The organism is Spiroplasma ixodetis (assembly GCF_059729505.1).
Genome location: NZ_AP038353.1, coordinates 1,153,432 through 1,384,117, shown reverse-complemented (window position 1 = coordinate 1,384,117; position 230,686 = coordinate 1,153,432). Strand labels below are relative to the sequence as shown.

The 230,686-nt window shown below is 24.4% G+C and carries 301 protein-coding genes, 13 tRNA genes, 1 rRNA gene, 1 other RNA gene, 12 pseudogenes and 1 riboswitch (1 of these 329 cut by a window edge); of the genes and pseudogenes, 224 read left to right on the top strand and 104 right to left on the bottom strand.

Annotated elements, in window-relative coordinates:
- The 4 genes and pseudogenes from AC6I4F_RS09120 to secA all read left to right on the top strand — a co-directional run.
- Positions 1–305 carry the end of a PTS transporter subunit EIIC gene (locus tag AC6I4F_RS09120; RefSeq protein ID WP_497873696.1) on the top strand. Its footprint begins 1,756 nt before the window's first position, so the window shows 305 of its 2,061 coding nt (coding positions 1,757–2,061); its start codon lies beyond the left edge, outside the window; its stop codon occupies positions 303–305.
- A 103-nt stretch (positions 306–408) separates the two neighbouring features.
- Positions 409–768: a hypothetical protein gene (locus tag AC6I4F_RS09115; protein ID WP_497873695.1), complete on the top strand. Its 360-nt coding sequence runs from the start codon at positions 409–411 to the stop codon at positions 766–768.
- 81 nt (positions 769–849) lie between these two features.
- Positions 850–1,932: pseudogene (locus AC6I4F_RS09110) on the top strand (IS3 family transposase).
- 260 nt (positions 1,933–2,192) lie between these two features.
- Positions 2,193–4,577 carry a preprotein translocase subunit SecA gene (gene secA, locus AC6I4F_RS09105; RefSeq protein ID WP_497873694.1) on the top strand — a complete coding sequence of 795 codons (2,385 nt, stop codon included), beginning with the start codon at positions 2,193–2,195 and terminating at the stop codon, positions 4,575–4,577.
- Positions 4,578–4,776: 199 nt separating this feature from the next.
- Here the strand turns inward: secA and AC6I4F_RS09100 are convergent, their stop codons facing one another.
- From AC6I4F_RS09100 to AC6I4F_RS09085, 4 genes are all read right to left on the bottom strand, one after another.
- Entirely contained in the window at positions 4,777–5,637 is an 861-nt protein-coding gene (locus AC6I4F_RS09100) for an IS1595 family transposase (RefSeq protein ID WP_497873693.1), read from the bottom strand.
- On the bottom strand, positions 5,612–6,049 hold the full coding sequence (locus AC6I4F_RS09095) for a hypothetical protein (protein ID WP_497873692.1): 438 nt from the start codon (positions 6,047–6,049) through the stop codon (positions 5,612–5,614). The genes AC6I4F_RS09100 and AC6I4F_RS09095 overlap by 26 nt, the downstream gene beginning before the upstream one ends.
- Before the next feature lie 1,042 nt (positions 6,050–7,091).
- On the bottom strand, positions 7,092–7,373 hold the full coding sequence (locus AC6I4F_RS09090) for a UPF0236 family transposase-like protein (protein WP_497873691.1): 282 nt from the start codon (positions 7,371–7,373) through the stop codon (positions 7,092–7,094).
- Positions 7,351–7,584, bottom strand: a complete 234-nt coding sequence (locus AC6I4F_RS09085) for a hypothetical protein (RefSeq protein WP_497873690.1) — start codon at positions 7,582–7,584, stop codon at positions 7,351–7,353. Before AC6I4F_RS09085 ends, AC6I4F_RS09090 begins: the two co-directional genes overlap by 23 nt.
- A 17-nt stretch (positions 7,585–7,601) precedes the next feature.
- Between AC6I4F_RS09085 and AC6I4F_RS09080 the strand changes: the two genes are divergently transcribed.
- From AC6I4F_RS09080 to AC6I4F_RS09070, 3 genes are all read left to right on the top strand, one after another.
- Positions 7,602–7,808 (top strand): hypothetical protein, encoded by a 207-nt coding sequence (locus AC6I4F_RS09080; protein WP_497873689.1) that lies wholly within the window; start codon positions 7,602–7,604, stop codon positions 7,806–7,808.
- Between the two features lie 92 nt (positions 7,809–7,900).
- A complete protein-coding gene (locus tag AC6I4F_RS09075) occupies positions 7,901–8,446 on the top strand; it encodes a hypothetical protein (protein ID WP_497873688.1) in 546 nt (181 codons plus the stop codon).
- Between the two features lie 12 nt (positions 8,447–8,458).
- Complete coding sequence (locus tag AC6I4F_RS09070) at positions 8,459–8,998, top strand: hypothetical protein (protein WP_497873687.1); 540 nt, start codon at positions 8,459–8,461, stop codon at positions 8,996–8,998.
- On the opposite strand, the gene AC6I4F_RS09065 is transcribed toward AC6I4F_RS09070, so the two are convergent.
- Positions 8,976–9,797 (bottom strand): IS1595 family transposase, encoded by an 822-nt coding sequence (locus AC6I4F_RS09065; protein ID WP_497873686.1) that lies wholly within the window; start codon positions 9,795–9,797, stop codon positions 8,976–8,978. The two genes, AC6I4F_RS09070 and AC6I4F_RS09065, sit on opposite strands and share 23 nt — an antisense overlap.
- Positions 9,798–9,819: 22 nt before the next feature.
- On the opposite strand from AC6I4F_RS09065, the gene AC6I4F_RS09060 reads away from it, so the two are divergent.
- The 10 genes from AC6I4F_RS09060 (at position 9,820) to AC6I4F_RS09015 (ending at position 16,445) form a co-directional block, all read left to right on the top strand.
- The gene (locus tag AC6I4F_RS09060) at positions 9,820–10,731 is read left to right on the top strand and encodes a hypothetical protein (protein ID WP_497873685.1); all 912 of its coding nucleotides are present in this window, start codon (positions 9,820–9,822) and stop codon (positions 10,729–10,731) included.
- 2 nt (positions 10,732–10,733) lie between these two features.
- Entirely contained in the window at positions 10,734–11,027 is a 294-nt protein-coding gene (locus AC6I4F_RS09055; RefSeq protein WP_497873684.1) for a hypothetical protein, read from the top strand.
- Entirely contained in the window at positions 10,990–11,823 is an 834-nt protein-coding gene (locus AC6I4F_RS09050) for a hypothetical protein (protein ID WP_497873683.1), read from the top strand. The genes AC6I4F_RS09055 and AC6I4F_RS09050 overlap by 38 nt, the downstream gene beginning before the upstream one ends.
- A gap of 281 nt (positions 11,824–12,104) precedes the next feature.
- Positions 12,105–12,686, top strand: coding sequence for a hypothetical protein (locus AC6I4F_RS09045; protein WP_497873682.1), 582 nt, complete (start codon positions 12,105–12,107; stop codon positions 12,684–12,686).
- Positions 12,687–12,743: 57 nt separating this feature from the next.
- The gene (locus AC6I4F_RS09040; RefSeq protein WP_497873681.1) at positions 12,744–13,256 is read left to right on the top strand and encodes a hypothetical protein; all 513 of its coding nucleotides are present in this window, start codon (positions 12,744–12,746) and stop codon (positions 13,254–13,256) included.
- Positions 13,257–13,259: 3 nt separating this feature from the next.
- Positions 13,260–13,415: a hypothetical protein gene (locus AC6I4F_RS09035; RefSeq protein WP_497873680.1), complete on the top strand. Its 156-nt coding sequence runs from the start codon at positions 13,260–13,262 to the stop codon at positions 13,413–13,415.
- Between the two features lie 229 nt (positions 13,416–13,644).
- Entirely contained in the window at positions 13,645–13,899 is a 255-nt protein-coding gene (locus AC6I4F_RS09030) for a hypothetical protein (RefSeq protein WP_497873679.1), read from the top strand.
- The gene (locus tag AC6I4F_RS09025; RefSeq protein WP_497873678.1) at positions 13,877–14,416 is read left to right on the top strand and encodes a hypothetical protein; all 540 of its coding nucleotides are present in this window, start codon (positions 13,877–13,879) and stop codon (positions 14,414–14,416) included. The genes AC6I4F_RS09030 and AC6I4F_RS09025 overlap by 23 nt, the downstream gene beginning before the upstream one ends.
- Positions 14,417–14,857: 441 nt before the next feature.
- Positions 14,858–14,983: a hypothetical protein gene (locus AC6I4F_RS09020; RefSeq protein ID WP_497873677.1), complete on the top strand. Its 126-nt coding sequence runs from the start codon at positions 14,858–14,860 to the stop codon at positions 14,981–14,983.
- Between the two features lie 322 nt (positions 14,984–15,305).
- Positions 15,306–16,445 (top strand): hypothetical protein, encoded by a 1,140-nt coding sequence (locus AC6I4F_RS09015; protein ID WP_497873676.1) that lies wholly within the window; start codon positions 15,306–15,308, stop codon positions 16,443–16,445.
- Between the two features lie 42 nt (positions 16,446–16,487).
- On the opposite strand, the gene AC6I4F_RS09010 is transcribed toward AC6I4F_RS09015, so the two are convergent.
- Positions 16,488–16,931: a transposase gene (locus AC6I4F_RS09010; RefSeq protein ID WP_497874697.1), complete on the bottom strand. Its 444-nt coding sequence runs from the start codon at positions 16,929–16,931 to the stop codon at positions 16,488–16,490.
- 254 nt (positions 16,932–17,185) lie between these two features.
- On the bottom strand, positions 17,186–17,308 hold the full coding sequence (locus AC6I4F_RS09005) for a hypothetical protein (RefSeq protein WP_497873675.1): 123 nt from the start codon (positions 17,306–17,308) through the stop codon (positions 17,186–17,188).
- 82 nt (positions 17,309–17,390) lie between these two features.
- Between AC6I4F_RS09005 and AC6I4F_RS09000 the strand changes: the two genes are divergently transcribed.
- Genes AC6I4F_RS09000 through AC6I4F_RS08990 form a run of 3 tightly spaced genes read left to right on the top strand, consistent with a single transcriptional unit; the run spans position 17,391 to position 21,586 of the window.
- Positions 17,391–18,686, top strand: a complete 1,296-nt coding sequence (locus AC6I4F_RS09000) for a hypothetical protein (RefSeq protein WP_497873674.1) — start codon at positions 17,391–17,393, stop codon at positions 18,684–18,686.
- A complete protein-coding gene (locus AC6I4F_RS08995; protein WP_497873673.1) occupies positions 18,673–21,396 on the top strand; it encodes a hypothetical protein in 2,724 nt (907 codons plus the stop codon). The genes AC6I4F_RS09000 and AC6I4F_RS08995 overlap by 14 nt, the downstream gene beginning before the upstream one ends.
- Before the next feature lie 28 nt (positions 21,397–21,424).
- Positions 21,425–21,586, top strand: a complete 162-nt coding sequence (locus tag AC6I4F_RS08990) for a hypothetical protein (protein WP_497873672.1) — start codon at positions 21,425–21,427, stop codon at positions 21,584–21,586.
- A 332-nt stretch (positions 21,587–21,918) separates the two neighbouring features.
- On the opposite strand, the gene AC6I4F_RS08985 is transcribed toward AC6I4F_RS08990, so the two are convergent.
- The 13 genes from AC6I4F_RS08985 to AC6I4F_RS08925 form a co-directional block, all read right to left on the bottom strand.
- Complete coding sequence (locus AC6I4F_RS08985) at positions 21,919–24,327, bottom strand: hypothetical protein (protein WP_497873671.1); 2,409 nt, start codon at positions 24,325–24,327, stop codon at positions 21,919–21,921.
- Positions 24,328–24,452: 125 nt separating this feature from the next.
- Entirely contained in the window at positions 24,453–24,644 is a 192-nt protein-coding gene (locus AC6I4F_RS08980) for a hypothetical protein (RefSeq protein WP_497873670.1), read from the bottom strand.
- Positions 24,644–24,772, bottom strand: coding sequence for a hypothetical protein (locus AC6I4F_RS08975; RefSeq protein WP_497873564.1), 129 nt, complete (start codon positions 24,770–24,772; stop codon positions 24,644–24,646). Before AC6I4F_RS08975 ends, AC6I4F_RS08980 begins: the two co-directional genes overlap by 1 nt.
- A complete protein-coding gene (locus tag AC6I4F_RS08970; RefSeq protein WP_497873669.1) occupies positions 24,772–25,254 on the bottom strand; it encodes a hypothetical protein in 483 nt (160 codons plus the stop codon). Before AC6I4F_RS08970 ends, AC6I4F_RS08975 begins: the two co-directional genes overlap by 1 nt.
- Positions 25,247–25,657, bottom strand: a complete 411-nt coding sequence (locus tag AC6I4F_RS08965) for an ERF family protein (protein WP_497874696.1) — start codon at positions 25,655–25,657, stop codon at positions 25,247–25,249. Before AC6I4F_RS08965 ends, AC6I4F_RS08970 begins: the two co-directional genes overlap by 8 nt.
- A 42-nt stretch (positions 25,658–25,699) precedes the next feature.
- Positions 25,700–25,969, bottom strand: a complete 270-nt coding sequence (locus AC6I4F_RS08960) for an ERF family protein (RefSeq protein WP_497873668.1) — start codon at positions 25,967–25,969, stop codon at positions 25,700–25,702.
- Between the two features lie 18 nt (positions 25,970–25,987).
- Complete coding sequence (locus AC6I4F_RS08955; RefSeq protein WP_497873667.1) at positions 25,988–26,149, bottom strand: hypothetical protein; 162 nt, start codon at positions 26,147–26,149, stop codon at positions 25,988–25,990.
- 2 nt (positions 26,150–26,151) lie between these two features.
- Positions 26,152–26,274, bottom strand: a complete 123-nt coding sequence (locus tag AC6I4F_RS08950) for a hypothetical protein (protein ID WP_497873666.1) — start codon at positions 26,272–26,274, stop codon at positions 26,152–26,154.
- Between the two features lie 4 nt (positions 26,275–26,278).
- Complete coding sequence (locus tag AC6I4F_RS08945; protein WP_497873559.1) at positions 26,279–26,440, bottom strand: hypothetical protein; 162 nt, start codon at positions 26,438–26,440, stop codon at positions 26,279–26,281.
- 8 nt (positions 26,441–26,448) lie between these two features.
- Positions 26,449–26,571, bottom strand: a complete 123-nt coding sequence (locus tag AC6I4F_RS08940; RefSeq protein WP_497873665.1) for a hypothetical protein — start codon at positions 26,569–26,571, stop codon at positions 26,449–26,451.
- 442 nt (positions 26,572–27,013) lie between these two features.
- Positions 27,014–27,193 carry a hypothetical protein gene (locus AC6I4F_RS08935; RefSeq protein WP_497873455.1) on the bottom strand — a complete coding sequence of 60 codons (180 nt, stop codon included), beginning with the start codon at positions 27,191–27,193 and terminating at the stop codon, positions 27,014–27,016.
- Between the two features lie 345 nt (positions 27,194–27,538).
- On the bottom strand, positions 27,539–27,883 hold the full coding sequence (locus tag AC6I4F_RS08930) for a hypothetical protein (protein WP_497873664.1): 345 nt from the start codon (positions 27,881–27,883) through the stop codon (positions 27,539–27,541).
- A 94-nt stretch (positions 27,884–27,977) separates the two neighbouring features.
- The gene (locus tag AC6I4F_RS08925) at positions 27,978–28,271 is read right to left on the bottom strand and encodes a hypothetical protein (RefSeq protein WP_497873663.1); all 294 of its coding nucleotides are present in this window, start codon (positions 28,269–28,271) and stop codon (positions 27,978–27,980) included.
- Between the two features lie 121 nt (positions 28,272–28,392).
- On the opposite strand from AC6I4F_RS08925, the gene AC6I4F_RS08920 reads away from it, so the two are divergent.
- From AC6I4F_RS08920 to AC6I4F_RS08835, 18 genes and pseudogenes are all read left to right on the top strand, one after another.
- Positions 28,393–28,755, top strand: coding sequence for a hypothetical protein (locus AC6I4F_RS08920; RefSeq protein WP_497873662.1), 363 nt, complete (start codon positions 28,393–28,395; stop codon positions 28,753–28,755).
- 146 nt (positions 28,756–28,901) lie between these two features.
- Complete coding sequence (locus tag AC6I4F_RS08915; RefSeq protein ID WP_497873661.1) at positions 28,902–29,432, top strand: hypothetical protein; 531 nt, start codon at positions 28,902–28,904, stop codon at positions 29,430–29,432.
- Positions 29,433–29,444: 12 nt separating this feature from the next.
- Positions 29,445–30,764: a hypothetical protein gene (locus tag AC6I4F_RS08910; protein WP_497873660.1), complete on the top strand. Its 1,320-nt coding sequence runs from the start codon at positions 29,445–29,447 to the stop codon at positions 30,762–30,764.
- Positions 30,765–30,768: 4 nt separating this feature from the next.
- Entirely contained in the window at positions 30,769–31,002 is a 234-nt protein-coding gene (locus AC6I4F_RS08905; RefSeq protein WP_497873659.1) for a hypothetical protein, read from the top strand.
- 23 nt (positions 31,003–31,025) lie between these two features.
- A complete protein-coding gene (locus AC6I4F_RS08900; RefSeq protein ID WP_497873658.1) occupies positions 31,026–31,835 on the top strand; it encodes a hypothetical protein in 810 nt (269 codons plus the stop codon).
- Positions 31,835–32,635, top strand: coding sequence for a hypothetical protein (locus AC6I4F_RS08895; protein WP_497873657.1), 801 nt, complete (start codon positions 31,835–31,837; stop codon positions 32,633–32,635). The genes AC6I4F_RS08900 and AC6I4F_RS08895 overlap by 1 nt, the downstream gene beginning before the upstream one ends.
- 107 nt (positions 32,636–32,742) lie before the next feature.
- Positions 32,743–33,186: a hypothetical protein gene (locus tag AC6I4F_RS08890; RefSeq protein WP_497873656.1), complete on the top strand. Its 444-nt coding sequence runs from the start codon at positions 32,743–32,745 to the stop codon at positions 33,184–33,186.
- Positions 33,187–33,258: 72 nt separating this feature from the next.
- Complete coding sequence (locus AC6I4F_RS08885; RefSeq protein ID WP_497873655.1) at positions 33,259–33,555, top strand: hypothetical protein; 297 nt, start codon at positions 33,259–33,261, stop codon at positions 33,553–33,555.
- Between the two features lie 88 nt (positions 33,556–33,643).
- Positions 33,644–33,898, top strand: a complete 255-nt coding sequence (locus AC6I4F_RS08880) for a hypothetical protein (protein WP_497873654.1) — start codon at positions 33,644–33,646, stop codon at positions 33,896–33,898.
- Positions 33,876–35,039, top strand: coding sequence for a hypothetical protein (locus AC6I4F_RS08875; RefSeq protein ID WP_497873653.1), 1,164 nt, complete (start codon positions 33,876–33,878; stop codon positions 35,037–35,039). Before AC6I4F_RS08880 ends, AC6I4F_RS08875 begins: the two co-directional genes overlap by 23 nt.
- Before the next feature lie 126 nt (positions 35,040–35,165).
- Positions 35,166–35,771 (top strand): hypothetical protein, encoded by a 606-nt coding sequence (locus AC6I4F_RS08870; protein WP_497873652.1) that lies wholly within the window; start codon positions 35,166–35,168, stop codon positions 35,769–35,771.
- Complete coding sequence (locus AC6I4F_RS08865) at positions 35,771–35,956, top strand: hypothetical protein (RefSeq protein WP_497874224.1); 186 nt, start codon at positions 35,771–35,773, stop codon at positions 35,954–35,956. The genes AC6I4F_RS08870 and AC6I4F_RS08865 overlap by 1 nt, the downstream gene beginning before the upstream one ends.
- On the top strand, positions 35,950–37,305 hold the full coding sequence (locus AC6I4F_RS08860) for a hypothetical protein (RefSeq protein ID WP_497873650.1): 1,356 nt from the start codon (positions 35,950–35,952) through the stop codon (positions 37,303–37,305). The genes AC6I4F_RS08865 and AC6I4F_RS08860 overlap by 7 nt, the downstream gene beginning before the upstream one ends.
- Positions 37,286–37,585 (top strand): hypothetical protein, encoded by a 300-nt coding sequence (locus AC6I4F_RS08855; protein ID WP_497873649.1) that lies wholly within the window; start codon positions 37,286–37,288, stop codon positions 37,583–37,585. Before AC6I4F_RS08860 ends, AC6I4F_RS08855 begins: the two co-directional genes overlap by 20 nt.
- 89 nt (positions 37,586–37,674) lie before the next feature.
- On the top strand, positions 37,675–38,685 hold the full coding sequence (locus AC6I4F_RS08850; protein ID WP_497873648.1) for a hypothetical protein: 1,011 nt from the start codon (positions 37,675–37,677) through the stop codon (positions 38,683–38,685).
- A gap of 30 nt (positions 38,686–38,715) precedes the next feature.
- Positions 38,716–38,892, top strand: a complete 177-nt coding sequence (locus tag AC6I4F_RS08845; RefSeq protein ID WP_497873647.1) for a hypothetical protein — start codon at positions 38,716–38,718, stop codon at positions 38,890–38,892.
- A gap of 49 nt (positions 38,893–38,941) precedes the next feature.
- On the top strand, positions 38,942–39,160 hold the full coding sequence (locus AC6I4F_RS08840) for a hypothetical protein (RefSeq protein WP_497873646.1): 219 nt from the start codon (positions 38,942–38,944) through the stop codon (positions 39,158–39,160).
- A gap of 596 nt (positions 39,161–39,756) precedes the next feature.
- Positions 39,757–40,917 (top strand): annotated as a pseudogene (locus AC6I4F_RS08835) (IS256 family transposase).
- A gap of 646 nt (positions 40,918–41,563) precedes the next feature.
- On the opposite strand, the gene AC6I4F_RS08830 reads toward AC6I4F_RS08835, so the two are convergent.
- Both AC6I4F_RS08830 and AC6I4F_RS08825 read right to left on the bottom strand, forming a co-directional pair.
- Complete coding sequence (locus AC6I4F_RS08830; RefSeq protein ID WP_497873645.1) at positions 41,564–41,824, bottom strand: hypothetical protein; 261 nt, start codon at positions 41,822–41,824, stop codon at positions 41,564–41,566.
- Positions 41,825–41,875: 51 nt separating this feature from the next.
- On the bottom strand, positions 41,876–42,304 hold the full coding sequence (locus AC6I4F_RS08825) for a hypothetical protein (RefSeq protein ID WP_497873644.1): 429 nt from the start codon (positions 42,302–42,304) through the stop codon (positions 41,876–41,878).
- Between the two features lie 706 nt (positions 42,305–43,010).
- On the opposite strand from AC6I4F_RS08825, the gene AC6I4F_RS08820 reads away from it, so the two are divergent.
- The 5 genes from AC6I4F_RS08820 (at position 43,011) to AC6I4F_RS08800 (ending at position 45,161) form a co-directional block, all read left to right on the top strand.
- The gene (locus AC6I4F_RS08820; protein WP_497873115.1) at positions 43,011–43,217 is read left to right on the top strand and encodes a hypothetical protein; all 207 of its coding nucleotides are present in this window, start codon (positions 43,011–43,013) and stop codon (positions 43,215–43,217) included.
- A 119-nt stretch (positions 43,218–43,336) separates the two neighbouring features.
- Positions 43,337–43,504, top strand: coding sequence for an IS3 family transposase (locus tag AC6I4F_RS08815; protein WP_497873643.1), 168 nt, complete (start codon positions 43,337–43,339; stop codon positions 43,502–43,504).
- Positions 43,505–43,537: 33 nt separating this feature from the next.
- Positions 43,538–44,065, top strand: a complete 528-nt coding sequence (locus tag AC6I4F_RS08810) for an IS3 family transposase (protein WP_497874695.1) — start codon at positions 43,538–43,540, stop codon at positions 44,063–44,065.
- Positions 44,066–44,130: 65 nt separating this feature from the next.
- Positions 44,131–44,751 (top strand): ribonuclease H1 domain-containing protein, encoded by a 621-nt coding sequence (locus AC6I4F_RS08805; protein ID WP_497873642.1) that lies wholly within the window; start codon positions 44,131–44,133, stop codon positions 44,749–44,751.
- A 155-nt stretch (positions 44,752–44,906) separates the two neighbouring features.
- The gene (locus AC6I4F_RS08800; protein ID WP_497873641.1) at positions 44,907–45,161 is read left to right on the top strand and encodes a hypothetical protein; all 255 of its coding nucleotides are present in this window, start codon (positions 44,907–44,909) and stop codon (positions 45,159–45,161) included.
- A gap of 12 nt (positions 45,162–45,173) precedes the next feature.
- On the opposite strand, the gene AC6I4F_RS08795 is transcribed toward AC6I4F_RS08800, so the two are convergent.
- Together AC6I4F_RS08795 and AC6I4F_RS08790 are read right to left on the bottom strand one after the other, a co-directional pair.
- On the bottom strand, positions 45,174–46,751 hold the full coding sequence (locus AC6I4F_RS08795; RefSeq protein ID WP_497873640.1) for an SNF2-related protein: 1,578 nt from the start codon (positions 46,749–46,751) through the stop codon (positions 45,174–45,176).
- A 159-nt stretch (positions 46,752–46,910) separates the two neighbouring features.
- Positions 46,911–47,768: an IS1595 family transposase gene (locus tag AC6I4F_RS08790; RefSeq protein ID WP_497873639.1), complete on the bottom strand. Its 858-nt coding sequence runs from the start codon at positions 47,766–47,768 to the stop codon at positions 46,911–46,913.
- 615 nt (positions 47,769–48,383) lie between these two features.
- On the opposite strand from AC6I4F_RS08790, the gene AC6I4F_RS08785 reads away from it, so the two are divergent.
- From AC6I4F_RS08785 to AC6I4F_RS08775, 3 genes and pseudogenes are all read left to right on the top strand, one after another.
- Positions 48,384–48,893, top strand: coding sequence for a hypothetical protein (locus AC6I4F_RS08785; protein ID WP_497873638.1), 510 nt, complete (start codon positions 48,384–48,386; stop codon positions 48,891–48,893).
- A gap of 427 nt (positions 48,894–49,320) precedes the next feature.
- Positions 49,321–49,500, top strand: coding sequence for a hypothetical protein (locus tag AC6I4F_RS08780; RefSeq protein WP_497873637.1), 180 nt, complete (start codon positions 49,321–49,323; stop codon positions 49,498–49,500).
- Positions 49,501–49,609: 109 nt separating this feature from the next.
- Positions 49,610–50,849, top strand: a pseudogene (locus AC6I4F_RS08775) (IS256 family transposase).
- 209 nt (positions 50,850–51,058) lie between these two features.
- Here AC6I4F_RS08775 and AC6I4F_RS08770 read toward each other — a convergent pair.
- From AC6I4F_RS08770 to pepF, 11 genes are all read right to left on the bottom strand, one after another.
- On the bottom strand, positions 51,059–51,265 hold the full coding sequence (locus AC6I4F_RS08770; RefSeq protein ID WP_497873636.1) for a hypothetical protein: 207 nt from the start codon (positions 51,263–51,265) through the stop codon (positions 51,059–51,061).
- Between the two features lie 38 nt (positions 51,266–51,303).
- The gene (locus AC6I4F_RS08765; RefSeq protein ID WP_497873635.1) at positions 51,304–51,558 is read right to left on the bottom strand and encodes a hypothetical protein; all 255 of its coding nucleotides are present in this window, start codon (positions 51,556–51,558) and stop codon (positions 51,304–51,306) included.
- A gap of 378 nt (positions 51,559–51,936) precedes the next feature.
- On the bottom strand, positions 51,937–52,413 hold the full coding sequence (locus AC6I4F_RS08760; protein ID WP_497874694.1) for a transposase: 477 nt from the start codon (positions 52,411–52,413) through the stop codon (positions 51,937–51,939).
- Positions 52,414–52,497: 84 nt separating this feature from the next.
- The gene (locus AC6I4F_RS08755; protein ID WP_497873634.1) at positions 52,498–52,743 is read right to left on the bottom strand and encodes an IS3 family transposase; all 246 of its coding nucleotides are present in this window, start codon (positions 52,741–52,743) and stop codon (positions 52,498–52,500) included.
- Positions 52,744–52,850: 107 nt separating this feature from the next.
- On the bottom strand, positions 52,851–52,991 hold the full coding sequence (locus tag AC6I4F_RS08750; protein ID WP_497873633.1) for a hypothetical protein: 141 nt from the start codon (positions 52,989–52,991) through the stop codon (positions 52,851–52,853).
- Positions 52,992–53,405: 414 nt separating this feature from the next.
- The gene (locus tag AC6I4F_RS08745; RefSeq protein WP_497873632.1) at positions 53,406–53,795 is read right to left on the bottom strand and encodes a transposase; all 390 of its coding nucleotides are present in this window, start codon (positions 53,793–53,795) and stop codon (positions 53,406–53,408) included.
- Complete coding sequence (locus AC6I4F_RS08740; RefSeq protein WP_497873631.1) at positions 53,788–54,027, bottom strand: hypothetical protein; 240 nt, start codon at positions 54,025–54,027, stop codon at positions 53,788–53,790. The genes AC6I4F_RS08745 and AC6I4F_RS08740 overlap by 8 nt, the downstream gene beginning before the upstream one ends.
- On the bottom strand, positions 53,999–54,229 hold the full coding sequence (locus tag AC6I4F_RS08735; RefSeq protein WP_497873630.1) for a hypothetical protein: 231 nt from the start codon (positions 54,227–54,229) through the stop codon (positions 53,999–54,001). The genes AC6I4F_RS08740 and AC6I4F_RS08735 overlap by 29 nt, the downstream gene beginning before the upstream one ends.
- Positions 54,230–54,673: 444 nt before the next feature.
- Positions 54,674–56,044, bottom strand: a complete 1,371-nt coding sequence (locus AC6I4F_RS08730; protein ID WP_497873629.1) for a hypothetical protein — start codon at positions 56,042–56,044, stop codon at positions 54,674–54,676.
- A gap of 476 nt (positions 56,045–56,520) precedes the next feature.
- Positions 56,521–57,510: a GMP reductase gene (locus AC6I4F_RS08725; protein ID WP_497873628.1), complete on the bottom strand. Its 990-nt coding sequence runs from the start codon at positions 57,508–57,510 to the stop codon at positions 56,521–56,523.
- A gap of 128 nt (positions 57,511–57,638) precedes the next feature.
- The gene (gene pepF, locus AC6I4F_RS08720; RefSeq protein WP_497873627.1) at positions 57,639–59,477 is read right to left on the bottom strand and encodes an oligoendopeptidase F; all 1,839 of its coding nucleotides are present in this window, start codon (positions 59,475–59,477) and stop codon (positions 57,639–57,641) included.
- A gap of 156 nt (positions 59,478–59,633) precedes the next feature.
- On the opposite strand from pepF, the gene AC6I4F_RS08715 reads away from it, so the two are divergent.
- Positions 59,634–61,022: a M17 family metallopeptidase gene (locus AC6I4F_RS08715; RefSeq protein ID WP_497873626.1), complete on the top strand. Its 1,389-nt coding sequence runs from the start codon at positions 59,634–59,636 to the stop codon at positions 61,020–61,022.
- 961 nt (positions 61,023–61,983) lie between these two features.
- Here AC6I4F_RS08715 and AC6I4F_RS08710 read toward each other — a convergent pair.
- Entirely contained in the window at positions 61,984–62,202 is a 219-nt protein-coding gene (locus tag AC6I4F_RS08710) for a hypothetical protein (RefSeq protein ID WP_497873625.1), read from the bottom strand.
- Between the two features lie 691 nt (positions 62,203–62,893).
- On the opposite strand from AC6I4F_RS08710, the gene AC6I4F_RS08705 reads away from it, so the two are divergent.
- Positions 62,894–63,694: an ETX/MTX2 family pore-forming toxin gene (locus AC6I4F_RS08705; RefSeq protein WP_497873624.1), complete on the top strand. Its 801-nt coding sequence runs from the start codon at positions 62,894–62,896 to the stop codon at positions 63,692–63,694.
- A 50-nt stretch (positions 63,695–63,744) separates the two neighbouring features.
- Here the strand turns inward: AC6I4F_RS08705 and trmB are convergent, their stop codons facing one another.
- Complete coding sequence (gene trmB, locus AC6I4F_RS08700; RefSeq protein WP_497873623.1) at positions 63,745–64,095, bottom strand: tRNA (guanine(46)-N(7))-methyltransferase TrmB; 351 nt, start codon at positions 64,093–64,095, stop codon at positions 63,745–63,747.
- 70 nt (positions 64,096–64,165) lie between these two features.
- Between trmB and AC6I4F_RS08695 the strand changes: the two genes are divergently transcribed.
- Together AC6I4F_RS08695 and AC6I4F_RS08690 are read left to right on the top strand one after the other, a co-directional pair.
- Positions 64,166–64,600 (top strand): hypothetical protein, encoded by a 435-nt coding sequence (locus tag AC6I4F_RS08695; RefSeq protein ID WP_497873622.1) that lies wholly within the window; start codon positions 64,166–64,168, stop codon positions 64,598–64,600.
- A complete protein-coding gene (locus AC6I4F_RS08690) occupies positions 64,549–64,938 on the top strand; it encodes a transposase (RefSeq protein WP_497873621.1) in 390 nt (129 codons plus the stop codon). The genes AC6I4F_RS08695 and AC6I4F_RS08690 overlap by 52 nt, the downstream gene beginning before the upstream one ends.
- Before the next feature lie 85 nt (positions 64,939–65,023).
- Here AC6I4F_RS08690 and AC6I4F_RS08685 read toward each other — a convergent pair whose 3' ends face one another.
- On the bottom strand, positions 65,024–65,242 hold the full coding sequence (locus AC6I4F_RS08685; protein WP_497874693.1) for a hypothetical protein: 219 nt from the start codon (positions 65,240–65,242) through the stop codon (positions 65,024–65,026).
- 371 nt (positions 65,243–65,613) lie between these two features.
- On the opposite strand from AC6I4F_RS08685, the gene AC6I4F_RS08680 reads away from it, so the two are divergent.
- Entirely contained in the window at positions 65,614–66,435 is an 822-nt protein-coding gene (locus tag AC6I4F_RS08680) for an IS1595 family transposase (protein WP_497873620.1), read from the top strand.
- Between the two features lie 85 nt (positions 66,436–66,520).
- Here the strand turns inward: AC6I4F_RS08680 and AC6I4F_RS08675 are convergent, their stop codons facing one another.
- Positions 66,521–66,739: a hypothetical protein gene (locus tag AC6I4F_RS08675; protein WP_497874693.1), complete on the bottom strand. Its 219-nt coding sequence runs from the start codon at positions 66,737–66,739 to the stop codon at positions 66,521–66,523.
- Between the two features lie 371 nt (positions 66,740–67,110).
- Between AC6I4F_RS08675 and AC6I4F_RS08670 the strand changes: the two genes are divergently transcribed.
- The 32 genes and pseudogenes from AC6I4F_RS08670 (at position 67,111) to AC6I4F_RS08515 (ending at position 84,985) form a co-directional block, all read left to right on the top strand.
- A complete protein-coding gene (locus AC6I4F_RS08670; protein WP_497873619.1) occupies positions 67,111–67,992 on the top strand; it encodes an IS1595 family transposase in 882 nt (293 codons plus the stop codon).
- Between the two features lie 301 nt (positions 67,993–68,293).
- Positions 68,294–68,596: pseudogene (gene rpsJ, locus AC6I4F_RS08665) on the top strand (30S ribosomal protein S10); the annotation flags it as partial.
- Positions 68,597–68,711: 115 nt separating this feature from the next.
- Positions 68,712–69,404, top strand: coding sequence for a 50S ribosomal protein L3 (gene rplC / locus AC6I4F_RS08660; RefSeq protein ID WP_497873618.1), 693 nt, complete (start codon positions 68,712–68,714; stop codon positions 69,402–69,404).
- Positions 69,405–69,427: 23 nt separating this feature from the next.
- Positions 69,428–70,057: a 50S ribosomal protein L4 gene (gene rplD, locus AC6I4F_RS08655; protein ID WP_497873617.1), complete on the top strand. Its 630-nt coding sequence runs from the start codon at positions 69,428–69,430 to the stop codon at positions 70,055–70,057.
- A 1-nt stretch (position 70,058) separates the two neighbouring features.
- The gene (gene rplW / locus AC6I4F_RS08650; protein ID WP_252319250.1) at positions 70,059–70,352 is read left to right on the top strand and encodes a 50S ribosomal protein L23; all 294 of its coding nucleotides are present in this window, start codon (positions 70,059–70,061) and stop codon (positions 70,350–70,352) included.
- A gap of 24 nt (positions 70,353–70,376) precedes the next feature.
- The gene (gene rplB / locus AC6I4F_RS08645; RefSeq protein ID WP_497873616.1) at positions 70,377–71,240 is read left to right on the top strand and encodes a 50S ribosomal protein L2; all 864 of its coding nucleotides are present in this window, start codon (positions 70,377–70,379) and stop codon (positions 71,238–71,240) included.
- Between the two features lie 17 nt (positions 71,241–71,257).
- Complete coding sequence (gene rpsS / locus AC6I4F_RS08640; protein ID WP_174480930.1) at positions 71,258–71,530, top strand: 30S ribosomal protein S19; 273 nt, start codon at positions 71,258–71,260, stop codon at positions 71,528–71,530.
- Positions 71,531–71,542: 12 nt separating this feature from the next.
- A complete protein-coding gene (gene rplV, locus AC6I4F_RS08635) occupies positions 71,543–71,875 on the top strand; it encodes a 50S ribosomal protein L22 (protein WP_497873615.1) in 333 nt (110 codons plus the stop codon).
- Between the two features lie 16 nt (positions 71,876–71,891).
- On the top strand, positions 71,892–72,635 hold the full coding sequence (gene rpsC / locus AC6I4F_RS08630) for a 30S ribosomal protein S3 (RefSeq protein WP_497873614.1): 744 nt from the start codon (positions 71,892–71,894) through the stop codon (positions 72,633–72,635).
- A gap of 1 nt (position 72,636) precedes the next feature.
- A complete protein-coding gene (gene rplP / locus AC6I4F_RS08625) occupies positions 72,637–73,122 on the top strand; it encodes a 50S ribosomal protein L16 (protein WP_497873613.1) in 486 nt (161 codons plus the stop codon).
- Positions 73,103–73,597 carry a 50S ribosomal protein L29 gene (rpmC, locus tag AC6I4F_RS08620; RefSeq protein WP_497873612.1) on the top strand — a complete coding sequence of 165 codons (495 nt, stop codon included), beginning with the start codon at positions 73,103–73,105 and terminating at the stop codon, positions 73,595–73,597. The genes rplP and rpmC overlap by 20 nt, the downstream gene beginning before the upstream one ends.
- A complete protein-coding gene (rpsQ, locus tag AC6I4F_RS08615) occupies positions 73,597–73,875 on the top strand; it encodes a 30S ribosomal protein S17 (protein ID WP_497873611.1) in 279 nt (92 codons plus the stop codon). The genes rpmC and rpsQ overlap by 1 nt, the downstream gene beginning before the upstream one ends.
- Positions 73,876–73,896: 21 nt before the next feature.
- Positions 73,897–74,265: a 50S ribosomal protein L14 gene (gene rplN, locus AC6I4F_RS08610; protein ID WP_497873610.1), complete on the top strand. Its 369-nt coding sequence runs from the start codon at positions 73,897–73,899 to the stop codon at positions 74,263–74,265.
- Between the two features lie 13 nt (positions 74,266–74,278).
- Entirely contained in the window at positions 74,279–74,626 is a 348-nt protein-coding gene (gene rplX / locus AC6I4F_RS08605; RefSeq protein ID WP_338974153.1) for a 50S ribosomal protein L24, read from the top strand.
- Positions 74,627–74,647: 21 nt separating this feature from the next.
- Complete coding sequence (gene rplE, locus AC6I4F_RS08600; protein ID WP_497873609.1) at positions 74,648–75,205, top strand: 50S ribosomal protein L5; 558 nt, start codon at positions 74,648–74,650, stop codon at positions 75,203–75,205.
- Between the two features lies 1 nt (position 75,206).
- On the top strand, positions 75,207–75,392 hold the full coding sequence (locus tag AC6I4F_RS08595; protein ID WP_497873608.1) for a type Z 30S ribosomal protein S14: 186 nt from the start codon (positions 75,207–75,209) through the stop codon (positions 75,390–75,392).
- 13 nt (positions 75,393–75,405) lie between these two features.
- A complete protein-coding gene (gene rpsH / locus AC6I4F_RS08590; protein WP_497873607.1) occupies positions 75,406–75,810 on the top strand; it encodes a 30S ribosomal protein S8 in 405 nt (134 codons plus the stop codon).
- A gap of 12 nt (positions 75,811–75,822) precedes the next feature.
- Entirely contained in the window at positions 75,823–76,377 is a 555-nt protein-coding gene (gene rplF, locus AC6I4F_RS08585) for a 50S ribosomal protein L6 (protein WP_497873606.1), read from the top strand.
- A 30-nt stretch (positions 76,378–76,407) separates the two neighbouring features.
- The gene (gene rplR / locus AC6I4F_RS08580; RefSeq protein ID WP_497873605.1) at positions 76,408–76,758 is read left to right on the top strand and encodes a 50S ribosomal protein L18; all 351 of its coding nucleotides are present in this window, start codon (positions 76,408–76,410) and stop codon (positions 76,756–76,758) included.
- An 18-nt stretch (positions 76,759–76,776) separates the two neighbouring features.
- A complete protein-coding gene (gene rpsE / locus AC6I4F_RS08575; RefSeq protein WP_497873604.1) occupies positions 76,777–77,481 on the top strand; it encodes a 30S ribosomal protein S5 in 705 nt (234 codons plus the stop codon).
- Between the two features lie 9 nt (positions 77,482–77,490).
- Positions 77,491–77,934, top strand: coding sequence for a 50S ribosomal protein L15 (rplO, locus tag AC6I4F_RS08570; RefSeq protein WP_497873603.1), 444 nt, complete (start codon positions 77,491–77,493; stop codon positions 77,932–77,934).
- On the top strand, positions 77,935–79,293 hold the full coding sequence (gene secY / locus AC6I4F_RS08565; RefSeq protein WP_497873602.1) for a preprotein translocase subunit SecY: 1,359 nt from the start codon (positions 77,935–77,937) through the stop codon (positions 79,291–79,293).
- Between the two features lie 9 nt (positions 79,294–79,302).
- Positions 79,303–79,968, top strand: a complete 666-nt coding sequence (locus tag AC6I4F_RS08560; RefSeq protein WP_497873601.1) for an adenylate kinase — start codon at positions 79,303–79,305, stop codon at positions 79,966–79,968.
- Positions 79,961–80,743 (top strand): type I methionyl aminopeptidase, encoded by a 783-nt coding sequence (gene map / locus AC6I4F_RS08555; protein ID WP_497873600.1) that lies wholly within the window; start codon positions 79,961–79,963, stop codon positions 80,741–80,743. The genes AC6I4F_RS08560 and map overlap by 8 nt, the downstream gene beginning before the upstream one ends.
- Entirely contained in the window at positions 80,743–81,063 is a 321-nt protein-coding gene (gene infA, locus AC6I4F_RS08550; RefSeq protein ID WP_497873599.1) for a translation initiation factor IF-1, read from the top strand. The genes map and infA overlap by 1 nt, the downstream gene beginning before the upstream one ends.
- Before the next feature lie 21 nt (positions 81,064–81,084).
- A complete protein-coding gene (rpmJ, locus tag AC6I4F_RS08545) occupies positions 81,085–81,198 on the top strand; it encodes a 50S ribosomal protein L36 (protein ID WP_286642012.1) in 114 nt (37 codons plus the stop codon).
- Positions 81,199–81,222: 24 nt separating this feature from the next.
- On the top strand, positions 81,223–81,621 hold the full coding sequence (gene rpsM, locus AC6I4F_RS08540) for a 30S ribosomal protein S13 (protein ID WP_497873598.1): 399 nt from the start codon (positions 81,223–81,225) through the stop codon (positions 81,619–81,621).
- Between the two features lie 17 nt (positions 81,622–81,638).
- The gene (gene rpsK, locus AC6I4F_RS08535) at positions 81,639–82,031 is read left to right on the top strand and encodes a 30S ribosomal protein S11 (RefSeq protein WP_353306900.1); all 393 of its coding nucleotides are present in this window, start codon (positions 81,639–81,641) and stop codon (positions 82,029–82,031) included.
- An 18-nt stretch (positions 82,032–82,049) separates the two neighbouring features.
- Positions 82,050–83,018: a DNA-directed RNA polymerase subunit alpha gene (locus AC6I4F_RS08530; RefSeq protein WP_497873597.1), complete on the top strand. Its 969-nt coding sequence runs from the start codon at positions 82,050–82,052 to the stop codon at positions 83,016–83,018.
- 18 nt (positions 83,019–83,036) lie between these two features.
- Positions 83,037–83,402: a 50S ribosomal protein L17 gene (rplQ, locus tag AC6I4F_RS08525; protein WP_497873596.1), complete on the top strand. Its 366-nt coding sequence runs from the start codon at positions 83,037–83,039 to the stop codon at positions 83,400–83,402.
- Between the two features lie 465 nt (positions 83,403–83,867).
- A pseudogene (locus AC6I4F_RS08520) lies at positions 83,868–84,415 on the top strand (AAA family ATPase).
- A gap of 309 nt (positions 84,416–84,724) precedes the next feature.
- The gene (locus AC6I4F_RS08515) at positions 84,725–84,985 is read left to right on the top strand and encodes a hypothetical protein (RefSeq protein ID WP_497873595.1); all 261 of its coding nucleotides are present in this window, start codon (positions 84,725–84,727) and stop codon (positions 84,983–84,985) included.
- 192 nt (positions 84,986–85,177) lie between these two features.
- Here AC6I4F_RS08515 and AC6I4F_RS08510 read toward each other — a convergent pair whose 3' ends face one another.
- Positions 85,178–85,990, bottom strand: a complete 813-nt coding sequence (locus AC6I4F_RS08510; RefSeq protein ID WP_497874692.1) for an IS3 family transposase — start codon at positions 85,988–85,990, stop codon at positions 85,178–85,180.
- A gap of 32 nt (positions 85,991–86,022) precedes the next feature.
- Positions 86,023–86,301, bottom strand: a complete 279-nt coding sequence (locus AC6I4F_RS08505; RefSeq protein WP_497873594.1) for a transposase — start codon at positions 86,299–86,301, stop codon at positions 86,023–86,025.
- Between the two features lie 164 nt (positions 86,302–86,465).
- Between AC6I4F_RS08505 and AC6I4F_RS08500 the strand changes: the two genes are divergently transcribed.
- The 6 genes from AC6I4F_RS08500 (at position 86,466) to AC6I4F_RS08475 (ending at position 92,037) form a co-directional block, all read left to right on the top strand.
- Positions 86,466–87,008, top strand: a complete 543-nt coding sequence (locus AC6I4F_RS08500) for an ankyrin repeat domain-containing protein (protein ID WP_497873593.1) — start codon at positions 86,466–86,468, stop codon at positions 87,006–87,008.
- A 259-nt stretch (positions 87,009–87,267) separates the two neighbouring features.
- Positions 87,268–87,420 carry a hypothetical protein gene (locus AC6I4F_RS08495; protein ID WP_497873592.1) on the top strand — a complete coding sequence of 51 codons (153 nt, stop codon included), beginning with the start codon at positions 87,268–87,270 and terminating at the stop codon, positions 87,418–87,420.
- Positions 87,421–87,944: 524 nt separating this feature from the next.
- The gene (locus AC6I4F_RS08490; RefSeq protein WP_497873591.1) at positions 87,945–88,787 is read left to right on the top strand and encodes an energy-coupling factor transporter ATPase; all 843 of its coding nucleotides are present in this window, start codon (positions 87,945–87,947) and stop codon (positions 88,785–88,787) included.
- A complete protein-coding gene (locus AC6I4F_RS08485; RefSeq protein WP_497873590.1) occupies positions 88,763–89,641 on the top strand; it encodes an energy-coupling factor transporter ATPase in 879 nt (292 codons plus the stop codon). The genes AC6I4F_RS08490 and AC6I4F_RS08485 overlap by 25 nt, the downstream gene beginning before the upstream one ends.
- Positions 89,642–89,654: 13 nt before the next feature.
- Positions 89,655–90,503, top strand: coding sequence for an energy-coupling factor transporter transmembrane component T family protein (locus AC6I4F_RS08480; protein ID WP_281748540.1), 849 nt, complete (start codon positions 89,655–89,657; stop codon positions 90,501–90,503).
- 313 nt (positions 90,504–90,816) lie between these two features.
- Positions 90,817–92,037 (top strand): IS256 family transposase, encoded by a 1,221-nt coding sequence (locus tag AC6I4F_RS08475; RefSeq protein ID WP_497874691.1) that lies wholly within the window; start codon positions 90,817–90,819, stop codon positions 92,035–92,037.
- A gap of 641 nt (positions 92,038–92,678) precedes the next feature.
- Here the strand turns inward: AC6I4F_RS08475 and AC6I4F_RS08470 are convergent.
- Positions 92,679–92,807, bottom strand: coding sequence for a hypothetical protein (locus tag AC6I4F_RS08470; protein WP_497873589.1), 129 nt, complete (start codon positions 92,805–92,807; stop codon positions 92,679–92,681).
- Between the two features lie 290 nt (positions 92,808–93,097).
- Here AC6I4F_RS08470 and AC6I4F_RS08465 point away from each other — a divergent pair, with 290 nt between their 5' ends.
- Both AC6I4F_RS08465 and AC6I4F_RS08460 read left to right on the top strand, forming a co-directional pair.
- Positions 93,098–93,871, top strand: a complete 774-nt coding sequence (locus AC6I4F_RS08465) for a hypothetical protein (protein WP_497873588.1) — start codon at positions 93,098–93,100, stop codon at positions 93,869–93,871.
- Between the two features lie 189 nt (positions 93,872–94,060).
- Entirely contained in the window at positions 94,061–94,513 is a 453-nt protein-coding gene (locus AC6I4F_RS08460; RefSeq protein WP_497873587.1) for a hypothetical protein, read from the top strand.
- A 1-nt stretch (position 94,514) separates the two neighbouring features.
- Here AC6I4F_RS08460 and AC6I4F_RS08455 read toward each other — a convergent pair whose 3' ends face one another.
- Together AC6I4F_RS08455 and AC6I4F_RS08450 are read right to left on the bottom strand one after the other, a co-directional pair.
- Positions 94,515–95,249, bottom strand: a complete 735-nt coding sequence (locus AC6I4F_RS08455; RefSeq protein ID WP_497874798.1) for an Mbov_0401 family ICE element transposase-like protein — start codon at positions 95,247–95,249, stop codon at positions 94,515–94,517.
- Positions 95,230–95,535: a UPF0236 family transposase-like protein gene (locus AC6I4F_RS08450; protein WP_497874690.1), complete on the bottom strand. Its 306-nt coding sequence runs from the start codon at positions 95,533–95,535 to the stop codon at positions 95,230–95,232. The genes AC6I4F_RS08455 and AC6I4F_RS08450 overlap by 20 nt, the downstream gene beginning before the upstream one ends.
- A gap of 307 nt (positions 95,536–95,842) precedes the next feature.
- Between AC6I4F_RS08450 and AC6I4F_RS08445 the strand changes: the two genes are divergently transcribed.
- The 6 genes from AC6I4F_RS08445 to AC6I4F_RS08420 all read left to right on the top strand — a co-directional run bounded on the left by AC6I4F_RS08445 (position 95,843) and on the right by AC6I4F_RS08420 (position 100,300).
- Positions 95,843–96,028, top strand: a complete 186-nt coding sequence (locus AC6I4F_RS08445) for a hypothetical protein (protein WP_497873585.1) — start codon at positions 95,843–95,845, stop codon at positions 96,026–96,028.
- A gap of 264 nt (positions 96,029–96,292) precedes the next feature.
- The gene (locus tag AC6I4F_RS08440; RefSeq protein ID WP_497873584.1) at positions 96,293–97,531 is read left to right on the top strand and encodes an IS256 family transposase; all 1,239 of its coding nucleotides are present in this window, start codon (positions 96,293–96,295) and stop codon (positions 97,529–97,531) included.
- Between the two features lie 60 nt (positions 97,532–97,591).
- Positions 97,592–97,759, top strand: a complete 168-nt coding sequence (locus AC6I4F_RS08435; protein WP_497873583.1) for a hypothetical protein — start codon at positions 97,592–97,594, stop codon at positions 97,757–97,759.
- Positions 97,759–98,622, top strand: a complete 864-nt coding sequence (locus AC6I4F_RS08430) for a hypothetical protein (RefSeq protein ID WP_497873582.1) — start codon at positions 97,759–97,761, stop codon at positions 98,620–98,622. Before AC6I4F_RS08435 ends, AC6I4F_RS08430 begins: the two co-directional genes overlap by 1 nt.
- Positions 98,623–98,679: 57 nt before the next feature.
- Positions 98,680–99,192, top strand: a complete 513-nt coding sequence (locus tag AC6I4F_RS08425) for a hypothetical protein (RefSeq protein WP_497873581.1) — start codon at positions 98,680–98,682, stop codon at positions 99,190–99,192.
- A gap of 388 nt (positions 99,193–99,580) precedes the next feature.
- Positions 99,581–100,300, top strand: a complete 720-nt coding sequence (locus AC6I4F_RS08420; protein ID WP_497873580.1) for a hypothetical protein — start codon at positions 99,581–99,583, stop codon at positions 100,298–100,300.
- Here AC6I4F_RS08420 and AC6I4F_RS08415 read toward each other — a convergent pair.
- From AC6I4F_RS08415 to AC6I4F_RS08405, 3 genes are all read right to left on the bottom strand, one after another.
- Complete coding sequence (locus tag AC6I4F_RS08415) at positions 100,278–100,565, bottom strand: transposase (RefSeq protein WP_497873579.1); 288 nt, start codon at positions 100,563–100,565, stop codon at positions 100,278–100,280. The two genes, AC6I4F_RS08420 and AC6I4F_RS08415, sit on opposite strands and share 23 nt — an antisense overlap.
- A gap of 297 nt (positions 100,566–100,862) precedes the next feature.
- Positions 100,863–101,057 carry a hypothetical protein gene (locus AC6I4F_RS08410; RefSeq protein ID WP_497873578.1) on the bottom strand — a complete coding sequence of 65 codons (195 nt, stop codon included), beginning with the start codon at positions 101,055–101,057 and terminating at the stop codon, positions 100,863–100,865.
- Positions 101,035–101,523, bottom strand: coding sequence for a hypothetical protein (locus AC6I4F_RS08405; protein WP_497873577.1), 489 nt, complete (start codon positions 101,521–101,523; stop codon positions 101,035–101,037). The genes AC6I4F_RS08410 and AC6I4F_RS08405 overlap by 23 nt, the downstream gene beginning before the upstream one ends.
- Positions 101,524–101,653: 130 nt before the next feature.
- Between AC6I4F_RS08405 and AC6I4F_RS08400 the strand changes: the two genes are divergently transcribed.
- The 7 genes from AC6I4F_RS08400 to AC6I4F_RS08370 all read left to right on the top strand — a co-directional run bounded on the left by AC6I4F_RS08400 (position 101,654) and on the right by AC6I4F_RS08370 (position 107,783).
- Positions 101,654–101,779 (top strand): hypothetical protein, encoded by a 126-nt coding sequence (locus AC6I4F_RS08400; protein ID WP_497873576.1) that lies wholly within the window; start codon positions 101,654–101,656, stop codon positions 101,777–101,779.
- A 4-nt stretch (positions 101,780–101,783) separates the two neighbouring features.
- Positions 101,784–102,746: a phage terminase large subunit gene (locus AC6I4F_RS08395; protein WP_497873575.1), complete on the top strand. Its 963-nt coding sequence runs from the start codon at positions 101,784–101,786 to the stop codon at positions 102,744–102,746.
- 21 nt (positions 102,747–102,767) lie between these two features.
- A complete protein-coding gene (locus AC6I4F_RS08390; protein ID WP_497873574.1) occupies positions 102,768–103,265 on the top strand; it encodes a hypothetical protein in 498 nt (165 codons plus the stop codon).
- A complete protein-coding gene (locus AC6I4F_RS08385; protein WP_497873573.1) occupies positions 103,259–104,614 on the top strand; it encodes a hypothetical protein in 1,356 nt (451 codons plus the stop codon). The genes AC6I4F_RS08390 and AC6I4F_RS08385 overlap by 7 nt, the downstream gene beginning before the upstream one ends.
- A complete protein-coding gene (locus tag AC6I4F_RS08380) occupies positions 104,595–105,275 on the top strand; it encodes a hypothetical protein (RefSeq protein ID WP_497873572.1) in 681 nt (226 codons plus the stop codon). The genes AC6I4F_RS08385 and AC6I4F_RS08380 overlap by 20 nt, the downstream gene beginning before the upstream one ends.
- 21 nt (positions 105,276–105,296) lie before the next feature.
- The gene (locus tag AC6I4F_RS08375) at positions 105,297–107,468 is read left to right on the top strand and encodes a hypothetical protein (RefSeq protein WP_497873571.1); all 2,172 of its coding nucleotides are present in this window, start codon (positions 105,297–105,299) and stop codon (positions 107,466–107,468) included.
- Positions 107,469–107,555: 87 nt separating this feature from the next.
- Entirely contained in the window at positions 107,556–107,783 is a 228-nt protein-coding gene (locus AC6I4F_RS08370; RefSeq protein ID WP_497873570.1) for a hypothetical protein, read from the top strand.
- A 315-nt stretch (positions 107,784–108,098) separates the two neighbouring features.
- On the opposite strand, the gene AC6I4F_RS08365 is transcribed toward AC6I4F_RS08370, so the two are convergent.
- The 13 genes from AC6I4F_RS08365 to AC6I4F_RS08305 form a co-directional block, all read right to left on the bottom strand.
- A complete protein-coding gene (locus AC6I4F_RS08365) occupies positions 108,099–109,337 on the bottom strand; it encodes an IS256 family transposase (protein ID WP_497873569.1) in 1,239 nt (412 codons plus the stop codon).
- A gap of 184 nt (positions 109,338–109,521) precedes the next feature.
- Positions 109,522–110,778, bottom strand: coding sequence for a hypothetical protein (locus AC6I4F_RS08360; RefSeq protein WP_497873568.1), 1,257 nt, complete (start codon positions 110,776–110,778; stop codon positions 109,522–109,524).
- A gap of 93 nt (positions 110,779–110,871) precedes the next feature.
- Positions 110,872–111,453 carry a hypothetical protein gene (locus AC6I4F_RS08355; RefSeq protein ID WP_497873567.1) on the bottom strand — a complete coding sequence of 194 codons (582 nt, stop codon included), beginning with the start codon at positions 111,451–111,453 and terminating at the stop codon, positions 110,872–110,874.
- A 297-nt stretch (positions 111,454–111,750) separates the two neighbouring features.
- Positions 111,751–111,897, bottom strand: coding sequence for a hypothetical protein (locus AC6I4F_RS08350; protein WP_497873566.1), 147 nt, complete (start codon positions 111,895–111,897; stop codon positions 111,751–111,753).
- Between the two features lie 125 nt (positions 111,898–112,022).
- Positions 112,023–112,214, bottom strand: coding sequence for a hypothetical protein (locus tag AC6I4F_RS08345; protein ID WP_497873565.1), 192 nt, complete (start codon positions 112,212–112,214; stop codon positions 112,023–112,025).
- Positions 112,214–112,342, bottom strand: a complete 129-nt coding sequence (locus AC6I4F_RS08340) for a hypothetical protein (RefSeq protein ID WP_497873564.1) — start codon at positions 112,340–112,342, stop codon at positions 112,214–112,216. Before AC6I4F_RS08340 ends, AC6I4F_RS08345 begins: the two co-directional genes overlap by 1 nt.
- Positions 112,342–112,830 carry a RuvC family protein gene (locus tag AC6I4F_RS08335; RefSeq protein WP_497873563.1) on the bottom strand — a complete coding sequence of 163 codons (489 nt, stop codon included), beginning with the start codon at positions 112,828–112,830 and terminating at the stop codon, positions 112,342–112,344. Before AC6I4F_RS08335 ends, AC6I4F_RS08340 begins: the two co-directional genes overlap by 1 nt.
- A gap of 14 nt (positions 112,831–112,844) precedes the next feature.
- Positions 112,845–113,255, bottom strand: coding sequence for an ERF family protein (locus AC6I4F_RS08330; protein ID WP_497874689.1), 411 nt, complete (start codon positions 113,253–113,255; stop codon positions 112,845–112,847).
- Positions 113,256–113,297: 42 nt separating this feature from the next.
- Positions 113,298–113,567, bottom strand: coding sequence for an ERF family protein (locus AC6I4F_RS08325; RefSeq protein WP_497873562.1), 270 nt, complete (start codon positions 113,565–113,567; stop codon positions 113,298–113,300).
- A gap of 23 nt (positions 113,568–113,590) precedes the next feature.
- The gene (locus AC6I4F_RS08320; protein WP_497873561.1) at positions 113,591–113,761 is read right to left on the bottom strand and encodes a hypothetical protein; all 171 of its coding nucleotides are present in this window, start codon (positions 113,759–113,761) and stop codon (positions 113,591–113,593) included.
- 20 nt (positions 113,762–113,781) lie between these two features.
- Entirely contained in the window at positions 113,782–113,988 is a 207-nt protein-coding gene (locus AC6I4F_RS08315; RefSeq protein WP_497873560.1) for a hypothetical protein, read from the bottom strand.
- 2 nt (positions 113,989–113,990) lie between these two features.
- On the bottom strand, positions 113,991–114,152 hold the full coding sequence (locus AC6I4F_RS08310) for a hypothetical protein (protein ID WP_497873559.1): 162 nt from the start codon (positions 114,150–114,152) through the stop codon (positions 113,991–113,993).
- Between the two features lie 264 nt (positions 114,153–114,416).
- Positions 114,417–114,905, bottom strand: coding sequence for a hypothetical protein (locus tag AC6I4F_RS08305; RefSeq protein WP_497873558.1), 489 nt, complete (start codon positions 114,903–114,905; stop codon positions 114,417–114,419).
- A 482-nt stretch (positions 114,906–115,387) separates the two neighbouring features.
- Between AC6I4F_RS08305 and AC6I4F_RS08300 the strand changes: the two are divergent.
- Positions 115,388–115,543: pseudogene (locus AC6I4F_RS08300) on the top strand (IS3 family transposase); the annotation flags it as partial.
- On the opposite strand, the gene AC6I4F_RS08295 reads toward AC6I4F_RS08300, so the two are convergent.
- From AC6I4F_RS08295 to AC6I4F_RS08285, 3 genes are all read right to left on the bottom strand, one after another.
- Entirely contained in the window at positions 115,524–116,681 is a 1,158-nt protein-coding gene (locus AC6I4F_RS08295; RefSeq protein ID WP_497873557.1) for an IS1595 family transposase, read from the bottom strand. The pseudogene AC6I4F_RS08300 and the gene AC6I4F_RS08295 overlap by 20 nt on opposite strands.
- 201 nt (positions 116,682–116,882) lie before the next feature.
- Positions 116,883–117,278, bottom strand: a complete 396-nt coding sequence (locus AC6I4F_RS08290; RefSeq protein WP_497873556.1) for a hypothetical protein — start codon at positions 117,276–117,278, stop codon at positions 116,883–116,885.
- Entirely contained in the window at positions 117,248–117,397 is a 150-nt protein-coding gene (locus tag AC6I4F_RS08285; protein ID WP_497873555.1) for a hypothetical protein, read from the bottom strand. Before AC6I4F_RS08285 ends, AC6I4F_RS08290 begins: the two co-directional genes overlap by 31 nt.
- 427 nt (positions 117,398–117,824) lie before the next feature.
- Between AC6I4F_RS08285 and AC6I4F_RS08280 the strand changes: the two genes are divergently transcribed.
- A complete protein-coding gene (locus tag AC6I4F_RS08280; protein ID WP_497874688.1) occupies positions 117,825–118,391 on the top strand; it encodes an ankyrin repeat domain-containing protein in 567 nt (188 codons plus the stop codon).
- Between the two features lie 6 nt (positions 118,392–118,397).
- Here the strand turns inward: AC6I4F_RS08280 and AC6I4F_RS08275 are convergent, their stop codons facing one another.
- The 6 genes from AC6I4F_RS08275 to AC6I4F_RS08250 all read right to left on the bottom strand — a co-directional run bounded on the left by AC6I4F_RS08275 (position 118,398) and on the right by AC6I4F_RS08250 (position 124,784).
- A complete protein-coding gene (locus AC6I4F_RS08275; protein ID WP_497873554.1) occupies positions 118,398–119,033 on the bottom strand; it encodes a hypothetical protein in 636 nt (211 codons plus the stop codon).
- Positions 119,034–119,122: 89 nt separating this feature from the next.
- Entirely contained in the window at positions 119,123–120,610 is a 1,488-nt protein-coding gene (locus AC6I4F_RS08270) for a vWA domain-containing protein (RefSeq protein WP_497873553.1), read from the bottom strand.
- 14 nt (positions 120,611–120,624) lie between these two features.
- On the bottom strand, positions 120,625–122,028 hold the full coding sequence (locus tag AC6I4F_RS08265) for an AAA family ATPase (RefSeq protein ID WP_497874687.1): 1,404 nt from the start codon (positions 122,026–122,028) through the stop codon (positions 120,625–120,627).
- Between the two features lie 195 nt (positions 122,029–122,223).
- Positions 122,224–122,553 carry a hypothetical protein gene (locus tag AC6I4F_RS08260; RefSeq protein ID WP_497873552.1) on the bottom strand — a complete coding sequence of 110 codons (330 nt, stop codon included), beginning with the start codon at positions 122,551–122,553 and terminating at the stop codon, positions 122,224–122,226.
- 24 nt (positions 122,554–122,577) lie between these two features.
- Positions 122,578–122,808 (bottom strand): hypothetical protein, encoded by a 231-nt coding sequence (locus AC6I4F_RS08255; RefSeq protein WP_497873551.1) that lies wholly within the window; start codon positions 122,806–122,808, stop codon positions 122,578–122,580.
- Between the two features lie 863 nt (positions 122,809–123,671).
- Positions 123,672–124,784, bottom strand: a complete 1,113-nt coding sequence (locus tag AC6I4F_RS08250) for a hypothetical protein (RefSeq protein ID WP_497874797.1) — start codon at positions 124,782–124,784, stop codon at positions 123,672–123,674.
- Positions 124,785–124,914: 130 nt separating this feature from the next.
- Between AC6I4F_RS08250 and AC6I4F_RS08245 the strand changes: the two genes are divergently transcribed.
- The 13 genes and pseudogenes from AC6I4F_RS08245 to AC6I4F_RS08185 all read left to right on the top strand — a co-directional run bounded on the left by AC6I4F_RS08245 (position 124,915) and on the right by AC6I4F_RS08185 (position 132,865).
- Complete coding sequence (locus tag AC6I4F_RS08245) at positions 124,915–125,040, top strand: hypothetical protein (RefSeq protein WP_497874796.1); 126 nt, start codon at positions 124,915–124,917, stop codon at positions 125,038–125,040.
- 4 nt (positions 125,041–125,044) lie between these two features.
- On the top strand, positions 125,045–125,374 hold the full coding sequence (locus AC6I4F_RS08240; protein WP_497873548.1) for a hypothetical protein: 330 nt from the start codon (positions 125,045–125,047) through the stop codon (positions 125,372–125,374).
- 12 nt (positions 125,375–125,386) lie between these two features.
- Positions 125,387–125,509 carry a hypothetical protein gene (locus AC6I4F_RS08235; RefSeq protein ID WP_497873547.1) on the top strand — a complete coding sequence of 41 codons (123 nt, stop codon included), beginning with the start codon at positions 125,387–125,389 and terminating at the stop codon, positions 125,507–125,509.
- A 96-nt stretch (positions 125,510–125,605) separates the two neighbouring features.
- On the top strand, positions 125,606–126,205 hold the full coding sequence (locus AC6I4F_RS08230; protein ID WP_497873546.1) for a hypothetical protein: 600 nt from the start codon (positions 125,606–125,608) through the stop codon (positions 126,203–126,205).
- Between the two features lie 69 nt (positions 126,206–126,274).
- Entirely contained in the window at positions 126,275–126,526 is a 252-nt protein-coding gene (locus tag AC6I4F_RS08225; protein WP_497873545.1) for a hypothetical protein, read from the top strand.
- Positions 126,520–126,783 carry a hypothetical protein gene (locus AC6I4F_RS08220; RefSeq protein WP_497873544.1) on the top strand — a complete coding sequence of 88 codons (264 nt, stop codon included), beginning with the start codon at positions 126,520–126,522 and terminating at the stop codon, positions 126,781–126,783. The genes AC6I4F_RS08225 and AC6I4F_RS08220 overlap by 7 nt, the downstream gene beginning before the upstream one ends.
- 453 nt (positions 126,784–127,236) lie before the next feature.
- A complete protein-coding gene (locus AC6I4F_RS08215) occupies positions 127,237–127,875 on the top strand; it encodes a hypothetical protein (protein WP_497873543.1) in 639 nt (212 codons plus the stop codon).
- Entirely contained in the window at positions 127,856–128,107 is a 252-nt protein-coding gene (locus tag AC6I4F_RS08210) for a hypothetical protein (RefSeq protein ID WP_497873542.1), read from the top strand. Before AC6I4F_RS08215 ends, AC6I4F_RS08210 begins: the two co-directional genes overlap by 20 nt.
- Before the next feature lie 138 nt (positions 128,108–128,245).
- Positions 128,246–129,538 (top strand): hypothetical protein, encoded by a 1,293-nt coding sequence (locus AC6I4F_RS08205; protein WP_497873541.1) that lies wholly within the window; start codon positions 128,246–128,248, stop codon positions 129,536–129,538.
- A 330-nt stretch (positions 129,539–129,868) separates the two neighbouring features.
- Complete coding sequence (locus tag AC6I4F_RS08200; protein WP_497873540.1) at positions 129,869–130,777, top strand: hypothetical protein; 909 nt, start codon at positions 129,869–129,871, stop codon at positions 130,775–130,777.
- Positions 130,778–130,822: 45 nt separating this feature from the next.
- Positions 130,823–130,999: a lipoprotein gene (locus AC6I4F_RS08195; RefSeq protein WP_497873539.1), complete on the top strand. Its 177-nt coding sequence runs from the start codon at positions 130,823–130,825 to the stop codon at positions 130,997–130,999.
- The gene (locus AC6I4F_RS08190; RefSeq protein WP_497873538.1) at positions 130,971–131,270 is read left to right on the top strand and encodes a hypothetical protein; all 300 of its coding nucleotides are present in this window, start codon (positions 130,971–130,973) and stop codon (positions 131,268–131,270) included. The genes AC6I4F_RS08195 and AC6I4F_RS08190 overlap by 29 nt, the downstream gene beginning before the upstream one ends.
- 349 nt (positions 131,271–131,619) lie before the next feature.
- Positions 131,620–132,865 (top strand): annotated as a pseudogene (locus AC6I4F_RS08185) (IS256 family transposase).
- Positions 132,866–133,041: 176 nt separating this feature from the next.
- Here the strand turns inward: AC6I4F_RS08185 and AC6I4F_RS08180 are convergent.
- From AC6I4F_RS08180 to AC6I4F_RS08155, 6 genes and pseudogenes are all read right to left on the bottom strand, one after another.
- On the bottom strand, positions 133,042–133,167 hold the full coding sequence (locus tag AC6I4F_RS08180) for a hypothetical protein (RefSeq protein ID WP_497873537.1): 126 nt from the start codon (positions 133,165–133,167) through the stop codon (positions 133,042–133,044).
- Between the two features lie 93 nt (positions 133,168–133,260).
- Positions 133,261–133,350, bottom strand: a pseudogene (locus AC6I4F_RS08175) (FAD-binding domain-containing protein); the annotation flags it as partial.
- Between the two features lie 241 nt (positions 133,351–133,591).
- Entirely contained in the window at positions 133,592–133,885 is a 294-nt protein-coding gene (locus AC6I4F_RS08170) for a hypothetical protein (RefSeq protein ID WP_497873536.1), read from the bottom strand.
- Between the two features lie 28 nt (positions 133,886–133,913).
- The gene (locus AC6I4F_RS08165; RefSeq protein ID WP_497873535.1) at positions 133,914–134,297 is read right to left on the bottom strand and encodes a hypothetical protein; all 384 of its coding nucleotides are present in this window, start codon (positions 134,295–134,297) and stop codon (positions 133,914–133,916) included.
- A 2-nt stretch (positions 134,298–134,299) separates the two neighbouring features.
- Positions 134,300–134,572: a hypothetical protein gene (locus AC6I4F_RS08160; protein ID WP_497873534.1), complete on the bottom strand. Its 273-nt coding sequence runs from the start codon at positions 134,570–134,572 to the stop codon at positions 134,300–134,302.
- Positions 134,573–134,736: 164 nt separating this feature from the next.
- Positions 134,737–134,931, bottom strand: a complete 195-nt coding sequence (locus AC6I4F_RS08155; protein ID WP_497873533.1) for a hypothetical protein — start codon at positions 134,929–134,931, stop codon at positions 134,737–134,739.
- Between the two features lie 1,124 nt (positions 134,932–136,055).
- Between AC6I4F_RS08155 and AC6I4F_RS08150 the strand changes: the two genes are divergently transcribed.
- Positions 136,056–136,132 (top strand) — tRNA-His (locus tag AC6I4F_RS08150).
- A 158-nt stretch (positions 136,133–136,290) separates the two neighbouring features.
- Positions 136,291–136,827: a DUF402 domain-containing protein gene (locus AC6I4F_RS08145; protein WP_497873532.1), complete on the top strand. Its 537-nt coding sequence runs from the start codon at positions 136,291–136,293 to the stop codon at positions 136,825–136,827.
- Between the two features lie 61 nt (positions 136,828–136,888).
- On the opposite strand, the gene AC6I4F_RS08140 is transcribed toward AC6I4F_RS08145, so the two are convergent.
- Both AC6I4F_RS08140 and AC6I4F_RS08135 read right to left on the bottom strand, forming a co-directional pair.
- Positions 136,889–137,110 (bottom strand): hypothetical protein, encoded by a 222-nt coding sequence (locus AC6I4F_RS08140; RefSeq protein WP_497873531.1) that lies wholly within the window; start codon positions 137,108–137,110, stop codon positions 136,889–136,891.
- A 436-nt stretch (positions 137,111–137,546) separates the two neighbouring features.
- The gene (locus AC6I4F_RS08135) at positions 137,547–137,774 is read right to left on the bottom strand and encodes a hypothetical protein (RefSeq protein ID WP_497873530.1); all 228 of its coding nucleotides are present in this window, start codon (positions 137,772–137,774) and stop codon (positions 137,547–137,549) included.
- Between the two features lie 133 nt (positions 137,775–137,907).
- On the opposite strand from AC6I4F_RS08135, the gene AC6I4F_RS08130 reads away from it, so the two are divergent.
- The 5 genes and pseudogenes from AC6I4F_RS08130 (at position 137,908) to AC6I4F_RS08110 (ending at position 139,991) form a co-directional block, all read left to right on the top strand.
- On the top strand, positions 137,908–138,075 hold the full coding sequence (locus AC6I4F_RS08130) for a hypothetical protein (RefSeq protein ID WP_497873529.1): 168 nt from the start codon (positions 137,908–137,910) through the stop codon (positions 138,073–138,075).
- Positions 138,076–138,147: 72 nt separating this feature from the next.
- On the top strand, positions 138,148–138,402 hold the full coding sequence (locus AC6I4F_RS08125) for a hypothetical protein (RefSeq protein WP_497873528.1): 255 nt from the start codon (positions 138,148–138,150) through the stop codon (positions 138,400–138,402).
- Positions 138,371–138,511, top strand: a complete 141-nt coding sequence (locus AC6I4F_RS08120) for a hypothetical protein (protein ID WP_497873527.1) — start codon at positions 138,371–138,373, stop codon at positions 138,509–138,511. Before AC6I4F_RS08125 ends, AC6I4F_RS08120 begins: the two co-directional genes overlap by 32 nt.
- Before the next feature lie 125 nt (positions 138,512–138,636).
- Positions 138,637–139,755: pseudogene (locus tag AC6I4F_RS08115) on the top strand (IS256 family transposase); the annotation flags it as partial.
- Between the two features lie 59 nt (positions 139,756–139,814).
- A complete protein-coding gene (locus AC6I4F_RS08110) occupies positions 139,815–139,991 on the top strand; it encodes a hypothetical protein (RefSeq protein WP_497873526.1) in 177 nt (58 codons plus the stop codon).
- An 80-nt stretch (positions 139,992–140,071) separates the two neighbouring features.
- On the opposite strand, the gene AC6I4F_RS08105 is transcribed toward AC6I4F_RS08110, so the two are convergent.
- The 4 genes from AC6I4F_RS08105 to AC6I4F_RS08090 all read right to left on the bottom strand — a co-directional run bounded on the left by AC6I4F_RS08105 (position 140,072) and on the right by AC6I4F_RS08090 (position 142,086).
- Positions 140,072–140,485: an HAD family acid phosphatase gene (locus AC6I4F_RS08105; RefSeq protein ID WP_497873525.1), complete on the bottom strand. Its 414-nt coding sequence runs from the start codon at positions 140,483–140,485 to the stop codon at positions 140,072–140,074.
- 132 nt (positions 140,486–140,617) lie between these two features.
- Entirely contained in the window at positions 140,618–140,773 is a 156-nt protein-coding gene (locus AC6I4F_RS08100) for a hypothetical protein (protein ID WP_497873524.1), read from the bottom strand.
- 398 nt (positions 140,774–141,171) lie between these two features.
- A complete protein-coding gene (locus tag AC6I4F_RS08095; RefSeq protein ID WP_497873523.1) occupies positions 141,172–141,348 on the bottom strand; it encodes a hypothetical protein in 177 nt (58 codons plus the stop codon).
- 66 nt (positions 141,349–141,414) lie between these two features.
- Positions 141,415–142,086 carry a hypothetical protein gene (locus tag AC6I4F_RS08090; RefSeq protein WP_497873522.1) on the bottom strand — a complete coding sequence of 224 codons (672 nt, stop codon included), beginning with the start codon at positions 142,084–142,086 and terminating at the stop codon, positions 141,415–141,417.
- A 50-nt stretch (positions 142,087–142,136) separates the two neighbouring features.
- Between AC6I4F_RS08090 and AC6I4F_RS08085 the strand changes: the two genes are divergently transcribed.
- Positions 142,137–142,403 (top strand): hypothetical protein, encoded by a 267-nt coding sequence (locus tag AC6I4F_RS08085; protein ID WP_497873521.1) that lies wholly within the window; start codon positions 142,137–142,139, stop codon positions 142,401–142,403.
- A 26-nt stretch (positions 142,404–142,429) separates the two neighbouring features.
- Here the strand turns inward: AC6I4F_RS08085 and AC6I4F_RS08080 are convergent, their stop codons facing one another.
- Entirely contained in the window at positions 142,430–142,624 is a 195-nt protein-coding gene (locus tag AC6I4F_RS08080) for a hypothetical protein (protein ID WP_497873520.1), read from the bottom strand.
- Positions 142,625–142,662: 38 nt separating this feature from the next.
- Positions 142,663–143,178 carry a hypothetical protein gene (locus AC6I4F_RS08075; RefSeq protein ID WP_497873519.1) on the bottom strand — a complete coding sequence of 172 codons (516 nt, stop codon included), beginning with the start codon at positions 143,176–143,178 and terminating at the stop codon, positions 142,663–142,665.
- Between the two features lie 179 nt (positions 143,179–143,357).
- On the opposite strand from AC6I4F_RS08075, the gene AC6I4F_RS08070 reads away from it, so the two are divergent.
- Positions 143,358–143,609 (top strand): hypothetical protein, encoded by a 252-nt coding sequence (locus tag AC6I4F_RS08070; RefSeq protein ID WP_497873518.1) that lies wholly within the window; start codon positions 143,358–143,360, stop codon positions 143,607–143,609.
- 94 nt (positions 143,610–143,703) lie between these two features.
- Here the strand turns inward: AC6I4F_RS08070 and AC6I4F_RS08065 are convergent, their stop codons facing one another.
- Positions 143,704–144,477 carry an IS1595 family transposase gene (locus AC6I4F_RS08065; RefSeq protein ID WP_497873517.1) on the bottom strand — a complete coding sequence of 258 codons (774 nt, stop codon included), beginning with the start codon at positions 144,475–144,477 and terminating at the stop codon, positions 143,704–143,706.
- Between the two features lie 198 nt (positions 144,478–144,675).
- Here AC6I4F_RS08065 and AC6I4F_RS08060 point away from each other — a divergent pair, with 198 nt between their 5' ends.
- The 10 genes and pseudogenes from AC6I4F_RS08060 (at position 144,676) to AC6I4F_RS08015 (ending at position 155,743) form a co-directional block, all read left to right on the top strand.
- The gene (locus AC6I4F_RS08060; RefSeq protein ID WP_497873516.1) at positions 144,676–146,031 is read left to right on the top strand and encodes a BMP family ABC transporter substrate-binding protein; all 1,356 of its coding nucleotides are present in this window, start codon (positions 144,676–144,678) and stop codon (positions 146,029–146,031) included.
- Positions 146,032–146,361: 330 nt separating this feature from the next.
- Positions 146,362–147,669 (top strand): BMP family ABC transporter substrate-binding protein, encoded by a 1,308-nt coding sequence (locus AC6I4F_RS08055; protein WP_497873515.1) that lies wholly within the window; start codon positions 146,362–146,364, stop codon positions 147,667–147,669.
- Positions 147,670–147,686: 17 nt separating this feature from the next.
- Positions 147,687–149,267 carry an ABC transporter ATP-binding protein gene (locus tag AC6I4F_RS08050; RefSeq protein WP_497873514.1) on the top strand — a complete coding sequence of 527 codons (1,581 nt, stop codon included), beginning with the start codon at positions 147,687–147,689 and terminating at the stop codon, positions 149,265–149,267.
- A complete protein-coding gene (locus tag AC6I4F_RS08045; RefSeq protein ID WP_497873513.1) occupies positions 149,260–151,338 on the top strand; it encodes an ABC transporter permease in 2,079 nt (692 codons plus the stop codon). Before AC6I4F_RS08050 ends, AC6I4F_RS08045 begins: the two co-directional genes overlap by 8 nt.
- Positions 151,304–152,224 (top strand): ABC transporter permease, encoded by a 921-nt coding sequence (locus AC6I4F_RS08040; protein WP_497873512.1) that lies wholly within the window; start codon positions 151,304–151,306, stop codon positions 152,222–152,224. The genes AC6I4F_RS08045 and AC6I4F_RS08040 overlap by 35 nt, the downstream gene beginning before the upstream one ends.
- A gap of 276 nt (positions 152,225–152,500) precedes the next feature.
- Positions 152,501–152,929 carry a hypothetical protein gene (locus AC6I4F_RS08035; RefSeq protein ID WP_497873511.1) on the top strand — a complete coding sequence of 143 codons (429 nt, stop codon included), beginning with the start codon at positions 152,501–152,503 and terminating at the stop codon, positions 152,927–152,929.
- A 119-nt stretch (positions 152,930–153,048) separates the two neighbouring features.
- Entirely contained in the window at positions 153,049–153,255 is a 207-nt protein-coding gene (locus AC6I4F_RS08030) for a hypothetical protein (protein ID WP_497873437.1), read from the top strand.
- Positions 153,256–153,296: 41 nt separating this feature from the next.
- A complete protein-coding gene (locus AC6I4F_RS08025) occupies positions 153,297–154,700 on the top strand; it encodes an IS1595 family transposase (protein WP_497873510.1) in 1,404 nt (467 codons plus the stop codon).
- Between the two features lie 86 nt (positions 154,701–154,786).
- A pseudogene (locus AC6I4F_RS08020) lies at positions 154,787–154,894 on the top strand (IS3 family transposase); the annotation flags it as partial.
- A 6-nt stretch (positions 154,895–154,900) separates the two neighbouring features.
- Positions 154,901–155,743 carry a hypothetical protein gene (locus AC6I4F_RS08015; protein WP_497873509.1) on the top strand — a complete coding sequence of 281 codons (843 nt, stop codon included), beginning with the start codon at positions 154,901–154,903 and terminating at the stop codon, positions 155,741–155,743.
- A gap of 178 nt (positions 155,744–155,921) precedes the next feature.
- Here the strand turns inward: AC6I4F_RS08015 and AC6I4F_RS08010 are convergent, their stop codons facing one another.
- Both AC6I4F_RS08010 and AC6I4F_RS08005 read right to left on the bottom strand, forming a co-directional pair.
- Positions 155,922–156,119 carry a hypothetical protein gene (locus AC6I4F_RS08010; RefSeq protein ID WP_497873508.1) on the bottom strand — a complete coding sequence of 66 codons (198 nt, stop codon included), beginning with the start codon at positions 156,117–156,119 and terminating at the stop codon, positions 155,922–155,924.
- Positions 156,106–156,411: a hypothetical protein gene (locus AC6I4F_RS08005; protein WP_497873507.1), complete on the bottom strand. Its 306-nt coding sequence runs from the start codon at positions 156,409–156,411 to the stop codon at positions 156,106–156,108. Before AC6I4F_RS08005 ends, AC6I4F_RS08010 begins: the two co-directional genes overlap by 14 nt.
- A gap of 364 nt (positions 156,412–156,775) precedes the next feature.
- Between AC6I4F_RS08005 and AC6I4F_RS08000 the strand changes: the two genes are divergently transcribed.
- The 3 genes from AC6I4F_RS08000 to AC6I4F_RS07990 all read left to right on the top strand — a co-directional run bounded on the left by AC6I4F_RS08000 (position 156,776) and on the right by AC6I4F_RS07990 (position 157,787).
- Positions 156,776–156,997 carry a hypothetical protein gene (locus AC6I4F_RS08000; protein ID WP_497873506.1) on the top strand — a complete coding sequence of 74 codons (222 nt, stop codon included), beginning with the start codon at positions 156,776–156,778 and terminating at the stop codon, positions 156,995–156,997.
- A gap of 312 nt (positions 156,998–157,309) precedes the next feature.
- Entirely contained in the window at positions 157,310–157,432 is a 123-nt protein-coding gene (locus AC6I4F_RS07995; RefSeq protein ID WP_497873505.1) for a hypothetical protein, read from the top strand.
- The gene (locus AC6I4F_RS07990; protein ID WP_497873504.1) at positions 157,401–157,787 is read left to right on the top strand and encodes a UPF0236 family transposase-like protein; all 387 of its coding nucleotides are present in this window, start codon (positions 157,401–157,403) and stop codon (positions 157,785–157,787) included. Before AC6I4F_RS07995 ends, AC6I4F_RS07990 begins: the two co-directional genes overlap by 32 nt.
- 112 nt (positions 157,788–157,899) lie before the next feature.
- Here the strand turns inward: AC6I4F_RS07990 and AC6I4F_RS07985 are convergent, their stop codons facing one another.
- Entirely contained in the window at positions 157,900–158,322 is a 423-nt protein-coding gene (locus AC6I4F_RS07985; protein ID WP_497873503.1) for a hypothetical protein, read from the bottom strand.
- Positions 158,323–158,758: 436 nt separating this feature from the next.
- Between AC6I4F_RS07985 and AC6I4F_RS07980 the strand changes: the two genes are divergently transcribed.
- From AC6I4F_RS07980 to AC6I4F_RS07890, 19 genes are all read left to right on the top strand, one after another.
- A complete protein-coding gene (locus tag AC6I4F_RS07980) occupies positions 158,759–159,586 on the top strand; it encodes a purine-nucleoside phosphorylase (RefSeq protein ID WP_497873502.1) in 828 nt (275 codons plus the stop codon).
- The gene (tsaD, locus tag AC6I4F_RS07975) at positions 159,561–160,499 is read left to right on the top strand and encodes a tRNA (adenosine(37)-N6)-threonylcarbamoyltransferase complex transferase subunit TsaD (protein WP_497873501.1); all 939 of its coding nucleotides are present in this window, start codon (positions 159,561–159,563) and stop codon (positions 160,497–160,499) included. The genes AC6I4F_RS07980 and tsaD overlap by 26 nt, the downstream gene beginning before the upstream one ends.
- Positions 160,500–160,509: 10 nt before the next feature.
- A complete protein-coding gene (gene coaE, locus AC6I4F_RS07970; protein WP_497873500.1) occupies positions 160,510–161,100 on the top strand; it encodes a dephospho-CoA kinase in 591 nt (196 codons plus the stop codon).
- A 140-nt stretch (positions 161,101–161,240) separates the two neighbouring features.
- Positions 161,241–161,519: a hypothetical protein gene (locus AC6I4F_RS07965; protein ID WP_497873499.1), complete on the top strand. Its 279-nt coding sequence runs from the start codon at positions 161,241–161,243 to the stop codon at positions 161,517–161,519.
- Positions 161,520–161,987, top strand: coding sequence for a hypothetical protein (locus AC6I4F_RS07960; protein WP_497873498.1), 468 nt, complete (start codon positions 161,520–161,522; stop codon positions 161,985–161,987).
- Between the two features lie 269 nt (positions 161,988–162,256).
- A riboswitch (cobalamin riboswitch) is annotated at positions 162,257–162,422 on the top strand.
- A gap of 157 nt (positions 162,423–162,579) precedes the next feature.
- A complete protein-coding gene (gene nrdF / locus AC6I4F_RS07955) occupies positions 162,580–163,599 on the top strand; it encodes a class 1b ribonucleoside-diphosphate reductase subunit beta (protein WP_497873497.1) in 1,020 nt (339 codons plus the stop codon).
- Positions 163,600–163,616: 17 nt separating this feature from the next.
- On the top strand, positions 163,617–166,223 hold the full coding sequence (gene nrdE / locus AC6I4F_RS07950; RefSeq protein WP_497873496.1) for a class 1b ribonucleoside-diphosphate reductase subunit alpha: 2,607 nt from the start codon (positions 163,617–163,619) through the stop codon (positions 166,221–166,223).
- A gap of 200 nt (positions 166,224–166,423) precedes the next feature.
- Positions 166,424–166,514 (top strand) — tRNA-Ser (locus tag AC6I4F_RS07945).
- Positions 166,515–166,614: 100 nt separating this feature from the next.
- Positions 166,615–168,138 carry a cardiolipin synthase gene (cls, locus tag AC6I4F_RS07940; protein ID WP_497873495.1) on the top strand — a complete coding sequence of 508 codons (1,524 nt, stop codon included), beginning with the start codon at positions 166,615–166,617 and terminating at the stop codon, positions 168,136–168,138.
- Between the two features lie 52 nt (positions 168,139–168,190).
- Positions 168,191–168,892, top strand: coding sequence for an acetyltransferase (locus AC6I4F_RS07935; protein ID WP_497873494.1), 702 nt, complete (start codon positions 168,191–168,193; stop codon positions 168,890–168,892).
- A 14-nt stretch (positions 168,893–168,906) separates the two neighbouring features.
- Complete coding sequence (locus AC6I4F_RS07930; RefSeq protein ID WP_497873493.1) at positions 168,907–170,688, top strand: hypothetical protein; 1,782 nt, start codon at positions 168,907–168,909, stop codon at positions 170,686–170,688.
- Positions 170,689–170,694: 6 nt separating this feature from the next.
- Positions 170,695–172,146, top strand: a complete 1,452-nt coding sequence (proS, locus tag AC6I4F_RS07925) for a proline--tRNA ligase (RefSeq protein WP_497873492.1) — start codon at positions 170,695–170,697, stop codon at positions 172,144–172,146.
- 73 nt (positions 172,147–172,219) lie between these two features.
- The gene (locus tag AC6I4F_RS07920) at positions 172,220–172,450 is read left to right on the top strand and encodes a hypothetical protein (protein ID WP_497873491.1); all 231 of its coding nucleotides are present in this window, start codon (positions 172,220–172,222) and stop codon (positions 172,448–172,450) included.
- Positions 172,451–172,586: 136 nt separating this feature from the next.
- Complete coding sequence (locus tag AC6I4F_RS07915; RefSeq protein WP_497873490.1) at positions 172,587–172,937, top strand: hypothetical protein; 351 nt, start codon at positions 172,587–172,589, stop codon at positions 172,935–172,937.
- A 71-nt stretch (positions 172,938–173,008) separates the two neighbouring features.
- Positions 173,009–173,782 carry an IS1595 family transposase gene (locus tag AC6I4F_RS07910; RefSeq protein WP_497873489.1) on the top strand — a complete coding sequence of 258 codons (774 nt, stop codon included), beginning with the start codon at positions 173,009–173,011 and terminating at the stop codon, positions 173,780–173,782.
- Between the two features lie 705 nt (positions 173,783–174,487).
- Complete coding sequence (locus AC6I4F_RS07905; RefSeq protein WP_497873488.1) at positions 174,488–174,898, top strand: hypothetical protein; 411 nt, start codon at positions 174,488–174,490, stop codon at positions 174,896–174,898.
- 60 nt (positions 174,899–174,958) lie between these two features.
- Complete coding sequence (locus tag AC6I4F_RS07900) at positions 174,959–175,213, top strand: acyl carrier protein (protein ID WP_281748951.1); 255 nt, start codon at positions 174,959–174,961, stop codon at positions 175,211–175,213.
- A 25-nt stretch (positions 175,214–175,238) separates the two neighbouring features.
- Entirely contained in the window at positions 175,239–175,700 is a 462-nt protein-coding gene (locus tag AC6I4F_RS07895) for a Fur family transcriptional regulator (protein ID WP_252319930.1), read from the top strand.
- A 59-nt stretch (positions 175,701–175,759) separates the two neighbouring features.
- A tRNA-Trp gene (locus AC6I4F_RS07890) sits at positions 175,760–175,834 on the top strand.
- Between the two features lie 50 nt (positions 175,835–175,884).
- On the opposite strand, the gene AC6I4F_RS07885 is transcribed toward AC6I4F_RS07890, so the two are convergent.
- A complete protein-coding gene (locus AC6I4F_RS07885) occupies positions 175,885–176,766 on the bottom strand; it encodes a DegV family protein (protein ID WP_338974073.1) in 882 nt (293 codons plus the stop codon).
- A 627-nt stretch (positions 176,767–177,393) separates the two neighbouring features.
- On the opposite strand from AC6I4F_RS07885, the gene AC6I4F_RS07880 reads away from it, so the two are divergent.
- Positions 177,394–177,588, top strand: coding sequence for a hypothetical protein (locus AC6I4F_RS07880; protein WP_497873487.1), 195 nt, complete (start codon positions 177,394–177,396; stop codon positions 177,586–177,588).
- A gap of 42 nt (positions 177,589–177,630) precedes the next feature.
- On the opposite strand, the gene AC6I4F_RS07875 is transcribed toward AC6I4F_RS07880, so the two are convergent.
- Positions 177,631–178,473: an IS1595 family transposase gene (locus tag AC6I4F_RS07875; protein WP_497873486.1), complete on the bottom strand. Its 843-nt coding sequence runs from the start codon at positions 178,471–178,473 to the stop codon at positions 177,631–177,633.
- A 187-nt stretch (positions 178,474–178,660) separates the two neighbouring features.
- On the opposite strand from AC6I4F_RS07875, the gene AC6I4F_RS07870 reads away from it, so the two are divergent.
- The 5 genes from AC6I4F_RS07870 (at position 178,661) to AC6I4F_RS07850 (ending at position 183,625) form a co-directional block, all read left to right on the top strand.
- A complete protein-coding gene (locus AC6I4F_RS07870) occupies positions 178,661–179,935 on the top strand; it encodes a hypothetical protein (protein WP_497873485.1) in 1,275 nt (424 codons plus the stop codon).
- A 132-nt stretch (positions 179,936–180,067) separates the two neighbouring features.
- Entirely contained in the window at positions 180,068–180,334 is a 267-nt protein-coding gene (locus AC6I4F_RS07865; RefSeq protein ID WP_497873484.1) for a hypothetical protein, read from the top strand.
- 171 nt (positions 180,335–180,505) lie between these two features.
- Positions 180,506–180,769, top strand: coding sequence for a preprotein translocase subunit SecG (secG, locus tag AC6I4F_RS07860; protein ID WP_497873483.1), 264 nt, complete (start codon positions 180,506–180,508; stop codon positions 180,767–180,769).
- A gap of 106 nt (positions 180,770–180,875) precedes the next feature.
- Entirely contained in the window at positions 180,876–183,125 is a 2,250-nt protein-coding gene (gene rnr / locus AC6I4F_RS07855) for a ribonuclease R (RefSeq protein WP_497873482.1), read from the top strand.
- A 5-nt stretch (positions 183,126–183,130) separates the two neighbouring features.
- The gene (locus AC6I4F_RS07850; RefSeq protein WP_497873481.1) at positions 183,131–183,625 is read left to right on the top strand and encodes a hypothetical protein; all 495 of its coding nucleotides are present in this window, start codon (positions 183,131–183,133) and stop codon (positions 183,623–183,625) included.
- Positions 183,626–183,744: 119 nt separating this feature from the next.
- On the opposite strand, the gene AC6I4F_RS07845 is transcribed toward AC6I4F_RS07850, so the two are convergent.
- Entirely contained in the window at positions 183,745–184,137 is a 393-nt protein-coding gene (locus AC6I4F_RS07845; RefSeq protein WP_497873480.1) for a hypothetical protein, read from the bottom strand.
- A 277-nt stretch (positions 184,138–184,414) separates the two neighbouring features.
- On the opposite strand from AC6I4F_RS07845, the gene smpB reads away from it, so the two are divergent.
- Positions 184,415–184,846, top strand: coding sequence for an SsrA-binding protein (gene smpB, locus AC6I4F_RS07840; protein ID WP_497873479.1), 432 nt, complete (start codon positions 184,415–184,417; stop codon positions 184,844–184,846).
- 862 nt (positions 184,847–185,708) lie between these two features.
- Here the strand turns inward: smpB and AC6I4F_RS07835 are convergent.
- Complete coding sequence (locus AC6I4F_RS07835; protein ID WP_497873478.1) at positions 185,709–186,530, bottom strand: IS1595 family transposase; 822 nt, start codon at positions 186,528–186,530, stop codon at positions 185,709–185,711.
- 736 nt (positions 186,531–187,266) lie between these two features.
- Between AC6I4F_RS07835 and AC6I4F_RS07830 the strand changes: the two genes are divergently transcribed.
- Positions 187,267–187,545 (top strand): hypothetical protein, encoded by a 279-nt coding sequence (locus AC6I4F_RS07830; RefSeq protein ID WP_497873477.1) that lies wholly within the window; start codon positions 187,267–187,269, stop codon positions 187,543–187,545.
- A gap of 143 nt (positions 187,546–187,688) precedes the next feature.
- Complete coding sequence (locus tag AC6I4F_RS07825) at positions 187,689–188,345, top strand: NHL repeat-containing protein (RefSeq protein ID WP_497873476.1); 657 nt, start codon at positions 187,689–187,691, stop codon at positions 188,343–188,345.
- Positions 188,346–188,449: 104 nt separating this feature from the next.
- On the opposite strand, the gene AC6I4F_RS07820 is transcribed toward AC6I4F_RS07825, so the two are convergent.
- Positions 188,450–188,989 carry an IS1595 family transposase gene (locus AC6I4F_RS07820; protein WP_497873475.1) on the bottom strand — a complete coding sequence of 180 codons (540 nt, stop codon included), beginning with the start codon at positions 188,987–188,989 and terminating at the stop codon, positions 188,450–188,452.
- The gene (locus AC6I4F_RS07815) at positions 188,940–189,272 is read right to left on the bottom strand and encodes a hypothetical protein (protein WP_497873474.1); all 333 of its coding nucleotides are present in this window, start codon (positions 189,270–189,272) and stop codon (positions 188,940–188,942) included. The genes AC6I4F_RS07820 and AC6I4F_RS07815 overlap by 50 nt, the downstream gene beginning before the upstream one ends.
- Between AC6I4F_RS07815 and AC6I4F_RS07810 the strand changes: the two genes are divergently transcribed.
- The 24 genes from AC6I4F_RS07810 (at position 189,240) to AC6I4F_RS07695 (ending at position 197,315) form a co-directional block, all read left to right on the top strand.
- Positions 189,240–189,461: a hypothetical protein gene (locus tag AC6I4F_RS07810; RefSeq protein WP_497873473.1), complete on the top strand. Its 222-nt coding sequence runs from the start codon at positions 189,240–189,242 to the stop codon at positions 189,459–189,461. The two genes, AC6I4F_RS07815 and AC6I4F_RS07810, sit on opposite strands and share 33 nt — an antisense overlap.
- 189 nt (positions 189,462–189,650) lie before the next feature.
- Complete coding sequence (locus AC6I4F_RS07805) at positions 189,651–189,794, top strand: hypothetical protein (RefSeq protein WP_497873472.1); 144 nt, start codon at positions 189,651–189,653, stop codon at positions 189,792–189,794.
- A gap of 224 nt (positions 189,795–190,018) precedes the next feature.
- Positions 190,019–190,516, top strand: a complete 498-nt coding sequence (locus tag AC6I4F_RS07800) for a BspA family leucine-rich repeat surface protein (protein ID WP_497873471.1) — start codon at positions 190,019–190,021, stop codon at positions 190,514–190,516.
- A 96-nt stretch (positions 190,517–190,612) separates the two neighbouring features.
- Positions 190,613–191,029, top strand: a transfer-messenger RNA (tmRNA) gene (gene ssrA, locus AC6I4F_RS07795).
- 195 nt (positions 191,030–191,224) lie between these two features.
- Positions 191,225–191,300 (top strand) — tRNA-Cys (locus AC6I4F_RS07790).
- A 115-nt stretch (positions 191,301–191,415) separates the two neighbouring features.
- Positions 191,416–191,492 (top strand) — tRNA-Arg (locus AC6I4F_RS07785).
- A 1-nt stretch (position 191,493) separates the two neighbouring features.
- Positions 191,494–191,570: transfer RNA gene (locus tag AC6I4F_RS07780), tRNA-Pro, on the top strand.
- Positions 191,571–191,583: 13 nt separating this feature from the next.
- Positions 191,584–191,659, top strand: a tRNA-Ala gene (locus AC6I4F_RS07775).
- Between the two features lie 34 nt (positions 191,660–191,693).
- Positions 191,694–191,770, top strand: a tRNA-Met gene (locus AC6I4F_RS07770).
- A 7-nt stretch (positions 191,771–191,777) separates the two neighbouring features.
- A tRNA-Ile gene (locus tag AC6I4F_RS07765) sits at positions 191,778–191,854 on the top strand.
- 13 nt (positions 191,855–191,867) lie between these two features.
- Positions 191,868–191,957: transfer RNA gene (locus tag AC6I4F_RS07760), tRNA-Ser, on the top strand.
- Between the two features lie 21 nt (positions 191,958–191,978).
- A tRNA-Met gene (locus tag AC6I4F_RS07755) sits at positions 191,979–192,053 on the top strand.
- Between the two features lies 1 nt (position 192,054).
- Positions 192,055–192,130: transfer RNA gene (locus AC6I4F_RS07750), tRNA-Asp, on the top strand.
- Between the two features lie 144 nt (positions 192,131–192,274).
- Complete coding sequence (locus tag AC6I4F_RS07745; RefSeq protein ID WP_497873470.1) at positions 192,275–192,778, top strand: hypothetical protein; 504 nt, start codon at positions 192,275–192,277, stop codon at positions 192,776–192,778.
- Between the two features lie 66 nt (positions 192,779–192,844).
- Positions 192,845–193,021, top strand: a complete 177-nt coding sequence (locus tag AC6I4F_RS07740; RefSeq protein WP_497873469.1) for a hypothetical protein — start codon at positions 192,845–192,847, stop codon at positions 193,019–193,021.
- 149 nt (positions 193,022–193,170) lie between these two features.
- Positions 193,171–193,455 (top strand): IS3 family transposase, encoded by a 285-nt coding sequence (locus tag AC6I4F_RS07735; protein ID WP_497873468.1) that lies wholly within the window; start codon positions 193,171–193,173, stop codon positions 193,453–193,455.
- 14 nt (positions 193,456–193,469) lie between these two features.
- Positions 193,470–193,799 carry an IS3 family transposase gene (locus tag AC6I4F_RS07730; protein ID WP_497873467.1) on the top strand — a complete coding sequence of 110 codons (330 nt, stop codon included), beginning with the start codon at positions 193,470–193,472 and terminating at the stop codon, positions 193,797–193,799.
- 323 nt (positions 193,800–194,122) lie between these two features.
- Positions 194,123–194,326, top strand: coding sequence for a hypothetical protein (locus AC6I4F_RS07725; RefSeq protein WP_497873466.1), 204 nt, complete (start codon positions 194,123–194,125; stop codon positions 194,324–194,326).
- Positions 194,313–194,735: a hypothetical protein gene (locus AC6I4F_RS07720; protein ID WP_497873465.1), complete on the top strand. Its 423-nt coding sequence runs from the start codon at positions 194,313–194,315 to the stop codon at positions 194,733–194,735. The genes AC6I4F_RS07725 and AC6I4F_RS07720 overlap by 14 nt, the downstream gene beginning before the upstream one ends.
- A 22-nt stretch (positions 194,736–194,757) precedes the next feature.
- On the top strand, positions 194,758–195,054 hold the full coding sequence (locus tag AC6I4F_RS07715) for a hypothetical protein (RefSeq protein ID WP_497873464.1): 297 nt from the start codon (positions 194,758–194,760) through the stop codon (positions 195,052–195,054).
- Positions 195,055–195,303: 249 nt separating this feature from the next.
- Positions 195,304–195,657: a hypothetical protein gene (locus AC6I4F_RS07710; RefSeq protein WP_497873463.1), complete on the top strand. Its 354-nt coding sequence runs from the start codon at positions 195,304–195,306 to the stop codon at positions 195,655–195,657.
- A 168-nt stretch (positions 195,658–195,825) separates the two neighbouring features.
- Entirely contained in the window at positions 195,826–196,371 is a 546-nt protein-coding gene (locus tag AC6I4F_RS07705) for a hypothetical protein (protein ID WP_497873462.1), read from the top strand.
- 343 nt (positions 196,372–196,714) lie between these two features.
- Positions 196,715–197,053, top strand: a complete 339-nt coding sequence (locus tag AC6I4F_RS07700; RefSeq protein ID WP_497873461.1) for a hypothetical protein — start codon at positions 196,715–196,717, stop codon at positions 197,051–197,053.
- A complete protein-coding gene (locus AC6I4F_RS07695; protein WP_497873460.1) occupies positions 197,043–197,315 on the top strand; it encodes a hypothetical protein in 273 nt (90 codons plus the stop codon). The genes AC6I4F_RS07700 and AC6I4F_RS07695 overlap by 11 nt, the downstream gene beginning before the upstream one ends.
- On the opposite strand, the gene AC6I4F_RS07690 is transcribed toward AC6I4F_RS07695, so the two are convergent.
- Entirely contained in the window at positions 197,312–198,523 is a 1,212-nt protein-coding gene (locus AC6I4F_RS07690) for an IS256 family transposase (RefSeq protein WP_497874686.1), read from the bottom strand. The genes AC6I4F_RS07695 and AC6I4F_RS07690 overlap by 4 nt on opposite strands.
- 452 nt (positions 198,524–198,975) lie before the next feature.
- Between AC6I4F_RS07690 and AC6I4F_RS07685 the strand changes: the two genes are divergently transcribed.
- From AC6I4F_RS07685 to AC6I4F_RS07615, 15 genes are all read left to right on the top strand, one after another.
- Positions 198,976–199,164 (top strand): hypothetical protein, encoded by a 189-nt coding sequence (locus AC6I4F_RS07685; protein WP_497873459.1) that lies wholly within the window; start codon positions 198,976–198,978, stop codon positions 199,162–199,164.
- A gap of 60 nt (positions 199,165–199,224) precedes the next feature.
- The gene (locus tag AC6I4F_RS07680) at positions 199,225–199,428 is read left to right on the top strand and encodes a hypothetical protein (protein ID WP_339049248.1); all 204 of its coding nucleotides are present in this window, start codon (positions 199,225–199,227) and stop codon (positions 199,426–199,428) included.
- Between the two features lie 150 nt (positions 199,429–199,578).
- Positions 199,579–200,442 carry a hypothetical protein gene (locus AC6I4F_RS07675; protein WP_497873458.1) on the top strand — a complete coding sequence of 288 codons (864 nt, stop codon included), beginning with the start codon at positions 199,579–199,581 and terminating at the stop codon, positions 200,440–200,442.
- 2 nt (positions 200,443–200,444) lie between these two features.
- Positions 200,445–200,693, top strand: coding sequence for a hypothetical protein (locus AC6I4F_RS07670; RefSeq protein WP_497873457.1), 249 nt, complete (start codon positions 200,445–200,447; stop codon positions 200,691–200,693).
- A gap of 234 nt (positions 200,694–200,927) precedes the next feature.
- Complete coding sequence (locus AC6I4F_RS07665) at positions 200,928–201,134, top strand: hypothetical protein (RefSeq protein ID WP_497873456.1); 207 nt, start codon at positions 200,928–200,930, stop codon at positions 201,132–201,134.
- Between the two features lie 527 nt (positions 201,135–201,661).
- Positions 201,662–201,841 carry a hypothetical protein gene (locus tag AC6I4F_RS07660; protein WP_497873455.1) on the top strand — a complete coding sequence of 60 codons (180 nt, stop codon included), beginning with the start codon at positions 201,662–201,664 and terminating at the stop codon, positions 201,839–201,841.
- Between the two features lie 442 nt (positions 201,842–202,283).
- A complete protein-coding gene (locus AC6I4F_RS07655) occupies positions 202,284–202,406 on the top strand; it encodes a hypothetical protein (protein ID WP_497873454.1) in 123 nt (40 codons plus the stop codon).
- Positions 202,396–202,578, top strand: coding sequence for a hypothetical protein (locus tag AC6I4F_RS07650; RefSeq protein ID WP_497873453.1), 183 nt, complete (start codon positions 202,396–202,398; stop codon positions 202,576–202,578). Before AC6I4F_RS07655 ends, AC6I4F_RS07650 begins: the two co-directional genes overlap by 11 nt.
- 4 nt (positions 202,579–202,582) lie before the next feature.
- On the top strand, positions 202,583–202,705 hold the full coding sequence (locus tag AC6I4F_RS07645; protein WP_497873452.1) for a hypothetical protein: 123 nt from the start codon (positions 202,583–202,585) through the stop codon (positions 202,703–202,705).
- 2 nt (positions 202,706–202,707) lie between these two features.
- A complete protein-coding gene (locus tag AC6I4F_RS07640; protein ID WP_497873451.1) occupies positions 202,708–202,890 on the top strand; it encodes a hypothetical protein in 183 nt (60 codons plus the stop codon).
- On the top strand, positions 202,890–203,378 hold the full coding sequence (locus AC6I4F_RS07635) for an ERF family protein (RefSeq protein ID WP_497873450.1): 489 nt from the start codon (positions 202,890–202,892) through the stop codon (positions 203,376–203,378). Before AC6I4F_RS07640 ends, AC6I4F_RS07635 begins: the two co-directional genes overlap by 1 nt.
- Positions 203,379–203,414: 36 nt before the next feature.
- Positions 203,415–203,612, top strand: coding sequence for a hypothetical protein (locus tag AC6I4F_RS07630; protein WP_497873449.1), 198 nt, complete (start codon positions 203,415–203,417; stop codon positions 203,610–203,612).
- Between the two features lie 148 nt (positions 203,613–203,760).
- Entirely contained in the window at positions 203,761–204,093 is a 333-nt protein-coding gene (locus tag AC6I4F_RS07625; RefSeq protein ID WP_497873448.1) for a hypothetical protein, read from the top strand.
- Positions 204,094–204,220: 127 nt separating this feature from the next.
- On the top strand, positions 204,221–204,358 hold the full coding sequence (locus AC6I4F_RS07620) for a hypothetical protein (RefSeq protein ID WP_497873447.1): 138 nt from the start codon (positions 204,221–204,223) through the stop codon (positions 204,356–204,358).
- Between the two features lie 181 nt (positions 204,359–204,539).
- Positions 204,540–205,010, top strand: a complete 471-nt coding sequence (locus tag AC6I4F_RS07615) for a hypothetical protein (RefSeq protein WP_497873446.1) — start codon at positions 204,540–204,542, stop codon at positions 205,008–205,010.
- Positions 205,011–205,040: 30 nt separating this feature from the next.
- Here the strand turns inward: AC6I4F_RS07615 and AC6I4F_RS07610 are convergent.
- The 7 genes and pseudogenes from AC6I4F_RS07610 to AC6I4F_RS07580 all read right to left on the bottom strand — a co-directional run bounded on the left by AC6I4F_RS07610 (position 205,041) and on the right by AC6I4F_RS07580 (position 209,558).
- Positions 205,041–206,280 (bottom strand): annotated as a pseudogene (locus AC6I4F_RS07610) (IS256 family transposase).
- 89 nt (positions 206,281–206,369) lie between these two features.
- The gene (locus tag AC6I4F_RS07605) at positions 206,370–206,942 is read right to left on the bottom strand and encodes a hypothetical protein (protein WP_497873445.1); all 573 of its coding nucleotides are present in this window, start codon (positions 206,940–206,942) and stop codon (positions 206,370–206,372) included.
- On the bottom strand, positions 206,905–207,198 hold the full coding sequence (locus AC6I4F_RS07600) for a hypothetical protein (protein WP_497873444.1): 294 nt from the start codon (positions 207,196–207,198) through the stop codon (positions 206,905–206,907). The genes AC6I4F_RS07605 and AC6I4F_RS07600 overlap by 38 nt, the downstream gene beginning before the upstream one ends.
- Before the next feature lie 25 nt (positions 207,199–207,223).
- Positions 207,224–208,519: a hypothetical protein gene (locus AC6I4F_RS07595; RefSeq protein ID WP_497873443.1), complete on the bottom strand. Its 1,296-nt coding sequence runs from the start codon at positions 208,517–208,519 to the stop codon at positions 207,224–207,226.
- Positions 208,520–208,531: 12 nt separating this feature from the next.
- Positions 208,532–208,771 (bottom strand): hypothetical protein, encoded by a 240-nt coding sequence (locus AC6I4F_RS07590; RefSeq protein ID WP_497873442.1) that lies wholly within the window; start codon positions 208,769–208,771, stop codon positions 208,532–208,534.
- Positions 208,740–209,078: a hypothetical protein gene (locus AC6I4F_RS07585; protein ID WP_497873441.1), complete on the bottom strand. Its 339-nt coding sequence runs from the start codon at positions 209,076–209,078 to the stop codon at positions 208,740–208,742. Before AC6I4F_RS07585 ends, AC6I4F_RS07590 begins: the two co-directional genes overlap by 32 nt.
- A 183-nt stretch (positions 209,079–209,261) precedes the next feature.
- The gene (locus AC6I4F_RS07580) at positions 209,262–209,558 is read right to left on the bottom strand and encodes a hypothetical protein (RefSeq protein ID WP_497873440.1); all 297 of its coding nucleotides are present in this window, start codon (positions 209,556–209,558) and stop codon (positions 209,262–209,264) included.
- A 137-nt stretch (positions 209,559–209,695) separates the two neighbouring features.
- Between AC6I4F_RS07580 and AC6I4F_RS07575 the strand changes: the two genes are divergently transcribed.
- Entirely contained in the window at positions 209,696–209,887 is a 192-nt protein-coding gene (locus tag AC6I4F_RS07575; RefSeq protein WP_497873439.1) for a hypothetical protein, read from the top strand.
- 10 nt (positions 209,888–209,897) lie between these two features.
- Positions 209,898–210,836 (top strand): annotated as a pseudogene (locus AC6I4F_RS07570) (Mbov_0401 family ICE element transposase-like protein); the annotation flags it as partial.
- Positions 210,837–211,130: 294 nt separating this feature from the next.
- Here AC6I4F_RS07570 and AC6I4F_RS07565 read toward each other — a convergent pair.
- The 3 genes from AC6I4F_RS07565 to AC6I4F_RS07555 form a co-directional block, all read right to left on the bottom strand.
- The gene (locus AC6I4F_RS07565) at positions 211,131–211,376 is read right to left on the bottom strand and encodes an IS3 family transposase (RefSeq protein ID WP_497873438.1); all 246 of its coding nucleotides are present in this window, start codon (positions 211,374–211,376) and stop codon (positions 211,131–211,133) included.
- A 41-nt stretch (positions 211,377–211,417) separates the two neighbouring features.
- Complete coding sequence (locus AC6I4F_RS07560; RefSeq protein WP_497873437.1) at positions 211,418–211,624, bottom strand: hypothetical protein; 207 nt, start codon at positions 211,622–211,624, stop codon at positions 211,418–211,420.
- 570 nt (positions 211,625–212,194) lie between these two features.
- On the bottom strand, positions 212,195–212,638 hold the full coding sequence (locus AC6I4F_RS07555) for an IS1595 family transposase (protein ID WP_497873436.1): 444 nt from the start codon (positions 212,636–212,638) through the stop codon (positions 212,195–212,197).
- Here AC6I4F_RS07555 and AC6I4F_RS07550 point away from each other — a divergent pair.
- The 14 genes from AC6I4F_RS07550 (at position 212,617) to AC6I4F_RS07485 (ending at position 230,558) form a co-directional block, all read left to right on the top strand.
- Positions 212,617–213,234, top strand: coding sequence for a hypothetical protein (locus AC6I4F_RS07550; RefSeq protein WP_497873435.1), 618 nt, complete (start codon positions 212,617–212,619; stop codon positions 213,232–213,234). The two genes, AC6I4F_RS07555 and AC6I4F_RS07550, sit on opposite strands and share 22 nt — an antisense overlap.
- 96 nt (positions 213,235–213,330) lie before the next feature.
- Positions 213,331–213,406 (top strand) — tRNA-Phe (locus AC6I4F_RS07545).
- 131 nt (positions 213,407–213,537) lie between these two features.
- A complete protein-coding gene (nagA, locus tag AC6I4F_RS07540) occupies positions 213,538–214,734 on the top strand; it encodes an N-acetylglucosamine-6-phosphate deacetylase (RefSeq protein ID WP_497873434.1) in 1,197 nt (398 codons plus the stop codon).
- A gap of 24 nt (positions 214,735–214,758) precedes the next feature.
- Positions 214,759–215,508, top strand: coding sequence for a glucosamine-6-phosphate deaminase (gene nagB, locus AC6I4F_RS07535; protein ID WP_497873433.1), 750 nt, complete (start codon positions 214,759–214,761; stop codon positions 215,506–215,508).
- An 18-nt stretch (positions 215,509–215,526) separates the two neighbouring features.
- Entirely contained in the window at positions 215,527–216,276 is a 750-nt protein-coding gene (tpiA, locus tag AC6I4F_RS07530; RefSeq protein ID WP_497873432.1) for a triose-phosphate isomerase, read from the top strand.
- A gap of 41 nt (positions 216,277–216,317) precedes the next feature.
- Entirely contained in the window at positions 216,318–217,694 is a 1,377-nt protein-coding gene (locus tag AC6I4F_RS07525; RefSeq protein ID WP_497873431.1) for a hypothetical protein, read from the top strand.
- Between the two features lie 17 nt (positions 217,695–217,711).
- On the top strand, positions 217,712–219,247 hold the full coding sequence (gene gpmI / locus AC6I4F_RS07520; RefSeq protein WP_497873430.1) for a 2,3-bisphosphoglycerate-independent phosphoglycerate mutase: 1,536 nt from the start codon (positions 217,712–217,714) through the stop codon (positions 219,245–219,247).
- Between the two features lie 189 nt (positions 219,248–219,436).
- Positions 219,437–220,357: a hypothetical protein gene (locus tag AC6I4F_RS07515; protein WP_497873429.1), complete on the top strand. Its 921-nt coding sequence runs from the start codon at positions 219,437–219,439 to the stop codon at positions 220,355–220,357.
- A gap of 28 nt (positions 220,358–220,385) precedes the next feature.
- Positions 220,386–222,728 carry a hypothetical protein gene (locus AC6I4F_RS07510; RefSeq protein ID WP_497873428.1) on the top strand — a complete coding sequence of 781 codons (2,343 nt, stop codon included), beginning with the start codon at positions 220,386–220,388 and terminating at the stop codon, positions 222,726–222,728.
- Positions 222,729–222,847: 119 nt separating this feature from the next.
- Positions 222,848–224,152 (top strand): phosphopyruvate hydratase, encoded by a 1,305-nt coding sequence (eno, locus tag AC6I4F_RS07505; RefSeq protein WP_497873427.1) that lies wholly within the window; start codon positions 222,848–222,850, stop codon positions 224,150–224,152.
- Between the two features lie 106 nt (positions 224,153–224,258).
- Positions 224,259–225,311 carry an ATP-dependent 6-phosphofructokinase gene (locus AC6I4F_RS07500; protein ID WP_497873426.1) on the top strand — a complete coding sequence of 351 codons (1,053 nt, stop codon included), beginning with the start codon at positions 224,259–224,261 and terminating at the stop codon, positions 225,309–225,311.
- A gap of 18 nt (positions 225,312–225,329) precedes the next feature.
- The gene (gene pyk, locus AC6I4F_RS07495) at positions 225,330–226,736 is read left to right on the top strand and encodes a pyruvate kinase (protein WP_497873425.1); all 1,407 of its coding nucleotides are present in this window, start codon (positions 225,330–225,332) and stop codon (positions 226,734–226,736) included.
- A 43-nt stretch (positions 226,737–226,779) separates the two neighbouring features.
- On the top strand, positions 226,780–228,723 hold the full coding sequence (thrS, locus tag AC6I4F_RS07490) for a threonine--tRNA ligase (protein WP_497873424.1): 1,944 nt from the start codon (positions 226,780–226,782) through the stop codon (positions 228,721–228,723).
- 313 nt (positions 228,724–229,036) lie between these two features.
- A 16S ribosomal RNA gene (locus tag AC6I4F_RS07485) occupies positions 229,037–230,558 on the top strand.
- The last annotated feature ends 128 nt before the right edge of the window (positions 230,559–230,686 follow it).

Here is a 230,686-nt window from a genome sequence, read left to right as displayed (position 1 = left end):
AAACTTTACAAGCAGAAATGACAAAGAAACAAACATTAACACCTGATACTAATAAAGATAAAAATAATGATATGTTAGAAAATATTTTTAAAGGTCTTGGTGGACGAAGTAATGTTAAATTATTAGACAATTGTGCTACAAGATTGCGTGTTACAGTTTTTGATGAAACTAAAGTTGATGATAATATTTTAAAATCAACTGGTGCGGTTGGTATCTTTAAAAAAGGTACAGCTATTCAGGTAATTTATGGGCCACAAGTAGGTAATATTAAAAATGATTTATTAAAAACTTGAACTCCAAAATAAACTATTACTAAAATATAAAAATGAGCAACTTTTTGAGTTGCTAATTTTTTTAGTTTTAGTTACGGATAATGTTAAAATTATAATATAGGATAAAGGGAAAAATATGTTTTTTGATGATAATGAAGAAAAGTTAGAAGAAGCTAGGTATGAAGAAATACAAACAAATATACAAAATTTAACATTAACAATTGATGTTAATATTGTTGTTAAATATTTATTTAAATATATTAAATTAAAATGTACACAAAAAATTAGAATTATGGATATATTAGCATTGTTTTTATCAATATTTTCAATAATTCTTTCAATATTATTAACTGTTATTGATAAAACTGATCAAAAAATTAGTTTTGAACTTCAAAAATTATTGTATGTGGTAAATATATTTAAAGATTTAACAGTGGTAATGTTATTAGTAATTGCATTTGGATGGGTTACACTTTATTGGACACTAATTACGTAAACAAGTGAACAAATTAGTTAAAAGAAAGGAATTATAATTATGGCCAATATTAACTCATATTCAGATGAATTTAAAAAATAAATAGTAGCTTTATATCAAAGTGGTAAGTCAGTGTCTTGTCTTGCTAAAGAGTACAATGTTACAAGAGCAGCTACTTATAATTGAATTAAGCAATTTACTAATTCAGGCAGTTTTAAAACCAAAGATAACCGTTCTGTTGAAGAAAATGAATTAATTAAATTAAGAAAAGAATTAAAACAATTAAGAATGGAAAATGATATTTTAAAGCAAGCAGCACTAATAATAGGCAGAAAATAGAAATTATTACTAAAAATAAAGTTAAATATAAAATTCGTACAATGTCTCGTTTTTTAAAAATCTCTAAATTAAAATATTATTTTAATTTCAATAAAAAAAAGATAAAATTCAAAATAATATGTATGATGAAACTGTTATTAGTGCTTTTAAAGAAAATAAAGAAGCTTATGGAACAAGAAGATTAAAAGTTGTTCTAAAAGAAAAGAAAATTAATTTATCAAGACGAAAAATTAAAAAAATTATGAATAAACATAATTTAATATCAAAATACACTAAATTATCATACAAAAATTATCATAATAAAGTCAATGATAGTCAAATTACTAATCTTGTTAATAGAGACTTTAATAACAGGCTTAAAAATGAAGTTATTGTTAGTGATTAACTTATGTTCAAGTTAATGGTAAATGAAACTATATTTGCTTATTAATCGACCTGTACAATCGCGAAATTATTGAACATAGTGTAGGTACTAAAAAAGATGCATCATTAGTATATCAAGCATTTATGTGCTCAAATCGTTGTTTAAAAAATATTCAAATATTTCATAGCGATTGCGGTAATGAATTTAATAACAAAACTATTGATAAAATTTTATTAGCCTTCAATATTACCCGCTCTTTAAGCAAAAAAAGTTGTCCTTATGATAACTCTGTTGCTGAAGCAACTTTCAAAACTTTCAAAACAGAGTTTAATAATGATAAAAATTTTACATCATTAATCCAATTAAAATTAGAATTATTTGATTATATCAATTGATACAACAACATAAAAATCCACAGCACTCTAAACTACTTAACCCCCATAAAATACCAAGCACAAATGTCTACCAAAAAACAGTCCTAAAAAAAGTTGCCATTCCAAGGAATCTTTTAATAAAAGTAATATTAAATCATATAATAATCAAGTTTTTTATAGTAATTAAAATAATTATAGTAAATTATTTTTTCTTTCTCTTTGAAGTTAGAAAAAATATAATATAAATACAATTTTTTTTGGGTACTAAGTTTTCTAAGTTTTTTTATGTTAAAATAATAAAGATTTTATTACTTTACAAGTAATAATAAGTATAAGTAATAATAAAGAAAAAAATGGTGATTTACTTTATGTGAGATCGTAAAATTTTACGAAAAATTAATAAACAAGTTAAGGAAATAATTAGCCTTGATGAAACAATGAGAAAAATTAAAGATGAAGAATTAGCAATTAAAACAGTTGAATTCAGAACCAGATTGGCAAAAGGTGAGACTTTAGATGATATTTTAGTTGAAGCTTTTGCGACAATTAGAGAAGCAGCACGAAGAATTAGTGGATTACATCCATATCCTGTTCAATTAATTGGTGGTATTGTTCTTCATAATGGTGATGTTGCTGAAATGCGAACTGGTGAAGGAAAAACTTTAACTGCTGTGATGCCAATTTATTTAAATGCTTTAAGTAGTAAAGGTGTTCATGTTATTACTGTTAATGAATATTTAGCAGCAAGAGATGCTGAATTAAATCGACCAATTTTAGAATTTTTGGGAATTACTATTGGCGTTAGTCTTCGTAATCATTCTACTAATCAAAAACGTGAAGAGTATTTAAAAGATGTTACCTATACAACTAATTCAGAATTAGGCTTTGATTATTTGCGTGATAATATGGTTAAGGTTTATCCAGAAAAAGTTCAACGTCAGCTTAATTATGCTATCATTGATGAGGCGGACTCTGTTTTGATTGATGAATCAAGAACACCTTTAATTATTTCTGGTGGTTCAAAAAATCGTACTCCTTTATATCAAGCATCAGATGTTTTTGCAAAAACTTTAATACCTGAAGATTATAAAATTGATTGAGAATCACGTCAAATTGCATTAACAGTAACGGGTGTTAATAAAGCTCAAAAACAGTTTAATTTAAAAAATTTATTTGATATTGATAACTCGGAATTATTTCATCATATTCAAAATGCACTTCGTGCTAATCATGTTTTCAAATTAGATGTAGAGTATGTTGTTAAAGATGGTGAAATTGTGCTAGTTGATCAGTTTACTGGTAGATTAATGCCTGGTAGAGTATATAGTGATGGACTTCATCAAGCTTTACAGGCTAAAGAAAATGTTACAATTCAACAAGAAACAACAACAGTAGCTACTATTACTTATCAAAACTTTTTCCGTTTATATAATAAACTAAGTGGTATGACAGGAACTGCTAAAACCGAAGAAGAAGAGTTTGTAAAAATTTATAATATGAGAGTAATTAAGATTCCTACTAATAAACCAATTATTCGAGAAGATAAACCCGATCATGTTTTTGCTTCATTAAATGCTAAATTTAAATCTTTAATTGCAGAAGTTAAAGAACGACATACTAAAGGACAACCAATTTTGATTGGTACTGCTAATGTTGATGTATCAGAAAGAATTGCTAATATGTTAACTTTGGAAGGAATTAAGCATGATATTTTAAATGCTAAAAATCATGCTCGTGAAGCTGATATTATTGCTAGAGCTGGTGAAAAAGGTTCAATTACTTTAGCAACCAATATGGCAGGACGTGGAACAGATATTAAACTTGGTAAGGGTGTTATTGAACTTGGTGGCCTTGCTGTATTAGGTACTGAAAGAAACGAAGCACGAAGAATTGATAATCAATTACGTGGAAGAGCCGGAAGACAAGGTGATCCTGGATTTTCACGATTTTATGTTTCAATTGAAGATGATTTGATGTTACGTTTTGGTGGTGAAAAATTAAAAAAAGCTTTTGCAAGTTTAGGTGAAGACTATATTAGATCAAAAATGTTAACTAGATCAATTACTAGAGCACAACAAAAAATTGAAGGTATGAATTTTGATGCACGAAAAAACTTATTAGATTATGATAATGTTATTGCTCAGCATCGTGAAGTTACATATCATCAACGTGATAATATTTTACTTGCTGATGATTTATTAGATTTAATCAAAAATATGCACAGAACAGTAGCGCGTGATTTACTAAATATTTTTAATAAAGTTGTTGATAGAGAACAGTTTATTGATTATGATGAATTAGTTAAAGGTATTGAAAATAAATTAATTAAACCTAATGATTTAATAGCAGAAAAGTTAAATCGATTAAGTACTGAAGAAAATATTGATTTAATTGTTGAAAAATCTTATAATTTTTATCTTGAAAAAAGAGAAAAATTAAATGATGTTATTATAAAACAAATTGAAAATAGTGTTATTTTACAAACTTTTGATCAATATTGAATTAATCACATTGATGCTTTAAGCAAACTGCGTGCAGGAATCCATTTGCGTGGTTATGCGCAGTTAAATCCCTTACAAGCTTATATTGAGGAAGCTTCAAAATTATTTAATCGTATGAAAATCAATGTTGCTCATCAAGTTATTATTATGTTACATAGCATTGATCCAGAACAACATCAGGTTCGTGGTGGTCAAGATGTATTGGATACAGTATTAGCAAGTAATGTTGAAACTAAAACTAAAATTGGATAATTAATCTTTATTTAAAAAACTAAGTATTAAAATACTTAGTTTTTTAAATATATTTTTTTTATTCTATTTGATTTTTTTCTTTATGTTTTCATGACTTCTTTTTAAATATGTTTGGCTTTTCTCCCTTTATGTACTATTTTTAAATTTTATCACATAAATGGAGATAAAACCCTATCTAGGAAATTATCCCCACATGTATCTAAATCAAACACAAAATTATAGTTTCAAAACTAGGTATCTTATTGAATTTATATGCAGCTTCATTTGCATATAAATGAATATTGTGTTTTGAAACTTTTATGTGTGTTCGAAAAGTTCGTGGGATGTGTTTTCATGCAGATTCAATCTGGTTTGTGTTTACACCTGTTGATGACACATACCCAACTTCATGATTTACGATTTCATGTTTGTGATAGAAGTTTTTGAAACTTCCATATCCCCTCCAAGAATCCGTAAATAGACAACACCCAGTAGAAATGTGTTTCAATGCAAATCATAAAAAGTTTTTCTCATCTGCTTTTTTCAATACTTTCACAATTAGTTTGTTGCTGGTTTTCTCATAAACTCCAACAATCAAGGTTTTAAAAAACAAGGATCTTCCTTGTTTTTTAAAACCTACATGTGAAAGATACATTTCATCTATCTGTGCTGTGCCATCATCAATGAACCCTGCATCTTGATTCCAAATTCTAGTTCTGATTTCATGACCCGTTCTTCAAGTTGTTTTATATGTTACACCCAATTCCCTTGCAACATCTGTTGATGGTATACCATGCTTTGTGTTTATTCATCTAAAGATGAGATAAAACCAAGATGTCAAAGTTGTTTGTGACTTGTGAAAAATGGTGTCATGAAGAATACTAAATGTTTGATGACATTTCAAACATCTTATTCTTCTCAAATCAGAAACATTCAAAATAGAAGAAGCACACCCGATACATTTCATTACTTTCAACTTCGCTATATATTTCAAACAATCGTTTTCATTTTGAAATATGCTATTGAATTCATTTCAATTCATTTTTTCCTCCACACTAGTACATGTGGGGATAATTTCCATATGTTTTCATTTTTTTACTGTCATAAGTGACTGAAGTTGTTCAATGGAGGAAATTATTACCTTTAGTAACAGCATTATTATTATTCATGGGTACTAAATTTTTAATATAATTAGTTCCATCTGCTGTGGTGGGGCGTTCATAAATAATAGTTCAATTTAAACTTTCAATTGAATCATTAAGCTTCGGTTGTGCAATAAAATTATGTCAAAACATTAAGGCACCCGCATAATCTCGACGGTATAATTGTGGATTAAAATTATTGATAATTTTTCCTTTATTTCATACTTCTTCAATTTGTTGTGGTGTTCATATTTCTTGTTCATTATTATTATTATTATTATTATTTGTTGAATAAGTTATGTTTTGATTAATTTCACTTTGTGAATATAGTGCTTTTGCTTCTAGTGACATATATTTCTTTTTTCTACTTTTTTTAATAAAGCATATACAAGAAATTATTAAAACTATAAAATAAAAAAATTCTAATCCTCATGGAATAATGAAAAATAGTTTTTTACGAATAGTTATCACAGAAGCAAATTTATAAAAAGAAGCATATCCACCAAAGGAAAAAAATAAAATTGATCCAATAATAAAAAATAATGATATTCATAACATAATTCTAGTTAATATTAGAGAAATAAAATCATTATTTTTAAAAAGATAAAAGGAAAGGCAACAATACCTAAAATTATGAAGCCAAACCCAAATACTGCAATTGTCAGAGTTGGAAAAGTTAAATTGAATTTAAAAAATTTCTTAGTGATTAAATTATCAATAAGGATTAATAAATCAGTAGTTTCTCTTTTAAAGAAAATAATTCATAAAAATCAACTAATTATTAAAGTTATACTTGTTAATCATGAAAAAATTATAATAAGTCAATTATTATAATAGTTAATACTTTTCTTTGTTGAATAATTATCATCAACAGTTTCTTTAAATATCTTTTTTTTATTTTTAAAAACCTTATAATATTTTATTGTTAATCAGTTCTATTAATTTTTCTTTTTTCATAATATCTCTCCCTTATTGGGTGAGTAAAGTTAATAGTTATAATTTAATTTTCTTTAAATAAAAGACAACATTAAATTATTAAATTATTAAATTATTAATTTTTAGTTATATTATATACCTTTTTACATTTATAATCAAGTGTTTTAAGTTATTATTTTACAATTATCTAAACTAAAAATTCCTAACTATTTAGGTTTAAATTTATTAAGTTTTAAAATATTAAAGTAAAAGATTTAATTTATTAATTATTGCTGAATTAATTATAAGCATATTATCAAGTACTTTATCATTATAAATTTTAGCACCATATCCTTTTAAAGATTTAACTAAATGTGATACATCGCTTTCAGAACAAACTCCTTGATTTCAATTTTCTTTTTGATTTATAACTCCTTCTTTATTATTTTTAAAATATTTATATATTTGCTCATCAACTTTATTTTCTTTTAAAAAAATCTAATAATTGATAATATTCACCATTAACAAATAATTCATATGCATTTGTTAATTTTTTATTATTTACTTTTCTATTAATAATAAATCCTTTTTTAAGTGCTTTAAATGCATGATGTCTATCAATTACATAATGAATATTTTCATTTTTAGCAGTAGTTTTAATTCAAGGCGCACCATCACCAATAAATACTAAACTACTTTTAGAATAAATATATTGTAAATCAAGAAATTCATAAATTTTATCAATTAATTCTTTGACCATTTTTAGTTTTCATATAAGTAATTTTTTTATCTTTTAAAACATTTCTACTTTTAGTATATTTTTCTAAATCTTTACCTTTATTTGCACTAATTTTACGAATACGATTTTTTTGTTTTTTATTATCAAATAAAGAACTTATAAAACAATCATCCATATTTACAAATAATTTTTCATTTGGTAAAACTACTTTTTTTCTTTCGCTACCAGACAAAATGACAACAAAATTTCTTGAAAGATTATGATAAAGCATGTCAAAAAATTGCTAATTATTTATTACGAAATGCTATGAAAGACCCAAAATATCAATGAGAATATTTAAGAAAATTTCATCCAGAAGAATTTGATGATTTACAAAATAATTTAGAAGAAAATAACTCAAAAAGTAATATAATTATTAATCTTTGTGAACCAAGAAAAATAGAAAATAATGATTAAAAACCTATAATAAATATAGGTTTTTTCCTTTATTTTAAAAGATAAAAATGATATAATATAATAAAGCGATTATTAAACAAGGGATCATTTTTATGTCTAATTTTGAAGTTAAAGAAAATAAAGAAACTTATACTTTTGAAGAATTACAAGAAACTTCAAAACAACAAAGAAATGTTGTATATTCTCAAGCAAAAGATGAATTTCTTAAAAAAGAATTAGAACCTAAATTAAGTGAATATGAAACAAAAATAAAAGAATATGCAAATAAAATTAATAGTTTTGAAGAGCAACAATTATTTTCTAATATTAAAGATACTAAAAAAGTAAATTTAATTAAAAATTTAATGAGTATTGATAATTATAAATCTTTATCTAAACAAGAAGCATTTAATAAAATAAATGAAGATTATAAAGATTTTTTAATTGATAAAATAGAACCTATTAAACAAGAAAATAAACTTAATTCAAATGATTTTAATCCTAAAACTCTTTTAGATTTACATACAAATAGTATTAATCCAGAAGAATTAGAAAGGAAATTAAATGAAAAAGCAAAAACTACAGGTATTACTGATGTTAATGAATTAGAAAAACTTGTAAATTTAGCAAGAGGAAATGCATTTCAATCTATTAAATAGAAAGAGGATAAAATGGCAATTCCACAAATACCTAAAGCATTTATTATTGGTAGTAATTCTCCTACTGAAAATGCTTTTTTAAGTGTACTTGAAGCACAAGTTCGTGGTGAATTAACTGCTGAATTAAGTACTTTATTTATGATAAATACTGTTACTGCTGACCAAATAGCAAATATTAGTGGTGTAGCAATGGCAATTTATAGAGCAACTGTTCGTGTATTATGAGGTTCAACATGAGATGAATTTACTGGTACTAAAAGACAAAAAGGAATAGTTAAAACAACAACATTAATTATTGATAAAGAATTAACAATTGATTTTAATATTCCAGAATTTGATATTGAAAGATTTATGACTTCACCAGCAAATGTAGCAACACAAATTGTTTCAAATTGAACAAGTTCATTTATGAGAAATTTAAGAGAAAATTTTGAATTAATATTGGCTTTTCTCCCTTTATGTACTATTTTTAAATTTTATCACATAAATGGAGATAAAACCCTATCTAGGAAATTATCCCCACATGTATCTAAATCAAACACAAAATTATAGTTTCAAAACTAGGTATCTTATTGAATTTATATGCAGCTTCTTTTGCATATAAATGAATATTGTGTTTTGAAACTTTTATGTGTGTTCGAAAAGTTCGTGGGATGTGTTTTCATGCAGATTCAATCTGGTTTGTGTTTACACCTGTTGATGACACATACCCAACTTCATGATTTACGATTTCATGTTTGTGATAGAAGTTTTTGAAACTTCCATATCCCCTCCAAGAATCCGTAAATAGACAACACCCAGTAGAAATGTGTTTCAATGCAAATCATAAAAAGTTTTTCTCATCTGCTTTTTTCAATACTTTCACAATTAGTTTGTTGCTGGTTTTCTCATAAACTCCAACAATCAAGGTTTTATTCAGCAAGGATCTTCCTTGTTTTTTAAAACCTACATATGAAAGATACATTTCATCTATCTGTGCTGTGCCATCATCAATGAACCCTGCATCTTGATTCCAAATTCTAGTTCTGATTTCATGACTCATTCTTCAAACTGTTTTATATGTCACACCCAATTCCCTTGCAACATCTGTTGATGGTATACCATGCTTTGTGTTTATTCATCTAAAGATGAAATAAAACCAAGATGTCAAAGGTGTTTGTGACTTGTGAAAAATGGTGTCATGAAGAATACTAAATGTTTGATGACATTTCAAACATCTTATTCTTCTCAAATCAGAAACATTCAAACTAGAAGAAGCACACCTGATACATTTCATTACTTTCAACTTCGCTATATATTTCAAACAATCGTTTTCATTTTGAAATATGCTATTGAATTCATTTCAATTCATTTTTTCCTCCACACTAGTACATGTGGTGATAATTTCCTTAATATTTTTACAAGGTACAAAAGATTATGCAATTGCTAAATCATTAGTATTACCTTTAAATTTAAATAATATGACTAAAGAACAAGCATTAAATGCTTATTATACAATTGGAGAAAGAAATAATAAATTAATTAAAAAAGTAGATGATATTACAGTTGGTATTAATAAAGTAGATTTAACTGGTGCTGGTGGTATTGATAGTAGTTTTAATCTTGCAAAAGCATTTATATTATTAAATTATGGACAAATTGCAGCAAATACTTTAGCAACTGGTAAAAGATATACAAATCAAATTATGGTAATGGAATTTTATGAAAGTTTTTATTTAGAACAAGATTTTATTCATGATACTGTTTCTGTTATGAATTTAGAAAAAGATTATAAATTATTAGATTTATTTGGTTTATTTTATAACAGATATATGTGAGGTATGCCTATTTCATTTACTAAAGTAAGAAATAAATTAGATAATGCTACAGATAATATTCGTATTATTGGTAAAGCATTATATTCATTACCAGCAGCAATAATACCTAATTTAATGTATATTATTCAAGAAAAAATGCCAACAATAGATGAAATTAAAGAAGCAAGAGCAAAAAATTATAAAGTTGATACAACTAATATTAACGCAACATATCAAAGTACTGATTATGATAATATGAATATTTTAGATTTACAAGATGTAATTTATTATAAAAATTTAGGAAAAATTACTATGGCAGGAACTACTCCTACTAATGATGAATTAGAAACTATAATAATAAATATTGGTAATAATGGTTATGAAAAAGGTAAAACAACATTTAGTAATATTACATCAACAAGTGCTATTATTTCTGGTAATAATAAAGATTATTATGGAACAGTAAAACTAGAATTTACTAAAAAATAATTATGGAATTTATATATAAATATTTTAATGAAAAAGCACATATTACTATTTATTCTCCTAAACCAGAAGATTTAACTACAAGTAATGATATAAGAGCAATTTTATTAGATGAATTTCCTAAATTAAGAAATGATTATTTTATATTAAGTGATGTACATGATAATTTTGCTATATGTGTTGGAAATAATATAAATTGTCAAGGAACAGTTAGAATTCAAATTAAAAAAACTAATCAATTATTAAAAGGAGAAAATAAATATGCCACAACAAAATTCTGAGAATACACAATTGAGTAACTATACTTTATTAAAAATAATACGTTCTTCAATAAGTCCATTATCTGGTATGATAGGTATTTCTGCATATTATGGTCAACTTATAGGTAATCCAATATTAGGTTCAATTAATAGTTTATTATTTGGTAAAAAATTAGGTTTAGATATATGAAATTTAAATCAAAGACCAACTGCTAAAACTAAATTAATTAATAGTAGTAAAAAAATATTATTAGGATTAGGAACAATTGGTTTAGAAAATTATAGTAAATTTACTAATTCTTCAATTAATCCAAATCCAACAGAAAATCCAATAACAACTACTACTGTTGACCCTTTTCCACCAGATTTATTATTAAGTACTACTAATACTACTGATAATCATTTAATGGATTGAGATACATATATTTCATTAAATGCTTATGGTATTTCAAATCTTATTAGTGGAATTCTAGAATTAATTCCAAATAGATTTGAAACTATACGTAAAATAGCAAATATGGCAACTGGTGGTTGTTTAATATCTTCTGGAGTTGCTATGGGTATTAATAATGATTTTAATAATGCTTATGCCATTCCAACTATTGTTGCTGGTGCAAGTGAAATTATTCATAATTTATTACCTATGGAAAGAAAATTTGATGTAGAAATGCAAGAAACAAGTTTTACAAATGAAACAGCACAGTTAATCAATGATAATAGATTTTCAATTAATAGTGAAACAAATACTCAATATGGTAGTGATAATATGAGCGAAGTACCATTAAATGATGATAATGGTTCATTAACTTGAGATTATAATCATATGAGTTTATAACGTTTCCTTTAATTATTGAATGAATATATTATGCATTAGCAAGTAATGATATTAAATTAGCATTAATAAATGCTTTAAAAAATTATTATAAAAATCAATCATTAAAAGCAGTATTTTATAGTGAAAATGTTAATGAAAATGAAATACATCAACCTTATTCATTTTTAAATCCAAATATACTTAAAAAATTAATAAGTATATTAAAACCAAGTGAATTAAGTATACTTCAACATGAAATTAATAAATTTAAAAATCCAATAAATAGTTTTAAAAAATCTATTATGCCAACAGAAATTAGAACAGTTAAAAATTATGTAAATAAATTTAATAATTTATTTAAAGAAAATGAAGAAGAAATACCAGATAATGCATGAGAAGTATTATCAAGTTCATGATTTAAAAAAGAAAGATTTATTGTTGATAATAAAAATTTAAAAATTGGAACTTTAACAACATTATTTCAAAGTGATAATGATAAAAAACAAATATGATATGGTCCATATACTTATCCGACATTTCCACAAGAAATATGAATATTAATGACACAAGCAAAAGGTAAAAATGGTACTGGTGCTGGAACTATATTTTGAAAATTTTGAAATAGAAAATGATTACCAAGTAAATTAAGAAAATATGTTAAAAGTGAATTAGCAAAAAAAGGTAAATATTATGGTTCACAAGATACTAGTGTAATTTATCCAAATAATATTAATGTACAAAAAACTATGAATTTTATTAATAGATTAGAAAAGGGATTTTTTAAATTAAAAGAATATAAAACTTTATCTAAAAATGAAATAGGAAGTAATCAATGAAGATATGAAAGAAAACAATTATTAAAAAAAATCTTTACATACAAATAAATATATAAAAATTAAAAGAAATTCTAATTTTTATAAAACATGAAAGTAGGTGATTATATGGATATAGATTTAACAAAACCAATTAAACCAATTGGTATATGAAATACTATTAATCCAATATCAAAAGATAATAAAGAATATAAAAGATTAAATAAGATTTGATTTAATAAAAATAGTACTCATATAGATAAAATTAAAATTTTAATATCAAATATTTTAAAAATAACAAGTCATATTATTGGTATGTTAATAACATTATTTTTTACAATAACACCTTGATTAATACCTAAAATACCAATAGAAATGGGAATAAGTAATTATACTAATCAATATAATTTTACTTGACCAGACCATTTAATATTAACTTTATTTCCTATGTTTGGTCATATTGGATTAAATTTAGTAACTAAATTAGGTAATTATGGAAAATTAATTAAATATTTATTAATAACTATACCAATTATTATTACAAGTCCTTATTTAATATATCAATATAAAGAAATTAAAAAACATAAAAAAGAATGTCATTTATGTAAACAACATTCAAATAAAATACAATCGGAGGAATAAAAAATGAATTTTTCAATAGAATTAATATCAGCAGTAATAGGAGGAGCAGTTGCTAGTGGAATATGTATTACTTTAGCATTTCTATTATTTGGCAAATCAATTAAAAAATCAAAACAATCAAATTTAGCAAAAGAATTAAAACGTAATAAAGAATTATAATTTATTACAGCAAATATTAAACAATTAAATACTCATTTACAATTAGAAACTACATCAACTGCAAAATTACTTGATAATTTTAATGTAGATAAAGAACAAGTAGATAATTTTTTTTTATTACAAAAATCTAAAAAGAAAGAATTAACTGAAAAAGATAAACAAAAAGCAACTAAATTTAAAATTTAAAGGGTTTAAATAACCTTTATTTTACATTAAGGAGTAAATTATTATGGCTATTAAAGACCCAATTTTATTTATAACAGTTCAAGAATTTAAATCATCTAAATATTTTAATGATTTATTATTTGATAAAGTTACTACTCCAGATAATGAAATTTGATTTGCAACATCTGTAGCAATTAGTAATATTGATTATTTAAGTGGTTTTACTATTTCAAAAAAATGACCAGAAATAACACCAACTGATTTTACTGATAATATTCAAACAGCAACTACTCATTATGTTAGATTTTTTATTAACTAAAGATGTAGATTATTTACGTGGTCAAGGTTCAATTAGTCAAGGTGGATTAACTTATAGTGAAACTAATCCAGATGATCATTATTTTATACCACCAGAAGTATTTAATTGTTTAAGAAAAATTAAAGAATATCCAAATATTAAAGGTTTTAAATTAAAAGATATAGAACCACAAAAAAATAATTGATTTAATAAATTTATTTCAAATTGTGGTGAAGATAGTCCATTAAATGCATATATACCATATAATAATATAAAATCATTAGATTTTAGAACTAAAATTACTATTAGTCATCCACAAAATTTATTAAGACCAATAGTTAATATTGATACTACTGGTATTAAAACAGATATTGATAATTCATTATGAGAAGTTGATAAAGATAATCCTAATTTTATTAAACCAAAAGATGATAAAGGTATTGATGTTAATGGTAAAAGAATAATTGATGTTGGAACTCCTACATTTTTAAGTGATGCTAGTACTAAAGAATATGTTGATATAAAAATAGATGAATAATGTGGATATTTAGATACTATTAAACAAAATAAATTAACAGCAGGTAAAAATATTACTATTGATGATGATATTATTAGTGCTAATGGTGGTATTGGTGAATCATTATGAATAATAGACCCTAATTCTCCTAATATTATTCAACATAAAGAAAAAAGAATTATTACTTCAAATAATACTATAATTGTTGATATAGGAGACCCTACACAACCACAAGATGCTGTAAATAAAAGATATGTTGATAATAAAATACAACCAATTCCAAGTATTCCACAATGAAAAGAAGTTGGAACAAAAGTTAATATAAATCACATTAAATATATTTTTAAAACAAATACTAAATATAAAATTTATTACAATTTTTAAAGTCAAACAAGTATTAAAAAATTTGCTTTTATTTGTAAAGAATTTTTATATGGTGAGTTAAATACTGAGGTTCAAACTTTGGATTGAGATAATATTAATGGTAGAATAATGCTTTCTTTACAAATGCAGAAGGATACAATTGCTATTGTTAGTGACCCTATAAGATATGGTCAACTTTTAAAATTAGAAGAATTACAGGAATAATATTATTAATAAAGAATTTACTTATTTACATGAAATTAGTTATTGATTATTAAATAAAAGTGATTTTACTCATAGTGAATATAATTTAAGTGGAAGTAGATATTCAAGTAAAACATATAGTATTGCTAATTCAATTAAAAATAATAAATCAATTGCTATATATTGTTTTAGAAAATTAAATAAAGATATTAATGATTTAGTTAAAGAAATATATAATGCTTTAATAACAATTGGATTAAATGATTATAAAGATTATAATTTAAAATATCCAAATAAACAAGAAGATTTTCGTTTTAAAGGTTCAAAATCATTTATTAGAGTTATGGGTGTATATAGTAATAGTAATGATAGAATACCTTTAAAAGGGCTTTCTAGAAGTGAAATAAAAGGTTTTGATTTAGCAATTGAATGATGTGAAGAAGCAAATGAATTTAGTCAAGCTGAATTTCAAGCAATTACATTTGCATTAGGTAATGCTAAAAAAATAATTAAAATTAGAAGTTGTAATCCAGATAATATTTATCAATATTTTATTGAATATATTAATAAAATAGTACCTTTTAATTTAGAAATTATGAAAACTAATAATGAACAAATTAATTCAGTATTTGATAATAATATATTTAAATTATTTCATTATTCAAATTGAAAAGTAAATGCTCATAATTTAACATTAGATATGATTAATGATTTAGAAGAATTAAAAGTATTAGACCCTATTAAAGCACAAAGTTGATATTATGGTGTACCTAGTGTTTTACAAGGTGCTATATTTGCAAGATATTTAGATAAAGTAAATACTAAATTAGATTTTCAAGTAGAAAGATTAACTGGTGGATTAGATATTGGTATGGCAACAAGTTCAAGTGGTCATCCTACTGCTGGAAGTTTATGATTTATTGGTGAAAATGAAAATAGTAGAAGAGCGCATAAAGAAAGTGAATTTTATCATAGTAATGTTACTATGCAATATAAAGATACTGATACTTTAGCAAATGATATTATTAATTATTATTTAAATGAAAGTAAACGTTATATAGCAATGTTATTTGGTTTTATTTGTTATGTTGATTATGGTAATGGTGGATTAGTATTTATTGATGTTTTAAAAAGTTGAGTTAAAAAACGTAATATAACATGATTAAAATTTATAGCAGTAGATAAATCAATTTTATATTTAAATGATAGAATTGATTTTACAACAATTTGTATGCTTAAAAATATTATTAGTTTTAATTGAGAAAAATGTCCAGAAACTAAAAGACAATATAGTTTAATGCAATGATTAGATAAAAAGAAATTAGATAGTAATAATAATACTCCTAAAATGTTAGATTTACATTATGATACTTGAGATAGTGATATTTATGCTTTAATGCATGAAATGAAATGATTAATTAATGGTATTAATAATAAATGGCTTTTATCCCTTTATGTACTATTTTTAAATTTTATCACATAAATGGAGATAAAAGCCTATCTAGGAAATTATCCCCGCATGTATCTAAATCAAACACAAAATTATAGTTTCAAAACTAGGTATCTTATTGAATTTATATGCAGCTTCTTTTGCATATAAATGAATATTGTGTTTTGAAACTTTTATGTGTGTTCGGAAAGTTCGTCGGATGTGTTTTCATGCAGATTCAATTTGGTTTGTGTTTACACCTGTTGATGACACATACCCAACTTCATGATTTACGATTTCATGTTTGTGATAGAAGTTTTTGAAACTTCCATATCCCTTCCAAGAATCCGTAAACAAACAACACCCAATAGAAATGTGTTTCAATGCAAATCATAAAAGGTTTTTCTCATCTGCTTTTTTCAATACTTTCACAATTAGTTTGTTGCTGGTTTTCTCATAAACTCCAACAATCAAGGTTTTATTCAACAAGGATTTTCCTTTTTGAATAAAACCTACATGTGAAAGATACATTTCATCCATCTGTGCTGTGCCATCATCAATGAACCCTGCATCTTGATTCCAAATTCTAGTTCTGATTTCATGACCCATTCTTCAAGCTTTTTTATATTTCACACCCAATTCCCTTGCAACCTCTGTTGATGGAATTCCATGTTTGGTGTTTATTCATCTAAAGATGAGATAAAACCAAGATGTCAAAGGTGTTTGTGACTTGTGAAAAATTGTGTCATGAAGAATACTAAATGTTTGATGACATTTCAAACATCTTATTCTTCTTAAATCAGAAACATTCAAACTAGAAGAAGCACACCTGATCATTTCATTACTTTCAACTTCGCTATATATTTCAAACAATCGTTTTCATTTTGAAATATGCTATTGAATTCATTTCAATTCATTTTTTCCTCCACACTAGTACATGTAGGGATAATTTCCTAATAAATTATTAATTAATAAAAATAAATTTAATGGTGATGAATTATGATAAATACAATGGAATATTTAAGTTGTGATAAAAGTAATTGATATATTGATATACCTATGATTATTGCTCAAAAATCAACTAAATTATGATTAGGTAAAGGTTTTTTATTTAATTCAAGTAAAAAAGAAATATTAGATTATTTAAATGAAATGAATTTAAAAGATAAATGATTAGAAAAATTTTATAAATTTGGTTTACAAAATAGTTTAATGGGTAAAGTATTTGTTATGATTATAGTTAATGAAGATAATAGTAAATCACTTAAAATATTACCTAATAGTTTTTGTGGTAGAGTTGCTAAATATAATGAACAAGAACAATCAGCAGAATTTTATTTTATTAATGAACAAGCAGATAGTGCAACTTTAACATGAGTAACAATACAAAATGGAAAAGTTAAATATGAAACATATAAAGATAATAATAAAGATATTATTTTAGTTTCTACAAGAACAAAATTAAAACCAAATATTATTCCATTAAAAATTTATGAAATTAAAAATCCATTTAATTATATACCTATTTTTGAAATAACAAATTTACCAATAATAAATTTATATGGTAATGCAACTACTTTAAATGCTTATCCAGATTGTACACCAGTATGAGATTTTATTTGAGATTTAAATCGTGTAATTAGACAAAAAAGATTAGAAAGAGAATTAAACGTTACTACTTTATTTGCTGCATTAGATAATGAAACAGTTAAAGAAATGCAAGAAAATGGTAATATTGCAGAAAATCCTAAAAAAGATATGTTTGTTAATGTTGGTAGTGCTGGATATGATAAAAATGGTAATGGCGGTATGCAAATTATTCAAGGTGACCCAAAATTTAATGAATATTGATTAGATTATAATGGTACTGCTAAAGCAATATTTAATGGTGCTGGTTATGATTATGATGAACATGGTAATGATGTTTATACTAATAAAACACAAAGTATGTTTAATAATAAATATGATATGGAAACTACAGAAATAAAAATAGCATTTTATAGTGCTTATTTTTATCGTATATTTGATTTATTACTTATTAGTGAAAATTTATGAAATGGTATTGGAGAAAGACCTTATAGTTTTAAATTTATTCCAATTGCTATGACTGACCAAATAGTACAAGACCAAATTATTAATTCAAGATTAAATAATGGCACAATGACAATAATTGAAGCAATTGGTGAATATGATAATATTGACCAATTAATGGCTGAAAATAAATTAGAAAATATTATTAATGAAAATCAAAAATTAAATAAAGATTTAGGAGATAATGAAAATGAGCAGACATAAACAAATACAATTAATGAAACACGCTCACATGAGATTAAATATGCAACAAATAATGATTAAAAAACAATCACATTGAAAAATATTTCCATTTATTATAAATAATGGTGCAATACCTTTAACTGAAACTGGTTATAAACCAATTAATAGTAAAATAAGTTATTTTGGTCAATATGAATTAATATTAACTGGTAATACTCCAGTTGTATGTATTTGAAAAAATAGTACAAAAATATATCAAAAAAATAAAGGTAAAATTGACCCAGTAACTCATAAAGTTACAGGTCAAGATGAATTTTATACAAAACAATATAAAATTGGTGATTATTGAAATGCTTATTTAATTGATGATACAAGTGGTGTTGATTTTAGTAATTTACCAAATAATCAAATATTTAAAACAGTACAAACTAAAAGACAATATACTTTAGTAATGTTTGAAGAACATATTACAATTGATGATTATTTACAATTTTTTTGTGTATTTAATGATGAAAATGAAAATATTGGTGGTAATAGTGGTAAAAATCAAGATAGACAATTATTATATATTTCAAATGTAACAAATTATTATAGTCCTTATAATGGTGCATTTATTATGCAATTTTTAACTTTTAGTAGTTTAAATGATATAGTAGTTTCTAGTGGTCAAAATACACTTGATTTTGTACAATATGCAAGCCCGGGTAGTGGTTATGCTTTTACTACTATTCAAAAAGGAAAAGTAACATTAAATCGTACTTTAATGAAAGATATAGGAGTAAGATATAGTCATAGACAAAGTTATGGATTAGAATTATTATCAAGTTGTTATTATTATGTAAGACCAATAATACAAGGTCAAGAACCAATACAACAAAATAATGAAGAAATATTTGAAAGTAAAGTATTTGCTTCAAGAAGATTATTTATTGCTGGTAATAATGAAAAATCTACAACTAATATTAAAAATAATGGTGGTTTACTTGCTGGTATAAATGATAAAATAACAACAAGTAGTCATCCAGAAACAACATTTTATAATATTATGGATGCTAAACCTACTGGATTTACTAATTTTAAAAATTTTACAGAATGATTAAAAACTTCATTAAATTTTCAAGATAATTTATTTGTAACAAAAGATTTTAAAGGTATGCTTTCTTTTGATAAAGATAAAGCAACAAAAAGTAATGGAACAGCAATTGGTAATGCTAAATTCTTTTGAGATTCAGAGTGAAATATAAATAATATCTCTGGTAATTATAATGTAGATATGAGTAGTAATTTTAAATATAAAGACCCAGATACACATTTAATTATAGGAAGTTCAACTGTTGATTATAGTAAAATATCACAAAAATATATGTCAGCAATATTAAATTTTAATATTGTTGTATTTTCTCCATTAATACAAATGCCTTATGATAGTAATCAATGATTACCTTTTGCATTAAGTGATATTCCTTTAATTGTTAAATTATTAAATTCTTTAACATTAGGTATATGAAGTAGTTGAGTTATTACTCAAAATATTCGACAATATAAAAAAATGTTATATTTTAATGGTTTTATGAGTGCATTTTTTACAAGTAATTTAGAAAGTATTATTGGTAATGGTGGTTTAATTCCATTAAATGTATTTACAAATAATAATGATTTTACTATTGGTAAATTATTAGGTGCTAATGTTTCAACAACTGCTATGACAATGAAATTAAGTGATAGAATAAGTGTTTATCCATGAAACCCTACTACTGGTAAGAAATTAGAAATTAAAGAACAAATATCAACTGTTGATTTATCACAAAAGAAAAATAATAAAGTTTATATTTTAGCAGAAGATACTGAGTTTTTAGATATAGCAAGTCCTTTTACAAATGAAGATACTAATTGTCAATGAAATCCAACAGCAAATGATGTTATTGATGGTTCAAATTATGCTTATATTATTGATACAATTGTAACTCAATCATTACATCAAGGTGAAGAAAGACATACATTTTATAGTGATAATCCTTTTACTTATCAAGGTGATTATAATGAAATATCAGTTGCTCAATTTCGTTATAATAATATGGGTTATTTGACTAGTAATGCTTTTAATTGAACTACTTTATATAAGTTAAATCATGATGAATATGAAGAAAGTGAAGAAACTACTTTTAGTTATCCAGCAAAAATATTACCACCAAGTCCACAAAATATAGAAAAAACAATAATTATTAATCCAGATTTAAAAATAGAAATGACAGCAAATAATTTACCTTTAACAGATACAAGTTCAATACCGGTGAAAGATAATCTTGATAATTGATGAAATGTAAATTCAAATAAATTAGTTAATTGTGAAGTTGATTTAAAATCTTTATTAGACCCTACATTATTAATTAAATCTTTTAATGATTTAAAAAGATATTATAAATCAATTACTTTTTATTATAATTATGATATTAAAACTATTGAGAATATACATAATGCACAATTTGAAGCTAATTTTTCTACAACTGAAACTTTTAAACCTGCGAAAAATGAAGATACAAGTATAACTATTGATTTAAAAGATTTAATTTTAAGAAATTATGCAACACAAAATACTATAGATGAAATTTTTTGAGGTCATGCAAATAATCAAGATAGAACAGGTATAAGTTATATTTATGGTAAAACAACTACTGATTATAATTTTAATAGTTATGATTTTACTTTAAAGGAAAAAAACTCTTTCAGTTAGTAAGATTGTAAATAAAAATTCGATTGGTATGACTATAAAAGATAATAATTTAAAATGAACATTTTATTTGCAAGGAACATTAGCAAAAATAGAAGGAAGATATAATTTAAATCAAGGAATATTTTATGGAGAAAGATTTATATCTAATATTAAATCAAATGTTTATAAGATTATTTTAAATACAAGATAAAAAAAGTTACCTATATGGTAACTTTTTAATTAGGTGCCAACCTAATCATATACAGTTAGAATTATTATACTTACTTATTTAGGTAAGTTTAGTTATTATACATTAATATTAAAATTATCAAAAAATATTATTTTCTTTTATTATATAATAAACAACAACCTAAAATTAAACCAAAAATATTTAATGAAATAAATAATAATAAAATTCCAAGTGCATTATTTTTATTACATAATTTTATACCAAAAATTGTTAATAGTAATCAGATTATAACACCAATTATTATAATAATTGTAATAATACTACTGTCCATCTTTATCTCTTTTTTTATTTTATTATAAACTTGTTATATTACTTTTAACAAGATTAGTATTATTAATTACTAGTAAATTTTGTTCATTATTAATTGATTTTGAGAAATCATTATTTCATTCAATTTCATTTTTTATTTCTCTTTTTTGTTTTGAACTTGTATCTAAGTCATCATTATATAATCTAATTCCATTACCTAATTTTATATCACATCATTTTCATCTAGGGCAATATTGTAATGTAAATACTTTTAAATAATAATTATCGTTTTCTCAATATCAAGTTAAACCAAATCTTTGATTTACTATTTCATAATTGGATATAGTTGTATCTTTAAATTTTTGTAATATTTGTTCTTTATTTGGTGATACTTGGTTTTTTGTATTTTCAATGATATCATGAAATTCATTATTTCTATCTTTTAAAAATTTTTTAATACTTTTATTTTCACCATTTAATTCTCATTTTTGAACATCACCAGTACCTGATGCACAATTATTAGTATAAACTCAAATTTTGTTTCCCCTTCAAAATGAAGTCATTGTTCCTCAACAATTATTATCAACATCGCCCAAAAAATCTATTTTTTTATAATTTAAAGGATTTATTTTATTTAAATTTAAAAGTTTAAATTGTGTATTATAATCATCTGAATCTGATTTAAAATTAATTTGAACATTACTTTTATAATCATTATAATACAATTTTATCTCTTTATTTAAATCACAACTTTCAGCATTATTTAATATTTCTCCAAATAAAAGACCATCATTTGAAAGTCTATCTGTTCTCAAAAAATAAATTTCATTTCTTTTTGTTATTATATAAAATTTATCTTTATCAAATACTTTTATACTTGTTACTTCTTCATCAATATTATTAAACTTTTGAACATCACCGTTACTATGAATTAAATAAAAACCATTAGTTGTACCAACATAAACCTCTCCTGATGTTAATTTACCTTTATTATTTTCATCTAAAATTTTTATTGTAGTTATTTTTCCTTGAATTTTATCAATTTGTGGTTTTAAATCACAAAATTTTTCATGTCAATAATTATTATTTGTTATTTGTCTTGCTTGTCTTCTATTACAATTATTTAAATTTGGTTTAATAAAATAAGATAATATAATTCTAATATTGCTATGTGCCAGAATATTTGTAAGTTGATTTATTGGCAAAATTAATATTCTTGATAAGAAATTTACAAAATTTTCATCGTCTCTTCTTCTTAAATAGCCAAATTCAGTCAATATATTTCTTGATTCTTGATTTGAATTTGGATTAGGTCTTCTATCATTTGGAGTTGAAAGTAAATCTATTATAAGAGATTGAGTACGAGATTCTTCACTTCAATTAACTAATGTATTGTAAATAGGATTGCGATTATTACGTCCTAAAGTAATATATTGATTATTATTAACTAATTGTTGAATAATATGAGTATGAAGTGATCAAAATCTTAATGATTCTGCAGTAACTAAAATTACATCACCCAAAGATCTAGCTAAATTCCCTAAAGCACCTTCTATCAAAATTCCTTGCTCATTAAAATTATAATCCATACGATTTATCAATTGAAAAAAAGAACCAAAAATATTACTTCAATAAATATTTTCATCGTTTTCACGTATCATATCCCTGTAATCTGGACTAATTCCATTTAACACTATATTATTTTGTATTCCTTCAATTCGTTCTAAAAGAGGAATTGAACCATCTCTAACAGCTTGTGGTTGCATATTCATATTGATATTTCTAAAATCAAAATGATAATAATTATTATTAACTATAAATCCTTGAAGATATAAATTATCTGTTCTTAAAACTAATTCTAAATTATTTTCAATACTTTGTGTATTTTGTTGTCATCGAATTGCAACTGGTAATCTAAAATAACCATAATTTGATTCAGGATTTAAAGCAAAAATAGTATTATCTTCAAAAATAAAATTAGCATTAACTAATACATTTAGATCTCTAATTCTTGTTAATACTCCTCTATCAACTAATTCATTAATAATAGTTTGAAAACTAGTTTGATATTCTATTCGATTATTTTCATTAATAATTAATTTTTCATTTAATTTAAAAATTTCTTTAGATGGTCTTGGATTTGGTGTAACTTGTTTTTTAATTCTTTTACTTTTTTTATGTCGATGTTTATGTTTACTTGTTTCTAAATCTGTTTGATAAATTGGATTAATATTTTGATTTGTTTCATTTAAATTATATACTTGATAATTACTTATATTTGTAAAACTGTTTAATTCATTTATTGATTCTAAACTAGTGGTATTGTTGTTAGCTCAATCTTTAATCTTTTTATTATCAATTGACTTAGCATTAATACCTTGTGTTTTATCATTAAATAATGGTGCAGTTAATACTCATAATTTAAATCAATAACTTGGATTAAAATATTTCATTTTTTTATACCTCTTTCCTCTTTATTTTAAAAAAAATCCCATATAGTTTAAAATAAAGTAATGAGTTAAAAACTTATATTAAGTTTTATAATTTTATTATACACCATTATTTTTTTTATACTTGTTTAAACTTTTTTATAATATTCTTTTATTTCTTTAACTTTATTTTTAAATTGTTTTTTATGAAAAAAACACATATTAAAAAATTGTTCTATACTACTTTCTATATCTAAATTTTTTAAAGTAACTAATACTTTACTATTACAATCTTTAACAATACATTTAAGTAATACTTTTTCTTGTTTTTGTTTTTGCATTAATTATTATCCTTTTTACAATTACATAAATTAATTGATATGTTTAATTGTTTTAATTTTTTTAAATTTTCTGATGATTCAATAATTGCATTTTTTGTAAAAATATCCATATCAAATTTTAATTCCATTATTTATTCTCCTTATTTAAATAATATCAACCAATTAATAACCTATCTGCTTCATCATGATTATTAACTGTTATATTTCATTTATTTTCTTTAATAATTTCTTCAGCAACATATATACTTAATTCTTTATCTCAAGGTCTTAATCAAAAAATTGGTGGGTCATAATGTTCATATCATTTCTTTCATTCACTTGGACTTATTAACATATCTTTTGTTAATAATTTATTAAATGTTCCTGCAATAAATCCACGTAAATGTTCTTGAGTTCCAATACCATTTTTTGAATGAAAAGTACCACGTTCCATTAATAAATCATATTTATTCATATCAATTAAATAACTTATTTGTTTTTGTATTTTTTCTCAATCATAATTATAATTTTTAAAAATATAACTATTTATTCATATTGGTTTTTTATTTTCTCATAATGTAAATCCAGTATTTTTTATTGATGGGTCAATTGAAAGTAAATAATTATTCATAATTTCTATACTCATTTTTATTATTATTTTTTAAATTTTTAAATCTTTCACGAATTTCTTTAAATTTATCAAATAATACTTTTAAATAATTTTCACCCATTAATATTAAAAAATCTTTATTATTACTTGAATTTAATTTTTCCATATCTTCTCTTATACATTCATCAAATAAAACTGTATTTGTAATCATATATTTTTCAAAATAATCTAATTGTTTTTGACTTGGTTCTCATTTTTCATTAGATGTTTTTATATTATTAACGTAATTATTTTGTGGTTTATTATTTTGAATTAAATTAACACTATCATTATCTGGGTCAAGTTCATCTTCACTTAATAAAAGTAAATTCATTAAGAAATATCTATAAGCATAAGTTTCTGCACTACCTTTTGCTTTTGCTATATCTGTATTTTTAGCACAAGCAAGTATATCAAAATATTTTAATTATTTATCATTATCTAAATCAATAATTATATATCTTTTAAAATAAGTTATTTCTACTTCTTTAGTATCTAAATAATTTATTTTTCTATCAGTTGTTAATATATATTCATGTGTAATAACAATATTTAATTCTTTACATAATAATTTAAATTTATTAAAAATACCACTTAATAATCAATATTTATAATTTCCAAATTTATTAAAAGCATTTTTAGGTGTACTACCAATTTCTAACTGTAATTTAAGTATTTTTTTATATAAATTATTCATTATAATCACTCTTTCTATTTATTGCTTTTTAATTAAACTTCTTATAAAACCATTAATTTTCATATTTTTTTCTTCACAAATTTCTTTTAATTTTTCATAATCTTTTTCAGTAAATTTTAAATGAATAATAATTTGTTTAATCATTAAATCTTCTGGTTTCTTTTTAGGTGCTGCTGTCATATTTATTCACTACTTTCTTCTTTCATAAATAATTCTTTAATTCTTTGACCATATTTACCATTTTCTATATCTTTAAAAAATATTTGTAAATCATTTTTGATATCTTGAAAATCTTTATTTTGCATATTATTAAACTCCTTTAAAATTTTCTAATTGTAATTCATTAATATAATATTCATATAAAGAATCTCAATTATTTGATGTTAAATACATATCTTCTTCAATCATGTCATTAATACATTTATTACAATAATATGTATTTTCTAATTCACTAAATCATATATTTTTCATTATGAATATTACATTTCATTATTTTTACCAATTAATTTATAAAAACATTTATTACAAGTTCTATTTCCATATGATGAATTTTTATGACAAATATCACATGAACCTTTAATTCTATATTCTCTACATTCCATAATTATTAATCCCTTTCTATAATTTTTAATATTTCATCTATTTCAATATATTTTTGATTTTTAAGTAATTTTTCATTACATAAATTTTTAATTAATTCTATTTTTTCAACATTTAATAACATATTAATTTCTTTTAATACTTTAAATAAAATATTTTTTCATTATGAGTATTTATATCTTTCATTGGTGTAACAATATAATTAATTGCTAAATAATTATCGTTATATGGATTATTTATTTTAAAACTTTTCATGCCTTGTTATCATGTAATGTTATATTTAAAAAATTCTTGATTTTTATCATTTTTAAAAATATAATAACCATTATATTGTTCATAAAATTCACAAGATATTAATTCATTTTCATTTCTAGTAATATTTGGAATATTTTTAATATATTTTAAAATATCACTACCTTTAACACTTTTAATATATTTTGTAATTTATTTTTTACCTAATTTATAATAAAAATCTTCAATTATTTTTAATGCTATTTTTTTATTTTTTTCATCAATAATAGTATCTTTAATAGGAAATCATGTTTCATATTCACCAATTTCTAATAACATACCTTTAGTTGTTTCTTTAATTTTATTTTTAATATCTAAATTAACATTAATCATTACGTATCCTTTCTATGTATAAGCCTTATCACCTACAGTGATAAAAAAGGCTTATATACTACTAACTACTTATCTACTATACGTAAGGCTTTGCTACTGTAAGTAGCAAAGCCTTGGAGGGTAGGGGTTCTAGGGGAAGGGAACCAAAAAAATATCAAATTGTAAAAGAGCAACACAAAAATTACTATTGGAATATTCCAGCACAATAGTCTAAATAATTTTTTTTATTTAGTTATGTAATAATTAATTACTTTAATAAAGTGCTGGTTTAATAAAATAATTAATTATAATTGTTTAACAATTAAAAAATGAGAGTGTTATCTCTCATTTAAGTTCTTATTAAATTTAACCATTAACTTGATGTGCCCCTTTTTTATAAATATATTGTAAATCAAGAAATTCATAAATTTTATTAATAAATTCTTGTTTTTTAATTCTTTGACCATTTTTAGTTTTCATATAAGTAATTTTTTTATCTTTTAAAACATTTCTACTTTTAGTAGATTTTTCTAAATCTTTACCTTTATTTGCACTAATTGTACGAATACGATTTTTTTGTTTTTTATTTTCAAATAATGAAGATATAAAACAATCATCCATATTTACAAATAATTTTTCAGTTGGTAATACTATCTTTTTTTCTGTTACTTTTTCAACATTTATTACTGGATTTTTAATTACATTAGTCATATATGTTTTAGAAAAATTAGTATTTTTTATTATATCTTGTACATCAGATTGTCTTTTACCATTACCTTAATTTTTTATTATTGTATGTTCTAAACTAGTAAGTGTTCTTTTTCTTTTTTTTAATTTTTATATAATCATCTAAAGGATAATAATATTTATTAGTTTCTAATATTAAATAACCTCTACGATAAAAATTATTTATTTTACCATATTGAGTATTTGGGCTTCTTTTTGCAGTTTTAACATATTTATGCTTAGTTTTATCATATATATTTTGATGTCAAAAATCATCATATGCTTTTAATAGATTTGTAAAATAATTTAAACCATTATTTTTAATTTGATTATCAAGTTCATCATAATTAAGTTCATTGTTAAGAAAATTCATAATATTATTTCCTTTCTTAATTTATGATTTTGATTATAGTAATTTTAGAAATAAAGTTTAAAAATATGATAATTGTAAAACGATATAATTAAATATATATGTTTTAAAATAAGGTGATAATATGTCAGCAAAAAAAGAATTAGGAAATTATGATGTTACAATTAGTAATTATTTAAGAAATAAAAATAAAACATTAACACCACAAGGATTAAATAATGCACTTGGAATTGATAGAAAATTTGTTTATGATTGCCGACGTAGAAGCAATCCATGACGTAAAAATTTTATTAAAGATTATGATAATGCAAGAGCAATAATTTCAACTCATATTTTAGAAAAATCATTAGTAAAACCAGAATTAATTTATACACATTGATTAAAATCTCATCCAAATGAATTTGATATTAATGAAGATGATAATAGTATAAAAAGTAATATAATTATTAATATTTATGAACCTAGAAAAATAGAAAATAATGATTAGAAACCTATAATAAATATAGGTTTTTTTCTTTATTTTAAAGGATAAAAATGATATAATTATATAAAATGAATATGTTAAATAACATATATAAAAGTGACCTATTAAACAAGTGAATTATTAAAAATTAATAAAGGGAGATTAAAAGTATGAGTGATTTTACTTTTGATGAAAAAGAGAATTATAGTTTAGATGATGTTAAAAATTTACTAAAACAACATAGAAATGTAGTATATGCTGAAAGTAAAAAAAATATTGAACCTAAATTAAGTGAATATGAAACTAAAATAAAAGAATATGAAAATAAAATTAATAGTTTTGAAGAGCAACAATTATTTTCAAATATTAAAGATACTAAAAAAGTAAATTTAATTAAAAATTTAATGAGTACTGATAATTATAAATCTTTATCTAAACAAGAAGCATTTAATAAAATAAATGAAGATTATAAAGAGTTTTTAATTGATAAAACATTAGAACCTATTAAACAAGAAAATAAATTTAATTCAAATAATTTTAATCCTAAAACTCTTTTAGATTTACATACAAATAGTATTAATCCAGAAGAATTAGAAAGAAAATTAAATGAAAAAGCAAAAACTACAGGTATTACTGATGTTAATGAATTAGAAAAACTTGTAAATTTAGCAAGAGGAAATGCACTTCAATCTATTAAATAGAAAGAGGATAAAATGGCAATTCCACAAATACCTAAAGCATTTATTATTGGTGGTAATTCTCCTACTGAAAATGCTGTTTTAAGTGTACTTGAAGCACAAGTTCGTGGTGAATTAACTGCTGAATTAAGTACTTTATTTATGAGAAATACTGTTACTGCTGACCAAATAGCAAATATTAGTGGTGTAGCAATGGCAATTTATAGAGCAACTGTTCGTGTATTATGAGGTTCAACATGAGATGAATTTACTGGTACTAAAAGACAAAAAGGAATAGTTAAAACAACAACATTAATTATTGATAAAGAATTAACAATTGATTTTAATATTCCAGAATTTGATATTGAAAGATTTATGACTTCATCAGCAAATATAGCAACACAAATTGTTTCAAATTGAACAAGTTCATTTATGAGAAATTTAAGAGAAAATTTTGAATTAATATTTTTACAAGGTACAAAATATTATGCAATTGCTAAATCATTAGTATTACCTTTAAATTTAAATAATATGACTAAAGAACAAGCATTAAATGCTTATTATATAATTGGAGAAAAAAATAATAAATTAATTAAAAAAGTAGATGATATTACAGTTGGTATTAATAAAGTAGATTTAACTGGTGCTTGTGCTATTGATAGTAGTTTTAATCTTGCAAAAGCATTTACATTATTAAATTATGGTCAAATTGCAGCTAATACTTTAGCAACTGGTAAAAGATATAAAAATCAAATTATGGGAATGGAATTTTATGAAAGTTTTTATTTAGAACAAGATTTTATTCATGATACTGTTTCTGATATGCATTTAGAAAAAGATTATAAATTATTAGATTTATTTGGTGTAGTTTATAACAGATATATGTGAGGTATGCCTATTTCATTTACAAAAGTAAGAAATAAATTAGATAATGCTACAGATAATATTCGTATTATTGTTAAAGCATTATATTCATTACCATTAGCAATAAGACCTAATTTAATGTATATTATTCAAGAAAAAATGCCAACAGTAGATGAAATTAAAGAAGCAAGAGCAAAAAATTATAAAATTGATGCAACTAATATTAATGCTACTTATCAAAGTACTGATTATGATAATATGAATATTTTAGATTTACAAGATGTAATTTATTATAAAAATTTAGGAAAAATAACTATGGCTGGTGATAAACCTACTAATGCTGAATTAGATATTGCAATAGTAAAAGTTGGTAATAATGGTTTTGAATCAACTAAAGCAAAATATAGTAATATAACTGATACATATGCTATTATGACTGGTAATAAAACTTATTATTATGGAACAGTAAAATTAAGTTTTACAAAGGCATAATATTATGACTTATATTTATGATGTTTTTAATAATAAATCACATATTATTATAAATTCACCAAAACCAGAAGATTTAAATAGTTCAAAAGATATATTAGCAATATTACTTTATGAATTTCCAACTTTAAATCCAAATTATGTTATTGTATCAAATCCACATGAAAGTTTTGCTGTTTGTGTTGGAGATAATGTTAATTATAAAGGTAAAATACTTATTCAAATTAAAAAAAAATACTAAATTATTAAAAGGAGAAAATAAACATGCCACAACAACATGTTGATACTACACAATTGAATAATTATACTTTAATTAAATTAATAAGAATTGGAATAGCACCATTAAGTGCAATGATTGGTACAAGTGCTTATTATGGTCAATTAATAGGTAATCCAGTATTAGGAAGTATAAATGCTTTATTATTTTCAAAAAAATTAGGAATTGATATATGAAATTTAAATCAAATTCCTAGTATTAAAACTAAATTACTTAATAGTTCTAAAAAAATATTATTAGGATTAGGAACAATTGGTTTAGCAAATTATAGTAAATTTACTAACTCTTCTATTAATTCCAATCCAACAGAAAATCCAATTACTACAACAACAGTAGACCCTTTTCCAGATTTATTATTAAGTAATACTAGTATTACTAATAATCATTTAATGGATTGAGATACATTTATTAGTCTTAACTCATATGGTATTGCTAATCTACTTGCTGGTATTACTGAATTAATACCTAGCAAGTTTGAAACTATACGTAAAATAGCAAATATGGGTACTGGTGGATGTTTGATTAGTAGTGGTGTTGCTATGGTTATAAATAATGATTTTAATAATGCTTATGCAATGCCAACAATAGTTGCTGGTGCATCTGAAATTATTCATAATTTATTACCAATGGAAACTAATAATCATATTGAAGAAATGCAAGAAACACCATTTACTAATGAAACTGCAAGATTAATTAATGATAATGCAAGTCAATATGGTAGTGATAATATGAGTGAAGTACCATTAAATTTTGATAATGCTTCATTAAATTGAGATTATAACCATATGAGTTTATAATGTTACCTTTAATTATTAGAATTATCTATTCTGCATTAGAAACTAATGATATTAGAACTGCAATTATTAGTTTATTAAAGTTATATAGTAAAAATCAAAGTTTAAAATCAGTTTTAGATAGTGAAAATATTAATGAAGATGAACTTGACCAACGATATTCAACATTTAATCCAAATATTATTAAAAAACTTATTTCAATTTTAAAACCTAATGAATTAACTCAATTAAAAACTCAATTAGATAAATTAGTATTTAAACCTATAAATAAAATTAATAAGTTATTTAAAGAAAATGATAATAAAGAATCACAATCTAATGAAAAAAATAATAAAGATGATAAAGGTTGAGTAATATTATCAAGTTCATGATTTAAAAAAGGTTTATTTTATAAATCTAATCAGTCATTAAAAGTTGGAATATTACAAGCTTTATTTCAAAGTGATACATCTAAAAATAAACGTTTATATGGTGTATATACTTATCCAAATGTACCAGAAGAAACTTGAAATTTAATGAAAGTTCAAAAAGGTAAAAATGTTAATGGCGCTGGAACAATATTTTGAAGATATTTTTTAAGAGGGTTTTTACCAAGTCAAATACGTCAATATGTAAAGAAACAATTAAAAAAACAGAAAGGTATTAGTAAAGGTAAACAACGCTATAACATTATTAAATCAACTAATATTAATGTTTTAAAAACAACTGCATTTATTAATAGATTAGAACGCGGATTTTTTAAACTTAAAGAATTTAAAACTTTACCAAAAACTGAATTAGGCAGTAGAGCATGAAGAGTATAAAGAAAAGAATATTTAACTTTTCATAAAACTAATAATTTAAATAAAAATATTGGTATTTCAATTTATAAAAATAAAAGTAAATATAAAACATGAAAGTAGGTGATTATATGGATATAGAGTTAACAAAACCAATTAAACCAATTGGTATATGAAATACTATTAATCCAATATCAAAAGATAATAAAGAATATAAAAGATTAAATAAGATTTGATTTAATAAAAATAGTACTCATATAGATAAAATTAAAATTTTAATATCAAATATTTTAAAAATAACTAGTCATATTATTGGTATGTTAATAACATTATTTTTTACAATAACACCTTGATTAATACCTAAAATACCAATATCACTGGGAATAGGTAATTATACTAATCAATATAATTTTACTTGACCAGACCATTTAATATTAACTTTATTTCCTATGTTTGGTCATATTGGATTAAATTTAGTAACTAAATTAGGTAATTATGGAAAATTAATTAAATATTTATTAATAATTATACCAATTATTATTACAAGTCCTTATTTAATATATCAATATAAATAAATTAAAAAACATAAAAAAGAATGTCATTTATGTAAACAACATTCAAATAAAATACAATTGGAGGAATAAAAAATGAATTTTTCAATAGAATTAATATCAGCAGTAATAGGAGGAGCAGTTGCTAGTGGAATATGTATTACTTTAGCATTTCTATTATTTGGCAAATCAATTAAAAAATCAAAACAATCAAATTTAGCAAAAGAATTAAAACGTAATAAAGAATTAGAATTTATTACAGCAAATATTAAAAAATTAAATACTAATTTACAATTAGAAACTACATCAACTGCTAAATTACTTGATAGTTTTAATCTAGATAAAGAACAAGTAGATAATTTTGTTTTATTACAAAAATCTAAAAAGAAATAATTATCAGAAAAAGATAAACAAAAAGCAACTAAATTTAAAATTTAAAGGGTTTAAATACCCTTTATTTTACATTAAGGAGTAAATTTTAATGGCAATTAAAGACCCAATTTTATTTATAACAGTTGAAGAATTTAAAAATTCTAAATATTTTAATGAATTATTATTTGATAAAGTTACTACTCCAGATAATGAAATTTGATTTGCAATATCTGTAGCAAGTATTAATATTGATTATTTAAGTGGTTTTACTATTTCAAAAAAATGACCAGAAATAACACCAACTGATTTTACTGATAATATTCAAACAGCAACTACTCATTATGTTAGATTTTTTATTAACTAAAGATGTAGATTATTTACGTGGTAAAGGTTCAATTAGTCAAGGTGGATTAACTTATAGTGAAACTAATCCAGATGACCCTTATTTTATACCACCAGAAGTATTTAATTGTTTAAGAAAAATTAAAGAATATCCAAATATTAAAGGTTTTAAATTAAAAGATATAGAACCACAAAAAAATAATTGATTTAATAAATTTATTTCAAATTGTGGTGAAGATAGTCTATTAAATGCATATATACCATATAATAATATAAAATCATTAGATTTTAGAACTAAAATTACTATTAGTCATCCACAAAATTTATTAAGACCAATAGTTAATATTGATACTACTGGTATTAAAACAGATATTGATAATTCATTATGAGAAGTTGATAAAGATAATCCTAATTTTATTAAACCAAAAGATTATAAAGGTATTGATGCTAATAGTAAAAGTATAATTGATGTTGGAACTCCTACATTTTTAAGTGATGCTACAACTAAAGAATATGTTGATAATAAAATACCTAATTTAACTGATTATTATAAAAAAGAAGAAACTGATAATAAATTGTTATTAAAACAAGATGAATTAACTGCTGGTGAAAATATTAAAATTGATGAAAATAATAAAATTAGTGCTACTGGTGGTTCTACTGATTTATCTGATTATTATAAAAAAGAAGAAGTAGATAAAAAATTAGAAGATAAAATGAATAAAGACCATTTTAAATATGCTTTTTCTATTAATACTATTAGTACTGAAATTCCTATTTTAGAAACCACTAATAAAACTATTGCTGCTGCTATTAATGAAATTAACAAAAAAGAACCAGCACCTAGCCCAACTCCAACTATTCCACAATGAAAAAAAGTAGGAACGAAAGTTAATATAAATAACATTAAATATATTTTTAAAACAAATACTAAATATAAAATTTATTATAATTTTGAAAGTGAAACAAGTATTAAAAAATTTGCTTTTATTTGTAAAGAATTTTTATATGGTGAGTTAAATACTGATGTTCAAACTTTGGATTGAGATAAAGTTAATGATAGAATGACACTTTCTTTACAAATGCAAAATGATACAATTGCTATTGTTAGTGACCCTACAAGATATGGTCAACTTTTAAAATTAGAAGAATTACAAGGATAATTTTATGAATAAAGAATTTACTTATGCTTTTATCCCTTTATGTACTATTTTTAAATTTTATCACATAAATGAAGATAAAAGCCTAAATTATTTCATTATTCAAATTGAAAAGTAAATTCTCATAATTTGACATTAGATATGATTAATGATTTAGAAGAATTAAAAGTATTAGACCCTATTAAAGCACAAAGTTGATATTATGGAGTTCCTAGTATTCTTACTGATGCTATATTTGCAAGATATCTTGATAAAGTACGAACTAAATTAGATTTTCAAGTAGAAAGATTAACTGGTGGATTAGATATTGGTATGGCAACAAGTTCAAGTGGTCATCCTACTGCTGGAAGTTTATGATTTATTGGTGAAAATGAAAATAGTAGAAGAGCGCATAAAGAAAGTGAATTTTATCATAGTAATGTTACTATGCAATATAAAGATACTGATACTTTAGCAAATGATATTATTAATTATTATTTAAATGAAAGTAAACGTTATATAGCAATGTTATTTGGTTTTATTTGTTATGTTGATTATGGTAATGGTGGATTAGTATTTATTGATGTTTTAAAAAGTTGAGTTAAAAAACGTAATATAACATGATTAAAATTTATAGCAGTAGATAAATCAATTTTATATTTAAATGATAGAATTGATTTTACAACAATTTGTATGCTTAAAAATATTATTAGTTTTAATTGAGAAAAATGTCTACTAAAAGACAATATAGTTTAATGCAATGATTAGATAAAAAGAAATTAGATAGTAATAATAATACTCCTAAAATGTTAGATTTACATGATGATACTTGAGATAGTGATATGTATGCTTTAATGCATGAAATGAAATGATTAATTAATGGTATTAATAATAAATTATTAATTAATAAAAATAAATTTAATGGTGATGAATTATGATAAATACAATGGAATATTTAAGTTGTGATAAAAGTAATTGATATATTGATATACCTATGATTATTGCTCAAAAATCAACTAAATTATGATTAGGTAAAGGTTTTTTATTTAATTCAAGTAGAAAAGAAATATTAGATTATTTAAATGAAATGAATTTAAAAGATAAATGATTAGAAAAATTTTATAAATTTGGTTTACAAAATAGTTTAATGGGTAAAGTATTTATTATGATTATAGTTAATGAAGATAATAGTAAATCACTTAAAATATTACCTAATAGTTTTTGTGGTAGAGTTGCTAAATATAATGAACAAGAACAATCAGCAGAATTTTATTTTATTAATGAACAAGCAGATAGTGCAACTTTAACATGAGTAACAATTCAAAAAGGAAAAGTTAAATATGAAACATATAAAGATAATAATAAAGATATTATTTTAGGTTCTACACGTACTAAATTAAAACCAAATATTACTCCATTAAAAACTTATGAAATTAAAAATCCATTTAATTATATACCAATTTTTGAAATAACTAATTTACCAATTATTAATTTATATGGTAATACTACAACTTTAAATGCTTATCCAGATTGTACACCAGTATGAGATTTAATTTGAGATTTAAATCTTTTAATTAGACAAAAAAGATTAGAAAGAGAATTAAATGTTACTACTTTATTTGCATCATTAGATAATGAAACAGTTAAAGAAATGCAAGAAAATGGTAATATTATTGAAAATCCTAAAAAAGATATGTTTGTTAATGTTGGTAGTGCTGGTTATGATAAAAATGGTAATGGCGGAATGCAAATTATACAAGGTAATACAAAATTTAATGAATATTGATTAGATTATAATGGTACTGCTAAAGTAATATTTAATGGTGCTGGTTATGATTATGATGAACATGGTAGTGATATTTATACTAATAAAACACAAAGTATGTTTAATAATAAATATGATATGGAAACAACAGAAATAAAAATAGCATTTTATAGTGCTTATTTTTATCGTATATTTGATTTATTACTTATTAGTGAAAATTTATGAAATAGTAATGTTGAAAGACCTTATAGTTTTAAATTTATACCGATTGCTATGACTGACCAAATAGTACAAGACCAAATTATTAATTCAAGATTAAATAATAATACAATGACAATAACTGAAGCAATTGGTGAATATGATAATATTGACCAACTTATGGCTGAAAATAAATTAGAAAATTTTATTAATGAAAATCAAAAATTAAATAAAGATTTAGGAGATAATGAAAATGATCAGACATCAACAAATACAATTAATGAAACACGCTCACATGAGATTAAAGATGCAACAAATATTAATTAAAAGACAATCACATTGAAAAATATTTTCATTTATTATAAATAATGGTACTATACCTTTAACTGAAACTGGTTATAAACCAATTAATAGTAAAATAAGTGATTTTGGTCAATATGAATTAATATTAACTGGTAATACTCCAGTTGTATGTATTTGAAAAAATAGTACAAAAATATATCAAAAAATAAAGGTAAAATTAATGAAGAAACTCATAAAGTTACAGGTCAAGATGAATTTTATACAAAAAAATATAAAATTAGTGATTATTGAAATGCTTATTTAATTGATGATACAAGTGGTGTTGATTTTAGTAATTTACCAAATAATCAAATATTTAAAACAGTACAAACTAAAAGACAATATACTTTAGTAATGTTTGAAGAACATATTACAATTGATGATTATTTACAATTTTTTGTTGTATTTAATGATGAAAATGAAAATATTGGTGGTAATAGTGGTAAAAATCAAGATAGACAATTATTATATATTTCAAATGTAACAAATTATTATAGTCCTTATAATGGTACATTTAGTATGCAAGTATTAACTTTTAGTAGTTTAAATGATAGAGTAGTTTCTAGTAATCAAAATACACTTGATTTTGTACAATATGCTTCACCAGGTAGTGGTTATGCTTTTCCTACTATTCAAGAAGGAAAAGCAACTTTAATGCGTGATATTGGTGTACGTTATAGTCATAGACAAAGTTATGGATTAGAATTATTATCAAGTTGTTATTATTATGGAAGACCAATAATTCAAGGTCAAGAACCAATACAACAAGGAACAGAAGAAATATTTGAAAGTAAAGTATTTGCTTTAAGAAGATTATTTATTGCTGGTAATAATGAAAAATCTACAACTGATATTAAAAATAATGGTGGTTTACTTGCTGGTATAAATGATAAAATAACTACAAGTAGTCATCCAGAAACTACATTTTATAATATTGTGGATGCTAAACCTACTGGATTTACTAATTTTAAAAATTTTACAGAATGATTAAAAACTTCATTAAATTTTCAAGATAATTTATTTGTAACAAAAGATTTTAAAGGTATGCTTTCTTTTGATAAAGATAAAGCAAGATTAAGTAATGCTGAAGATATTGGTAAAGTTAAATTCTTTTGAGATAGTGAATGAAATATAAATAATTTAACGGGTAATTATAATGTTGATATGTCAAGTAATTTTAAATATAAAGACCCAGATACTCATTTAATTATAAGAAGTCCAACTGTAGATTATAGTAAAATAACACAAAAATATATGTCAGCAATATTAAATTTTAATAGTGTAGTATTTAGTCCTTTAATACAAATCCCTTATGATTCAAATCAATGATTACCTTTTGCATTAAGTGATTCCTTTAATTGGTAATTTCCTATTGAATTTAATAACAAACAATCAATGGTTTTATCAATAGTTAATAATAAATTAAAATGAAATTTTTATTTACAAGCAACATTAGGAAAAATTGAAAACAGAATTATTATTGATACTGTACCGGCTCAATATGGTTATGGTTATATTACAATCAAATCATTAAAAGTAAGTATTTATAAAATAATATTGAATAATAGATAATATTGATATAATTTAAGTAAAATTATTTAAAAAAAACAAAGGAGTTATTATGTTAAGAGGTATTATTTCTTTAATAGCAATATTCATTATAATTGGAATATTAGTTTTTGTATATTTAATTAATAAAGGTACAAAATTATGTAATGAAAATAATACTTATGGAATTTTATTACTTTTTATTGCATTAAATGTTTTTGGATTAATTTTTGGTTGTTGTATTATTTCAAATTTAAGATATAAAGAAAAAAAATATTATATGATAAATTAGATAAATTTTTGGATGGACAACAATCAGAAAAAAATAATAAAATTGAAAAATCTTAAATATCTCATGCTATAATCTAATGATACTTACATAAGTAAGTATATGATGATGATAATATTAATTTTTTCAAACTTATGTTTTATTTATAAATAATTAAGTTGGCACCTAATTAAAAAGTTACCAATTAAAGTAACTTTTTTGTTTATATTTTTAAATTTTATTATAAACTTGTTATATTAGTTGTAGAAAAATTAGGTTTATTATCAATTGGCAAATGTTCTTCATGATTAATAAATTTTTTAAATTAGACACCCGCAATAGCACAAGCACTAGAAGTCATAGTTGCAACAGCACTACCAACAGTTCCAAATACAGGCACTAAGGAAATAAAACCACCTGCAAATGCTACTGTATTAGCACACAATTTGGTAATGTTTAGTAATCTGCGTAACTTACAAAAATAACTATGTTTAATTAATTCTAGTAAATAAAATTAAATAACTAGAAAGAGTGAGTTACGTATTTCTAAAAAACAAAATATTAATAATAATGATCCAATATCAAAAGCAGTAGATTTATTATTATAAAATACTGAGGATTTAACAACCGTATTTAAAGAGGGAGGTTTATATAAAGAATTAACAAAAAGATTAGTTGAAAAAATGTTGAATTCTGAAATGAAAAATTATTTAGGATATGAAAAAAATCAACATAATAATAGTGATAATGCTCGCAATGGTATAAATTCAAAAAAATTAATAACCCAACAAGGTAAAATTGAGATTAATGTACCACGAGATCGTAATAGTAATTTTGAGCCAGTAATAGTTGCAAAAAGACAAAGAAGATTTGATGGTTTTGATCAACAAGTTCTTTCATTATATGCCAAAGGCATGACTTTATCAGATATTAGAATGCAGTTACAAGAGTTATATCATGGTGCTGATATTAGTGAAAGTGTTATTAGTCAAATTACTGATGATGTTATTGATGATGTTAAAGCATGACAAAATCGGCCATTAGAAAGTGTTTATCCGATTGTTTATTTTGATTGTATAGTAGTTAAAGTACGACAAGATAAACGCATTATTAACAAATCAGTTTATATAGCATTAGGAGTTGATTTAGAAGGTAAAAAAGATTTTTTAGGTTTATGAATTAGTGAAAATGAAGATTCTAAGTTTTGATTATCTAATTTCACAGAAATGAAAAATCGAGGCTTAAATGATATTCTTATTGCTTGTAGTGACAATTTAACAGGAATGTCAGAAGCAATACAATCAGTTTATCCTAAAACCGAACATCAATTATGCATAGTTCATCAAATTAGAAATAGTTTAAAATATGTTTCATACAAACATATAAAATAACTAGTTACAGATTTAAAACCAATTTATAGTGCATGTAGTGAAGAACAAGCAATGCAAGATTTAGAAACTTTTGAAAGTAAATGAAATAAACAATATCCTCAAATTGCTAAATCCTGATATAAAAATTGAGATAATTTAATGGTTTTTATTATTTATCCTGTAGAAATCAAAAGAGTGATTTATACAACCAATGCTATTGAATCTGTTAATAGTCAATTACGAAAAGTTATTAGAAATAAAAAAGTTTTTTCAAATGATATGGCAGTTTTCAAAATATTTTACTTAGCAATTGAAAATATAACAAAAAAATGAACAACGCCCATTCAAAATTGAAATACAGCAATTGCTCATTTTATGATAAAATTTGAAGATAGAATTAATCTAAACTAGTAAATTTGTAAAACAAAGATACACAGATTATTAAAAAGCCTCCACAATTTCAACTTGAAACATTTTCTAGATTTTGAACTCTATTATCTAAATCATTAATTTGATTTTTTATATTATCAAAAGTTGATTTTATTTCTTGAACATTTTTATTTAATTCATCTAATTTTAATTCATGTTCAATTAAAGTCGAAACATAACTTCAATCTCTTATATAACTTTTAATGATTTCTTTTTCTGTATTTTTTGTGATTCATTTTTAACTATCAATATAAGTTTTTAAATGTTCTATTTTAGTTCGTAAATTTTTATTGTAATTATTGATATGTTCTAGTCATTGTTTAACTTTTGGATCATTTTCTATATAATTTGATAATTCATTAATTTTATTTTGTGTTATATAAGAAAAAGTTTCTTTTGATTTACCATTAGAATATTTATTACCAATTATTTTTATTTTACAAGAAAAAAATGGTTTAAAGTGTGAATAATCAGTTTTATCTACAATTTCAAAACTATCTATATCTAATTTAGGATATTTTATTTTTATTGCATGTATAATTTCATAATCTTTATTTATATTTATTATTCCTAAATTGATTGTTTTATTTGAACCTCAATCAGAAAAATCTGCTTTTAATTTATCAAATTATTTATTTTCATAATTAATTGTGTCTTCATATATTATAAAAGTTTCAATATCAGAAAAAAATAAATCACCAACAAAAGTTCTATCTAAATATATGCATAATTTTATTCTTTTATACTTAGAACTTTGTTGTCATATATTATCTATTTTTTCTCAATTTTCTCAAATTTTTTCACCAAAGAATTTGAGAGTTCTAACATTATCATCACTATTTGATGGATGTAATACAAATTGGTTTTTAACCCATGAAAGTTTTAACATGAAACTATTTTTAAATTCTGGTTTATTATTTGAAAATTTTAAGTCTACAATTTATTCTCAAAATTCAGGAGTAAAAATTCCTCCTCAATTACCCGATGAAGTTAATCCTACATTATATCGATAAATATCAGTTAAAGCATTAATATGTGCTTTTTTTCATTTTTTTACTAGATTGTTATTTTGTCTTTTAAATCTATTTCTACTTTTTTCATGTCGATGTTTATGATTACTTGTTTCTAATTCTGATTGATAGATTGGATTAATATTTTGATTTTTTTCATTTAAAATATATGATTGATAATTATTACTTGAATTTGTATAATTAATTGCTTGATTTATTGAATTTATTGATTCTAAACTTGTATTGTTGCTAGCTCAATATTTAATCTTTTGATTATTATCAATTGACTTAGCATATATACCTTGATTTTCAGAATTAAATAATTGTGCACTTAATACTCATAAGGCTTTTATCTCCATTTATGTGATAAAATTTAAAAATAGTATATAAAGGGATAAAAGCCATAATTAATTATAATTGTTTAACAATTAAAAAATGAGAGTATTATCTCTCATTTAACTTCTTTTTAAATCTAACCATTAACTTGATACGCCCCTTATTATTTTTGTGTATATTTTGTTACTGTATTATTGAATGCTTGTTGATAACATTTACCACTGCAATATATAAATTTATCAAGATATAAAGAGTCAAATGTATATTCTTTCTCACATGATGAAATATAGCATTTAGTTGTAATAATTGGCATAATCTAATTAACCCCTTTTAAATTTATATTATACATTTTACATGATTTTTGTTTTATCATTTTATTAATTATTTTTTTATATTTTAAGTGTTTTATATATTAAAATTTATATTATTTTAAATAGTGCAATAGATTTAGTTAATAAGTTATTAGTATACAATTTTATGAAAAAACTGTTAAAAAATAATAAAAATTATGTAAAATATATTTATCTTCTTAAACTTAAGAAGTTATTGGTAAAAATTGAGGGGAATTAATTTATGAAAATTGGATGGGTTACAATTTATTGGACACTAATTACGTAAACAAGTGAACAAATTAGTTAAAAAAAAGGAATTATAATTATGGCCAATATTAATTCATATTCAGATGAATTTAAAAAATAAATAGTAGATTTATATCAGAGTGGTAAGTCAGTGTCTTGTCTTGCTAAAGAGTACAATGTTACAAGAGCAGCTACTTATAATTGAATTAAGCAATTTACTAATTCAGGCAGTTTTAAAACTAAAGATAACCGTTCTATTGAAGAAAATGAATTAATTAAATTAAGAAAAGAATTAAAACAATTAAGAATGGAAAATGATATTTTAAAGCAAGCAGCACTAATAATAGGCAGAAAATAGAAATTATTACTAAAAATAAAGTTAAATATAAAATTAGCACAATTTCTCGTTTTTTAAAAATCTCTAAATTAAAATATTATTTTAATTTCAAGAAAAAAGAAGATAAAATTCAAAATAATATGTATGATGAAGCTGTTATTAGTGCTTTTAAAGAAAATAAAGAAGCTTATGGAACAAGAAGATTAAAAGTTGTTCTAAAAGAAAAGAAAATTAATTTATCAAGACGAAAAATTAAAAAAATTATGAATAAACATAATTTAATATCAAATTACACTAAATTATCATAAAAAAATTATCATAATAAAGTCAATGATAGTCAAATTACTAATCTTGTTAATAGAGACTTTAATAATAGGCTTAAAAATGAAGTTATTGTTAGTGATTTAACTTATGTTCAAGTTAATGGTAAATGAAACTATATTTGCTTATTAATCGACCTGTACAATCGCGAAATTATTGGACATAGTGTAGGTACTAAAAAAGATGCATCATTATTATATCAAGCATTTATTTGCTCAAATCGTTGTTTAAAAAATATTGAAATATTTCATAGCGATCGCGGTAATGAATTTAATAATAAAAGTTTATCAATAGTTTTATTAGCATTCAATATTACCCACTCTTTAAGCAAAAAAGGTTGTCCTTATGATAACGCTGTTGCTGAAGCAACTTTCAAAACTTTCAAAACAGAGTTTAATAATGATAAAAATTTTACATCATTAATCCAATTAAAATTAGAATTATTTGATTGTATCAATTGATACAACAACATAAGAATCCACAGCACTCTAAACTACTTAACCCCCATAAAACACCAAGCACAAATGTCTACCAAAAAACAGTCCTAAAAAAGGTTGTCATTCGAATTTAATATTATTGTAAAATTAAAATAAACAATAGAGGAGTCATAATTATGGCAAGTAAATTTTATGCAGTAAAAAAAGGTAGAGTCATCGGAATATTTGAAAACTGGAATGAATGTGAAACACAAATGAAAGATTTTGCTGGTGCTCAGTATAAAAAATTTGCAACCAAAAAAGAAGCTCAATATTATTTAGATGATAAAATTCAAATAAAATCTGAAAATCACTATAAATATGAAGTAATAGCATATACTGATGGTAGTTTTAAAGAAGAAATTAATCAATTTTCTTATGGACTTGTTTTCTTAAATAATGGCAAAAAAGATATATTTTATGAAAAATTTAATGATGAAAATTGAGCAAAATTAAGAAATGTTGCTGGAGAAATAATGGGTGCACAAAAAGCAATGCAGTTAGCTTTGGAAAATAATATAAAATCAATTTTAATTTGTCATGATTATGTTGGAATTAGTAAATGATGTACTGGTGAATGAAAAACTACTAAAGTAGAAACAAAGGCATATAAAGCATTTTATGATAAAATAGCAAAAGATGTTAATATTTATTTTAAATGAGTTAAAGGTCATAGTGGTAATATATATAATGATGAAGCAGATGCTCTTGCTTGAAAAGCATTTAATTTAAAAAAAATATCTAAACCAATAATTTAAATATTAAAAAGGTGGTAAATAACATGATTAATAAAAAAATAATATTAGCAAGTTGTTTAGGAAATATTATTGGAGGTAGTTTGTTTGCTCTTTCTGATTTATATCAAAAAAGATAACAAAATATTTTTGAATTTGATATTATTTCAGTTGTAACAGTGTTTTCAGGGTGTTTTGCTGGTGATCTTTTTGGTTTTATTTCAGGTCTTTTTTGTTTTTTAAATGATGGAGAAGATAATGGTTATTATAGAGAATTTTTTGAAAGTCAACAAATCATTTATAATAACCATTCTTTTCAATCTTCAAACGAATTTGTGCCTTTATTGCAAGAATATATTCTTGAAATTAATGATGAACAATTCATTCCTAATAATAATGCAGATCTTGTTTTTAATCCTCGTTTAGTTTATTAAATATAATAAAAATTATTCAAATAATTTAATACCTTGATCATTAATAACTTTATTAATATCAATTTTATTATTAAGGATGTCTCTAATTTTTAAATCAATATTATTAGCACAATATAAATTAATAATTTCTCTAGTTTTATTATCGTTTAATTGAGTTGGAAAAAAGCGACTTTCAGCTTGCTCATTTTCTTTTTGGTTTAATTCACGATCTAGAAAAATCATAACATCACCTTCATCTAATGTGATACCAACATTAGTAGATTTAATATTACATAAAATAATTTTAAATTTTTTACTTTGAAAATCACTAATAGCTTTAAGTCTTTGTTCATGATTTACTTTACCAGTAATTAATTGATGATTTAATTTATGTTTATCTAAAATGTTAATTCCTTTATCACTAAAACTACTATAAATAATAATTGAATCATTTTCATTATCATGTAAGTAGTATAGTAGTCAATTAAATTTTGCTCCTAATTCTTTCATTCCCTCATTAATAGGTGTTGAACAAATAGTTCTTAATTTGGTAAATATTTGTAAAAAAGTTATTTTAGATTTTTTATTATAAAATAATTCTTGTTTCATAGTTTCAAGAGTATCATAATAAATTGCAGTTTGTGCTTTGGGCATAGTTAAAATTAAATCATTTTTATTAATTTTTGGCATTTCATTACGTACATCAATTTGTTTACACATAGTTGATATTTTTTTAACTAAATAATCAAATTCTGCTGCTAGTTGTGGTTTAACATTTGGTTTTGGTATATTAATAGTTACAAAATTGGTAATACGTTTTCTAATTATTACAAAGTAACGAGCAACAAAATCTCAATAATCAATATTTTTATATAGTTTATTATCAATAATTTTTAATATACCAAAAATATCACTAGGATGATTATTAGCAGGAGTACCAGTTAAAAAATAAACTGATGATACTTTATTTGCAACTTCCAAAATTGTTGAACTTTGTGCAGTTTTGTAGTTTCTTAAAAAATGTGCTTCATCAATAACTAATGTAAAATTAAATTTAGTTAATAATTTATTTTTTATATCATTTTTAAAAGTGTTTTTAGAAACTACTAAAATACAATTATTACTATTTTTAAATTGATTATATTTTTCTGTTCGCACTTTAGTAATATCATCTTTAATAGTAATACAATTATAGGTAGTTCATTTTTTAATTTCAGGAACCCATGTTAATAAAATAGTTGACTTAGGAACAACAAATAATATTTTATTAGTTTTCATTTCTGATAATGCTGTTAAAATAGTGGGTGTTTTACCGGTACGCATTTCATTAAATAAACCAAATCTTTTATTTACTTTTAAAATTGCAACATCAACACGTTGATAATGTCTTAGTTTAGGATTACCTGGATAATCATTTAAGTTTTTTTCTTGTTGAATTTTTTTTCATGATATTAGTGAGTGCTCATATATTTGTTTTAATTTATCATTATTATTTGTATATTTAAGTAGTATTTCAAGAGCAAACGGAGTATTAAATATTTTAAATTCATTAGTATTATTGATATCAATAATACCTAGTGCATTTAAAATTTCTTTTTTATTTTTTTTCACTTTAATTGTAATATGTTTATTATTAAGACTTATGATTTCTAACATTATTAACCTACTTTAGTGTTTGTATATGATATTAAATATTATAATAAAATTAGGCTTTTATCCCTTTATGTACTATTTTTAAATTTTATCACATAAATGTAGATAAAAGCCTATCTAGGAAATTATCCCCACATGTATATAAATCAAACACAAAATTATAGTTTCAAAACTAGGTATCTTATTGAATTTATATGCAGCTTCTTTTGCATATAAATGAATATTGTGTTTTGAAACTTTTATGTGTGTTCGGAAAGTTCGTCGGATGTTTTTTCATGCAGATTCAATCTGGTTTGTGTTTACACCTGTTGATGACACATACCCAACTTCATGATTTACGATTTCATGTTTGTGATAGAAGTTTTTGAAACTTCCATATCCCTTCCAAGAATCCGTAAATAGACAACACCCAGTAGAAATGTGTTTCAATGCAAATCATAAAAGGTTTTTCTCATCTGCTTTTTTCAATACTTTTACAATTAGTTTGTTGCTGGTTTTCTCATAAACTCCAACAATCAAGGTTTTATTCAACAAGGATCTTCCTTGTTTTTTAAAACCTACATGTGAAAGATACATTTCATCCATCTGTGCTGTGCCATCATCAATGAACCCTGCATCTTGATTCCAAATTCTAGTTCTGATTTCATGACCCATTCTTCAAGTTGTTTTATATGTCACACCCAATTCCCTTGCAACATCTGTTGATAGTATACCATGCTTTGTGTTTATTCATCTAAATATGAGATAAAACCAAGATGTCAAAGGTGTTTGTGACTTGTGAAAAATGGTGTCATGAAGAATACTAAATGTTTGATGACATTTCAAACATCTTATTCTTTTTAAATCAGAAACATTCAAACTAGAAGAAAAACACCTGATACATTTCATTACTTTCAACTTCGCTATATATTTCAAACAATAGTTTTCATTTTGAAATATGCTATTGAATTCATTTCAATTAATTTTTTCCTCCACACTAGTACATGTGGGGATAATTTCCTAAAATTAATATAAATTAAAAAATAATTTATTTTTGTTAGTAAATATTAGATTATTAATAAAGAAATTATCTCCATTTATGTGATAAAATTTAAAAATAGTACATAAAGGGATAAAAGCCATTAATAATTTATTTTAAAATAATTATAAGTTATTGAATTGTATATAGAAAATAGTATTAATGTATATATCATGTAAATTTATTATATTTATATACAATGTAAAAGTAAAACTAAATATAGTTTTCAATCTATTATTTTTTTAAGAAAGTAATGATTTTTTTTATATTAAATAAAAAAGAAAGGAAGAAGTTAGTGATAGAAACAATTAGAAAGGAATCAAAAATTTTTAAAGAATAAATCAAAAAAATAGATACTGTAATAAAAACAAAACAAAACAAAATAATATTTTTAAGGATTGAAAAAAAATTAGAAAAAGAAAGAAAAAAAACATTTTGAACAAATTAAAAAAATAGACAAGATTATAAATATTAATGAACTTTATGAAATCCAAAAACAAATAGAAAAAAATAGAGAAGAAATATTAAAATTAAAAAATCAATTACCAAATAAACAATTACAAACAACATATATGATAAAAAAATGAAAAGAAAACATAGTAGCATTAGATGAAGAAATATCCAAAGAAATGATACGAGAAGAGAAATTAGATAGTGAAATAAGAGTATTGGAAGTTGAAGAAACAAATATAGAACAGCAAATTGAAAATTTTAATGCTCATGATTTAACTAAAAAATTAATTTTATTAAAGTTAAAATTAAAAACAGCAAGATTAGCTGTTAAGTTAGAAAGAAGAACATACAAAACAAAAAGAATATTTTGTAAAATTGCTAGAAATGAACTTGAAATAGCAAATAAATTTTTTTCAATAAAACAAGAAAATTGATGATTATGTCCAAATCTAAAATTAGAAAAAGAGGTTTTAGATGCAAGATTAAAAATAAGATTAAAATTGAAGATGGAAAATATTTGCGATTTAAATCGTTGGATGGGTAGAAGAAATTTAGATATTGCAAAAATAGATAAAAAAATTGCAAAATTAAATGTTAGTAAAAATAAAATTGATGTAAATATGAAGTAACGTTAAATCAATATCAAGCTCAATTAGAAAAATTAGAAAAAGAAATCCAAAAATTAGAAACAGATAAAGGAGGGCGAAATTTTTCTAATAAATTTTGAGTTATTATTAGTTGTGGTCGTTTTAATAATAGTAGAATTAATGAAATTAAACAAAAGATTTCTGGATTAAGAAATCAAGCAACTATGCAATCTCAACCTTCAACATCTAGACATGCTGTATCTTGAAATGAAATGGATCCCAATCGCTGTTTCAATGAAATTGGATATAACGATAATAGGAGGTTTACTTCTTCGTTTTAATATATTAAACTAAAATGTGTTATTTTTTATACTTCATCTAAAGATGAGTAATATGTAATAGAAGTACTTCCTTCAAGTTTCTTAATTAAATATTAAAATTAGATTTAAATGCTTTAATTTCTTCCAAATTGGGTTCAAGTTGTTCTCTTTCAATTTGAACAAATATATTCGAAGGTGGTTCGGGACATTGTAATAGTTTTAATCTTGTTTCTAATTCATTAATTTGAAAATCAACAGAAGTATTAAAAACAGAAGTAGATGTTGTAATAACAGAAGGAGCATGTAAATTAATACTGTCACTTTTATAATAACTAGTTGAAGGTGGTAATGTTTAGTAATCTGTGTAACTTACAAAAATAACTATGTTTAATTAATTCTAGTAAATAAAATTAAATAACTAGAAAGAGTGAGTTACGTATGTCTAAAAAACAAAATATTAATAATAATGATCCAATATCAAAAGCAGTAGATTTATTATTAGAAAATACTGAGGATTTAACAACCGTATTTAAAGAGGGAGGTTTATATAAAGAATTAACAAAAAGATTAGTTGAAAAAATGTTGAATTCTGAAATGCAAAATTATTTAGGATATGAAAAAAATCAACATAATAATAGTGATAATGCTCACAATGGTATAAATTCAAAAAAATTAATAACCCAACAAGGTAAAATTGAGATTAATGTACCACGAGATCGTAATAGTAATTTTGAGCCAGTAATAGTTTCAAAAAGACAAAGAAGATTTGATGGTTTTGATCAACAAGTTCTTTCATTATATGTCAAAGGCATGACTTTATCAGATATTAGAATGCAGTTACAAGAGTTATATCATGGTGCTGATATTAGTGAAAGTGTTATTAGTCAAATTACTGATGATGTTATTGATGATGTTAAAGCATGACAAAATCGGCCATTAGAAAGTGTTTATCCGATTGTTTATTTTGATTGTATAGTAGTTAAAGTACGACAAGATAAACGCATTATTAACAAATCAGTTTATATAGCATTAGGTGTTTATTTAGAAGGTAAAAAAGATGTTTTAGGTTTATGAATTAGTGAAAATGAAGGTTCTAAGTTTTGATTATCTAATTTCACAAAAATGAAAAATCGAGGCTTAAATGATATTCTTATTGCTTGTAGTGACAATTTAACAGGAATGTCAGAAGCAATACAATCAGTTTATCCTAAAACCGAACATCAATTATGCATAGTTCATCAAATTAGAAATAGTTTAAAATATGTTTCATACAAACATAGAAAATCACTAGTTACAGATTTAAAACCAATTTATAGTGCATGTAGTGAATAACAAGCAATGCAAGATTTAGAAACTTTTGAAAGTAAATGAAATAAACAATATCCTCAAATTGCTAAATCGTGATATAAAAATTGAGATAATTTAATGGTTTTTATTAGTTATCCTGCAGAAATCAAAAGAGTGATTTATACAACAAATGCTATTGAATCTGTTAATAGTCAATTACGAAAAGTTATTAGAAATAAAAAAGTTTTTCCAAATGATATGGCAGTTTTCAAAATATTTTAATTAGCAATTGAAAATATAACAAAAAAAATGAACAATGCCCATTCAAAATTGAAATACAGCAATTGCTCATTTTATGATAAAATTTGAAGATAGAATTAATCTAAACTAGTAAATTTGTAAAACAAAGATACACAGATTATTAAAAAACCTCTTGAAGGTTGTTGTGTTAAATTACTTTCTGGTTCTAACTTATTTACTTCTTTTTCTCATGATTGGTGTTTAGTTTTCAAATGTGTTTTCTTTTATTACTTATATCATCATCTGAATCGTTCATAACGAATAATGAATTAGTAGTATTTGTATTTTTTTAAGTTCAGCTTATTTATGACATCTTATTTTATATTTTTCATAATATTTTTCTTGCTCGGCTATTACTTTCATGGTTAATCCTTTATTTATTTCATTTTGAATTTGTTTTATTTGTTTATTAATTAACTCTAAATTGTGCTTATTTGTTAAATCAAAACCCGTTTTTTCAAAAAATCTTTCTAGTATTCGTTTTTTGGCATTTTCACTTAAAAACATATGTCCAAAACCACGTTCTTTTTCAACTAGTTCACAAATTATTTTGAATCAGAAATAATAGAATAATTTTTATATGTGTATTTATTATTTTTAGCTATTTTACTTTCCATAATTGTTGCAGAAGAAAAAGAACTAGATTTTATTTTAGGATGTGATATTTTTATTATTTCTTTTTCTAAAGTTTCTGTTTTTTTCTTTCTTTTCTTTTTTTTCTTCCTCCTTTTTAAAAACCTTTTTTTGAATTTAGTTCATATTGTTTCATAATTACTTTCACTTTCAGAATTTTGAGTCAATGTGTAAGATTCAGTAATTTTATCATCATTTGCATATTTGATGTTACTTCTTGCTTCTGGTTGTTTTTCTTCTATAGAGAATGATTTTTGAAAACATTTTTTTCTTCATTTTTAATTGAACAATTATTTCTCAGCGTAATGAAAGCTTGAAGTTGTTCATTAGTTAAAGCCGAGACTTGTTTTTTTGTTAATCAATCAGTTTGCTTTTTTAGTAAGCAGTCAATTTGTAATAGTGTTATTGCTTGTATTTGTTGTGTTGTGAATGCTGGTATTTGTCATTCTGTAAATGCTGGTATTTGTTCTTTAGTAAAAACTTGTATTTGTTCTGTTGTGAAATAGGGTATTTGTTTTTGAGTAAATTTGGAATAGCAACCTTTTTTAGGACTGTTTTTTGGTAGACATTTGTGCTTGGTGTTTTATGGGGGTTAAGTAGTTTAGAGTGCTGTGGATTCTTATGTTGTTGTATCAATTGATATAATCAAATAATTCTAATTTTAATTGGATTAATGATGTAAAATTTTTATCATTAATAAACTCTGTTTTGAAAGTTTTGAAATTTGCTTCAGCAACAGCGTTATCATAAGGACAACCTTTTTTGTTTAAAGAGTGGGTAATATTGAAGGCTAATAAAACTATTGATAAACTTTTATTATTAAATTCATTACCGCGATCGCTATGAAATATTTCAATATTTTTTAAACAAGGATTTGAGCACATAAATTCTTGATATACTAATGATGCATCTTTTTTAGTACCTACACTATGTCCAATAATTTCGCGATTGTACAGGTCGATTAATAAGCAAATATAGTTTCATTTATCATTAACTTGAACATAAGTTAAATCACTAACAATAACTTCATTTTTAAGCCTATTATTAAAGTCTCTATTAACAAGATTAGTAATTTGACTATCATTGACTTTATTATGATAATTTTTTTATGATAATTTAGTGTATTTTGATATTAAATTATGTTTATTCATAATTTTTTTAATTTTTCGTCTTGATAAATTAATTTTCTTTTCTTTTAGAACAACTTTTAATCTTCTTGTTTCATAAGCTTCTTTATTTTCTTTAAAAGCACTAATAACAGCTTCATCATACATATTATTTTGAATTTTATCTTCTTTTTTCTTGAAATTAAAATAATATGTTGATTTAGATATTTTTAAAAAACGACACATTGTACGAATTTTATATTTAACTTTATTTTTGATAATAATTTCTATTTTCTGCCTATTATTAGTGCTGCTTGCTTTAAAATATCATTTTTTATTCTTAATTGTTTTAATTATTTTCTTAATTTAATTAATTCATTTTCTTCAACAGAACGGTTATCTTTAGTTTTAAAAATGCCTGAATTAGTAAATTGCTTAATTCAATTATAAGTAGCTGCTCTTGTAACATTGTACTCTTTAGCAAGACAAGACACTGACTTATCACTTTGATATAAAGTTACTATTTGTTTTTTAAATTAATCTGAACATGAATTAATATTGGCCATAATTATAACTCCTTTCTTTTAACTAATTTGTTCACTTGTTTACTTAATTAGTGTCCAATAAAGTGTAACCCATCCATTTGTTCTTTTTTCAAAAATCTTATAAAACATTGAATTTGCATATCTGTAAAAAACGGAATTTGTTTTTTGGTAAATTCTTTTATTTGTGATTGTCGTAATATTGTTATTTGTTCGTTTGTAAGTGCTTGTATTTGTTGTATTGTGAGTGCTTGTATTTGCACAAGTTTTAATTCTTTAAGGCTTTTATCCCTTTATGTACTATTTTTAAATTTTATCACATAAATGGAGATAAAAGCCTATCTAGGAAATTATCCCCACATGTATCTAAATCAAACACAAAATTATAGTTTCAAAACTAGGTATCTTATTGAATTTATATGCAGCTTCATTTGCATATAAATGAATATTGTGTTTTGAAACTTTTATGTGTGTTCGGAAAGTTCGTCGGATGTGTTTTCATGCAGATTCAATCTGGTTTGTGTTTACACCTGTTGATGACACATACCCAACTTCATGATTTACGATTTCATGTTTGTGATATAAGTTTTTGAAACTTCCATATCTCTTCCAAGAATCCGTAAATAGACAACACCCAGTAGAAATGTGTTTCAATGCAAATCATAAAAGGTTTTTCTCATCTGCTTTTTTCAATACTTTCACAATTAGTTTGTTGCTGGTTTTCTCATAAACTCCAACAATCAAGGTTTTATTCAACAAGAAAGATCCTTTTTTTTTTAAAACCTACATGTGAAAGATACATTTCATTCATCTGTGCTGTGCCATCATCAATGAACCCTGCATCTTGATTCCAAATTCTAGTTCTGATTTCATGACCCATTCTTCAAGTTGTTTTATATGTCACACCCAATTCCCTTGCAACATCTGTTGATGGTATACCATGTTTGGTGTTTATTCATCTAAAGATGAGATAAAACCAAGATGTCAAAGGTGTTTGTGACTTGTGAAAAATGGTGTCATGAAGAATAATAAGATGTTTGATGACATTTCAAACATCTTATTCTTCTCAAATCAGAAACATTCAAACTAGAAGAAGCACACCTGATACATTTCATTACTTTCAACTTCGCTATATATTTCAAACAATCGTTTTCATTTTGAAATATGCTATTGAATTCATTTCAATTCATTTTTTCCTCCACACTAGTACATGTAGGGATAATTTCCTTTTTTAATTTTTGTTTTTGTTAATTTATTCATAATTACCCCCTAATAAGTATCAATAAAATATATCTTATTTATTATACTTTTCTTTTCAAAATATAAAAATTTTAAAAAGAATCTATTAAAATATATAAATTTGTCAGGTAATTATGAAACTAAAAATTAATCAATAATGGTAATCATACTATATGAAATTAAACAAAAGATTTCTGGATTAAGAAGTCGCAACTATGCAATCTCAACCTTCAACATCTAGACATGCTGTATCTTGAAATGAAATGGATCCCAATCGCTGTTTCAATGAAATTGGATATAACGATAATAGGGGGTTTACTTCTTCGTTTTAATATATTAAACTAAAATGTGTTATTTTTTATATTTCATCAAAAAATGAATTAATGACTTTACTTTTACATAACTTGGATAGATGGTTGATTTGAATCTGGATGATCTATCGGTTCGCTTTCATTTATTAAGTTTGCATTAAATGCTTGAAAATTAAATTGTTTTATTAATTTTTTAAAACTATAATTTTGTGCTTGTTGATTACCAAATCTTTCTATTCCTTTTGCAATTGAAATTTTTGTTCAAAATCAATCAAAATAAGAAAAAGAACAAGAAGTAAGAGTACTTTCAAAAATTACTGTTAATAGTGTTAATGGAAGTGCTTTTTTAATTTTTTCTAAATTTATTTCTTTTTTTTCGCCATAAAGACCAGTTAATATATTTTTAAAACTTGATACAAAAAGAAGCATACTAACAGTACTACCATATTTAATAATTTTTGAAAAGTTTTCATTTTTTAAATTTTGTCATAATTTTTCAATGCAAGGTTGAGCGATTTTATCAAAAATTAATTCTTCAATTAAAATACTAGTAAAAAAAATACTTATTCTTTCTATAAAAGAGATGAAGTTTAAATTTTCTTCACTAACATATAAATATAAAAATTGATCTCAAATACTAATACCACCAATTACTAAAGAAAAAGATAAGTATTTTCATTTATTTTTTAAAGAAATAAGTTTGTAATTTAAATACGATAAATTCATTACTGTAATACCACTAATACCACTCATTAATACATCTCAAAAATTATGATAAAGATTTTCAGGTAACTTTTCTTTATGAAAATAATTTTTAGCTTCAAATAATAATACTGATCCGAAAGCAAAATTTAAAAAAAATGTATTAGGTAAAAACATATATTTTGAACTGAAAAATTTTTTTAAAAAATTAGGTTTTTCTTTATTTATTGGTAAAAAAATAGTTAAATCCAAGTCATTTAAATTATTATTGTATTCTCTTTCTTCTTCATTATTGTATATTTTATATTTTGTTTCAATTTTTTTATTTTCATTTAAATTTGATAATTCTAAAATAACTCTGCCATCATTTAATATAATTTCTTTCATTAAATATAATTGATTATCAATATTTGCTATTTTTTCATTTAAAATATCATCTGTTATAAATTTCGTATTATATTCTCAATTACCATTAATATCTAATCTTTTCTGTGTTTTTCCACCATAACGATCATCAGTATCCGTTCAATCATTGCTAAAATTAACAATAGTATTTACTGAATCACCATCAAATAATAAACTGTTTAAATTATTATTTTCTCTTCCATTTGTTATTTGATCATCATCTAAAGTTATAATACTTTCAGTACTAGATGAATCATTATGATTTATTGACATATTTGAATTATTAATTCCATTATAATTAATATGTGCACTTGTTTCTAATAAAGGTAATTTTGCTTTATTAATCATCTTTTCATCCCCTTCAAAATAAAAAACCATTTACTTTGAAATGAAAGTAAATGGATTAAAAAACTTATATTAATTTTTATATTTATTATAAAGAAATAAAACGTATTTCACAATATATTTTTGTCTGGTATTTTAAATAAAGTTTATTTAATTCATTATATTTTATTAAAATATAATTGAATATAAACTAAAAAGCAAAAAAATATGGAAAAAAGTAAAAAAAGTAAAACTATTAAAGAAGATATCATAAAGAAATGTAATCAAAATAAATATAAAATAATGATAAAAAATCAGAAAAAAATTTCAGACAAAGTAGTTCAAATATTAAAAATAATTTAATCATTAGATTCTTTAATATCATTAAACAATTATGCCGGTGAATTCAATTATCATCATAGGCTGTTTGATTTGCTTATATTTTAATAAAAAACAATTCTGGGTACCCAGAATTGTTTTTAAAGAAAAATTAAAAGTTATTAACGATCGTCACCATTATTAATAGTACCTTTAACAATAACATAATCACATTTTGTTAATGCAGATAAATCTTTACCGCCAGCATAAGAAATAGCAGATTGTAAATCTTCTTCCATTTCTTTATAAGTATCAGCAATTGAACCTTTATATGGAACAAGTATTTTTTTACCTTCAATATTTTTCGCTTCCGCTTTGTTAAAAATACTTGCTGATCCAAAATATTCTTTGTAAGATTGACCATTTATTGTAACAATTTTGCCAGGTGATTCATCATAACCCGCTAAAATACTTCCTGCCATAATCATAGTGGCACCAAAAGCTATTGCTTTAGCAATATCACCATTACATCTAATACCGCCATCTGCAATTAATGGTTTAGTGGTGTTATTGGCAACATCTTGTAAAGCATTTAATTGTCAACCACCTGTACCAAATCCAGTTTTTAGTTTAGTAATACAAGCTTTTCCTGGGCCAACACCAAATTTAATTGCATCAGCTCCTCATTTTTCTAAATCTTTAACAGCGGTTTTTGTCATAACGTTACCAGTAATAATAAAAGGTTTAGTATTTGTTTTAGCAAAAGTAGTTTTTATAAATTTAATCATTTCTTTCATAGCATTACTATGACCATGAGCAATATCAATAGTAATAAATTCAGGAATTAGATTCAGTTTGATTAATTGTTCAAGTAACTCTTTATCCTCTTTTTTAACACCAATGCTAATTGAAGCATATAATTTTTGTTCATGCATACTTTTAATAAATTTAATTTGATCGATATTAAAACGGTGCATTACATAAAAGTAATTATTTTTAGCCAATCAAATACATAATTCTTGGTTAATGACAGCACTCATATTTGCCGGAATAATTGGAATTTTAAAAGTAAAATCATTTATTTTAACGCTGGTATCACATTCTTTTCGTGATTTAACTATTCCTTTATTTGCAATTAGATTTATATCTTCAAAATCAAATTTCACATTCATTTTTTATTTATTCTCCTTAGTCTTTACTAATTGTAATAGTCAAAATATGTACATATTATTTTATAACGTTTTAAATAAAATGCTAAAAAACTAAAACACCATTAGTATTATATATTATTTTTTGCAATTTAATTATCTTTATTATTAATTAAGTCTGATAATTGGTTAATCATTTTCTTTAAATTAGTAATTAATGGATTATAAACATCAATTTGTGTTAAATCAACACCCGCATCTTTTAAAATATCTAATGGATATTTGCTGCCACCAGTTTTTAAAAAGTTAAGTAAATTTTCTTTTTTACCATTTTTAACATCTTCATAAAGTTTATAAGAAACGGTAATTGAAGTAGCATATTTATAAACATAATAAGGTGAGTGGAAAAAATGAAGAATTCGTGGTCATGAGTATTCTTTTGCTTTTTCTTCGTATTTATCTAATGCTTTTTGTCCATATTTATTAGCTGTATTTTCAAATAAATCAGCCAAAATATCGGCGTTTAATGGCACTTCTTTTTCTACTAATTTATGTGCTTCTCATTCAAATTCAGCAAATTGAATTTGACGAAAAAAAGTACCAATTACAGTTTCAATATGAGTTTGTAGTAAGTAAATGCGTTCTTGATTATTTGACGCTTTATTATATAAATAATCAAATGCTAGATGTTCATTAACTGTTGAAGCAACTTCAGCTAAAATAATTGGATAGTCAGCATTTGGATATTTTTGATATTTTTCTGAAAATAGGGTGTGAACAGAATGACCTAATTCATGAGCTAGTGTATTAAGTGAATTAATAGTATCATCTCAATTCATTAAAATAATGGGTTCTACGCCATTACCACCTGTTGAATAAGCACCAGTTCGTTTATTTGTGTCTTCATAATAGTCAATTCTACCTGGTAATAATGCTAAGTTTAATTGTTCTAAATATTCATCACCTAAGATACTTAAAATTTCTTTGATTGAATTAATACCTTCTTCAACACTGAATTTTTTGGTTGGTATTGTTGTCATTTTTAAACTAGTATCGGTACTATAAAATTTTTTAAATTTAAAAAATTTACGTTTTAAATTATAAAATTCTTCTACTAAAATAGCGTGTTTCTGTCCCGTTTTTATTAAATTTTCATATAGTATTAATGGTACATCATCACTTAATAAACTATATTCTAAAGTAGTTAAATGTTTTTTATTATCTTTTTCTTTATCGTTGTTACGAATTTTTATTTCTTCAACAGCTACTTCTAAAATACTTTCATAAACTTTTGCTAATGAATGTTTTTTATTTTTAATATCTTCATAAAATTTTTTTGAAATATCAATTCTTAATTGTTGATCTTTTACTGGATTACTATTTTCTAAAATGTCTAAATATAAAGTTTGTGTTAATTCTTGTTCTTTATTTTGATAATTAAACATTGTTTTTTGTTTATCAGCATAAACCAAACTATCATATAAACCACCACCAGCACTTCTTGATTTACTAACTTTGCTTAGTAAAGTTTCATCGTGCTCACTTAAAATAAATTTTTCAAATTTAAAGAAAACTTCCATATCATGTTTATATATCATTAATGAGGGATCATTATTAATCCAGTTTTTAATAGTTTGTAAACCAATAGTTTTAATTTCTGATTCAATCCATGCTAACTTTTCCGATAACTTACTTTGTTGAGTCGCAAATAAACTAGATAATTGTTGCAATTCTAAGTTAGTTTGATCTAAATCTCCATAATGTAAATATTGTACAACTTTAGAGCCTAACATTGATATTTCTTTGCTAATTACTAAATATTTTTTAAAGTTATCAATATTATTTAATTTTCCTTTAAAAGTTAAAAGTTGATTGGCAAATTTATCAAACTCAGGTAAAGCTTTTTTTCAAGATTCATTATTAATAAATAAATGCTTAAAATTTCAGCAGTACTTTTTTTTATTTTTTTCATTTAATTCAGAACGCTTCATAGTTTTTGCTCCATTCTATGTTAATATTACAATACAATAATAATATAATAATAATACAATAATATTGTTTAACTTATCTATTTTTGTTGTAATTTTTGAAAATATTAATTCAGATATATTGTAATTATTTTAATATTACCATTTAGGAGTGAAAATATGGATAAAAATATTCTACTTAATGTTAGTAGTAAACTTGAATTAAAATTAACAGCGGTATTTGCTGATAAAGTTCCTCATGAGTTGATTGCTAAAGAAAAAAATAAATTAACATTAATTTCTGAAGATAAAACTTATTACCTATATTTAGGTGATAGTAAGGGCTTAACTCGTAATGATGTTTATAATTTTTTTGTAAATTTTAGTAGTAATAATAGTCAAGATTTGGATATTGATGTCAAATCTTTTGTTACGAGTAATTTAGATGAAAGTATACTTTTACAAACTATATATGAAGCATTATGATTCGGTACTTTTAAAGAATATACTTTAAAAAGTAAAAAAATTGAAGAAAAAAAAGTTAAATATAATGTTGTTTCAACAGCAAAATTCCCTAACTATACTTCACAACAACAGATCGAAATTCAAGGAGAAAGTATTAATTTAGCACGTAATTTGCAAGATTTGCCACCTAATTTATTATATCCCGAAGTTTTTGCAAAAAAAATTCAAGATGCAGCAAAAGGTATTAAAAATTTATCAGTAAAGGTTTTAGGGCAAAAAGAAATAACAGAACTAAATATGAATTTATTATTAGCAGTTAATGCCGGAAGTAATTTTGATGCTCGTGTTGTTGTTTTAGAATATAAAGGTCATCCACAGCATGCCGATGATATTTTAGGATTAGTTGGTAAAGGAATTACTTTTGATAGTGGTGGTTATTCACTAAAACCTTCTTCAGCAATGAAAGGTATGAAATTTGATATGTCGGGTGCAGCTAGTGTATGTAATGCTGCCATTGCTGCTGCTAAATTACAATTAAAAATAAACTTTGTCGCTGTTGCTTGTTTAACAGAAAATAAGATTGGTGGTCATGCTACTTTAGTAGAAACAGTCTTTACTTCAATGAATGGTAAAACTGTAGAAATTAATAATACCGATGCAGAAGGAAGGTTGGTATTAGCAGATGGTATGACATATGCTTTACGTAAAGGAAAAGCAAATCGTATTATTGAATTATCAACTTTAACTGGCGCAATGCTAGTGGCATTAGGTAGCTATATGACTGGTGCTTTTGCTACTGATGATAAATTATTTAATGATTTTGATTTATCATCACAACAAACTAATGAAGAAATTTGAAGAATGCCAATTCATCAACAAAATATTTTAAATATGCGTTCATCTAAAATAGCTGATTTAAGTAATCTTTCTAAAGATCCATATGGTGGTTCATCAAATGCTGCTGCATTTTTAAAAGAATTTAGTGAAGATAAACCATTTTTACATTTAGATATTGCGGGAACTGCTTATAAAAATGATCGTGGTATGGGTGTATTAATTAAAACATTAGTTCAATATATGAAAAATTATAGTACAAGTAAATAAAGTTATAAAAAGGAATAATCATAACAATTATTCCTTTTTTATTTTATAAAAAAGTTATTTGACAATATTTTTAGTTAATTGGTATTGAAAAAATATTTGATTCTATTTTTTGTAGTGTTTTTAATAATAGTGGTAGTTGATAATTATTAATTTTATTAATATTTAATCGATTACTTGTATCAATAGTATCATTTAATTTAATATTTATTTTTTCTAAGATTTTAATATTTTTATTAAATTTTTCATAATAATTTTTGACTAATTTTTCTAAATTTTCTTCAGTAATATTTGAATTTAATTGGAAAATTGAATTGTTTGAGTAAACAGAGTGATAATATTTTAGGAAAATTACATATATAACTTAATGCTTGACAAGTATATGTATTTTTAAATTTTTCTCAACAAAAATCAGTAATATTAAGTTTAAATGAAAAACCAATTTGGGCTATTATTGCAACTATTATATTTTCTTTAGTTATTAGTAGTTTTAAATCTTTTATAAAATCTATTTTTTTGTTAGCACTTATTTGAGCAGTAATAATATCAAAATAACTATCAAGTGTCATTGAAGAAACTATTTATATTAATCAAGTAAATAAATATTTAATATTTTTACAAATATTGCTATTGTAGTTATTATTGGGATTTAAAGTTTGTATTTCTAAAATTTTTTGTATTTCATTTAAATTAAATTCTAGTTTAATAAAACTTAAATCATATCATCTTTTTAAAACAGTTATTTTTTCATATTCTAATTCAATATTTGCTTCACTAACAGTAGGTTTATTAATAATTTTTTTAATGCATTTTCATAATAATGAGTGTTTAATATTTTTTAATCCATTTTCAAATAGATTAAATTTTAATTTAAAAATTATTAATGCTAAAAAGGATACAATAATAGTTTCAAGAGCAGTAAAAGTTTTAACAAAGGATGTTGGATTTAAAGGTAAATCATTGGCTATATCGTTTTTATAGAACTAGCAAAAGCTACTCCGCTAGTAAAAACTGCGAAAGTAGCAATAATTTTTATTAATTCATTAGTAATTATTGAATATGCTTTAAGATTGTTATTAATGTTTTCTTCAATGGTTAATATAATATCATTTTCAGTATTATTATTTAAAAGAGTTTTAAACTTTGTAACTAATTGTTGACATAAGTTTGAAAACTCTTTCATTTGTGTTTCTAATGTATTTTTATTTGTTTCAAGAACATTAATTTTAGTTTTTATTTCCTCAAAATTAAGGTTAGTTGTTTCAGTAGTATTAGTAAATACTTTATCTTTTATTTTATTTCATACTTTATAAAATAAAGTTTTTTTTCTAATTGACTATTACCGAAATTTGTTAAACATTTCTTTAGAAATGAAACAAAGAGTAAAATAGTAGTATTGCCAAGTACTTCTCATTTAATTAAAGTAGTAAATGCCTTTTTAAAATCTATATACTCATTACTATTTACTTGAGTACTAATAATGTTTAAACTAGCAATTGTAATAATAACTGATGATATTCATAACGACCCCGAAACTAAATGTTTAATTTCTTGGTAAAATTCATTAGTTCAATTTTAATAGTTTGTTTTCATGTGCCAGTATTATTTGATAGTGGTAATAAAGGTGTGGTTTCAGTTATTAATGATAATGGCATTAGTATTCTCCTTAATTACTTAAAATATTTGTTTTTTTAATTCTTTATAATAAATTCAAATAAAATATTTTATACAATATTTACTTTTAATGTTATTTATAATATTACTATTATCAATATTATAAGTTTTCGTATAAATTAAATAATTAATTATTACTTATTTATATAAGAATAAAAGATAAAATTTGTTAAAAATAATGTTAATTTTAAATAATTTCCATGGAAAATATTATTAAAGATATCAATAATACAATTATTCCAAAAAATGGATGAGTAGCAGATGGTAATTATGAAATACCAATTTCCATGAAGGATTTGATTCAAAAAGAATATGATAAATATTTTACTGGCAAAGAAGGTACTTTAAAACCAATAAAGACTGTTGCTAAAGATGAAAATATAGTAGATTCTTTTCAAGACATTTATACTAATAGTTTTAATACCAAACAAATTTATCAAACTCAATCACAATCTAAAACTATTACTAATACTAATACTTTTTCTTGAAAAATATTAGAAAAAATTGGAGTTAAAGTTAAAGCTGAATTTAAAATTCTTTTAGTTGGTAAAAGTGATGTTGAAACTAGTGCTGAATTTGGTTCAGAGCAACAAGGAACTAAAACTACTAGTGATAGTGAAACATTAACTAATCTAAGTCAATCATTTAAATTAAAATCACATTCAATAGGAACAGTTTTATATACTATTAAGCAAGGAACGTATCATAATGAAGGGAAAATTAGTTATCCAGTAAATTTAACTGATACTATTAGTTATTCATATTATTGATCACAAACGGGTCAATGAAGTAAAAGTGACTATACTATTAAAGATTTGATTAAACTTTTAGTTGATAACGGTTATAAAGAACAACTTAAAATTGGTTCTAACACTTATTCAATTATTTCAACAGATAATCCCGATAACCCAAAAACTGTTTTTTTTAAATTTACCTATTTCTTGAGATTCACAGGGTGGAAAATTAAATGTAACATTTGATGAAAAATCTTTATAGTTTAATATGAATATAATCTTAGTTAATCATTAACTTTTTTTAATAAAATTGAAGTTTAAACTTCAATTTTATTTTTTTGTATTAATAAATAATTAATGTTTTTATTTTGTTTAATGAATTTTTCTTCATATTCAGTTTTAATAAATGCTTCATCATTTTTTATTATATTATTATCTTGATGTAGATTAATTTTATATTCTAATAAATTTCATTTATTTTTTTGAAATTCTAAAAGTGAATAATTAAATAAATTGTTATTATCTGTTTTAAAGTGAAGTTGACCATTTTTTATTAAAATTTTTTTGTATATTTCTAAAAATTTTTGGTATGTTAATCTTCTTTTAAAATGTCTTTTTTTAGGTCATGGATCATAAAAATTTAAATAAATTTTGGAAATTATCCCCACATGTACTAGTGTGGAGGAAAAAATGAATTAAAATGAATTCAATAGCATATTTCAAAATGAAAACGATTGTTTGAAATATATAGCGAAGTTGAAAGTAATGAAATGTATCAGGTGTTTTTCTTCTAGTTTGAATGTTTCTGATTTAAAAAGAATAAGATGTTTGAAATGTCATCAAACATTTAGTATTCTTCATGACACCATTTTTCACAAGTCACAAACACCTTTGACATCTTGGTTTTATCTCATCTTTAGATGAATAAACACAAAGCATGGTATACCATCAACAGATGTTGCAAGGGAATCGGGTGTGACATATAAAACAGCTTGAAGAATGAGTCATGAAATCAGAACTAGAATTTGGAATCAAGATGCAGGGTTCATTGATGATGGCACAGCACAGATGGATGAAATGTATTTTTCACATGTAGTTTTTAAAAAAAAAGAAGATCCTTGTTGAATAAAACCTTGATTGTTGGAGTTTATGAGAAAACCAGCAACAAACTAATTGTGAAAGTATTGAAAAAAGCAGATGAGAAAAACTTTTTATGATTTGCATTGAAACACATTTCTACTGGGTGTTGTCTATTTACGGATTCTTGGAGGGGATATGGAAGTTTCAAAAACTTCTATCACAAACATGAAATCGTAAATCATGAAGTTGGGTATGTGTCATCAAAAGGTGTAAACACAAACCAGATTGAATCTGCATGAAAACACATCCGACGAACTTTTCGAACACACATAAAATTTTCAAAACACAATATTCATTTATATGCAAAAGAAGCTGCATATAAATCCAATAATATACCTAGTTTTGAAACTATAATTTTGTGTTTGATTTAGATACATGCGGGGATAATTTCCTAGATAGGCTTTTATCTCCGTTTATGTGATAAAATTTAAAAATAGTACATAAAGGGATAAAAGCCTAAATTTTATTAATTTCATTATTGGCAAAAAAATCTTTTAAATTTATGGCATCTTCTATAATTATTTTTAAATTACATAATTTATTTTCAATTAATTTTTTTAATAATATAGTTACAATAGAAATATTTTTTTCAATAGCAATATAATTTTGATTTGAATTTTGTTTAGCAAGATTTATAATGAAATTTCCTTTGCCACTTCCAATTTCAATATTGATTGGATTTTTATTTTATAATATTCTTTTATTTCATTTCCCTTTGTAATTATAGGGAACATTAATACATAAATTATTATTTGTTAAAATAAATTCTTTTGCTCATGGCTTATTTCTTACTCTCATTATAATTCCTTTTCTAATTTAATCAACATAGTTGTTATAAAAGTGTAACTTACTAATTTTAGAATTATATCAAAATTGAAGTTTAAATATCTTTTGCTAAAAGAATTTCATTATTATATTTATATCATGTAATATTTTTATTTAAATAAATTTTGTGAAATATTATAATTATATATTACCTTTTACTTGTTTAAAGTAAGAAAATAATAAAGGAAATTATCCCCACATGTACTAGTGTTGAGGAAAAAATGAATTGAAATGAATTCAATAGCATATTTCAAAATGAAAACGATTGTTTGAAATATATAGCGAAGTTGAAAGTAATGAAATGTATCAGGTGTGCTTCTTCTAGTTTGAATGTTTCTGATTTGAGAAGAATAAGATGTTTGAAATGTCATCAAACATTTAGTATTTTTCATGACACCATTTTTCACAAGTCACAAACACCTTTGACATCTTGGTTTTATCTCATCTTTAGATGAATAAACACCAAACATGGAATTCCATCAACAGATGTTGCAAAAGAATTGGGAGTGACTTTGAAAACTGCCTGAAGAATGGGTCATGAAATAAGAACTAGAATTTGGAATCAAGATGCAGGGTTCATTGATGATGGCACAGCACAGATGGATGAAATGTATCTTTCACATGTAGGTTTTAAAAAACAAGGAAGATCCTTGCTGAATAAAACCTTGATTGTTGGAGTTTATGAGAAAACCAGCAACAAACTAATTGTGAAAGTATTGAAAAAAGCAGATGAGAAAAACTTTTTATGATTTGCATTGAAACACATTTCTACTGGGTGTTGTCTATTTACGGATTCTTGGAGGGGATATGGAAGTTTCAAAAACTTCTATCACAAACATGAAATCGTAAATCATGAAGTTGGGTATGTGTCATCAAAAGGTGTAAACACAAACCAGATTGAATCTGCATGAAAACACATCCGACGAACTTTTCGAACACACATAAAATTTTCAAAACACAATATTCATTTATATGCAAAAGAAGCTGCATATAAATCCAATAATATACCTAGTTTTGAAACTATAATTTTGTGTTTGATTTAGATACATGCGGGGATAATTTCCTAGATAGGCTTTTATCTCCGTTTATGTGATAAAATTTAAAAATAGTACATAAAGGGATAAAAGCCTAAATTTTATTAATTTCATTATTGGCAAAAAAATCTTTTAAATTTATGGCATCTTCTATAATTATTTTTAAATTACATAATTTATTTTCAATTAATTTTTTTAATAATATAGTTACAATAGAAATATTTTTTTCAATAGCAATATAATTTTGATTTGAATTTTGTTTAGCAAGATTTATAATGAAATTTCCTTTGCCACTTCCAATTTCAATATTGATTGGATTTTTATTTTATAATATTCTTTTATTTCATTTCCCTTTGTAATTATAGGGAACATTAATACATAAATTATTATTTGTTAAAATAAATTCTTTTGCTCATGGCTTATTTCTTACTCTCATTATAATTCCTTTTCTAATTTAATCAACATAGTTGTTATAAAAGTGTAACTTACTAATTTTAGAATTATATCAAAATTGAAGTTTAAATATCTTTTGCTAAAAGAATTTCATTATTATATTTATATCATGTAATATTTTTATTTAAATAAATTTTGTGAAATATTATAATTATATATTACCTTTTACTTGTTTAAAGTAAGAAAATAATAAAGGAAATTATCCCCACATGTACTAGTGTTGAGGAAAAAATGAATTGAAATGAATTCAATAGCATATTTCAAAATGAAAACGATTGTTTGAAATATATAGCGAAGTTGAAAGTAATGAAATGTATCAGGTGTGCTTCTTCTAGTTTGAATGTTTCTGATTTGAGAAGAATAAGATGTTTGAAATGTCATCAAACATTTAGTATTTTTCATGACACCATTTTTCACAAGTCACAAACACCTTTGACATCTTGGTTTTATCTCATCTTTAGATGAATAAACACCAAACATGGAATTCCATCAACAGATGTTGCAAAAGAATTGGGAGTGACTTTGAAAACTGCCTGAAGAATGGGTCATGAAATAAGAACTAGAATTTGGAATCAAGATGCAGGGTTCATTGATGATGGCACAGCACAGATGGATGAAATGTATCTTTCACATGTAGGTTTTAAAAAACAAGGAAGATCCTTGCTGAATAAAACCTTGATTGTTGGAGTTTATGAGAAAACCAGCAACAAACTAATTGTGAAAGTATTGAAAAAAGCAGATGAGAAAAACCTTTTATGATTTGCATTGAAACACATTTCTACTGGGTGTTGTCTATTTACGGATTCTTGGAAAGAATATGGAAGTTTCAAAAACTTCTATCACAAACATGAAATCGTAAATAATGAAGTTGGGTATGTGTCATCAACAGGTGTAAACACAAACCAGATTGAATCTGCATGAAAACACATCCGATGAACTTTTCGAACACACATAAAAGTTTCAAAACACAATATTCATTTATATGCAAATGAAGCTGCATATAAATTCAATAAGATACCTAGTTTTGAAACTATAATTTTGTGTTTGATTTATATACATGTGGGGATAATTTCCTATATAGGCTTTTATCTCCATTTATGTGATAAAATTTAAAAATAGTACATAAAGGGATAAAAGCCATAATAAAAAAATAATGGTATTTTATTATTTTTTTAATAAAAATCTTTATTTTTTACAACTAAATTAATAGTTAAAAGATTATGAGCAAAAAACCCATTATTTTTTTTGTATTTTTTGTATTTTGCTATTCCCTTTTACAATTACACTATGTTATACTTACAAGGCGTGATTGTTATGTATAAATGCTGATACACTGATATCAGTTGTCATTATATCACATGTTTTGTTCTTTATTTTATTAAAAATCGTTCTAAGGAGGATATAGCCAATGGCAATCATAGGAGACAAAGTAAAAATTCGTTTAGAAAGTTATGATCACTCAGCTATTGACCAAATAGCACAGAAAATTAAAGATGTGTTAAAAAAAGAAGGTGCTGAAGTGGTAGGTCCAATTCCATTACCAACTCATAAAGAAATTTTCACTATTCTTCGTTCACCGCATAAACATAAAGATTCACGTGAACAATTTGAAAAGAGAACTCACAAAAGAATTATTGGTGCTCAATTATCACCAAAATCTTTAAATGCTCTAAGTGGACTTACTATCCCTAATAGTGTTAGTATCTCTTTGATAATCGAATCTAAAGATGAAAAAAAATCAACTTTAAATCAAGTATCAAAAAAGATTAATAAAAAAAAATATTAAAATCGATAAATATTAATTATTTACAACATATTCCAAGGAGGAAATTATGAAAGGAATCTTAGGTAAGAAACTAGGAATGTCACAAGTTTTCTTAAACAACGGACAACTAGTTCCAGTAACAATTATCGAAGTACAACCAAATGTAGTAAGTCAAGTTAAAACAAATGTAAAAGACAAATATAGTAGTTTACAACTTGCAACGTTCGATCTTCGTGTTACTTTATCAAACAAACCAACAATCGGACACTTTAAAAAAGCCGACAGTAAACCTAAGCGCTTCGTGAAAGAAATTCGTAACATGAACGGATTTAATCATAAAAATCTTATTAATGTTGCTGACGTATTCACAGCAGGTGAATTCGTTGATGTTCAAGGAACTTCTAAAGGTAAAGGATTTACAGGACGCATTAAACGTCATAATCAATCACGTGGTCCAATGGGTCATGGATCAGGTTTACATCGTCAAATGGGTTCAACAGGTTCTATTAATGCTAACCGTGTGTTTAAATCACAACCAATGCCAGGGCAAATGGGAAATGTTAAACGTAGTGTTGCTAACTTAGAAGTTATTAAAGTAGATAAAGAAAATAATTATCTTTTAATAAAAGGTTCAGTTCCAGGACCAAAACAAGGCTTTCTTGTTATTAAACAAGCAGTTAAAAAACCAATTCTCAAAACCCCAGTATCATTAGTTGTTAGAAATCAAAATACTACAACCGAAGTTACTGATGGTCAATAAAGTTAATTATGGAGGATAGCAAAATGAAAATTAATGTTGTTAACAACGTTGGAACAAAAGTTAGCGAATTAACTTTAAACGAGAAAATTTGAGGAATTGAACCCCACAAGCAAGTGCAGTTTGATAGTTTATTAAGTTATAATGCTACAAAACGTCAAGGAACACACGCTGTTAAAAGTCGTGCTGAAGTTGCTGGCGGTGGTAGAAAACCATGAAAACAAAAAGGAACAGGGAATGCGCGTCAAGGCTCAATTCGTTCACCACAATGAAAAGGTGGGGGGATTGTTTTTGGACCAAATACTGATCGTAATTATTTAATTGGATTACCAAAAAAAGTAAGAAGATTGGCAATAAAATCAGCATTGGCTGCCAAATTTCAAAATAAAAACATAGTTGTAATTGATGAATTAAACTTTGAAAAACCTTCAACTAAAATTATGTTAGAAACTTTAAAAGTTTTAGAATTAGCAAACAATAAAACACTAATTGTTTCAGGAATAAGCAATAAAGAAACAGTTATTAAATCAGGTCGCAATTTACCTAGAACAACAACAATCACTGCTAATAGTATTAATATTTACGATTTATTAAATGCTAAAAAAGTATTGTTTACTACTGAGGCAATTAAAATCGTTGAGGAGGCTTTAATTTAATATGCATTTAAGTGAAGTTATAGTAAAACCAGTATTAACTGAGAAAACTTATAAACAAATGGCTGAAGGTATCTATACATTTACTGTTAACCGTAAAGCTAATAAAAGTCACGTTAAAAAAGCCTTTGAACAGATTTTTGAAGTTAAAGTAGCAGACGTTAATATTATTAATAGTAAACCAAAAACTAAAACTGTTGGTAGATTTGTTGGAAAAACATCGGCAGTAAAAAAAGCTCTTATTAAATTAGCTCCTGGTGAACAATTAAGTTTGTTTAGTTCTGAAGAACAAAGCTAATGAGATTGGAAGGAGAAAAAAACAATGGCAATTAGAAAAATTAATCCCACTACTGCAGGAAGACGTAATATGACCGTTCTGGATTATAAACAGAACTTAACTATTGGTAATAGCCCTGAAAAATCTTTATTAGTAAATTTAGTTAAACAAGCTGGTAGAAATAATCAAGGTAAAATTACAGTAAGACATCAAGGTAATGGTCATAAGGTTAAATACCGTATTATTGATTTTAAACGTAACAAAGACAATGTAGTTGGAACAGTTAAAACAATTGAATATGATCCAAATCGTAATGCTAACATTTGTCTTATTTCTTATCTTGATGGTGAAAAGCGTTATATCTTAGCACCAAAAGGAATCAAAGTAGGAGATAAGTTATTAAGTGGTGAAAACAGTGATACTGTTAAAATTGATATTACTGTTGGTAACTGTTTACCATTATCACAGATTCCACAAGGAACAGTTGTTCATAATGTTGAATTAAAACCAGGTAAAGGTGGACAAATGGCACGAAGTGCTGGTGGTAGTGTTCAAATTCTTGGTCGTGATGAAACAGCTAAGTATACATTATTAAAATTAACATCAGGTGAAGTTAGAAAAGTATTAAGGAATTGTCGAGCTACAATTGGTACAGTTGGAAATGATGATCATAACTTAGTAAACATTGGTAAAGCAGGAAGAAATCGTTGAAAAGGAATTAGACCTACTGTTCGTGGTAGTGTTATGAACCCAAATGATCACCCACATGGTGGAGGAGAAGGTAAAGCCCCAATCGGAAGAAAAGCTCCAGTAACACCATGAGGTAAAAAAGCATTAGGTTTAAAAACTCGTGATAGTAAAAAAGCATCAAATAAATTAATTGTACGAAGAAGAAATGCAACAAAGTAGGAGGAAAAAAGTAATATATGTCAAGATCTTTAAAAAAAGGACCCTTTGCTGATAGTCATTTATTAAACAAAGTGGAAACTCAAAATAAAAATAAATCAAAAAAAATTATTCAAACTTGATCTCGTCGTTCAACAATTTTCCCACAATTTGTTGGACATACATTCGGTGTACATAATGGCAAAACACATTTACCTGTATATGTAACAGAAGATATGGTTGGTCATAAATTAGGAGAATTCGCACCCACACGTAAGTTTGGTGGTCACGGTTCTGACAAGAAAAAGCGTTAGGAGATAGAAATTATGGAAGCAAAAGCTCATTTAGATAAATTACGCATTAGTCCAAGAAAAGTGCGTTTAGTAGCCGATTTAGTTCGTGATAATGCTGTTGCCAAAGCTCTAGTAATTCTAGCTCATGAAAAAAAACGCGCAGCACAGCCAATTATAAAATTAATTAATTCAGCAGTTGCTAATGCTGCTAATAACTATGGAATGGAAGCCAACAAATTACGTATTAAGGAAATATTTGTAAATGAAGGTCCAACTATCAAAAGATTTATGCCCCGTGCTCATGGTAGAGCATATCAAATCTTAAAAAGAACAAGCAAAATCACTATCGTGGTTAGCGATAATTAGGAGGTAAATAAGTAATATGGGTCACAAAGTTAGTCCAAATGGATTAAGATATGGTATCAATAAAGATTGACAATCACGTTGATATGCAACTAGTAATGAAGATTTAGCAAAATGAATTTTAGAAGACCACAAAATTAGAAAAGCACTATTTGCGCATTTAAAAACTTCTGGTATTTCTAAAATTGAAATCGAAAGAACTAAATCACAAATTACCTTATTTATCCACTGTGTTCGTGTTGGTTCAGTTTTAGGGCAAGGCGGTTCAAACATTGAAGTATTAACAACACTAGTTCGTAAAACAATTAAAAATCGTAAAATAGGTATTAGAATTAATGTTGTTGAAATTAAAAATCCTGATATTGATGCGCAAACAATTGCTAATACATTAGCACAACAAATAAGCAATCGTATGTCACATCGTACAACACAAAAATTAGCAATTCGTAAAGCACTTCGTGCTGGAGCAAAGGGAATTAAAACTCGTGTTTCAGGAAGACTTGGTGAAGCGGATATGGCACGTGTTGAAGGTTATTCAGAAAGTAGTGTTCCTCTAGCAACATTACGTAGTAATATTGATTATGCTACTGCTGAGGCAAAAACAACTTTTGGTCAAATTGGTATTAAAGTTTGAGTATATAAAGGTGAAATTTTATCAGGAACTGACTCAACTCAACCTGAAATTATTTCAAAATATAATCAAAGAAATAATAACAATCGCCGAAATAATTACCCACAACAACCACGTAAGGAGGTAAAGTAAGATGGCTATACCTAAGAGATATAAACACTCTTGCGTTCACCGTTTAAGTTATGAAGGAACTGTAAAAGGTTGTAAAACAGTTGCTTTTGGAACTTACGGACTTCGTGCTGAAGAAGGTTCTTACATTACTGAAAGACAAATTGAAGCAGCCAGAGTAGCAATGACACGTTACATGAAACGTGGTGGAAAAGTTTGAATTAGAATCTTTCCACATTTACCAATTACTAGAAAACCAGCGGAAGTACGTATGGGTTCAGGAAAAGGTTCAATTGATCATTGAGTCTCAGTAGTAAAAGCAAAAACAGTTATGTTTGAAGTATCATATCCTAATGAAGCAACAGCACGTGAAGCATTGCGTCTTGCAATGCACAAGTTGCCAATCAAATGTAAAATTGTTACTAGAGAAATAAAACCAACAGAAGAAGTAAAGGGTGCTAAAAATTTAACAACAGAATTGGGTGAAGCAAATGGAAATGCAAGTAATTAAAAATAAATCAACTTTAGAATTACAACAAGACGAAGAAACTCTTCGTGCACAATTGTTTGCTTTACGAATTCAAAGTTCGTTAGGTAAACTAGAAACTCCGCATATGATAAATAATCTTCGTAAGGATATTGCTCGTATTAAAACTGAATTAACTATCAGAATTAATAATGGTGAAAAAATCAAACCATTAAATATTAATAAAATGGTATTACCAGAAGAAAATAAAGAAAGCAAAAAAACTAAAAAAGTTGCTAAAGTTGATGATAAAAAAGATATTAAAGTTAAAACAATAACTAAATCAGAAGTTATTAAAGAATCAGATAAAATTGCTAAAAAAGAAGTTACTAAAAAAACAAATAAAGAAAAATCATCAAACAAAGAAGTTAAAAAAGTTACTGCTACTAAAGTAGAAAAACCATCTAAAAAACCTACAGTTAAGAAAACTGTAACACCAGTTAAGGAGGACAAAGAATAATGACAAATATTATTCCAAACAAACAACGTAAAACTTTTGTTGGAATTGTAAGTTCTGACAAAAATGATAAAACAATTACTGTTGTTGTTGAAACTTCAAAACGACATCCAATGTACCATAAAAGTTTTAAGTCAACTAAAAAGTATCATGCCCATGATGAAACTAACCAAGCTAAAATTGGTGACAAGGTTGAAATCATTTCAACTCGTCCACTTTCAGCTCTAAAACACTTCCGTTTGTTAAAGATTATTGAATCTAAAACAAATAAAAAAGTTTAATTAACCAGGAGGATAAGAAAGATGTTACAAAATCTATCATGAGCCAATGTGGCTGACAACACTGGTATTAAAGAAGTTATGGTTATTAGAGTTTTGGGTGGTAGTACTAAAAAATTTGCTAAAATTGGTGATACTGTTGTTTGTTCAGCAAAATCAGTAATACCTAATAGTGCAATGAAAAAAGGACAAGTTGTTAAAGCAGTTGTCGTACGTAGTAAATTTGGTGTAAAACGTAATGATGGTTCTTGTGTAAAATTTGATGATAATGCAGTAGTAATTATTAAAGAAGATAAAACGCCACGTGGTACTAGAGTATTTGGTGTCTTGGCTCGTGAAGTTAAAGAGCGTGGTTATAATAAAATTGCTTCTTTAGCAGAAGAAATTGTTTAGGAGGATGAAATAAATGGCAAGCAAAAAGAAACCAGTTATTAGTCTTGATACTAAATTAAAAAGAGGCGACCAAATTAAAATCATTGCAGGAAAGCATAAAGGTCATACCGGACCAATTATCCAAGTACTTCGTGAAAAAAATCGTGTTATTATTGAAGGTATTACTGCTAAGAAAAATAAAAAACCTACTCAAAATGATCAAGAAGGTGGAATTGTGGAAGTAAAAACTAGTGTTCACATTTCTAATGTAATGATCCTTGATGGTAAAAAAGATAAAAAAGTAACAAAAATTGGGTACAAAATTGATAAAGATGGCAAAAAAGTTCGTATTGCACGAAGATCTGAAACAGAATTACGATAATAAAGGAGTAACAGCATAAAAATGAATCGTTTACAAGAAAAATATAATAAAAATATTATTCCCCAATTGCAAAAAGAATTAAATTTTACATCAATAATGCAAGTACCCAAAATTGAAAAAGTTGTTATTAATATTGGTGTTGGAGATGCAAGTAGTAATCCAAAAGCCATTGATAATTCAGTATCTGAATTATCAAAAATTACTGGTCAAAAACCAATTATCACTAAAGCGAAAAAATCAATTGCCGGCTTTAAATTAAGAGCAGGAATGCCAATTGGTTGTAAAGTTACATTACGTGGCGAAAAAATGTATGATTTTCTTGATAAATTTATCTCAATTTCTTTACCAAGAATTCGTGATTTTCAAGGTTTATCAGTTAAAACATTTGATCAAAATGGTAATTACACTGTTGGTATTAAAGAACAAATTATTTTTCCTGAAATTAATTATGAAGAAGTAGATAAAGTTCGTGGTATGGAAATCTCAATTATTACCACAACATCAAATAATGCAACAGCATTATTGTTATTAAAAAAAATAGGATTACCGTTTAAAAAACAAGGAAAGCAGGTGGCATAAGATGGCAAAAACTTCATTAAAAGTAAGACAAGCCCGTAAATCAAAGTTTAGTACGCAAGCATATACACGCTGTCAAAAGTGTGGCCGTCCTCATGCGGTTATTCGTAAATTTATGTTATGCCGTATTTGTTTTCGCAGTTTAGTATACCAAGGACAAATTCCTGGTATTAGAAAAGCATCATGATAGGAGGTATATAATTATGATGACAGATCAAATAAGTAATATTTTAACAGTTATTCGTAATGCTATTAGCGCTGCGGATAGCAGTAAACATCGAGTAGTTAGTGTACCTTCTTCAAAACAACTAGTTAAGATAGCCGATATCTTGCAAAAAAATGGTTATATTGAAAAATATCGTGTTACTAAAGAAAATCCTAGCAAACCTAAATTAGAACTTTTATTAGTTCATACTGGTAAAAGTCCAATTCTTGGTTTAAAAAGAATATCTAAACCAGGATTAAGAATGTATGCAAAATGTGAAGACTTACCAAGTGTGTTAAATGGTTATGGAATTGCAATCATTTCTACATCAAAAGGTATTATGACAAATAAACAAGCAAAAAAACTTGGTCTTGGTGGCGAAGTTCTTGCTTATGTATGATAAGGAGGAAACTATATGTCACGTATTGGTAACCGTATCCTTACCATTCCAGTAAATACTTCAATAACACTAGATGCAAGTAACTTGTTAACTGTTACAGGAGCAAAAGGTTCTTTAAAAAAACTATTACCAAATGTTATTAAAATTAACGTTGATGAAGAGAAAAAAACAATTACTACAACAAGACCTGATGATAACAAAAAAAATAAACAACTTCACGGAACAACTAATTCATTAATTAATGGAATGTTAGTTGGTGTATCAACAGGTTTCATGAAAGAATTAGAAATAAATGGTGTTGGATATCGTGCTGCTGTCCAATCTAATATCTTAAATTTAACATTAGGATATTCTCATCCTATTAAGTTTGAAATTCCGCAAGGAATTACCATTGTTGCTCCTAAACCAACAGTATTACAAATTAGTGGTATTGATAAACAATTAATTGGAGAAGTTGCAGCCAAAATTCGTAAATTCCGTAAACCAGAACCATATAAAGGTAAAGGAATTAAATATAAAAATGAACACATTCGTCGTAAGGAAGGAAAAACTGCTGGTAAAGGTAAATAATCTTATACTGGCACTTAAGGAGAATAGAAAATGATTAATAAACAACAAGCTCGTAAAGTTCGTCATTATCGTATTCGTAGTAAAATTATGGGTACTAGTGAAAGACCACGCTTAAATATCTTTAAATCTAATAATAGTTTTTATGCTCAAATTATTGACGATACTGCTTCAAATACAATTATTGGTTTATCAACATTAACATTTAAAGATTTAGCATCAAAAAGTAATATAGATGCTGCTACTAAACTTGGAGAAAAAATTGCTAATTTAGCTATTAAGAAAAAAATTAAAAAAGTGGTTTTTGATCGTGGTGGATATTTATATCATGGTAAAGTGAAAGCATTCGCAGAAGCAGCGCGTAGTGCTGGATTAGAATTCTAAAAAAGGAGAATTAAAAGTATGAGTTTAGAAAATAAAAAAACAATTATTGATGATAAAGAAAATACTGAAGTTCAAAAATTAGTAGCAAAACCTTCTGTTAAAGCAGAAGTAAAAAATCCTAATGGTAATGAAAATAAAATTAGACATACTAATTCATCACAACCAAGAAATAGCCACGATAAAAAAGAAAATAAAGTTCGTGAACCACGTAAAAATTTTGAACGTAAACCAAAAACTCCAAGTGAATTTATTGAAAAAGTGATTTGAATCAGAAAAATTAACAAAGTAACAACTGGGGGAAGAAGATTGCGTTTCTCTGCTGCTGTTGCTATTGGTAATGGTAAAGGAGTAGTTGGTTTTGGTATATCTAAAGCCAATGAAGTTCCTGATGCAATTAAAAAGGCAATTGAAGCTGCTCACAAAAATTTAACAACAATTACGATAACTAAAAACAATAATTCTATTGTTCATGAAGTTAAAGGTAAATATTGTGGAAGTGAAATTTTATTAAAACCAGCTAAAGAAGGAATCGGAATTAAAGCTGGTGGATCTGCTCGTGATATTTTAGAATTAGCTGGTATTCATAATATTTATTCAAAAGCATTTAGATCTAGAAATAAAATTAATTTAGCTAGAGCAACAATTGCAGGTCTTGGCAATGTTAAACCAGCAGAATATTTTATAAAAAATAAAAATCTTACTACTAAGCGTAGTAATGGTTAGAGGTGGATTATGGAAACAACATTACATAACTTAAAACCAACATTAGGTTCTCGTAAAGACATTAAACGTTTAGGTAGAGGAACTTCATCTGGAAAAGGTAAAACGGCTGGTAAAGGGACAAAAGGACAAAATGCCCGTACCGGTGGTGGAACAAGACCCGGATTTGAAGGAGGACAAACACCACTGTATCGTCGTATTTCAAAACGAGGGTTTACTAACTTTACTACAACCAATTATAGTATTATTAACTTAGAACAAATTGATTTAATTAAAGAGCATGAAATAACACCTGAACTTTTATTTCAATTAAAATTGATTAGAAGTAAAAAAGATGGTATTAAAGTTCTTGGTAAAGGTAAATTAACAACACCAAAAACAATTAAAGCTCATAAATTTTCAAAATCAGCAATTACTGCTATTGAACAAGCCGGAGGAAAAGTGCAGGTGATCTAAGTGTTCACAACAACCCGTGAATTAATAAAAAAGTATAAAGAAGTTATAATTAGAATTTTATTTACCATTTTTATTTTATTTATCTTTCGTGTTGGAGCATTTATTACAGTTCCAGGAGTAACTTTGAATGAAGATTTAAGTAGCAGTAATAGTAGTGGTATTGAATTCTTTAATTTAATTTCAATGTTAGGTGGTGGTGCTATTAGCAGATTTTCTGTTTTTGCACTTGGAGTGTCACCTTACATTACTGCATCAATTATTGTGCAGTTATTATCAACTGATGTTGTTCCTACTTTAACAAGATGAGCTAAATCAGGAGAAAAAGGTAAGAAAAAATTAGAGTTAATAAATCGAGTATTAACTGTCCCGTTTGCTATTATGCAAGGTTTTGCCACAATCTTTGGTTTACAATCTCAACATATTATTAGTGTTGATTGAAGTTCGGGATCGGGAGCAGTTGGACCAGAAGTTTTCTATTATGTATTGATTCCAGCTATTTTACTAGCAGGGACAATGTTATCATTATGAATGGCTGATCAGATTACTAATCGTGGTATTGGTAATGGAATTTCACTAATTATTTTTGGTGGAATTGCTGCTAATTTACCATTTAACTTAGCTTCAACTTTTAAGTATTGAGTAGGACCAGATACTAATAATGGTGTTATTTTTCAAGGATCTTTAAAATTTGCTCTTTATTTTGCAGCCTTCCTACTGATTATTCTTGTTGTTGTATTCTTTAGTGAATCAGAGCGACACTTACCAATTCAACAAACTGGTAGTGGTTTAACTTTAAAGGGTGATAAAAGTTCTTATTTACCTTTAAAAGTTAACTCAGCTGGAGTAATTCCTGTTATTTTTTCTTCGGCACTAATTACTGCTCCAATGACAGTGGCGCAAATTGTTGATCAAAATAGTGGTTTTGCTAATTTTGCTAGAAATTATTTATCTTTACAGTCGTGGCCGGGAATTAGTATTTTTGCTATAATGACGATTATGTTTACTTTTTTATATGCACAAGTGCAAATTAATCCCGAACAAATGGCTAAGAATTTTCAAAAATCAGGAACTTATATTCCTGGCGTTCAGCCAGGGAAGGAAACAGAAATTTATATTAAAAGAATGTTAAATCGTTTAAGTACGATTGGTTCCTTTTTCTTAACTGCTGTTGCAGTAACCCCATTTTTAATTTCTAAATTTACTAATCTACCTTCTTCATTAGCAGTTGGTGGAACTGGATTAATAATTATGGTTGGAGTAGCACTAGATACAACAAAACAAATTAAGGGACGAATTACTCAACATTCATTCTTAAATTATAAGGAAAACAAAGATGTTAAAGAACACTTATGGTCTTAGGGGGTAACGATGAATTTAATTATTTTAGGTCCACCAGGATCAGGGAAAGGGACACAGTCACAGTTTCTGAAAGAACAATATAATTTAATGCATTTATCAACTGGTGATTTGTTTCGTGATGAAATCACAAAACAATCACCAGTAGGTAAAAAAGTTCAAACTTATGTTAATAAGGGTCAATATGTTCCTGATGAGATTACAAACGAGATTATTAGTAATACTTTAAAAGATATTAAACATAATTTTATTCTTGATGGTTATCCAAGAACAATTTCACAAGTAGCATCATTAGATAAAGTATTAACAAGTTTGAATGAAACGCTTTCAATGGTATTGTATCTAGATATTAATGAAGAAACAGTTATTAAACGTTTGTCTTCAAGAGTTACTTGTCCTCAATGTAAAGCAATTTATAATCTTAATTTCCTACCACCAAAGATTACTGGAATTTGTGATAATGATGGGGTAAAATTAATTAAGCGAATTGATGATAGTGATGAAAAGACAATTATCAATCGTTTAAAAACTTACAAAGTAGCAACGGCACCATTGGTAGATTCTTATCAAGAACGTGGACTGTTAAGAACAGTGGATGCCAACCAAGATAATAGTGATATTAAAAAACAAATTAAATCATATTTATCATCATTAAAAAGAAATAAAAATAATGGTTAGCATTAAAAGTCAAAGTGAAATTCAAAATATCAAAGCCGCTAGTCAAGTTGTAGCACTTATTCATAAAGAGTTAGCAAAGATAATAAAAGTTGAAATAACTGGTAAAATGCTCGATAAAGTGGCAGCACAAATTATTAAAGAAAATAATGCTATACCTTCTTTTTTAAACTATCATGGTTTTCCTGCCACGATTTGTGTTTCAGTTAATGAACAATTAATTCACGGTATTCCTAATGATAAACCTTTTAAAATGAATGATATTGTGAAAATTGATGCTGGTGCTGCTGTTAATGGTTATCATGCAGATGCTGCCTTTACAATGTGTGTTGGTGGTAAACCAACACCAGAACAAGCAAAACTTATTAATGTGACTAAAGAGTCATTAAATAAAGCAATAGCAATTATTGCACCAGGAGTTAGAATTGGTGATATTAGTAACACCATTCAAACTTATGTAGAAAGCGAAGGCTTTTATTTACCAACATCATATACTGGGCATGGTATTGGTAAAAAACTCCACGAAGACCCAGCTATTCCTAATGTTGGTAAGCCCAACACCGGAATAAAATTGCAGTCAGGAATGACAATTTGTATTGAACCAATGGTTCAAACAACAACTGATAAAATTCTGGTTTTAAGTGATAAGTGAACAGTAGTTGCTGCTGATAAACAACAAACTGCTCACTTTGAACACACTATCCTAGTAACTAATGATGGATGTGAAGTACTAACAATACTTAATGAAAATCAAAAAAATAATGAGGAATGTAATTAATGGCTAAACCAAAACAAGTAGTTAAACCCAAAGTTCAAAAAGTAAAAAAAACTAATGATAGTACTATTGAATGTGAAGGTATAGTAATAGAAGTCTTACCTAATGCTACATTTAAAGTAAAGTTGAATGAATATGACTTTACTCCTATTGTAAGACCATCGGGTCGTATGCAAACACATAAAATTAAAATTATCAAAGGTGATCATGTAAAAGTTGAATTATCAACTTATAATTTAACTGAAGGACGAATTACTTTTCGTAACAGAATGGCTACTACACATTTACCGATAAATAAAGATGATGAAAACAAAGAAAACTAATAGTTTAACAGGAGGAAAATGATGAAAGTACAAGCATCAGTTAAAAAAAATTGTGACAAATGTCAACCAATCAAACGTAAAAAACGTAATGTAATCATTTGTGAAAATCCTAAACATAAGCAACGTCAAGGATAGAAACATTAAGGAGGAAAAATAAATATGACATCAAATACTAACAATGCAAGTCGAAGAATTGCGCAAGTAAATATTCCTGGAAATCAACATATAGTAATTGGTTTAACAAGAATTTATGGAATTGGTCGCAGCAAATCTTCAGAAATATTAAAAGAACTAAAAATTGAAGAAACTAAAAAAATTAATGAATTAATAGAAAAAGAATTAAGTTCAATTAGTCAATTAATTGAAAAGAAATATAAAACTGAAGGTGAACTAAGACGTGAAGTGTCTTTAAACATTAAGAGATTAATGGAAATTGGATGTTATCGTGGTATTCGTCATCGTAAAGGATTACCAGCCAGAGGACAATCAACAAAAACTAATGCAAGAACTTGCAAGGGACCACGTAAAACGGTTGCTAACAAGAAAAAAGCAAGTTAATTAGGAGGAAAAAAATAATGAATATAAAAACAACAATAAAGAAAAAAATTAAAGTTAATCCTAATTTTATTAAAGCAAAAGCATTTATTAAAGCAAGTTTTAATAATACTATTGTTACTATTACTGAACTTAATGGTAATGTTATTGCTTGATCAAGTGCTGGAGCAGTAGGTTTCAAAGGAACTCGTAAATCAACTCCTCACTCAGCACAGTTAGCAGCTGAAGCTGCAGGTAAAACTGCTATGGAACACGGAGTTAAAATTTTAAGTGTTTTTGTTAATGGAACAGGACCAGGAAGAGAACCATCAATTCGTAGTTTACAAGCAGTAGGTTTTGAAATCAAAGATTTAAATGATGTGACACCAATCCCTCATAATGGTTGTCGTCCACCAAAAAAACCAAGAAAATAAAGTAGGTGAAAATAAAACATGGAACAACAATTTTTAAAACCAAAATTTAGTTTAAACAGTGAAAATAGCGCTATTAATTACAGTGAATTTATTGTGAGTCAATTAGAACGTGGTTATGGAACAACTTTAGCTAATGCCTTAAGAAGAACATTATTATCTTCAGTACCAGGTATTTCTGTATATGCAATTAGAATAAGTGGTGTATCTCATGAATTTACTGCAGTTAAAGGTGTAATTGAAAATGTTTCTGAAATAATTTTAAATGTTAAGGACTTAGTTTTAGCCTTTGATGGTGATATTCAAAAGGACGAAAAAATTGCTAATTTAAAAATTAGTATTACTGGTGAACAAGATATTATTGCTGGAGATATTATTTGTCCAACTGATGTTAGAGTAGTTAATCCAGAATTAATTATTGCTCGAACAACTTCAAGAAATGTTCTTTTTGAAATGGAATTAATGGTAAAGAAATCTCGTGGTTATTCTTCATTTGAGGAAAATAAAAAAGAAATTGCTAATAGTTCAGGCATTATTGCTATTGATTCAAACTTTTCACCCGTTGAAAAAGTTGATTATAAAATTGAACCTGTAACTAAAACATTAAAAGGTATTGAATATGAAAAATTAATTCTTGGTGTACAAACTAATGGTTCAGTTAAAGCAGCATCAGCTATTGCAATGGCAGCTAAAATTTTAATGAGTCATATTGAATTTTTTGTTAATTTAGATGATAATGTTAAAAACTTTGAAGTTATTTCAATTACTAATGAGCAAGAAAATAATAATTTAAACAAAGCCTTAGAAGAATTGAATTTAACTGTTCGTTCATACAATTGTTTAAAACGTGATGGTTATAAAACTTTGGGTGATATTGTAAGTAAAAGTTTAGATGAAATTAAACAAATTAAACATTTAGGTTCAAAATCAATTAAAGAAATTGAAGATTGTGTATCAAAACATAATTTAGAGTTTTCTATTAAAAACTAAGAAGGAGGATAAGAAAAAATGTCATATATTAACGATATTGGAAGAAATAGTGCTAAAGTAGATGCTGAAATCCGTAATTTAGCAAGTGAATTAATTGTTCATGGAAAATTAGTTTTGTTAGAAAAAAGAGCAAAAAGATTACAAATATTTATTGAACCTTTAGTAACATTAGCTAAACGTGGTGATTTGCATTCAAGAAGAATGGCATTTGCTAAATTACGTAAAATTACAACTAAAGAGCATCCAAAGAATGGTGTTATTCCAACATTATTTGGCAATATTGCTGAAAGATATAAAGACCGTAAAGGTGGATATACAAAGTTAATTAAAGTAGATAATAGAACTGGTGATAATGCGCCAATGGTATTAATTACTTTTGTTTAATTAAAAATATTAAAGCAAGAAAATTTTTGGAAAGAGTAAAGCATTTTTATGTTTTCTCTTTTTTATTTTGTCCCACTTTTAGTTATTTTTAATAATTAATTTATAGTTAATATTTAAAAATTTTTTATTTTGTCCCAAAATATTTAATTTTGTTCCAAAAATAAAAAAAATATTCTAATTTAATAGAAAATAAGAAAGGGGCATTTTAATAAAATGAAAAAAGTAATTGTTGATATAATTGAAGCAGTAGTTAATTTAAACAGAGCAGCAGTTATATAATTAGTAAAAAAATTTGCAATTGAATTAAAAAATGAAGAGAAAACTAAAGATACTGATTATATTACTTCTATTATTGGTAATACATCAACCATATCGATTAATTCAATTAATGATGAATATTTAGTTGTTAAAAGAGAAGAGTTATCAAATAAAATTATTTGAGAAAATTATGAATCATTACAAAAAATGATTTATTTTTTAGGAGATCATAATAAAACTTCTAAAATTGGAGCAGTTAAAATCTTAATTACTGGTCGTCCTGGAACAGGAAAAACATCATTTGTAAGTGATATTGCAAAATCACTTAATAAAAAATTATTTTCAATTAGTGCTCCAAATTTAACTTCTCATAAATTAGGTGAAACTCAAAAAAAATCCAAAAATTATTAATAGATATTAGAAAAAATTATATAAATTCTATTTTTATAATTGATGAGTTTGACTCTTTTATTGGTTTTAGAAATAGAGAAATAAATGATGAATATCAAAGAATGATTGGAACATTTAATATAATTTTAGACTCATTACCAAAAGGGACAATTTTATTTTCAATTTCTAATCAAGTCAATTCCATAGACTCAGCAACTTTAAGAAGATTTAATGTCAATATTAAGATGAATAATATTAGTTTAGAAATTTTTGAAAAAGAATTATTTTCTTTAACTATTTTAAATAACATTAAGTTTGAAAAGGAAATTTGTCGCAAAATATTAACATATAAAAAAAAGAAATAGATTATTCTTTAGTTGAAAGAATTATAACTGAGTCAATTATATATGATTATTCGGTAGAAAAATCAATTGTTAAAATTTTAAATATTGAATTAATTGAATTATTAAAAAAAATGGGATTATCTTTAAGAGAAATAGAAAAAATAGTGTTAATTAGTAAATCAACAATTCAAAGAGGTTTAAAAAACGGCAATAATTAAATTTAAATCACCAGAAAAGATAATACCAAATAATTCTGGCGGCGGAATAGATTATTCTAAACGAACATTCAATATTAATACTTTAATTAATTTAAAAAATAAATGTGAAAAAATGATTAACATGTATGAATATTTTTCAAAATTTATTTATTTACCAATAAATTTATCATTTTCAAAAGTAATGCTTAAAACAAAAAGAATTAAAGAAATTTTTAAAAAAGATTCAAAGAAACCAATTCAAATTGGTTCAAATTATGTATTTAGTGATAATAATGAACTAAAAAAAATTAATTTGGTATATTCATGTAGTAAAAAGGATTTACTTGAAACCATTAATTTAATTTCTGAAACAATTGGTGCTATAACTAACTAAGATGATATTGAAATAAATAAAATTTATAATGATAATGTAAGTTCTAATAAAATAAGAAAAGAAAAAATAAGAAAGTATTTAAATGATAAAAAATTATGAAAATATAAATTAATTTTGAATGATTTGATTTATATTTAAGATATTACAATTAAATTTGGAAATTATCCCCACATGTTGGAATGGCAACTTTTTTTAGGACTGTTTTTTGGTAGACATTTGTGATTGGTGTTTTATGGGGGTTAAGTAGTTTAGAGTACTGTTGATTCTTATGTTGTTGTATCAATTGATATAATCAAATAATTCTAATTTTAATCGGATTAATGATTTAAAATTTTTATCATTAATAAATTCTGTTTTGAAAGTTTTGAAAGTTTCTTCAGCAAAAGCGTTATCATAAGGACAACCTTTTTTTCTTAAATAGTGGGTAATATTGAAGGCTAATAAAACTATTGATAAACTTTTATTATTAAATTCATTACCGCGATCACTATGAAATATTTCAATATTTTTTAAACAACGATTTGAGCACATAAATGCTTGATATACTAATGATGCATCTTTTTTAGTACCTACACTATGTCCAATAATTTCGCGATTGTACAGGTCGATTAATAAGCAAATATAGTTTCATTTACCATTAACTTGAACATAAGTTAAATCACTAACAATAACTTCAATTTTAAGCCTATTATTAAAGTCTCTATTAACAAGATTAGTAATTTGACTATCATTTACTTTATTATGATAATTTTTGTATGATAATTTAGTGTATTTTGATATTAAATTATGTTTATTCATAATTTTTTTAATTTTTCGTCTTGATAAATTAATTTTCTTTTCTTTTAGAACAACTTTTAATCTTCTTGTTCCATAAGCTTCTTTATTTTCTTTAAAAGCACTAACAGCTTCATCATACATATTATTTTGAATTTTATCTTCTTTTTTCTTGAAATTAAAATAATATGTTGATTTAGAGATTTTTAAAAAACGAGACATTGTGCGAATTTTATATTTAACTTTATTTTTAGTAATAATTTCTATTTTCTGTCTATTATTAGTTCTGCTTGCTTTAAAATATCATTTTCCATTCTTAATTGTTTTAATTCTTTTCTTAATTTAATTAATTCATTTTCTTCAATAGAACGGTTATCTTTGGTTTTAAAACTGCCTGAATTAGTAAATTGCTTAATTCAATTATAAGTAGCTGCTCTTGTAACATTGTACTCTTTAGCAAGACAAGACACTGACTTACCACTTTGATATAAAGTTACTATTTGTTTTTTAAATTCATCTGAATATGAGTTAATATTGGCCATAATTATAATTCCTTTCTTTTAACTAATTTGTTCACTTGTTTACGTAATTAGTGTCCAATAAAGTGTAACCCATCCAAAATTATGCAGCAGAAAAAATTGGTACTCCTTTACAATGTGCAATTGTAGGTGCTAGTGTTGATACAACGGGCCTACCTAAAGAGGGAATGCCTTGAGTTAATCCATTAGGTTACTTTAGATTTATATCAAATAATGATATAGGTATAAAGGACAGTAGAACTAAAATTTTAGTTGAAAATTATAAAGAAATTGTAAAAAGATTGCTTTCTATTTTGTCTTATGATCAAATTAATTCTAACGACACTGAAGGAGATAGTCCAATTCATGATTGTGTACTAAGATCTAATGTTGAATTATTAAAATTAGTATTAAACGCAGGTGGTGAAATAAATATACAAAATAATTTAGGATATACTCCCTTGCATCAAGCAGTTCTTTATTCTAGATTTGAAGTAATAGAAGAACTGTTACAAATACCTAATATTGATTTAACAATAAAAGATAAAACTGGATTAACTGCATATGATTTAATTGTGAAAAAAAGTAATAGAAAAGATAAAATTAAAATAATAAATTTAATAGAAGATTATCTCTTAAGTAAAAATATTAAATTTGAACGTTTTTTTGAAGTTATTATTGATAATAATATATCTGATACTAATAGTTATTATGATGAGGTTCCTTATTAAGTAATGATTATACAAGTGATGTAGACAGTATAATTTGAGAATCTAATAATAATTTTCCAGATAGTTTAATTACTGATACTTTTTCTTATACAACAAGATTTTAGTGTTTAAAAATAAACTTTTTTAATGATTCTTAAATATTTTATAAAAATTTAAAAGTGTTATCTAGCAAGTATAATATATATTCAATAAAGTTTATATATAATATAGATGAAAAACTAAATATAGTTTTCAATCCATTATTTTTTTAAAAAAATAATTGATTTTTTTATTTTGAAAGGAAGATTTTGATGCAGTTACTGAACAAGAAAAACGTAAAAGAGAAAGTTCAGAAATAAAAAAAGGAATTAAAACCTTTGAAAAAGAAATCGAAGAAAATGATAAACAAATTAAAAATGAAAAAAAGAAATAAAAAAATGAGAAAAACTAAAATTAGATATTAATGATGAAAAAAAAGAATTAAGTAAAGAAGTTAAAAATCTTGAGATAGCTTTAAATAAAATTAAAAATAAATTAAAGGAAAAAAAACGAGAATTAAAAGATATTAAAAAATAACTAGAAAAATTATCAAAAAATAATGTTTCAAATAATGACCGGCAACCTTCAACTTCATCAGCAGTACCCAGCTCATCTAAAAGTTGAAGTGAAAAATTATTGAAATCAACAGAAGAAGTAACAAAAAATGATTCTTTATTAAAATAAAATTCTAAAAATCCGGATATTTCTTTACATTAATTTTATAGAATAGAAATTTATATAACTTTAATTTATAAACTGAATTTTATTAGAAAATAAACAATAATTTTACTTCAATTTTGAACAGATATTGTTCATTTTTTTTATTTTTTTATAATTTTTATAAATTATAAATTGATATATATAAAATTACTGTTATAATTTTACTAGCATAATATTTAAAATGGAGTTAGAAGTAATATGAGTAAATCTAAAATTTCATTAAGTTTAAAAAATGTTGAATTTCGTTATAAACCAGAATACAATAACGCTGTTGATAATGTTAGTTTTGATATTAATCATGGTGAATATATTACTATAATTGGTCATAATGGTAGTGGTAAGTCAACACTTTCAAAAATTATTATTGGTGTTTTACACAAACAAAAAGGTACAATTCAATTATTTGGTGAAACAATTACTAATAAAAACATTAAACAATTACGTCGTCACTTAGGTATTGTTTTTCAAAATCCTGATAATCAATTTATAGGTTCAACTGTTCGTGATGATATTGCTTTTGGCTTGGAAAATCATTTAGTTGAACCCAGTGATATGCCAGCAATTATTGACAGAGTTTCTAGGGCAGTGGGTATGGAAAAATATTTAGATCATGAACCGCTATGATTATCTGGTGGTCAAAAACAACGTGTAGCTATTGCTTCAGTTTTAGCTTTAGAACCTGATATTATTATTTTTGATGAGGCAACTAGTATGCTTGATCCAAAAGGTAAACGAGAAGTTAAAGAAATTATGTTAAAATTACAAGAACAACGCAATAAAACTATTATTTCTATTACTCATGATATGGATGAAATTATTAATGCCGATAAAATTATTGTTATGAATAAAGGTAAGTTAGTTCGTTATGGAACTCCATCTGAAATATTAAAAGAATGAGAGTTTTTACAAAGTATTCATTTAGATATTCCTTTTGTTTTAAAAGTATCGTTAGGTTTAAAAAATAAGGGGATTAATATTAATGAAACATTAAGTGAAGAGGAGCTGATTTCTAACTTATGTCAATTAAATTCAAAGAAGTAAGTTATACTTATTCTCCAAAAACCCCTTATCAATATCAAGCATTAAAAGATATTACTATTGAAATTGTTGAACAAAAAATAGTTGCTATTATTGGTGAAACTGGTAGTGGTAAATCAACTATTATTCAACATATTAATGGTTTATTAGTTCCAATGGCAGGTTCAGTTGCCATTAATGATTTTATTATTAAGGCTAATCAAAAAAAAATTCGTGATATTAAAAAAATACGTAAACAAATTGGCTTAGTCTTTCAATTTCCCGAATATCAGTTATTTGAAGAAACTATTGAACGAGATATTATGTTTGGACCAGTTAATTTTGGTGAGAAAAAAGATAAAGCACGAGAGTTAGCAAAAAAATATATTAATTTGGTTGGATTAGACGAAACATATTTATCAAGAAGTCCATTTGATTTGTCTGGTGGTCAAAAACGAAGAGTTGCTATTGCTGGTATTTTGGCATTACAAGGTCATACTTTAATTTTAGATGAACCAACAGCAGGACTTGATCCCGATGGTGAAAAAGAATTAATTAATTTATTTTATGATTTAAATCATAAAGAAAATAAAACTATTATTTTAGTAACTCATAATATGAATCATGTACTAATGGTTGCTGATGAAGTTATTGTATTACATAATACACATATTTATAAAAAAGCAGATCCAATTACTATTTTTAGAGATAAAAAATTAATTACCAAAACCGGAATTGAACCACCAAAAATTTATAGTTTTTTATATAAATTAGAAGCAGCAGGATTTGATACATCAAAAATTACTGCTAGAAGTGATTCAGAATTAATTGACCAGCTATCAAAAATATTATCCAAAAAAAATAGCAATAAAAAGTAAGGAGTAATAAATAATGAAAGTTAGTTTTGGTCGTTATTTACCTTTAAATTCAATTATTCATCGTGTAGATCCAAGAATTAAATTACTAGTTTTAATTTGTTTAATTGCTTCACTTTTTTTTCATACTGGTTTTGAAGGTTACGCTCTTATTGGTTTTACTGTTATAACAATTTTCTTTTGTGCAAAATTACCTTTTATGATGTTATTAAAATTAATGCGCCCCATTTTATTTATGGCATTTATTTTATTTATAATTAACTGTTTTTTAACTGATGGCCCTAATGTTGGAATGATTTGACGTTGGCACGGTATTAAGGTATCATATAAAGCTATATTTGTTAGTATTTATATTGCTCTTAGAATTTATTTAATGATTTTAATTACAACAATTTTAACAACCACAACACAACCATTAGATTTAACATTAGCATTAGAAGATTTAATGTTACCATTAAAATTAATTAAATTTCCAGTACATATTATTTCAATGATTATTTCTATTGCTCTTCGTTCAATTCCTACATTATTAGATGAAGCCGGTAGAATTTTAAAAGCGCAAGCATCACGTGGTGTAGATTTAAAAAATGGTCATTTTAAAGAAAAAGTTAAATCGTTAGTATCATTAATTATTCCCTTATTAGTTTCTTCATTTCAAAAAGCAGAAGATTTAGCGTACGCTATGGATTCAAGGGGTTATGATCCACAAGGTAAAAGAACACGTTTTCGTCAATACCATATTGATTTTAAAGATATATTTTTCTTTATTATTGGTGTAGGATTGTTAGCATTTCTTATATCTTATACTTATCATCCAGAAATTTTTTGAAGAATTCCATTTATTGATGATTATTATTCACAATAATAAACGTATATGAATTAGCTTTACTAATTTTAAATGTTATTAATATTAAATTTAATTAAAAATTTTGCAACAAGTGTCATAATATTTATCATTTTTTTCTTATACTCACTATTATTTTTTTAATTAAAAATTCTTAATTTAAATTTAAAATATATTAATAATTAAAATTAATTAAGGAGTAAGTCCGGTTGATAAATTATAGGTAATGTTTAGTAATCTGTGTAACTTACAAAAATAACTATGTTTAATTAATTCTAGTAAATAAAATTAAATAACTAGAAAGAGTGAGTTACGTATTTCTAAAAAACAAAATATTAATAATAATGATCCAATATCAAAAGCAGTAGATTTATTATTAGAAAATACTGAGGATTTAACAACCGTATTTAAAGAGGGAGGTTTATATAAAGAATTAACAAAAAGATTAGTTGAAAAAATGTTGAATTATGAAATGCAAAATTATTTAGGATATGAAAAAAATCAACATAATAATAGTGATAATGCTCGCAATGGTATAAATTCAAAAAAATTAATAACCCAACAAGGTAAAATTGAGATTAATGTACCACGAGATCGTAATAGTAATTTTGAGCCAGTAATAGTTGCAAAAAGACAAAGAAGATTTGATGGTTTTGATCAACAAGTTCTTTCATTATATGTCAAAGGCATGACTTTATCAGATATTAGAATGCAGTTACAAGAGTTATATCATGGTGCTGATATTAGTGAAAGTGTTATTAGTCAAATTACTGATGATGTTATTGATGATGTTAAAGCATGACAAAATCGGCCATTAGAAAGTGTTTATCCGATTGTTTATTTTGATTGTATAGTAGTTAAAGTACGACAAGATAAACGCATTATTAACAAATCAGTTTATATAGCATTAGGTGTTGATTTAGAAGGTAAAAAAGATGTTTTAGGTTTATGAATTAGTGAAAATGAAGGTTCTAAGTTTTGATTATCTAATTTCACAGAAATGAAAAATCGAGGCTTAAATAATATTCTTATTGCTTGTAGTTACAATTTAACAGGAATGTCAGAAGCAATACAATCAGTTTATCCTAAAACCGAACATCAATTATGCATAGTTCATCAAATTAGAAATAGTTTAAAATATGTTTCATACAAACATAGAAAATCACTAGTTACAGATTTAAAACCAATTTATAGTGCATGTAGTGAAGAACAATCAATGCAAGATTTAGAAACTTTTGAAAGTAAATGAAATAAACAATATCCTCAAATTGCTAAATCGTGATATAAAAATTGAGATAATTTAATGGTTTTTATTAGTTATCCTGCAGAAATCAAAAGAGTGATTTATACAACAAATGCTATTGAATCTGTTAATAGTCAATTACGAAAAGTTATTATAAATAAAAAAGTTTTTCCAAATGATATGGCAGTTTTCAAAATATTTTACTTAGCAATTGAAAATATAACAAAAAAATGAACAATGCCCATTCAAAATTGAAATACAGCAATTGCTCATTTTATGATAAAATTTGAATATAGAATTAATCTAAACTAGTAAATTTGTAAAACAAAGATACACAGATTATTAAAAAGCCTCAAATTATAATCATAAATATCACTATCAAAGTTACTTGTAACTACAATACTTTTATTTCATTCAACATTTTGTTTTGCTATTTTTTCACTAACTAACAATTGTTCAATAGTTTTATCTAATAAATTTAATTGATCTAATTCTAAATTATTTAATACATTTTTTATAACCTGTTCATCATATACATCATCACAATTAAAATTACTTAAATCAAAAATTTGTTTTGAACTAGAAACATGATTATATTGAAATTCTCTTTGTTTTTTTTGCTTTTAGTTCGGGTCTTTGTTCATATTTTTGTTGTTGCTTTTTAATAAGTTGATATCTTTTTTGGTCATATTTTTTTCTTTTTTGCTTTTACTTCAGGTTTTTGATTATATTCTTTTATTCTTGCTTTTACTTCGGGTTTTTGCTTATATTCTTTCATTTTTTCTTTATTTTTTTGCTGTCACTTTTGATTATATTCTTTTATTCTTGCTTTTACTTCGGGTTTTTGCTTATATTATTTCATTTTTTCTTTATTTTTTTGCTGTCACTTTTGATTATATTCTTGTTTTTTTTCTTTTAGTTCGGGTCTTTGTGCATATTTTTGTTGTTGCTTTTTAATAAGTTGATATCTTTTTTGGTCATATTTTTTTCTTTTTTTTATTTTTTTGATATCATGTTTGTTGAGATATTCGTTTTTTACTTTTTTTAGTTTGTTTATTAACTATACTTAAACTATTATTCATGTCTTTTATTCCCTAAATAAAATTAACTTTAATTTTATTTAAACTTTTATTATATATATTTTGCTATTTATTAAAAATAATATTTTTTTGATACATAAAAATTATATGGTAGATTGTCAAAAATCCGGAATAAATTATTTTATATATAGTCTTATTATTATGTTAGACAAGAAATAATTTGGATTTTTATGAAATTGTACTTAAATAATATAATTTTTTTTAAAATATTGCAACTAAAATACTTATAATTAAAGGAAATTATCCCCACATTTACTAGCGTGGAGGAAAAAATGAATTGAAATGAATTCAATAGCATATTTCAAAATGAAAACGATTGTTTGAAATATATAGCGAAGTTGAAAGTAATGAAATGTATCAGGTGTGCTTCTTCTAGTTTGAATGTTTCTGATTTAAAAAGAATAAGATGTTTGAAATGTCATCAAACATTTAGCATTCTCACAGTCACCATTTTTCACAAGTCACAAACACCTTTGACATCTTGGTTTTATCTCATCTTTAGATGAATAAACACAAAGTATGGTATACCATCAACAGATGTTGCAAGGGAATTGGGTGTGACATATAAAACAGCTTGAAGAATGAATCATGAAATCAGAACTAGAATTTGGAATCAAGATGCAGGGTTCATTGATGATGGCACAGCACAGATGAATGAAATGTATCTTTCACATGTAGGTTTTAAAAAACAAGGAAGATCCTTGTTGAATAAAACCTTGATTGTTGGAGTTTATGATAAAACCAGCAACAAACTAATTGTGAAAGTATTGAAAAAAGCAGATGAGAAAAATCTTTTATGATTTGCATTGAAACACATTTCTACTGGGTGTTGTCTGTTTACGGATTCTTGGAAGGAATATGGAAGTTTCAAAAAACTTCTATCACAAACATGAAATCGTAAATCATGAAGTTGGGTATGTGTCATCAACAGGTGTAAACACAAACCAGATTGAATCTGCATGAAAACACATCCGACGAACTTTCTGAACGCACATAAAAGTTTCAAAACACAATATTCATTTATATGCAAAAGAAGCTGCATATAAATTCAATAAGATACCTAGTTTTGAAACTATAATTTTGTGTTTGATTTAGATACATGCGGGGATAATTTCCTAGATAGGCTTTTCTCAGCATTTATGTGATAAAATTTAAAAATAGTACATAAAGGGATAAAATCCTAATTAAATTTAGTAAGTGCTAAAATTTTAAAGTCAATTAAGGAGAATTTAAAAATGAAACTTAAAAAATTACAGTTATTAACTGTATTAATATTTGTTTTAACTATTTTAATTATGATTACTGGATTATTATTACTAAGTTTATTTCATGGAAAAGAAGTAGTAACTATTAAAAATAATTATTTATTTAAAAAGACAAAACCTTTAATATATGAATATAATGGATTTAATTTATGAAGTAAATATAGTTGATATTACATATTAACTAATAACAATATTTGCCTTAATAATTTTGGAAGTTATTATATTATTCATAATTATTATAATTATTCTTTATTATGGTTAAAAATTGTAATTATTTTTTTTACAATTGTAATTCCAATTTTTATTTCTACAATTTTGTCATTAACATTTTTAATTATTGGTTTAAAAAGAAAAATAAAAAATAATAATTTTTGAGATGCTATTGCAAATTGTGAAATAATAAGTAATTATTACATTCATTAAATTATGTTTCTAAATTTATCTTATTACATTTAAAAATAACCATTTTAATATAAATTAAAATATTATATGTTCTATTACCAAGCATTTCTTTTAAAACATGTCAAATATTTGTTTCAGTAAAACAACCTATATTTCATTTTGCACCTTGATTTTCAATACCTTGTTTATTATTTTTAAAATACTGTTTCTTTAATTTTTTATGATTATCTAATTGGTTATATAAATAATCAATTAATTGTTCATATTGACCATTATTAATTAAATTTTTACAGTGATTATATTCTTTTAAATATTTTCCTTTATTTCCAGCCATGATTCCAAGATATAATGTTCTAATTAAATGAAATTTATCTAAAACAAACTTTGCACCTAAATAATCTGCTACATCTTTAATTCAGCCTGCACTAACACCACAAATAATAATTTTGTCTTGCTCAATATTTTCATAAAATTTTTGACAATGCTCTTTAACAAATTCAGCAGTCTTTTGAACTCCAATTTTTGTTTTTGTTAGTCTAATAATTGCTTTTACTCTTTTATTTTGTACTTTATGATTAATATTATCTGTATATGTTACTATTAATCTCATAGAATGTTTTATACCTTTACGTTTAAAATTTCAAAATTTTCGATGACCATCATCAATCGCTACAAAAATACGTTGATTTTTTTCTAATTTTACTTTAACTGGGTTTGCTTCAAGTATTTCGAAATTTTTAAAAAACTCTATGAACACTACTAACACTAATACCTGCTTTTTTACAAATAGCACAAATATCACGATATCTTTTGCCATCTGCAAAATTTTCAATAATAGTATCTTCAATATCTTCACCAATTCTTTTATATTTTGGTAATTGTAATATTTCATCAACTAAACAAACACGAATTCATTTTTGTAATTTTTCATCAAAATATTCATAAATTCTTCTTTTATATGTTACCATTCCATATAATGTTTTTCTTGTTTGATATTGGTAATCAACAATTTGATATTTCTTTTTATCTCTTGTATTTTTTATTCTTTAATCTCATTTTTCTCATTTCTTTGTTATATGTTCTAGAATTAAATTATCAATTTTAGGATATTGTTCTTTATAAGTTCATTTATAATTAAAATCCATATTATTCTCCTAACTATTTTTTAAAAATCTAAATTTATTGTAAATATTTTTAAAATATAATAAACAATTTCAATACAAATAATAGTATAAGTGTCATAAAATAACGCCTTTAATTTAGGCGTTATTTTGTATTTAAAAGCATACTTGTAAAAATAATCAAAAATAGTACAATTTATAAGTAAAATCAAAGAAAAAAAGAGAATTTATGAGTAAAAAAAGAAGCAAAGTTTGAAAAAAAGTAAAAAATAAGCAAAAACAATTTAAAATGATGAATGATAATTTTGATGAGGATGTAATTTGTCAAAGAAAAAGATGCAATATTGTATCAGATAATATTATTCAATTAAGAGTTGACGAAAAAAAAGTAACCAATGTTTTTTTATGTAAATAACATGCAGATGAACTTGAATATGAGTTAGCACCTGAATGGTTAGAAGAAATTAAAAAAGAATTAAAAAATGATAATGAAATTGATAATGTAGAATTGTTAGTAAATTATTTATAATAAAGGAGTAAAAAAAATATGAAAACATGAATAAAAACAAATTTAAGTAAAATAACGGTAATGTTTAGTAATCTGTGTAACTTACAAAAATAACTATGTTTAATTAATTCTAGTAAATAAAATTAAATAACTAGAAAGAGTGAGTTACGTATGTCTAAAAAACAAAATATTAATAATAATGATCCAATATCAAAAGCAGTAGATTTATTATCAGAAAATACTGAGGATTTAACAACCGTATTTAAAGAGGGAGGTTTATATAAAGAATTAACAAAAAGATTAGTTGAAAAAATGTTGAATTCTGAAATGCAAAATTATTTAGGATATGAAAAAAATCAACATAATAATAGTGATAATGCTCGCAATGGTATAAATTCAAAAAAATTAATAACCCAACAAGGTAAAATTGAGATTAATGTACCACGAGATCGTAATAGTAATTTTGAGCCAGTAATAGTTGCAAAAAGACAAAAAAGATTTGATGGTTTTGATCAACAAGTTCTTTCATTATATGTCAAAGTCATGACTTTATCAGATATTAGAATGCAGTTACAAGAGTTATATCATGGTGCTGATATTAGTGAAAGTGTTATTAGTCAAATTACTGATGATGTTATTGATGATGTTAAAGCATGACAAAATAGGCCATTAAAAAGTGTTTATCCGATTGTTTATTTTGATTGTATAGTAGTTAAAGTACGACAAGATAAACGCATTATTAACAAATCAGTTTATATAGCATTAGGAGTTGATTTAGAAGGTAAAAAAGATTTTTTAGGTTTATGAATTAGTGAAAATGAAGGTTCTAAGTTTTGATTATCTAATTTCACAAAAATGAAAAATCGAGGCTTAAATGATATTCTTATTGCTTGTAGTGACAATTTAACAGGAATGTCAGAAGCAATACAATCAGTTTATCCTAAAACCGAACATCAATTATGCATAGTTCATCAAATTAGAAATAGTTTAAAATATGTTTCATACAAACATAGAAAATCACTAGTTACAGATTTAAAACCAATTTATAGTGCATGTAGTGAAGAACAAGCAATGCAAGATTTAGAAACTTTTGAAAGTAAATGAAATAAACAATATCCTCAAATTGCTAAATCGTGATATAAAAATTGAGATAATTTAATGGTTTTTATTAGTTATCCTGCAGAAATCAAAAGAGTTATTTATACAACAAATGCTATTGAATCTGTTAATAGTCAATTACGAAAAGTTATTAGAAATAAAAAAGTTTTTCCAAATGATATGGCAGTTTTTAAAATATTTTACTTAGCAATTGAAAATATAACAAAAAAATGAACAATGCCCATTCAAAATTGAAATACAGCAATTGCTCATTTTATGATAAAATTTGAAGATAGAATTAATCTAAACTAGTAACTTTGTAAAACAAAGATACACAGATTATTAAAAAGCCTCAGAAAATTTGATGTAGAAATGCAAGAAACAAGTTTTACAAATGAAACAGCACAGTTAATCAACTATAATAGATTTTCAATTAATAGTGAAACAAATACTCAATATGGTAGTGATAATATGAGGGAAGTACCATTAAATGATGATAATGGTTCATTAACTTGAGATTATAATCATATGAGTTTATAATGTTTCCTTTAATTATTGAATGAATATATTATGCATTAGCAAGTAATTATATTAAATTAGCATTAATAAATGCTTTAAAAAATTATTATAAAAATCAATCATTAAAAGAAGTATTTGATAGTGAAAATGTTAATGAAAATGAAATACATCAACCTTATTCATTTTTAAATCAAAATATACTTAAAAAATTAATAACTATATTAAAAACAAGTGAATTAAGTATACTTCAACATGAAATTAATAAATTTAAAAATCCAATAAATAGTTTTAAAAAATCTATTATTCCAACAGAAATTAGAACAGTTAAAAATTATGTAAATAAATTTAATAATTTATTTAAAGAAAATGAAGAAGAAATACCAGATAATGCATGAGAAGTATTATCAAGTTCATGATTTAAAAAAGGAAGATTTATTGTTGATAATAAAAATTTAAAAATTGGAACTTTAACAACATTATTTCAAAGTGATAATGATAAAAAACAAATATGATATGGTCCTTATACTTATCCGACATTTCCACAAGAAATATGAATATTAATGACACAAGCAAAAGGTAAAAATGGTACTGGTGCTGGAACTATATTTTGAAAATTTTGAAATAGAAAATGATTACCAAGTAAATTAAGAAAATATGTTAAAAGTGAATTAGCAAAAAAAGGTAAATATTATGGTTCACAAGATACTAGTGTAATTTATCCAAATAATATTAATGTACAAAAAACTATGAATTTTATTAATAGATTAGAAAAGGGATTTTTTAAATTAAAAGAATATAAAACTTTATCTAAAAATGAAATAGGAAGTAATCAATGAAGATATGAAAGAAAACAATTATTAAAAAAAATCTTTACATACAAATAAATATATAAAAATTAAAAGAAATTCTAATTTTTATAAAACATGAAAGTAGGTGATTATATGGATATAGATTTAACAAAACCAATTAAACCAATTGGTATATGAAATACTATTAATCCAATATCAAAAGATAATAAAGAATATAAAAGATTAAATAAGATTTGATTTAATAAAAATAGTACTCATATAGATAAAATAAAAATTTTAATATCAAATATTTTAAAAATAACTAGTCATATTATTGGTATGTTAATAACATTATTTTTTACAATAACACCTTGATTAATACCTAAAATACCAATATCACTGGGAATAGGTAATTATACTAATCAATATAATTTTACTTGACAAGACCATTTAATATTAACTTTATTTCCTATGTTTGGTCATATTGGATTAAATTTAGTAACTAAATTAGGTAATTATTGAAAATTAATTAAATATTTATTAATAACTATACCAATTATTATTACAAGTCCTTATTTAATATATCAATATAAAGCAATGAAAAAACATAAAAAAGAATGTCATTTATGTAAACAACATTCAAATAAAATACAATTGGAGGAATAAAAAATTAATTTTTCAATATAATTAATATCAGCAGTAATATGAGGAGCAGTTGCTAGTGGAATATGTATTACTTTAGCATTTCTATTATTTGGCAAATTAATTAAAAAATCAAAACAATCAAATTTAGCAAAAGAATTAAAACGTAATAAAGAATTAGAATTTATTACAGAAAATATTAAACAATTAAATACTCATTTACAATTAGAAACTACATCAACTGCAAAATTACTTGATAGTTTTAATGTAGATAAAGAACAAGTAGATAATTTTGTTTTATTACAAAAATCTAAAAAGAAAGAATTAACTGAAAAAGATAAACAAAAAGCAACTAAATTTAAAATTTAAAGGGTTTAAATACCCTTTATTTTACATTAAGGAGTAAATTATTATGGCTATTAAAAACCCAATTTTATTTATAACAGTTCAAGAATTTAAATCATCTAAATATTTTAATGATTTATTATTTGATAAAGTTACTACTCCAGATAATGAAATTTGATTTGCAATATCTGTAGCAAGTAGTAATATTGATTATTTAAGTGGTTTTACTATTTCAAAAAAATGACAAGAAATAACACCAACTAATTTTACTGATAATATTCAAACAGCAACTACTCATTATGTTAGATTTTTATTAACTAAAGATGTTGATTATTTACGTGGTCAAGGTTCAATTAGTCAAGCTGGATTAACTTATAGTGAAACTAATCCAGATGACTCATATTTTATACCTCCAGAAGTATTTAATTGTTTAAGAAAAATTAAAGAATATCCAAATATTAAAGGTTTTAAATTAAAAGATATAGAACCACAAAAAAATAATTGATTTAATAAATTTATTTCAAATTGTGGTGAAGATAGTCCATTAAATGCATATATACCATATAATAATATAAAATCATTAGATTTTAGAACTAAAATTACTATTAGTCATCCACAAAATTTATTAAGACCAATAGTTAATATTGATACTACTGGTATTAAAACAGATATTGATAAGGCTTTTATCCCTTTATATACTATTTTTAAATTTTATCACATAAATGCTGAGAAAAAACTATCTAGGAAATTATCCCCACATGTATCTAAATCAAACACAAAATTATAGTTTCAAAACTAGGTATCTTATTGAATTTATATGCAGCTTCTTTTGCATATAAATGAATATTGTGTTTTGAAACTTTTATGTGTGTTCGAAAAGTTCGTCGGATGTGTTTTCATGCAGATTCAATCTGGTTTGTGTTTACACCTGTTGATGACACATACCCAACTTCATGATTTACGATTTCATGTTTGTGATAGAATTTTTTGAAACTTCCATATCCCTTCCAATAATACGTAAATAGACAACACCCAGTAGAAATGTGTTTCAATGCAAATCATAAAAAGTTTTTCTCATCTGCTTTTTTTCAATACTTTCACAATTAGTTTGTTGCTGGTTTTCTCATAAACTCCAAAAATCAAGGTTTTATTCAACAAGGATATTCCTTGTTGAATAAAACCTACATGTGAAATATACATTTCATCTATCTGTGCTGTGCCATCATCAATGAACCCTGCATCTTGATTCCAAATTCTAGTTCTGATTTCATGACCCATTCTTCAAGCTGTTTTATATGTCACACCCAATTCCCTTGCAACATCTGTTGATGGTATACAATGCTTTGTGTTTATTCATCTAAAGATGAGATAAAACCAAGATGTCAAAGGTGTTTGTGACATATAAAACATCTTATTCTTCTCAAATCAGAAACATTCAAACTAGAAGAAGCACACCTGATACATTTCATTACTTTCAACTTCGCTATATATTTCAAACAATCGTTTTCATTTTGAAATATGCTATTGAATTCATTTCAATTCATTATGAGAAGTTGATAAAGATAATCCTAATTTTATTAAACCAAAAGATGATAAAGGTATTGATGTTAATGGTAAAAGAATAATTGATGTTGGAACTTCTACATTTTTAAGTGATGCTAGTACTAAAGAATATGTTGATAGAAAAATAGATGAAGAATGTTGATATTTAGATACTATTAAACAAAATAAATTAACAGCAGGTAAAAATATTACTATTGATGATGATATTATTAGTGCTAATGGTGGTAGTGGTGAATCATTATGAATAATGGACCCTAATTCTCCTAATATTATTCAACCTAAATAAAAAAGAATTATTACTTCAAATAATACTAGAATTGTTGATATAGGAGACCCTACACAACCACAAGATGCTGTAAATAAAAGATATGTTGATAATAAAATACAACCAATTCCAACTATTCCACAATGAAAAGAAGTTTGAACAAAAGTTAATATAAATCACATTAAATATATTTTTAAAACAAATACTAAATATAAAATTTATTATAATTTTGAAAGTCAAACAAGTATTAAAAAATTTGCTTTTATTTGTAAAGAATTTTTATATGGTGAGTTAAATACTGAGGTTCAAACTTTGGATTGAGATAATATTAATGGTAGAATAATGCTTTCTTTACAAATGAAGAAGGATACAATCGCTATTGTTAGTGACCCTATAAGATATGGTCAACTTTTAAAATTAGAAGAATTACAGGAATAATATTATGAATAAAGAATTTACTTATTTACATGAAATTAGTTATTGATTATTAAATAAAAGTGATTTTACTCATAGTGAATATAATTTAAGTGGAAGTAGATATTCAAGTAAAACATATATTATTGCTGAAGAATTAGCAATATTAATTGCTATTTCAATTAAAAATAATAAATCAATTGCTATATATTGTTTTAGAAAATTAAATAAAGATATTAATGATTTAGTTAAAGAAATATATAATGCTTTAATAACAATTGGATTAAATGATTATAAAGATTTTAGTATAAAATATCCAAATAAACAAGCAGATTTTCGTTTTAAAGGTAGTAAATCATTTATTAGAGTTATGGTTGTATATAGTAATTCAAATGATAGAATACCTTTAAAAGGACTTTCTCGTAGTGAAATTAAAGGTTTTGATTTAGCAATTGAATGATGTGAAGAAGCAAATGAATTTAGTCAACAAGAATTTCAAGCAATTACATTTGCATTAGGTAATGCTAAAAAAATAATTAAAATAAAAAGTTTTAATCCAGATAATATTTATCAATATTTTATTGAATATATGAATAAAATAGTACCTTTTAATTTAGAAATTATGAAAACTAATAATGAACAAATTAATTCAGTATTTGATAATAATATATTTAAATTATTTCATTATTCAAATTGAAAAGTAAATGCTCATAATTTAACATTAGATATGATTAATGATTTAAAAGAATTAAAAGTATTAGACCCTATTAAAGCACAAAGTTGATATTATGGAGTTCCTAGTATTCTTACTGGTGCTATATTTGCAAGATATTTAGATAAAGTAGGAACTAAATTAGATTTTCAAGTAGAAAGATTAACTAGTGGATTAGATATTGGTATGGCAACAAGTTCAAGTGGTCATCCTACTGCTGGAAGTTTATGATTTATTGGTGAAAATGAAAATAGTAGAAGAGCGCATAAAGAAAGTTAATTTTATCATAGTAATGTTACTATGCAATATAAAGATACTGATACTTTAGCAAATGATATTATTAATTATTATTTAAATGAAAGTAAACGTTATATAGCAATGTTATTTGGTTTTATTTGTTATGTTGATTATGGTAATGGTGGATTAGTATTTATTGATGTTTTAAAAAGTTGAGTTAAAAAACGTAATATAACATGATTAAAATTTATAGCAGTAGATAAATCAATTTTATATTTAAATGATAGAATTGATTTTACAACAATTTGTATGCTTAAAAATATTATTAGTTTTAATTGAGAAAAATGTCCAGAAACTAAAAGACAATATAGTTTAATGCAATGATTAGATAAAAAGAAATTAGATAGTAATAATAATACTCCTAAAATGTTAGATTTACATGATGATACTTGAGATAGTGATATGTATGCTTTAATGCATGAAATGAAATGATTAATTAATGGTATTAATAATAAATTATTAATTAATAAAAATAAATTTAATGGTGATGAATTATGATAAATACAATGGAATATTTAAGTTGTGATAAAAGTAATTGATATATTGATATACCTATGATTATTGCTCAAAAATCAACTAAATTATGATTAGGTAAAGGTTTTTTATTTAATTCAAGTAAAAAAGAAATATTAGATTATTTAAATGAAATGAATTTAAAAGATAAATGATTAGAAAAATTTTATAAATTTGGTTTACAAAATAGTTTAATGAGTAAAGTATTTATTATGATTATAGTTAATGAAGATAATAGTAAATCACTTAAAATATTACCTAATAGTTTTTGTGGTAGAGTTGCTAAATATAATGAACAAGAACAATCAGCAGAATTTTATTTTATTAATGAACAAGCAGATAGTGCAACTTTAACATGAGTAACAATACAAAATGGAAAAGTTAAATATGAAACATATACAGATAATAATAAAGATATTATTTTAGGTTCTACAAGAACAAAATTAAAACCAAATATTATTCCATTAAAAATTTATGAAATTAAAAATCCATTTAATTATATACCTATTTTTGAAATAACAAATTTACCAATAATAAATTTATATGGTAATGCAACTACTTTAAATGCTTATCCAGATTGTACACCAGTATGAGATTTAATTTGAGATTTAAATCGTGTAATTAGACAAAAAAGATTAGAAAGAGAATTAAATGTTACTACTTTATTTGCTACATTAGATAATGAAACAGTTAAAGAAATGCAAGAAAATGGTAATATTGCAGAAAATCCTAAAAAAGATATGTTTGTTAATGTTGGTAGTGCTGGATATGATAAAAATAGTAATGGTGGTATGCAAATTATTCAAGGTGACCCAAAATTTAATGAATATTGATTAGATTATAATGGTACTGCTAAAGCAATATTTAATGGTGCTGGTTATGATTATGATGAACATGGTAATGATGTTTATACTAATAAAACACAAAGTATGTTTAATAATAAATATGATATGGAAACTACAGAAATAAAAATAGCATTTTATAGTGCTTATTTTTATCGTATATTTGATTTATTACTTATTAGTGAAAATTTATGAAATGGTATTGGAGAAAGACCTTATAGTTTTAAATTTATTCCAATTGCTATGACTGACCAAATAGTACAAGACCAAATTATTAATTCAAGATTAAATAATGGCACAATGACAATAATTGAAGCAATTGGTGAATATGATAATATTGACCAATTAATGGCTGAAAATAAATTAGAAAATATTATTAATGAAAATCAAAAATTAAATAAAGATTTAGGAGATAATGAAAATGAGCAGACATCAACAAATACAATTAATGAAACACGCTCACATGAGATTAAAGATGCAACAAATAATGATTAAAAAACAATCACATTGAAAAATATTTCCATTTATTATAAATAATGGTGCAATACCTTTAACTGAAACTGGTTATAAACCAATTAATAGTAAAATAAGTGATTTTGATCAATATGAATTAATATTAACTGGTAATACTCCAGTTGTATTTATTTGAAAAAACAGTACAAAAATATATCAAAAAAATAAAGGTAAAATTGACCCAGTAACTCATAAAGTTACAGGTCAAGATGAATTTTATACAAAACAATATAAAATTGGTGATTATTGAAATGCTTATTTAATTGATGATACAAGTGGTGTTGATTTTAGTAATTTACCAAATAATCAAATATTTAAAACAGTACAAACTAAAAGACAATATACTTTAGTAATGTTTGAAGAACATATTACAATTGATGATTATTTACATTTTTTTTGTGTATTTAATGATGAAAATGAAAATATTGGTGGTAATAGTGGTAAAAATCAAGATAGACAATTATTATATATTTCAAATGTAACAAATTATTATAGTCCTTATAATGGTGCATTTAGTATGCAAGTTTTAACTTTTAGCAGTTTAAATGATAGAGTAGTTTCTAGTGGTCAAAATACACTTGATTTTGTACAATATGCAAGCCCGGGTAGTGGTTATGCTTTTCCTACTATTCAAAAAGGATAAGTAACATTAAATCGTACTTTAATGAAAGATATAGGAGTAAGATATAGTCATAGACAAAGTTATGGATTAGAATTATTATCAAGTTGTTATTATTATTGAAGACCAATAATACAAGGTCAAGAACCAATACAACAAAATAATGAAGAAATATTTGAAAGTAAAGTATTTGCTTCAAGAAGATTATTTATTGCTGGTAATAATGAAAAATCTACAACTAATATTAAAAATAATTGTGGTTTACTTGCTGGTATAAATGATAAAATAACAACAAGTAGTCATCCAGAAACAACATTTTATAATATTATGGATGCTAAACCTACTGGATTTACTAATTTTAAAAATTTTACAGAATGATTAAAAACTTCATTAAATTTTCAAGATAATTTATTTGTAACAAAAGATTTTAAAGGTATGCTTTCTTTTGATAAAGATAAGGCAAGATTAAGTAATGGTACATCAGTAGGAGAAGCTAAATTCTTTTGAGATAGTGAATGAAATATAAATAATTTAACCGGTAATTATAATGTTGATATGAGTAGTAATTTTAAATATAAAGACCCAGATACACATTTAATTATAGGAAGTCCAACTGTTGATTATAGTAAAATATCACAAAAATATATGTCAGCAATATTAAATTTTAATAGTGTTGTATTTTCTCCATTAATACAAATGCCTTATGATAGTAATCAATGATTACCTTTTGCATTAAGTGATATTCCTTTAATTGGTAAATTATTAAATTCTTTAACATTAGGTATATGAAGTAGTTGAGTTATTACTCAAAATATTCAACAATATAAAAAAATGTTATATTTTAATGGTTTTATGAGTGCATTTTTTACAAGTAATTTAGAAAGTATTTTTGGTAATGGTGGTTTAATTCCATTAAATGTATTTACAAATGATAATGATTTTACTATTGGTAAATTATTAGGTGCTAATTTTTCAACAACTGCTATGACAATGAAATTAAGTGATAGAATAAGTGTTTATCCATGAAACCCTAATACTGGTAAGAAATTAGAAATTAAAGAACAAATATCAACTGTTGATTTATCACAAAAGAAAAATAATAAAGTTTATATTTTAGCAGAAGATACTGAGTTTTTAGATATTGCTTCACCATTTACAAATGAAGATACTAAATGTCAATTAAATCCTACAAGTAATGGTGTAATTGATGGTTCAAATTATGCTTATATTATTGATACAATTGTAACTCAATCATTACATCAAGGTGAAGAAAGACATACATTTTATAGTGATAATCCTTTTACTTATCAAGGTTATTATAATGAAATAGCAGTTGCACAATTTCGTTATAATAATATGTGTTATTTGACTGGTAATGCTTTTAATTGAACAACTTTGTATAAATTAAATCATGATGAATATTCAGAAAGTGAAGAAACTACTTTTAGTTATCCAGCAAAAATATTACCACCAAGTCCTCAAAATATAGCAAAACAAATTGTAATAATTCCAAAAAATCCAAGTATAGAAGTTAATATACCACAAACAGTTATATTTACTCATACACAAGATAAATTAATATGAGATTATAATTCATGAGTAGAAAATATAGTTCCTAAAATCAAACCATTAGAAATAAATATTAATTTTAAAGATTATTTAGACCCTACATTATTAATTAATACTTTTAATGATTTAAAGAGATATTATAAAAGCATAGATGTATATTTAAGTTATGAATATGAAACAGAAGAATGATTTAATCTTGAATTAAGTAGTTGTTCTACAACAGAAAACTTTAACCCATCTAAATCTCAAACTTTTGTTTTTTCAAGACAATTAAAAGAATTAGCAATATACAATCAACCATTAAAGTTAAAACATTATGAAGATAATAAAATAACATATCAATGATATCATCAAGGATTATATGCTGGATACTGAGGTAACGGTAAAATAGGATTAGAAATTAATAGAAATGAATATAATTTATATAGTATTGAAAATACTTATATGCAATCTAAAATTGATGATTATATTGTTGCACAAATCATTGAAAATAAAAAAGATACAATGTTAGGATTTTTTGATTTTTATGATAAAGAATTTAATTTAATTGTCCAATTATTTCCAAATATCATGCAATTAGAACTTGCGCTTTTTAGTGAAAAAAATATTTTAAGACCAATAACACAATATATAAGATATTATAAATAATATAAATTAACTATTTCAAAAATAGTATTTAATTCTAGATAATGTGCTATAATAAAAACCATTAATGATAAGTAGGTGAATAATTTCATGAAAAAATTAATTAGAATTTTAACAACAATAATTTTATCAAGTACATCTAGTGCTAGTATAATTGCTTGTAATAATAATCCAGATGTTTTACCACAAAAATATGATATATTTTTTAGTGAAATTAAAGAAATTAATGTTGAAACATTTTACAAAAAAAACCTTTTATTTTCTTTAAAATTGATAAAAAAAATATTATTGGTAAAAATTCTATACCGGATGATATAAATTCTCTTTATGAAAAAGCAAAATATGTTTATTTTGTTGTAAATAATAATAGTAATTTAAAACAAATTTTAAATGTATATAAACTTAATGAAAACTCTACAGAAAAAGAAATAAAAGATAAATTATCTAATACTGTTATTAAAAATGCTAATATTAATGTTTCTAAAAACGGTTCTCCTTATTTTAATATTATTGTAAATTTTTTTTCAGGAAAAATATAAAATAATATTTTTCCACAATCTTAAATAATGTATAATATAAAAGTACTTACTTGAGGCTTTTTAATAATCTGTGTATCTTTGTTTTACAAATTTACTAGTTTAGATTAATTCTATCTTCAAATTTTATCATAAAATGAGCAATTGCTGTATTTAAATTTTGAATGGGCATTGCTCATTTTTTTGTTATATTTTCAATTGCTAAGTAAAATATTTTGAAAACTTCCATATCATTTGGAAAAACTTTTTTATTTCTAATAACTTTTCGTAATTGACTATTAACAGATTCAATAGCATTTGTTGTATAAATCACTCTTTTGATTTCTGCAGGATAACTAATAAAAACCATTAAATTATCTCAATTTTTATATCACGATTTAGCAATTTGAGGATATTGTTTATTTCATTTACTTTCAAAAGTTTCTAAAACTTGCATTGCTTGTTCTTCACTACATGCACTATAAATTGGTTTTAAATCTGTAAATAGTGATTTTCTATGTTTGTATGAAACATATTTTAAACTATTTCTAATTTGATGAACTATGCATAATTGATGTTCGGTTTTAGGACAAACTGATTGTATTGCTTCTGACATTCCTGTTAAATTGTCACTACAAGCAATAAGAATATCATTTAAGCCTCGATTTTTCATTTCTGTGAAATTAGATAATCAAAACTTAGAACCTTCATTTTCACTAATTCATAAACCTAAAAAATCTTTTTTACCTTCTAAATAAACTCCTAATGCTATATAAACTGATTTGTTAATAATGCGTTTATCTTGTCGTACTTTAACTACTATACAATCAAAATAAACAATCGGATAAACACTTTCTAATGGCCGATTTTGTCATGCTTTAACATCATCAATAACATCATCAGTAATTTGACTAATAACACTTTCACTAATATCAGCACCATGATATAACTCTTGTAACTGCATTCTAATATCTGATAAAGTCATGCCTTTGGCATATAATGAAAGAACTTGTTGATCAAAACCATCAAATCTTCTTTGTCTTTTTGCAACTATTACTGGCTCAAAATTACTATTACGATCTCGTGGTACATTAATCTCAATTTTACCTTGTTGGTTTATTAATTTTTTTGAATTTATACCATTGCGAGCATTATCACTATTATTATGTTGATTTTTTTCATATCTTAAATAATTTTGCATTTCAGAATTCAACATTTTTTCAACTAATCTTTTTGTTAATTCTTTATATAAACCTCCCTCTTTAAATACGGTTGTTAAATCTTCAGTATTTTCTAATAATAAATCTACTGCTTTTGATATTGGATCATTATTATTAATATTTTGTTTTTTAGACATACGTAACTCACTCTTTCTAGTTATTTAATTTTATTTACTAGAATTAATTAAACATAGTTATTTTTGTAAGTTACACAGATTACTAAACATTACCACTTACTTAAGTAAGTATACATTCTGTATATGATTAGGTTCGCACCTAATTAAAAAGTTACCATATAGGTAACTTTTTTTATTTATATTTTTATAAACTTGTTACATTATTTGTAACAAAATTTGTTTTATTATCAATTGGTAAATGTTGTTCATGATTAATAAAATCGGTAATATTTTTATTTCATTTTAATGTGTTTTGTAATTCATTGTTTTCTTCTAAATCATCTATAACAGATATTTCTCTTTTCTTTCTATTCTTTTCTACTTTATCATTACTTCATCCTATGAAATGTAAATGATATTTTTCACCTATATTATTTGTTACAAAAGCACTACCATGACCATCAAGTTCAATATTAACTATTGGAAAATTTAGATTATCAAATCTACTAATATCTGGGTTATCTTTAAATACTTGATCACCATTTACAAAATAAACACCATTTTCAGTACCAATATATATTGCTTTGTTAACTACATGATCTTTATCATCAGTATGAGTTACTGCTTTTACAATATTTACTTTAAAATTATCTTTATCAATTTTTGTGTGACCTCATCCAAACAAATTTAAACGAAATAGTTTTCTTGCATTGTTAATAACGTAAGCACTACCTTTGTGGTCTAAAATTATATCTTTTATTGAAAAATTTAAATTATCAAATCTTTCAGTATATGGATTATCATTATACACTTTATCACTATTTATAAAATAAACACCGTTTTCAGTACCAATATACAATGCTCCTTTAACAATATGACTACCTTCATCAGGTTCTTCATTCATACATTTGATAATATTTACTTTATTTCCAGTATTGATAGTTCCCGTTTTTCTAATACCTCATCTATTATCAAAACCATAATATTTAGTAAAAGTGTAAATTATTCCCATATTATTTGTTACATAAGCGTTTCCATTATTATCTAATATAATATTTTCTACCGGAAAGTTTAATTCTTCAATTTTATCAATTATTTCTCCATGAATTAAATATACTCCATTATCTGTACCAATATAAATATCTCCTGCTTTTAAATTTAAACCTTTACCACCAACTTTTTCATCTAAAATTTTTATTGTAGTTATTTTTCCTTGAATTTTATCAATTTGTGATTTAAAACCACAAAATTTTTCATGTCAATAATTATTGTTTGTTATTTGTCTTGCTTGTCTTCTATTACAATTATTTAAATTTGGTTTAATAAAATAAGATAATATAATTCTAATATTGCTATGTGCCAGAATATTTGTAAGTTGATTTATTGGCAAAATTAATATTCTTGATAAGAAATTTACAAAATGTTCATCGTCTCTTCTTCTTAAATAGCCAAATTTAGTCAATATATTTCTTGATTATTGATTTGAATTTGGATTAGGTCTTCTATCATTTGGAGTTGAAAGTAAATCTATTATAAGAGATTGAGTACGAGATTCTTAACTTCAATTAACTAATGTATTGTAAATAGGATTGCGATTATTACGTCCTAAAGTAATATATTGATTATTATTAACTAATTGTTGAATAATATGAGTATGAAGTGATCAAAATCTTAATGATTCTGCAGTAACTAAAATTACATCACCCAAAGATCTAGCTAAATTCCCTAAAGCACCTTCTATCAAAATTCCTTGCTCATTAAAATTATCATCCATACGATTTATCAATTGAAAAAAAGAACCAAAAATATTACTTCAATAAATATTTTCATCGTTTTCACGTATCATATCCCTGTAATCTGGACTAATTCCATTTAACACTATATTATTTTGTATTCCTTCAATTCGTTCTAAAAGAGGAATTGAACCATCTCTAACAGCTTGTGGTTGCATATTCATATTGATATTTCTAAAATCAAAATGATAATAATTATTATTAACTATAAATCCTTGAAGATATAAATTATCTGTTCTTAAAACTAATTCTAAATTATTTTCAATCCTTTGTGTATTTTGTTGTCATCGAATTGCAACTGGTAATCTAAAATAACCATAATTTGATTCAGGATTTAAATCCAAAATAGTATTATCTTTAAAAATAAAATCAGCATTAACTAATACATTTAGATCTCTAATTCTTGTTAATACTCCTCTATCAACTAATTCATTAATAATAGTTTGAAAACTAGTTTGATATTCTATTCGATTATTTTCTCTTACATATGTATAAATTCTTTTACTTTTTTTATGTCGATGTTTATGTTTACTTGTTTCTAAATCTGTTTGATAAATTGGATTAATATTTTGATTTGTTTCGTTTAAATTATATACTTGATAATTACTTATATTTGTAAAACTGTTTGATTCATTTATTGATTATAAACTAGTGGTATTGTTGTTAGCTCAATCTTTAATCTTTTTATTATCAATTGACTTAGCATTAATACCTTGTGTTTTATCATTAAATAATGGTGCAGTTAATACTCATAATTTAAATCAATAACTTGGATTAAAATATTTCATAATTTTATACCTCTTTCCTTTTTATTTTAAAAAAAATCTCATATAGTTTAAAATAAAGTAATGAGTTAAAAAATTATATTAAGTTTTATAATTTTATTCTACACCATTATTTTTTTTATACTTGTTTAAACTTTTTTATAATATTCTTTTATTTCTTTAACTTTATTTTTAAATTGTTTTTTATGAAAAAAACACATATTAAAAAATTGTTCTATACTACTTTCTATATCTAAAGTTTTTAAAGTAACTAATACTTTACTATTACAATCTTTAACAATACATTTAAGTAATACTTTTTCTTGTTTTTGTTTTTGCATTAATTATTATCCTTTTTACAATTACATAAATTAATTGATATGTTTAATTGTTTTAATTTTTTTAAATTTTCTGATGATTCAATAATTGCATTTTTTGTAAAAATATCCATATCAAATTTTAATTCCATTATTTATTCTCCTTATTTAAATAATATCAACCAATTAATAAACTATCTGCTTCATCATGATTATTAACTGTTATATTTCATTTATTTTCTTTAATAATTTCTTCAGCAACATATATACTTAATTCTTTATCTCAAGGTCTTAATCAAAAAATTGATGGGTCATAATGTTCATATCATTTCTTTCATTCACTTGGACTTATTAACATATCTTTTGTTAATAATTTATTAAATGTTCCTGCAATAAATCCACGTAAATGTTCTTGAGTTTCATAACCAATACCATTTTTTGAATGAAAAGTACCACGTTCCATTAATAAATCATATTTATTCATATCAATTAAATAACTTATTTGTTTTTGTATTTTTTCTCAATCATAATTATAATTTTTAAAACTATAACTATTTATTCATATTGGTTTTTTATTTTCTCATAATGTAAATCCAGTATTTTTTATTGATGGGTCAATTGAAAGTAAATAATTATTCATATGAAAGTAAATAATTATTCATAATTTCTATATTCACTTTTATTATTATTTTTTAAATTCTTAAATCTTTCACGAATTTCTTTAAATTTATCAAATAATACTTTTAAATAATTTTCACCCATTAATATTAAAAAATCTTTATTATTACTTGGATTTAATCTTTCCATATCTTCTCTTATACATTCATCAAATAAAACTGTATTTGTAATCATATATTTTTCAAAATAATCTAATTGTTTTTCACTTGGTTCTCATTTTTCATTAGACACTTTTATATTATTACTATAACTTTGTTGTTTATTATTATTTGTAATTAAATTAACATTATCATTATCTGGGTCAAGTTCATCTTCACTTAATAAAAGTAAATTCATTAAAAAATATCTATAAGCATAAGTTTCTGCACTACCTTTTGCTTTTGCTATATCTGTATTTTTAGCACAAGCAAGTATATCAAAATATTTTAATTATTTATCATTATCTAAATCTATAATTGTATATCTTTTAAAATAAGTTATTTCTACTTCTTTAGTATCTAAATAATTTATTTTTCTATCAGTTTTTAATATATCTTCATGTGTAATAACAATATTTAATTCTTTACATAATAATTTAAATTTATTAAAAATATCACTTAATAATCAATATTTATAATTTCCAAATTTATTAAAACCATTTTTAGGTGTACTACCAATTTCTAATTGTAATTTAAGTATTTTTTTATATAAATTATTCATTATTTATCACTCTTTCTATTTATTTATTTATTTATTGCTTTTTTAATTAAACTTCTTATAAATCCATTAATTTTCATATTTTTTTCTTCATAAATTTCTTTTAATTTTTTATAATCTTTTTCAGTAAATCTTAAATGAATAATAATTTGCTTAATAATTAAATATTCTGGTTTCTTTTTAGGTGCTGCTACCATATTTATTCACTACTTTCTCTTTAACCTTTAATAATTATTTTATAATCAATAATTACTTGTTCTAATTGATTTACATTTTTATAATTAAAATAATCACAACTAATTTTTAAATCACCATCAGCATTAATGTTAATTTCTAAATCTTCATATTTACTATTAAATTCTTCTTGTAATTCTTCAAATTTTTCTATTAATTTCATTGCATTTTGTAATTCTAATTGATTCATTTTTACACTCCTTTAAAATTTTCTAATTGTAATTCATTAATATAATATTCATATAAAGAATCTCAATTATTTGATGTTAAATACATATCTTCTTCAATCATGTCATTAATACATTTATTACAATAATATGTATTTTCTAATTCACTAAATCATATATTTTTCATTATGAATATTACATTTCATTATTTTTACCAATTAATTTATAAAAACATTTATTACAAGTTATATTTCCATATGATTAATTTTTATGACAAATATCACATGAACCTTTAATTCTATATTCTCTACATTCCATAATTATTAATCCCTTTCTATAATTTTTAATATTTCTTGTATTTCAATATATTTTTTATTTTTAAGTAATTTTTCATTACATAAATTTTTAATTAATTCTATTTTTTCAACATTTAATAACATATTAATTTCCTTTAATACTTTAAATAAAATATTTTTTCATTATGAGTATTTATATCTTTCATTGGTGTAACAATATAATTAATTGCTAAATCATTATCGTTATATGGATTATTTATTTTAAAACTTTTCATGCCTTGTTCTCATGTAATGTTATATTTAAAACATTCTTGATTTTTATCATTTTTAAAAATATAATAACCATTATATTGTTCATAAAATTCACAAGATATTAATTCATTTTCATTTCTAGTAATATTTGGAATATTTTTAATATATTTTAAAATATCACTACCTTTAACACTTTCAATATCTTTTGTAATTGATTTTTTACCTAATTTATAATAAAAATCTTCAATTATTTTTAATGCTATTTTTTTATTTTTTTCATCAATAATAGTATCTTTAATAGGAAATCATGTTTCATATTCACCAATTTCTAATAACATACCTTTAGTTGTTTCTTTAATTTTATTTTTAATATCTAAATTAACATTAATCATTACGTATCCTTTCTATGTATAAGCCTTTTTTATCACCTACAGTGATAAAAAAGGCTTATATACTACTAACTAATTATCTACTATACGTAAGGCTTTGCTACTGTAAGTAGCAAAGCCTTGGAGGTTAGGGGTTCTAGGGGAAGGGAACCAAAAAAATATCAAATTGTAAAAGAGCAACACAAAAATTACTATTGGAATATTCCAGCACAATAGTCTAAATATTTTTTTATTTAGTTATGTAATAATTAATTACTTTAATAAAGTGCTGGTTTAATAAAATAATTAATTATAATTGTTTAACAATTAAAAAATGAGAGTGTTATATCTCATTTAAGTTCTTATTAAATCTAACCATTAACTTGATACGCCCAACTATTGATAAACTTTTATTAGCCTTCAATATTACCCGCTCTTTAAACAAAAAAGGTTGTCCTTATGATAACGCTGTTGCTGAAGCAACTTTCTAAACTTTCAAAACAGAATTTATTAATGATAAAAATTTTACATCATTAATCCAATTAAAATTAGAATTATTTGATTATATCAATTGATACAAAAAAATAAGAATCCACAGCACTCTAAACTACTTAACCTCCATAAAACACCAAGCACAAATGTCTACCAAAAAACAGTCCTAAAAAAAGTTGCCATTCCAACTTTTATGTGTGTTCGGAAAGTTCGTCGGATGTGTTTTCATGCAGATTCAATCTGGTTTGTGTTTACACCTGTTGATGACACATACCCAACTTCATGATTTACGATTTCATGTTTGTGATAGAAGTTTTTAAAACTTCCATATCTCTTCCAAGAATCCGTAAATAGACAACACCCAGTAGAAATGTGTTTCAATGCAAATCATAAAAGGTTTTTCTCATCTGCTTTTTTCAATACTTTCACAATTAGTTTGTTGCTGGTTTTCTCATAAACTCCAACAATCAAGGTTTTAAAAAACAAGGATCTTCCTTGTTTTTTAAAACCTACATGTGAAAGATACATTTCATCTATCTGTGCTGTGCCATCATCAATGAACCCTGCATCTTGATTCCAAATTCTAGTTCTGATTTCATGATTCATTCTTCAAACTGTTTTATATGTCACACCCAATTCCCTTGCAACATCTGTTGACGGTATACCATGCTTTGTGTTTATTCATCTAAAGATGAGATAAAACCAAGATGTCAAAGGTGTTTGTGACTTGTGAAAAATGGTGTCATGAAGAATACTAAATGTTTGATGACATTTCAAACATCTCATTCTTCTCAAATCAGAAACATTCAAAATAGAAGAAGCACACCTGATACATTTCATTACTTTCAACTTCGCTATATATTTCAAACAATCGTTTTCATTTTGAAATATGCTATTGAATTCATTTCAATTCATTTTTTCCTCCACACTAGTACATGTGGGGATAATTTCCAAAATTAAAATAAGATTTCATATACCACGAATTGCAAAAATAAATTTAGAATGTTTATATTCTTCAATTAATTTAAGTGTATTAATTATTTCTTCTATTGCTACTAATTCAACTTCCATTTTTGATAAAGAAAAAGTATTATTTTTATTTTCTTTCTTTTTAATTTTATTTTTATATTGTTCATTTCTTTCAAGTAATTCTTTTGATATCTTTGTGACTGTATCAATATTCTCTCTTATTTCATTTCTTTTAAGAAGAAACAATTTATAATCAACCAGTATATCGTATTTTTTAATAATTGACATTTCTCTAATATATTTTAGTATTTTTTTGGTAAAAATAGGTAATTGTTCCATATATGTTTTAAATATTTTAGTATTTATAATTTCAAGTGCATCATTAAAAAGATTAAAAGATATTACATCTTCTATTTTTAATTTAGACTTTTATTTTTCAATATTTAAATTATATTTTCTTTGAAAAGTTTCATCAAAAAATACATCTAAAAATAAAGTTTGTACTGCATCAGTTATTATTTTAATATTTTCTAAATTTATTTATTCAAGTTCATTCATTCTTATATTAGCAAATTCAATAAATATCTTTGCTCATTGTTCATATTCAGAAAAATCTAACGTTTTGCCTTCTATAGTAGTATCATTAAAATATAATAATAATAATATTTTTAAATAAATAATATGTTCCATTTCCCGTTTTGGTGCATTATCATGTAGTTCTAATAAAATATTATGTATTTCTTCCAACATATTTGCTTTCTTTTCTAAGTTTTTTATTAAAAACATTTTTTTATTATTTTCCTTTTTTAAAAAAATAGAATTTAATTTTTTTATTTTTTTATTATCAGGAACTGTTTCTGTTCTTAATTGTTCTCTAATTTTTTCTTTATTTTTTAAAAATTCATCTAAATCATAAAAAAATTCATATATTGACATTCACCATTTAATATGATTTCTTTATAATCATTAAAAAAAATCTTTATTTCATCACTATTTTTTAGTAAAATAAGAAATTTGTTTATTCTTTCTTTTTCTAAATGTTCTAATCTTGGCATTAAAATTTCTCCTCATTATAATGTTAATTTAAAATATAAATTATAATATTAAAAAACCTTATTAATAAATAAATCTATTAAAAGGCTAATTTTGCAAATATTATAATTACTATTGATAATACACTACTATAAAATAATAATTAAAATCAAACTATACAAAATACTTATTTTATAATCATTTATTTATATTCTTTAAATTATTTTTAATTAAATATTCAAAACCTTAAAAATACAAAAAAGCATATTAATTGATAGATTAAAAAAATAAATTATAATTTTATTAATTTAATAATTGTTTATTCCTATTATAGATATTTCTATAATAGAATTTTTATTAAATTACTAAAAAAGAAGCATTAAAAGATATGACTAAAAATGAGAAATTAATGATTGCTATTGAAGAAAGTAATTTAAAAAAAACTATGAAATTAGTAAAAATGGCGCCACTGTCAATTATAGAAACTTTAAATATTCCATTTGTAAAAAACTTACCGGTAAAGTGACTTCTTATCCAGATAAAAATACTAGTGGTAATACTCCATTAATGAAAACCGCCAAAAAAGGATATTTAAATATAGTTAAATTTTTGGTAGAAAATGGCGCCAATGTTAATCAAATAATTAATTATAATAAAGAAAGTGCTTTAACACGAGCTGCTCAAAATAATCACTTAGATGTTATTAAATTTTTAGTAAAAAATAACGCTGATATTAATCATACAAATCAAAATGGTAAAACTGCCCTAATCCTAATTGCTGATAATAATAATATAGAGGGAGTTAAGTTTCTAATAGAAAATGGTGCTAAAATTGAATGTATAGATAATTTTTGAGAATCAATAAATAAAGTGAATCTAGAAGTGAAAGAATATTTGCAATCATGAATTTTAAACTCAAGTAAAAATGAAATAAATTCACCTAACTCTAGTAATCAACAAACAACAAATATCAAAAAAACAAAGTTTGCTAATGATCTAATTAAAAGTCTAAAATAACTTTTATTATTTCTTAGTTTTAATATTTCTAACTTCTTTTAATTGTTTTTTTAACATTTTTAATTGTAATTGTAAATCTTCATATGATGGTAAATCATCACTTTTAATTTCTTCTTTTTCGTTTTTACTATAATCATTAGTTTTTTTTGATAATTGTGGATGATTAACTCATAAATTTTTTAAGCCATATCAAAAAATAGTAAGTAAACTTAAACCAATACCTGCTCAAGGAATTGTTCATAAATCTTTAAAAGGAATAGCTTGAAAATTTATAATATTAAAGTAATTAAAAAGTACTAATACAAAAAGTATCAATACTAAGGTTATTAATAACATGTGTATAGCAAAAAATGATCTTGAAAAAGGTTTTTTAATAAAAATTAATGGTATTAAATAAGTTAAATTAAAAATCAATAATGTTCCAAAAGTATATAAAGAAACTATACTATCACTAGTCATTAATTGTTTATAAAAACTACTAGTGATTGGTTCTTTATTAAAGATTAAAGTAATAATAATAGCAATATTGTTTTTTAATGGAACACCCCAATTAAATAATGGAAAAATTGATAAACTAATTGTTACTGTTAAAACACTAATAATAACTAATGTTTTACTTAAAATTAAATTATTTTTTTTCATATTATCCATCTCTCATTATCAGTTTATTTTTTCCCTCTAATAATATTTTATCATTATTAAAGCAAAAAAATAACTATCAAAAATTAAGATTAAGATTTATTTTTAGTTTTAGCTAAATTTAATGCAATTTTTCGCGCAGCAAATGGATCACGAGGATCATAATGTCAATAATTAGTAAAATATTTTTTAAAATTATTAGGTAATGTTGAAGAAGCAATATTAATAGCATGAAAGCGATTAGCTTTTGCTTTTAGTTGTAACATTAAATTAATATTATTTTTAGTAATATTAGCAGATAAAAAATCAGAAACTACCAATAAGTCTGTATTATGATATGTCTTAGATTGCATAATTGTTAAAGCATGACTAATAGTTGGATTAATATTAGTATGTCCTTTAAAACTATGACCTAAAAAACGAATTAGATTGGGAATTGATGAAACTAAATTAGATAAGTCATAAGTTTCAAATTTACCAGAAAAATTAATCATATAGCACGGTCTTTTTTCTTGTAAAGCAATTTTACTAATAGCCAGCGCAATTGATTTTGCAATAATTTCCGGACTATGACTCATTGATTTAGATGTATCAATGCATAAGATAAAAGGGCCTTCACTTTCGGGAATTGGTACTTCTACAACTTCTTCAACAAGATGTTCAGTGGCAACTAAATCCATTGATTCAAACTCTGTAATTGATAACTTTTCTTCAACAAATTTTTTATAAAAAATGGCATTTAACTCTGGAATAGCAAAATTAACTAATTCTAATGGTAATAAATGTTCTAAATCTTTACCCTCGGTAATTCCTACTATTTCTTCAGGCCATTTTCCTAATGGCTTTAATTCATATTCAATTTGTACTTTTTGATGAACCTGCTTTTCTGTTAAACCTGAAATTCCTTTTCAACGACCAAGTAGTCTAGCAATTTCAATAATAGTTGGATTCTTATTTAAAATTTCACCATATTGTATAATAGTATTTAAATTATTTTTTTTAAAATCATTTAAATCTCCTTCTCAAAATCGTCCAAAAAAATTTCAAGCAAAACCAACAATATGCCTTACTTCATTAATAATTTTAATATTATTACTTCACATTGTTAAATATTTTTGACGCATTTGCATAGTTTCAAATAACTTATAATTTACAATTCTTTGAACAATTAAACTTTCTCAATGTCTTGTAAAATTATCAAAAGTTAATTTACTATTAAGTTTACGATCCTTAAATTTTTCTTGAAAATAATGAAAATAATTAATCATTAGTGAATCAAGAGTTTTTGCCCTAGTGTAAATTTCTTGTCAATTATTTTTTAATCTATCAATACCATTAATCATAACTCAGAAATATAATCGTAATTCTCTTTTAATGATGGGACTAATAACAATATTTTTACTTTTTTCTAAAACTTCATTTAAATAAAAATGACTAATTTGTTGATCAAATTCCGGAGCTAATCAAGCAAAATTTTTTTTAAATCAAGCAAAAATACTTAAATTTGTTTCTGATAAAGACATTTTTTTTAATTTAGTTTCTAAAATTTGTGAAACATGGGATTCAATTAATTGTTCCATACTAATCACCTATTTTAATTAACATCAGAATTATTATTAGCGTCATTAACATTTGGGATAGTTATTGGTGAATCTTCAGTTAGTGATTCTGATGAAAGAGTCTTTTCGGTTTCTGCTTCAGGTATTTGTGAAATTTTATCAAAAAATGCCATTTCTAATAGTGATTTAAATTGTTCATCAAAAAATATAGAATCGGTTTTACTTAAACGATGATATTCTTGTTCAAAATGTACTTTTAATTCATTAATTTGTTGCTTTAAATCTTTAATTTGACTATTAATATTTCCAAATTGTGATTTACTATCGGTATTAGTTAATTCAACTTGAATTATAGAATTATTTGTAATATTTATTAATTCACTAGAATTCTTTAATTGTAGTTCAAACTTCTGATTACCTTCCATTTTACTTAAACTTTTACCATAAAATAATTGAATATTATGACTTTTTTTATTACGTCGTAATAATAACTGAAAATCCTTTCTACTAATAAAACAAATTGGAAATTCATCGCTATGTCATAATAAACGATAATATATACCTTTAATTTCTTCAGAAAATGGATTGGAGTAAATAGATGGTTGATTTTGACTATCTTTAATGTTTTCGGCATTATTACTTAATGTTTCCAACTCACTTTCCAGTTCAATCTGATTTTGTTTTAATGTGTAAGTTAAATCTTCACAATATGTTTCATTGAAAAGTTTTGTATATTCTTTTTCTTGATCTTCATTATCTCAAATACAGTAAGGAATAATCAATAAATCAGGCTTATCAGTAGTTGTTCTACCGTTATAATAAGCTGAATCTTTTATTAATTTTGCAATTTTTTTTCATCTTCGATCAGAAATGTAAACTTTACCATTAGTTGCTTCTGTTAAAATTTTACGAAAACGAGAAATAAAACTTAATGTTTCTTTGCTTAAAGTAACAGTAGTTTCCAATTCTTTTAATCACTTTTCATATTCAGATGTTTTAATTTGTAATTCAAGCGGAACTTTTACTTCTAAACTAGTAATACTTTCTAGCATATCATTAAAATTTTCTTCATTAGTTAAACCATAAACTATCATTCTAATAATAAAACGATCAAATAAAGCTTCTAAACCTTTACCGCTTTCTGGTAACTCATTGGAAGCTGAAATTAATAGTTTTAATGGTACTTTGATATCAAAACCACCATTATGAAAGATTTTTTCATTAATAATAGTTAGTAAAGTATTTTGAATTGAAGGACCTGCTTTTCAAATTTCATCCAAAAAAGCAATATCAACAGCAGGTAAATATTGATCAATAATTCTTACATAGTTACCTTTTAATAAATCTTTGATTGAGATTGGTCCAAAAATTTCTTCTGGAGTAGAAAAACGATTCATTAAATATTCAAAATTTTGCCCATCATGAAGCGCATATTTAATTCGTCGTGAAATTAATGATTTAGCAATTCCTGGTAATCCTAATAAAAATATTGATTATCATGATAATAACGCCAAAATAGCAAGTTTAAAAACAGTTTTTTTTCATAAACATCAGCGCTAATTACTTTAATTAATTGTTCAATTCGCTTAGAAAGTAAACTATCTGTATTCATTATATTCTCTTTTACTTATTATTTATTCGACACTTAATTCTCTTCTTACATCATCACTTTTAACAATTAATAAACAAGCAGCAATTAATCATAAAACAGTTATTAATAAAACAATAATCATAAATATTGGAACTTCTGCAGAAACAGTTTCATTTACTAATGCATTAACCACTAACAAAATTGTACAAAATACTTCTAAAACTATAAAATAAGCAATTGCTAAAATAATATAAACAATTGATCATCCAAACATAGCACTAGCAGTGCGACCAATCGCTACTGGTAAATAAAATATAAAATTAAATCCCAGAGTTATAATTAAAAATATATAAATTATATAAGTTGGGTTCATGTTACTACCTTTATTACTCAAAATTTAATTAACCAAATTGTTAGCTAAAAAATAAGATAAAATTAAATGAAAACATGAAAATGTAAGTAACAAAATACGAGCAATATTTTCCATTTTTGAACTTCAATACATTCTTTTAAATTTAATACTATCACTTAATAACGGATTATAAGTAGTAAAACGTTGTTCTTCAATATCTTTAAATGATGGATTATCATTATTTGATTTGATAATAATATTATCAACATTTGACAATGGAGTATTTTTTAAGTCATCTTTTTTTTCTTCTATATATCTAACGCTCCTTATTTTTTATTTATATTATAACTTATTTTAGGTATTAAAACTTAATAATAGTATCTGATATAAATCAAAATTATAAGCGTTTAATTTTACAAAATTATTAAATAAACATATTATCAAATTTAAATTTATTTTTTTAAGATATAATATGACAAAATTAAAAAACAAAAAAATAATTTTTAAATAAATAATAAATTATAAATCAATATATAAAATAAAATATTTTGTTGATTCACTAAAGATAATACTTAATATATTTTAAAAACAAAATACCTAATGAACATAATAACTGTTAATTATTTAACATTTTTGGATTGCATCTCAAAAATTATTATTGGCTTTTATCTCCATTTATGTGATAAAATTTAAAAATAGTACATAAATGGATAAAAGCCAAATATAATTTACACTCATATAATTTAATAAACTAAATCCATTTGTTATTTCTAGTGTTATTTCTATAATAAGTCTTTTTTCTTTATATAATTTAAGATTTTCAAAAAAACTTTTATCAAAATTTGAAAAACCAATTAACATTAAACCAATTACCATAATTAAAATAGTTAAAATAAATAAAAATAAGGTTGCTAATTTTAATTTTTTATATTTTTGCAATATCATTTATAATTTTCCTTTCAAAATAAAAAACCCATTTGCTTTTATCTCAACAAACAATGGGTTAAAAACTACTAAATTATTTATATTTTTTATCAAGTATATAGGGGCAAAGCCCCTAGTTGCTTCGCAACTCACCCCAGTGGCGTAAACGCCACGGCCAACCAAGGTTCTGGTTGGCTTCGACCAATAATATAGGTTTACTCTATTTTAACATCTTTCTTATTTTTCTTAGAATATTTATTTCTATAATAACAAGTACGGCATACAGTATTTTCAATTTCTTTCTTTTCAGTTTGTAATATATTATCCAACTTATCTAATCCTACTGCTCTAATATCATCAGCATTTATATCTAATGCTTGTGATTGTTCATAATCTTTAACAGTACTTAATTCACTCTTTAACGAATGAATATAATTTAAAGCACAACTATTATATCTTTGTAAATAAGACCTAGAAAATCATAAACTAAAAGTCATAGTTTCACCACTATAACTAGGTGGTAATCCACCACGTTTAATTATTCGCTTTGGTTGTCTTTTAGATAATATAAATTTATTATAATCATCATCATTAGTATAAATATTTAGTTTAAACTTAACTAAAAATAACAAAATACGCATTATTTTAACTTGCACAATATATTCCACTTTTTCACGTGCTTGTTTTGGTATTCTATCGGGGTGTTGTTCAATCATATACATAATTCCATTAAAATTATGACCTATTAATTTACAAAACATTCCCAAACTTTCTTGTGTTTCTTTAAATTCGAGTGACAAATCATTACTATTAATTTTTAAACCTAATTCATCAAAAACAAGCATATCATTCTCTTTAAAAGCATAATTACTATTTAATTGATTAAATTTAAAAACATCATTATAAGAACAACGATAACTATATTCATTAAGTACTTTAATAGGAATAAAACTTACTACCCTACCTTTATGTTTTTGTGCTAAACAACAAGCAAGAGCAGATTTACCAGTACGTGGTGGCGCTGAAATAATATAACTACCTACACGTTGTAATATCTTTATATTTTTTCTAGTTATTGATGATGATATTATTAGTGCTAATGGTGGTAGTGGTGAATCATTATGAATAATGGACCCTAATTCTCCTAATATTATTCAACCTAAAGAAAAAAGAATTATTACTTCAAATAATACTAGAATTGTTGATATAGGAGACCCTACACAACCACAAGATGCTGTAAATAAAAGATATGTTGATAATAAAATACAACCAATTCCAACTATTCCACAATGAAAAGAAGTTGGAACAAAAGTTAATATAAATCACATTAAATATATTTTTAAAACAAATACTAAATATAAAATTTATTATAATTTTGAAAGTCAAACAAGTATTAAAAAATTTGCTTTTATTTGTAAAGAATTTTTATATGGTGAGTTAAATACTGAGGTTCAAACTTTGGATTGATATAATATTAATGGTAGAATAATGCTTTCTTTACAAATGCAGAAGGATACAATCGCTATTGTTAGTGACCCTATAAGATATGGTCAACTTTTAAAATTAGAAGAATTACAGGAATAATATTATGAATAAAGAATTTACTTATTTACATGAAATTAGTTATTGATTATTAAATAAAAGTGATTTTACTCATAGTGAATATAATTTAAGTGGAAGTAGATATTCAAGTAAAACATATAGTATTGCTGAAGAATTAGCAATATTAATTGCTAATTCAATTAAAAATAATAAATCAATTGCTATATATTGTTTTAGAAAATTAAATAAAGATATTAATGATTTAGTTAAAGAAATATATAATGCTTTAATAACAATTGGATTAAATGATTATAAAGATTTTAGTCTAAAATATCAAAATAAACAAACAGATTTTCGTTTTAAAGGTAGTAAATAATTTATTAGAGTTATGGGTGTATATAGTAATTCAAATGATAGAATACCTTTAAAAGGACTTTCTCGTAGTGAAATTAAAGGTTTTGATTTAGCAATTGAATGATGTGAAGAAGCAAATGAATTTAGTCAACAATAATTTCAAACAATTACATTTGCATTAGGTAATGATAAAAAAAGAATTAAAATAAAAAGTTGTAATCCAGATAATATTTATCAATATTTTATTGAATATATGAATAAAATAGTACCTTTTAATTTAGAAATTATGAAAACTAATAATGAACAAATTAATTCAGTATTTGATAATAATATATTTAAATTATTTCATTATTCAAATTGAAAAGTAAATGCTCATAATTTAACATTAGATATGATTAATGATTTAGAAGAATTAAAAGTATTAGACCCTATTAAAGCACAAAGTTGATATTATGGAGTTCCTAGTATTCTTACTGATGCTATATTTGCAAGATATCTTGATAAAGTACGAACTAAATTAGATTTTCAAGTAGAAAGATTAACTGGTGGATTAGATATTGGTATGGCAACAAGTTCAAGTGGTCATCCTACTGCTGGAAGTTTATGATTTATTGGTGAAAATGAAAATAGTAGAAGAGCGCATAAAGAAAGTGAATTTTATCATAGTAATGTTACTATGCAATATAAAGATACTGATACTTTAGCAAATGATATTATTAATTATTATTTAAATGAAAGTAAACGTTATATAGCAATGTTATTTGGTTTTATTTGTTATGTTGATTATGGTAATGGTGGATTAGTATTTATTGATGTTTTAAAAAGTTGAGTTAAAAAACGTAATATAACATAATTAAAATTTATAGCAGTAGATAAATCAATTTTATATTTAAATGATAGAATTGATTTTACAACAATTTGTATGCTTAAAAATATTATTAGTTTTAATTGAGAAAAATGTCCAGAAACTAAAAGACAATATAGTTTAATGCAATGATTATATAAAAAGAAATTAGATAGTAATAATAATACTCCTAAAATGTTAGATTTACATGATGATACTTGAGATAGTGATATGTATGCTTTAATGCATGAAATGAAATGATTAATTAATGGTATTAATAATAAATTATTAATTAATAAAAATAAATTTAATGGTGATGAATTATGATAAATACAATGGAATATTTAAGTTGTGATAAAAGTAATTGATATATTGATATACCTATGATTATTGCTCAAAAATCAACTAAATTATGATTAAGTAAAGGTTTTTTATTTAATTCAATTAAAAAAGAAATATTAGATTATTTAAATGAAATGAATTTAAAAAATAAATGATTAGAAAAATTTTATAAATTTGGTTTACAAAATAGTTTAATGGGTAAAGTATTTATTATGATTATAGTTAATGAAGATAATAGTAAATAACTTAAAATATTACCTAATAGTTTTTTTGGTAGAGTTGCTAAATATAATGAACAAGAACAATCATCAGAATTTTATTTTATTAATGAACAAGCAGATAGTGCAACTTTAACATGAGTAACAATACAAAACGGAAAAGTTAAATATGAAACATATACAGATAATAATAAAGATATTATTTTAGGTTCTACAAGAACAAAATTAAAACCAAATATTATTCCATTAAAAATTTATGAAATTAAAAATCCATTTAATTATATACCTATTTTTGAAATAACAAATTTACCAATAATAAATTTATATGGTAATGCAACTACTTTAAATGCTTATCCAGATTGTACACCAGTATGAGATTTAATTTGAGATTTAAATCTTGTAATTAGACAAAAAAGATTAGAAAGAGAATTAAATGTTACTACTTTATTTGCTACATTAGATAATGAAACAGTTAAAGAAATGCAAGAAAATGGTAATATTGCAGAAAATCCTAAAAAAGATATGTTTGTTAATGTTGGTAGTGCTGGATATGATAAAAATGGTAATGGTGGTATGCAAATTATTCAAGGTGACCCAAAATTTAATGAATATTGATTAGATTATAATGGTACTGCTAAAGCAATATTTAATGGTGCTGGTTATGATTATGATGAACATGGTAATGATGTTTATACTAATAAAACACAAAGTATGTTTAATAATAAATATGATATGGAAAATACAGAAATAAAAATAGCATTTTATAGTGCTTATTTTTATCGTATATTTGATTTATTACTTATTAGTGAAAATTTATGAAATGGTATTGGAGAAAGACCTTATAGTTTTAAATTTATTCCAATTGCTATGACTGACCAAATAGTACAAGACCAAATTATTAATTCAAGATTAAATAATGGCACAATGACAATAATTGAAGCAATTAGTGAATATGATAATATTGACCAATTAATGGCTGAAAATAAATTAGAAAATATTATTAATGAAAATCAAAAATTAAATAAAGATTTAGGAGATAATGAAAATGAGCAGACATCAACAAATACAATTAATGAAACACGCTCACATGAGATTAAAGATGAAACAAATATTAATTAAAAGACAATTACATTGAAAAATATTTCCATTTATTATAAATAATGGTGCAATTCCTTTAACTGAAACTGGTTATAAACCAATTAATAGTAAAATAAGTGATTTTGGTCAATATGAATTAATATTAACAGGTAATACTCCAGTTTTATGTATTTGAAAAAATAGTACAAAAATATATCAAAAAAATAAAGGTAAAATTGACCCAGTAACTCATAAAGTTACAGGTCAAGATTAATTTTATACAAAACAATATAAAATTGGTGATTATTGAAATTCTTATTTAATTGATGATACAAGTGGTGTTGATTTTAGTAATTTACCAAATAATCAAATATTTAAAACAGTACAAACTAAAAGACAATATACTTTAGTAATGTCTGAAGAACATATTACAATTGATGATTATTTACAATTTTTTTGTGTATTTAATGATGAAAATGAAAATATTGTTGGTAATAGTGGTAAAAATCAAGATAGACAATTATTATATATTTCAAATGTAACAAATTATTATAGTCCTTATAATGGTGCATTTAGTATGCAAGTTTTAACTTTTAGTAGTTTAAATGATAGAGTAGTTTCTAGTGGTCAAAATACACTTGATTTTGTACAATATGCAAGCCCGGGTAGTGGTTATGATTTTCCTACTATTCAAAAAGGAAAAGTAACATTAAATCGTACTTTAATGAAAGATATAGGAGTAAGATATAGTCATAGACAAAGTTATGGATTAGAATTATTATCAAGTTGTTATTATTATGGAAGACCAATAATACAAGGTCAAGAACGAATACAACAAAATAATGAAGAAATATTTGAAAGTAAGGTATTTGCTTCAAGAAGATTATTTATTGCTGGTAATAATGAAAAATCTACAACTAATATTAAAAATAATGGTGGTTTACTTGCTGGTATAAATGATAAAATAACAACAATTAGTCATCCAGAAACAACATTTTATAATATTATGGATGCTAAACCTACTGGATTTACTAATTTTAAAAATTTTACAGAATGATTAAAAACTTCATTAAATTTTCAAGATAATTTATTTGTAACAAAAGATTTTAAAGGTATGCTTTCTTTTGATAAAGATAAAGCAAGATTAAGTAATGGTACATCAGTAGGAGAATCTAAATTCTTTTGAGATAGTGAATGAAATATAAATAATTTAACGGGTAATTATAATGTTGATATGAGTAGTAATTTTAAATATAAAGACCCAGATACACATTTAATTATAGGAAGTCCAACTGTTGATTATAGTAAAATATCACAAAAATATATGTCAGCAATATTAAATTTTAATAGTGTTGTATTTTCTCCATTAATACAAATGCCTTATGATAGTAATCAATGATTACCTTTTGCATTAAGTGATATTCCTTTAATTGGTAAATTATTAAATTCTTTAACATTAGGTATATGAAGTAGTTGAGTTATTACTCAAAATATTCAACAATATAAAAAAATGTTATATTTTAATGGTTTTATGAGTGCATTTTTTACAAGTAATTTAGAAAGTATTATTGGTAATGGTGGTTTAATTCCATTAAATGTATTTACAAATAATAATGATTTTACTATCGGTAAATTATTAGGTGCTAATGTTTCAACAACTGCTATGACATTGAAATTAAGTGATAGAATAAGTGTTTATCCATAAAACCCTACTACTGGTAAGAAATTATAAATTAAAGAACAAATATCAACTGTTGATTTATCACAAAAGAAAAATAATAAAGTTTATATTTTAGCAGAAGATAATGAATTTTTAGATATTGCTTCACCATTTACAAATGAAGATACTGAATGTCAATGAAATCCTACAAGTAATGGTGTAATTGATGGTTTAAATTATGCTTATATTATTGATACAATTGTAACTCAATCATTACATCAAGGTGAAGAAAGACATACATTTTATAGTGATAATCCTTTTACTTATCAAGGTGATTATAATGAAATAGCAGTTGCACAATTTCGTTATAATAATATGGGTTATTTAACTGGTAATGCTTTTAATTGAACAACTTTGTATAAATTAAATCATGATGAATATTCAGAAAGTGAAGAAACTACTTTTAGTTATCCAGCAAAAATATTACCACCAAGTCCTCAAAATATAGCAAAACAAATTGTAATAATTCCAAAAAATCCAAGTATAGAAGTTAATATACCACAAACAGTTATTTTTTCTAATAATTTTTGATTTTCTAAATTAATATGAGATTATAATTCATGAGTAGAAAATATAGTTCCTAAAATCAAACCATTAGAAATAAATATTAATTTTAAAGATTATTTAGACCCTAAATTATTAATTAATAATTTTAATTATTTAAAGAGATATTATAAAAGCATAGATGTATATTTAAGTTATGAATACGAAACAGAAGAATGATTTAATCTTGAATTAAGTAGTTCTTTTACAACAGAAAACTTTAACCCATCTAAATCTCAAACTTTTGTTTTTTCAAGAGAATTAAAAGAATTAGCAATATACAATCAACCATTAAAGTTAAAACATTATGAAGATAATAAAATAACATATCAAGGATATCATCAAGGATTATATGCTGGATACTGAGGTAACGGTAAAATAGGATTAGAAATTAATAGAAATGAATATAATTTATATAGTATTGAAAATACTTATATGCAATCTAAAATTGATGATTATATTGTTGCACAAAGCATTGAAAATAAAAAAGATACAATGTTAGGATTTTTTGATTTTTATGATAAAGAATTTAATTTAATTGTCCAATTATTTCCAAATATCATGCAATTAGATCTTGCGCTTTTTAGTGAAAAAGATATTTTAAGACCAATAACACAATATATAAGATATTATAAATACTATAAATTAACTATTTCAAAAATAGTATTTAATCCTAGATAATGTGCTATAATAAAAACCATTAATGATAAGTAGGTGAATAATTTCATGAAAAAATTAATTATAATTTTAACAACAATAATTTTATCAAGTACATCTAGTGCTAGTATAATTGCTTGTAATAATAATCCAGATGTTTTACCACAAAAATATGATATATTTTTTAGTGAAATTAAAGAAATTAATGTTGAAACATTTGACAAAAAAATCTTTTATTTTCTTTAAAATTGATAAAAAAAATATTATTGGTAAAACTTCTATACCGGATGATATAAATTATCTTTATGAAAAAGCAAAATATGTTTATTTTGTTGTAAATAATAATAGTAATTTAAAACAAATTTTAAATGTATATAAACTTAATGAAAACTCTACAAAAAAAGAAATAAAAGATAAATTATCTAATACTGTTATTAAAAATGCTAATATTAATGTTTCTAAAAATGGTTCTCCTTATTTTAATATTATTGTAAATTCTTTTTCAGGAAAAATATAAAATAATATTTTTCCACAATCTTAAATAATGTATAATATAAAAGTACTTACTTAGGTAAGTATAATTCATTCTGTATATGATTAGTTTGGCACCTAATTAAAAAGTTACCAATAGGTAACTTTTTTTGTTTATATTTTTATAAACTTGTTATATTACTTGTAGAGAAATTAGGTTTATTATCAATTGATAAATGTTGTTCATGATTTATAGATTTTGTAAAATCATCATTTCATAGATTTTCTTTTTCAAATTCATGGTAATGTTTAGTAATCTGTGTAACTTACAAAAATAACTATGTTTAATTAATTCTAGTAAATAAAATTAAATAACTAGAAAGAGTGAGTTACGTATGTCTAAAAAACAAAATATTAATAATAATGATCAAATATCAAAAGCAGTAGATTTATTATTAGAAAATACTGATGATTTAACAACCGTATTTAAAGAGGGAGGTTTATATAAAGAATTAACAAAAAGATTAGTTGAAAAAATGTTCAATTCTGAAATGAAAAATTATTTAGGATATGAAAAAAATCAACATAATAATATTGATAATGCTCGCAATGGTATAAATTCAAAAAAATTAATAACCCAACAAGGTAAAATTGAGATTAATGTACCACGAGATCGTAATAGTAATTTTGAGCCAGTAATAGTTGCAAAAAGACAAAGAAGATTTGATGGTTTTGATCAACAAGTTCTTTCATTATATGCCAAAGGCATGACTTTATCAGATATTAGAATGCAGTTACAAGAGTTATATCATGGTGCTGATATTAGTGAAAGTGTTATTAGTCAAATTACTGATGATGTTATTGATGATGTTAAAGCATGACAAAATCGGCCATTAGAAAGTGTTTATCAGATTGTTTATTTTGATTGTATAGTAGTTAAAGTACGACAAGATAAACGCATTATTAACAAATCAGTTTATATAGCATTAGGAGTTGATTTAGAAGGTAAAAAAGATGTTTTAGGTTTATGAATTAGTGAAAATGAAGGTTCTAAGTTTTGATTATCTAATTTCACAGAAATGAAAAATCGAGGCTTAAATGATATTCTTATTGCTTGTAGTGACAATTTAACAGGAATGTCAGAAGTCAGAAGCAATACAATCAGTTTATCCTAAAACCGAACATCAATTATGCATAGTTCATCAAATTAGAAATAGTTTAAAATATGTTTCATACAAACATAAAAAATCACTAGTTACAGATTTAAAACCAATTTATAGTGCATGTCGTTAAGAACAAGCAATGCAAGCTTTAGAAACTTTTGAAAGTAAATGAAATAAACAATATCCTCAAATTGCTAAATCGTGATATAAAAATTGAGATAATTTAATGGTTTTTATTAGTTATCCTGCAGAAATCAAAAGAGTGATTTATACAACAAATGCTATTGAATCTGTTAATAGTCAATTACGAAAAGTTATTAGAAATAAAAAAGTTTTTCCAAATGATATGGCATTTTTCAAAATATTTTACTTAGCAATTGAAAATATAACAAAAAAATGAACAATGCCCATTCAAAATTGAAATACAGCAATTTCTCATTTTATGATAAAATTTGAAGATAGAATTAATCTAAACTAGTAAATTTGTAAAACAAAGATACACAGATTATTAAAAAGCCTCAATATTATCATTAGTCAAAGTCTCTGTTTTTTATTTTTTCAATTAATAAATTTAAAAAACTATAATGGATTTTTTTAGTTAATTTAAGTCTCTCAAAAATTATTATATTTTTAATATATTCAAGTAATTTTTCTTTATTCATGATTTAACCTTTCTTTCCTAACTCTTTTATTTTGTTTTTTTTTACATAAGTTATTACATTTATGAGCAAAAACTCTACCATAACCACATTTATTATTTTTTTTAATTTTTATTATCATTATCAAATTCACCATTTTTTATAGATTGTATAATAGTTAAAATAATTGCTTTTGCTCCTCAATTATCATCAGTAATTTTTAAAAATTCATCTAATTTTTTACTAAATAAGAACCACAAATCATACGTACACGGTTATGCATAGTACCATAATTATTTAATTCATTCATTCCAGCATCAATTTCTTTTATATTTGGGTTTTTAAAACAATTTTTACAATTTGGTCAATTATAATTTTCTTTACAAAATTTACACGTTTTCATTATTATTCTCCTTATTTTTATTATGATTAGCAATTTCACTTAATATTTTCAATACTTTATATTCATTTTTTAATTCTTTAATAATAAATATTAAAATTATTATTAGTGTTATAGATGTTATTAATATTGGTACTATTAATAAATTTTTTCATAATATCAGTTTTTACTCTTTTCATTTTTTAAATCATTTAATATTTATTGAACAAAATGCACGATTTTTAGGAATGTTTAAAGTATTAAAGATTTGACCAGTTACTATAATTTCATCATTTTTGTTTAATAAAATACATCGTTTATAAAATTTTGGGTTATTAAAAATTAAAGTAACATAGTTTAATCCATTTCATTGACCTCTAACACTATAATATAATTCTTTATTACCTTTTTCGTAATATTTTGATTCAATAGCATTACTTATTTTTACTGTTAATTTCACATAATTGGATTTATCTTTCATTTTTATAATTCCTTATAATTGGGTTTGCTTATACGCATCTTGTTCATTTTATATTTCCTTGATAATTTGGTATTTTATCTTTATTTTTTGGATGGTTTTCTTGATAATCTCAATTCATAATATCTTGTACTAATACCATTAATGCACCAATAATTTTAGGTGTTGCTAAGGGATTGGTTAATAATTGTTTTGGGTTTAAATAAAAATTTTCTACACTTACTAATACTTTTTTATTATTTAAAAATTTCTTAAAATATTTTAATTTTTCTTTATAAATATTTTTACATTCTAAAATAGTTTTTACTTGGAATGTTTCATGAAAAATAATATTATTAGTTTCATTTGAATATATAACAATTCCATTATTGCCAATACCAGCTGGGTCAATACCAATCTTTATTTCATATTGCATTATTAATCAAATTCTCCATTTTTAATTTCATCTCTTAATTTAATAATAAATCCGAATGGAGTTAAACCTTGTGTATCACCAATATAAAAGGTTTCATAATCAAGTATTCTATTAATTATTTTTTCTTTATATTCATTAATTACTTCTTTTTTAAAAACTTCTCTTAATTTTTCTATATTATTTAAATGTTCTTTTATTATTTCTTGATTACGTTTTTTATTATATTCATTAATAATTTCTTGGTCTTTATAAGAAATTGGTTTTTGTTTATTCATATTTATACCTCCTACTTAACCTAACATTTAAAATACAGTCATAAAAAATTGCTTTATTATTTTTATCTCTTAAAAAGTTTCATCTTGTTTTTATATCATTAGTATTAAAGAATAAATAATCTAATTTATGTTGTTTACATGTTCAACAAAAATACTTTTTCATTTTATTTACCTACATTTTCTTGTTTTTTATCAATAATATAATCAATGGTTATATTTCTATAATTATTAAAATGAGTTTTACATAATCATAATTTTGTATCTTTTTTAATTGAACAAACATATATTTCTTTATTACTATTATTATTTTTACAACCATAACTATCACAATATCATAGTCATTCATAATCATTGCTCATTATTAAATTACCTTACTTACTTTCCTAATATGTTATGTTGCTTCTAGCATAAAGAACATATATTTTGATTTTTAGATTATTAATAATACTACTATTATTTTTATTAATTCCAGCAATTCTGGGCTCAAAAAAAATAAAAAATAAAACCAACACTTGCTCACTTGGTAGTGGCAAGGTTGGTTAAATAAAGAATAATGGTTGGTCCCTACAACAGGTCTATATATACTAGTTTCCAATCCGCTCCCACCCCAAGGATTACCATTAAATGGTTAGTATATTTTATTAGGTATCACTCCACTTTTTATTTATCCATGCAAGTCCACATGCTAGCCACTATTTTGAACAACTGTGTTGTGGTTCACTTTTTTAATTCCTTAACACGTGTTGATAATAGTATTAAAGAAAGTTATTAAAAATTTTAAAATTTTACAATTACAAAAAAAGACAAGATTATTTCTTGTCTTTTCCTTAATAACTTTGATAATAATTTTTTTTAAATATATATTTTTTAAAATACGTCGAATATAAATTTAAATTTAAGGGTTAAAGAGAGTAATTTTGTCTAATTTTCATTATTTTTCAAATAATTCATTTTTGGAAATAAGTTACTAATATAATAATTAATTATTTCGTAAATTTGACAACCGTTCAAATGTATATTATAACTTTTTCAAAGTTTTAATAATAAGATTAATAAGATATATAAATTAAAATTATATAAATTATACCAATTTTAAATTTTTTTTAAATCTGTAAATCAGGGTAGTTGTTTTGTTTTTGGTGTTCTTAATTAAAATTAATTGAGAAAGGAATGAGTATATTGCTAAATTTTTAATCATAAGTATTAGTATCTAAATTACTTGTAAGTTAGTATTATCAATAAAGTTTGATTAATAAATTGATTTAATAAGATATTATCTATTACATTTTATGCGTTTTATTAAGGGCATAAAACTTTATTTTAAATTGTGTTCTAATTGTTAATAGTAGCATTGTTTTTTATTATTGTTACTGTTATATATGAAAATTAGATGATTATTTTTGTAGTTTTATGAAAAAAAATATTAAAAACTGATAAATTTATTGTATAATATTTAACAGTTTTACTTATAGAAACTAATATGGCGACTGTGGCGTAGCGGTCTAGCGCATCAGTTTGTGGAACTGACATTCGCGGGTTCGAATCCCGTCAGTCGCCCCATTTAATAAAATTATGTTTTTTTTACTACTCCTTTTTGGAGTTTTTTCTTTTTTAAATAAATATTATTATAAATTTATTTTTCGCTTTTTATTTACTAAATAAATAATGGTATAATTATTATGTTTTATGATTTGCAGAAAGTTGAGGTTTAAATGTATATGTACCTTAAAGAAGGGCAAATACTTTCAATTCATGCATATAAGCATAATGGCGATTTATATCGTAGTTGAAATAATTCAATTGTTTTAGAAGATACTGAAAAATATTTAGTTTTAGTAAATGAGAATGTAACAATTACTGAAATTAATGGTCGTAAATGAACAACCGTTGATCCAGCAATTTGGTTATTTTTTAAAAATGATTGATACAATATTATTTGTATGATTCGTAATGATGGTGTTCATTATTATTGTAATATTGCCAGTCCCTTTATTTTAGATTCGCAAACAGTTAAATACATTGATTATGATTTAGATGTTAAAGTATTTCCTAATCGTTCTTATAAACTGTTAGATTTGAAAGAATTTAAAACTAATCGTCGAATATGAAAGTATCCAATACCTTTACAAAAAATATTATGACAAAATATAAATAAATTAAAAAAAGGAATTAAAAAAAATGAAATTAATTTATTTAATGATGATGTAATTTTAAATTATTGAAAAAATTACCAAAACCAAAGTTTACAAAAATAGTAAGAACATATGTTCTTACTATTTTTTATATTAAAACTTTTTATAATTAAATTAAATTTTTTTATAAAATAGGTAATTTTTTTGCATAATTATGTTCTCTCATAATACTGTTTATATTACTTTTTTTACTTTTATTTTCAATACCATTATTTATATTTTGAATATCTATATCATTAAATTGTATGTTTTTTTTGTAATTATGATAATTAATAGCATATGTTCTTAATTTTTTTATTTCTTTAAACATTAATTTTTTTATTTCTTGTTCAATTTCTTTATTCATTTTTTACTCCTTTTAAAAATAAAAATTTATTTACTTTAAGAAACAAAGTAAATAGGTTAAAAACAATATTTAGTTTATAGTTATTTTTAACATCTTTTTGAAAATTTACAATTAATATATATATATATATATATCAAATATATTAATTTTATTTAGAGATTGAATATTAATTTTTGTAAATTATTTTCATATATTTTCATATTTTTTTGAAATAATGTTTTAGTAAATTTAATCAATTATCTAAATTAGAACCATATTTTTTTTCTAAATCTCATAAAAAATTACCATATACATCATTACCACCAACCAGTAAATAAGTTTCTTTTCAATTAATTTTTCCTTCTTCTAGTTTAATTTCTTTTACAAAACCAAGGTTTTTTAGATCACTATCAATTAAACTATTTTTTTCATTTTCTTTTCAATAATGTTCTATTATTTATCCATTTTCATTTTTTGTAAATCAAAATTCATCTCCCACTTTACCAATTAAGTTATTAAAATTTTTATTATTTATTAATTCATTTTTTAATGATATTTTATCAATTAATTTTGAATTAGTTAAATTAGAATGAAAATCATTAATGTTATCACCCAATCTCATTACAATATGTGATGGTACATTTTTTATTGGTACTAAATCTTTTTCTCAATTTTTTATTTGCATACTATTTTTATCTTTTGATGATAATTTAAATTTTTTATTATTAATATAATTAGGAAATTATCCCCGCATGTACTAGTGTGGAGGAAAAAATGAATTGAAATGAATTCAATAGCATATTTCAAAATGAAAACGATTGTTTGAAATATATAGCGAAGTTGAAAGTAATGAAATGATCAGGTGTGCTTCTTCTAGTTTGAATGTTTCTGATTTAAGAAGAATAAGATGTTTGAAATGTCATCAAACATTTAGTATTCTTCATGACACCATTTTTCACAAGTCACAAACATCTTTTCCATCTTAGTTTTATTTCATCTTTAGATGAATAAACACCAAACATGGAATTCCATCAACAGATGTTGCAAGGGAATTGGGTGTGACATATAAAACAGTTTGAAGAATGGGTCATGAAATCAGAACTAGAATTTGGAATCAAGATGCATGGTTCATTGATGATGGCACAGCACAGATTGATGAAATGTATCTTTCACATGTAGGTTTTATTCAACAAGGATTTTCCTTGTTGAATAAAACCTTGATTGTTGGAGTTTATGAGAAAACCAGCAACAAACTAATTGTGAAAGTATTGAAAAAAGCAGATGAGAAAAAAACTTTTATGATTTGCATTTAAACACATTTCTACTGGGTGTTGTCTATTTACGGATTCTTGGAAGGGATATGGAAGTTTCAAAAACTTCTATCACAAACATGAAATCGTAAATCATGAAGGTAATGTTTAGTAATCTGTGTAACTTACAAAAATAACTATGTTTAATTAATTCTAGTAAATAAAATTAAATAACTAGAAAGAGTGAGTTACGTATGTCTAAAAAACAAATACTAATAATAATTCATCGAATACTGAACAAAAAGATTAGTTGAAAAAATGTTGAATTCTGAAATGAAAAATTATTTAGGATATGAAAAAAATCAACATAATAATAGTGATAATGCTCGCAATGGTATAAATTCAAAAAAATTAATAACCCAACAAGGTAAAATTGAGATTAATGTACCACGAGATCGTAATAGTAATTTTGAGCCAGTAATAGTTGCAAAAAGACAAAGAAGATTTGATGGTTTTGATCAACAAGTTCTTTCATTATATGCCAAAGGCATGACTTTATCAGATATTAGAATGCAGTTACAAGAGTTATATCATGGTGCTGATATTAGTGAAAGTGTTATTAGTCAAATTACTGATGATGTTATTGATGATGTTAAAGCATGACAAAATCGGCCATTAGAAAGTGTTTATCCGATTGTTTATTTTGATTGTATAGTAGTTAAAGTACGACAAGATAAACGCATTATTAACAAATCAGTTTATATAGCATTAGGAGTTGATTTAGAAGGTAAAAAAGATGTTTTAGGTTTATGAATTAGTGAAAATGAAGGTTCTAAGTTTTGATTATCTAATTTCACAAAAATGAAAAATCGAGGCTTAAATGATATTCTTATTGCTTGTAGTGACAATTTAACAGGAATGTCAGAAGCAATACAATCAGTTTATCCTAAAACCGAACATCAATTATGCATAGTTCATCAAATTAGAAATAGTTTAAAATATGTTTCATACAAACATAGAAAATAACTATTTACAGATTTAAAACCAATTTATAGTGCATGTAGTGAAGAACAAGCAATGCAAGCTTTAGAAACTTTTGAAAGTAAATGAAATAAACAATATCCTCAAATTGCTAAATCGTGATATAAAAATTGAGATAATTTAATGGTTTTTATTATTTATCCTGCAGAAATCAAAAGAGTGATTTATACAACAAATGCTATTGAATCTGTTAATAGTCAATTACGAAAAGTTATTAGAAATAAAAAAGTTTTTCCAAATGATATGGAATTTTTCAAAATATTTTACTTAGCAATTGAAAATATAACAAAAAAATGAGCAATGCCCATTCAAAATTGAAATACAGCAATTGCTCATTTTATGATAAAATTTGAAGATAGAATTAATCTAAACTAGTAAATTTGTAAAACAAAGATACACAGATTATTAAAAATCCTCATCATGAAGTTGGGTATGTGTCATCAACAGGTGTAAACACAAACCAGATTGAATCTGCATGAAAACACATCCGACGAACTTTCCGAACACACATAAAAGTTTCAAAACACAATATTCATTTATATGCAAATGAAGCTGCATATAAATTCAATAAGATACCTAGTTTTGAAACTATAATTTTGTGTTTGATTTAGATACATGTGGGGATAATTTCCTAGATAGGCTTTTATCTTCATTTATGTGATAAAAGCCTATAATTAAAACGATTTTCTTTTTATATTAAATCTTTATAATTATTTGAATCATATTTAGTTACTCCTTTCATTCATCAAACATAACTATCAAGAAATGCCTTTGGATAATAATTATTTTCTAGTAGTTTTTTAGTTGGTATTGCTTCATCTCCATACTTGATATTTTCCCCTTGAAAACGATTTGAATCAAATAAAAAAATACCACCGCTTTTCCATACATGTTTAACAAATTCTAAAACTTCATTATAAAGTTTTTCTTCAAAATTTTCTTGATGATCAACTCATTTTTTAAATTCATAATCCATATCTTTCATTTTTGGATTAAAAAATTTATAAATTGAAAAACCAATATTATTTATGAATGTTTCATCGAAATCAGTAATAACAATAGGTACATATTTATTAGCTTCAATTTTTAATTCATTATAATGCACAGTATAATTTTTATCTTCTTCATCATTTTTGGCATTAGGTTTATTTGCGGTTGCGTAAATAACATCTAATGATAAATGTTTTATTTGCTTCTATAACATCATCATACTGTTTTATTGCTGCACGAAAAGTATTTAATAAGGATATTTTTTTTCTGCTGATTCTTGTCAAATTATTGATTGTCCCACTTTTAAATCATAAATATTGTTATTTTTATAACATCCAATAGCGCTTAAACTTGTACTTGTAATAATTATTAAACCACTTATTATTTTTAATATTTTTTTCATGTTTTTTCTCCTTTTAAAAATAAAAACCTATTTACTTTGTTTCTCAAAGTAAATAGGTTAAAAACTATATTTAGTTTGTAGTTTTTTTAATATTTTTTTTGAAATTTTACAATCAATAAAGATAATATATTTATTTTTAAAATTTAAAAGACAAGATATAATTATTTTTAACTATTTAAATTACGTATTATTGTTGATTTATATTGGCTAAATGTTAAGATAAATGTAAAATTAGATACTTAATTATTAATTACATTTAGTTTTTAATAATTTTAATAATTTTAAAAATGATTGATAAATAAAATTGTTGTTGGCTTTTATCCCTTTATGTACTATTTTTAAATTTTATCACATAAATGGAGATAAAAGCCTATCTAGGAAATTATCCCCACATGTATCTAAATCAAACACAAAATTATAGTTTCAAAACTATGTATCTTATTGAATTTATATGCAGCTTCTTTTGCATATAAATGAATATTGTGTTTTGAAACTTTTATGTGTGTTCAAAAAGTTCGTCGGATGTGTTTTCATGCAGATTCAATCTGGTTTGTGTTTACACCTGTTGATGACACATACCCAACTTCATGATTTACGATTTCATGTTTGTGATAGAAGTTTTTGAAACTTCCATATCCATTTTAATAATCCGTAAATAGACAACACCCAGTAGAAATGTGTTTCAATGCAAATCATAAAAGGTTTTTCTCATCTGCTTTTTTCAATACTTTCACAATTAGTTTGTTGCTGGTTTTCTCATAAACTCCAACAATCAAGGTTTTATTCAACAAGGATCTTCCTTGTTTTTTAAAAACTACATGTGAAAGATACATTTCATCTATCTGTGCTGTGCCATCATTAATGAACCATGCATCTTGATTCCAAATTCTAGTTCTGATTTCATGACCCATTCTTCAAACTGTTTTATATGTCACACCCAATTCCCTTGCAACATCTGTTGATGGTATACCATGCTTTGTGTTTATTCATCTAAAGATTAGATAAAACCAAGATGTCAAAGGTGTTTGTGACTTGTGAAAAATGGTGTCATGAAGAATACTAAATGTTTGATGACATTTCAAACATCTTATTCTTCTCAAATCAGAAACATTCAAACTAGAAGAAGCACACCTGATACATTTCATTACTTTCAACTTCGCTATATATTTCAAACAATCATTTTCATTTTGAAATATGCTATTGAATTCATTTCAATTCATTTTTTCATCTGCACTAGTACATGTGGGGATAATTTCCTTATTGTTTATAGATTTTAAATTTTTTTTGCATAAGATGTTAAAAATAAAGTACAAATATTTTACTAGAAATATTGCGAAATAATAATTATAAAGAGGTAAAAAGGATGTTAAAATTTTCAAAAACATTATCTAACATTGGTATTTATCTACTTTTGACAACATTAATGCCGGTAATAGTTATTTCTATAATTATGATTTCTTTAAAAGAATTAATGGAAAGTTCTTATGAATTATTATGGAAGTTTGGAAAATGATTACAAGAAGTTTTTGATTCTGGATTAAGTACTATTCAATGATTAGGATGAATTATATTGATAGTTTGTCTAACAACTTATGGTATTCTTATATTTATTTTAGTTATGATAAATTAAAGAAAAGCATTTGAACAAAGAATTGGTTATATTCTTGGTTTAGTAATTGGAGTTGCTTCAATTGTTGTTACATTATTACCATTAATTATTGTTAGTATTGCTAGTCTTAGCAATGGAGTAATAACTTTAGTATTAGGATTATCATTTGTTTTTATTGGATTGAATGGTGGTTTAGTTGCTTGTGGATCATTATTTGGTTTAATTAGTGCAAAAAAAAACATTATAAATTTATGAGATGCAAAGAAAAAGTAGATTATATCTACTTTTTATTATTTATATATTTACTTCATGGTAATTGTAAATTTGTTAATGTATAATGCATTAATTGTCGATGTATGCTAATAATTAAAACGTTAAATATTGTTACAATAAGTAAAATTCATCAATGATCGTTTAAAGTATTAAAATAATCAAGTTTGCTTTTAAAAACGGCAGTTTCAACTAACATAAATAATGCATTTAAAATGAAAAAAATTAATCAACCAAAACTAAATAGAATAATTAGATAACGACAAAATTTAGTTTGAAAAGTACTACCTTTGACTTTAATTTGATAAACCGTTTCATAAGTATAATGATTAATAGAAAAAGCAAACAAAATTAATAGAATTAAACTATTTATGCCAACTATTAATAAAATATTAATTATTTTTTTGCTAGTAGTATTTATTAAAATTGAACCTATTATTATAAATATAATTTGAACAATTAATCACAAAATGCTAACATAAAAAAAACTTTTTTTTGTTCAGTATTTAATTAATTCATTTTCCATTTTGTATCACCATATTAATTTTAGTATATTTTATGCAAATATAGAATAAAATTTATCTTTTTATAATTTTTCATAACATAATAAGTTTGGGAATAACTAAAATTAGAGAGGTCAATGAAATGGCAATTGAAGTAGAAATTAGGCGTATACGTCTAAGACTTGGTTGAACGCAAGCATATTTGGGGAAATTAGTAGGTGTTCGTCAAGCAACAATTAGTAGAATTGAGAGTAATGCTAAAAATTCTTCATGAGGAATAATTCATAAAATTCTTTTAGCATTATTAGTAGATATGAATGATATAAAAGGTTTTACGCATGATTTTGTATTAAAAGAAAATGATTTTGAACTATTTATTAAACTGTTAATGGCTAATTCACAATTAAAAACTAATATTTTATATAATCCTGTTCATTGCGCACGAATCATATAATAGAGGAAGGCTTTTATCCCTTTATGTACTATTTTTAAATTTTATCACATAAATGGAGATAAAAGCCTATCTAGGAAATTATCCCCACATGTATCTAAATCAAACACAAAATTATAGTTTCAAAACTAGGTATCTTATTTAATTTATATTCAGCTTCATTTGCATATAAATGAATATTGTGTTTTGAAACTTTTATGTGTTTTCGGAAAGTTCGTCGGATGTGTTTTCATTCAGATTCAATCTGGTTTGTGTTTACACCTGTTGATGACACATACCCAACTTCATGATTTACGATTTCATGTTTGTGATAGAAGTTTTTGAAACTTCCATATCCCTTCCAAGAATCCGTAAATAGACAACACCCAGTAGAAATGTGTTTCAATGCAAATCATAAAAGGTTTTTCTCATCTGCTTTTTTCAATACTTTCACAATTAGTTTGTTGCTGGTTTTCTCATAAACTCCAACAATCAAGGTTTTATTCAACAAGGATTTTCCTTGTTGAATAAAACCTACATGTGAAAGATACATTTCATCTATCTGTGCTGTGCCATCATAAATGAACCCTGCATCTTTATTCCAAATTCTAGTTCTGATTTCATGACCCATTCTTCAAGCTGTTTTATATGTCACACCCAATTCCCTTGCAACATCTGTTGATGGTATACTATGCTTTGTGTTTATTCATCTAAAGATGATATAAAACCAAGATGTCAAAGGTGTTTGTGACTTGTGAAAAATGGTGTCATGAAGAATACTAAATGTTTGATGACATTTCAAACATCTTATTCTTCTCAAATCAGAAACATTCAAACTAGAAGAAGCACACCTGATACATTTCATTACTTTCAACTTCGCTATATATTTCAAACAATCGTTTTCATTTTGAAATATGCTATTGAATTCATTTTAATTAATTTTTTCCTCCACACTAGTACATGAGGGGATAATTTCCTAGAGGAATTATTAATTTTGATGAAAAATATGGTAAAAATAAAGTATAAAAAAATTGTAAATAAATATTAATATTTTTACTGTATTACATTTTTTTATTTATAGGAGAAATTTATGAAATATTTTTTAAAATTATTAATTATTACTTTGTTAATAAATAGTTCATCAGTAGGATTAATTGGATGTAGTATTCCTAGTGTTGGTGATATTTGAATAATTACTGATGGTGGTGATTTATTTGATAAAGCTTTTAATCAGCAAGTATTAGAAGGTTCAAAAGAGTTTACTAAAACATTTAATGATAATCGTATTATGATTAGTAATTTACCCGGTAATGAAGTTTGAAAAACTTTCAAAATGAAAACACGTTGAATTATTTCACGAGATAGTACTGTTTCAACTTTACAAAATAATTATAATTTAGCAACATTTGCTGGTGCTAAAACAATTATTGTTGTTGGGTTTAATCATCTTGGTGCATTAACACCAGCTATTCAAAATCAATATAAAAAGTTAGGTGTTCGTTTTATTTTAGTTGATGCTAAATTAGAAAAACCAGTTGATGTAGCGTGTTTAAGTTATTCAGAAGAACAATCAGGGTTTTTATCAGGATTAGCAGGAGCAATATGATTAGTTGCTAATCATGAAACATATGATAATGGTTTAAAAATGTCAACTTTTGGTGGTTTACCAGCTGATACTATTGTTAGTTATATGATGGGTTATTATTGAGGTGTATATTATTTTAATAAATATCGTAATAGCAATGATAATTTATTGGAAATGACTAATGCCATTAGAATTAAAGAGGGTAAGGAAAAAATTGAAAAATGAACTAATAAATTTGATATTCATTTTGATAAAATTGCTAAACAATTTACAGGTAGTTTTGAATCTGGTACAAAATCATCAAAAGCAATAACTTCACAATTAATTGATGGATATAAAGATGATATTGTAATGCCTGTTGCAGGAGCACAAACAATTGATTTAGTATCAGCTGTTAAAAACTCTACTACTAATAGCAAAGCAAAAATTATTGGTGTCGATGTTGATCAAAGTGTTCAATATAGTTATGCTAAAGATATTTTTATTACATCAGCTTTAAAAGGAATTCATAAGTCAGTTAATACTTGATTATGACATTCTTTTAATTTAGATTATAATAAGGATGATCAACATTCAGTTATTAAACCTATTAATGGTGAACAATACTTTGATGGCAGCATACCACAACCAGCATTAGGTGGTCAGCAATATCTTGGAATTGCTAATAATGATTCTATTAGTGCTATTTATAATAACTTAATTATTGATAGTAATGATTATTGACGTTTAGCACAAAAGGTAACTGATGCTTATAATAAATTAGTTGCTGATTTAGCTAATGATTCTACTCGTGATAAGTGAGAAAATGCTTGAAAAAATTATGTTGATGAAAGTGTTGAAAAGTATAAACCACAGTTTTAATAAAACTTTACTATATATTTTAAAAAATTTATAATTATTCTTGAATTTTTAAAGAATAAGTTTTATTATCTTATATAATGGTAGTTATGCCATTAAAGGAGAAACTAGTGTTTAGAGTTAATTGTGAAAATAAAAAAATAATTAATATTAAATACATATATACTGTATTTTTTAATAGTAAGTTATTCCCACCTATTTATTTTCAAAATTTATTTATACACAGTTTTATTTTATTTTGAATAATTGAATTAAGAAAGCAATGTTTTTGCTTTCTTTTTTTATATTTTTTATATAAATATTTATATATAATTGCAGGAGGAATATAATAGTATGCGTAAAATTTTTACTTTATTTAGTGCAATATCATTATCAGTAATAATGATATTACCAATCATTGCTTGCAATAGTCAGTTTAATGATCCAAATATTTATCGAATAACTGTTGTAACTGATGGACATACTATTAATGATGCTTCTTTTAATGAATCATCATATAATGCTGCTCTCAAGTTTAAACAAGAGTTTAATGATTGAACACATAGTGATTATGTTGATCCTCAATATAAAAATAAAAGAGTTGAGGTTTCTTGAGATAATCCCCAATTAACTAATACTGATGATTTAATGACATCATATAATAAAGCCATTTTCATAAATAGTAAAGTAATTATTGCTTCAGGATTTTTACATCATAATGCTTTGGTTAAAGCACAAAATACTATTTTAAAACATAAAGTGAAATTTATTTTTATTGATGGTGATACTCCAAATAAAGAAGTACCAAAATCTAATAAACAATTGGCTGGCTTACTTTACAAAGCAGAACAATCAGGTTTTTTAGCCGGATTGGCGGGGGCAATATGGTTAATTGCGCATGCTAATCAATATGGTGGCCTTGATAATTTAAAAATGTCAACCTATGGTGGACTTGATATTCCGGCAGTTACTAATTATATGTATGGTTATTATTGAGCCATACAGTTTTTTAATAATAAATTTAAAAATAAAGAAGATGAAGAAAAATTAATATCATGGGTTAAAATTTTAAATTCAGATTTTAAAGAACCATTACCAAATATTAAATTTACTAATTCAGGCACTCAATTTAGTGGTGATTTTATTCAAGGTTCAAAAGGTTCACAAGCAATTAATGATGATCTTGCTCGACAAAAAACTAATATTATTTTTCCAGTAGCAGGACCACAAACCGAAGATACTTTATCATCATTAAAAAAATCTGGTCAAGGTAAAATTATTGGTATTGATACAGATCAACAACTTCAATATCCACAATCTGCAGATAGGTTTATTACTTCTTCAGAAAAAGATTTAATTAGTTCAATTAAACTTATTCTCTGAAAATCAGTTGGTAAAACTAATCAGAATCCAGTGCATCCAACTGATCCAACTGCCGATCAAACATTTATTGATGATGCACCATACAGAGGTGGACCTAATTTTACTGGAATAGCACCAAATAAAGCAATTAAAGATGGTGATAAAGATATTTACACACCATTAATGACAGAAACTACTAATTGATTAGATAAAATTTCTGCTGGATGACAAAAAGTACTCAATTTAAAAGATCATTATTGAATTAATGGTATTAAAAAAGAATATGATCCATTTAAATAATTAAGAAGGGTGATAAAATGCAAGTAAATATTGAAAAACAGAACTTACAATATGCTGTTGAAATGGAAGGTATTACTAAAGTTTTTTTAGATACTATTATTGCTAACAATAATATTTCTATTAAAATTAAAAAAGGAGAAATTCATTCTTTGGTTGGTGAGAATGGTGCAGGTAAATCGACACTAATGTCAATCTTATTTGGACTATATCAACCAACAAAAGGTATTATTAAAATTAATGGTAAAGAAGTAGTAATATCAGGACCAATTAGAGCAGGTGAATTAGGTATTGGAATGGTACATCAACATTTTAAATTAGTTGATAACTTCACTATTTTACAAAATATTATTTTAGGTAGTGAACCAGTTCATAAATGACAGTGAATTAATTATAAAAAAGCAAAATCTAAAATTTTAGAAATTTCAAAAAAATATAAATTAGACATTAAACTTAATTTAAAAATTGAGAATGCTAGTGTTGGTATGCAACAACGTGTTGAAATTTTAAAAGTTCTTTATCGTGGTGCTAGTATTATTGTACTTGATGAACCAACCGCGGTTTTAACACCACAAGAAATTACTAGTTTATTAACAATTATTGAAGAACTTAGACGTGATGGCAAAACTATTATTTTTATTAGTCATAAATTAGAAGATGTTAAACAAGTTGCTGATAATGTTACAGTAATTCGTTTAGGTAAAGTTATTGAAACTTTTGAATCTAAGAGTAAAACTAAAAAAGAAATTGCTACTTTGATGGTTGGTAGAGATTTAGTTGATATTAGAAATCAAGGTAATGTTGTATTAGGGCCAGTATTATTAAAAATTGATAATTTATTTGTTCATAAAATTGGTAATAAGAAATCAATAATAGGTCTTTCTGATTTTAGTTTAGAAGTTAAGTCACGAGAAATTGTGGCTATTGCTGGTATTGAAGGTAATGGTCAAACCGAATTAATTTCAGCAATTACTGGTTTAATTAAGCCAGAAAAAGGTGATATTTTTTTTGGTAATAAGAATATGAAACACAGTTCAATTCAAAGTTTATATAAAAGCGGTTTAAGTCATATTCCTGAAGATCGTCATAAATATGGACTTGTTTTAGATTATAATGTTATTGATAATATGGTTTTACAAAATATTAGCGAATATCCTTTTTCTAAGCATGGTTTGATTCGCAGTAAAGCTATTCAATCTTATGCACAAAATATTATTAATAATTATGATGTTCGTGGTAGTAAAAGTGGTTTTGCTTTAGTTAGAGGCTTGTCGGGTGGTAATCAACAAAAAGCGGTTGTTGGTAGAGAATTAACAAGAAAACATACAATTTTAGTTGTTGCTCAACCAACACGTGGCTTGGATATTGGTGCTATTGAATATATTCATAGTCGTATTCTTGATGAAAAAAATGAAGGTAATGTAGTATTATTAATTTCTTATGAATTATCAGAAGTTATGTCATTAGCAGATCGAATTGTTGTTTTACATGCTGGTAAAATTACTGGTAATGTTAGTACTAAAAATGTTACTCGTGAACAGTTAGGATTAATGATGGCGGGACAAAAAATGTTAATGGAAGGAAATGAAGATAATGTTTAAACAAAAAACATGATTTTTAAAACGACGAAGTCGTTTATATCTTGGTTCAAAAGAAATGAATAGTAGTCTTACTAAATTTAAGGGTTCAATTTTTGCCATTATTTTTGGATTAATTATTGCTTGTTTTGTTATAATTGGTTCAGGTCAAAATGCTTTTACTTATTTTCAGTTGTTATTAACATATTCTTTTACAAGTTGGCCAGCTAATAATTGAGATAATACTTTAGTTTGATGAGCAATTTATATTGTAGCAGGATTAGCACTAGTTATTTCTTTCCGCTCAGGAATGTTTAATATTGGAGTTGCTGGTCAAATGTTAGCAGCAGGAGCTGTTGTTATCGCAATTGGTGTTCGTTATGACTTATCACAACCATTAGCTATAATTAGCGCGTTTTTTGCTGGAGTATTAGCAGCAATATTGGTGGCGTTGGTAACAGTGTTATTAAAAGTTTTTTTTAATGTTCATGAGGTTGTTACTTCTATTTTATTAAATTGAACAATTTGATATTTAGTAAAATGACTATTTAAAATCAATAAAGATTTATATGATGCTGATCACGGAACATCAGCAACTATTCATGATAGTATGAGTATGAGTATTAATGGTTATAATTGTATACTACCATTATTAATTTCTATTATTTTAATAATAACAGTTTGATTCTTATTGAAAAAAACAACTTTAGGTTATAAAATTCGAACAGTAGGTTTAAATCCATTTGCTGCGGTTTATAGTGGTATTAATCATAAACATTATTGCATAACATCATTTGTTATTTCAGGAGCATTAGTAGGAGTAATGGCTGTTATTTATTACATTGCCAAAAATCCTTCAATTAGTTTTTTAACTGATGATTTGCCGACTATTGGTTTTGATAGTATAGCTGTTGCTTTAGTTGGTCAAATTAATCCAATAGGTGTTGTGGGTTCTGCTTTTCTTTGAGGTTTAATTAAGAGCGGTGGTTCAATTGGTTCAGTATTAACATTACCAACAGCAACTGGTGATATTATTTTTGGTGTTATTATTTATTCAGCTGCCTGTGCAGTTTTATTATCTCGTTTACAGCCAATTAAATTTTTAATTCGTTATTTAAATATAGCCTTTGATGGAGAAAAACGAAAAGTTACAAATAGTTTTATTGCCAAGATGTACTATCATTTTATTGAAAATTTTAAAATAAAGAGACAATATAATAAGTTAAAATCAGATTTAATTAAAGAAAAAAATATTAAAATTAATCACTTAAAGATAGAATATAATAAATCACTATCAGATTATGAGTCAAAAGTTAAAAATTTAAAACAAAATCTTTCGCAAGAAATTAATAAAGTTAATAGTGATATCAACTTACAGTTACAAGCAGTTATTAATAATAAAAATGATAAAGTTGGTGTTAATTGAGCACAATTTTTCCAAGAAAATAAAGCTTTAAATCATTATATATATAAACAATATAATGCAATTTGAAAAAAAGGTAAAATTGGTAATTGAAATAATTTTCAACAAGAAATAAAAACGATTTATGGTGAAAGTTTAAATATGTATATTAATGAAAAAATGAAATATGAAAATAATGTTTATAACTATAAGCAAGATTTAATTCGAGAAATAACATTATTAAAAAAACAAAAAGAAATATTAGATAAGTCAAGAGTAAAAGACTTAAAATTAAATCTTTATCGAGAAATTAATAAATTGAAACAAGAATTAAGTGATGAATTAAAGTCATTAAAAAATCAAAAAGTTAAAACTGACGATAAAAAAATAAAAAAACAATTAATTTTAGCAAAACATCAACTTCAAACTAATTATAAAAATAATATTAAAGAGTTAATTAAAAATTATAAAATTAACAAACAGCAATTAAAAAGTCAAATTATCCCAATTAATAGTAATATTAATATATTAACCAAACAATTTACTAAAAAAGCGGAAATTGAAAAGACAACTTTTATTAATAAATTTACTGATATATTTAAAAATGAACAACAAGCAATTATGAAAATAAAAACCGAAAGAACAGGAGGAAAAGTTAATGGAAGCACTCAAAATAATTCTTGAACATTCTAGTTTAATTTTTGTTGTTTTAGTAGTTGGTGCATTATCTGGATTAATTTCAGAACGTGCTGGTGTTGTTAATATTGGTATTGAAGGAATGATGACAATTGGTGCTCTTGCTTTTTCTTCATTTGGGAAAAATATAGGTGTTAATTGAGGTAATTGATCACAAATTATTGCTTTATTAGTAGGTGGATTAGCGGGAATGGGATTTGCTTGTTTCCATGCTTTTGCATCAGTTACTTTAAAATCTGATCAAATTATTTCTGGCGTTGCAATTAATATTTTAGCAGCAGCAATTGCAGTTTTTGTTGTTCAGTTACCAGGGAATAATGGTTTTATTTCATTAACAAATATTTATCAATTACCAAAAATTGGTAATAATGAATTTTTTAATTTATATTTATTTTTAGCAATTATAGTTTTAGTAAGTATTGCTATTATTTTTAAATATACTAAATGAGGATTACATCATGTTGCGACTGGTGAAAATCCCAATGCAGTTGATGCTGCGGGAATTAATGTTATTAAAAAACGATATGTTGCTGTATTATTATCTGGTTTTTTAGCAGGACTTGCTGGTGGTATTTTTCCAATGTATGCTAGTCAAACTTTTCGTGGGACAGTTAGTGGAAATGGTTTTATTGCTTTAGCTATTTTAATTTTTGGACAATGAAGGGTACCATTGATTACAATTGGTGCTGCCTTATTTGCTATTGTTGAAACAACAGGTGCCAGAATTACGTTTTTACCAAATATTCCTCAATGAATATCAAGTAATTCTGATATATGGAATATATTGCCTTTTGTAACATCTTTATTAGTTTTAGTGTTTACATCAAAATGAAGTAAAACACCAAAAGCATTGGGTATTGCTTTCAATAAATCTAAACGATAAAATTAGTTATTAATAATTTTAATGATGAATTAATTTTGAAATTAAATTTTACTTTTTTAGTAATATTTTCCAAGATTTAATTAAAAATATAATAAAAAATAAAAAATTTTATGGTTATTTTATACTATAAAATTTTTTATTTTATTAATAATTTGAAAAAAATTCACAATAATACAGTTTTATTTATCAAAAAAAATAAATATAATTTTTGATAGATAGAAAAATGTGGTAAAAGTTTAAATTAAATTAATTATGTTTACAGGGGGAGCAAAGCATATGGATAATGAAAGTATAGTTATTAATGTACCTTATTTATTTCAAAAAAATAAAGAAAAAAGACAAGAATATAAACAAAGGCCTGAAGTGAAAGCAAGGAGGAGAGAATATGATAAAAAAAGATACCAAGTTAATAAGAAAGAAAAGCAAAAACAAAGAGAATTACAATCTGATTATGTTTTTAGTTCAAAACAAAATTTTGAGTTAAGCAGTTTTAATTGTGATGATATGTGTAGTGAACAAATAAAAAATATTGCATGAGATGTTTTAGAATTACAACTTTATTCAGAAACACAAGAAACAGAATTAGATAAGTTGTTAGAGAAAATAGAGTTTGAATATATGGTTAATGAAGATCAAAATTTGGTACTAAGTAGTGAAAATTTGTTATATAATTTAATAGATGGGTTACACTTTATTGGACACTAATTACGTAGACAAGTGAACAAATTAGTTAAAAGAAAGGAATTATAATTATGGCCAATGTTAACTCATATTCAGATTAATTTAAAAAACAAATAGTAGCTTTATATCAAGGTGGTAAGTCAGTGTCTTGTCTTGCTAAAGAGTACAATGTTACAAGAGCAGCTACTTATAATTGAATTAAGCAATTTACTAATTCAGGCAGTTTTAAAACCAAAGATAACCGTTCTGTTGAAGAAAATGAATTAATTAAATTAAGAAAAGAATTAAAACAATTAAGAATGGAAAATGATATTTTAAAGCAAGCAAAACTAATAATAGGCAGAAAATAGAAATTATTATCAAAAATAAACTTAAATATAAAATTCGTACAATGTGTCGTTTTTTAAAAATCTCTAAATCAACATATTATTTTAATTTCAAGAAAAAAGAAGATAAAATTCAAAATAATATGTATGATGAAGCTGTTATTAGTGCTTTTAAAGAAAATAAAGAAGCTTATGGAACAAGAAGATTAAAAGTTGTTCTAAAAGAAAATAAAATTAATTTATCAAGACGAAAAATTAAAAAAATTATGAATAAACATAATTTAATATCAAAATACACTAAATTATCATACAAAAATTATCATAATAAAGTCAATGATAGTCAAATTACTAATCTTGTTAATAGAGACTTTAATAATAGGCTTAAAAATGAAATTATTGTTAGTGATTTAACTTATGTTCAAGTTAATGGTAAATGAAACTATATTTGCTTATTAATCGACCTGTACAATCGCGAAATTATTGAACATAGTGTAGGTACTGTAGGTACTAAAAAAGATGCATCATTAGTATATCAAGCATTTATGTTCTCAAATCGTTGTTTAAAAAATATTGAAATATTTCATAGCGATCGCGGTAATGAATTAATTAAGGAAATTATCCCCACATGTACTAGTGTGGAGGAAAAAATGAATTGAAATGAATTCAATAGCATATTTCAAAATGAAAACGATTGTTTGAAATATATAGTGAAGTTGAAAGTAATGAAATGTATCAGGTGTGCTTCTTCTAGTTTTAATACTTCTGATTTAAAAAGAATAAGATGTTTGAAATGTCATCAAACATTTAGTATTCTTCATGACACCATTTTTCACAAGTCACAAACACCTTTGACATCTTGGTTTTATCTCATCTTTAGATGAATAAACACCAAACATGGAATTCCATCAACAGATGTTGCAAGGGAATTGGGTGTGACATATAAAACAGCTTGAAGAATGGGTCATGAAATCAGAACTAGAATTTGGAATCAAGATGCAGGGTTCATTGATGATGGCACAGCACAGATGGATGAAATGTATCTTTCACATGTAGGTTTTATTCAACAAGGATCTTCCTTGTTGAATAAAACCTTGATTGTTGGAGTTTATGAGAAAACCAGCAACAAACTAATTGTGAAAGTATTGAAAAAAGCAGATGAGAAAAACCTTTTATGATTTGCATTGAAACACATTTCTACTGGGTGTTGTCTATTTACGGATTATTGGAAGGGATATTGAAGTTTCAAAAACTTCTATCACAAACATGAAATCGTAAATCATGAAGTTGGGTATGTGTCATCAACAGGTGTAAACACAAACCAGATTGAATCTGCATGAAAACACATCCGACGAACTTTCCGAACACACATAAAAGTTTCAAAACACAATATTCATTTATATGCAAAAGAAACTGCATATAAATTCAATAAGATACCTAGTTTTGAAACTATAATTTTGTGTTTGATTTAGATACATGTGGGGATAATTTCCTAGATAGGCTTTTATCTCCATTTATGTGATAAAATTTAAAAATAGTACATAAAGGGATAAAAGCCTTATTTGATTATATCAATTGATACAACAACATAAGAATCCACAGCACTCTAAACTACTTAACCCCCATAAAACACCAAGCACAAATGTCTACCAAAAAACAGTCCTAAAAAAGGTTGCCATTCCAATTATTAAAATCATGATTTTTAGCAGGTAACTATAATTTATTTATTTCTACAAATAATAAATTTCATGATGTTGAATTAGAAATAAAAGATAGACCACCAATTGATAGTTTACAAAAAGTATTATTAGATATGCTAACTTATACATATACTTATAACAGAAAATTTGATGGTGCATCATTAACTAATGACCCAACTAAAATTAATGATTTAGATAAAATTCGTGCTAAATTTGAAGGTCAAAAACCAAGTGATGTTATTACTAATTTATTTAAACAACGAGAATTAGATTATTTAAATTACATAAATTTACCGCAAATTAAAGTATTAAAACAAATAGTTACAATGTTATCAAAAAATATTTATTCAACAATGTCAATTAATAATGGTCTAAACGATGATTATAAATTATTATTGCCTTATTATTTTGAGTTAAAGTCAAATTTTATTCATTCTACATCTGATAAAGTTTGAGAATTTAAAGATGTAAAAGTGATATTAAAATCTGAATATTTTGATTTTACAGATATTAATAACATTAAATTAAAAAATAATGACATTAGTCAAAATAAATTATTTAAACTTGATGATAATCAATTCAACTGATTATCTATTACAAACGAATTAGAAAGTAATAACATACCTTCATTAATTCCAGTAGATTGAACATTAGGTAATGGTGAATACGGGAAATACTTTACAAGGATACTGATTAATAAGAATAAAATCAAAAATGCTTTAAATTTATATGGTTCAAATAAATCTCAATTATTTTCTAAATTAGAATTTTATGAAGAAATTTCGCAAATTGCCAATAATGATAATGACTTTTAATTACAAATTAAAAATCCGATTAATAACTTAAATCGGATTGAAATTAGTGGAATATTTGGTGCCGTTAATTATGATTTAATTTTAATAACGGATAAAAATATTGATATCACTTTAAACAATATTAGTTTATTTGAAAAATACAATGAAAATATTTCTTATATTAATTTAGAAATTTAAATTATTTATTAAAATATCCATCAGGATATGTACCATCTCATTTTATGGCATCATCTGTAAATTTATTAATAGCAAAATATAAATCCATTATATCTTTACTATGATTTTTATTTTCTCATATTGTTGAAGTACCAAAAACTATTTGTTTATTGTGGTCTAAATAATGTTTAACATTAGTACCTATATTATGGGTAAGCACCCCCCATGATTAATCCTATTGTTCCGGTTGTAGCACCAGTTAGTGCTAATGTTAATGTTATTTTACTTAAATTTCTTTTTATTCATGTTTTCATAATAAATCTCTCTTTTTTTATTTTATTATTTTTTCTTAATTCTTCACAAGTTTTTAATCATTTTGGTAATAATTCATACTCAAAATTATGGGCATGATTTTCACAAAGAAAAAAATTAATAGTTATTGATTTTAATTCTAATAATATAATATTAGTTCATTTTTTATTACAATTTTTATTTTGACAAATAACTTTCATAATATAAAATTTCTTTTAAAAATTTCATTTTATTTATAGTTTTTAACTCTTTTTCTTTATTTATCATAACTTATTCTCTTTTTCATGACATTTTATTACTTAATTGTACTTATTTTTCATTATTTTTACAAGTATTTTTTTAAATGCAAAATAACGCCTAAATTAAAGGCGTTTATTTTATGAGACCTATACTATTAATTATATTGAAATTATTGATTATATTCTAAATATAAAACTTATTTTTTAAATAATTTTTATTTTATTTAAAATTAAACTTATAAATGTATATAATAAACAAGTAAATTAATATTTTAAAAATATTTACAATAAATTTAGATTTTTAAAAAATAGTTAGGAGAATAATATGGATTTTAATTATAAATGAACTTATAAAGAACAATATCCTAAAATTGATAATTTAATTTTAGAACATATAACAAAGAAATGAGAAAAATGAGATTGAATAATAAAAAATACAAGAGATAAAAAGAAATATAAAATTGTTTATTATCAATATCGAACAAGAAAAACATTATATGGAATGGTAACATATAAAAGAAGAATTTATGAATATTTTAATGAATAATTACAAAAATGAATTCGTGTTTGTTTAGTTGATGAAATATTACAATTACATAAATATAAAATAATTGGTGAAGATATTGAAGATACTATTATTGAAAATTTTGCAGATGGCAAAAGATATCGTGATATTTGTGCTATTTGTAAAAAAGCAGGTATTAGTGTTAGTAGCGTTCATAGAGTTTTTAAAAATTTCGAAATACTTGAAGCAAACCCAGTTAAAGTAAAATTAGAAAAAAATCAACCTATTTTTGTAGCGATTGATGATGGTCATCGAAAATTTTGAAATTTTAAACGTAAGGGTATAAAACACTCTATGAGATTAATAGTAACATATACAGATAATATTAATCACAAAGCACAAAATAAAAGAGTAAAAGCAATTATAAGAACAACAAGAACAGCAATTGGAGTTAAAAAAAACTTCTGAATTTGTTAAAGAGCATTGTCAAAAATTTTATGAAAATATTGAGCAAGCCAAAATAATTATTTGTGGAGATAGTGCAGGATGAATTAAATATGTAGCAGATTATTTAGGTGCACAGTTTGTTTTAGATAAATTTCATTTAATTAGAACATTATATCTTGGAATCATGGCTGGAAATAAAGGAAAATATTTAAAAGAATATAATCACTGTAAAAATTTAATTAATAATGGTCAATATGAACAATTAATTGATTATTTATATAAAGAATTAGATAATCATAAAAAATTAAAAAAACAGTATTTTAAAAATAATAAACAAGGCATTAAAAATCAAGGTTCAAAGTTAAATATTGGTTGTTTTACATAAACTAATATTTGACATGTTTTAAAAGAAATGCTTGGTAATAGAACATATAATATTTTGATTTACATTAAAATGGTTATTTTTAAATGTAATAAGATAAATTTAGAAACATAATTTAATGAATGTAATAATTACTTATTATTTCACAATTTGCAATAGCATCTCAAAAAATATTATTTTTTATTTTTCTTTTTAAGCCAATAATGAAAAAATTTAATGCTATAATTATAAATATAAAAATCGGCATCACTATTATTAATAAAATAACTCCAATTTGCAATTGAATTCAATTATAATAATTTTGATTATTTTGAAAAATATGAAATAAAAATATATGATTTGCACAATGACATAAAATAAAATATGTACTATAAATTTTTAAAATATTAAATCCATTTGTAATTTTAATCTGTTCATAATTATTATAACTAAAATTTGAAATACCAATTAATATTAAAGCAGTAATAGTTATTAAAATAGTTAAAACAAATATTAATACAGTTATTAACTTTAATTTTTTAATTGCTTTAAGTTTCATCTTTAAATTCTCCTTAATTTTTACAATAATTTTAACACCTAGATAACTTAATTATAAGTATTTTAGTTGCAATATTTTAAAAAAAATTATATTATTTAAGTACAATTTCATAAAAATCCAAATTATTTCTTGTCTAACATAATAATAAGACTATATATAAAATAATTTATTCCGGATTTTTGACAATCTCCATAATTTTTATCATTCAAAATATATTTTTTGTTGTAAATATTTTTAATTTTCAGAAGAATTTTTCATTTTTCTTTTATTTCTTCAATACCTATTACTGCATTTTTTATTTTCTTTAATTAGTATGAAAAGTTATAAAATTAAATTTAATTTTTAAAATAAAAAACCAGTCATTAAAAATATTAATGTTGTTACTAAATTAACAATATATTATAATAACTATTATTATTTAAAAAAAGGAGAATATATGGAAACTAAAGAAAAAATTCCAACAGCTCATATTAAAGCTGCTCTTGATCAAATTGCAAAAGTAGTAATTATGCCAGGCGATCCATTACGTGCTCAATTCATTGCTTCTAATTTTTTACAAGATTGAAAACAAGTAAATAATGTTCGTAATATGCTAATGTTTACTGGAAAATATAAAGGATATAATATTACTATTGCTGCTAGTGGTATGGGTATGCCTTCAATTGGTATATATTCATATGAGTTATTTAAATTTTATGATGTTGACTGTATTATTCGTGTTGGTAGTGCTGGTTCATATCAAAAAGATGTTAAAGTTTATGATATTATTAATACTACTAAAGTATATAGTGAATCTACTTTCGCTAAATATGCTGCTAATATTGATGAAAATCAAATTGAATCTGTTGGTAATATTAGCAAAATTATTAATAAAGTGGCACAAAAAATTGATAATGAATTTGATCAGCAAAAAAATGAAAATTCTTCGTATATAGTAAGTGAAAAAATAAATTTAAGATCAGGTTTAATTCATTCAAGTGATGTATTTTATCGTATTAATGATAATGATTATAAAACTAATCCTTTAATTAGCAAATGCTTAGCAGTAGAAATGGAATCTTTTGCTTTATTTGTTAATGCAAAACATTTAGAAAAAAATGCTGCTTGTTTATTAACAATTTCTGATTCTTTTATTACCGGTGAATCAATTTCAGCAACATTACGCGAAACTAGTTTTAAAAAAATGATGATTTTAGTTTTAGAATCAGCAGTTGCTTATTATAAAGAAGAGGATATTGATGATAATCTTAGCAATAGAAACTAGTTGTGATGAAACTAGTGTTGCTGTTATTAAAGATAAAAATGTTTTAAGTAATATTATTGCTTCACAAATTAAGCTTCATCAACAATATGGTGGTGTTGTTCCAGAATTAGCAGCACGAGCTCATAGTGAAAATATTGCTACTGTCTTACAAACAGCAATTGAAAAATCTAACATTTCAATTATGGATATTGATTTTGTTGCTTATACTAATACTCCTGGTCTTGCTAGTTGTTTACACGTAGGTAAAATTATAGCAGAAACTATTGCTGCTTATTTAGAAAAGCCATTGCTTCCATGTAATCATTTGTATGGACATTTGTATGCTTCTTTAATTAATAATGAATGAGAATTTCCAGTACTTGGTTTAGTAGTTAGTGGTGGTCATACACAGTTGATGTTGGCAAATGAACATTTAAATTTCACTATACTTGGTCAAACATTAGATGATGCTGTTGGTGAATGTTATGATAAAGTTGCAAGAATGTTAGGTTTAAAATATCCCGGTGGTCCTGAAATTGAACGAAGTGCTAAATTGGGAAAGCCAACTTATAAATTACCATTACCTAAAAATGATAATAGTTTAGATTTTAGTTTTAGTGGTTTAAAATCAGCATGTGCTAATTTGATAAATAAAGAAAAAGGTAAGTTACAATTTAATAATTTTGCAGTTTCTTTTCAAACAACAGTTATTCAAGTGTTAATTAATAAAATTGAATTAGCATTAAAAAAACATAATCCAAAAACTTTAGTTTTAGCAGGAGGAGTTACTGCTAATCAGCAATTAAGATTAGCAGTATTAGATTTAAAAAATAAATATCCAAATTTAAAAATAATTGTTCCAAAATTAGAATACTGTACTGATAATGCAGCAATGATTAGTATTCTTGCAAGTTATCAAATTGAACATAAGTAAGGGTGAACTCATGATTATTGGTATTATTGGTGAAGCGGGAGTAGGTAAGACAACCGCTACAAATTTTTTTCAAAATAAAGGTGCGTATGTTATTTTTGTTGATAAAGTTGTTAAACATATTTATACACTAAAAGAAACAAAAAAAGCATTAATTAATGAATTTGGTAATACTTTTATTAATAGTGATAAAACAATTAATAAAATAAAATTACGGTATGAAGCGTTTCAACAACCTCATATTTTACGTAAATTAGAAAATATTATTTGACCAAAAATGGTAAAAATTGTTGAAGAAGATATTATTCGTAATAAAATACACCAAGAATTAATTGTTATTGATTGTGCAGTATTATTTAATACAAATTTAAATTTATTAGTTGATAAAATTCTTTTAATTGGGGCTGAGGAAGATAAAAAAATCCAACGAATAAAAGAACGTGATAATGTTAATGATTTACAAGTTATTTCACTATTAAATCAACAAAAAAAATATTTAATTTTAAATAAAGATATTGATTTTATTATTAAAAATAACGGTACTATTAATGATTTTATTAAACAATTACAAAAAGTTGAAAAAAAGTTGAAAAAAAGTTATTAACAAATAAAGTATAAAGATTAATGTTTTTTTACTTTAAAAAACAATAGTAAAATATATTAAATTATTTTTGTATATTAAAATGAAAATTTTCATAATAAAAAAAGAAAATTATCCCCACATGTACTAGTGTGGAGGAAAAAATGAATTGAAATGAATTCAATAGCATATTTCAAAATGAAAACGATTGTTTGAAATATATAGCGAAGTTGAAAGTAATGAAATGTATCAGGTGTGCTTCTTCTAGTTTGAATGTTTCTGATTTGAGAAGAATAAGATGTTTGAAATGTCATCAAACATTTAGTATTCTTCATGACACCATTTTTCACAAGTCACAAACACCTTTGACATCTTGGTTTTATCTCATCTTTAGATGAATAAACACCAAACATGGAATTCCATCAACAGATGTTGCAAAATAATTGAAAGTTACTTTGAAAACTGCCTGAAGAATGGGTCATGAAATCAGAACTAGAATTTGGAATCAAGATGCAGGGTTCATTGATGATGGCACAGCACAGATGGATGAAATGTATCTTTCACATGTAGGTTTTAAAAAACAAGGATCTTCCTTGTTTTTTAAAACCTTGATTGTTGGAGTTTATGAGAAAACCAGCAACAAACTAATTGTGAAAGTATTGAAAAAAGCAGATGAGAAAAACCTTTTATGATTTGCATTGAAACACATTTCTACTGGGTGTTGTCTATTTACGGATTCTTGGAAGGAATATGGAGTTTTCAAAAAACTTCTATCACAAACATGAAATCGTAAATCATGAAGTTGGGTATGTGTCATCAACAGGTGTAAACACAAACCAGATTGAATCTGCATGAAAACACATCCCACGAACTTTTCGAACACACATAAAAGTTTCAAAACACAATATTAATTTATATGCAAAAGAAGCTGCATATAAATTCAATAAGATACCTAGTTTTGAAACTATAATTTTGTGTTTGATTTAGATACATGTGGGGATAATTTCCTAGATAGGCTTTTATCTCCATTTATGTGATAAATTTTAAAATAGTACATAAAGGGATAAAAGCCTAAAAAAATTAAGAATAATTTTAAAATAGTTGAGTTTAAAAAAATACATAGTAATGTTTTTATAAATTACCAAAATAGTTTTTCTTGTAGTAGAATATTTATACAACTAAATAACAAGGAACTTTAGATGTTCGGGAAAAAGATGAGAATTATTTGCTGCCCCAGCAACTGTGATGTTGATGAACGTTACAAAACCATTGAAGATAAAACTTTGAGAAGAGTAACAAGTAAAATGAAGCTAAGCCAGTAGACCGGTCTAATTTTTTAAGTGATATTATATTCCTGGGTGTGAATTAATGATTATTTTTAATAATTACTTTTATTTTTTAATATTTGTAATTTTAATAAAGTAATTTTTAATAATGACAACATCCTTTATATAATATAGGGGATGTTTTTAGTTGTGTAATTAAGTAGAAAGGTAATAATAAATGGCAAAAGATAACAAATATTTTCAACAATCACAGTCACCATTAGAGTATATTATGAAAAATTTTAATGGAAAAATGCGATCTGTAAATTGAAATGTAATCAATGATGAAAAAGATTTAGAGGTTTGAAATCGTATTACTCAAAATTTTTGGTTACCAGAAAAAATTCCTGTTTCTAATGACTTGAATTCTTGAAAAACATTAAATCCAAAATGACAAGAGTTAATAACAAGAACATTTACAGGTTTAACTTTATTAGATACAATTCAAGCAACGGTTGGTGATATTGCACAAATACCTAATTCTTTAACTGATCATGAACAAGTTATTTATACAAATTTTGCTTTTATGGTAGCAGTTCATGCTCGATCATACGGAACAATTTTTTCAACTTTATGTTCTAGTGAGCAGATTCAATCTGCTCATGAGTGAGTAATTAATAATGAAAGTTTACAAGCCAGAGCACGTGCACTAATTCCTTATTATACAAGTGATGATCCTTTAAAATCGAAAGTAGCTGCCGCTTTAATGCCAGGTTTTTTATTATATGGTGGTTTTTATTTACCATTTTATTTATCTGCTCGTAGTAAATTACCTAATACTTCAGATATTATTAGATTAATTTTACGTGATAAAGTTATTCATAATTATTATAGTGGCTATAAATATCAAAGAAAAGTTGAAAAATTACCAAAAGAAAAACAAGAAGAAATGAAAAAATTTGTATTTGATTTATTGTTTAAATTAATTGATTTAGAAAAGCAATATTTGACAGAATTATATCAAGAATTTAATTTAGTTGAAGACGCTATTAAGTTTAGTTTATATAATGCTGGTAAGTTTTTACAAAATTTAGGATATGATTCACCTTTTAGTGAAGAACAAACAAGAATTAAACCGGAAATTTTTAATCAATTATCAGCTCGAGCTGATGAAAATCACGATTTCTTTTCAGGTAATGGTTCATCTTATGTAATGGGCATTACTGTAGAAACGCAAGATGAAGATTGAGAATTTTAATTTTAAAGGAGAAAAAAATGCATAATGATGTTGTAAAAGTTTCAAACCAAAAAATATTAAAGCCAGAAGGAAAAATTCATGTTGTTTATTTTTCTTCTTTGTCAAATAATACTCATCGTTTTATTCAAAAATTAGAGGTTTTAAATTCAAGAATTCCTCACGATTTACAAGAGGAAATTTTAGTTGATAAAGATTATGTGTTAATAACACCAACATATAGTGGGGGTGGTGATATTAAAGAAGGTGCGGTTCCTAAACAGGTAATTAAATTTTTAAATAATAAGCAAAATCGTAATTTTTGTCGTGGTGTTATTGCGTCGGGGAATACTAATTTTGGTGATACTTTTGCAATTGCTGGGCCAATTCTTTCAAAAAAATTAAATGTCCCACTATTATTTCAATTTGAATTATTAGGAACTCATAATGATGTATCAACAATAAAAAATATATTAGTAGATTTTTGAGATAAAGATAAAAAAAATACTAATGAAATAAATACTTTATCTGGAACTTTAGAAAGTGATGAATATGTTACTTTAAATGCTAGAGCAAAAACTACTAATAATGCACAATTTGATTTGCAAGCAGCACAATCTTATATGAAAAATCATATTAAAGCAAATTTATTGCTTTTTAAAACGGTTAAAGAAAGAATAGAATATTTAGTAAAAAATCAATATTATGATGAAACAATAATTAATAAATATTCAATTACGGAAATTGAACGATTAACAAATGAAGCATACAGTTTTAATTATCAGTTTACAAGTTTTATGGGTATTTTAAAATTTTATAATTCTTATGCTTTAAAAAGTTTTAATGGTAAACAATATTTAGAAAATTATGAAGATAGAGTTGTTATGAATAGTTTATTTTTTGCTGATGGTAATATTGAACATGCTAGTAAAATTTTAAGACAAATTATGTCTGGTAGATTTCAACCAGCTACTCCCACATTTTTAAATGCAGGGAAAAAACAAAGAGGTGAATACACTTCATGTTATCTTTTACGAATTGAAGATAACATGGAATCAATTGCTCGCGCTATTACTACTTCATTACAGTTATCAAAACGTGGTGGTGGAGTTGCTTTGTGTTTAACAAATTTAAGAGAATTTGGAGCGCCAATTAAAAATATTAAAAATCAAGCAACAGGGGTTATCCCGGTTATGAAAATTCTTGAAGATTCATTTTCATATGCTAATCAACTAGGTCAAAGACAAGGTGCTGGGGCAGTTTATTTAAATGTTCATCATCCAGATATTATGTTATTTTTAGATTCAAAGCGTGAAAATGCAGATGAAAAAATTCGTATTAAATCAATGTCTTTAGGAGTAGTTATTCCTGATATTACTTTTGAATTAGCAAAAAATAATGAACAGATGGCACTTTTTAGTCCTTATGATATTGCAAAAGTTTATGGTAAAGCAATGACAGATATTTCTATTACTAAAGAGTATTATAATATGTTAAAAAACCCTGATATTAGTAAAAATTTTATTAGTGCTCGCAAATTATTTCAAATGATTGCTGAATTACATTTTGAAAGTGGATATCCTTATTTATTATTTGATGATACAGTAAATAAAAATAATGCTCATCCTGGTAGAATTGTTATGAGTAATTTGTGCAGTGAAATTATTCAAGTAAGTATAGCTAGTGAATTTAATAGTGATTTAAGTTTTAAAGAAATTGGTGAAGATATTAGTTGTAATTTAGGAAGTATTAATATTGCAAAAGTAATGGAAAGTGGAATTGAATTTGGTGAGGTTATTTTTCAAGCAATTCATTCATTAGACCACGTATCAAGAAGTAGTGATTTTTCTAGTGCTCCATCAGTTGCATATGGAAATAAAAAAAATCATGCTTTGGGTTTAGGCGCTATGAATTTACATGGATTTTTAGCAACAAATCATATTTTTTATGATTCAAAAGAAGCAATTGATTTTACTAATATTTTCTTTTATGTTATGGCTTATTATGCTTTTAGTGCTTCAAATAAATTAGCATTAAAATTTGGAAGTTTTAGTGGATTTAAAAATTCAAAATTTGCTGATGGTTCATATTTTGATAAATATATAAAATGTCAGTCAGATAAATGAACTCCTGAAACAAAAAAAATACAAGAATTATTTGCAAAATATAACATTATGATTCCAACTCAGAAGCAATGAAAAGAATTAGTAATAAAAATTAAAGAAACGGGATTGGCTAATTCACATTTAATGGCAGTAGCACCCACTGGTTCAATTAGTTATTTATCTTCATGTACACCAAGTCTACAACCAGTAGTTGCTCCTGTTGAGGTACGAAAAGAAGGGAAATTAGGTCGTGTTTATGTTCCTGCTTATAAGATTGATGATAATAATTTAGCATATTACACTGCAGGTGGATATGAATTAGGCCCTAATCCAATTATTGATATTGTAGCAGCAGCACAACAACACGTCGATCAAGCAATTTCTTTAACTTTATTTATTACTGATAAAGCGACAACTCGTGATTTAAATAAAGCTTATATTAGAGCCTTTAAAAAAGGTTGTTCATCAATTTATTATGTTCGTATTCGTCAAGAGGTTTTAGAGGATAGTGAAAATTATCAATGCAATGTTTGTGTTGTATAAATTAATTAGATTATTGAATAGTAGTTTCAAGTAATAAATAAATTTGTAACAAATTTAGTAATATATTATTTATTTAATTTAAAAAATAGTGAAATTTTATTTTGGAATATAGGATTTTTAAAAAAAATTAAAAAATACATAGTAAATTTTAAAATTAAAGTTATAATAATAATTGTAAAAAAAATAATTATTATAACTTTGGAGTGGTACTCAAGAGGCTGAAGAGGACTGATTGCTAATCAGTTAGGACGGGAAACTGTCGCGAGAGTTCGAATCTCTCCCATTCCGCCATTATTTAAAAAGCATTAATTGCTTTTTTTACTTTTAAATAATAAATTTATTAATAATTAGATATAATTTAATAAAGAACTCTTTATATTAAGGAGAAATCATGCGTAAACGAGTAAACTTACTTTTATCATTAATCTTATATATTGCTTTGATTGCAACAATAGTTTTCGTTATATTTAATTATATTAAATATTCATGAATTATTTTGATGATAATTATTACTTTAACTATTTTAACTGGTATTATTATTTTTATTACCAATCGTATGCAAGATGCAAAACTATCATGAATTATGGTTACCTTATGTTTGCCAATCATCGGTATTTTTTTATATTGAACTTTTGGTCGTCCTTATCGTTATCGACGAAAACAAAAAGCTTATTTAAAAACAAATAGTTATTTTTATACCCAAGAAGATTGAACTTTTGCTAATTCAATTTTAGAATCAAAAAAAATAACTTTGAGTGATGATACTTTATCTTTATTTAACTATACAACAAGAATTTCTCATCGACCATTTTATAATAATACTGATGTTCAAATTTTAAATAATGGTCCTAATAAATTTGTTAAATTAATTGAAGATTTAAAACAAGCAAAAAGTTATATTTTTATTAATTATTTTATTCTTGGTGAAGGGGAACTATTAGAAGTAATTATTAATGTTTTAAAAGCAAGGATTGAAGCAGGAGTTAAAGTTTATATGATTTATGATGCTGTTGGTTCATATTTTAGTTTATCTAAATATAAAATATGAAAAATGAAAAAAATGGGAATTATTATTCATAAATTTTCACCAGTTAGATTACCATTTATGACAGGAAATTATAATTTTCGTAATCATCGTAAAGATATCATTATTGATGGGAATATTGGCTATGCTGGTGGAGTTAACTTAGCAGATAACTATATTTATCTTTCTGCAAAGTATGGCTTTTGAAGAGATACCCAAATTAGAATTGTCGGGGAAGTTGTTAAATCAATTGATTTAATATTTAGACAAGATTGGCATTTTATTACTGGTAATATTCTTGATATTAGTGCTGAAAAATCTGAAATAAAAATTAAAAATAATATTATTGTCCAAGTAATTGATGATGGACCGATTACTAAAGAAACAATTCAAAAAGATTTATTTATTAAATTTATTAGTAATGCTAAAAAGCGAGTTTGAATTAGTACTCCTTATTTAATTCCAACTAGCGATTTAATTACTGCATTGCGTAATAGTGCTTATTCTGGTGTTGATGTTAGATTATCATTACCCGGAATTACTGATAAATTTTTATCATTAGATATGTCAAGAACTTATTATGATTCATTGATTGAGTCAGGTGTTAAAATTTATGAATATAATAATGTTTTTAACCATTCTAAGTCTGGTATTTTTGATGATGATATTACTATTATTGGTTCAACTAATTTTGATTATCGTAGTCTTTATTCAGATCATCAAACTTTAGTAATTGTTTATGATAGTAAAACAAATAGTGATTTATCTGCTTCATTTGAAAAAGATTTTATTCATTCTAGTTTAATTATTAGTAATCCACTACTACATCGTAGTTTTGCCTATCGGGGTGTATTTTTATTATTGCTTAGAATTTTAGCACCATTATTTTAAAAAAATTTAGTATAATTTTAGGTAAATATTAATAATAAGGTGGTCATAATTTATGGGTTGAAGTCGACGAATTAAAAAAATTAAAGAATATTTTAGTGATGAAAATCAACCTAATTTGGATATTTCTAAATTATCAGAAGACAATGAAAAAAAAACTCCCTTTTTTAATAGGTTTAAAAAACAAAAAAAATCTAATAAATCTTCTACTTTAACGAATAATAAAAAGCGCAATAATATTTTTTTAAATTTTAGAAGAAGATCAACTATTCAAATTATTAAACATTTAGAAAATAAAAATATTTTTAACTTATTTTTTTATACTGATGTTAGTAACATTACATTAATATTAGAACAAGGAATTAAACCTTCTTCACAAATTAAATTATTGCCAAAGCAAGAATATATTGTTTGAACTTATTTAGAACACATTACTTATTTAGAATTAGAGTTAGGTAATTCAACACGTCATTTTTTTTGAAAGTGATGTGCAGAGCAAAATGTTGATGTTAATAAAATAACTGTTATTTCTGTTGATATTCATAAATTATTTCAAAACACTGTTAAAGATTGAGGTTTAAATGTTGATACTAATCGTGTTCAAATATATGAAACAATTCCTGTTGAAGCTATTGATTGAATTTTGGTTAAAGATCGCAAAATGTTTCGTTTAGCTAAATTATATATTGATAATCAAAGACTAAAGTTAAAACTTTTCCAAGGAAATAATGGTAATATTACTTTAGGTTCTGATTAAATGGAGGTAAAATTATGCGTTGATCTGCAATTGTAATTATTGCTTTAATTCCTTTTATGACAATAATAATTATTTTATTTATGCGTTTAAATCATCGTAATAATCAATATTATAATGTTATCCATGGTGATTTGTTAAGTTTAGTTCCATTGAAAATTGATTTAAAAAATGAAATTATTACTTTTTCTGAACGCTTAGAAGTTTTAAATCGTAAAAAACGAATTTCATTGTTTGTATTTAAATCAATGATGAATCGTAAAACTAAAGTAAAAATTGAAATTTTTATTCAAGATTTATTAGTGAATAAAGTTCCATTTGAGCCGTGTCATTTTTCGGTTTCTTTTCAATTAGGAAGTAAAGTTATTGTTTATGATTTATCAATTGATTATTTTGATAATAATAAAGTTTTGTATGGTCAAATGCAAAGTAATATTCGTTATAATCGTTTTGCTATTTCACAAGCAATTATTTTACAACAAAATGAGTTAACAGTGGTAAAGTCAGTTTTTGTGCAAACTATTTTAGATAATTTTAGTCAAAAAAAATATAATAAAAAAATAAATAGTCAATTTGAATATATGATTTTAATAAAAATAAAAAATTATTTAGCATTAGAAAATATTTTAACTGTTAATAATATTGAACAAATGGAATTATTAATTTCATATTATAGTAAAATAACTTTAGGATTAGATGATACTATTATTTGTAAATATTATGATGGTCAGTTTTTAATTTATTCTAGAAATAAGAAAATAAATTTATATCGATTCCAAAAAAAAATAAATAGTTATATTAAACGTAATTTAGTAGAAAAAAGTAGTTATTTGCAGATTCAAAGTCAAATATTATGTGTTTATGCTTCAGTAAAAACTGATGCTTCAAATGTCTATATATTATATAATAAAATTATTGATAAGAATCAATTAGAAGTAGTACAAAGTAGAGACTTAATTGAAATTAAATTGAAGACAAATGATATTTTAAATTATCCTGATTATAATCATTATTCACTTCTACAATCAGAGCAAATGAAAAAATTATTAAGTGTTAGTATTAGACCAGTATATAAAAGTGATAATTCAAATGAGCCAAATTGTTACTATGCTTGATGAAATTTTGTTAAAAACTCTTATTATGTTTCGTTTATTGTTTTGATGCGTAATATTCAAGATTCAGGATTGTGATGAAAACTAAATGAACCTTTATTTATTCAAACATTTGAAAAATTTGCGAAATTAAAACAAGAAAAAAACCTTATTCTTTCTGTTAGTTTAATTGAGTTACAAGATAAAACTATTTTAACAAAGTTGATTGCTCTTGTTAATAAGAGAAAAAATCTTTTTGAAAATTGTGATTTAATTTTTGATTTTCAAGATATTGGTGAAATTAATAGTTGGAATAAGTATGATTCAATTATTAAAACTATTCGTAGTAATAAAATAAAAATTTCTTTTACTCATGATTTACGTCATATTGATAATTTTAAATTAATTAATCATTTTAAGCCTGATTATGTAGTTTTAACTTCTAATTTATTAGAACAAGTTACTTTTAGTTTTAGTAAATATATTGATGTTATTATTTGTTTGCATTATTTAAGAATTTTAGGTATTAAAAATATTTTAGCTCGTGGTATTATTAATGTTCCTGAAATTATTGTTTTAAAAGGATTAAAGGTTGACTATTTACTAGGAAAAGTATTAGAATCAGAACAAGCAAATAAAGTGCTAGATGCTTTAAATTATCCAAATTATTGGAAATGACATAAAAGTCAATCAACGAAAGGTGAATAGATCATTATGAATAATGCAAAGAATAAAAATATTACAGCAAGAGAGATTGATTTTGCCAAATGATATACTGATGTTATTAAGCAAGCAGAACTTTGTGATTATGGTGCAGAAAATGGTTCGGCAGCCGGTACCATTATTTTTCGTCCTTGCGGATATGCAATTTGAGAAAACATTCAACATTTATTAAATCAAAAATTTAAAATTTTAAATATTGAAAATGTAATGTTACCACTTTTAATTAGTCAAAAAGCATTTCAAGTTGAAAAAGATCATATTGAGGGTTTTGCACCAGAATGTGCAACTGTAACTAAAGTTGGAAATAATCAATTATCAGAGAAACTAATTATTCGTCCTACTTCAGAAGTTTTATTTTGTCGTCATTTTTCAAAAATAATTAGTTCATATAAACAATTACCATTATTATATAATCAATGATGTAATGTTTTTAGATGAGAAAAAAATACAAAACCATTCTTAAGAACTAGTGAATTTTTATGACAAGAAGGACATACAATGCATAATAACGATGAAGAAGCAAAAAACTTTACATTAAAAATGATTAAGTTGTATGCTGATTTTGTTCAACAACAATTAGCAATTAAAGTTATTGTTGGTGCAAAAACAATTCACGAACGTTTTGCTGGGGCAAAAATGACATATACAATTGAAACTATGATGCAAGATGGACAAGCATTACAAGCCGGTACTAGTCATTATTTTGGCCAAGAGTTCACAAAGGTATTTAATATTAAATTTAGCAATAAAGACAATAAACAAGAATTAGGATATCAAACATCATGAGGTGTATCGACAAGATTAATTGGTGCTTTAATTATGGCACATAGCGATGATCTAGGTTTAGTATTGCCATCTACAATTGCACCGCATCAGATTATGCTTTTAAATTTATCACCTAAAAGTGATAAATTTAAAATAACTGTTGAAAGAATATTTAAAATTTTAAGTTCTCATTTCCGAGTATTAATAAATGAAGATAATAAAAGTTTTTCTTATAAGAAAAGTGAAAGTCAAATTAAAGGTATTCCAATTACTATTGCAATTGGTGAGCAAGAAATTGAAAACCAAGTAATTAAATTAATTTTACGTCATAATTTAGATACTATTGATGTTGAAATTAATAATGAAAAATTATTAGTAACAACTATTATTAATCAATTAAATAAATTAAATAAAGATTTATTTAATAGTTCACAAAAAAAATTAAATACAAGTTTAAAAGAATTAACAGATTTTAATGAATATCATAAATTAGTTAAAATTCATAAAGGTTTCTTTATTGTACCTTTTTGTGATCAAATAAAGTGTGAAGAAGAAATTAAAAGTTTAACTGGTACAACATCACGTTGTATTCCTTTAGAACCATATAAAAAACCAAGTAATTGTTTTAAGTGTCAAACTCCTAATAGTGTCTGAACTTATTTTGCAAGATCATATTAAATAGTAAGTTAAATATAAATAAAATAGAGGAAAAATAATTATTTGTTTTTAAATTATTATTGAGGTGATAATAATGAAAGAACAGATAAGTGCTGATAAGCAACTAATTGCTGCTATTTTTGTTAAATATGAACAAGCAAAATTAACATTAGCAAATAATAATTTTAAAGAAAATTATGTTTTGAAAGAGGATACTGTTCACTATGCTAATAAGATAGTGATAAATAAGGATTTAAAAAATTATGAAAAACATGTGCAAATTGTTGATACAGTTTTATCATTATTACCAAAAAAATGAATATAGTTATATTATTAGAACGTTCTTAGTTAAATCAAATAAAAATTGATGAAAAAAATATTATCATATCAAAGAATATGAAAAATTAGAAAAAACGGCTATTAAGCGTTTTTTATACTTATATTTAATTTAAAGATATAAAATGAATATTAATAGCATTGATTTATTGAATTCGCGTAGTTTTTTAGAACAAAAGATGAATTTAACGAGTGATTTAAAAAACAGCCCCATTTATGAAAAAGAATTATTTTTAATTCCAAAATTTACAGTGGTTGGCTTTCCGATCCAAACTTTGCAAAAAAGCAGTTATTATTATATTGAACTTCAAATTGTAGAAGCATATAGTTATGATTTTGATATTAACAAAGAACCAAGTGAAGGATTACTTGACGATGTAACGTTTCAATATGATTTGAATTATAGTAATATTAGTGCCAATAAAAATAAAACGTTATCTAGTATCGCATTTTCCAAAAGTAAAAGATTGATATAATGATAAAGAAACAATATTACGTAAAATATTAATAGAAAATTATCCCCACATGTACTAGTGTGGAGTAAAAAATGAATTGAAATGAATTCAATAGCATATTTCAAAATGAAAACGATTGTTTGAAATATATAGCGAAGTTGAAAGTAATGAAATGTATCAGGTGTGCTTCTTCTAGTTTGAATGTTTCTGATTTGAGAAGAATAAGATGTTTGAAATGTCATCAAACATTTAGTATTCTTCATGACACCATTTTTCACAAGTCACAAACACCTTTGACATCTTGGTTTTATCTCATCTTTAGATGAATAAACACAAAGCATGGTATACCATCAACAGATGTTGCAAGGGAATTGGGTGTGACATATAAAACAGCTTGAAGAATGGGTCATGAAATCAGAACTAGAATTTGGAATCAAGATGCAGGGTTCATTGATGATGGCACAGCACAGATGGATGAAATGTATCTTTCACATGTAGGTTTTAAAAAACAAGTAAGATCCTTGTTTTTTAAAACCTTGATTGTTGGAGTTTATGAGAAAACCAGCAACAAACTAATTGTGAAAGTATTGAAAAAAGCAGATGAGAAAAACCTTTTATGATTTGCATTGAAACACATTTCTACTGGGTGTTGTCTATTTACGGATTCTTGGAAGGAATATGGAGGTTTCAAAAAACTTCTATCACAAACATGAAATCGTAAATCATGAAGTTGGGTATGTGTCATCAACAGGTGTAAACACAAACCAGATTGAATCTGCATGAAAACACATCCGACGAACTTTCCGAACACACATAAAAGTTTCAAAACACAATATTCATTTATATGCAGCTTCTTTTGCATATAAATTCAATAAGATACCTAGTTTTGAAACTATAATTTTGTGTTTGATTTAGATACATGCGGAGATAATTTCCTAGATAGGATTTTATCTCCATTTATGTGATAAAATTTAAAAATAGTACATAAAGGGATAAAAGCCTATTAATATTTAATAATAATTTTGATTTACAACAAAATACATCATTAAATATTAATGAAAATCTATCAAAATTTTATCAAAATAATAAAATACCAACTTTTTTATTACGTAATAAAAAAAATATTGATGAATATTATTTAGAATTTTATAGCACTATTTATAATAGCATTGTAAATAAAATAGTATTTAATGATGAAATAGAAAAAAATCAATTTGACTTACCAAGATTTGAAGATTTTCACTTTAATATAAATATTCCATTTAATTTTCAAATCTTTTTTAAATATAATATTAATTTAAAATTTATTGAAGAAAGTAGTGAACCAATTATTGGTGGTCCATATCATTCTATTTTTATTAAAAAATTAATAAGAAATAATAGTGAAAATTGAGTGGCAACTACTAATTTTAGTTTAACTTACAATGAAATATTAAAATTTTATAGTAGTGATAACTTTAGTTTTATTGATTATAAGTATTTAATTCATAGTCAAATAAAGTTATAAAATGTTTATACGTAAGTTACAAATTAGCATTTTAATTATTACTATCACTATTACATTAAGTATTATGTTATTTTTTATTATCAAAAATTTTTTAACTAATAAAAATTTAAATGAAATGGTAAAAGAATATGATTTAGAATTGGAGACCGTAGATTATAAAAAAGAAAATTTAAATCCAGAGATAGTTGAAGAAGCTATTGATATTAAAAAATTAAATGAAAGTATTACAATTATTTTAGATAAAAATAGTACTATCTTAGCAAATCAGTCACAGATTATATATAAAATACAATTTAATCAACATTTATTTCAATACATATTTTTAAAGCTAATTATTAAAACATTTCCACAATGAAAAATTAATAATTTTATTTTTCATTTTAATATTTTAAATAATGCTGTATGACTTGAATATAATACTAATTTAAAACTAGATTATTTAGAATGATATTTTAAAATAAAAAATAAAATTTAATGCTCTATGTTATACTAAGTATAACTATTAATAAAAATGATTTAAATTAGGAGTGAATTTATGAATATTTTAAGTGAAATTCATAAAATTGTTAAAGAGGATTATCCAGAGATTAAAGAAAAAATTACACCGAAAACTAAATTTAAAGATGTAAAAATTGACTCTCTTGGATTAGTAATGATTGTTCTTAAATTAGAAGAAGAGCATCATGTAAAAATTGATGATAATAAATTACTGGATTTACAAACAAAAACAGTTCAAGATTTAATAAATGAAATTGAGAGATTAGAATCAGCAGAAAATAAAAAAAAGTAATATTATATTTTATCAGGAGATTAGTATGAATAAAAATTTTGAAAATATTATCCAAAAGTTGAAAGATAAAGACTATCGTTTAACTGATGTTCGTAAAGCAGTTATTAAAGTATTAACGCTTAAGCAACATGTTAGTATTAATGATATTATTAGTTTTTTAACAAAAGAAGGTAATGATAATATTAATATTATGAGTATTTATAATACTATTGATTTATTAATGACAGAACATATTATTCATGCTAATGTTTTTGAAGGAAAACAAATAATTTATGAACTATCAGAAAATACCGTTCATATTATTTGTAATTTTTGTAATAAAATTATTCATGCCTCTTTCGAAGATAAACAACAAATTTCACCATTACAAGAAGAAAAACTTGAAAAATTAGCAACTAAAAATAATTTTTATTTTTCACATTATAAGTTAGAAATTCATGGAATTTGTGATAAATGTGAATTAAAAATAAAAAAAATGAAATTTTAATTGAACTTAAAACTTCTTTCGCGTAAAATTGAACATGTACTATTTAAATTAAATATTTTAGGGGTGTAGTTCAATGGTAGAACATCGGCCTTCAGATCCGAGTGTTGTGGGTTCGAGTCCTGCCACCCCTGCCATTATTAAAATTCACTTTTAAATGTTTCTCATAAAAGTGAATTTTTTATTATTATAATTTTGGTAATTTATCTTTATCTAAATTAAAAGCAACAAAACTGAAGGTTCCAATTCCTGTATGAGCACAAATTACATTTGCTAAATTAATAGTTTTGACGTTTTTAATGCCATAATCTTTAACAAATTTTGTAACTTTTTCTATTTCTTTTGCCTCAGCAAAAGCATGAATAATGTAAAAAAGAGTAATACTTTCTATTTTTTTATTTTTATTAATTTCTTTAAGAGTATTTTTAATAGCTTTATCTCATGTTCTTGTTTTATCAAATTTATCAATGGTTCCGTCAAAAGATAAAATTGGAGTTATTTTTAACATAGTAGCTAAGGCTGCTGCTGATTTTGAAATTCTACCACCACGAACTAAATAATTTAAATCATAAGGTAAAATAAATGCTATATAGTTATCTCTTATTAATTTTAGTGCTTCTATAATATCATTAACATTATTTTTTTCGTTAAGTGACATTTGATATGCTTTTTTAACTAATAGTCAGTTAATAACTGAAACACCATTACTATCAAAAACAAAAACCTTATCTTTAAAATTAGATTCTTTTGATAACATAGTAGCAGTGTTATATTGACCCGATAACCCTTTTGATAAAGGAATAAAAATAATCTTTTCAAATTTAGTTAAAGCATCTTCTCAAATTATACTCATTTGACCAAGTGGTGTTTGCGAAGTTTTGGCAGATTGTTTTTCATGAACTATTCTATTATAGAATTCTTCATCCTTTAGAATGTTAGGGTCATCAGTAATAGTTGTATCATCACTAAAAGTGATTAATAATGGACAAAATCCAATATTCATTTCTTTTAAATCTTTAATTGAAAATCCTGAAGAGGAATCAGCAACAATACCAATTTTTTTTTTCAATTTTCTCACCCTAACTATAATATTTCTTTATTATTTATTAAATTATAACATATATTTTTTACTTAAAAATGGACTTTCATTGTTGAAAGATATATAAAATAGTTAATATGTTGTTTTTGGAATGATTGATTCTTGTTTCTTAGATTTTTTACCAGAACATTAATTTTAAAAAAACTGAATGTATTCTAAAAACAATTGGTTATATAATTAACACTAGTTTTGACATGAAAGGATTTTATTAATAAATTAAATATTTTTTCAAAATTAAAAATTATTAATGACGGAAAAAAATAATTAAATATCTAACAAAATATATTAAACCAAAACTATCAGCATATCACTTTTTAAAAATCAAGAAAAATTTATTAAAAAAGTTAAAAAATAAAACTCATTAAGTAATAAAAATAAAAAAATCCAAATAAATGAATGACTACTTAAAAACTCAAATCAATATTGAAATGTTGATGAAAATATTAATGATATAAATCAATATGTTGTGTTTTTTCTAATTATCAAAGAATATATTTTAAATTTCTAAAACCCGGATATTTTTATATCAAATCTGTTTTATTTCATAAATCATATAAAATGATTACACTATCAAAAATTTAAAGAGAGGGTTATATTATGAAAAAGAAAATTATTAAAATAATCATTGCATCAACTGCATTAACTAATGGTGTTCCTGCTGAAAGTGGTACTTTAACTAAAATAGAAACCGAAATAGAAAATGAATTAGAAGAAAAAGATGAAAGAGTAAATTCTACAAAAAAAAGAGGGCTTTTATCCCTTTATGTACTGTTTTTAAATTTTATCACATAAATAGAGATAAAAGCCTATCTAGGAAATTATCCCCACATGTATCTAAATCAAACACAAAATTATAGTTTCAAAACTAGGTATCTTATTGAATTTATATGCAGCTTCTTTTGCATATAAATGAATATTGTGTTTTGAAACTTTTATGTGTGTTCAAAAAGTTCGTCGGATGTGTTTTCATGCAGATTCAATCTGGTTTGTGTTTACACCTGTTGATGACACATACCCAACTTCATGATTTACGATTTCATGTTTGTGATAGAAGTTTTTGAAACCTCCATATTCCTTCCAAGAATCCGTAAATAGACAACACCCAGTAGAAATGTGTTTCAATGCAAATCATAAAAGGTTTTTCTCATCTGCTTTTTTCAATACTTTCACAATTAGTTTGTTGCTGGTTTTCTCATAAACTGCAACAATCAAGGTTTTATGTTTTTTAAAACCTACATGTGAAAGATACATTTCATCCATCTGTGCTGTGCCATCATCAATGAACCCTGCATCTTGATTCCAAATTATAGTTCTGATTTCATGACCCATTCTTCAAGCTGTTTTATATGTCACACCCAATTCCCTTGCAACATCTGTTGATGGAATTCCATGTTTGGTGTTTATTCATCTAAAGATGAGATAAAACCAAGATGTCAAAGGTGTTTGTGACTTGTGAAAAATGGTGTCATGAAGAATACTAAATGTTTGATGACATTTCAAACATCTCATTCTTCTCAAATCAGAAACATTCAAACTAGAAGAAGCACACCTGATACATTTCATTACTTTCAACTTCGCTATATATTTCAAACAATCGTTTTCATTTTGAAATATGCTATTGAATTCATTTCAATTCATTTTTTCCTCCACACTAGTACATGTGGGGATAATTTCCAAAAAGAGTTAAAAGGCAAACTCCACCAAGTTTACAAAAAACAATGACAACAATTAATATTGGTCAAATTGAATCGAATGATAAACAACATATTATTCAAAGATTAAGAGAAATTAATCATCCAATTTTATCTAGAGAAGATTTTTAGAAAATATTGAATTTGAAAATATTACAAATATTAATGTAATAGTGCATGCTGGTATTAATATTTACAATCAAAATCCCGCAAGAAATATTCCAAAAAATTTAAATTTTACTATTAACTTTACACCTCAAAGATTAACATTATCAAGTATTCTTATTAGAACTGAGTTAGGAGAATTGTTAGATAATGCACCATTAACAATAATAGAGAGACTAAATTTTTTAAATCCCGATTTGCATTTACGTTATCCTAGTTTTACAAATAGACATCCTATAGGCATAAATAATTTTCAAATTTTATCAGAAAATGTTTATGATTTTCAACAGAATAATCCTCATATTGTTTTTGATAGTGATTTAAATGTAACTTTTACTATTAATGAACAAAGCGTAAGATTATCAACTTTACTTAGAAATACTAATTTAGGACAAATTAGATGTAATGATCCGAGTACTATTATGGAGAGATTATGAGAATTAAATCCTGATTTAGTTTTTCATTTCGATTTTGCGCCTGGTATAGACTTCTCTTCATTTTTAACTTCAACTACATTAATAATTCCATTATCACATATGTTTCGTCCAAACAGTATAATATTTACACAAAATTTGAATATTATTTATGATTGTGATTTTAGTGTTACTTTTACTACCCTTGAAGATATATCAAATTATAGACCAAGTAATTCGCACACCACTACAACAACAACCCCTTCACCTTCAGCAGGTGGAAGCGCTGTTTTGCCATTAACATCTGAACAATCTTTTAACATTGGAACTAGTTCTAGAAATAGAAATCAACACAGTAATCAAAGTACAGACTCTAGAACAAATCAGAAACCAAAGTGTGATATTTTAAAAAAACAAATTATTGATCAAAAATTATTAGATATTTATCACACCACATCTACAGAAAGTAAAAATAATGCAAGAAAAAAACTATCAGTAATTTATGGACAACATTTTACTGATGCTAGTTGAGCACAATTTGAAAAAATTGTTGAATTGCATAAATACGGAATCGTTTTTATAACATCTAATAAAAATGAATATTTATTAAAAGGTCTAGCCACTACCACAACTATGAGTATTCCACCTGCATATAAAGTTGTTAAATGAATAAGTTCTCCACAAGCTACAACAGTAGTTGAAACAGAAGAAGCGGTGCCTTTATTAGAAGTTGGTGAGGAAGGAGCGATTGCTATTCGCGAAGAGGTTGTTGAAGGTGGTGCATCTGTTATGATTGAAAGAGGACCTATTGAATGAGTTGTGGGTGGAGTAATTATAGTTGGTGGAATAGCATATTTAGCGTATAATTAATCCCATGCTCAAAATGCTGATATCAATTCCCATAATCAATATAATAAAATAGAAAAATATTACGTACCTTTAGACAATAAAACTCCACAATATACAGAATCAAGCAAAATTAAATTAGGTATTAGTAATGATATGTGAATAAGATTAGCAGAAATTTATCAAGATAATAAAGATGACTATCAACTTTTTGAAAAAAAATTTTTAAGTGAAATTACTAAATTTCCGCAATTTATAGGAACCTTAGCAAATAGTTTAAGTGATAGTAATTTAAAAACTTTAGTTAAAGTTATGTATAATAATTTTTCAGAAATAAACATTTTTTATATGATGACAAATCAACATGGATGAAATATTTTAACAAATGCTGTTGGAAATTACTTAGAAATTGAACCAGAATAAAGTTAATAAATTTTTCCTATAAAAGAATTATAAAACATAACATATTAGGCTTATTTCATAATTAAAATTTTAATTTTGGAATAAGTCATAATAATAATTATGAAATTTTTTTTATTTTTAGTAAAATTAAGTGTAATATTAATAATATTATAAAGAAGTGGAAGTGACAAAATGAGTCAAAAAATTATTTTTGCTTTTGAAATTATTGCCTTAATTATCGCTATATTATTAGTAATTTTAGGTTTATTACAAGGTAAAAAAAATCATAATGGACTTGGTGCTTTAAGTGGGGGTAATCAAGAATTATTTGCTAGTACTAAAGAACGTGGTTGAAGTAAGTTATTTTCTATTGCCACTTTAGTATTAGGAATATCGTTATTTACTATCGCAATAATAGTAAGAATTCTTATTAATACTATTGGAGTTATAAATTAATGATAATTATTTTATAAAAAGGCACATTTTAGTGTGCCTTTTTATAAATTTTAAAAGATAGATTATAATTAATTATATAATTAGGATAAAGTTGGGATTGATTGAAATGAAGCAAGAGATTATTAATGAGTTACAAAATAGTATTACACCTTTATCAACAGTTGATTTAACAGTTAAACTTAATATTACTAATCATCATCAACAGCAAGAACTTATTGCTGATTTAGAAGAATTGAAAAATAGTGAAATTATTTTGGAAAATAAAGAACAACAATTTTATATGCTAAAAAATAATAATTTATTTATTGGCAAAATTCAAATTACTAAAAAAGGATTTGGATTTGGATTTGTTAAATTATTAAATAGTGAAGAAGAATATTACGTTAATATAAAAAACATAAATAATGCGTTAAATAATGATGAAGTATTATGTAAGTTAGTAAAAATTAATAATCAGAATGATGAGGCTGTAGTATTAAAAATTATTAAACGTGATACTAATCTTCTTATTGGTACTGTTATTGTTAATGCAGATACGAAAGTAAAAACATTATTAATTCAAAATGCAAAGTTACAACAGTATGAAGTTAATATTTTAAACCCCGATAAAGCGTTAGAAAATAATATTGTTGTTGCAAAAATTAAAAATTTTGAACAAAATATTTTTAATGTTACTATTATTAAAATCTTGGGTAATATTAATGATCCTGGTGTTGATATTTTAGCTGTTATTTATGAAATTGGTATTAAAGCACAATTTGATGTTGAAACATTAACAGCAACAAATAAGGTGCCATTAACAGTTTTAGAATCAGATAAAATTGGTCGTATTGATTTGACTAAAGAGTTATTAGTTACAATTGATGGTAAAGATGCTAAAGATTTTGATGATGCTATTTGTGTTACTAAACTAGTTAATGGTAATTATCGTTTAATTGTAGCTATTGCTGATGTTAGTCATTATGTAACAGAAAATAGTTCTTTAGATGAAGAGGCATCTACTCGTGGTACATCTGTTTACTTAGCAGATCGTGTTATTCCTATGTTACCAACGCAGTTATCAAATGGTATTTGTTCTTTAAATGAACAAGTAGAACGTTTATGTATGGTTTGTGATATGGAAATTGATAAGAATGGTTTAACAGTAAAACATAAAATTTATCAGGCATTTATGAAATCAGCAAGAAGAATGAATTATGACGAAGTAAATGATGGATATAATGGTAAAAATCCAAATTTTATTAAAACACATCCACAAATTTGAGAAATGTTACTAAAAGCAAAAGAATTGCACCAAATTTTATGAAAGTTTAAACAAGATGCTGGAGTAATTGATTTTGAAATTAATGAAGCAAAAACAATTATTAACGATAATGGAGAAGTAACTGATATTATTTTAAGAACTCGTGATATCGCTGAAAAATTAATTGAAAGTTTTATGATTAGAGCTAATGAAGTAGTTGCTAAAACTGTATTTGATATGAAATTACCTTTTATTTATCGTGTTCATGAACATCCTCTTTCTAAAAAAATGCATCAAATGGTTACAATTCTGAAATTAATGGGTATTAAATTAAATCCAACAATCACAAATATTAGTTCAAAAGATTTACAATTATTATTAAATTCTTTAAAACAATTACCAACATTTCAAGTTTTATCAACTTTATTATTACGAAGTATGGAAAAAGCACAGTATACTAATAAATGTATTGGCCATTTTGGACTTGCTAGTGATTATTATACACATTTTACTTCGCCAATTAGACGTTATCCCGATTTAATAGTTCATCGTTTATTGCGTCAATATATAGTTAAAAGAGAAATAAATGCTAAAATAATTGAGAAATATCAAAGTTTTACTAATTGAGCTGCTGAGCAATCTAGTAATATGGAATTAAAAGCATTAGAGTGTGAACGAGCTGTAGATCAAATGAAAAAAGCAGAATACATGATGCAATTTATTGGTCATAAATTCGAAAGTATAATTTCTAGTGTAACTGGTTTTGGATTATTTGTTGAGTTAGATAATACAATTGAGGGTTTAATTAGAATTGCAGACATGACTGATGATTATTATATTTTTAATGAAAAAGCAATGATTTTGTTTGGTGAAAGAAAACGAAAACAGTATGCTCTTGGTCAAAAGGTCAGTGTTCTTGTAAAAAGTGCAAATAAAGTTGCTAGAACTATTGATTTTATTTTAGAAGAAAATGGTCAGCAAAATAAAAACCGTGATAAAAATAATAATAATCAATCATCAAAAATGTATAAAGCAAATAATTTTAAATATAGAAAAAAGATAAAACTAAATGGTAAAGTTAAAAAAATAAAACTGAAAAGAAAAATGGAGTAAAAAAAATGAAAATACAAGGTCAAAAAAGATTAATTCAACAAAGCAATCTTAAGATTGAATGCTATTATTATAATTATTTTAAATCGCCAGGCTTAAAACAATATCCGGATTTATTGTGAGTTAATGAAGATTATAACTTAATTAAGCAAGTAAATATTGAACAAGATATTGTAATAAGATTAGCAACTAATTTATTTGAAGTTGGTCAAAAATTTAATTTGTTTGAAAATTTAGATTATTTTATTATGATGCCAAAAAAACCTACTTCAGTTAGTAGTTTAGAATTAGTAATAATTGAATTAGTTAAAATTATTAAAAAAAAATTAAATTATAAAATATTATTTATTAATAATATTTTCCAAGTTGATAACTACCGTAAATTTTGAGAAAATAAATTAAAAGTTAGCGAAAGACAAATGGAAATTACTAATAAGATTCATTTATTACCTAAATATATTAATTTTTTTAATAAAAAAAAATTATTATTATTGATGATATAGTTGCCTCAGGGATTTCTATTGCCCAAACTATTTTAGAAATTATCAATAATAACAATGATTTTAAAATTAAAGCTTTGTGTTATGGTTCAGTTTATAATTGAGAAGAAATTTATAAATAGTTAAAAGAGTTTCCTAATTTTTCTCTTTTTTTCTTCTAATGAGTCTGATTCAGATATATTATAAGAATCTTCAATATTATTTATAAATGCATAATTAATTTCAGCATTAATTTGATTTTTAGCAATAAGTTTTAAGATAAAATCAGCAGTATCTGCTTCTAAAACAAATGTGTAAATTTCAAATTCATCTTCATTAATAATTTCCGTTTTAGTAGAAATTTTTAAAATATTATTTTGTTCATCAATAATAATTTTACAAACCTCAATTTTTTTACCAGTTAAAATTTTATAAATAATTACTTTATCATTATTATTTTTATCAAAACCCAAATCGCCTTGATAAAATTGACTATTTTTTACTGCTGTTGCTTTAGTATTTAACTCTCCTGCCATGTCCTTAGACTCCTTTCAGTTGTTTATTAATATATAAAATTAACAAAAAACCGTAAAACAAATATAAAATCTATTTCTTGGGTCGTTATACAACAAATATTAATTTTATGTTTAATTTTTACATTAATCATTGCTAGAAAAACTATTGATTAATCTAACCTTCATTAGATTATAGCATGTTCTTAATAAAAAACAAATTTAAGTAATTATTTCGGTATTTATGAAATTATTATTATATAATCTAATTATAAAGTTTATGAAAATATTGGTGGAAACAATGAAAATAATTGCAAAAAATAAAAAAGCATACTTTAATTATGAATTATTAGAAAAATTAGAAGTGGGAATTGTTTTGACTGGTTCTGAAATTAAATCAATTCGTTTAGGTAATGTATCTTTACAGGATAGTTATGTAACTTTTAGTAATAATGAAGCTTATATTATTAATATGAACATTAATACTTATAAATTTACTACTAGTTATATACTTGATCCATTAAGAAAAAGAAAATTACTTTTAAATGCTCGTGAAATTAAAAAAATTCAACAAGAACAAAAGCAAAAAAACTTAACTGTTGTTCCAACAATGATATATTTAAATAGTAAAAGTAGAGCAAAGTTAGAAATAGCATTGGCTCGTGGTAAAAAAAAATATGATAAAAGAGAGACCATTAAAAATCGTGATGCAGTAAGACAAATCAAAAAATAATAATTTAATTAAGAAAGGAAAAAACTATGATAATATGATTACCTTTCTTAATAATCTTTTGTTTATTTACAAGTTTTTATTTATTTTTTCTTTTTAAGTAAAAGATAAATAAGTGACAATGATTATTTATTAGTTATTATTTTTTTCTTTATCTTGGTATTAATAGTTTAAAAGCTATTAATAATTTTTTAGTTTTATCATTAACTAATTTAGTAACTTAATCAATTAGTATTACAGTAATTATTTCGCTTACTGTAATTATTTTTGCTATACCAGCTACTTTTTTTACTGCAAAATTTAAAAAAAGAAAGTTGTATATTTGATGAATGCATAGTTGACTTTTGGTTGCTTGCTGTTTAGTTTTAATTGTACCAAATTTATGATCTTTGATTTTGTTAAATATTGCTTTAGGAATGAGTACTGCATCATTGGGAGTTCATGAATTAATGTTCAATGAACAATATTTTGTAAAATAACATGCTTTTTTAACTATTATTATAATTATTGTTCCAGGATTATTGGCAAGTTTAATTATTATACCAATTAATATGCTTACATTTAATATTTCAACTATTACAATTTCAAAAATCAGTTATTTTATTATTGCTGCTTTGTGTTTTTTCATTTTGACTTTTTTCATGTTTTTTCTTTTACGAGAAGATCCAAAAAATATGGGTATGCACGATGAAATAGTTTTAAAAAAAATTAAAACTATTTCTCAATGAAAAATAATAATTTTAATTATGTTTGGATTAACTATTTATTTAATTTATTATGGCTTTTATCCCTTTATGTACTATTTTTAAATTTTATCACATAAATGGAGATAAAAGCCTATCTAGGAAATTATCCCCACATGTATCTAAATCAAACACAAAATTATAGTTTCAAAACTAGGTATCTTGTTGAATTTATATGCAGTTTCTTTTGCATATAAATGAATATTGTGTTTTGAAACTTTTATGTGTGTTCGGAAAGTTCGTCGGATGTGTTTTCATGCAGATTCAATCTGGTTTGTGTTTACACCTGTTGATGACACATACCCAACTTCATTATTTACGATTTCATGTTTGTGATAGAAGTTTTTGAAACTTCCATATCCCTTCCAAGAATCCGTAAATAGACAACACCCAGTAGAAATGTGTTTCAATGCAAATCATAAAAGGTTTTTCTCATCTGCTTTTTTCAATACTTTCACAATTAGTTTGTTGCTGGTTTTCTCATAAACTCCAACAATCAAGGTTTTATTCAACAAGGAAGATCCTTGTTGAATAAAACCTACATGTGAAAGATACATTTCATCCATCTGTGCTGTGCCATCATCAATGAACCCTGCATCTTGATTCCAAATTCTAGTTCTGATTTCATGACCCATTCTTCAAGCTGTTTTATATGTCACACCCAATTCCCTTGCAACATCTGTTGATGGTATACCATGCTTTGTGTTTATTCATCTAAAGATGAGATAAAACCAAGATGTCAAAGGTGTTTGTGACTTGTGAAAAATGGTGTCATGAAGAATACTAAATGTTTGATGACATTTCAAACATCTTATTCTTCTCAAATCAGAAACATTCAAACTAGAAGAAGCACACCTGATACATTTCATTACTTTCAACTTCGCTATATATTTCAAACAATCGTTTTCATTTTGAAATATGCTATTGAATTCATTTCAATTCATTTTTTCCTATACACTAGTACATGTGGGGATAATTTCCTTTATTATTTAATGAATTCTCAATTTTTTAATTATATAATAAGTAATATTGATCAAAGATGGCATGTTTATAAAACTTTATTTACTACTTTGCCACAAGTAATTGTTTTTTTTATTGTTATGTTGATTATATTATTTTTTCAGTGCTAATATTGCTTTATATTTTGGTTTTGGGATCTATATAGTAAGTATTATGATTAGTTTAGTAACTAATAATATTTACGCAGTTTTGATTTTACAAATTTTATCCAATATTACTTTTGGTATTTGTAGTTTTGTTGTATATAGTTTGGTTTTAGATTGAAATTATCGACAATTAATGCCTATCACAGGAATTTATGCATAATGTATAGCTATTTTAACTTGTAGTGTTGATTTACTCGATAGTTTTATTAATTATAATTTAATTACTTTAAATAACGAAATAATGTTTTATATTGGTAATAGTATTGCGTTATTAACTGTTATTAGTTTAATATTTATTACGTTATTTTCTTCAAATTATTGAGTGACAGAAAAGCATCATGTTTTAATGACAAAATAAGTTTATTTTTAGATATTATATTTAAAGTGTTATAATATTAATTATACATATTATATATGTATAAATTAAATTTTAATTTATAATTATTTTTTTATTTTTATAATTAATTTAATGTTTCTATAAATTAATTATAAAAATAAAAAGGAGCTTTTTAATATGAAAACATTATTAGCAGCAGTAAGTGATTTAACATTATCAACAACCATAGGGAATTTAACTGATGATGTTTTAAAAACAACTTCACAAAAAACTAAATTTGAAAATAATAATATTAAAAATAAAACAATTTTAGAAAAACAATATAGTGCAATTGACTTATCTGATATCATTACTGAATATAATTTGGGAAAAGTTAATAGTGGAAAAGATCTAATGCCATCTAAAATGAGTTTATTAATAGGAATTAAAGAAGTAAATAAAAAAGCTGCATTCTAACTATTGAAAATTTTGATATTAAAAAATATAGTGTAAGTTCTGTTACGATCATTGGTAAGAATAACTATGTAGGTGAAGTAACTTTACAATATAATATTATTAATTTTGTTCCTCAAAAATTAGCAGATGAAAATATTTATGATTTGGGTGTTGATTCACAAGGTAATATTTTTAGGACACAAGAAGATAAAGTTTATAAGTTTACACCAACGGGATTGGAGTTAATGTTAGAAATAGAAAGAGGTTCAACTCTTAGAAATTTAGTGATTGATGCCGAAGATAATGTTTATGTTGGCAGTGATAATGGTGCAGTTTATAAAAGTGATGGTATCCATAATTTTTCAAAAATTATATTATCAGAAAATTCACCATGTTGAATTTCATGCTTAACAATTAATAAAACAACTGGTATTGTTTATGCTGGTAATGACATTGGTGTATATAGTATTGGTCAAACTGGTAATGTTAGTTTGATTTCTGGGACAAATGGAGATTATATTATAAGTTTAGCAATTGGTCCAGATAGTTCAATTTATTCTGGTGTTAATTATGGTGGTAATATTTATAAAACCGATGGAATTAGTGGTCAATTTAGGATTTTTGAGCAAAGATCAGATGCTAATCAGATAAGTAGTTTAGTAGTTGATAATGATAATATTGTTTATGCTGGTTCTTGAATTGGCAATGTATATAAAATTAAAAATAGAACGTATAATGCAATTTTAGAAACGAATCCAAATCATGAGATTAAACGTTTACTCTTAGATAAAAATAATGATTTATATGCTAGTATTGATTAAAATAAAGTATATAAAAATGGCTTTTATCCCTTTATGTACTATTTTTAAATTTTATCACATAAATGGAGATAAAAGCCTATCTAGGAAATTATCCCCACATGTATCTAAATCAAACACAAAATTATAGTTTCAAAACTAGGTATCTTATTGAATTTATATGCAGCTTCTTTTGCATATAAATTAATATCGTGTTTTGAAACTTTTATGCGCGTTCAGAAAGTTCGTCGGATGTGTTTTCATGCAGATTCAATCTGGTTTGTGTTTACACCTGTTGATGACACATACCCAACTTCATGATTTACGATTTCATGTTTGTGATAGAAGTTTTTGAAACTTCCATATCCCTTCCAATAATCCGTAAATAGACAACACCCAGTAGAAATGTGTTTCAATGCAAATCATAAAAGATTTTTCTCATCTGCTTTTTTCAATACTTTCACAATTAGTTTGTTGCTGGTTTTCTCATAAACTCCAACAATCAAGGTTTTATTCAGCAAGGAAGATCCTTGTTGAATAAAACCTACATGTGAAAGATACATTTCATCCATCTGTGCTGTGCCATCATCAATGAACCCTGCATCTTGATTCCAAATTCTAGTTCTGATTTCATGACACCATTTTTCAAGCTGTTTTATATGTCACACACAATTCCCTTGCAACATCTATTGATAGTATACCATGCTTTGTGTTTATTCATCTAAAGATGAGATAAAACCAAGATGTCAAAGGTGTTTGTGACTTGTGAAAAATGGTGTCATGAAGAATAATAAATGTTTGATGACATTTCAAACATCTTATTCTTCTCAAATCAGAAACATTCAAACTAGAATAAGCACACCTGATACATTTAATTACTTTCAACTTCGCTATATATTTCAAACAATCGTTTTCATTTTGAAATATGCTATTGAATTCATTTCAATTCATTTTTTCCTCCACACTAGTACATGTGGAGATAATTTCCATAAAAAATTAGCACAGCAAGATTCATTTTCTGAATTATCTGGAATAAAAAATACTAATGATCATATTTTTGCCTTAACTGTTGGTCCAGATGGTTCAATTTATGCTGGTGGTTCTCAAGAAATTTTATATAAAGCCTGAAATTTTAATTAAAATATTAATATATAAAAATATTTCTTGGTTTTATAGAAAACTATTTATATATGATTTAATATTTTCAAAATGTTTTAACAAATCACTATTGAAATAAAATTTAAGCATATTAAATACTTTATTACATAAAATTATATAAAATATGGTCATGCCATTATAAAAAAATTAAGAATTTAAGAAAGGTTTTTTATGTCTGAAAAAAGTAAAAAAAAGAAAATTATTACTGCCATTGTTGGTGTTACTACTTTAGTTGTTGGAGCCACTGCTGGTATTTTGTATACTTCTGATATAGAAACAAAAAACGAGGAAGAAAATGAAAAAGAAAAAAAATAAAATCACAATCTAATCCAAAAATTTTATTACCTAAACCACCAAATTCAAATAGACAATCAAATCGTTATAAATATACAATAATACAACAACAAGATACAATTTAGGTTAATAGTAATGGAGAAGAGCAAACAACTAGTAAAATAGACTTATCAGATATAAAAACTACTGAAATTGTTCAAATTGGATTTTATGAAAATAAAATTGGAGAAATTCAAGCTGTTAAAATGCCAAAAACAATTCAAAAAGTACCAGATCAGTTACCATCAGAAATAACAAGTACAAAACAGATGTTTCAAAGTGCTTCATCATTTAATCAAGATATTTCGGGTTGATATGTTTCAAATGTTACAGATATGAGTGATATGTTTGCATATGCAACTTCATTTAATCATAATATTTCAGTTTGAAGAGTAGAAAAAGTAAAAATTATGAGAGGTATGTTTTTTAATGCACATGCTTTTGATCAAAATATTTCAAGTTGAAATGTAAATAAAGTGACAGATATGTATCGTTTGTTTGCTGGTGCAAGAAAATTTAATCAATATATTTCGGGTTGAGATGTTTCAAATGTAATAACTATGCATTCTATGTTTGCTGGTGCAATAACGTTTGATCAAAATTTATCACAATGAAATGTTTCAAAAGTAATAATTCATGATAATTTTGCTATTAATTCTCGAATTATTAGTAGCATTGATAAATTCCCAAATTTTAATTTTTAGATTTTATAATTTATGATGAAAATTTGAAAGAATTATTAGTAATTTTTAATAAAACCAAAAATTGCTTTATATTAGAAAGTAATGTATAATATTAACGGGGATGTTCTGGTTTCGACAAGAGTGAACAACTAATTGTGGCAGTGGTTTGGTAGACCATAATACTACGAGGTTTCATAACCGGAAAACAAACTAAAACCGTAGTACCTAACTGATTCACAACAAAGTTAAACAACTTTGGATTTGGTTTAGGAAATCAAGCAGTTTTAACTGCTTAATTACTTAAGAAGTAAATACTACCGTTGCTAATAGCAAGTTTATCAATATTAGTAACGTATCATAAGGATAAACTAGAAAAAATGATGTTAATAAATTTTTTCGAATTTCCATTAACTAGCTATTCATAATTTCGTATAATTTATTATTAAATAGTGATTTTTCTAAATTATACTAAACTGTAGATACAGTTAGTCAGTTAACTTTTGGACGCGGGTTCGATCCCCGCCATCTCCACCATAAATTAAATGCACAATTGTGCTTTTTTTATTATTTAATTTAATAATTAATTATAAATAACTTTATAAGATTTTAATTGTGAAATAAATAATAAAAAAATATTTAAATATTTTATGAATAATATTGTAAAACAAGTTGCAAATAGTAACTAGTCTTGGTAATATTGAAAAGTCTTTAAATTTTTTAATTATATTTGGAGCCGTGGCCAAGTGGTTTAAGGCATAAGTCTGCAAAACTTTGATCGTCGGTTCGAATCCGATCGGCTCCTCCAAAATATTAATAATATTTGCAAATATACTTGTAAATATTACTTTTAATAAGTTATAATTAATTAGGTTTAATGATTTAATTATTTAATGAGTTACTATAAATTTTAGTAATTAAATGCGCCTGTAGATCAATTGGATAGATCGTTTGACTACGGATCAAAAGGTTGTGGGTTCAAGTCCTGCCAGGCGCACCATCGGGATGTGGCTCAGCTTGGTAGAGCGCTCGGTTTGGGACCGAGAGGTCGCAGGTTCGAATCCTGTCTTCCCGACCATTATTAAAAACAAGGGCCCTTAGCTCATTTGGTAGAGCGCCTGCCTTGCACGCAGGAGGTGGTCGGTTCGATCCCGATAGGGTCCACCATTTATATATCGGTTTAAACATTTAAACTAAAACTGGCGAGGTAGCTCAGTTGATTAGAGCGTTCGGTTCATACCCGAGAGGCCATGGGTTTGAGTCCCATCCCCGCTACCATAGTCTAGGACCCTTAGCTTAGTTGGTTAAAGCTCCCGGCTCATAACCGGGCGAGCATTGGTTCGAATCCGATAGGGTCCACCATAGTTAAATACTCGGAGGCTTACCCAAGTCCGGTTGAAGGGAACAGTCTTGAAAACTGTCAGTGCGCAAGTGCTCGAGGGTTCGAATCCCTCAGCCTCCTCCATTATTATTAAATTTTATACATCGCGGAGTGGGGAAGTGGTATCCCGTCGGGCTCATAATCCGAAGATCATTGGTTCAAATCCAGTCTCCGCAACCACGGTCTTGTGGTAAAGTGGTTAATACGCCTCCCTGTCACGGAGGAGATCACGGGTTCGATCCCCGTCAAGACCGCCAAAATAAAACATAAGTAGTATTAATTTAGAGAGTAAGTAAAAGGTCTTACTCTTTTTTTATTGTTGTAATTAATAATTATTTTATTCATTATGGAAGAAAGTTTTTTATTTAATTCAAGTAAAAAAGAAATATTAGATTATTTAAATGAAATGTATCAGTTGGGCTGCTTATAGTTTGAATGTTTCTGATTTGAGAAGAATAATATGTTTGAAATGTCATCAAACATTTAGTATTCTTCATGACACCATTTTTCACAAGTCACAAACACCTTTGACATCTTGGTTTTATCTCATCTTTAGATGAATAAACACAAAGCATGGTATACCATCAACAGATGTTGCAAGGGAATTGGGTGTAACATATAAAACAGCTTGAAGAATGGGTCATGAAATCAGAACTAGAATTTGGAATCAAGATGCAGGGTTCATTGATGATGGCACAGCACAGATGGATGAAATGTATCTTTCACATGTAGGTTTTAAAAAACAAGGAAGATCCTTGGTGAATAAAACCTTGATTGTTGGAGTTTATGAGAAAATCAGCAACAAACTAATTGTGAAAGTATTGAAAAAAGCAGATGAGAAAAACCTTTTATGATTTGCATTGAAACACATTTCTACTGGGTGTTGTCTATTTACGGATTATTAAAAGGGATATAGAAGTTTCAAAAACTTCTATCACAAACATGAAATCGTAAATCATGAAGTTGGGTATGTGTCATCAACAGGTGTAAACACAAACCAGATTGAATCTGCATGAAAACACATCCGACGAACTTTCCGAACACACATAAAAGTTTCAAAACACAATATTCATTTATATGCAAATGAAGCTGCATATAAATTCAATAAGATACATAGTTTTGAAACTATAATTTTGTGTTTGATTTAGATACATGTGGGGATAATTTCCTTAATTAAATTAAGAAAAGAATTAATACAATTAAGAATGGAAAATGATATTTTAAAGCAAGCAGCACTAATAATAGGCAGAAAATAGAAATTATTATCAAAAATAAACTTAAATATAAAATTCGTACAATGTGTCGTTTTTTAAAAATCTCTAAATCAACATATTATTTTAATTTCAAGAAAAAAGAAGATAAAATTCAAAATAATATGTATGATGAAGCTGTTATTAGTGCTTTTAAAGAAAATAAAGAAGCTTATGGAACAAGAAGATTAAAATTTGTTCTAAAAGAAAAGAAAATTAATTTATCAAGACGAAAAATTAAAAAAATTATGAATAAACATAATTTAATATCAAAATACACTAAATTAAAACCTAAATCACCAAGTGGAAAACTAAAAAAGATGCATCATTAGTATATCAAGCATTTATGTGCTCAAATCGTTGTTTAAAAGATATTCAAATATTTCATAGCGATCGCGGTAATGAATTTAATAATAAAACTATTGATAAACTTTTATTAGCCTTCAATATTACCCACTTTTTAAACAAAAAAGGTTGTTCTTATGATAAGGCTGTTGCTGAAGCAACTTTCAAAACAGAGTTTATTAATGATAAAAATTTTACATCATTAATCCAATTAAAATTAGAATTATTTGATTATATCAATCGATACAACAACATAAGAATCCACAGCACTCTAAACTACTTAACCCCCATAAAATACCAAGCACAAATGTCTACCAAAAAACAGTCCTAAAAAAAGTTGCCATTCCAAAGTCTAAATAATCAAGTTGATAAGTGAAAACAAATAAACTCAATAGATTTATCAGATTCTCATTCACACTTAGCAAGTGTAAGTATTTCTGTATACTCCATATAATCAAAAAAATATTTAAACAATACTATATTATTAAAATAAACAATAATTATTGAAAATTATTGTTTATTTTTCATATTATTTGTAGTTAAAAATAGATATTATTAATTATGTTTGTATTTATTTTAAAATTCGGATATAAGTTAACTATATATTTTTTAAATAAAATGCATTATAATTATTTTATAGGATTGGTGAAAGATATGGATAAATCATTAGATAAACAATTTTTAACTACAAGTAATCTTATTGGTCAAAAAGAGGTAAAGAAATTAAAGGAAACTCCTTTACCTTCATTATTAGATTTAAATTTAACAAGAGTTTATTTTACTAGTCTTGATGATGGTTTTTCGCGAATATTTATTTTAATTATTCAAATTTTTTTGAATTGGTTTGATTTTTTTTAATGGCATTGGTTTTGGTCAATTGGTTGCTAATCTTCATGGTATACCATCAGCACCAGTTTTTCAAAGTGCAATATTAAAAGTAGTAGCAATGTTAGTTACTGTTTTATTTGCTTTTATAATTTTAATTATGATTTTACCCGTTTTTTTATCTAAAACTATTAGAGGTATTGGTTTAAGTTGTTCATTTTTTTTAATATTTGGTTCTATTGTTAACTTAATAATTATTGGTATTAGTTTTTTTATGTTTTCTTATAGTGACAGTCCTTATCGAATGACAGTATTGATTTTCGCGGTTATAGCACTCTTATTATGATGAATTGCTATTTTGCATTGATGATTAAATACTATTGAAAATAAAAAATATTTAATTAAAAGTATTATTAAAATGTATGAATTAAGTTTTAGATAATGGAAATTTAGGTGAATAATATATGGCTAAAAAGAAAGATAATGATGATTGTAGAAAACTAAATAATATTACTAAATATGTTACTGGTAAAGTAGAACCAGTAAAAGTAAAAAAAAGTTTTCTGACAATAATTATTTCTTTAATTATGATAATTGGTTTAGCAATTAGTACTTTTTTTATTGCTCTTGCTATGCAGAGTGTTTTTAATATTGATGATTTTAAACAAAATATTCCAGAAGAATCAATTTTTGTTGATATGAATGATGTTCCAATTGATAGTAGTAATAAAAATTTACCTTTGCCATTTTTTGAAGAATAATCAAAAAAACAAGTTTTTGATTTATTAATAAAAGAATCTTGATGAGATAGTTTTTTTCCAACTAATATTACTAATTATGATTTCACTTTTTATAAACCTAATAGTAATGATGAATTAGATAAGATTTTAATTCAAACTGATGGTGTTACTAAATTTGATTTAAAATTAAAGTTACAATCTTCATTTATTGAATTTAAAATACCAGTAATTGCATTAATTAAAAATACTTCTAAATTTTATGAAAAATTTATGATGTTTAATCAATTTGAAGGAAAATTTAGTAAACATATTTCAGGAAAATTTCCAAATGGTAGTGATTATTTGCAAGAACAATGAACACATGGTTATTTACCAACTAATTTTTATTATGCGGATAAAATTGATAATACTGTTGTTTATAAAACAATCGAAGATGAAATTAATAAATTTATTAATGATTATGAAGAAGAATTTGCTAGTACTACTCATCTTTATCCAATAATATCAACAATTCCTTTACCAGATATTGACTTTAATGATGTAGTTACTATTAAACCATATTTTCAATTAGTTCATCATCCCGAATTAAATTATGTTGGTAATGCTGTTAGTAGTTCCAAATAATATGTTAACCTTTATTCATATTCTTCAAATTTTCCATTAAAGCCTTTTTATATAACATATGTTTCTAATCCAAATGTTGTTTATGATTTCATTGAGTTAAAACCAACAAGTATTGAAGAGGTTATTGATTATTTTAAAGTTAAGCCTATTGATTTTGTTCCTTTTAGTATGGTACAAGAAGCAGTAGATAGCGATGAATATAGTCCTCCACATTTATTATTGACTAGTGATAATAGTGGTAATCATTTTAAATATAAGGAATTGAGTTATTATTTTGCTTTTTCAAATTCAATAAATAATAGTATTGAAAATATTAATGTTAATGATTATGTTAATATTGGTGATCTAGAAACTTTTTTAGAAAATAAATATTGACAAGAAATGTATCAATTTGCAAAAAATAATTCTACTTTTTTCTTATTAGATTATCCTGATTCGATGGTTGATCCAAATATTAATTGAAATCTTGTTATTAAATCACTTGTTAGTTTTAAAGGATATTTTGTTAAAGCTTTAAATGTGCAAATTAATGAGTTAACTGCTTTTACTTTTTTAGATATTGATGGTAATAATTTATCATTAAAGGCAACTGATATTATTAAGACTGATGATATTAAAAAAATTAGATTTCATATTGGAAAAGATTTGACAAGCAGTGGCTATGTTCCCAAACGTCATAGTTTTAATTTTACTTTTAAAGTAAAGTGAATTTAAATACTTAAAAATAAGTGTTGATTTTATGAAAATGGGTTAAATTTTGATAACTATAATTTAATATTTATATACTACTTATATAAAATATTTTTAATTATATAGGTTATTAATTGTAAAATTAATATAAATTTGTTATTATTCTTATGTATATTAAGTAATGTTTTTCTTTTATTGTTTGTTTTTATATTTTTTTATGTTAAGATTTGTTTGTTATTAAAATATAAAATTTGCTACCTTAAAGTAGTGTTCAGTGGAGTTTTATATGAATATTCAGCAATATTTTTATATTAAAAATTTTTTTTATGCTTGTTATGTAAAAAATATAGTATTACCTATTTCATTTTTGACTAATATTGGAAATAAAAAAGGTAAATGTTATGTTGGTAATAAGCAAAAATTAAGAAATAGTACTGTTCGTACTAAAACTAATTTAATTCAAAAAGCATTACATAATTTTTATAATAGTAAGATGTTAAGTTTTGTTACTTTAACTTATAAAGATAATATGCAAGATGTTAAAAAAGCAATAGATGATGTTAAGTCTTTAAATCAAACTGATGTAGGTGTAAAAGCCTATGCTTTTAGTCATAATTGTAAAAATCATATTGTGGTTCGTGGTATTAAGAAATTAACAATTGGAGATATAATTAAAGCAAGTTTTAATGCTACAAATGTATTTTAAAACTCAAAGAGATAATAATGGTAATACTGTTATGATTGGTGGTATTATTGAAAGTACTGTTGTAAATGATTGTTTTAAAGAGTATGAAGATTATGAACGATATGTATATTTAAGTGCTTTATCGTATAAAGATGATTTACGGACTAGTGAAATTGGTTATCTAATTCAAAAAGATAAAGATGTTTTGATTTGGGCAGAGAAAGTTTTTGGTAATAAAGTGAGGATTTTTAATAATATGTGTATCTTTGTTTTACAAATTTAATAGTTTATATTAATTCTATCTTCAAATTTTATCATAAAATGAGCAATTGCTGTATTTCAATTTTGAATGGGCATTGTTCATTTTTTTGTTATATTTTCAATTGCTAAGTAAAATATTTTGAAAACTGCCATATCATTTGGAAAAACTTTTTTATTTATAATAACTTTTCGTAATTGACTATTAACAGATTCAATAGCATTTGTTGTATAAATCACTCTTTTGATTTCTGCAGGATAACTAATAAAAACCATTAAATTATCTCAATTTTTATATCACGATTTAGCAATTTGAGGATATTGTTTATTTCATTTACTTTCAAAAGTTTCTAAAGCTTGCATTGCTTGTTCTTCACTACATGCACTATAAATTGGTTTTAAATCTGTAACTAGTGATTTTCTATGTTTGTATGAAACATATTTTAAACTATTTCTAATTTGATGAACTATGCATAATTGATGTTCGGTTTTAGGATAAACTGATTGTATTGCTTCTGACATTCCTGTTAAATTGTCACTACAAGCAATAAGAATATCATTTAAGCCTCGATTTTTCATTTCTGTGAAATTAGATAATCAAAACTTAGAACCTTCATTTTCACTAATTCATAAACCTAAAAAATCTTTTTTACCTTCTAAATCAACTCCTAATGCTATATAAACTGATTTGTTAATAATGCGTTTATCTTGTCGTACTTTAACTACTATACAATCAAAATAAACAATCGGATAAACACTTTCTAATGGCCGATTTTGTCATGCTTTAACATCATCAATAACATCATCAATAACACTTTCACTAATATCAGCACCATGATATAACTCTTGTAACTGCATTCTAATATCTGATAAAGTCATGCCTTTGGCATATAATGAAAGAACTTGTTGATCAAAACCATCAAATCTTCTTTGTCTTTTTGCAACTATTACTGGCTCAAAATTACTATTACGATCTCGTGGTACATTAATATCAATTTTACCTTGTTGGGTTATTAATTTTTTTGAATTTATACCATTGCGAGCATTATCACTATTATTATGTTCATTTTTTTCATATCCTAAATAATTTTGCATTTCAGAATTCAACATTTTTTCAACTAATCTTTTTGTTAATTCTTTATATAAACCTCCCTCTTTAAATACGGTTGTTAAATCTTCAGTATTTTCTAATAATAAATCTACTGCTTTTGATATTGGATCATTATTATTAATATTTTTTTTTAGACATACGTAACTCACTCTTTTTAGTTATTTAATTTTATTTACTAGAATTAATTAAACATAGTTATTTTTGTAAGTTACACAGATTACTAAACATTACCAATAAAGTCGAAAAAATAGATTTTAAGAAAAGAGTTTTACATTAGAAAAAAAACTTAATTTTTCTATAATTTTACTTGTATATATATAATGTTTATTGTCAAAATAATTTAAGGTCACCACTGAAGACTTTATTTTGTTTTGATATTTTTTGTTTTTTACTTGAAATATATATATATATATATTTATATATAAGATGGTTTACCCACATCTTAATCTGACTTTATTAGTCGTTTCAGTGGAGGTTAATTTTTTTTATGTTTAAAGTATAGTTAGTTAATATTGAAAAAGGGCGTATTATTACCGATAAAAATAATAAAAGTCAAACATTAAAGTTTGATTTTTTGAAGTTTGTAGAAATAAATAAACAAACAAGCGTGCCAACTGGTCAAACACGTGATAAATGATATAATCCGGAATTTGCTAGTGATTTTAATAATTGTTTATCTATTGTTGATTTAAAAGTTGGTAATTTTTATTCACTTGAACTTGATTTAAGCGGTAATATTAAAAAATTTTCTAATTGAAAATAATTATTTATTAAAAGGGTAATTTTAAATAATTATTAATATGTTAGGAGTTAATTTTAAATTATGGCTAAAAATGATAATTGTTCATGTGAACAAGCATTTCATTTAGCTATTTATATGTGTAAACTTTGTGACCAAGTTATTTGTCCTAAAAGAGTTTTACAAAACTTATATACTAGAAAATATTATTGTCCAAATTGTATATTAGATATTGCTTTAAATAAATCAATGAGACAACAAGAAAGTAAGTTAAATTATGAGACATAAATGTAGTGATTGAACTTATGAGCGAGTATATGGTTGTGAAATGTGTTACAGAGTTGTTAATGAAATGGAACGAATAAGAAAAGAGAATAAAAGAAAAAAGTAAAAATTAAATAAGCTCCTTATTAGTATATAAAGTAAGGAGTTTTATTTATGCCTAATGAGTTAGAACAAACTAGTAATTATACTTTAACTAAAATATTAAGAACTGGATTAAGTCCATTAAGTGCTATGGTTGGAGTTAGTGCTTATTATGGTCAATATTTAAAAGACCCAATTTTAGGTTCTATTAATTATTTGTTGTTTAGTAAAAAGTTGGCAATTGATATATGAAATATTAATCAAAGACCAACTACTAAAAATAAAGTTATTAATAGTTATAAAAAGATATTTTTAGGTTTAGGAACAATTGGTTTGATTAATTATGTTAAGTTTGTTCAATATGTAGATAAGTCAGTTTCTTTATTAAGAGATGAACCATTTTTTTCACCACCTTGTCCTACTGAACCACCTAAACCAACGTATCAACCATTTACAACTGTTAAACCGATAATTGATGTTTCTTTTGTAGATTGAGATACTTATATATCTTTAACTAGTTTTGGTATAGCGAATGTTATTAGTGGTTTAACTGAGTTAATACCTAATAGATTTGAAATTATACGTAAAATAGCAAATATGGCAACTGGTGGTTGTTTAATATCTTCTGGAGTTGCTATGGGTATTAATAATGGTTTTAGTAATTATTTTGCTATTCCTACGATTATTGCCGGTGCAAGTGAGATTATTAATACTTTATTGTTACCTTTGGGAAGTACATATAATAATACAGAATTACAAGAAGTATTTACAGATGAAAGAGCAAGATTAATTAATGGTAGTGTTAATGATTATCAAAGTACAGATGACGGTATGGTTGATATTGATTTAAATGATGATAGTATGTCAGAGATTAATTTAGATAGAGCAAGTTTAAATTGGGATTATTCTTATGCTTATACATTAGGTGGTGTTTAATAATGGAAAATAAAGAAATTAAAAAAAAGTGGTATGACACTTCTAAATTTCATGTTTTTTGTTTTATTGTTGGTTTTTTTTCAATGGTTTGAACTGTTGCTGAAATAAATAATATTATAAATAGCAATTTTAACTTTTTTATTGTTTTAGATTTAGGTATTAATATTTTACTTTTTGTTTTAGTAATTGTTTATGAATTATTTACTTTAATTGATTTTTTAAAAAAAGGAAAAAAAGAAAGTGATAAATAATGGATTTTAAAGAAATTATAAAATATTAGTTATATATTGGTGGGTTTTGTTTAATTCTTTGGTTTTGCAGAAATTGAATACGTGAGGGTATAGAAAAATATAAACATAGAAAACATATAAAGAAGAATGATAGTAAGCCTGATTGTATTTTTTGTCGTAAAGATTTTGAAAAGAAAAAACGTAAATTAGAAATGGAAAAACAACAAAGAGAATTAGAGAAAGGAGGTGATTAATATGCCCGCTGGATTATCAGCATTATTAAATATTATTGGTGGTGTTGGCCAACAATTATTAAATGCTTTTACTTATATTTTTGGTTGAGTATTTACAACTGGTGATGATGGAACACTTACAAATTGACCAGTGTTAATTTCAATTGTATTTATGGTATTAGTGTTTATCAAACAATTTGTGGGACATATTATTCATGGAACACATTAGTAATTAGAAAGGAAGTAAGCAAATGGTAAAGTTATTTTTTAGTTTGGTTTTTGTTTTAACTTTATTAGGTAGACTTTTACCGGTTGTTAATACTTTGGTACAAACTATTTATATGCAGTATTTAAGTTCTTTTGCTGGATTACATACTGTGACACTTTTAGGGCGCATCAAGTTAATGGTTAGATTTAATAAGAACTTAAATGAGAGATAACACTCTCATTTTTTAATTGTTAAACAATTATAATTAATTATTTTATTAAACCAGCACTTTATTAAAGTAATTAATTATTAAATAACTAAATAAAAAAATTATTTAGACTATTGTGCTGGAATATTCCAATAGTAATTTTTGTGTTGCTCTTTTACAATTTGATATTTTTTTGGTTACCTTCCCCTAGAACCCCTACCCTCCAAGGCTTTGCTACTTACAGTAGCAAAGCCTTACGTATAGTAGATAAGTAGTTAGTAGTATATAAGCCTTTTTTATCACTGTAGGTGATAAGGCTTATACATAGAAAGGATACGTAATGATTAATGTTAATTTAGATATTAAAAATAAAATTAAAGAAACAACTAAAGGTATGTTATTAGAAATTGGTGAATATGAAACATGATTTCCTATTAAAGATACTATTATTGATGAAAAAAATAAAAAAATAGCATTAAAAATAATTGAAGATTTTTATTATAAATTAGGTAAAAAATAAATTACAAAATATATTAAAAGTGTTAAAGGTAGTGATATTTTAAAATATATTAAAAATATTCCAAATATTACTAGAAATGAAAATGAATTAATATCTTGTGAATTTTATGAACAATATAATGGTTATTATATTTTTAAAAATGATAAAAATCAAGAATTTTTTAAATATAACATTACATGATAACAAGGCATGAAAAGTTTTAAAATAAATAATCCATATAACGATAATTATTTAGCAATTAATTATATTGTTACACCAATGAAAGATATAAATACTCATAATGAAAAAATATTTTATTTAAAGTATTAAAAGAAATTAATATGTTATTAAATGTTGAAAAAATAGAATTAATTAAAAATTTATGTAATGAAAAATTACTTAAAAATCAAAAATATATTGAAATAGATGAAATATTAAAAATTATAGAAAGGGATTAATAATTATGGAATGTAGAGAATATAGAATTAAAGGTTCATGTGATATTTGTCATAAAAATTCATCATATGGAAATAGAACTTGTAATAAATTTTATTTTAAATTAATAAGTGAAAAAAATGAAATGTAATATACATAATGAAAAATATATATGAATTAGTGAAATTGATAATAATTATTATTGTAATAAATGTATTAATGACATGATTGAAGAAGATATGTATTTAACATCAAATAATTGAGATTCTTTATATGAATATTATATTAATGAATTACAATTAGAAAATTTTAAAGGAGTTTAATAATATGCAAAATAAAGAATCTCAAGATATCAAAAATGATTTACAAATATTTTTTAAAGATATAGAAAATGGTAAATATGGTCAAAGAATTAAAGAATTATTTATGAAAGAAGAAAGTAGTGAATAAATATGACAGCAGCACCTAAAAAGAAACCAGAAGATTTAATGATTAAACAAATTATTATTCATTTAAGATTTACTGAAAAAAATTATGAAAAATTAAAAGAAAATTTTGAAGAAAAAAATATGAAAATTAATGGTTTTATAAGAAGTTTAATTAAAAAAGCAATAAATAGAAAGAGTGATAAATAATGAATAATTTATATAAAAAAATACTTAAATTACAATTAGAAATTGGTAGTACACCTAAAAATGGTTTTAATAAATTTGGAAATTATAAATATTGATTATTAAGTGATATTTTTAATAAATTTAAATTATTATGTAAAGAATTAAATATTGTTATTACACATGAAGATATATTAACAACAGATAGAAAAATTAATTATTTAGATACTAAAGAATTAGAAATAACTTATTTTAAAAGATATATAATTATTGATTTAGATAATGATAAAGAATTAAAATATTTTGATATACTTGCTTGTGCTAAAAATACAGATATAGCAAAAGCAAAAGGTAGTGCAGAAACTTATGCTTATAGATATTTCTTAATGAATTTACTTTTATTAAGTGAAGATGAACTTGACCCAGATAATGATAGTGTTAATTTAATTAAAAATAATAAACTACAAAATAATTACGTTAATAATATAAAAACATCTAATGAAAAATGATAACCAAGTCAAAAACAATTAGATTATTTTGAAAAATATATGATTACAAATACAGTTTTATTTGATGAATGTATAAGAGAAGATATGGAAAAATTAAATCCAAGTAATAATAAAGATTTTTTAATATTAATGGGTGAAAATTATTTAAAAGTATTATTTGATAAATTTAAAGAAATTAGTGAAAGATTTAAAAATTTAAAAAATAATAATAAAAATGAGTATAGAAATTATGAATAATTATTTACTTTAAATTGACCCATCAATAAAAAATACTGGATTTACATTATGAGAAAATAAAAAACCAATATGAATAAATAGTTATAGTTTTAAAAATTATAATTATGATTGAGAAAAAATACAAAAACAAATAAGTTATTTAATTGATATGAATAAATATGATTTATTAATGGAACGTGGTACTTTTCATTCAAAAAATGGTATTGGTTATGAAACTCAAGAACATTTACGTGGATTTATTGCAGGAACATTTAATAAATTATTAACAAAAGATATGTTAATAAGTCCAAGTGAATGAAAGAAATGATATGAACATTATGACCCACCAATTTTTTGATTAAGACCTTGAGATAAAGAATTAAGTATATATGTTGCTGAAGAAATTATTAAAGAAAATAAATGAAATATAACAGTTAATAATCATGATGAAACAGATAGTTTATTAATTGGTTGATATTATTTAAATAAGGAGAATAAATAATGGAATTAAAATTTGATATGGATATTTTTACAAAAAATGCAATTATTGAATAATCAGAAAATTTAAAAAAATTAAAACAATTAAACATATCAATTAATTTATGTAATTGTAAAAAGGATAATAATTAATGCAAAAACAAAAACAAGAAAAAGTATTACTTAAATGTATTGTTAAAGATTGTAATAGTAAAGTATTAGTTACTTTAAAAACTTTAGATATAGAAAGTAGTATAGAACAATTTTTTAATATGTGTTTTTTTTCATAAAAAACAATTTAAAAATAAAGTTAAAGAAATAAAAGAATATTATAAAAAAGTTTAAACAAGTATAAAAAAAATAATGGTGTAGAATAAAATTATAAAACTTAATATAATTTTTTAACTCATTACTTTATTTTAAACTATATGAGATTTTTTTTTAAAATAAAGAGGAAAGAGGTATAAAAAAATGAATAATATTATTAAAATTGCTAATGAAATAACAAATATTAGTAATAGTAATGCAACAAATTTTACTAGTAGTCAAAAATTACAAAAAACAGAACAACAAATTAAAGATGAAGTTGTTGAAATGATTTATCAACAACATTTACAAGCACAAGAGTGAGGAAATAAATTAAATAATAAATCTGAACAAGAAAATGAATTAATTTTAAAAAATAAAAAAATAAGAAATAAAAGAGAAATTGATTGAAAGAGAGTAGCTGTGTTAACAGCTGGGGGAGCTGCTTTTGGTGCTACTTTCGGTGCTGCAGGTGGAACAAGTGTTGGAACAGGACCGGGAACATCCTTAGGAGCAACAATAGGAGGTGTAGGTACAGGTACATTTGTATTCTTTAAAACTCTTTGAGAGGAAGATAATAAAGAAAAATCAAGACGCAAAAGAGAATTTACTATTAATGAATTTGAGGCTTTTTAATAATCTGTGTATCTTTGTTTTACAAAGTTACTAGTTTATATTAATTCTATCTTCAAATTTTATCATAAAATGAGCAATTGCTGTATTTCAATTTTGAATGAGCATTGTTCATTTTTTTTGTTATATTTTCAATTGCTAAGTAAAATATTTTAAAAACTGCCATATCATTTGGAAAAACTTTTTTATTTCTAATAACTTTTCGTAATTGACTATTAACAGATTCAATAGCATTTGTTGTATAAATCACTCTTTTGATTTCTGCAGGATAACTAATAAAAACCATTAAATTATCTCAATTTTTATATCACGATTTAGCAATTTGAGGATATTGTTTATTTCATTTACTTTCAAAAGTTTCTAAATCTTGCATTGCTTGTTCTTCACTACATGCACTATAAATTGGTTTTAAATCTGTAACTAGTGATTTTCTATGTTTGTATGAAACATATTTTAAACTATTTCTAATTTGATGAACTATGCATAATTGATGTTCGGTTTTAGGATAAACTGATTGTATTGCTTCTGACATTCCTGTTAAATTGTCACTACAAGCAATAAGAATATCATTTAAGCCTCGATTTTTCATTTTTGTGAAATTAGATAATCAAAACTTAGAACCTTCATTTTCACTAATTCATAAACCTAAAAAATCTTTTTTACCTTCTAAATCAACTCCTAATGCTATATAAACTGATTTGTTAATAATGCGTTTATCTTGTCGTACTTTAACTACTATACAATCAAAATAAACAATCTGATAAACACTTTCTAATGGCCGATTTTGTCATGCTTTAACATCATCAATAACATCATCAGTAATTTGACTAATAACACTTTCACTAATATCAGCACCATGATATAACTCTTGTAACTGCATTATAATATCTGATAAAGTCATGCCTTTGACATATAATGAAAGAACTTGTTGATCAAAACCATCAAATCTTCTTTGTCTTTTTGCAACTATTACTGGCTCAAAATTACTATTACGATCTCGTGGTACATTAATATCAATTTTACCTTGTTGGGTTATTAATTTTTTTGAATTTATACCATTGCGAGCATTATCACTATTATTATGTTGATTTTTTTCATATCCTAAATAATTTTGCATTTCAGAATTCAACATTTTTTCAACTAATCTTTTTGTTAATTCTTTATATAAACCTCCCTCTTTAAATACGGTTGTTAAATCCTCAGTATTTTCTAATAATAAATCTACTGCTTTTGATATTGGATCATTATTATTAATATTTTGTTTTTTAGACATACGTAACTCACTCTTTCTAGTTATTTAATTTTATTTACTAGAATTAATTAAACATAGTTATTTTTGTAAGTTACACAGATTACTAAACATTACCAATTTTCTTTCCATAGGTAATAAATTATGAATAATTTCACTTGCACCAGCAACAATAGTTGGAATGGATAAGCATTATTAAAATCATTATTAATACCCATAGCAACTCCAGAAGATATTAAACAACCACCAGTTGCCATATTTGCTATTTTACGTATAGTTTCAAATCTATTTGGAATTAATTCTAGAATTCCATTAATAAGATTTGAAATACCATAAGCATTTAAACTAATATAAGTATCTCAATCCATAAAAGATTGTTTATCATTATCACTAAATAATAAATCTGGTGAAAAAGGGTCTACTGTTGTTGTAGCAATTGGATTTTCTGTTGGATTGGGATTAATAGAAGAGTTAGTAAATTTAATATAATTTGCTAAACCAATTGTTCCTAAACCTAATAATATTTTTTTAGAACTATTAATTGAACCTAATACTGGATTTGCAATTACTTGCCCATAATAAGCACTTGTACCTATCATTGCACAAATTGGACTTATACCATCTCTAATTAATTTTAATAAAGTATAATTATTCAATTGTGTAGTATCAACATGTTGTTGTGGCATTTTTAATTTCTCCTTTTAATAATTGATTAGTTTTTTTAATTTGAATTCTAACTGTTCCTTGACAATGAATATTATCTCCAACACATATAGCAAAATTATCATGTACATCACTTACTATAAAATAATCATTTCTTAATTTAGGATATTCATCTAATAAAATTGCTCTAATATCATTACTTGTGGTTAAATCTTCTGGTTTAGCAGAATAAATAGTAATATGTGCTTTTTCATCAAAATATTTATAAATATATTCCATAATTATTTTTTAGTAAATTCTAGTTTTACTTTCCATAATAATCTTTATTATTACCAGAAATAATAGCACTTGTTGATGTAATATTACTAAATGTTGTTTTACCTTTTTCATAACCATTATTACCAATATTTATTATTATAGTTTCTAATTCATCATTAGTAGGAGTAGTTCCTGCCATAGTAATTTTTCCTAAATTTTTATAATAAATTACATCTTGTAAATCTAAAATATTCATATTATCATAATCAGTACTTTGATATGTTGCATTAATATTAGTTGTATCAACTTTATAATTTTTTGCTCTTGCTTCTTTAATTTCATCTGTTGTTGGCATTTTTTCTTGAATAATATACATTAAATTAGGTCTTATTGCTGCTGGTAATGAATATAATGCTTTACCAATAATACGAATATTATCTGTAGCATTATCTAATTTATTTCTTACTTTAGTAAATGAAATAGGCATACCTCACATATATCTGTTATAAACTACACCAAATAAATCTAATAATTTATAATCTTTTTCTAAATGCATACCAGAAACAGTATCATGAATAAAATCTTGTTCTAAATAAAAACTTTCATAAAATTCCATTCCCATAATTTGATTTGTATATCTTTTACCAGTTGCTAAAGTATTTGCTGCAATTTGTCCATAATTTAATAATATAAATGCTTTTGCAAGATTAAAACTACTATCAATACCACAAGCACCAGTTAAATCTGCTTTATTAATACCAACTGTAATATCATCTACTTTTTTAATTAATTTATTATTTCTTTCTCCAATTGTATAATAAGCATTTAATGCTTGTTCTTTAGTCATATTATTTAAATTTAAAGGTAATACTAATGATTTAGCAATTGCATAATCTTTTGTACCTTGTAAAAATATTAATTCAAAATTTTCTCTTAAATTTCTCATAAATGAACTTGTTCAATTTGAAACAATTTGTGTTGCTACATTTGCTGGTGAAGTCATAAATCTTTCAATATCAAATTCTGGAATATTAAAATCAATTGTTAATTCTTTATCAATAATTAATGTTGTTGTTTTAACTATTCCTTTTTGTCTTTTAGTACCAGTAAATTCATCTCATGTTGAACCTCATAATACACGAACAGTTGCTCTATAAATCACCATTGCTACACCACTAATATTTGCTATTTGGTCAGCAGTAACAGTATTTCTCATAAATAAAGTACTTAATTCAGCAGTTAATTCACCACGAACTTGTGCTTCAAGTACACTTAAAACAGCATTTTCAGTAGGAGAATTACCACCAATAATAAATGCTTTAGGTATTTGTGGAATTGCCATTTTATCCTCTTTCTATTTAATAGATTTAAATGCATTTCCTCTTGCTAAATTTACAATTTTTTCTAATTCATTAACATCAGTAATACCTGTAGTTTTTGCTTTTTCATTTAATTTCCTTTCTAATTCTTCTGGATTAATACTATTTGTATGTAAATCTAAAAGAGTTTTAGGATTAAAATCATTTGAATTAAGTTTATTTTCTTGTTTAATAGGTTCTATTTTATCAATTAAAAAAATCTTTATAATCTTCATTTATTTTATTAAATGCTTCTTGTTTAGATAAAGATTTATAATTATCAATACTCATTAAATTTTTAATTAAATTTACTTTTTTAGTATCTTTAATATTAAAAAATAATTGTTGCTCTTCAAAACTATTAATTTTATTTGCATATTCTTTTATTTTTGTTTCATATTCACTTAATTTAGGTTCTAATTCTTTTTTAAGAAATTCATCTTTTGCTTGAGCATATACAACATTTCTTTGTTGTTTTAAAGTTTCTTGTAATTCTTCAAAAGTATAAGTTTCTTTTTTTTCTTTAACTTCAAAATTAGACATAAAAATACTCCCTTGTTTAATAATCGCTTTTTTGATAATCCCTTGTAACTTATGTTAAAAATAACATAATCGCTTTATTATATTATATCATTTTTATTGTTTAAAATAAAGGAAAAAAACCTATATTTATTATAGGTTTTTAATCATTATTTTCTATTTTTCTTGGTTCACAAAGATTAATAATTATATTACTTCTTCTGGATGACATTTTCTTAAATATTCTCATTGATATTTTGGGTCTTTCATAGCATTTCGTAATAAATAATTAGCAATTTTTTGTCATGCTTTATCATAATATTTCAAGAAATTTTGTTGTCATTTTGTCTGGTAGCGTCGGCAATCAAATATATATTTTCTATCAATTCCTAATGCTAAATTTAAACTAGTTTTTGTCATTCTTGTTGGAACATTTTTATTATCTCTAAAATATTCATTTATCTTTTCTTTATAATTTCCTAATTCTTTTCTTTTTGCTGGCATATTATCACCTTATTTTAAAAAATTAAAACATTAAAACATATATATTTAATTATATCATTTTACAATTATCATATTTCCAAACTTTATTTCTAAAATTACTATAATCAAAATCATAAATTAAGAAAAGAAATAATATTATGAATTTTCTTAACAATGAACTTAATTATGATGAACTTGATAATAAAATTAAAAATAATAGTTTAAATTATTTTACAAATCTATTAAAAGCATATGATGATTTTTGACATCAAAATATATATGATAAAACTAAGCATAAATATGTTAAAACTGCTCCAAGAAGTCCAAATAATCAATCTGTAACAAAATAATTTTTATCGTAGATGTTATTTAATATTAGAAACTAATGAATATTATTATCCTTTAGATGATTATATAAAAATTAAAAAAAGAAAAAGAACACTTACAAGTTTAGAGCATACAATAATAAAAAATTCAGGCAATGGTAAAAGACAATCTGATGTACAAGATACTATAAAAAATACTAATTTTTCTAAAACATATATGACTAATTTAATGAAAAATGCAGTAATAGGTATTGAAGAAATAAAAGAAAAAAAAGTAGTTTTACCAACTGAAAAATTATTTGTAAATATGGATGATTGTTTTATAAGTTCTTTATTTGATAATAAAAAACAAAAAAATCGTATTCGTACAATTAGTGCAAATAAAGGTAAAGATTTAGAAAAATTTACTAAAAGTAGAAATGTTTTAAAAGATAAAAAAATTACTTATATGAAAACTAAAAATGATCAAAGAATTAAAAGACAAGAATTAATTGATAAAATTTATGAATTTCTTGATTTACAATATATTTATTCTAAAAGTAGTTTAGTATTTATTGGTGATGGTGCGCCTTGAATTAAAACTACTGCTAAAAATGAAAATATTCATTATGTAATTGATAGACATCATGCATTTAAAGCACTTAAAAAAGGATTTATTATTAATAGAAAAGTAAATAATAAAAAATTAACAAATGCATATGAATTATTTGTTAATGGTGAATATTATCAATTATTAGATTTTTTAAAAGAAAATAAAGTTGATGAGCAAATATATAAATATTTTAAAAATAATAAAGAAGGAGTTATAAATCAAAAAGAAAATTGAAATCAAGGAGTTTGTGCTGAAAGCGATGTATCACATTTAGTTAAATCTTTAAAAGGATATGGTGCTAAAATTTATAATGATAAAGTACTTGATAATATGCTTATAATTAATTCAGCAAGAATTAATAAATTAAATATTTTACTTTAATATTTTAAAACTTAATAAATTTAAACCTAAATAGTTAGGAATTTTTATTTTAGATAATTGTAAAATAATAACTTAAAACACTTTATTATAAATGTAAAAATGTATATAATATAACCAAAAATTAATAATTTAATGTTGTCTTTTATTTAAAAAAAATTAAATTATAACTATTAACTTTACTCACCCAACATAAGTTAAATCACTAACAATAACTTCATTTTTAAGCCTATTATTAAAGTCTCTATTAACAAGATTAGTAATTTGACTATCATTGACTTTATTATGATAATTTTTTTATGATAATTTAGTGTATTTTGATATTAAATTATGTTTATTCATAATTTTTTTAATTTTTCGTCTTGATAAATTAATTTTCTTTTCTTTTAGAACAACTTTTAATCTTCTTGTTCCATAAGCTTCTTTATTTTCTTTAAAAGCACTAATAACAGCTTCATCATACATATTATTTTGAATTTTATCTTCTTTTTTCTTGAAATTAAAATAATATGTTGATTTAGAGATTTTTAAAAAACGACACATTGTACGAATTTTATATTTAAGTTTATTTTTGATAATAATTTCTATTTTCTGCCTATTATTAGTTTTGCTTGCTTTAAAATATCATTTTCCATTCTTAATTGTTTTAATTCTTTTCTTAATTTAATTAATTCATTTTCTTCAACAGAACGGTTATCTTTGGTTTTAAAACTGCCTGAATTAGTAAATTGCTTAATTCAATTATAAGTAGCTGCTCTTGTAACATTGTACTCTTTAGCAAGACAAGACACTGACTTACCACCTTGATATAAAGCTACTATTTGTTTTTTAAATTAATCTGAATATGAGTTAACATTGGCCATAATTATAATTCCTTTCTTTTAACTAATTTGTTCACTTGTCTACGTAATTAGTGTCCAATAAAGTGTAACCCATCCAAAGTAATTAAAAATCTTGAATTTAATAGTTTAAAAGTAGAGTTAATTAGTAATTTTGCAGTAACTTTATTTAAAGATGTTTTAAAAAATATTGAACTTCAAAAAAAATACGAAATTAAATTTATTAATGATGATAATGATTTATCATCTCAATTATATTCTGATACATGTCTTGTTTTTGAAAGCGGCATTAGTGAGTCAAGTGATAGTTTCGGTGAAAGTATTAATATTGATATGAATATTGACTTTCATTCTCCTAAACAAACAGTTGTAGCATAAGTTATTAATAAAATAAATTATTAAAATTATATATATATATATATATTGAATTTATTTAGTCTTTTATCCCTTTATGTACTATTTTTAAATTTTATCACATAAATGAAGATAAAAGCCTATCTAGGAAATTATCCCCACATGTATCTAAATCAAACACAAAATTATAGTTTCAAAACTAGGTATCTTATTGAATTTATATGCAGCTTCTTTTGCATATAAATGAATATTGTGTTTTGAAACTTTTATGTGTGTTCGGAAAGTTCGTCGGATGTGTTTTCATGCAGATTCAATCTGGTTTGTGTTTACACCTGTTGATGACACATACCCAACTTCATGATTTACGATTTCATGTTTGTGATAGAAGTTTTTGAAACTTCCATATCCCTTCCAAGAATCCGTAAACAAACAACACCCAGTAGAAATGTGGTTTCTTGCAAACTGCAAAAGATTTTTACTCTTTGCGTTTTTCAATACTTTTACAATTAAATTATTGGTTGTTTTTTGATAAATTCCAATAATCAAGGTTTTATTCACCAAGGATCTTCCTTGTTGAATAAAACCTACATGTGAAAGATACATTTCATCCATTTAGATTAGAAGATCTTGAAAATAAAAAACAAGAAATAATAGAAAAAATAAATAATAAACAATTAGTAATTCCAATTATTACTGCATTATTAAATTGTTGAAGAAGAAATAAAATTCAAGATTTTGATTTTTTGATTAAAAAATTGAAAGTTAAAACTCCTCATAATAATATGAGAAAAGTATGACGTAATGTTTGAAAAGAAATATTAACTTATTATTGTGATGGTGATTTAACTAAGAAAATTAATTCTGAAGAGTTTAAAGAATGACAGGATAAATTTATTGAAAATTGTGAATCATTAATTGAAAAATGAAAAGGTAAAGAAAAATATAAATTGATATTAGATACTTGTAAAAAATTATGTGAGATTGTCAAAAGTTTAGTAAATGATGTATGTAGTGATCATGAATTTCAAAGAAGTGAATCATTAAATATTATTGGTAATAATATATTTTTACAAGCAAATATTGCTAAAAAAAATGAGTCTACTGATTTATCAAATAATAATTGAAAAGAAGAAATTAGAAGAGACTCAAATCACTTAATGCCAAAAACTGAAAAAGCTTGTTGAAGAAGATATGTAATTAGAAGATAATTAGTAAAAAAATAAATATATATTTAAATAAATTAAAAAATAAGTTTTAACCCCTTGTTATTTTTTACTTTTATATGCTATTATTGTATAGGTAACGGCTCGGTAGCTCAGTTGGTAGAGCATTCGCCTGAAGAGCGAAGTGTCAGTGGTTCGAATCCGCTTCGAGCCACCATTATTTAAAATATAGGCAATTAAGCCTTTTTTTAATTATTTTTCTTAGATTTAGGTTTAAGTTAAAATTTTAGGTATAATAGTGTCATTAGTAATTTTAAACAATTAATAATTCTAGAAAGAAGGGTATTAGTGTCTAAAATTTTAGTTTTAAATAATGCGAAAATAATTAGCATTAAGAAAATAATAAATAATGGTTTTTTAGTAATTAAAGATAATTTAATTTTCCAAATTAATGAAGGAAAGTATAATTATGAATTTCAAGATGCTCAGGTTATTGATTGTCATAATCAAACAATAATACCTGGTTTTATTGATTTACATGTACATGGAGGTTATGGCTATATTTTAATGGATGGTACCATTGAATCAATTAATAATTTTGCAAAATTAGTTCCAAAAGAGGGAGTAACAAAGTTTTGTTATGCAACAGTTACTGCCAGCAAAAAAGAAATTGATAATATTCTTTCAGTATTTGCTAAGTATATGAAAACAGAAAATAAAAGTAACAAGTCACGAATTATTGGTGCATATTTAGAAGGACCTTTTATCTCAGAATTACAAAAAGGAGCACATACTCCGTCATTACTTCATGTTCTTGATCTTAATTTAGTAAAATCTTGAAATATAATTAGTAACAAAAATTTAAAATTTATTGTTTATGCTCCTGAGATAGATCCTAATTTAAATAATAAAAATTCAAATTTTATTTCTTCATTAATTAAAAATAATATTATTCCTAGTGTTGGTCATAGTAATGCTACCTTTAAAGAAATAACTAAAACTGTTGAATATGGTTTAACGCATATTACCCATCTTTATAATGCAATGAGCCCCTATAATCATCGTTATCCTGGTGTTGTTCCAGCATCATTATATTATGATCAATTAGTTACTGATTTAATTTGTGATGGAATTCATGTTGATATTGCTATTTTAGCAATAACATATAAAATTAAAGGTGCCACTGGAATTTGTATGATTACTGATGCCATGAGTGCTAAAGGACAGCCTGATGGTAAGTATTTATTGGGACCATTACCTGTCATTAAAAGTAATAATAAGTTTACTGTTGAAGCAACCGGAAAATTAGCAGGCAGCATTGCAACAATGATTGCTGGTTTTAAAAATTTATTAAAAATTACTAATAATAATTGACAAGATTACATCAAAATGGCTTCTTATAATAGTGCTAAACAAGTAGGAATTGCAAATAAAACGGGTGATATTGTTATTGGTAAATTAGCAGATATTATTGTATTAACTAAGAATAATTATATTTTTTTAACAATATGTGAAAAAAAATTGCATATCAGCAAGAATAAGTAAGTAATATAAGGGGTTTTTTAAATTATGAAATTAATTATTTTAAAAGATAAAACTGAGGTTGCTCAATTATTAAGTAAAATTATTATTGATATTATTAAAGTTAAACCAAATGCTATTTTAGGATTAGCAACGGGAAGTAGTCCAATTGAAACATATGATTTATTAATAGCAGATGCAAAAAATAACAAAAGAGATTGATCAAAAGTCGTAACATTTAATTTAGATGAATATGTTGGTTTAACTCCAGATCATGTAAAAAGTTATTGTTATTTTATGAATCATCAATTATTTAATCATATTAAAAGTCTTAATTTAAAAAATAAGTATGTTCCTAAAGGTATTGGTGATTTAGACCAAAATGTGGAAGAGTATGAAAAATTATTAAAAGAAAAAGGACCAATTGATTTACAAATATTGGGCTTAGGTACTAATGGTCATATTGCTTTTAATGAACCAGGTACTCTTGCAAGTAGTAAAACACATGTTGTTAATTTAACTAAAGAAACAATTGAAGCTAATAAAAGATTTTTTTCTAAAGTTGAAGATGTACCAACCAAAGCTGTTACTATGGGTATTCATACTATTTTACAAGCTAAATTGATTGTTTTAATTGCTACAGGAACTAATAAAGCACAAGCTATTCGAGAGTTAGTTGAAGGTAAAGTTTCTCTAAATTATCCGTGTACTTTTTTACAAAATAATGATGATGTTACAATTATTATTGATGAAGAAGCAGCAACATTATTAAAGCCAACTATATCAAAAAAAAATTAACTTAAAGGAGGAAACTATATGTCACGTAAAAAGATTATTATTGGAAATTGAAAAATGTATAAAAATATAGAAGAAACTCAATTTTTTTTAAATGAATTTAATAAATTAATAAAAACTAAAAATATTAAATATGATTATGGAATAGCAGCTAGTTTTACTAATTTACCTTTATTAAAAATGAATAAAACTTCTGCTTTAATTATTGCAACTCAAAATTGTCATTATGAAACCGAAGGTGCATATACTGGTGAAATTTCAATTAAGATGCTAAAAGATATGATGGTTAGTCATGTTATTATTGGTCATTCTGAACGCAGAATGTATTTTAATGAAGTAGATGAAACAATAAATAAAAAATTAGATTCACTATTTAATGCTAATATTATACCAATTTTATGTTGCGGTGAAACTTTAAACCAATATGAAAATAAAAAAACTAATGAAGTAATTAAAAATCAAATTAAGTTAGCATTAAAAAATATTAAAGCAGAAAATATTGCTAAGTTAGTAATTGCCTATGAGCCAATATGAGCAATTGGTACTGGTAAAACAGCAACAGCTCAACAAGCCCAAACGGTTTGTAAAATGATTCGTGAATTTATTAGTGAATTATATAATAAAAATGTTGCAGAACAAGTACGTATTCAGTATGGTGGTTCAGTAAAACCCGATAATATTAAATTAATACTTTCTGAACCTGACATTGATGGTGCATTAGTTGGAGGTGCTTCATTAGTACCACAATCTTTTTTTGATTTACTAATTTAACTCTATTTAAATTACTAATAAAAATAAGGAGTTAACTAAACATGGAATTATCAAAGATACAAATTAAAAGTATGTGAACAAAACTAACAAAAAAAATTAAACATCGTGCCTTTCCGGCAACCACTTTTGTCAATGCTTTTAGGAATAAGTCAGAAATTTTAGCATTGTTTAGTAAAAATGGTGAAGACACTAATCAATTAGAACAAATTGGCTTTATTATTTGTACTAAAACTATTTTTGCTCCTAGTAGTGATAGTATTGTTAGTGACAAAGGTATTATTACTAATGAATATTTTACTGGTGAAGTAATTGATGTTAATAATACTCTTATTCCTAATACTTATATTCATTTAGTTAAGGTTAATAGTGGACCAATCGTTATTAACGATATTCCATTATATTTAACCATCAATGAAAGTCATCATCAATCATTAGTTAATAATAAAATTGGTGCTAAATTATTTACAAATAGTTTGATGAAACAATTAAATTATAAAACTTCTAATTTTAGTTCTATTTCTATTACTGAACAAAATTTTATTGTTGTTCTTAATAATTTAAAGATAAATAGAAAACAAATATTGCAAAGTGAATGTATCATTAATTCTTTATTACAACAAAAATTATCATTAGAACAGTTAATTTTATTGCAAAATAAAAAAGAATATAGTTATTTAAAAAAATTTAATGAAGTTGAATTACAAGAAATTATTAATTTGCAAAAAATAGCAGTTGTTGCTATTAAAACTAATAAAGATCAGCGAAAAATAACATTAATAGCAGGTAATAAACAACGAATTGAAAACTTTTTTATTAATGCTAAAAAACCAATCATTATTGCTATTAATGCTATTAATAAAAAAATTAGAGCAATTAATCAGCCTGAAAATATTCAACCAATAGCACCGATAACTAATATTACTAATTATCAAGATTTATGACAATTACAAAAAATTCATAAAGAACTATTGAAGTCATTTTCAAAATGGCGTATAGTATCTCAAGATATATTAGAAAATTTATCGCAGACTTTTGCTTATGGTTATTATTCAGAAGTTATTGATAATTTGAAAATTACTCATTATTCTTTTAATAATGATTTATTAGATTATAATTTAATGGAAATTAAAGGACACAATTTATTAGCTAATAGTAGTAATACTATTTTATTTCTTTCTAATAATATTAGTGATAATCCTAGTATGGTTATTTTATTAAGTGAAGATTTAAAATCAATTTGTGATTTAAAAACAATAATTACTAAAATTACTAAAAAGCAATCTATTAAAATAGTTTTTAAAAAAGATATTGTTATTTTGAGTACTGTTCATTATCAATGTATTACTGATTTTATTACTAAAATGATTACTATTTTTAAATCTGATAATTTTAAACATCAGTTACAAGTTATTAAATAAAATATGAGGTGAAATTTATGAAAACAAAACAACCAATATTACTATGTATTTTAGATGGTTTTGGTATTGCAAAATCTAGTGCAACTAATGCTATTAGTTCTGCAACAAAACCTAATTTGGATTATTTATTAAAAACTTATCCGCATACTGAAGTTTCAACTTCTGGCTTTGCAGTTGGTTTGCCAGAAGGACAAATGGGAAACTCTGAAGTTGGGCATTTACAAATTGGTGCCGGTAGAGTAATTTATCAGTCATTAACATTAATTAATAAGTCAATAAATGATAAAACATTTTTTAAAAATGAAACAATATTGTCAGCAATTAATCATGCCAAAAAGAATAATAGTAATGTTCATATTATTGGTTTACTAAGTGATGGTGGAGTACATGCTCATATTAATCATATTTTTGCATTATTAGAAATTGCTAAACAACAAAATTTTAAGAATGTTTCTGTTCATGCTATTTTAGATGGTCGTGATACAAAAGCTGATATTTCTAAAATTTATATTGAACAGTTATTAAAAACTATGAAACAATTAGGTGTTGGTATGCTTGCTACTATTTCAGGAAGATATTATGCTATGGATCGCGATAAACGTTGAGATCGTTTAAAAATAGCATATGATGTAATAGTTAATCATGAAGGCGCTTCATTTATTGATCCTATTGCTTATGTTAATGTAGAATATAGTGCTGGTCGTAATGATGAATTTATTATGCCTGCTTATAATTCTGAAATTAATAATGGCAATATTACTAATAACGATAGCATTATTTTTGCTAATTTCCGTCCTGATCGTGCAATTCAATTAGCATCAGCATTAACAAATAATAAATATGATTTTAATATTAGTATGAAAATACCAACATTAAAAAATACTTTTTTTATTTCAATGATGGAATATGCTAAAAGTGTTAAACCACAAGGTGTTATTTTTCCACCTATATCAATGCTTGATGCTTTAGGGGAATGATTAAGTAAAAATCAATATCATCAATTACGAATTGCTGAAACTGAAAAATATGCACACGTAACTTATTTTTTTGATGGTGGTGTTGATGTTGAATATCCACTATCAACAAGAATTTTAATTCCTTCACCAAAAGTAGCAACTTATGACTTAAAACCAGAAATGAGTGCTCGCGAAATTACTACTCGTTTAGAAAGTGAAATTTCTAAAAACATATATGATGTTATGGTTTTAAATTTTGCTAATCCAGATATGGTTGGTCATACTGGTGTTTTAAATGCTGCCATTGATGGGATTGATGTTATTGATGAATGTCTTGGAAAATTGTATCAAGCAATAAAAAAAGTGAATGGTATTTTAATGATTACTGCTGATCATGGTAATGCTGAAATCATGATTGATAAAGAGGGTAATCCTAATAAAAAACATACATCACAACCAGTACCATTTATTATTTGTAAAACAGGATTAAAATTAAAATCAGGTGGTTGCTTAGCAAATATTGCTCCAACGCTATTAGACGTTTTGGGTTTAGTTAAACCAACTGTTATGACAAGTGAGTCTTTAATTATTAAATAAAAATATATTGATTTTTTCTTTTTATTGATAAGTGCTTGTTTTAAGAATATAAAAGTATTAAAATATAGGCATATAAATTAAATATAGTGTTTCCCCTTTTATTTTTTTAAATAAATATAAGGGGTTTATTATATTTAACTTTTAAATTTTGGAAATTTATACATTTATTAAAAATTATGGAGGTAAAGTATGCCAGAAACAGTAGAATATCGAGAACTTAATGACTTTCTACAAAAATCATTAAGTTCTAAAAAAGATGAATCATCACCCAATATAACTTTAAATAGTTTGGAAGTTAAGATTGATGATATAAAAACACAATTAGATAGTAGTTTAAAAGAATATATTATTGAACTTGTATATATAGATGAAAAGGGACGTTTAGTAAAAAATACTAATGATGAAAACGTTAGTATTATTCAACAACCACCTTTAGCAATTAATAGTGATCAATTACAACAACTAGTAATAGTAAAAGAAAAATTAGATAGTTCTCTAGTACATTTATATCGAACTAAAAAAGAAAATGATAAGATTATTCTTGAATATTTAGGTAAAAAAGAATTACCAGCATTATTATTAAAAACTGAATCAGAATCCAATAATTTAAATAATGAAGAATATAAAGAAGAGTTAGATGATCTTAATGTTAATATTATAAAAAGATCTGAAGAAACTATGAAATTATCATTTGCTGAAAATGGAACGTGTTATTTGTTTATTGATGATAAAAACAAAACAATTGTTCCTGTAGATGTAAATGATGCTAAGGAATTTAAAAACTTTGTAGCCAAAAAATGTCCTCGTAATGCTAGTATAAATATTGAAGTTGATAAAAACGGAAAGATTTTGTTTGCATATATTATTGATAACCAGACTCATAAGAGGAAAGATATAAAAATTGATGAAAAATTAATTGATACTTTTGAAAGAGTAATTAGTACAGCCTCTTCTTTACATTCACAACATTCCCAAAATAATTTTGTTGCACCTAAAAAAGAAGTACAAAGTAATAATTCTTTTCCTGCAAAGGAAGTTAATGGTACTGAACCACCATCAAAACCAGTAGAACAAAGTGGTAAGTCAGTTTTATCTACACCAACACCATAAATGTAATAATTAAAGGAGAAAAATAAAAATGCCACTAATGGAAAATTTTAAATGATTTACAAACATTATGAGAAATATATATCAATCAGAAATAAGTGATGTTGAAGATAGTGCTATTGAAGTAGAGGATGACCTATATTCAAAAAAGAATACACTTAATATTTTGAAGAATTCTTCTTTCGAGATTAATCTATTAAAAGTAAAAAAAATAGTTAGTTTAAATCAAGATGGAAAATTTGTTGTTGATAGTGGTTCATTAGTTAATACTATATTTATTAGTGATGAATCATTAACTCAAAATGATCAAAGTTTATTTAAAAAAGATCAGTTAGTTTTTGTCGAAGATGAAACTGACAATACTAAAATTAAAATATATAAAATTTTATTTGATGAATCTCAAGGTGAAATAAGACCTGAATTAGGATTATTAGGAAGTATAAAATTATCAGAATTTAATGGAATTTTTATAAATTCTGGACTGTTTAAAGAAAATGATGTTTTAATTAATCAAAAGATTAATAGTTTATTAGATGCTCCAGAATTGCAAAATCCATTTGAGCAACCAAACCCAGTTTGAGATGTGGAACACTATAAAATTAATGGTTATTATTCAAATAGTAGAATGATCGAAGATTTTAAAAAACATTTAAACTTAGTGAATGTTGAAAAAGACTATTTTATTTATCGTCAAGGAAATGAAATTTTTATTAAAAATGTTACTGACCCAAATGATACTTTTAAAATCTCAACAACTCCTCAAAATATTAATGATAATGATATTTTTTATTTAAATAAAAAGATTAACGAAAATTGAGAAATTTTTTGAGAAACCTATAAAATAACATCAACGGTTATTCCAGGTTCATTTCATGACAATCTAAAATATCAAGCATATGAATTTAATCCTTTAACCGATCAGCAATTTGATGATTTAAAAGCATTAAGTATTCCTCCGCAATTAGGATTTACTATAGAACCAACAATTAATAATTGATTAGCATCTCTTCTTAAAGAAGAAAAACAAGAAATTGATATTGTTGCTATGCGTTTTTTAGTAAATGCACCAGAAGTGTTACCAGAAGATTTACCTGAACCTTTACAGATTGCAAATAATATCTCTGAAACATTGCAAAATAATAGCATAGAAGGTTTGTATAGTTTAGTAATAGAAGATGGTAAAATAAAAATATCAGATGCTAAATCAGATGCAGAAAATGTAATTTTTGAACAAGAACTTTCTCAAGAAAATAAAAATATATGAAATGATATAGAAGTTGCTCGTAAGTATCAAAAAGTATACTTTGCAAAAAACCCAAGTAATAATTTAGTAGAAAAATGAGTAGTTATTGCTGATCAAAATCAACTACAATGTATTGGAACAATTTCTTTATCGGAATTAAGAAAAAGTTTTGTAAATAATAATTTATTTCCTATCAAATTAAATGGTATTCATTGTGGAGAAAATGGAGCACAAGTTAAAGTGGCAAGAACTATTGATGAACAGGCAACACAACCAGCACCACCAAGTACAAAATTATCTCCAGTTATCGTTAAAAATGTTATTAATTTAAAATGAGATGATAGTAGAGAATTATGAGATTTAAATATAACAACTGATGAGCAAACATTGGATAAAAAATTAAAATTAGAAAAAGATGAAAATGATATTTTGAATAATTTAATAGATCAAAATAAAAAAGCAAATACTGTTATTTTATTTAATAAGTGTGATGGTAAATTTTTAAGAGCATATTATTTTGATAAAAATAATAAGAAAGTAAATTGCTCTAATAAGTTAAGTGATGAAGATAAAGAACAACTTAGTACCATAAATCAAAAAGCAAAAGTAAGAGTATCAGAAGCAAGAACAGTAACACCAATACCTGATTTAAAATCAAACTTATTTTCAAAAAATACTAAAACTTTTAATTTTAATATTTTTAATCGAAAATGTTATGTTTTATGTAATGATGAACTTGGAATTCCACTAAAAGCAGAAGTGAAACTTAGTCATGAACAAATTCGTGCATTATCATATTTAGTTAAAAATGAAGTTGATTTTTCTTTAACTTTTGATAAAGATGATAATTTTAAAAGTATAAGTTATACCTTTTATAGAGATGAAGTAAAACAAAATGTAACTATTAATAGGAAAAATTTATCTGATAGTAATAATTTTAATCAAAAAACGATTGAAACTGATGAATTAATGGAAACAATAGTTACTGCTCTTAATAATCCTGAAAGTTTAATACCAGAAGATGATGGAGTAACTCCAAAACCATGAAATAGTGATACTGCTGCTAAAGTTAATGGAGCATCATTACCAAGTAGTACAACTCAACATCCACAACAACAACAACAAATGTAATTAAATCATCATTATTTTAGAATCACAAATATTTTTTATTTGTGCTTTTTTGATTCTAAACAATATTTTTTTCTGTATAATAATTAGTGAAATATTAAAGAAAGAAGGAATTAACAAATATGTCTTGCATTATTGATATTAGAGCACTACAAGTAATAGACTCAAGAGGAAATCCAACTATTCAAGTTGAATGTTGAACTGAAGATGGTGGATACGGGCTTGCCTTAGTGCCATCAGGTGCTTCAACAGGTACTAGAGAAGCTTTAGAACTACGAGACAAAGATACTAAAGTTTATGGTGGACTTGGTGTTATGAAAGCCATTAAAAATATTAATGAAAATATTGCCGAAGCTATTATTGGTTTGGAAGTTACTAATCAAAGATTAATTGATCAAACAATGATTAAATTAGATGGAACAGAAAATAAAACAAAATTAGGTGCCAATGCTATTTTAGGGGTATCATTAGCAGTTGCTAAAGCTGCCGCTGATGAATTATATGTGCCCTTATATACATACTTAGGTGGTACTAATGCTTGTCAGTTGCCAGTCCCAATGTTAAATGTAATTAATGGTGGTGCTCATGCTGATAATAATATTGACTTTCAAGAATTTTTAATAATGCCAGTCGGTGCTAAAACATTTTCAAAGGCAATCCAAATGGCTGCCGAAACTTTTCATGCTTTAAAAAGTATTTTAAAAGGTAAGGGTTTAGTTACTGCAGTTGGTGATGAAGGTGGTTTTGCTCCTAATTTAAAATCAACCGAAGAAGCATTAGATTTAATTGTTGAAGCTATTAAAAAAGCTGGTTATACTCAAAATAAAGATATAAAAATTGCTATGGACTGTGCATCATCAGAGATTTATAAAAATGGTAAATATGTTTTTGGTAATAAAGATGGTAAAAGTAAAAATACTGAAAAATTATTAACTTCAGCGCAACTAGTAGATTATTTAGTTGATTTAACTAAAAAATATCCAATTATTTCAATTGAAGATGGTTTGGCTGAAGGTGATTGAGAAGGATTTAAATTATTATTAGAAAAATCAGAAGGTAAATTCCAAGTTGTTGGTGATGATTTATTCGTTACTAATCCAAAAATTATTAAAGAAGGAATTATTAAAAACGTTGCTAATTCAGTATTAATTAAATTAAATCAAATTGGAACATTAACTGAAACTATGGAAGCTATTGAAATGTGTCAAAAAGCTGGGTGAACGGCAGTAGTATCTCATCGTTCTGGGGAAACTGAAGATACAATGATTGCTGACTTAGCAGTAGCTTTTAATACTGGACAAATTAAAACAGGTTCAATGTCAAGAACTGATCGTGTTGCAAAATACAATCGTTTATTAACAATTGAAGCTGATTTAGTAGATCAAGCTAAATTTTTAGGTGACGATGTATTTTATAATATTAATTAATTAAAATCATATTTTATGGTTAAATTTACTGATATCCTTTTTAATTTTAAACAAATTATAATAATTATAACTAAAATAATGTAATTAGAAGAGAGGATGACTAAATATGCAAGAATTAAATAAAAGAAGAATTGGAATCTTAACTTCTGGTGGTGATTCACCAGGTATGAATAATGTTATTAATGCAGTATATAAGACTTTTCGTGGTATAAATCATGAAAATAGTAAAATTGCTACTGCTGATAAAAGAACATTTGAATTAATTTTAATAAAAAATGGTTATAAAGGAATAATGACAAATGACATTCATGTTATTGATAACAATTGAGCAAATTTAATTGATCTAGGAACTGAGATAGGGGGAACAATCATTGGGTCTGCTCGTTTTAGAGAATTTGAGCAAGAAGAAACTCGTAAAAAATGTATTGAAATTTTAAAATCTAAAAAAATTGAAGGTTTAATTGCTATTGGTGGTGATGGCACATATAATGGTTTGCAAAAATTAAGTAATGAATCAGCTATTCAATGTGTGGGTATTCCAGGTACTATTGATAATGATATTAGTTCAAGTGAGTTTACTATTGGTTTTGATACCGCTCTTAATACAATTGTTGAAAATCTTGATAAAATTCGTCAAACCGCTAATTCTCATGGAAGAATTATGATTGTTGAAGTAATGGGTCGTAATTGTGGTGACCTTGCTCTTCATAGTGCTGCTGCTGCAAATTGTGATTTAGTTGCAACTAAAGATTTAGGAATTGGAGAACAGTCATTGATTGATATTATTAAACAGTTGTACACTAAAAAACAACGTCGTTCATTAGTAATAGTAGTAACTGAACGTCAATATGATGTTAATAAAATAGCTAAAATCATTGAAAAAGATACTGATTGTGAAACAAGAGCAGTAATATTGGGTCAAATTCAACGTGGGGGAACACCAAGTGCATTTGATCGTTATTTAGCAACAATGATCGGTATTTTTGCTGCCGAAAGATTTGCAAATAGTAATAAATCTAGTATTTGTATTGGATTACAAGATAATAAATTAGTAGCTATTGAAATTCAAGATGCATTAAACACACCTTCAATAAATAAAAATAACGTTGCTAATAAAATTTTACGTTTGTCAGGAGTTATTTTTAAAAAAAATACTTAATAAAAAGAGGTGAATAATTTGATATCAATTATAAAAAGAACTAAATGTGTAACTACTTTAGGACCTGCTTCAAATTCTGCTGATGTTATTAAACAACTAATAGAAAATGGCTCAATTTGTGGGCGTTTAAATTTTTCTCATGGTACTCATGATGAACATTTAGCAAGGGTTTTAATGATTAGAGAAGTATCTAAACAATTAAATGTACCAGTTGCTATTATGTTAGATACTAGAGGTCCAGAAGTTAGAACACATACTTTTACAAAAAGTAGTGTAGAAATCAAAAAAAATGAAATTATTACGATAATTGATAATAAAGAGATTATTGGTACTGCCGATAAGTTTTCTGTAAATTATGGTAATTTAGCAAAGGATATTAAAGTTAATGATAATTTACTAGTAGATGATGGTAAATTAACATTAAAGGTTACAGCGGTTAAAGATCATACTGTTATTTGTCAAGTTTTAAATACACATACTATTAAAGATCGTCGTGCTATTAATATTCCAAATGTTAAATTGTCTTTACCTTTTATTTCTGAAAAAGATAGAGCAGATTTAATTTTTGGTTGTCAGCAAAAAGTAGATTATGTTGCTGCATCATTTGTTTGTTCAGCAGCAGATATTAAAGAAATCCGCAAAGTTTTAGATGATAATGATGGTAAAAATATTCAAATCATTGCTAAAATTGAATCACAATTAGCAGTTAATAATTTTGATGAAATTTTAAAAGAATCAGATGCTATTATGGTTGCTCGTGGTGATTTAGGAGTTGAAATTCCTTTTGAAAAAGTTCCTTTTTTAGAACGTGAATGAATTAAAAAATGTCGTACTGTTAACAAACCGATAATTGTTGCTACGCAAATGCTAGATTCAATGATAGATAATCCTCATCCAACACGTGCTGAAGTTACTGATGTTTGGGTTGCTATGGATTGGGGAACAACATGTACAATGTTATCGGGTGAATCTGCCAATGGTAACTATCCTGTGTTATCAATTGCAACAATGAGTAAAATTCTTGTTGATGCTGAAAGTCATCAAGAACAGAGTAAAATTGCTACTGATTTATTGCATACAAAAGATCAATTAGTTGCTAAAACTATTAAAAAAATTATTGAAGAAAAACCACAATATTTAATTACTAATATTCAAGATAGTAATTATATTAGAACTATTGCTAATGCTCATTTGCCAGTTTATATAATTCCTATTGTTAATAATGTTATTGATTATAATAAATTTGCAATAAACTTTGGAATTTATACTTTTTTAGCAGCTGAAGGAATTCCAGTAGAATTAAGTAATTATTCGCAATTAGTTAAAAGCATTAGTAGCACTTATATAATCCCTACTAAATCAAAAGTATTAGTAGTAGATATTAATAATAATACTAATCCTTTTACAACTTTTATTGTCAAATAACCTAGTACTACTGAGGTAAATTAAAAAAGGAATTAGGTAAAACATGAAAATTAATGTAATTAAATTAAATGGCAAAACGATGACTTATAATATTGAAAATCCAATTACTGGTTATCAATTATTAAAACAAGAAAATGAAAATATAGATTCTTCAATTATTGCTTTTACTCTGAATGGACAATTAAAAGATTTATATTGAGAAATTAAAGAAGATGCTGAAATCAAGTTTATTAAAAAAGATGATGCTTTAGGATGAACTATTTTAAATTATGGATGTTCTATGATTTTAGTTCATACTATTAAATTAATGTATCCACAAGCGTTAATTACGATTGCTAATACTAATGATAATGGTTTTTATTTAGATTTTGATTATGAAAAGCGACTTTCTAATGATGAATTAATTAAAATTGAAGAAAAAATGCGTGAAATTTTAATAAAAAATATTGAAATTAAAAGAGTTTGTCAAACTAAAGAAGAATCTTTAAAAACTCATAAAGACAATCCTTTTGCTTTAGAATATATTAAATTAAATCATGTTAATGGATTAAAATGCTCTTATTTAGTTGATAATAAGACTTTAGTAGTGGCATCGGGTGTTGCTATTAATGATTCTTCATCAATAAAAGATTTTAAATTATTAAGTATTACTGGTGCATATTGATTAGCAAATGATAAAAATAAACAATTACAGCGCATTTCTGGCATTTGTGATTATTCAAAAGTAAAATTAGTAGATAAGCTTAATGAACTTGAAGAACGAAAAAATCGTGATCATCGCAAACTAGGTAAAGAATTAAATATTTTTACTTTTAATGATGATTGTGGTAAAGGATTACCTATATTTTTACCAAATGGTATGGTTATTAAAAAAGTTTTGCAGAAATATTTGAGAAAACAAGAATTTATGTGAGATTATCAAGAAGTAGCGACACCAGTTTTAGGTTCTGTTGAATTATATAAAAAAAGTGGTCATTGAGATCATTATCGTGAAAATATGTTTACTCCAATACAAAAAGCAGAACTGTCAGAAGAACAATTGGTATTAAGACCAATGACTTGTCCTCATCACTGTATGATTTATAAAAGTGCTCTTCGTAGTTATAAAGATTTACCTTTGCGTTTAAGTGAGCATGCTTTATTATATCGTTATGAAGCAAGTGGGGCTTTAACTGGTTTAGAACGAGTGAGAAGTATGGAATTAACTGATTCTCATATTTTTGTTAGATTTGATCAAATGAAAACAGAGTTTAAACGTTGTTATCAGTTAATTGCTGAGGTTTTAAAAACTTTAAATATTAAAATTGATTATTTATCATTATCTTTACGAGATCCTGCTGATAAAGAAAAATATTTTAATGATGATAAAATGTGAAATCAGGCAGAAACAGCATTACGTGAAGTATTAGATGAATTACAATTAGAGTATAAATCAATGATTGGTGAGGCTGCTTTTTATGGACCAAAATTTGATGTTCAAATTAAAACAGCATTAGGTCATGAAATTACAATATCTACTATTCAATTCGATTTCTTATTACCGAAAAAGTTTAATTTAACTTATATTGATGAAAATAATAATGAAACAAATCCAGTTATTGTTCATCGAGGATTAATTGGTACATATGAACGTTTTATTGCCACATTATTAGAACAAAATAAAGGCGTTTTTCCACTATGATTAGCACCAAGGCAAATTGCAATTTTACCAATAAATGAAAAAGAAAAAACCTTAGAATATGCTAATAAATTATTGCAAACTTGTAAACAACATAATTTACGAACTGAAATTATTAGCAGCGGAACTATTGGCAAACGTATTGTTGAAACACAAACTCAAAAAATTCCTTATCAAATTATTATTGGTGATAAGGAAATAGAAAATAATAATTTAAGTTATCGTCAGTATGGTCAAAAAGAAAGTAAAATTGTTACCTTATCAGAATTTTTAAAATTATTAACAAAACAAGTTGATAATAAAATATAACTATAAAAATTAAAAAAACCATTTAAGGTTCTAATTCTTAAATGGTTTTTAGTTAATTAAGCAATTTAATTTTACTAAGTATATTAGTAAAATTTAAACCATTTTTTTATACGAAAAAAATATTTATATTTTTACTATTATTTTGATTGACATTGGGTTTTGTTTTCTGTAAGATACTTATTGTTCCCGAAAATAAATGGCTTACAAACTAGAAAAAACGATCTTTGAAAACTAAATAGAACAAAAATTAATCCGTCAATTTTTTATTAAAAATTAAATAAGTCATACATCATCTTTTTTTAACAAAAACAATTTTATTGAGAGTTTGATCCTGGCTCAGGATTAACGCTGGCGGCATGCCTAATACATGCAAGTCGAACGAAAGTAGCAATACTTTAGTGGCGAACGGGTGAGTAACACGTATCTAACCTACCATTTAGTGGGGAATAACTGTTGGAAACGACAGTTAATACCGCATATGTTATTTATTTGCAATGATAAATAATGAAAGGAGCAATTGCTTCACTAATTAATGGGGATGCGGCGCATTAACTAGTTGGTAAGGTAATGGCTTACCAAGGTAACGATGCGTAGCCGATCTGAGAGGATGAACGGCCACATTGGGACTGAGACAAGGCCCAAACTTCTACGGAAGGCAGCAGTAGGGAATTTTTCACAATGGGCGAAAGCCTGATGGAGCAATGCCGCGTGACTGATGAAGGTCTTCGGATTGTAAAATTCTGTTGTAAGGGAAGAAGTGCTAGAATAGGAAATGATTTTAGTATCGACCATACCTTACCAGAAAGCCACGGCTAACTATGTGCCAGCAGCCGCGGTAATACATAGGTGGCAAGCGTTATCCGGATTTATTGGGCGTAAAGCGTGCGTAGACGGTTTTGTAAGTCTGAGGTTAAATTTAGGGGCTCAACCCCTAACCGCCTTGGAAACTACATTACTAGAGTATAGGAGAGGTTAGTGGAATTTCATGTGTAGCGGTGGAATGCGTAGATATATGAAGGAACACCAGTGGCGAAGGCGGCTAACTGGCCTATTACTGACGTTGTGGCACGAAAGCGTGGGGAGCAAATAGGATTAGATACCCTAGTAGTCCACGCCGTAAACGATGAGTACTAAGTGTTGCCATTAGGCAGTGCTGTAGCTAACGCATTAAGTACTCCGCCTGAGTAGTATGCTCGCAAGAGTGAAACTCAAAGGAATTGACGGGGACCCGCACAAGCGGTGGAGCATGTGGTTTAATTCGAAGCAACGCGAAGAACCTTACCAGGTCTTGACATACCTTGCGAAGCTATAGAGATATAGTAGAGGTTAATAAGGATACAGGTGGTGCATGGTTGTCGTCAGTTCGTGTCGTGAGATGTTTGGTTAAGTTCAGCAACGAACGCAACCCTTGTCCTTAGTTGCCAGCATTAAGTTGGGGACTCTAAGGAGACTGCTAGTGTAAGTTAGAGGAAGGTGGGGACAACGTCAAATCATCATGCCCCTTATGACCTGGGCTACACACGTGCTACAATGAATGATACAAAGAGTCGCTAAACCGCGAGGTCAAGCAAATCTCAAAAAGTCAGTCTCAGTCCGGATTGAAGTCTGCAACTCGACTTCATGAAGTCGGAATCGCTAGTAATCGCGAATAAGCAATGTCGCGGTGAATACGTTCTCGGGTCTTGTACACACCGCCCGTCAAACCACGAGAGTTGGCAATGCCAGAAGTCGGTGTCCTAACCGCAAGGAGGGAGCTGCCAAAGGCAGGGTTGATGATTGGGGTTAAGTCGTAACAAGGTATCCCTACCGGAAGGTGGGGATGGATCACCTCCTTTCTATGGAGTTTAGTTTCTAATAAGAAACCAAGAAAACAAGAAAAATTAGATGGATGATTTATTGGATTACTTCTTTTGTTTTGTTTAGTTTTCAGGGATTGTTTTCTCTGAGCAATTGTTCTTTAAAA